This is a genomic window from Pseudomonas sp. Irchel 3H3, from assembly GCF_900187635.1.
Taxonomy (GTDB): domain Bacteria; phylum Pseudomonadota; class Gammaproteobacteria; order Pseudomonadales; family Pseudomonadaceae; genus Aquipseudomonas.
Window position 1 is genome coordinate 57169 of sequence record NZ_FYEC01000003.1, and the last position, 230686, is coordinate 287854.

A 230686-nucleotide genomic window follows, 5' to 3' on the forward strand; every position below is an offset into this window, starting at 1 on the left:
GGCCTAGGAGTTAGCTCGCGATCACTCACTCAGGTACAAATTTTGCGCTGGCGTTGAAATGCGCCACCTGCACCACTTCCCACTGGTCAAAGAAGACTTGTTTGGTGCAATCCACTCCTTCTCCACCAACGCTGGCGTGTCTCTTCCCCGACTTCTTGAGATGGTAAGCGCAGCCGACAATCTCAATGTAGGCATTTTGCGGATTTGGCCTGAAGTCACCAGCGACCCGCAACGTCTGCTCAGGCTTGGATTTGGGGAGGACAAACACGACCCGGAAAGTCGAACCATCCTTGTAGCCCTCAACACTACCAGCACTCCATTTGTACCCAGGCAAACGGAACGTTCCGGATATCTTACTGTTGGTTGCCTGTCGGATGTTCATCGTTCCTGATTGACCGCCAAAGTCAATGTTCCACTCACCGGACAAATCCACGCGGTTCGTGTCGCTTTTATTGAAGTGGGGATAATTCATCACCAGCGCTGGGATGATCATGATCTTCCGAATCGCCGAAGTCGCCTCGACATCTCCAGACCTATAGTAAGCAACGAGACTCACCGGCTCATCCGACACCTTGAGAGCCTTCACCTTGGTGGTCAAAGGCACCAGGGTCGAGCCGTCAATCGCAGGAACACCCAACGTCGGTGATGGGGTAAATTTGATGTGCTTCTGATCGGTACGAATTTCAACAGTGCCAGCAGGTATAGATTTTGCCGAACCTACAGAATCTACACGCACGTCGACGGGGAATTCGTCCCCCACATGTACGGACTCCGGAGCGATGATCTCTACTCGGGCCTCAGCCTTCTTCCATAGGCTCGACGTTTGTTCGATTACGGGCACAGCCGCCGTTATAGCTGCCGTAGCGGTTGAAACGCCCAACACAAGCCACTTCGCAGTCTTCGATAGGCCTGACCAAGCCTTTTTTATCCACTGCATGCTAGTTGATCCCACCCAGCTTCGAGTCAATCCTCATCGAGTTGGGGAAATATGAGCGTCCGGTATCGCCGAATCTGCGTTTGAGCGTTGGAAGAGTGATTTGAGCACCCGCCCCACCGTCCATAGCCAACGCTCGGTGAATATGCAGGCCACGATCCTCAGCGATCCTTTTGTAGACCTCTGCAAAATCGACCAACGTGGCAGCTTGCCCGAAGGTTTGAAATGTCCCCACGAGAAGGATATCTCCCTCGCGGGTGAAGCCAATCGCCACTCGATTGAATTCTGCGTCGCGCAGATTTTTGGCGACGTCGACTTTGCCGCTGTTGATGATGATGGGTTTGGACTGAAGGGCGTCTGACCAGGCACCAGCTTGGTTTCTGTTTGACGCTGGTATGACTTTCGCGTGTCCGTTCTGGTCAGAAACCAGCACACCGCCGTGATCCCACGGAATCAGGTTAACCAAGCGCTTACCATTGGAGCGAACCAGGCCCAGTGGCTGCTCTTTCCCGTTTAACTTGAAACCAAAGAAACCGCCACTTGCGATCACCAAGGTGTTCTTCTTCACCAACGGGGCGTAAAGGGATTCTGCGGTTCCCTTTTTCTCGATTTTATGAACGGAGAGAGTCGAGGTACCGTTTGGGATGTACACCGCCACAATCTGGTACTCACCTGATTGATGAAGGGTGACATCGCCCTCGTGAGGAAGTGGCCACTGGAAAACTTCATGCTCTTGGTCGAAAATTGAGACCAGATTCGCGCCGTTAGCAGAGGACAAACAAAAGGTCGACATGAAGCAAAGCAGTAACGCTGACATCCATTTCATTTACCAAATACACCCGTTCATTCGCACAAATCGTCGACAGAGGAACCGCAGACGTGAGCATCACCGCGCAAGCCATTCCACGTACGCCAGGCGTGCTCGTTTCGAACAGCCCACAGCCGGGAAAGCTATGCACTATGCGAACGTGGCTAATTAGTGGCCATTTTGCGTCATCTCAATCTGCAAAGCCAGCAGTGCGGCCATCCAGGACGACTGCCGCACTCATCGGTGAGATCAATTCCAGAATTGCGAATATGCCTACATGTTTACGGAGCAGAGAAAACTAGGGTGATGGCCTATGACAACGACGGCCCTCGTCCAATACGTTATGAAAGTCTCGTGCGTTGAAGCACGGGTACATAGACTGTCATGAGGAATTGTCTCTTCTCAGGCGGTACGGATACCCGAGCAACCCTCCAAGACACCTCCCGCGAAACCAACCTGGCGGTGCCCTTCCCGCAGGCTCTTGCGAAGCCGATTTGCCTGACCTATGATCAGGTTAGGCGGTGATGGTCGCCTGGCGCCTGTTTCGCGAAGCAATAGCCCATCGTAGATACACCCTTTCGTTTTACATCGGCATGTCCCTAACCAGGCGCTGCCCGGTGAACAGGCAATCGGTAACCAAAGCGTCGAATGGTTTTGGAGACTTTGCTATGTCCGATTTTTCCCCTATCAGCATCATCAAATCGCAAGCGAAGCAGCATGCTCGTGAACACGACATGAAGCTTTCTGCTGCCCAAGAAGCGCTTGCGCGTCAGGCAGGGTTCGAGAAGTACCACGAGCTCGTTGTCGTCGCCCAGCGGAACCCATCGGATCCTCGCTTGATGCTCGCCGCCTTTGGCGTGCGTGACTTCAAGGACGCGATCCACGAGGACGACGTGTTCTCCGAACTGGATCAGGAGCTTGAGCACATGCTGTCCGGCGCGATGGCCGAGACCAACGCCAGTGAGTTTGCTATCGGTGAATACGAGGTGGAGTCTGCCGCGTATGAAGTTGCTACTGGGGTGCTCAAGCTGGGTATGTCCATCACCTACGAAGGCCAGCAGGATCCTGACCGGGTGTACTACGGCAGGGCTTTCTTCCTCAAGGCGGATGTTGATCTGATTCGCCGCGACGGCAACTGGTCGCTCGGTGAGGACGGTGTTTCCATCACCAGTAGCGAAACGGACGCAGACCGTGATCGCAGGGATGAATGGGACTACATGGCACAGCAGCAGTCCGCTGAAGCCGAGGAAAACCGTCCCCGCAGTAGCATGGCGCAAGCGCTGGCGAGTGAGCTTCGGATATCCTTGGACGATGCCGAGCTTCTGGCAGACGCGGACGTAAACCCGAACACCTCGGATGACGGGATGATCTACAGCTATTGGGTAGACGTTGAGCCGTATGCCGAGGGAGCTCTGCGGGCTGACCTGCTGGCCCGGTTCGGCACCCTGGAGTTCGAGCTGGACGTCAATTTCTTCGACGACATCCATCCTGACATGTAACTGAACTGGGGGTGGCTGGCTGCGGATGCTGGCCACCTTCAACTCCGTCCATACGTTCTGCGATAGGGATGACTTCAGCATGCAGGTGATCAGTGCGACCCAGGCAATGCGGCGTTCCGTAGGCTTATGAAGCTCCTGCAGGAGCTGCCTGAAGCCCCAACTCAACTTCGCTCAGAGTAGTCCTCTTAACCGCCACCGCTTCCCGCCACGTCGACGTTGGACGAGACAAATCAAATCCGCAAAAAAATCCGAAAAATTCGAACCGATACCCCGCTGCAAGCCAAGCATGGCAGAAGTTTCAGGGCTTATTTGACTCTGAGAAACTGATGCTCAAGCTTGCATCATCGATCAGTGAAGCGGCTAATGGCTCGCCCCTACGGGGACAGCTGTCGTGAACCGCACCCCGGCTTCGCCAGGTTCCGGCCCTGCGGGCTTCCATCTGCTCGCCTCTGGCCCAGATTGGGCCGGCGCGCTCCGCTTGCAGTTTTGCCCACAAACGCTAATCACTGATCGCTCCGTTGAGTCACCACCTGCTGCTCATTAGTTACGTCCATTTCCTGCGCATCAGCCGCTGAGCTACCATCGAGATACACCTGATCAGCCAGGTTCCGGGGAGGACACACATGCCGAACGTTTGGTCAAAGCTGCCAGAGATCATTGGCGCCTGGGTTGGCCTGGCAATCGGACTGTTCCTGATGCCCCTCTTCTTCCTCCCCGCCTTCCTGTTCGGCTGGATTATGTGGGACTGGGCTTCGCCGGCAGCCATCTATTCGTTCCTCTACGACAAGACCTTCATGACCATCATCGGGGTAGCCTTGCTGCTGCTCCTGATTTGGACGGAGGGGTTTAAGGCATCGCTGGATGAGGCGCCCTTCCTGGCTAACCTTAAGGCAACCGGCACGGCTCCCGGCTGGTTCTGGAGGGTATTTCTCTACCGGAACAGCAAGCTCGCTAAGGCCTATAGGAACATCGACGACTTCGAGCAATACCTTTCGCAAGTTGACCCAGACCTCTACAGGCATCATACCCAGGCCCTGTCCTTCTTCCCCGCCTGGCTCGAGGAATATGTGAGTGGCCACACCCGGCGCAGACATATTCGCTACACACGAAATGGGCCAGTGAACGTCAGGTCGCACTATGTCAGTGGCCACACCAGGGCGAGACGTCGCTGACGTGGCGGGTGAATGGAAAAAAATTAGATGCAGGTGAGCAGCGCAACTCCGGCAATACGGATGGTGTTGCAGGATGGTCATCCATGATGATCACTGGGGAGGCCCCTACGAACTACACGCCAACTTCTTGGATGATATTGAGCGCGACTTCTAAGCTAATCAGATGATGGCCAGCTCCAACGCGCTGGCCATTCAGAACACCCTCTGACGTCTTCAGCCATTTCAAAACAGGCTGTGCACGTCGACCAGAACAATGATGCTGGTGGAAGAAAGTGGCGCATCGCCACTTTCCACCTACGCTGAGGGCCCATGCCCACCGTAGACAGGGAAATCCCGCCATGCATTCCTTGAGCAAGATACACATCAAAAACTTCCGCTCGTGCAAGCAAGTGTTTTTGCCTCTGGGGGATTTCACCCCACTGGTTGGTCAAAACAACGCGGGCAAATCCACCATCCTCGACGCGATCAGGTTGGTGCTAGCACCAAAGGCATTTGCGAAAACAGATGCTAATGACCCCAACGAACCAATTATTATCAGCGCCTGCGTGTCGGGGATTACAGAGGAGCTGATTGCGCAAATCCCTGAAGCCAAGCATCGAGCCGCGATTACCCCCTACTGCATCAACGGTGACCTTTGGATAAGGATTTCTGCGTCAGGCTCGACAAAACCGACCACGGAAGTTTGGGAAAATGCGGATCTAAATGATCAGGGACTACCTGCTTCCTGGCGCTCATACCCGACTGGCCTACCTCAAGCCATTTCTGCACTGTTGCCTGAAGCGTTGCATATCCATGCCATGGACGACGTCCAGGAAGATTTAGGTAAAGGGAAGGCTGGAAGCACAATCCGAGGACTACTGGATGAGATCATGGCTCCCATCCTCACGGCTCACCAGGAGGTTCAGGATGCCCTGACAGCGGTGAGGAATATTCTAGGCTCTGACGGAGAAAACCGATCTCCTCTACTGGCTGAGTTCGATACCAGTGCCACCAATGCCCTCTCAAGCTTCTTCCCCGGCCTACTGTTAAATCTCGACGTACCCTCAATCGATGTGAAGGAATTTTTCAAGAGCGGTGATTTGAATGTGACCGATGAGATATCTGGTCAAACTAGACGATTCGACACCTTAGGCAGCGGTGCACAGCGTGCAATACAAATGGCCTTGATCCGACTTTTGGCCGACATCCGCAAAACCCGCGATCAAGACCTCTCTCGCCGCCTCCTCCTGATCGACGAGCCCGAGATTTTTCTTCACCCACAAGGTGTCAGAGGCCTTAGGGAAGCACTCCATGTGCTTTCGAAATCTGGCTACCAAGTCGTATTCACTACCCATTCGCCATTGATGGTGAGCAGAGATAACGCGCCTGAAACGGTGATCGTGCGCCGATCAAGGGAGAATGGATCCGAGGTTCGGATTCCGATGGGTACGGCGGTTACTCAAGCTATAGCAGAGGCTCAAGCCCAATCTCGAACGCTTTTTGAGCTCGGAAATATTGCGGAGATCTATTTCGCTGAAAAGGTAATTTTGTGCGAAGGCAAAACCGATCAGAGACTGCTACCCCTCATATACGAAAAGCTCTATGGCGTCAGCCCAGAGCTCGAACGGATATGTTTCGTTGCCCTCGGGAGCTGCACCGCTATCCCTAAAGGCTTTTCTGTACTGACGGCAATGGGCATCAAATGTGGCGTGATCGCTGACTTAGATTTTGCATTCACCCACGCTAGGGGCCCCTGGCTCCCGAAGGAATGCGAAGAGATGGATAACGTCAAATCTGCACTTCAAGTAGTCAGCCGAACCGAAGGTTTCCAGCTTGGAGGGAATGGAATGCCTCAGAAATCCCAGAACGGAACCGCAGCGGACTGTTGGGCTGCCTTCGCAAGGCATACTGAAGGTCAACCGCTCGCAAACGCCGCTCATGAGGCTATGAAAGCAAGATTTTCAACTTGGGTCTGGCCAATGGGATGTATTGAGGATGCCTTGAATATTGTGGAAAAGGGGGAAGCCGCCATTATCGCCCAGGAAGATAATATTCGAAGCTGGCAGCCGGAGACGATAGATCAAGAATATCCCGTTTTCCGAAGCACCCTTGATTGGATGCGAGCTATCTGACCGCTTACCTCATCGTAATGCTTCCGCTCGGGAGCATTACTCCAGCTAGTGCGTCAAACCTGCTAGCTCGCTGCGACCGTCTGTAGCTGTCCTATCTCCGCAGTGAAGCTCTGGCTCATCAGGTATCGACGCTTCGACCAGACCAGCGCGGCAGGAACACTAGCTACCTTGAGAATTCCATTACGCGGACTTGATGCGCCAAATGAGCGAGAGGATGGGGCACCACTCAGCAAACATGTCGTTGGCATACGCAATCGGACTGCCGACAACCAGGATCCCTTAGCTTTTGACCAATGGATGAGAATCCAGCGACCATAACACCGGCACCCAAATGAGATCCTGCCCTAAGGAATGCTTATGATCACCAGTTCCCTCGCTGAGCGATTGCGTAAGATTCAGCATGTCGTTGTCTTCACTGGGGCGGGTGCTTCAGCAGAGAGCGGCATCCCGACGTTCAGAGATGCGCTGACGGGGCTCTGGGAGCGCTTTGATCCTGCACAACTTGCGACTCCTGAAGCCTTTCGTGCAGACCCGAGCCTGTGTTGGGGATGGTACGAGTGGCGTAGGAACAGGGTCATCCAGGCGCAGCCAAACGGGGCACATCGTGCCATCGCTGAGCTTTCCAAGCATGTGCCCAAGCTGACTGTGATCACCCAGAACGTTGATGATCTTCATGAGCGGGCCGGCAGTCAGGATGTGATTCATTTGCATGGCAGCCTGCACTCTCCTCGGTGCATCGATTGTGGGCTGGCGTTCACATTGCCTCTCACGTCTGACGTGCTGCCGGAGGATGGACGTCGGATTGAGCCGCCGCGATGCTGTGTCTGCAACGGGTATGTTCGACCTGGCGTTGTTTGGTTCGGGGAGATGCTGCCTGAGGACGCATGGAGCGTAGGTCTCGCAGCTGCAGAGGGTTGCGATGTTTTCCTTTCGATTGGTACGTCCGGGTTTGTTTACCCTGCAGCTGAGCTACCACTACGTGCTTTAGGCCACGGGGCGACTGTTGTTCACATCAACCCTGTGCGGTTCGATATCAGCAGTCAGGAGCATTTTCTTCAGGGCCCTGCTTCGGTGATGATGCAGAGCCTACTTCGCGAGGCATTCGGCTGATTTCCTACCTCGTAGTTTGATCGCGGTTCACATTGCTTCTGCATTGAACCTGGCCCTCCGGGCGTCCATCCTCAAGCTTCGGTTCGTCCTGAGTCGGCGCGCTCAGCTTGCGCTTCGGGCCCGGCTGTGGAACTCCGCTCAGCCCTTTAAGTCATGGTGGAGTTTTCGTCCACATCTATCTTATGAGAGCAGGGTCACAACCTAGTACGTGCGCCAGTAACTCATATGATATGGCTGAATTAGCCATCTCTAAATAGATTCAGTATAACTCACATTCCCAAGGGATATAAATAAAGCCTCCAACTTGACTGCTGCTATTGCCCTTTTTCTTGTTGCAGGACTCGCATAAGGTCTGGAGGTTCGTAGGATCGGTGGTTCCACCTTTACTGATAGGTACAATATGGTCGATTTGAGGCTTAAGGGAAGTATCAAAGACACCTGTAAGGCTATTTGAGCACTCCGCGCATCGGCCATTCTCTCTATAAAACAAGGCATCTCTAAGCCATGCTGGCCAAGAGCTGGAGCGCTTAAGCCTGCCCTGCGCATGCACATATAGGGGATATTGAGAAGGATTTATATCAGCAATAGCATCAGAAATCCGCTCCCCAAAACAACGCATCAATTTTTTGTCGTTAAATAGTATGCAAAATACTTCATGCGTAATTCTTTTCAAGGGTTCCTGCAATAACTCAAAGAGGTAGTCCTTTTGCTTTGAGATGTCGGAGTATTCCTCATCTGAGAAAGGGATTTTAAAGTGCTGTAGCAGTCTCGAGGACTCCAGCAGAAACTCTTCGTCAGCCTTCCTGCGAAGGTAATTCCACTCTTCCCATAAACAGTTCTGAGCGAATCGATGAAGCAAAGTCCATTTGTATGGCTTGAAAGCGATTCTAAAAAAATCCTCGTCAATCGCTAGTGCATCCTCGAATGAGAGAAGGTCATGTCCGTAGCGCTCTTCAAAGGTTCCTAGTATACGGTGCCGTATAGCGTCCGCTGAGTTCAATGCCTCTGCAGAGTGGGGTGGTGAATATGCCAATGTTCTTGCCTTATCAGAGGTCGCATTTGGTTTTTTTTACTATACGGATAGATCGCGATTTCAGGCTGATTCATCTTCGTGAGGTATCCACTTTGGCTTGGCTACTCGTGACCCGAAGACGAACCTACCTATTGAGACTGTCTGGGCGCCGAATTCCAGTGAGGAGTGGTCGAACACTGGCGACAGCGCACTATGCTCTTGAATCATTTCCTCCTGTCCTGGCTTTTGGGCAATGACAACTCCATAGCCGAAGCGACAGGTTTGGGTGTTTACAGAATGTACCCATTCAACGTCTGGTATTTCACCATGCATAAGCCCCTCCGCGCAGTAGCGCTCTCGGTATTCTTTAGCCCCAAACAACATCATGTGGGGACTGATGGGAAACTGGATCGCTATCGGCCCATCAGGGGAAATGGCATAGGGATTCTGGCTTTCGATTGGGATTGATGGGTCGTACCAAGCAACTGGATTGTCACTTGTGAGAAACGGCACGTCTGACGTGTTATGGATAATGGCCAGGCCAACCGTATCGAAAAGCTCCCCGATCTTCTTGATAAGGCCAGGCATCGCATGAATGCTTTGATGAGGGTCGATGGATACCTCGACCTTGTCGAGGATGTCTTCAAAACCTAGGGGTGGCGGTGAGAGCTTTCCATTCCTCACCAGCGCTTTCATCGTGTCCTTAACGGTTGCCGCAAATGCGGCCTCAAACGCATCTCGCGCCGCAGGCACACGAGCTCGCTGAAGCGCAACAAATTGGATGAAGGGCTCAATGTCATCATTTATGGACTCTTTCCGAGCCAGCCTTTCAACGAGAACTGGCCATGCGGACTCTACCTCACAGAAGATGTCCTCGAGGGCGTTATTGTCATGACCGCCTTCGGGTAGCGGTTGCGAATAGTAATAGCGCTCAAACTGCGTTGTATCTGGCCTGGCAGGGAGCGCCCGTCCAGGGTTGTCTTTACGGTAAACGAGAACTTGGCCACCCTGATTCGCGAACGCTTTGAGATACGCTTTGGGAACGAAGTGATGGCGTTTTTTTTGCTGAGTAGAGTTCACTGCTCACCTAGATATCAATAAAGAATACGACGCTGACTGAATGCTCCAACTGCTCCATAGCAAGGGATCAGGGTTCCTCATCTTCACCACGAATCCAATTGTGATCAGGAACGATCAGTGTGCCAATAAGGCCATCAGCTTGCTTTCTCAGGACTTCCTCATGCTGAGAAATTGCCAGTGCAAGCATCTGGATTGCAGACCTCGCGACTCGCAGGGCATCCAGAGCCTCGTCGACAAAATCTGAGTGGTTGAGATGCTCAATTTCCGGAGCCTGCCTCGCTAGTGCGGGATCACCAAGGTCATGGAGCACCAGGAATCGATGTGTACCCGAATTTCGCAGATTTTTCTGTGAGCGGAGAATTCCGTCTACGCCGTTATAGTCTTCTGCCAGCTCGGCCAATCCGTACATTGCGTATACGCCTGCCCGAATCAGCACCTCAACTTTCTCTACAAGCCGAGTACCTGTTTTCTTGTCTTCGGGATCCCGCCACAGCCTCCCGAAGCTCACTTTTTTTGGAGCTAACCCAAGCTCGAAATAGGAGTTCGCTGTTACGGCTACCTTGTCGAGCAGGTCAAGGGCTGTCCGGTGCGCCAGTATAAGTGCCGAGGTGTCAGGGCCGTATAGAGCATAGTCAATAGTGTCTGCAAACTGTCCTGTCTTAGGCCAAACGCTTTCGTCTCTTGCACGCCATGCTAATTCTCGGGCGAGCAAAAAATCGCTCTTCAACATATTGAACATAGCAAACAGTGGCGGTGGGCTAACTCCCTTTTCTGGCTCACGCTCGAGAATACCTGGGAGCGTGAGCCAATCGAGCTTACCCAAAGATGGATAGACGAGTTCGACAGCTGGAGCAAGGGTGAGACGCTCCTCCTCCACCCATCTGATGAATGGATCGGTGTGCTCAGACCGAGATGGCGGATCGCTTAGCTCACTGGCGAGCGCTTCAACCTTGGCCACTACGTTCGCCCCGGCGTATTGGAGGATTCGCTCCTTATTTCGAAGCGCCTGCCTGGCTAGCATCACGGCTTCCATGTGGGTTAGCTCTGAGCAGCCTCCACGTTTAAAAAGCCACATTAGATCCAATGCCGCGCAAAAGGCGGCGACGCCGTTCGTTGGATCAACCTTCAATGCGGAAAGGCGTGCGTCATGAGCCTCAGAAAGCCGGTAGGTTTTTGCGAACAGATTAGCGATGTTAGTCCAAGCCTGGGTGCGTAACTCCAAATCGGCATTTACATCCTGTACCACCCTCCTGTAGTGCCTTCGAGCTTCGGCTCTGTATGCGCGGGTCTGCTCCTGATGATCTACCCACTCCGAATCAGCGCTGCCACAATTTGCTGCTTCCACGAGCCCATTTGCCAAGTTGTAGGTGATATCTACTGTTGGATACAGGTCGTGAAGCTCGCGGTATAGCTCGACTCCTTCATCGATTGCATCCCGGCGCCCAAGCGAAGCGCCGGCATTAACCAGTGTGGCCGCACGCAAGGACATCCAATTAACGCGATCAGGCCTATCTAGATCAATTTCACGTGCGTGTTGCACTGCAAGTGCGGGATCAGCATCCACCAAGGAACAGAGGTTGGATGACAGCTTTGAGAGCTCGCTCAACATGTGGTGCCTCCTTTGAAGGTGAACAGATCAGCGATGGTGGCATGTCTTAATCATCCGCAAATGCTTCAAGGGCAGTGAGCAGCTTGGCCAGCTCAGTCAGGTTGCCTGCAGTGACGATGTCGTATTCCCCCCGACTACTCAGCCGATAAATCTCGCGTGCCTTCTTAACGCGCTCCAGTAGAGGGACGACGATGCCTGACGCTCGCTCAAGGAAGTCATTAATGTCCGCTCGTGTTTGGGGAATTTTGTAACCCTTGACCGCGCTAGAGATGATCACCCCTGCATCGCGAAGCTTGGCAACGCCACTTGAGCGAATTCTCTGGCCGCTGACCTCGCCGAGCCCGCTGTCTTTTAGGTGGGCCATGATTTCCGTAGTCAACACGTAGTCCTTGGTGACGAATTCGCTCTGAAATCTCAAGAAACGCAAGATGCTTAGCTGCAGGCGCTCATCTTCATCAGGGTGCTCACCAACCCGCTCGCTAAAACGGTCTGCTTGGCGGAGAGCTTCCTGGTGTACTTGGTAGTCTGCATATCCCGATTCATTCGTCGGCGGAGGCAGGAGAGACTGGTACTTGGATGGCCACTCGAGCATTCCGAGAGTCAGACTGCGCAGGATCTTCTTGTAGGCGAGAACTGCTTCTTCCGATGCTTTTTCTTCGTAGATCTGAGCCACTGAGCCGGCAAAAAAATCTGCAACCTGAACAAGGACATTGTCCTTACTGGACATCGTCAAGAAAGCATCCTCATCGCCAAACAGGTCGTCAACGAACCGTTCTACAACGTAGCTTCTGAGACTCTCCTGAAATTCCTGCCCACCATGCTCATCTACAACCATCCGGAGATCAGGGTAGGCGCTGAACAGGCGCTCATAAAGCAGTCCGTTCACGTACTTAATGAAGGAGGTTTTGATACGAAGGCCACCATCCTTGTGGATTCGTGACTTATCAACGACGGTGAAATAGAGCTTGAATGGAAGCTCGGCCAGCTCGTTCAAGATCCGGGCACGGCGATCTGAATCCTTGAGCTTCAGCTTGCTAGATTTGATCTCGCCGGTTTGAAAATGACGTTTCCGAACTGCTTCAGCTTGAGCATAGACAGCATCCAGGTCTTTCTCTGCTACAAGGATGGAGCACACGATGAAAAAGCCCGAGCTCCCGCCCTTAGACGTATCAAGGTCGGAATTCCCGGACTCATCCACGAAGGCATAGGTTCTGTCCATGAGCTTGCTCCATCAACAACGTGCTGAGCGCAGTGGGTCGCCCAATGGCAAGGTGGCGAACTTAGTTCGTCGCAGTGGTAGTGCCTGGAGCGGGGCCTTCGCTGAACGTGTAGTTGATGACCACGTCATTTCGGATCAAAACGTCGAGCGTTTTCTGAGTGCCCGTAGTCGTCACCTTCATGGTGACCACGTAGCTCTGGGCATGGGCTGAGCCATTGGTGTAGGTGTAGATCCACTTCTCGTCGGTCTCGCTGACTGCGCTCTTAGCGTAGGGCTCACCAAATAGCGACTTCAACTCAGCAGTCGTGGTTTTGCCTTTGGTGATGCTCGCTACACTAGCCGACGGAAAGTCTCGGCCTGCGGTGTAGTGCGAGGTAGCGCAACCGCCAAGTGCGACACACACACCCATGACTGCGATGAGCTTTTTCATATCCATCCTTGATCGTTTAAAACTCCAAATTTAGCTGGCATCGAGGCCAAAAGCCATCAGCATCTCGAAGCACCTGGGAGCTTTGGATTTTATACCCGCAACGGCGCTGTGACCGTTCCCAGTTGGGCTGCCTTCGTCCACCACGTTCGCTTCAGTTGAGTGTCCTAAGAGTTTCAACAATTAGCGAACGCACCCAGCGATGACCTGGGTCACGCTGAGTTCGCTCATGCCAAGCCAGGATTTTTGTGAAGCCTGGGATTTCCATTGGCGGCTTTAATGAGCTGAGCCCTATGTTGTGTTCCACCAATCGACGCGGGACGACGGCGATCATGTCGCTGTACATGAGAATCTCAGGAAGTACCAGAAAGCTGGTCACCGACACTGTCACTCGACGTGATCTTCCAAGTTTTTCCAGAGCATCATCCGTCACTCCGTGAAAACCGCCCCCTGCCGGGGAAACCAAGGCATGATCCAATGCGCAGAATCGATCCAGTGAAAGCCTGCCATTCAGCGCATCTGGGTGATCAGCGCGCAGCACGCATACATAGCTTTCATCAAAGAGTGCCATCACATGCAATCCTGGTGTTACCGCTTCGGGGGTAACCAATGCGAGATCGATCTCACCTCGATCCAGCTGATTTTGAAGTTCTTGATGGTCAACGGGCTGGACACTAACGCGGATGTTTGGCGCTTGTACCCTTAATGCACTGAGAAACGGAACAACCACTGCACGCAATGCATAGTCAGTCGAAGCAATCCGTATCGTCATGCTCGCCGTCAACGGCTCAAAGCTTTGTGGCTGAAGCATACCTTCGATATCTGCCAGCAATTTCTTAACTGGAGCTGCAAGCTGCTCTGCGCGCACTGTCGGGACAATGCCGCGCTGGGCCCGCACGAACAACGGATCATCGAAGCTTTCTCGGAGTCTGTTGAGCATGCCGCTCACAGCAGGCTGGGTGAGCGATAGTCGATTTGCAGCTCGCGTAACACTACGTTCGTCAAGCAACGCATCCAGTGCTTTGAGTAGGTTGAGATCGAGAGTTCTGATATCAGGATTCATGATGCGCAGAATAAAATATAGCGATTGGTCTTATTTTTAGCGTACACCCATCATGGCCTCAATTCATCCACTGAGCGCTGCATAACCATGAACGAGATCATTTGGCCCCAAGGCTACCTGCCAGGGTTTACCGAAAACTTTGTCTCTAACGAAGTCATCGTCGCGGGTTTGAGTGCCGCACAGGTCTGGCCGCTGCTCAGCCAGGCGCAGAGATGGCCCTCGTACTATACCAACTCGGCAAACGTCGAATTTCATGAGCACATCGGGCCGGATCTGGAAGACGGAGTATCTTTCTATTTCGAAACGTTCGGCTTTCCGGTCGAGGCTTTATGCAATGAGTACGTGCCGCCAACCCCAACCTCCCCAGGACGAATTGCGTGGCATGGATGGTCGGGTGAGGGTAATGCTCGGCTGGATGTTCACCATGCCTGGCTGATTGAAGACCTCTCTGGTGGACGAGTGCGCATCCTGACTCAGGAAACACAGAAGGGTAAACCAGCGGAGGATCTGGCCAAGGCCAAACCCAATCCCATGATCAACGGTCATCAGGACTGGATGGATGGCTTAGTGGGTGCGGCACGCCTGTCTTCCAGCATTTGACCTCTGACTTGAGTCTTTAGCCGTGGGCCAGATGCGTTCAGATCAGGCCTTCTAAGTGCGGGCCCAGAGCATCCGTATCTCAGCTTTGGGCGATTCGACAAAATCCTGACGGTTCCCTACGTCATCCGTAATGCTTGAACTTCATTCCAACGGCAACGGACGATCTGTGATGACATGCTTCATCACTAATGTCGATGTCAGACGCTGTACGTTCGGTAACCTCGACAGTTCCTCATCGTACAGTTTCTGAAATGCAGGAAGATCTGCTGTCACCACCATCAGCAGGTAATCAGGATCGCCAAACAGTCTTTGCGCTTGGACGATGTAGGGAACACGCGGTAAAGCATCTTCAAAATCCGCTACCGCCTTTTGGTGTCCCTCTCGAAGCGTCACGAATACCAGGGACGAGAAATTGAGCCCTATCTCAGTCGCAGATAGTTGAGCCCTATACCCTTTAATAACTCCTGCATCCTCCATCGCCCGAACACGTCGATGGCATGGAGACAAGCTGAGACCTACGCGGTCGGCCAATTCCGTCAGCGACTGGCGACCATCCTGCTGCAGCTCCGCAAGAATCTTCTTATCAACACGATCCATTCAAAAAAACCTTCTAATTCAGTCCGCCCTGGCGGGAATCTTCGAAAGATAATATCACTTGGCTTTCTTTATCCTTCTATCACAGTTTTTCAGGGCGTGAAGCAGCGCACTGGATTGATGAAAAAGGAAGGTGTTGATCGTGACCGTCTCTCTAATGATGGCTTTCTGGGCCGTATCATTTCTGTTTGTTATCACGCCTGGGGTTGACTGGGCCTACGCAATCTCGGCGGGTCTGCGAGGCCGCGTCCTACCCGCCGTAGTCGGCATGCTTTCCGGCCATCTTGTGGCCACGCTGGTCGTCGCCGCAGGTGTGGGCGGAGTGCTTGTCAAAATTCCCTATGCATTGCTGACGTTAACGCTGACGGGGGCAGCCTATCTCTTATGGCTCGGCCTCAACATGTTGCTCAAGCCTTCGCTGCCTGCTCAAGGGGCATCCAGCGATGAAGGTGCCTGGATGGCCTGGGCGATAAAAGGACTGTGCGTCAGCGGTCTCAACCCCAAAGTTCTGTTGTTGTTCCTGGCGCTGCTACCTCAGTTCACTGATGCTTCAGCCGCATGGCCAGTAGGGGCTCAGATTGTCGCGCTAGGTCTGATCCACGGTTTCAGTTGCGGCGTTGTCTATCTCGCGGTCGGCTACGGCGCTGGTGCGGTGCTTGCTTCACGACCAGCAGCGGCTATCAATGTGAGTCGGATATCGGGAGCCGCGATGATCGTAATCGCTGTGGTTCTAGCTGCCGAGCGGCTGGCCATTTGAATTGAGGAAGCGATATGTCTGATCAAATTAACGCCCCCTATAACAGCCCTCGTCGCGGCAGGGTACGAATTCCACATTTACGGGATATGAAGGTACGGGGTCAGAAATGGGCCATGTTAACTGCTTATGACATGTACGCCGCGTCGGTGTTTGAGGCGGCAGGGATTCCAGTGCTGCTCGTAGGCGACTCCGCAGCCAACAACGTGTTTGGACATAACTCGACGTTGGCAGTAACAGTTGACGAGATGCTTCCTCTTGTCAGGGCGGTTTCGAGTGCTACCGAACGGGCGTTGGTCATTGCCGATTTGCCTTTTGGCTCCTACCAGGGATCGCCTGAGCAATGCTTTCATACAGCCGTGCGCTTTATGAAAGAAGGTGGCGCGCACGCCGTTAAGCTCGAAGGTGGGATTGAGATGCTCCCCCAGGTCGAGAAGCTGGTGGCCGCAGGTATTCCAGTTATGGCTCATATCGGCTTTACACCGCAGGCAGAACACCAGCTTGGCGGATACCGTATCCAAGGCAAAGGCGAAGACGCGCAACGGTTAATTGACTTGGGCGTCGCCTTCGAGCGTGCAGGTGCGTTTGGTCTGCTGATTGAGATGGTGCCAGGCGACGTAGCAACGAAGATCACAGAGACAGTCACCATTCCTACGGTCGGAATTGGTGCTGGTAGCGGCTGCGATGCTCAGGTACTTGTCTGGCAGGACATGGTGGGGCTCCGCGATGGTCAGTTACCTCGATTCGTCAAGCAGTACGCGGATATGAGGAAGGTTATGAGTGACGCGGCTCAAGTCTTTGCTGAAGACGTCGAGTCGGGCTTATTCCCTGGGCCAAACCATACTTTTTAGATCATCGGAGATGCCAATGAACGCACTGCGCCAGAAGGCAATTGAAGGGCTCGAGGAAGGCGACACTTTTGAAATCAACCGCACTTTTTCGAAGGCGGACATCGTCCAGTTTGAAGCGCTATCGCGCGATCACAACCCAGTGCACTCCGATGCTGTGTACGCAGAAGCGAAAGGCTTTGATGGCATCGTCGCTCATGGCTTGCTGACTGCGACATTGATTACGGAGATCGGAGGGCAATTGGGGTGGTTGGCCTCCTCCATGAGTTTGCGTTTCAAGCGCCCGGTTTATATTGGGGATGAGTTGACCTGCGTGTGGAAAATTATAGGGATCGATGCCGGTAATCGAGCGCAAGCCGAGGTGATCGTGAACAACAGCAACGGCCAGGCTGTCTTGCTCGCGGAAACGACAGGGTTCATTCCAAATGACGCCGAGAGAAAATTACTCGCATCAATGACAATTGATGAGACCTAGTCCTATCAAGGCGATGCAACCACACCTTTTGTAGAGAAATTACAGATGCATGGCTTACTAAAATTTATTATTCGACCGGGAACGGAAATGGCAGACGCCGGTTTTTTCGTTCTAGCCGCTTTCGTTGGTGGCGCAGCCGGAGTATTGCTGGCCTACAAAGTGTCGCTGTGGGTGGGATTCCCCTTCGCGCTTTGTGCAACCTTAATGCTTCATCTCACCTGGCGGAAGCCAGGTTTCTCTCCCCGGACGCCACAAAAATCGGCCCGTGGCGACACCTAACATTACGGGATTAGTAGCCTTCTGGTGCAATCGCCGAAAAGCCTGCTAGTGATTCCCTCTTTAATGCCCACTTTCATGGATCGCGGATGAGCGCTTTGGCCGCTATCAGTCCGTCGAGATAACCTGACTTTGTAAAGTAGCGTCCGCTTATGCCGGTCAGCTACCTAGCCTTGACCGTCCACAACTGATCCCTCTTAGTAGTGTAGCTCTGGCTCATCAAGACTCGACGCATCGCCCAACCAGGCGCAGCAGGCACACTTGCTAGTCAGGAACATTTTCTCGAAGGCGCTGCTCGGTAAAGATGCAGAGCCTACTTCGCGAGAGCGATGGCGACCTACCTGCCTAGTAGTTCGAGGGTGATTCACATTGCTTCTGCTTTGGGCTTGCCCCCTTCGGGGTGCGGCTGGCGTGAACCAAACCCTGACTACGCCAGGTTTCGGCCCTCCGGGCGTTCATCCTCAAGCCTTTGGCCCGTCGTGGGCCGGCGCGCTCCGCTTGCGCTTTAGGGGCACCACCATAATTAGGCAATCCCTGTCCATGGCTCATTGTTTATAAACTAATGCGTCAACCACAACGCCAAATGCGGATGAATGCTCACGTCGATTCGGATAGTAAAGATGGTAGCCCGCGAACGGCTGGCACCAATCTTCCAGAACCCGCACGAGACTGCCCCCCGCTAGTTCGTTGGCTACCATGTCTTCTGGCAGAAACGCCAAACCACATCCCGCCACAGCAGCACGCAAAATTGGCACGCTGCTGTTGAATGTCCACTGCCCTTCTACGCGCGCCTTGAGTTCGTGCCCGTCCTTTTCGAAATCCCAGTGCATGAGACTCCCATGAGTCGGGAGACGCAGATTAATGCAGTTGTGCGCGGCCAGATCCGCTGGCTCCTTGGGGATTTGCCGCCCTTTAAAATATTCATGCGAGCCCACCACTGCGATTCGCAACGATGGCCCAATCGGTACGGCAATCATATCCTTGGCTACCTGTTCGCCCAGGCGCACACCCGCGTCATACCGCTGTGCGACGATGTCGGATAGCGCGTAATCGACGGTGATTTCGACCTTGATGTCCGGGTAGTCAGGCAACACTTTCAACAGCTTTGGCCAGAGAATATTGTTCGCTGCATGCTCGGACGCCTGGATGCGAACATTGCCGGCAGGAGTGACGCGAAACTCGCTGACGGCGGCCAGTTCCAATTCGATCTCGTCAAAGCGCGGCGCCATCGATTGATAAAGCCGCTGACCTGCCTCGGTTGTTGAAACGCTGCGGGTGGTGCGCGTCAAAAGGCGTACCCCGAGCCGGCTTTCCAGTGCACGCATGGTGTGACTTAACGCCGACTGCGAGACGCCCAACTGGGCAGCGGCACGGGTGAAACTGCCCTCGCGGGTGATGGCCACGAAGGCTTGCAGATCATTGAGATTAGCGCGGGACATTGATGAGAGCCTCTCATGAGGGACGCGTGATCATTCCATGAAAGCAGGTTGCGCACGGATGCGCGACCCTCAGAGAACTCATTACAGGGTGCGAGCGTAAAACGCCGTCAGTTTCCCAATTGCAGCGTCGACATAGCGTGGCACCCAATAGGTTTCAATATGCGTGGCGCCTTCTAGGATGAACATTTCCTTGTCCTTGGTGCCGGTGGCTTTGGGGAACGCATCCTGGGTCATGTACAGGCTGTCGGCCTTGCTGCCGGCAATCATCAGCAACGGTTGGTTGATAAGTTCGATGTGGTCGGTGGCATCGAAACGCATCAGATCCAGCAGGCTGCTGGTGGTGTATTTGAAGGTCGAGTTCGGGTGTGCGTGGGTCTTCCAGTAGTATCCGTAGCCTTGGCGATACAGCTCGAAGGGCAGCTTGGCAATCTGTTCATCAGTAAGGTTGGCATCACCGGAATACAGTACCGCACCACCGGCTGCTTCCTGCGCACGTGCCGACGACGCCTGCTGCAAACGTTGTTGAATACTGTCCTTTTGCGAGTCGTTATAGCCGTTGCGACGCACTAGGCCCGAGTTGAACATGCTCACTGTCGCCAGCGATTTGAAGCGTTTGTCGGTTTGCGCCGCAGCTAATGAGTAACCACCCCCACCACAAATACCGAGCAGACCCAGGCGGTTGTCATCAACGCCGGCAAACTGGCTGATGAAATCGGCCATGCCGTGGATGTCTTCAATGCGATACGAGGGTTTATCAATGCTACGCGGTTGACCACCGCTGGCGCCCTGGTACGCCGCGTCGGCGGTTATGGTGATGTAGCCCTGTTCGGCCAGACGCTGGGCGTACAGACCGGCGACTTGCTCTTTCACACCGCCATTGGGGTGCGCGACGACCACGGTCGGGTAGGTATTCTTCGCATCGTAATTGGCCGGGGTGTAAACGTTGGCAGCGATGTCCAGACCATTGAGCTTATAGCTGACTGGGTGGATATTGACCTTGCCCGGTTCGTTCTTGGTGATCGCGCCGTCATAGGCCAGCGTGAACGGGTTCTTTTTGTAGTCGGCGGCCAAGGCTTCACCGGCAGATAGACCGACCAATGCCGACATGAGCGTGGCTTTGAGAGTGTTTTTCACATGAAACTCCTTAGCAATCAAAAGGGAGGCAGTCGAAAGGAGCGGCGGATCAGTCCAGCTGTTTTTCTTTGAGGAATTGCGACACCAGATCAGCGATCTGCACGTTGTTCAGATCCGACATTGGGAAGTGGGTATTGCCTTTGATGCCTAACTCGGGCAAGTGGATCAGTCGTACATCGCCACCGTGCCGATTGACCGCGTCGCGCCATAGCCGGGCCATCTTCAGGCGAGCGCGCCAACTGTCCTGAGCAGGCAGATCAACGGCCTGCTCGGGGATGTTGTCGCCGTAAAGGATCAGAATCGGAATGCGCGTCAGTGCCATGAATTGTTCCACCGGCACAGCAGCGCCTTGCACCGTGTCAAATGCGCTGGGAATCGGCTCCGGTACTTCACCTTCAGCAAACACGAAGCTGCTTCCAGGCTCGAACGCCACAATGGCTTTGACCTTGTCGTTCTTGATCGCCGTCAACCAGCCCGGCCCGCCACCTTGCGAATGGGTGAACAAAATCCCCGGGCCGATTTTGTCGAACAGCGCCGAGACGCCATCAGAGACGACGCCCATGTCGAACGGCCCGGTGTTCGGCGTCATTGCCCGGAAAAACTGCTCGCGGGTCTGGGCATCCTGTGCCACTTGCACGCCGTTGAAGTAGTTGGGCCACAGGCCAATGCGGAACTGGTTGAACCACAGCTGTTCGTCCGGCGTCGGCTTGATTGTGGTCTCGACCATGCTGCGCCCGGCATCACCACGCCGTGGCTGATCGATCAGATAAACGCCGTAGTGGCGCCGCAGAAAAATGTTCTGAAAACCCTCGCGGCCATCGGCGGTGGTTTCCCAGGTTTTGGAGAACTGACCTGCGCCGTGCCACATGACGATGGGCAGTTTTCGCGCATCGACCGGGATTTGGTAGAAAGCGTAGGCGTGGTCACCGTGATAGGTCTGGCCGTCGGGCGTCATTGGTTTGCGCGGGTTGAACGTACCTGGTGCAGTCGTCATCGTTCCGCCAGCGGCGAAGCTGCCTTGTTTTTCAATTATCAGTGGGCCGGAACTATCGGGTTGGTTTGCGCAAGCTGCCAAAAGGCTAATGAGTGTGATACCCAACAATTTTTTAGCGGTCATTTCATTTCCTCAAAGCTGCGAGGGCTTGAGCCAGCGCTGTACCCGCACGCTCGGCGGTCTGGGCATCACCGTGCTTTTTCAATAAATCGGTCACTTGACGCAACTGCGCCTCGCTGAGTCCGACACGAAGGCTCGCCAGCATGTGCGAGCGGAGTTGCGATTCCACTCCCGGTGTTGCCGCCAGCGCTCCTACAGTCGCCAGTTCGCGGCTTTGCCAGTCGAGGTTGTCGCGCTCGAAGATGTCGCCGAACAGGTGGGTTTGCAGGAACTGGTTGATCACTGGCGCGAATTCGAACACCGGGCCTTTGACCGGGGCGCCGGAGATCTTGGTTTGATTCGCCGTACCCGCCGCCAACAACTCAGCCCCGACCGGAATCGCCCGGCTTGGTTCGCGTCCCGGCGCATCTGCAATGCCGCGTTGTTTGCGTGCCTGCACCACCGTCATCAATTCGTTCAAGGCATTAAGGCTGCGTGGGAAACCGACGTAGGCGTAGAGCTGTACGAGAATTTCCCGAGCTTCGCTGACGCTCAGGCCCGCATCGAGTCCTTGGTTGAGGGCTGCGTTGAGGCTAGGCATGTCGCTAGTCGCCATAAACGCGGCAATCAGGGGAATCGCTTGCTGTCGGGTCGACAGTGATTCTGAGCTGGCGGGTGAGATCGTCACGGTTTGCGATGCCTCGGCGGCTTGAGTGGTCACGCTGAACATCGCACCAGCGCTCAAACAGAGCATCAACAGTGCGGAGAGGGCAGAGGTCTTGCTTGCGTCACTGGTCATCATGAGGCTCTATCCATTGCGAGTCGTTGCGGTGTTGCTGGATCGTACGGAGGAAGGTTGGGACGATTAACCCCGATATTGCGCAAGGACTCCTGAGCAGAACTCATGAGTCCTCGTTGTGATAATCGCCGAAATCCCGGCGCGACCCCGCTGGTGCGGGGCCTAGAGGACGAATGACTGTTTGCGTCATAGATGCCGTGCGAGCAGTTTCGACACATTCCGTAACTTCATTTACCAGCGTATTGCGCCTCAGAGACCTGCTCCGCCCAGGTGACGGTCTTGCCGTCCTCGGCTTCAGCGATGGCGATGTGGGTCATGCCGTTGCTGGCCGTGGCGCCATGCCAGTGGCGGGCATTTGGCGGAATCCAGACAATGTCCCCCGGACGGATTTCTTGACGCGGGCCACCCTCTTGCTGCACGTAGCCGACACCCGCTGTGACGATCAGCGTTTGCCCGAGTGGATGGGTGTGCCACGCAGTTCGTGCGCCGGGTTCGAAGGTTACCGTGCCGCCGCCGATGCGTGCTGGCAGTTCTCCCTTGAACAGGCCATCCACGCGCACCGTGCCGGTAAAGTTTTGCGCCGCACCCTGGATCGAGGGCTGTGAGCCATTCGGTGTTACGCGGATTTCGCTGGCGGCTTGGGCTTCTACGGTCATGAGTGATAAAGCGACAAGTGGTGCGATCAATCGGTTCATTGGATCAACTCCGGTCAGGCAATGAAGCGGCTCGAAACACGGAGCCGCGTTGGGCAGACTCAGAGTCCGGTCATCTTCAGCGCCGACTCCGGCAAGCGTTCACCGTGCACTTGAATCTGGGCCATCTGCTCGTTGATCACGCGCAGATCGTCATCCGTCAGTTGCAGTTCAACCGCGCCAAGATTCTCTTCCAGCCGATGTTGTTTGGTCGTGCCTGGGATCGGCACAATCCACGGTTTTTGCGCCAACAACCATGCGAGTGCCACTTGCGCCGGCGTGGCGCTTTTGCGTTGCGCGACGGCTTTCACCACATCGACCAACGCCAGGTTGGCCTTACGCGCCTCAGGAGAAAAACGGGGGACAAAATTGCGGAAGTCGCTCGCGTCAAATTGGGTGTTCTGATCGATCTGCCCCGTGAGGAAGCCTGCGCCAAGTGGACTGAACGGAACGAAGCCAATACCCAGTTCCTCCAGTGTGCCAAGGAGCTCCTGTTCCGGGCCACGCCAGAACAGCGAATACTCGCTTTGCACCGCCGTCACTGGCTGCACCGCATGTGCCCGGCGAATAGTTTGCACGCCCGCCTCGGATAGACCGAAATGCTTGACCTTTCCCTCGGCTATCAAATCCTTAACGGCGCCGGCCACGTCTTCAATCGGCACCTGCGGATCAACGCGGTGCTGATAAAACAGGTCGATGCAGTCAGTACGTAAACGCTTCAACGATGCCTCTGCCACAGCGCGTATGTGTTCCGGGCGGCTGTTGGTGCCGCCGCCACGTGCGCCAGTGATCAAGTCAATATCGAAGCCGAACTTTGTGGCGATCACCACTTTCTCGCGGATCGGCTGTAAGGCTTCACCCAGCAGCTCTTCATTGGCGAAAGGGCCATACGCCTCAGCGGTGTCGAATAGCGTGACGCCTTGCTCGTGCGCCGAACGAATCAGCTTGATCATGGTGGCTTTGTCGGCTGGTGGCCCGTAGGCCGAGGTCATGCTCATGCAGCCTAGGCCGAGTGCGGAAACTTCAAGGCCGTTGCCCAGCGTGCGGATTTTCATGATGTCACTCCGTACAGAATTCGATTAGCGCGTGAGGGGATGATTGCTCAGCCAGCCGTTCACGCGTTCCATGGTCTTGCGCTCCTGCTCACCCTCCATCACAAAGCCCTCCAGCACTTTCGCCTTGGGCGCGTGTGTTACGAGAACATGGTGGCTGTTGCCCAGGCCGTAACCACCGTGCGTATTCAAGGGGATGAGGGTCTTGCCGGTTAGGTCGTGAGCACTCAAAAAAGCACGGATGATTGGCGGCGCAGTTTCACCCCAGATCGGAAAGCCGAGATAAATCGTGTCGTACTCGTTGAGGGCGTGAACCTTGCTTTGCATCTCGGGTTCGAAGCCGTTGTCACGCTCCTGACGCGCCTGTTCCACGGTTTGCAGATAATCCTCGGGGTAGGCGTGGACCGGGCGAATCTCGAAGAGGTCGGCACCAAGGCCGCGTTGAATCAGCCCGGCGACCACGCGTGTATTGCCAGAGCGAGAAAAGTACGCCACCAGAATTCGAGAGCCTGAACGCGGTGCTTCACTGGTGGTTTGCGTGTCAGCAAGCGACAGTAGCGGCGCGCTCGCAAGTGCGGCGATGACCTTACGCCGCAGCGGGTCGTGATCGTTGCTCATCGCCCGACGCGTTCCTTGAGTGCTTCGGGATAACGCTCGCCTTCGATGCGGATCTGCGCCAATGCAACATCAATCGCTTTGAGGTCGCCCGCATCGAGCGTGATGTCCGCGCCGCCGAGATTTTCTTCCAGGCGATGCAGTTTGGTCGTTCCCGGAATCGGCACAATCCATGGCGCCTGCGCCAGTAGCCAAGACAGCGCGATCTGCGCAGGGGTGGCTTGTTTCTGCGCAGCGATCTGCCGGATCAAAACCACCAGACCTTGATTGGCTTGCAGCGCCGAATGGCTGAAACGCGGGACAATGCTGCGGAAATCGTCACTGCCGTAAGTGGCCTCTGCCGATAAGGTGCCGGTGAGAAAACCCTTACCTAGCGGGCTGAACGGCACGATGCCGATACCCAATTCCCAAAGCGTCGGCAAGATCTCCTTCTCAGGCTCGCGCCACCACAGCGAGTATTCGCTTTGCAGCGCTGTGACCTGTTGTACCGCATGGGCGCGGCGAATGGTTTGCGCACTAGCCTCCGACAGACCGAAGTGCTTGATCTTGCCTTCACCAATTAGATCTTTTACTACACCGGCTACATCCTCGATGGGCACGTTTGGGTCAACCCGATGCTGATACAGCAAATCGATATAATCGGTTTTCAATCGACGCAACGAACCCTCGACGGCGAGTCGAATACGTTCGGGCCGGCTGTCCAAAGTCTGCTTTGTATTGTCGGCGCCGACGGCGAAGCCGAATTTTGTGGCGATCACGATCTGATCGCGAACTGACGCCAGCGCTTCGCCGACAACTTGCTCATTGAGATAGGGGCCGTAGAACTCGGCGGTATCGAAGAACGTGACACCTAGATCAACTGCCGAGCGAATCAATGAGATAGCTTGCTGGGTGTCCGTAGCGGGGCCGTAGCCATGGCTCAAGCCCATGCAGCCTAAACCCAAGGCAGAGACTTCAAGTGAACTGGTTCCGAGCGTGCGCTTGTGCATTTCGATCTCCCGACATTTTGCGTTGAGAGAACAGTAAGCGAGCTTACGAATATGGACTAGACGGGGAAATCAGCAAGGGTTCATGAGGTTTGCTCATAAGTCCTAAAGAGACTGCCTTGACGGGAGAAAGCCTTGGCGCCTCTACATAGACTTGACCGAGACAACGTCCACATACTTGTACTTCTTCCTAGCGGCCTTCACGGCCTCTTGTTCAGCAAGCAACGAGCTCAACGTATCAGCCTCGTGAATCAACTCGGTCATTTTTCCCTCAAATTCGCTTCCAACCCTGAGAGTGACCTGCAGCCTAGGCGTAAAAGCTTTTGACGCTTTCTTCTTCATCTGGGGCGCTGCTGCGGGCTCTGTAGGCACTACTTCTGGCACATGCTCCTTTACTTGAGGAGCAGACACTTGCTCTTCGGGCTGAGGCGTACCAAATAGAGCACGGCGCATTTCTTCTTCAGTTAATTCAGAATTCATAGAACATCTCAAAGGGACGCATTTCGCTGGGCAAGTTCTAATAGGATTGTTGCTGACCGGTGTTCGGGGAGCCTGCGGGGACGTCAAATCCCCAATTCGATTTCAATACAAGAGCCTCGCAAGGCTCGCGAAAGCTGCGCCTTTGGCAGCAGTGTAATGAGCCCATCAATTAAGTTGCTAGCGTGACGAGCGTATAGCGTGACTGTGCCTGCATCAGGCGTTCGACCTGGCACGATGGCACCTACCCGCTGCTGGGCAATTTTCAGTATGCTCAAAACGTCCTGACTCACCTCATTGGTGGACAGGTGTTCAACCAATGGTCTGGGTGGAGGGGCGGCGCGGCCCCACATTTCTATGACCGCTTGGAGGAGTCCGTCTGAGCCAAGATGCTCGAGGGCCATTTTCCATAGCTGACTTTCCTGCGCCATATTCAGGCGAGCCCTAGCCATTGCGGAGTTCTAACATGAGGCTCTTTCTTGATTGCGAGTTTACCCGGCTATCAGCAGCAGCGAAGCTGATATCACTCGCATTGGTGGCTGAGGATGGGCGCGAATTCTACGTGGAATTGCTCGACACATGGCGAGAAGAAGACTGCAGTGATTTCGTAAAGGAAATCGTGCTTCCCCAGCTGTGGGGTGGGAGCTACGCATTGCCCATTGTTGAAGCCAGGATGTCGCTGCTCAGGTTTCTGACGTCGTTCAAAAAGGAGGTCGAGATCGTCACTGATGCCCCTCAGTACGATTGGGAGCTTTTTTGCGACCTGGTATATGAGGACGGACGATGGCCCAGAATCGTTCGTAATTTCCCTACTGACGCAACGACCCTTTCTCCGACTAGCGAGGGTGAAGAGCTGCCTCACCACGCCTTGCTCGACGCCAGGATTATTGCTGGCATGTTCAGTTAAAACATAAACGACTCGGAGCCATCACAGTGTTATACCGTTCTCTCCGGCCAAGCTCCCGTCAATCCCTTCTCCAAGACACTAGCGGCTCGTTAGACTCGCACTCGCCCCGTCAGTGCGCGGGCAAGTAGAAACCATATCTCGATCAAGGACGAAAGCACATGCCATCTATGCGCCCCTCACAGTACGCCATGCAACAGCGCGTGGATGGCGGCCCATTCCTTCGTTTCGACCATGGCGAAGCGAGAGGATTGAGCGAGGGAGAACTCGAAGAGCTGGAGTCGGGCGAATACAACGAAAATGACTTCTATGGCCCGACACTCGTTTTCTACAGCGATGTACCTCTGCTAGACAATGGGTCGGGCTGGCATCTTTTATTAATGGTCACCTCCGAGTATTTGACCATTTATCCTATCAACGCCCGCTCGGAGCACTCTGAGTACGGTAAACCCAAGTACGACACCATCCAGTCGATAGTGATCACTCGCCCCGTCTTCCAGGAATATCCACATCCTAACAATCAGGATGAGCTTGAGGATTTACTAGGACTTCTCCCTGTAGGGCTCACCAAAGACTGGCGCTACGGTCTCGGCTTCCACTACGAGTACCGATATATCGTCCAGGCTTTAAATGATCTGGAGGGGATCGACACACTGTTTCTGCATGGTGGGGCAGGGAATTTTGATGCGAAAATCGAGGGCAATCAATTCTGTTTAGGCGTTGCTCAACTTGAGAAAATGGAGCGAAGCCTTGATCGGCTAACTCAACGGCATCAGCGAGAAACCGCTGCCGACAAAAAACTTGTTTGCTACACGGGGCTCCTGCACAAAGCGGCCCCCGAGCTTTATCCTCCACGTGAACGCAAGCTCCCGCCAGATCTTCTTGCAAATCTTGTAGCGCTGGGGTCAGTGGCACCTCGTCTATCACCCAAAGATCAAAAGCAGGCAGTCATGCTTGCCCAGCAAAGCGTCTCCGCGCTGGCGAAATCTGCACCGAAAACCCTGTATCAGCTGAAGTCGGAGATCGAGCTAATAACGCTCGGCGAACTCATTGAGGTGTACCGGAAAATGCTGGAAAGCAACGCCGCCGAGAATAAGTGGCAACGCTTCTTGCGTGAGCACTCTTTCGTACTCGACATGGCGTTCGGTTATCCCGTCAAGATGATTGCAGAACAGCCCTATGTAGGCGGTAAGGACATCAGAGGTCAAGGGGGCCAGTATTCCGACTTCCTGATGGCTGCAAAGGCCACCGGAAACCTTGCTCTGATCGAGATCAAACACCCTCAGCACGACCTACTCGGAAAAGCCTACCGCAAGACCTACGTACCATCTTACGAGCTCGGTGGATCCGTGGCCCAGGTCATTAGCCAGCGAAGCGTTCTGCAGAAGAACATTCTCGGTCTGAGCGAGGATCTCGATGACCGTGTCCACGCACATGCCGTGGCGGCCATTGTCATCATTGGCCGTACCCCATCAAAGATTGGTGAGCAGCGAGCCTTCGAGCAGTATCGGAACAGCCTCAAGGATGTCCTGGTAATTACCTTCGACGAGATGTTAGGTCGGCTTGAGGGCATTCATAAAGCTTTGACGCCAAAACTGCCAGTAGCGCACTTGCCCCTCAGTGATGAAGACTTAACCTTTTAAAATGTCCGTCACTGGATATAGGGGCGGCTGAGGCTTTACAGCCGTTTTGGGTCGCCCAAAGAGGTCGGGCTGCTGATCCATAGTGTCCGGACTGATCAGGGGTTGAAAGCCACCCCGTGAATCTGACGATCAAGATAGCAAGCGGAGCGCGCAGGCGCTAAATGAGCCAGAGGCCTGAGGGTAGAAGCCCGCCAGGGCAGAAACCCGGCTTTTCCGGGGTTGGTTCACTACACCCGTCCCTGAAGAGGGGCAAGCCCAAAACAACGATCAACGACTATTGGAGGCGATCAGGCGTTGGGATGTACCTGTCTCCCGCAATACGCATGAACTCTCGCAAGCTATGGCGCCCGACGTCCCGCCTGAACGTCGCAACGACGTACTTCGAGTTGACCGTGTTGATCACCCAAAACCTACCTTGCTTCGTAACGGACTGAATGTCCGATGTCCGAATCAGCCTACCATCTGCAAATCGTTGGTACGGCCCAGGGCAAATGTGACTGAACACAACGCCAACGGCACTGCACGCATGAATATGGACATTCACCAGGTAGGCCGTAACCAGCCCGTCATAGTCTTGATTGACTGCTTCGGCGATACGAAGAAGGTCAAAGTCCGAGTAGCGCTTTTCGTGTAAATCGACTGCGACGGTATTGATGTAGTCCATAGCTACACGGCCTCCGACGCTGATGCTAAACCGGTGGTCTCAGAACGATGCCGATATAGCTCTCTGACCCCAACCAGGGCTGCAACATCTAGGTCGCGCTGATGCGTATTGACGTACAAATCACCACTCTCGACCTGCAGAACGCAGATCGGCACTTCCACCTGATTGAACCCCATGGACAAGGAGGTCAGCTTTTCCATTTTCCAGCTCGAACCTTTGTTCATCCAGGCTGGGGTGACGACCTGGACTTCCTGAATGACCATGCTTTCGTCTTGGGAGATCAGTAGCTCCACGAGGCGAGGCTCATCGCTGACCATCTCCTCATAAGCCATGAATCTTTCATCGTGCCGGCGCTTGAGACTGACGTGATACCAATGCGTTGCGAGAGATCGTGACACGGCGTGAAAGTGAGCGAGACCGTCCCCAAACATTCCCACCGGGCCAGCCTGGTCTTGCATGCTAATCCTGAACATCATGTATCTCGTTTGAAGCAGGCCCGCTCAGCGCACCTGCAATTAACATAAGCCGAATATTGTCTTCAGCGAGGCCTTCATCTCGCGTCCCTGACCCACCAGCACATAGATCGTGTTTCGCGTCTCGAACAGGCAAACGCCATCGAATGATTTGCATAGGGTCGAGCGTACCCAGCCCCCTGGAGGGAACCGGCCCTGGCTGTCGTAGGTGACGCAATGGGAATAAAGGAACATTGTCTGCAGGCCTATGGTGCGCACCCTGGCGAGCGATTCAGGAGGCTCGTCCACATGAAAGATCAGCCAATCCTCGACCAAACAATAGGGTTTCCGACCGAAACGATCCGCCACCAATGCCTCTATTTCGGCTTGAGGCAGCTCTGTTCCAAAGGACGATATCTCTCCCTCGCGGAGCAACTCATGCTCCGAAGAATTACCCATAAATTGATGATCCTCATGGTGCGAACCCAAAAACCAGGCTCTGCGAACACGCAAAATACCGGGCAATAAGCCAGAAATCCCATCGATATGATTATATGCATTTGTGTGGGATCTATCAAACGGGTCATACCGTCTCTTTTTGGAGAGGTAGGTTGGATGTCCCTGCGGAAGGCTTATGCGGCGACGCTACAGTGGCTGAGGATTCGAAATGGCTTATCGCAAGTAGACCTCCAGCATCAAGCTGACCAAGCTCACATAAGCCGCTTGGAGGCTGCGACGACGACACCGACTATTGATCTGAGTGCGGATCTGGCTCATGCGTTGGGCCTAACGCCTCTGTCGCTGCTCACACTGGTGGCCGCAGCCGACGAGGGCAAGACAGCACGCTCTGTCTTGAATGAATCGATGATAGAACTCATGCGGCTAGGAGTTCTTGATGAAGCGCTGCCTGCCGAGCCGCAGAAGATCATCACGCCTCAGAGAATCGCAGCCGCAGAAAGGCTCGAGGCAGTACGCAAACTCAAGGCAGAAGGTCTTTCTCAGGCAGAGGTCTGCCGGCACCTGGAATTACCCAGAAGCACTGTTGGGCGCCTGTGGCACGTTGACGATTAAAAGCCCCCATCGGCTCAAAGCGACAGAGGCACGGGTGTCACTGATCAATAAGCCAAACTTCTGGCCATTCTTACGATGCTTTCCTGTATCCATTGCTCCACGATGGGCCGTGTGGCAGGGATGAAAAGTCGTGACTCACTAACGAGCTTTTCACGGCGCATAGGCATCGAATAGCTGCTGGGGGCAGTCGCTGGCGGCTCTTCTATCTTCGCCATGTCTAAATTCTTCAAGGTAATGCGATACCAACCGCTGTTGAATCCGGCCACCTCGAAGCAGGACATAATTAACTTTGATAGGTTGGTCGGAGACACGAAATAGAGACCAGCCGTACGCCCCTCGACTGGCACACTTGCGTCAGTTTCCAAAAGGACGAGCCCGTCGTCAAAAACGCGCCAAGACGTGTCTCCGGACTTCAGTCCTGTGAACAACTTGTCATCCCAGTCTTCGTAACCTTGCTTGAACTTCGCCAAGCCGAGGTTATGGAAGCTATGGAAAATCTCATCACGGCGTTGGGCCGCTCCGTGCACAGCGTGCTGCTCAACGGGCTGTGGCAGAAACGCGAACTCAAGCTGTGGCGCATAGGAGTGACCGCCGTAGGAGCGAGCGCTTGATGCATCTGTAATGCGCTCGTGAAAGGCTTTCTCAGAAATTGCGCTTTTGGATTTCTCCATTCTACTCAGGCCCTGGACAATGGCTTTCAACAGCTCTTGGGGGTCTGAGAATGAGGCTCTGAAAAAACCTTGTTTGTAGTCAGACACCTCGTTGACGAACACGGCCTGCTTCGCGTCAAAGTCAGTCTGCTGGATGAAGACCAAAATCGGTTTACGCTTGCTCACTGCCTGGTGGAATTCTTGCTGCGTAACCGAGAGACCTGGCTGAGGTTCATAGCCGAAGTTAGCGCCAAGAATCAGGATATAAACGTCGCACTGGTCGACCTCTGTCAGGCAGGCGTGCTCCGAGGAATAGGTTCGCGCTCCGAAGTGCTCGCTCATGACCGGCTTCATGTCCAGTGTCTCCACCGCGTCTTTGGCGGCGGCTCTGAACTGCTCGAATCCTCTTACTACTGAGCTTATGAACACCTTCATCAGTGCATCCTCTGAACGCTGGCATATGTGACCTTTTGGACTGTAACTAGGTGTGATCTTTGCAGATTGTCTCAATGGTGAACAGCAGATCAGACACCGTATCGTTTGTTACCGCCAGAGGTAATGCAATATCGACCACCGCGAGGCCCGATACACACGTTCCCAGAGGAACAAGGGCAGGATGAACCGTAAGCTGGGGTCTGTTGGCGAGCAGGCTGTTTCGGCTGAATCGCTGTTCTTGGCTTCAAAACGACGTAGCAGTCTGAGCCGCTACACAGGCTTTTGGACGAAAGCCACTTTGAAGGTTGACCATCAATGCTGATGCGCGCCCAATCCTTTCGGGTCTCAAAAACTTGAACCTTCTCCCCGCGCTTCAGTTTTGAGATGACCTTTCCGCCTGGTTGATCGCGGACATTGAGGTTGTCAGCGCTCACGAACTGCTCAGTTGTGGAGGTCGGCGTGGGTGGGGATGGAGACGTTGGCGTGGTTGATACAAGCGTGCTCAGAGTGCTCGGCTCTACCGGGGTTTGAGGCGTGTCTTTTTTTCCCATTGCCCATAGGACGGCAAAAAGAATCAGGAGCGGGATAAACCACGACTGGGAGTTTTTGCGCATATCCATTGCTCCCGCTTAAGACGCAATACGCCGGCTGCCATGCAGACCTTTCCTTCGGACTACTGCGAGCTTAGCCAAGCTTCCAATTTTTTCAGCCTATCAGAATCTAAAAGTTTGAGCCTTCCCGAATTCAGGATTTCAAAAAGCCGCTGCTTCGTTTCGGAAGAGGGAAACCAATCAGCGACCTCGATGTTGCAGTGCTTAGAATCACTTAGCACCCATTTCATCACCATGTCAGCTGCAGCTAGCCTTTTGCCGTCTTCTGACCAGCCTCGCATCGCAAGCTTGTCGGTTACGTCGATGACTCCAGCGTCTCCAAAGAAATCGGTCGTATCTGGATAATGAATACCTGCCAAGGACACTTTCGCTACGCCGCGAATCGCGGTTGAAGTAGGACAGGAAATGCCACCCACCTGTAATGCTTCCAGCGTGCGGAAAGTTGATTGCAGCCTTGCCAGTGATGTAGTGCGTGCGGGATACGCGTTTGAGATCGAAATCAAAAAGCGGCTGGATCATGGGAGCTTACTGAGACGCGCCAAGCCCTGTTTTATGTGGCCTGCGTTCTCGCCGATTATCTCCAGGGCACCACGTACGTTATTTCCTACATCCGAATGTCCGTGGGCTTCTACGTGGAGGGTCAGCTCCATCAGGGCAGCCTCCAGGGCGAGCTGGTTTGATACATCCTATCCAGCACGTCTGACAACGAGTATTCGTTAGGCATAGATCGACCTCTCTCTTCGGATAAAGCCAGCGTAGCCGCTTAGCAGCACCCAGTGTCTAGATGATCTCGATCTCGTCAGCTTTCAACCATCCAGCGTCAATCACGCGTTGCTTTGCCACTTCAGGCTGAGGCGTATACACCACGATTGCGAGACTCTGCTCGGCACGACTGCATGTTACGTACAGCAATCGGCGGGTGCGTGCCAGTGAGTCGTCATTACCCTCGCGCTGATTTTTTAGGTCGTTCGCTGAGGGCGGTTGTACCCCGAGAAGCTTTTCGTAGCTGAATAGAAAACCCCCAGCCTCCTCGTCATTCAATATCACCATGACCCTTGGAAACTCCAAGCCCTTGACGCCTTGGTGGGTGTCAAAGGGTGACAGGCCCTGGGTGTAACCGGCGAAGGCAGCCATCTCAGAGAAACGGCGTCCCAGCACCACCTGATACGCGTGGATTTCGAGCGTTTCTCGGTCGATTGATTCGGGCGGTTCTTCATCTGTGACTCCGAGCAGTTGCGCGGCCAGCAGGCGGTCGGGAACGTTCAAAAGGCCGGTGCTCAAGATCACGTGAACCACATCAGCGATGAGGGGATCATTCTCCTCGAATAGAGCGAGGAGCTCCTGGGTGGCATTACTGACTTGTTCCATCAAAGCAAGCTGGTCGGGAGCTTCCTTCATGTGACGCGGCTCAAGGAGAGGCGAGCGCATCCGGACGGCCTCCATTAGGCTGAAGCTATCCTGCTGCGCCGACGCCAAAATGGGCATCACGTCGTCCATGAAGAGTTTCAAGATAGGAAGGCTGCCGTCTAACAATCCGGTTCGGAGGTGCTCAGCGGCGTGGAGGGGGGTAAATACTCCCTCGAATCCCATACGGCGTCCGGCCATCTTGTGCTCAAGAATGAGTGTCTTTCTCCCTGACTGACCCACTGCCCACTGCACGTCTTGAGTAAATGCGGCCATGCGGTGAGCGATTTCCTCCTCCAGCTCAAAGCCTCGGCCAGCCACTTGGCGGGTGCAGAACATGCGTACTGCGCCTTCAACGGCTCCCTCTTTAGGGATCTGCCAATGATCGTCAGCGCTGGCTCGGATAGTGTTGATCAAATCGATCACCCTCGTCGGGCATCGCCGATTGATCTTTTTCTCCGGTTTCGCCCAGTGTTCTGGAATAGCCCGTTCCAGATTTGCTTTGCCGTCGGAGTAGATCCGCTGCATGGTGTCGCCTAGTAGTCCTAGGCAGAACCTATCGGGGATCTGTTGTTGAACGATCAAGAACGCTTCCATCAGCGGGCCATAAGTGTCTTGGCTTTCGTCGATTAGGAGTACCGGGTGTAGGTCGGTCATGACATCTCGCAGCGGCTGCTGCTGTATGAACGCTGCGGCCATCTGAATGACTTCGCTGTGGTTCAGCGCTTGGCGTCCCCTGTTTTCGCCTGTAGGGCTGTACGTAAATGTAGTTACCTGTTCGAGTTCCTCGAGCCGGCGGATTTTTCTGGCTCGGCTGGCTCTGTTGGTTTGGGTTGTCTTGTTTTCGCCTTTGGAACGATCCAGCTGTCTCTGCAGTGCAGCTATATCCTCGCCCAGCTTGACGCTTAGCCACTCGCGGATGTCATCGTTGAAGCCTTGGATCATCCGCCAAGCAAAAGCATGGATGGTCGAAACGATAACTAGAGGGTCATGCTCCAGGCGACGTAAGATCTCGTCACACGCCGCATTGGTGTAAGTGATGATCGCAATCTGCCGGCCTTCAAAAATGAGTCTCTCGCGTTCTCGTTCCTTGAAGCTGCGTACTGCTTCTACGAGTGAATACGTCTTACCTGAGCCTGCGCCGGCATACAGGAAAAAACTGGTCGGTCGATCAAGGTTCAGGCAGGCCTGGATGATTTGATCGGCATCGAGGGCCGCATCAGGCTCTGCTCTTTGAACTATTTCGGATAGGCCGTCGTTCGTCGTGCTCACGCCGTCACCTCCGTGATGGCTGTAGGAACGACTAACAGTTCGCGCTGCTTGCGCTCCAGCTTGGACTGAAGCCAAGTCAGTCCCTCCCGGATGTATTCAGGGATAGTGAGTTCGGCAAAGCCTGGATCGCCTAGAACCTGTAGAGCGAACTCGGCTTTGTCACCGTCTCGAAGAGACTCAAATAAAAGACTGGCAAGGTTGTTCGAACTCTCTGCTCCGTTCAGGGCCCGAGCAAACGCACGCATCAAACCTCGCCTTACCTGCTTGGCTGAAAAGTGCGAGGCATTGCTAAGTACCAAGCTGTCTTCGAAGGTGTTTGGCAGCATCTCGACCTGTTCACCGGTCAGTGGCAGGTGGATATTGATCGGCGTTTGGTAAGCAATTCTGATCGCGAAAAGCTGGTCGATCTGCTGGGTTTTCAGGTCATCCGCCAAAGCGAGCAATGCGTCCACGCTGTGGGGCAGGCCACCTACTTTTGTCCAATGACGTAGCGTCGGGTTGTTCGTCTGTTGACCCGCATCTCGCTGGACTGGTTGAGCAGATCTCAGGCTGCCAGCGTCCAGGTCGGTGATGACCAACGTTACGATCCCTAATGCGTCGATCAGGGGGAGCAGCCGATGTGCATGGCTGCCACCGATGTCTAAAATGGTGATGTAGCACTGGTCAAGGAAAGGAAAATGCTTTCGAAGAAAGTGCGGAAGCATCATGCGCTCGGCGGCGCCTTCAACAAGGATTACGGCATCGGCAAAAAACAAATCGGCGTGCTGTGCCCGAAGATACCGTGTGACGAAATCTTTGGTTTGGGGCTTTTTACCGAATACGGTGGAGAGGTTTGATACCGTTGAAACCGGCACCTGTACGCCGTCCATGCCAGCAGGTAGACGCCGGAAGTACCGCAGGTTCTGATACTCAACTTCATGAGCGACATGGCTGGAGTGCGTGCTCACCATCAGTTGGCTTTTCAAGTTTGGGAAACGCTCAAGCAAAGGGTCTCTGCAGAGCACATGGTAGGCATGCTTTACGAACACTTGTTGAACTTGTACATGAAGGTGAGCTTCCGGCTCCTCAATTAGCACCAGATGAATGGGCTCAACTCCAGCGGCGCTCTGCTCGTCAGCAGTTCTGAATTTTTTCAGCCACTCATCTCGAAACGCCATGAGCCGGAAAATCATCGAAATGAGATTTTGATATCCCAGACCGTTGGACGTCTCCGGCAGCCGAAGGGGAGGAGCGCCAGGTGCGCCACCTATGGAGTCGAGCTCAAACAGGACGGCTGCTTCGTGATTCATCCCGTCGGTGGGCGCGAGTCTGGTCGCGACCCGAATACTCGGATCGCTGTTGTTGGGATATCCCAACCCAGCGACTTCCTTCAGCGCCGGTTCGAAGCTGGTGCTTAATCGGGTATCGAAAGCCACTTGTGCTGCTTCGATAGCTCTGAGCGCACCTAAATCCGAAATATCTGGGCTATCTCCTGGATCAAGGTGACGGTTGTAGTAGGCACGAAGCTGTTCAGAAAGCTTTCTACCACCAGATTGCTTGCCATCGTCATGCCCCTCGTCAGCACTGTCACCGAACCCCCGCTGAGCATTGATCTCATGTACACGGATGAGATTGATTAGTGGATTGCGCTCCAATGCCACTGAAGTTGCCGAGAGTGATTGCCGATTGGCAGAGCGAGTTCTCGGATCTGGGTCTTGAAGCTGGGCGGGATCCAGGCGATACCAGCGCACCTTGAACATCTTGCCCAGACGTCGATTGAGGTAGTCGTGCAGGCTTTGAGGCCAAAGAGGTAAATGTGGTGGATCCTCGCCTTCGGCAGCCAGTCTCTGAATCTCGGTCTTCAGTATCTCTACCCGTTCTCTCTGCTTGCGGTAGTCCACATAGAGGTCTTCCATGTCCTCCGGCTCGAGCCGAAACCGCATCCCGACCAAACCACCGCGCCAAGCAAAGTTAGGTATTAGATCTCGGATGTGATGCAGCTCGCCTTGCTCCGCCGATATCCAGATATCCAGCGTCGGCAACCACTCTGCCCAGTCATTGGCCGATGGGATGGCGCCTGCAGCCTCCCAGGCCTGCCCAATCGCCTCTATGGTTACCAAATGAGAAAGTGTCAGATCCTGAAGGCGAAACGCGGAGGCTTTGGATACCAGAAATTTTCGCAGAGCCAGCATGGCAGAAGATTTGCCGCTGTTATTAGCTCCGACTAATAGGGTTGTCTCGGCTGCTAAGTCGATTCGAACAGACAGGAGCTTGCGGAAGTTCGCAATCTCCAGATGCTGGATGTGCATAAGCTCTTCCATGAAAGCTGCTCAGCGGCTGAGTGCCGGGCTGACGCGTGCTGAGACTCTAGCTGAGCGCGGTCAAGTCGCAAACATCAGTGATTGAGTTTAGCCACCATTGCGGTTAGCTGATTCGCCTCTCAAGGTGATGTATCGACACATCGACAGTTCTCACCCTCCTGATAACATCCCATGCATGGCGGTAAGCTATGACTTGCCGACGTGCCGGCAGCAGCCAAACGCATGAGCTTCATGAAGAAGGATATTGAGACCTCATTTTTTGAAGCGCTTGGCCTATTTTGGCCTGCGTTTGAGGGCTTTCTGCGAGCCACGAGGGACGGTGCGTTACGATCTATATTTCACAGAGGCGCAAACATCAAGCAAGCGGAGCGCGCAGGCGTGAGGATGAAAGCCCGTAGGGCCGAGACGTGGCTTGTCACGGCTTGGTTCACGTCAGCCCTCCGCCAACGGTGGCACGCCACTACCGCAGCCCAGCTTCAACCGACCTGAAAGAGACTGAAATGACCCACGATGAACTCCGAAAGCTTGAGCGCACTAGGCGGGAAGCGCTATGGGAGATTGCCAGATTCCTTCCAGGTGACCCCGAGGCAGCCGATGCCTTGGCGATCCTCAATGATCTCGACGACCAGGAACGAAGCAGCACGCCATCAACCAGTGAGCCACTCGAGCTCAATGAAGTTCGTGACTCTGTGCCGGTGCAGCATCACCAGTGCGGCATCGACATAGTGTTGGAACTAACCATTCCGCAGCCATGGAGGGAGCGTTTCAAGCAGGCGAGCATCGGTTCGACACGGGTGGTCGAAGGGCCTTACGCCACGGACTGGGATAAATTCCTGGCTAGGTGGAAAGCAGAGATGCGACACCTGGAGCAGCATAGAGCCGCGAGACACAAACCTAGAACAGATTGAGGGGGCGATGGGCATGGCAGAAGACGACGATGACACTGTGTATTGCGACATTCAGATGCCATTGGCCCAAGGAAGAGAGCTGCTGGAGTTAGTGAACGCGTTGCGAGAATCGAAAGCACATCCTCGTCTCGATAAAGTCTTCGAGCACATGCAATACGAACTCAGTACCTCAATCGATATCATTGAGAACCCGCCAACTTGGGGGCCTTGGTGCCAGTGAGCCGAACTACGCAGCTTACAACCCCAGATCAGCCTCAACCTTCATACCGCGAAGCTTTCTATGAAGGGCATTCGGCGGGCACCACTCAAGTGCTTTGGAGATGCACAGATGCCAGATCTCAACCTGGACATAAAGGACATCATCAGACGTGTCCAGAGGCATCAACCCACGCGGCTTCAGCACCTGCTTAAGAACGTTGATGACGCCCCGAGGGTAACGACCGCGCCCTTGAGCATCTGAAACTGCCGCGTACCGGAAGCGACCGGCATCGCGATAGCCGTCAGCGACGATTTTCAGCCGTTTTCGTAGTTCCTTTTTGCTCATCCTAGGCGCGACTGTCCACCAGATGAGTTCCACCTCTTCTAGATCCATTCCCTCTGGCGGGATGTCACCGTAATCTTCGTACTGCTCAAGCGGAACCGGACGAGACTTTCTGTTTTGTAGGGATATCAAAGCGCTGCGTCCCAGGCATCCATCGCCTCACCCACAGTCGCGTACCAGTGGAACTCTCTGTTCTGGAAGGCGCTAGCGACTTGCCTGTTTATATTGCCGTCAACCCAGGGCGGAAGACTTTCAGTACCCCCTGAGAACAGGCTAGCTGCCGCGACAACGAATCGACCTGTACTCACGCGCTGGAGGCAGGTGTAGCGCACAGCAGCGCCACTGGTAAGCCGACGCCAAGCCACAACCTCGATGCAGTCCAAGGCACCGTCTGGAGACTCTACGCTGGAACTCGCTTCCTGGTGTGCCACGGGACTGAATGGCCCGCTAGGTATTCTTGGTTTGTGGACAAGATGCTTCAACTGCTCACGTGACGTGACGATCTGTTCGCGAAGCTCTTCTGGATCGATGGACATCCCGCCCTCCGGGGTGACCCTGAGGGTTTTGAGGCTGTTCGCTGCCTTAATGAACTCGCGCTCACGCTTCTGCTCCCAATCCGGACGGCGGTCGGGATGGAGGACGTTAAAGACGCGTTTCAAAACCTTCAGCATCATTCCAAGCCTGATTTGAGTGAGGCAAGCGCCGACGATCATACCTCACAGCTTTGGAGGTGTTTGAAGAGCTCCAGGTCATGATCGAACGCCTGAACGAACGAGGCGTTACCCTGCGCTATGCAATCTGCCCTGGGTCAATTTTCAATCGGCAGGGTGGGTCAGTTATCAATCAGCGCCGGCACACTGATCCACCATTGGTACAAGTGGCTGCCCGTACGGCCCGAAAGTCCGTAGCAAATTATGCTCACCCAGCCTCTGACAACTCCTGCAGCCAGCGGGAGATTTAGCAGGGACGTATGATGCAGAAGGACACCGGTTATCTACTATCACTGGTTCGAGATTTTTCGTTAAGGATTGGTTCGGAGATGATCCTGCACCAATAGATCCGCCACTGTCTAACCACGAAGCGTCCGGTCAATATACCTTCTGCTCATTCGGTGGAGCACAGATACTAGGGATGCGTACTGCCAGAAGGTTACCTAAAATCGTTAGATTGAGTAAGTGATTGATTTATGGACCATAATTCTCTACTAACAGTTAGTAAGGCTCCGGAACAGATGAGTGAAGCCTTCGAACCGCCTAGCCAACCCCGCGCAGCGCAACAACGGCAACGCGCCAGCCAACTGGCGCAAGCCCTGCGTGTCGAATTGAGAAAGGCCGTGATTGGCCAGGAAAGCGTGATCGACGATGTGTTGAGCGCCTTGATTGCCGGGGGCCATGTGCTGCTCGAGGGTGTGCCTGGCCTGGGCAAGACCTTGCTGGTGCGCGCCCTGGCCCGCTGCTTTGGCGGCGACTTCGCGCGGATTCAATTCACCCCCGACCTGATGCCCAGCGACGTCACCGGGCATGCCGTCTACGACCTGCAGACCGAGCAGTTCAAGTTGCGCAAGGGCCCACTGTTCACCAACCTGTTGCTGGCCGACGAGATCAACCGCGCCCCGGCCAAGACCCAGGCCGCCTTGCTCGAAGCCATGCAGGAACGCCAGGTGACACTGGAAGGTCGCGCCTTGCCGATCGCCCAGCCGTTCATGGTCCTGGCCACGCAAAACCCCATCGAACAGGAAGGCACCTACCCGCTACCGGAAGCCGAGCTCGATCGGTTCATGCTCAAGGTGCGCATGGACTACCCCGATGCCGAGCAGGAGTTGGACATGGTACGCCAGGTCAGTCGCTCGACCCGCGCCGACATGCTCGACGTGCAACCGCTGCGCACTTTGCTGCAAGCCAAGGACATCCTCGCCCTGCAACGGATTGCCAGCGACCTGCCGCTGGACGAGCAGGTACTGGACTATGCCGTACGCCTGGCCCGCACCACCCGCAGTTGGCCGGGGCTGATTCTGGGCGCCGGTCCGCGGGCCTCCATCGCGCTGGTGCGGGTGGCCCGGGCGCGGGCACTGCTGCGCGGCGGTGAGTTCGTCATCCCGGATGACATCAAGGGCTGCGCGCTGGCGGTGCTGCGCCACCGCGTGCGGATTGCACCGGAACTGGACATCGAAGGGCTGGACGTCGACCAGGTGCTCAAGCTAATGCTTGACCAGGTACCGGCGCCCAGATTGTGAATAGCACCATGACAATGATCGTCCCTGGGAAGCCCTGAGCATGAAGCCGACCCGTCTGCTGCTGGCCTGGCTCGCCACCCTGTTGGGGCTGAGCATCGTGCTGGGCGCCTGCCGGGCCCTGGGCGTCGACGTGGCACCTAGCTTGCTGGCGATTAACTGGGGATTGTTGCTGGCTTTGTTGCTGCTGGCCCTGCTCGACGCTGCGCGCCTGATTCGCCGACCCTCCCCCAGGGCACAACGGCAACTGCCCGGCAGCCTGGCACTGGGGCGCTGGAGCGAAGTGCAGATCAGCCTGCAACATGATTACGTACAGCCCCTGAGCGTGCAGCTGTTCGATCATGTCCCCGATGGGCTGGACTTCGAGGGATTGCCCCAGACGGTCGAACTGCATCCCGGCCAGACTCACCTACTCAGCTACCGGCTGCGCCCCTTGCGCCGTGGGCACTTCAGTTTCGAGCGCTGCGAAATCAACCTGCCGGGGCCCTTGGGGCTTTGGTCGGCCCGCAGGTACCTGACGTTGCAGGACAGCACCCGGGTCTATCCGGATTTCGCCCACCTGTATGGCGCACAACTGCTGGCGGTCGACAACTGGCTCAGCCAGCTGGGCGTACGCCAGCGCCAGCGGCGCGGGCTGGGACTGGAGTTTCATCAACTGCGCGAGTTTCGCGAAGGCGATAGCCTGCGCCAGATCGACTGGAAAGCCACGGCCCGACAACGCACACCGATTGCCCGGGAGTACCAGGACGAACGGGACCAGCAGATCATCTTCATGCTCGACTGCGGTCGCTCGATGCGCAGTCAGGACGGCGAGTTGTCGCACTTCGATCACGCGCTCAATGCATGCCTGCTGCTCAGCTACGTCGCCCTGCGCCAGGGCGACGCGGTCGGCCTGATGACGTTCGCCACCGAGCAGGCGCGCTACCTGCCCCCGAGTAAGGGCAACGGTCAATTGAACGTGCTGCTCAATAACCTCTATGACCTGGACAGCAGCCAGCGCCCTGCTGACTACCAGGCCGCCGCCAGCCAACTGCTCGCCCGCCAGCAGCGCCGGGCACTGGTGGTGCTGGTCACTAACCTGCGCGATGAAGCTGACGAAACCCTGCTCGGCGCGGTCCAGCGCCTGGGCCGACAGCACCGGGTGCTGGTGGCGAGCCTGCGCGAGGAAGTCCTCGACCGGCTACGCCAGGTCCCGGTGCAAACCCTGCCCGAAGCCCTGGCCTACTGCGGCACGGTGGACTACCTGAACGCCCGGGCCGATCAGCATGAACGCTTGAGCGCCCATGGCGTGCCGGTGCTGGACACCCGCCCCGGTGAGCTGGGCACCGAACTGGTCACCCGTTACCTGAGTTGGAAGAAAGCTGGCGTGCTTTAGCGCTGCCCCTGCCTGGGGCCGGGGCTAGGCCGATGCCGAGACCGGATAAAAACTGAAATAGCGCTGCAACGCACTGACCATCTGGCCGTATTCAGGCGGGGGATTCTGCAGGGCGAACCCGGCGTCGTAATGATGGGGCGTGGCGTCCTCATGGCACCACAGGCAACAGGCCCGCAGGTCGATGACCTGACAGGCTCCATCGCCGTCGGGGATCTTCAGGCGCAAGTCAAAGACCGCCCCCAACATCAGCGGCAACTGACTGATCAGCATCAGCCCGTCTTCCGAGACATTACCGATGTAGCCAATGGGTTTGTCGGTGATACGGTTGAAGACTTTGAGAAAATACGGCAACTGGTGCCGCTCGATCCGGCGTTCTGTGAACATACTGAGTATCGCTTTGCCAAGGCCCTTGAGCAGGGTCGCACTACTGCTTCGCAACGAGCCGGCAGAGCGAGCTCGCTGTCCCCGATTACGGTGCGAACGCCCCCGCGTTGCGCTCGCGCTATTTCTGCCGTTCTCAGGTATCAACGACGTCCAGGGTCGACCCGCTGAAACGTCTCACTAGAGACTAGCTCAAGGCTGAAACACGGCCAGTGGTTAAATGAGACCCGACATTACAATGCCGCGGGAATGCTTCTGGCGCTGCGCGGCGGGTACCAGCCCAGCGACTGCAAGGTTTCCAGGCGCGCGCGGGCACGGTAGGCGTACTCATTGTTCGGGTACTGCGCCATGATGAACTGGTAGGTCTGGGCGGCATCGACATAGAGCTTCTGCCGCTCCAGGCACTGGCCACGCAACATCGACACTTCAGGCTGGATGTAGCGCCGCGCCCGGCTCTTGCGATCGACCTGGGACAGTTCGAGCATCACCCGCTCGCAGTTGCCGGCGTCGTAGGCACGGTAGGCGGTGTTCAGGTGATGGTCCATCGACCAACGGGTACAGCCCACGACACTCAGGGCCAGGGCAGCTAAAAGCACGAATCGCATGAGAGTTCTCCTGTCTTGGGCTTTGTATCGACCCGGCGGCAAAAATCTTCAGTGCGGCGTGTTCAATAAAGAATCCAATAAGTAGTGCAAACGAACAATGACTACAACTTCCCAGCATAGTAGCCTCACTCAGCGCTTGAACTCAGGAGTCTTTGCATGTCCGTCCGTCGTACCAAAATCGTCGCTACCCTTGGCCCGGCCAGTAACTCGCCGGAAGTTCTCGAACAGCTGATTCTCGCTGGCCTGGACGTTGCCCGCCTGAACTTCTCCCACGGCACGCCCGACGAGCACAAGGCTCGCGCCAAGCTGGTCCGTGACCTCGCGGCCAAGCACGGGCGCTTCGTCGCCCTGCTGGGCGACCTGCAAGGCCCGAAAATCCGTATCGCCAAATTCGCCAACAAGAAGATCGAGCTGAAGATCGGTGATCAATTCACCTTCTCCACCAGCCATCCTCTGACCGAAGGCAACCAGCAAGTGGTCGGCATCGACTACCCGGACCTGGTCAAGGACTGCGGCGTCGGCGACGAGTTGCTGCTCGACGACGGCCGCGTGGTCATGCGTGTTGATACCGCCAGCGCCACCGAACTGCATTGCACCGTGACCATCGGCGGCCCGCTGTCGGACCACAAGGGCATCAACCGTCGTGGTGGCGGCCTGACCGCTCCGGCCCTGACTGAAAAAGACAAGGCCGACATCAAGCTCGCCGCCGAAATGCAGGTCGACTACCTCGCCGTGTCCTTCCCGCGTGACGCCGCCGACATGGAATACGCCCGTCAATTGCGCGACGAAGCCGGCGGCACCGCCTGGCTGGTGGCCAAGATCGAACGTGCCGAAGCCGTGGCCGACGACGAAACCCTCGATGGCCTGATCAAGGCTTCCGACGCAGTGATGGTTGCCCGTGGCGACCTCGGCGTGGAAATCGGCGACGCCGAGCTGGTGGGTATCCAGAAGAAGATCATCCTGCACGCACGCCGCCACAACAAAGCGGTGATCGTTGCGACCCAGATGATGGAGTCGATGATCCAGAACCCGATGCCGACCCGCGCCGAAGTGTCCGACGTGGCCAACGCCGTGCTCGACTACACCGACGCCGTGATGCTCTCGGCGGAAAGTGCTGCCGGCCTGTACCCACTGGAAGCTGTGCAGGCGATGGCGCGTATCTGCGTCGGCGCGGAAAAGCACCCGACCAGCAAGACCTCCAGCCACCGCATCGGCAAGGTCTTCGAAAGCTGCGACCAGAGCATCGCCCTGGCCGCCATGTACACCGCCAACCACTTCCCAGGCGTCAAGGCGATCATCGCCCTCACCGAAAGTGGCTACACGCCGTTGATCATGTCGCGCATTCGTTCCTCGGTGCCGATCTACGCGTTCTCCCCGCATCGTGAAACCCAGGCCCGCGCGGCGATGTTCCGTGGCGTCTACACCGTCCCGTTCGACCCGGCATCCCTGCCACCTGAGCAAGTCAGCCAGGCGGCCATCGACGAGCTGCTGGCTCGCGGCGTGGTCGAGAAAGGCGACTGGGTCATCCTGACCAAGGGCGACAGCTACCACACCATCGGCGGCACCAACGGCATGAAAATCCTGCACGTTGGCGACAAGATGGTCTGATTGACCAGGCGCTGAAAAACCAAAGCCCCGCCATGTGAATGGCGGGGCTTTTTGCTTTGCGATCCAGTGATTCCAGGTCAACACAGAACCCGGTGGGAGTGGGCTTGCCCACGATGGGGCCCGCGCGACCACCCAACATTCACGACCGCTTGAGAAACCCCGACAACGCCGCCAACGCTTCCGGCGAGCGCAGTCGTTGGACGAACAGCTTGCCCTCCTCCTCGACCACCCTGCGCAGCAGTTCGCGGTCCGGGGCCGTCATCAGTTGCTTGCTGATGCGCACAGCTTGCGGCGGTAGTTGATCGAAGCGCAGCGCCATCTCCCGCGCCTTGGCGAAGGTCGCTTCCGCGCTCGGCAATGCCTGGCTGGCAATGCCCCAGGCGGCGGCCTGCTCGCCGGTAAACGCTTCGCCCAGCAGCAACAATTCGGCCGCTTTGGCCTGGCCGAGCAGTCGCGGCAGGATCAGGCTGGAGCCGAACTCCGGACACAGACCCAGGTTGACGAATGGCATGCGCAACTTGGCATCGGCGCTGACATAAACCAGGTCGCAATGCAGCAGCAGCGTGGTGCCGATGCCTACCGCGGCTCCGGCAACGGCGGCAACCACCGGCTTGCGGCACTCCAGCAGGCTGCGCATGAACTGGAACACCGGGCTGTCGAGATCACTCGGCGGCTCCTGGAGAAAGTCGGCGATATCATTGCCGGCGGTAAAGCACTGCAGGCTGCCAGTGATCAGCACCGCATTGATCTCAGGGTCGGTATCCGCCTGTTGCAGGGCTGCGCCCAATTGGCTGTACATGGCGCGGGTCAGGGCGTTTTTCTTGTCCGGGCGATTCAGGCGCAACGTCAGCAGCCCGCCTTCGCGTTCCAGCAAAATGGCATCGGTCATGGTCAATCTCATGCAAAGAAAGTCAGCTCAACCACGCGGCAGGAACACATCGGCCAGCAGTTGATTACGCGGCAGCCCTGCCAGGTACAAGCGCCGGGCAAAGGCGTCTACACTCTCAGGGCTCCCGCAGAGTAAGGCCAGGGTTTGCCGGGAAACAAGGCGCAATTGCGCCAAAGCCGCTGACAGCTCGGCCGCTGTCCACAGCTCGACACTCAGGTTGGCGCGGTTGGCTGCCAGTGCCGCCAGGGGTTTGGCCAGGTAATGCTCTGCCCCATCATGGGCCAGGTGAATCACCCGGATAGGCCCTTGATGATCCTGGCGCAGCGCTTCACGCAACACCCCGAACAGCGGCGCCAGCCCCGTGCCTGCGGCCAGCAGCCACAGCGGACGGGTTTGCCAGTCTGGGTCGTAGTGCAAGGCCCCGCCGCGCAGCTCACCGAGGCGGATCGAATCTCCGATCTTCAGCGCCCGGGCGGCATCGCTGAAGGCACCGGGCAGTCGGCAGTCGAGGTGAAACTCGAGGAATCGGTCTTCCTGCGGCAGGCTGGCCAGGGAGTACGGACGCGCCACGTGGCCGGCCCACAGCACCAAGTGTTGACCGGCCTGATAACGCAGCGGGCGCTCGGCCAACAAACGCAGGCGCAACACACAGGGACTCAACCAGTCCAGCGCCTCGACCACGGCGGGGGCGCCGTCACGCAGCGGATCGAACACCGCCACCTGCAGGTCATCCAGCACCTCGCACTGACAGGCCAGGCGCCAGCCCTGCTGGCGCTGCCCGGCACTCAGAGCGTCCGGGCGACGGTCGCCGACCTCACCGCGCAGGCACTGCACCAGGCACGCGTGGCAACTGCCCGCCCGGCAACTGTAAGGCACCTGCAAACCCTGCTGATTCAAGGCATCAAGCAGGTTGCTGCCCGCCGCTACCGTCCATTGACGCTCACCGACAGTCACTTCAGGCATCGATGTTTTCCCAGGCCGCCGCACAGCGATTACGGCCATCGCGCTTGGCCCGGTAAAGCGCCTGGTCGGCACGTTGCAAGGCGTCGTCGAGGTCATCGCCGACGGCCAGCAGGGTCATCCCCGCAGACAGGCTAAGATCCGGCACAGACAGGCCGATCAACTGCACTTCGGTGAACGCCAGGCGCAACCGCTCACAACAGGAGGTCAAGCGCTCGGGATTGCAATCAGGTAACAACAACACAAACTCCTCACCGCCATACCGGGCCAGTACATCGCCCTCGCGCAAACAGGCCGTGGCGACGCCGGCAAATGCCTGCAGGACCTGGTCGCCGGCGGCATGGCCATGCAGGTCGTTGATACGTTTGAAGTGGTCCAGGTCGATCAGCGCCAGGCCATGCTCCACCGAGGCTTCCATGTTTTGCAACTCACGGGTGGCCAAGCGCAGGAAATGCCGACGATTGAACAAACCGGTCAACTCATCGGTGGCCACCAGATCCTCGAGCTGACGCATCATCCCGCGCAGCGTGTCCTGATGCGCCTGCAGGGCAAACCGGCGCTGGCGCATACGCAGGCGCGAAGCTTGCACATAGCTGGCATACAACGCCAGCCAGACCAACACAATAAACAGCACACAGACCTGCAAGGCCGCCAGAGTCGGGTCGGCCAGTTCGAAATGGTAGCCTTCCCACAGGTTGAGGCAGGCAAAGCTGAAGAACACCAGGGCCGCACAGCGCACAAACGCCCGGCGCGGCAGGTGAAACAGGCCGAACATCAGAATCAGTACGTAAAAGATCAGGAAGGCGCCACGAGCAGCGTCCAGATGGGCGATCAGCCAGGTTTGCCAACCAATGCCCAGCAGCACCTGGACTTCGGTCAGGCTGGGATCGGGGAACCGCAGGTTGCGCCCGCTGAAGAAGATCGCGAACAGCAACGACTGACTGAGCATCACCAACGCGGTGGCTACCAGCGCACTGCGCACCGAGCCCTGGAAGTGCCCACTGAGGATTGCCAGCCATAGCAGCAATAACGCCAGCACATAGGTGCCCGTCGCCAGAATAAAGCGCTTGAGCAATAGATTCTGGATCGCGTTATGGGTCAATCGTTGACTCACCGTGCAAAGGGGGGCTGATAAGAGTGTCCTACCCTAAAGGCCTTGGATCACTTTAGTGTTGCTGCTCGAAAATGACCATCCAATTTTTGTCGGGTTGCCTCGGGTCGCGTCATCATTGTTATGCGACCTTGGTTTGACTGCCGGCGGGTGTGCCCGGCGGCGAGGCGCGCTATACTGCCGCGCCTTTTTAGCGTCGCGCCAGCAACCCCGGCGTGCCCTGAAAGGTGTTTGCAGCCGACCGATGCACCCCACTGCAAGCACCTTTATTAAATGTTCCCGTCCTTTAGAGGAGCGCGACTCATGACCGTGATCAAGCAAGACGACCTGATTCAGAGCGTTGCTGACGCCCTGCAGTTCATTTCTTATTACCACCCCGTGGACTTCATCCAGGCGATGCACGAGGCCTACCTGCGCGAAGAATCGCCAGCGGCCCGCGATTCGATCGCACAGATCCTGATCAACTCGCGGATGTGCGCCACCGGCCACCGCCCGATCTGCCAGGACACCGGTATCGTCACCGTGTTTGTCCGCGTGGGCATGGACGTGCGCTGGGATGGCGCGACCATGGGCCTGGACGACATGATCAACGAGGGCGTGCGTCGCGCCTACAACCTGCCGGAAAACGTCCTGCGTGCATCCATCCTCGCCGACCCGGCAGGTGCTCGCAAAAACACCAAGGACAACACCCCGGCCGTGATCCACTACTCGATCGTCCCGGGTAACACCGTGGAAGTCGACGTGGCAGCCAAGGGCGGCGGTTCCGAGAACAAGTCGAAAATGGCCATGCTCAACCCGTCCGACTCGATCGTCGACTGGGTGCTCAAGACCGTTCCAACCATGGGCGCCGGCTGGTGCCCACCGGGCATGCTCGGCATCGGCATCGGCGGCACCGCTGAGAAAGCCGCGGTAATGGCCAAGGAAGTGTTGATGGAATCCATCGACATCCACGAGCTCAAGGCTCGCGGCCCGCAGAACCGTATCGAAGAAATGCGCCTGGAGCTGTTCGAGAAGGTCAACCAACTGGGCATCGGCGCCCAGGGCCTTGGTGGCCTGACCACCGTGCTCGACGTGAAGATCATGGATTACCCGACCCACGCCGCGTCCCTGCCGGTGTGCATGATCCCGAACTGCGCCGCCACCCGTCACGCGCACTTCGTGCTCGACGGTTCCGGTCCGGCTTCGCTGGAGGCGCCACCGCTGGACGCCTACCCGGAAATCGTCTGGGAAGCCGGTCCGTCGGCCCGTCGCGTCGACCTCGACACCTTGACCCCGGAAGACGTGCAAAGCTGGAAGCCGGGCGAAACCGTGCTGCTCAACGGCAAGATGCTCACCGGTCGCGACGCCGCGCACAAGCGCATGGTCGAGATGCTGAACAAGGGCGAAACCCTGCCGGTGGACCTCAAGGGTCGCTTCATCTACTACGTCGGCCCGGTTGATCCGGTGCGCGAAGAAGTGGTTGGCCCGGCAGGCCCGACCACTGCGACGCGGATGGACAAGTTCACCCGCCAGATCCTCGAGCAGACCGGCCTGTTGGGCATGATCGGTAAATCCGAGCGCGGTCCGACCGCCATCGAAGCGATCAAGGACCACAAGGCCGTCTACCTGATGGCAGTCGGCGGTGCGGCTTACCTGGTGGCGCAAGCCATCAAGAAATCCCGCGTAGTCGCTTTCGCCGAACTGGGCATGGAAGCGATCTACGAGTTCGACGTCAAGGACATGCCAGTGACTGTTGCTGTCGACAGCAACGGCGAGTCGGTACACATCACCGGTCCTGCCATCTGGCAGAAGAAGATCAGTGACAGCCTGGCGGTAGAAGTGCAGTAAGCACCCACACCCCAGTCAGGAAAAGCCGCGCTGTTTGTCAGAACAGCGCGGCTTTTTTATGGTCCCTGCGCACTGCGCGGACTCTGCGCCGTCGCCGCGCTGCATGCTATCGTGCGCCCCCCGACCCCGTAGTCTGTGCCCATCGCATGCCACCTATTTATCGTTCCCTGCGCCTGATGCTCTATGTACTGCTGATCGTGGCCGGCACAGTCCTGGTCAGCGCCGCCGCCGTGCGCCACGCCGAGCGCCAGGCCCTGGAGGACGACGCTCAACGCGCCAACCAGCAATTAGCCTTGTACGCCACGTCCCTGCATACGCTGATTGAACGTTACCGCGCCCTGCCCGCCGTGCTGGCGCTGGACCCGCAATTGCGCTCGGCGCTGGCAGGCCCGGTAAGCCCGCAACAGCAGGACTCGCTGAACCACAAGCTGGAGAAAATCAACGGCGCGGCCCAGTCGTCCACCCTCGAACTGCTGGACCGCAACGGACTGGCCGTCGCGGCCAGCAACTGGCGCCTGCCCAGCAGTTATGTCGGCCACAACTACGGCTTCCGCCCCTACTTCAGCCAGACCCGCAGCCAGGGCACCGGACGCTTTTATGCGGTAGGCGTGACCAGCGGCATTCCCGGCTACTTCCTGTCCAGTGCCGTGTTGGGCGACAATCAAGAGTTTCTTGGCGCCATGGTGGTCAAGCTGGAGTTTCCGGAACTGGAGCGCGAATGGCGCCAGGGCACTGACACCCTGCTGGTCAGCGACGCCCGCGGCATTGTGTTCATCGCCAACCAGCCGGGCTGGCGTTATCGCCTCCTTGAAACCCTGTCGCCGACCGACCTCGCCGAGCTCGAAGCTACTCGTCAGTACGACAAGCAAACGCTGGTGCCCCTGCCCCACGAACAGCTTCGACGCTTCGACGACAACAGTTACCTGGCGCGGGTCGAGGGTCCCGACGGATCGGCCGAGTACCTCTGGGAGTCACTGCCCCTGAGTGCCGAAGGCTGGACGCTGCACCTGTTGCGGCGCCCGCAGGTGGCCTTCGAGGATTTGCGCAACGCCGCACTGGCCGCAGCCGGCGTGTGGCTGACGCTGGTGTTTGTGCTGCTGTTCCTCAGCCAGCGCTGGCGTATCGCCAAGCTGCGCCAGCGCAGCCGCGAGGAACTGGAACGCCTGGTGGAGGAACGCACCCGAGAGTTGCGCACGGCTCAGGACGGCCTGGTGCAGTCAGCCAAACTCGCCGCCCTGGGGCAGATGTCGGCGGCCCTGGCCCACGAGATCAACCAGCCGCTCACCACCCAGCGCATGCAGCTTGCCACGCTGAGACTGCTGCTGGACCACGGCCGCGTCGATGATGCCTACAAAGCACTCAAACCGCTGGATGACATGCTCACCCGAATGGCGGCCCTCACTGGCCACCTGAAGACCTTCGCCCGCAAGAGCCCCAGCGGCTTGCGCGAGCCACTGGACCTGGCGGCGGTGGTCGACCAGGCCCTGCACCTGCTGGAAGTCCGCCTGCGCGATGAACAGATCAACTTCACTGTGGACCTGGTCCGCCCGGCGCGGGTTCGTGGGGACGCCATTCGCCTGGAACAGGTACTGATCAACCTGCTGCGCAATGCCCTGGATGCCATGCGCGACAAGTCACTCAAGCGGCTGCGCATCAGTCTTGAAGCCGACCAACAGCTGTGGCGCCTGAGCGTCACCGACAGCGGTGGCGGGATTCTTGCGCAGGACCTGCCCAATGTCTTCGACCCGTTTTTCACCACCAAGCCTGTGGGCGATGGCCTGGGGCTCGGGCTGGCCGTATCCTTTGCGATCATTCATGAGCTCGGCGGTCGCCTGACGGCCGAGAACCACGGCGACGGTGCGCGCTTCACCGTGACCCTGCCCGTCGACCTGGAGGCACAGATCTGATGTTGAACTCGGTAATAGTGGTCGATGACGAACGCAGCATTCGCGACGCCGTCGAGCAATGGCTGAGTCTCTCGGGATTCCAGGTCCAGCTGTTCAGCCGTGCCGAGGACTGCCTGGCGCAGTTGCCGGTGAATTTCCCCGGGGTGATTCTCAGCGATGTGCGCATGCTGGGGATCAGCGGCCTGGAACTGCTGGCCTCCCTGCAACAACGGGATGCCGAACTGCCGGTGATCCTGTTGACCGGCCACGGCGATGTACCGATGGCGGTCGATGCCATGCGCGATGGCGCCTACGACTTCCTGGAAAAACCCTTCAGCCCCGAGACCTTGCTCAACAGCCTGCGTCGGGCACTCGACAAGCGCCGGCTGGTCCTGGAAAACCGTGCCCTGCACGAACAGGCCGACCACCGCAGCAAACTGGAGGCCAGCCTGCTGGGCGTGTCCCCGGGCCTGCAGACCCTGCGCCGGCAAGTCCTGGACCTCGCGGGCCTGCCGGTCAACGTAGTGATTCGCGGCGAAACCGGCAGCGGCAAGGAGCTGGTTGCTCGCTGCCTGCATGATTTCGGCCCGCGCGCCGCCAAGCCCTTCGTCGCCCTGAACTGCGCGGCGATCCCCGAGCAACTGTTCGAGGCCGAACTGTTCGGGCACGAACACGGCGCTTTCACCGGCGCCCAGGGCAAGCGTATCGGCAAGCTGGAATATGCCGACGGCGGCACCCTGTTTCTCGATGAAATCGAAAGCATGCCGCTGGCCCAGCAGGTCAAGTTATTGCGCGTGCTGCAGGAACAGAAGCTCGAGCGCCTGGGGGCCAACCAGAGCATCGATGTCGACTTGCGGATCATCGCCGCGACCAAACCCGACCTGCTGGATGAAGCCCGGGCCGGGCGTTTTCGCGAAGACCTGGCCTATCGGCTCAACGTGGCCCAGTTGCGTTTGCCGGCGCTGCGTGAGCGGCGCGAAGACATTCCCTTGCTCTACGCCCACTTCAGCCGTGCGGCGGCGCAACGCCTGGGCCGCAGCGTCGCGCCCCTGAGCGGTCCGCAGTTGAGTCGCCTGCTCAGCCATGACTGGCCGGGTAACGTGCGCGAACTGGCCAACGTTGCCGAGCGCCAGGTGCTGGGCCTCGATGATCCCGAACCGGACGCCATCGAACCCGGCCAGTCGCTGGCAGCCCAACAGGAAGCGTTTGAAGCGCAGTGCCTGCGCGCCGCCCTGACTCGGCACAAGGGCGATATCAAGGCAGTGCTCGAAGAGTTGCAACTGCCACGCCGCACCTTCAATGAAAAACTCCAGCGCCACGGCCTGACCCGCGAAATGTTCCTGGGCTGAATCCTCGGCGGATTTCCGCTCAGCGAATCTGGCGCATGAGCGGATTTCCGCTCACTTACCCGGCAAAACCCCTCTAGAACGGCCCTGCACAACCTGGCACGGCTCCTGCTATAGCCCCTGCAGGCTGCGTTTTTGCGCGCTCCACAAAAACAATTAATTGAAGGATCCGTCATGGATAACTCACAACCCCTGCCTCTCGGGTCGGCGGCTTCGCCTGCCAAAGAAAGAACCTCGGCCAGTCGCATCAAATCAATTTTCAGCGGTTCTGTCGGCAACATGGTCGAGTGGTATGACTGGTACGTCTACGCCGCATTCTCGCTGTACTTCGCCAAAACCTTCTTCCCCCATGGCGACACCACCGCCCAACTGCTCAATACCGCCGCAATCTTCGCCGTAGGCTTCCTGATGCGTCCGATCGGTGGCTGGCTGATGGGGCTGTATGCCGACAAAGTTGGACGCAAAAAAGCCCTGATGGCTTCGGTATACCTGATGTGCTTCGGCTCACTGCTGATCGCCCTGAGTCCAAGTTACGAAGTCATCGGCATCGGTGCGCCGATCCTGCTGGTGTTCGCGCGCTTGCTGCAAGGCCTGTCGGTGGGTGGCGAATACGGCACTTCCGCCACCTACCTTAGCGAGATGGCCACCAAGGAACGTCGCGGCTTCTACTCCAGCTTCCAGTATGTGACGCTGATTTCCGGCCAGCTCATCGCCCTGGCGGTGTTGATCGTGCTGCAACAAGTGCTGACCACCGAAGAGCTGTACGCCTGGGGCTGGCGTATCCCGTTCGCCATCGGTGCGCTGTGTGCCGTGGTCGCGCTGTACCTGCGTCGTGGCATGGAAGAAACCGAGTCGTTCACCAAGAAAAAGAAGTCCAAGGAAAGCGCGATGCGCACCTTGATGCGCCACCCCAAGGAACTGCTGACTGTAGTCGGCCTGACCATGGGCGGCACCCTGGCGTTCTACACCTACACCACCTACATGCAGAAGTACCTGGTGAACACGGTTGGCATGAGCATCAGCGACTCCACCACCATTTCGGCGGCGACCCTGTTCCTGTTCATGTGCTTGCAACCGCTCGTCGGCGGCCTGTCGGATAAAATCGGCCGGCGCCCGATCCTGATCGCCTTCGGCGTATTGGGCACCCTGTTCACCGTGCCGATCCTGACGACCCTGCACACCATCCAGACCTGGTGGGGCGCGTTCTTCCTGATCATGGCGGCGCTGATCATCGTCAGCGGCTACACCTCCATCAACGCGGTGGTCAAGGCTGAACTATTCCCGACCGAAATCCGTGCCCTGGGCGTGGGCCTGCCGTATGCCCTGACCGTCTCGATCTTCGGCGGCACCGCTGAATACATCGCCCTGTGGTTCAAGAGCATCGGCATGGAAACCGGTTACTACTGGTACGTCACCGCGTGTATTGCTGTGTCCCTGTTGGTATACGTGACCATGAAAGACACCCGCAAACACTCGCGGATCGAAACTGACTGACACCCCCCGTGGGAAATGCCGCAGGCCGCGGCATTTCCTACAGATATATCCTCCTCCCCCCTCCTCCCGATTAATGATCCGTTAATTCCCCTACGACACTCTGTTGTCATCTGAATCCTGAACGACGTCTAGTCCGTCCATGGCATTCGGCCCCCCCTGGGGGAAGCCGCACTGCAATCTATCAGTGACGGCACACATATCGAATTAATCGATTATTAAAGGCTATTTTTTGAGCTTTTACATCATTTTTGTACGCGTAGTATGAACTCCATACCGCACGCCCAAAACGTCAACGAACCTGGAGCACAGACCATGAAAATCCAACTGATCCTCGCCTTGACCCTCTCCGTACTGGCTGCCAACACCTTCGCCGCCGATGGCTTTGACCGTACCGGCTCGGCAGTCGCCGCCGATGGATACGACCGCACCGGCGCTGCTACCCTGGCTGCAGATGGCTACGAGCGCACCCCCCAAGGCCAGAGCGTTGCCGAAGGTGGCCGCGAACGTCTGGAAGAAAAAGGCCTGGTTGAAGATGGCTACGATCGTACCGGTTCTGCCTCCATCAGCTAAGCCGTGAATGCCCCCCCACAACGCCCGGCTCACGTCGGGCTTTGTGCTTTTTGCTCGCCCCGGCACACTGGCAATACCGGCAATCGCCCTGCACTATTGCGCCTCACCTTGACGGAATCCCCCCATGCCCGACGATATCCACTTCTACGAACCTGCCCAGGGCCACGGCCTGCCCCACGACCCGTTCAATGCCATCGTCGGCCCACGGCCTATTGGCTGGATTTCCTCGCAGGACGGCCAAGGCCGCTTGAATCTGGCGCCCTACAGTTTTTTTAATGCGTTCAACTACATCCCGCCGATCATCGGGTTCGCCAGCGTCGGACGCAAAGACAGCCTGAACAATATCGAACAGACCGGCGAGTTCGCCTGGAACCTGGCCACCCGCCCGCTGGCCGAGCAGATGAACCAGAGCTGCGCAATGGTCCCCGCCGACGTCAACGAATTTGAACTGGCGGGGCTCACCCCCGTCGCCTCAAAAATCATCCAGGTGCCGCGCGTCGCGCAAAGCCCGGTGTCCTTCGAGTGCAAGGTGACCCAGATCATTCAGTTGCAGCGTGCAGACCAGCAATTGGTGCCGAGCTGGCTGATCCTCGGCGAAGTGGTCGCCGTGCATATCGCCAAGTGGCTGCTCAAGGATGGGGTGTACGACACCGCCGCGGCAGAACCGATTCTGCGCGGCGGCGGTCCGGCGGATTACTTCCAGCTAGGGCCTGAGGCCCTGTTCAAGATGCACCGCCCGGGGGCGACCAAGGCTTGAGGTATTGACTTACCAGATGAGTTCACCGTCCTCACCGACGTCGGCCAATCGAGCCAGTTGCTGCTCGGCAGCCAGGTCGGCCTCCAGGGCGGTGTTGAACGTCTGGTCGATCAGCACCTTGTTGAAACGCGGGGCGCCCGCCCCACCGAGGGCTTTGACGGCGATGGCGGCGGTGTAACCTTCGTCACCGCGCACGGCGGCAGAAACGGCTTCGAACTGTGCAAACTCTTTACGTGCCATGTTGCGGATCCTGGCCAATGGAAAGTCGGCCATTCTAAACCTTCAGCCGGCCAACTGCTGCATGGCCAGCGCATCGCAGGACGGATGCCCGGCGCGAGCCTGGTCGGCGCCGACATCGCTGAAGGTGTGGAAGTCCAGGCTATGAACTACTAACTCCTGGACCAACTCGCCGAAAACGGCCATGGCCGGGCTGCTGAAATAGGCGGTCATGGCCGGCTGGTCAACCCAGGAGCCGGACACCAGCCACAGCTGGGGGTCGCACAACGAGTGCTGCAGGGCAAAATGCAGGTTGCCACTGGCCTGGCGCGTAGGCTCGATCAGGCAACTCAAACGCGCGCCCAACTCCATCGAGCGGCCTGCCTGGGCCCGGACCAACGCCATATGGCTGACGGGGGTTTGCATGGACATGTTCATCGCTCCCTGGATGTAGACAATCGGCAGCCTGAGAGAAGCTGCGACAGGACCAGAGAATAAGCGCCAGGCTCAAGACTGGTTAGTCGATTCCTGCCGGCTTGTTGCACAATCCTGCGCCGACCGCCGGCGCACCGCTGTGTCCAGCGCATCTACCCGATGAAGATGACAAGAGTGTTTCAAGCAACGATCGCAGCCCTTTGCTGCGGTTCTGCAGGCGGTATCTACCACCACCGCAGGATCAGGCAAGTTTTGCGCAGGATCGGCCTAGCCCCAAGACTTGCACAAACTTAAGCTATGCCCATCCCATCAGCCTTACCGAGGATGTTCGCCATGTCACCTGTGGATTCCAACCACACGCCACTTGACGCCAGCCTGGAGCACCAGCGCGCGGAACTGGCGGCCATCATCCGGCGTAACACCCAGGAGGACGGCAGCTACACCACTGCCATCAACGCGCTGGTGTTGTCACGCCACAGCCAGTCCCACGACTTTGCCCCGGTGCTCGCGCAGCCAGCGCTGTGCATCATGGCCCAAGGGCGCAAAGAGGTCAGGCTGGCCGACGAACTGTTCAACTACGACCCGCTCAACTACCTGGTGGTCTCGGTCTCGATGCCCCTCAGCGGACGGGTGGTGGATGTCTCGCCCCAAGTGCCGATCCTGGCCTTGCGCCTGGACATCGACCCGACGGAAATCACCGCGTTGATTGCCGATGCCGGCCCCCTTGGCGTACCTGCCCGCCCTACCGGGCGTGGCCTGTATGTCGAACAGCTGGATCAACCGATGCTCGACGCGGTGCTGCGCCTGGCGCGTTTGCTGGACACCCCCAAAGACATCGCCATGCTCGCGCCACTGATCCGCCGGGAGATTCTCTACCGTCTGCTGCGCAGCCCCCAAGGCCACCGGCTGTACGAAATCGCCATCGCCAACAGCCAGAGCCATCGCATCAGCCAGGCGATCAAATGGCTCAACGGCAACTTCGAGCAACCATTGCGCATCGATGACCTGGCCCGCGAGGTGAACCTGAGCGTCTCGACCCTGCACCACCGGTTCAAGGCAATGACCGCCATGAGTCCGTTGCAGTACCAGAAGCAACTGCGCCTGCAGGAGGCGCGGCGCCTGATGTTGGCCGAAGGCCTCGACGCCTCGGCGGCGGGATATCGCGTGGGCTATGAAAGCCCCTCGCAGTTCAGCCGCGAATACAGCCGGCTGTTTGGCGCACCGCCGCTGCGGGACCTGGCGCGGTTGCGATTGTCTGTCTGATCAGACCTGATGGCCCCATCGCGAGCAGGCTCGCTCCCACATTAGAGGAGCGAGCGGCCAGTCAGGCACCCAATACGCGGCAAGCCTCGGATGGAATGGTCACCGACACCGGGTTGCCAATGCTCAACCCAATGCCCTGACACGGCGTACTCAAGGCGGTCAGCGAGACCCCGGAGCACTCCACCGTGGTTTCGATGGTCGCGCCGATATCTCGCACGAACGTCACCTTGCCCAACAGGCGATTGCCCGCAGTTGCCTGGGGATGGGACAGTTGCAGGTCTTCGGGGCGCACCAGCATCTTGAGCTTCTCGCCGACCACGATACTGCTGCAGATCGGCACCGCCAGCGCGTCGCCGCCCGGCAAGCTGACCCTGCCGTTGCCCAGCGCGGTTGCCGGGAAGATGTTGCCGGAGCCGATGAAGTCCGCCACGAACGCGTTGGCCGGGTGCCGGTAGATCTCGATCGGCGTGCCGACCTGCTGGATCCGGTGCTCGCCCAGCACTACCACGATGTCAGCCATGGTCATGGCTTCACGCTGGTCATGGGTGACCATGATGGTGGTGATGTTCAGGCGCTGTTGCAGTTGGCGGATTTCCACCTGCATCGACTCCCGCAGCTTGGCGTCCAGGGCGGACAGCGGCTCATCGAGCAGGAGGATTTTCGGGTGCGCGGCAATTGCCCGGGCAATCGCCACCCGTTGGCGCTGGCCCCCAGAGAGCTTGGCGACCGGGCGATCGATCATCGCTTGCAGCTGGATCAGTTCCAGCAACTCCACCACCCGCGCCTGTTGTTCAGCCTTGCTCACGCCGCGCAGCTTCAGGGGGTAGGCGATGTTCTCGCCCACGGTCATGTGCGGGAACAGCGCCAGCGACTGGAACACCATGCCGAAGTTGCGCAGGTGCGCCGGGGTGTGGCCGATGTCCTCGCCGTCCAGGCGAATTTCGCCGCCACTGAGGGTTTCCAGGCCGGCGATCATCCGCAGCAAGGTAGTTTTGCCACAGCCCGAGGGGCCGAGAAAACACACCAGCTTGCCCTCGGGCAAATGCAGGTTGACGTCCCTTACCGCGCAGGCCGAGCCGTAGTGTTTCTCGACGTTTTCCAGAATCAGACCAGTCATGTGAATCACCTCAAGCAATCAGAAGGAAACGCCGCCTTCGCCCACCAGCTTCTCCAACGCCCAGATCAGGACGAAGTCGATCAGCACGATCAGCACGGCAAACGAAAAAACGGTGGGGTCCAGCGATGACACCGTGCGGCTGTACATCCAGATCGGCACGGTCATGACATCGATGGTGTAGAGGAAGTAGGTCACCGTGAACTCGTTGAACGAGACGATGAACGCCAGCAGCATCCCGGCCAGGATCCCCGACTTCATCATGGGCACCACCACATCGACAATCGCCCGGGTCGGCGAGGCGCCGAGCATCTGCGCCGCCTCTTCGACTTCACTGCCGATCGACAGCATTGCCGCCGTGCAGTTCTTCACCACGAAGGGCAAGGCCAGGATCACGTGGGCAATCACCAACCGCGAGGTGGTCATCTGGAACGGCAGGCTGTCGAATACCAGCAGCAAGGCCAAGCCCAGCACCACCATCGGGAACACCAGCGGCAACGACATCAGTTGCAGGGCCACCGCCTTGCCGCGGAACTCGCAACGGGTCAGGGCATAGGCCGCGGGCACTGCGATCAAGGTAGCGAACACCATGGTCAGGCTCGCCACCATCAAGCTGGTGGTCATGGCCTTGCCCAGGCTCAGCACATCGCTGGCATCCGGCGAGACAAAGGTGTGCCAGGCGGCCTTGTACCATTGCAGGCTGTAGCTGCTGGGCGGGAAGTCGAGGTTCGACGCGCCACTGAACGACATGACGATCATGGTCAGGATTGGCAACACCGCCAGCAGCAGGATGCAACCGGACAACACTCCCGCCAGCTTGCCGGTGTCGCCCGGCAACAGCGCCTGGCGTGGCTTGAACAAACGACTCATAACGAAGCCTCCAGCATGCGCCGGCGACGGCCGGTGATGTATTCAGAAAGAGTCATGATCGCCAGCGTGGTGACAATCAACACCACGCCGGCGGCAGACGCTGCGGGCCAGTTCATCAGCGGGGCGATCTGGTCGTGCACCATCACCGCCAGCATCGGTACGCGGCGGCCACCGAGCAGCAAGGGCACCACGAAGCTGCTGGCGTTGTAGGCAAACACCAGGGTCGCACCTGTAATGATGCCGGGCAGGCTCATGGGCAGCACCACCTGGCGAAACACCTGCAAGCGGCTGGCACCGAGGGTCGCGGCGGCTTCTTCATAGGTCCGGGCAACCCCACGCATGGCGCTGGCGATCGGCAGCACAGCCAGCGGAAACGCGGTTTGCACCAGGCCCATCAACACGCCGTTCTGGTTGTACAGCAGCATGATCGGCCGCTTGATCAGGCCCAGGCCCATCAAGGCCTGGTTGAGCATCCCGCCTGGGCCGAGAATCACCAGCCAGCCATAGCTTTGCAGCAGCAGGTTGACCAGCAACGGCAACAGCACCGCCGCCAGGAACACCCGCCGTAGCAAAGGCGAAGTCAGGCGCGACATGGTGTAGGCCACCGGGATCGCCAGCAACACGGCGATCACCGCGCTGATCAGCGCCAGGCGCAGGGTCAGCAGCAAGGACTTGAGGTAATAGGGTTCCAGCAACTGGGCGTAACTGGCCAGGCTGAAACCGCTCCACTCCGCACCTTTGGTGCCCACGCTCATGCGCAGCACCAGCAGGCTGGCGATGATCAGCACACCGAGGAACAGCATCGAGGGCGAGAGAAAAAACCAGGCACGCGCCGTCGGCGATACACCCCGGTTCGGGCGCACGACTGCTGCGCCGACCGGGTGGGTCAGGGGTTGGTGTTCCATAGCAATGATCTCGTCAATGGAAGATCGGGGCATGGCGAGTACTGCGCACTCGATCGCTGGCAAGCCCGCTCCCACAGGTCGTGCATGATTCTTGTAGGAGCTGGCTTGCCAGCGATGAGGTTCGAAGAACCTCCCCGCGATTCAGATCAGGAAGAAAAGATTTCCGTGTAACGACGAATCCATTGGTCATGCACGCTCGCCAGGAAGGCGTTGTCGTGCATGATCGCCTTCTCGGCAATCTGCTCCGGCGTCAGGATGAATGGGCTCTTGCGGGCCTCGGCAGAGATGATGGCCTTGGCGTTGACCGGGCCGTTGAAGATGTCTTCGGCCATCTTGCCCTGGACCAGCGGGTCCAAAGAGTGGTCGATGAAGGCGTAGGCCAGGTCGGTGTCGCCGGGACGGTTCTTCGGCATCACCGACAGCATCAGGTCGGTATAGAAACCTTCCTTCATGCCAAAAGTGGCGCCCAGGCCGTAGGCCGGATCGCGGATCTGCTTGGGGAAAAACGCCGGGGCGTACAGCCCACCCATGTCCAGGGAACCGGTGCGGAACAGCTCGGCGATCTGGTTGGGGTTCTCCCCCAGGGTCACTACCCGGTCCTTGAGCTCGGCGAGCTTCTTGAAGCCCGGCTCGATGTTGTGCTCGTCACCGCCGGCCAGTTTCGCGGCGATGATGATCAGGTCCATGGCCTCGGTCCAGTTCGGCGGCGGCAGGAAGATATTCGGCGCCAGCTCCGCATCCCACAACGCGGCGTAGCTGGTTGGCGCTTCGCTCAGGGTGCGGGTGCTGTAGACCAGGCTGTTGCACCACAACAGGTAACCAATGCCGTGGCCGTTGGCGCCAGTACGGTATTTCTCCGGCACGTCGAGCAGGTTGGGAATCCGGTTGAGGTCGGGCTTTTCCAGCAGGCCGGCGGCGGCCAGGCCTTCGGCACCGACTCCGGCCAGGGTGATGATGTCGTACTGCGGGCGATCACCACCGGCCTTGAGCTTGGCGACCATTTCCGAAGTGCTGCCGGTGCGGTCGGCGATGACCTTGGCGCCGGTCTTGGCCTCGAACGTCGCGGCGATGTTGCGCAGTGCCGCAAGGCCGGTGTCATCGGACCAGGTCAATAGACGCAAGGTCTTGCCTTGAAAGCGCGTGTCACTGGCGTTGGCGCGGATGAACGGCATGCTCATGGCGGCGGCCGCCACCGAGGCGACCCCAACGGTCTTGATGAATTGTCTTCTGTTCAGATCATGCTCGCCCATGAAGGACTCCCTCTATTGTTGTTGATTTGAGGTGGCTGCATCCCTTGCGACCGCGCTGTTCGATCGCTGCAAACCCCTGTGCTACAAGGGCTTTGGCGATGTCGGCGGGTTCATCCTGAGGTCACGCCCTGAGCGCAACAATCGAAAAAAAATCATTGGTGCCATGTCCCGCACGCATGCCTCGTGACGAGGCATGCAGGGCCCGTTTTCGGGCAGTCAGACGGCGCGAATCACGTGTTTTATTTCCTGGAATGCCTGCAAACCCCACGGCCCCAACTCGCGACCGAGACTGCTCTGCTTGTAGCCACCCCAGGCGGCCTGCGGGAAGATCACTTGCGGCGCGTTGATCCACACCAGCCCCGCCTGCAGCGCGTCGGCGACCCGCTGCGCAGCGCTCGCATCGCCGCTGACGACACTGGCCACCAGGCCGAACTGACTGTCGTTGGCCAGCGCGATGGCTTCCTGCTCACTGGCAAAACGGCGCACGCAAAGCACCGGCCCAAAGATCTCCTCGCACCACAGCGCACTGTCCAGGGGCACGTCGGTGAACACCGTCGGCTGCAAAAAATACCCGCGCGGCAGGTCCGCCGGACGCCCGCCACCACACACCAGCCGCGCACCGGCGCTCAGGCCGCGATCGATATGGCCCAGCACTCGCTGGTATTGCGCCTGGTTGACCAGCGCGCCCATCTCCACCTCGGGGTCGAACGGCTCAGCCACGCGGATCGACTCGGCACGACTCTTCAGGCGTTGCAGGAACTCATCCGCCAGTGCATCGGCCACCAGCACCCGGCTGGTGGCGGAGCACATCTGCCCGGCGTTGAAGAATCCACCGCCACTGGCCAGCTCCACCGCCAGGTCGAGGTCGGCGTCGGCCATCACCAGCAACGACGATTTACCGCCCAGTTCCAGGCTCACCCCCTTGATGGTTTCAGCCGCCCGTTGCATGACCTGGACGCCCACCGCGTTGCTGCCCGTGAAGGAAATCTTCGCCACCCGCGGATCGCCCGACAGCGGTGCCCCCACCGCCAGGCCTGTGCCGCAGACCAGGTTGAACACGCCGTTGGGCAAGCCGCTCTGGGCGATGATCGCCGCCAGTTCCAGCTCCGGCAGCGGAGTGACCTCGGAGGGCTTGAGCACCACGCAGCAACCGGCGGCCAGGGCTGGTGCGAGTTTCCAGGCGGTGGTGACCATGGGGAAATTCCACGGCACGATCAGCCCGACCACACCGCAGGGTTCCCGGCGCACGCGGGCGGCAAACGCCTCGCTCGGCAGCTCCAGCGGGCGGTCCTGACTGGCGTCCAGCGCCTCTGCCAGGCCGGCGTAGTACTCGAAGGTGGCGATCACGTCATCGACGTCGATCCCGGCTTCAAACAGCGGTTTGCCGTTGTTGCTCGACTGCAGGTACATCAGCCGTTCACGGCCTGCCTGCACGCCCGAGGCAATGCGGCGCAGGATCGCTCCGCGCTCGGCGCCCGAGGTGTTCGACCATTGGGCAAAGGCCGCGGTGGCGGCACTCAGTGCGCGATCCACCGCCGTTTCGTCGCCGCCGTTGACCGTGGTCAACAGGGCTTCGGTCGCCGGGTTGATGACCCGCAGGTGTTCGCTGCCCGCCGACCATTGGCCATCGATGTACAAACCGTCCTGGGTAATCGGCAAGCTCATGCCAACACCGCCTTCTGCCACTGGTCCTGGTCGATTTCAATCAGGCTCGGGCCCTGGCGATCCACCGCGGCCCGCAGCGCCGCTCGTAGTTCATCCAGCCCATTGATGGTCTGGGCCGCACAGCCCAGGCCCTTGGCCACGGTGATGAAATCCGGGGTATAGATGTCGACGCCCACCGGTTCGATGGCGCGGTTGACCATGTATTTCTTGATCTCTTCGTAGCCCTGGTTATTCCACAGCAGGACAATCACCGGCGTGCGCGCTTCCACGGCACTGGCCAGTTCCGGCAAGGTGAACTGCAGGCCGCCGTCACCGATCAGGCACACCACCGGGGGCCGGGTGTCGCGCGCCTGGCCACCGCCGAGCCAGGCGCCGATGGCCGCCGGCAAAGCGTAACCGAGGGTGCCGTAACCGGTGGAGGAGTTGAACCAGCGACGCGGGCGCTGCGGATTGAATGTCAGGTTGCCGCTGTACACCGGTTGGGTTGAATCGCCGACGAACACCGCCTCTGGCAAGACCTCCTGCACGGTTTCCAGGAACAGCGTCTGGGCCAGGGTCGGTGCGTCCCAGGTACTTGCCAGCTCAGCCCGCAGGCTGGCCGCGCGGGCCTGGCCCCAATCGCTACGGCGCTCGGCCAGGACATGTTTGGCCACGCCATCGAGCAGGGCTTGGGCGGCATATTGCGCATCCGCCACCAGCGCGACTTTCGGCGGGTAGTTACGCACGGTCTGGTCCGGGTCGATGTCGACCCGCAGCAGCGTCCCGGGAATTTCGAAGCCGCCGGCAAAGGTCACGTCGTAATCGGTTTCCGCCAGTTCGGTGCCGATCGCCAGCACCACATCGGCGTCCGCTACCAGGGCGCGGGTCGCCACCAGGGATTGGGTCGAGCCGATCAGCAAGGGGTGCTCTGCGGGCAACATGCCTTTGGCGTTGATGGTCAGGGCCACCGGCGCGTCCAGCAGCTCGGCCAGGCGGGTCACTTCGACGGCGGCATCGATCGAACCGCCACCGGCGAGAATCAGCGGACGCTGGGCGTTTGCCAGCAGTTCACTCATCTGTGCCACGGCCGACGGCGCGGCGCCAGCGCGGGTAATGTTTACCGGCTGGCTGCCTTGCAGGGCGTCGGCGTCTTCCACCAGCACATCGAGGGGAATCTCGATGTGCACCGGACGCGGACGCCCGGCCTGGAACAGGGCGAAGGCCCGGGCCAGCACGCCCGGCAGCTCGGCGGCCGACATCAGCGTATGGGAAAACGCCGCCACCCCTGCCACCAGGGCACCCTGGTTCGGCAGTTCGTGCAGCTTGCCGCGACCGCCGCCCAACTGGCTGCGCGACTGCACGCTGGAGATCACCAGCATCGGGATCGAGTCAGCATAGGCCTGGCCCATGGCGGTGGTGATATTGGTCATGCCGGGACCGGTGATGATGAAGCACACCCCGGGTTTGCCGCTGGTGCGGGCATAGCCGTCGGCCATGAACCCGGCGCCCTGTTCGTGGCGCGGCGTGACGTGGTTGATGCTCGAACGGGCCAGCCCGCGATACAGCTCAACGGTGTGGACCCCGGGAATGCCGAATACCTGCTCGACCCCGTAGCCTTCGAGTAACTTGACCAATACTTCACCGCACGTCGCCATGTCTTTGCCCTTCTTGTTCGTTGAGACGCTGACCCCCGCGCGACATTGGTTGCTGCACGACGGGGCTCAGTCATGGCGTTATTGGAACGGTCTGCGGGTAGCCGCAACAATCGATAAAAAGTCATACTCGCCATGTCCTCACCTCATGCCTTGGCGTCCCATGAAACGACTTCCTCCCCTCCCCGCCCTGCACACGTTTCTGATCACGGCCCAGTGCTGCAACTTCACCCGGGCGGCCGAGCAGTTGCACATCACCCAGGGCGCGGTGAGCCGGCAGATTGCCGGGCTGGAGGAACACCTGGGGTACGCGCTGTTCCACCGCCAGGCACGCGGCTTGAGCCTGACGGCCGAAGGCCAGGAATGGTTGCCGCGTATCCAGCAGGTGTTCGGTTTGATCGACGAGGCGGTGGAACAGGTCGGCGCGCACCGCGAAACCCTGCAGCTCAAGGCCCCGACCTGCGTGATGCGCTGGCTACTGCCACGTTTGCTGCAATGGCAGAAGGAGCGTCCGGACGTGCCGGTGGAGCTGACCACCACGGTGCATCACGGGGTGGATTTTCACCGCGAACAGTTCGACGCCGCCGTGATGTACGGCGCACAACCGGACAGCGCGCTGGCGTCGCTGCGCCTGTTCGATGAACAACTGACGCCCGTCTGCTCCCAGCCGCTGCTCGATGGCCCGGTGCCGCTGCACAGCCCGGCAGACCTCGACCGGCACTTGCTGTTGCACCCCACGCGGGATCAACGGGACTGGAAAGCCTGGCTGAAAGCGGCGGACGTCAACCTCAGCACCGTGGGCAAGGGCCAGCACTTCGAGACCCTCGACCTGGCGATGTCGGTGGCCTCTCAAGGCACCGGGGTGGCGATTGGTGACTGGTCGTTGATTGGCGATGACCTGAGTGCCGGACGGCTGGTCATGCCCTTCGCGCTGAAGGTGCGTACGGGGCTGGCGTACTATCTGGTGTTCCCGCAAAAGCCGGGACCGTCGCCGCAGCTGCGCGAGTTGATGGCGTGGCTGATACTGCAGGCACAACAACGTGATGAGCGCTCGACGGTGTAGCTCCACTGCCTGCAAAACAAAGAAGGTCATGCACTTGGCATGACCTTCGGTTCATTTGATGAATCAGCTTTTCTTGATGGCATTCAAATAGCGCTGAAATGCCTCATAACGTTCGGCAGTCGCCTCCAATGCCGCCACATCCGTTATCGACTCAGGCATGTTGTCCTGGAGAAAATGTGTGTAGGCCAAAGCGACCTTGGCGACTTCTTCCCGCCAACTACGAATCACTGCCCCCAGTGCGTCCAGCTCATCCAATGCTTGGAGCTTGCGTCGCAACTCACGGACTTGCAACTCGTCAGACTTGAGGCTGGCACCCAGCATCGTCGTGCGCTCGCGCACGGCATCCCTGGCTTGCGCCAAATTGGTGAACTGACGCCCCTGGTCGACACCCTCAAGGTTTCCCTGGAGCTTGTTGAGCAGCATTTGCAGGAAGTCCTTATCCGGCTTTTTTGTCGCGACCAGCTTCATCGCACCCTGAATTTCCTCTACGCTCGGCAGCAGGCTTTTGACGATAGCCCGCCAGCCCGGCGTCTTGAACCGCTGAATGGCATCATCGATAAATTGCTTCTCCGCAGCGAGCTTCTCAAGGTCCCCCTTGTCGGTCTCAATGCGCCGTTCAATAGTCGCCACCTCAGAACTGAAGGTACTAGGCAAATTACCGACCGACTCAGCGAAACTGACCGAGTCAAGCTCCCGGACCACCCTCGCCAGATTGCAATTGGCAGAAGCCACCATCACCTGCGAAGCGCTGACCCGCTCAACCCCTTGATTGAGGAGCTTGCCTGCTTGTTGATCTTTCACTACGGAAGACAAATCAGTGAGGCTTCGAACCTCCTTGATACAGGTCAACGTTGCGACGAACCCAGTGTTGGCCAATGACGCGTGAACCATCTTGATATCGTCGAACAGTTGTTGATGTGCGTCATTCAGCTCGCCCCCGACAAACGTGAGTTTTTCTTTCAATGAGGGTAGAAAATCAAAATCCTGACCTGCCACACTCATATTCAGCCGGTCCTTGGCGACCCTCATCTCAGCAGTATCGGGCACCACATAATGACCAGCTGCCAACAATCCATAGTTATTCATAGTTATATTCATCCCTGAATAAAAAAACTTAATTATTCTTTAATAATCTGATTAAAAACAGCTGACAGCGCGTGAGCATGCCCCTTAATGGTTTTCCACGGTTCGAAAATAGCCTGAAGATTAAGCACCAGCAAAAGCAGATCCAACTCAGTCGCATTGCCTTTAAATGCGTCCAGAGACACACGCAGGCTACTCCAGACAATACCCAATACATCCTCGATACACTTGATGCCTTGCTCGGCGTCCTTCATCAATGAACGCATATCGGTAAAACGGGTCGCCAGGGTAATCAGGCTTTGCGACAACCGAGCCTTCGACAACTTACCAACCAAGTCCTCCTTACGTTTTAACAACTGATTTTTTTGCGCTCTTGTTTCTTCCGCCTGAGCACCAAATATACCACCGGTCACTAGCAGTCCAATCGGACCAAACACCAGCCCGGTAAAAGCATATCCCACTTGGCTGTCATACTCCGACTGCTTTTCGGCAATCTGCTCATCAAGCGACTTTATTTGTTCACGAAGCGCATCGACCTCTTCGTCCCTGCCAATATGCGCCTCATCGACAATTTTTTGCTTGAGCGCCAGCTGAATCAATAACTCATCCGATATCTTGCGTGAAAAATCTATTGCCAACCGATTGACGTCGGCAACCTCCAGATAGAACACCTCGATATCCTTTCTCGCCCACTTCAATGCCTTGCCGAGGTTTTCAACACGCTTTGAATCGGTACTGCCAAGCGGAATGGCAGCCAAACTTTCTTTCTCATCCTCGCTCAATGAATCAACATTGCCCTCAAAATTTTTATAAGCTTCGCTGCCCTTCAAAACCTCGACAATTGTTTCACCCGACTTGATAAACGTGCTGGCAAACAAATCCAAGTGATTGCCAACATCCTTTGTCCTACGCTCCAGCGTTGCCCATGACATTGCATGCTGATGAATCTGCTGATGAAGCCGTTGCATGCTCGCAGGGTCAAGCGCTTCGTAACCCGACTCACGATAGCCCAGGAAAGCTTCAACCTCACTGATATTTACCGGCAAGGCAAGCCCCGCACGAACATAGCGCTTAATTGACACCACATGACTCTTCTTTACGATAAACGTCTCATCATCAATATTTTCCATCCGCTTCCCAAAATACTGAACCGGCACTAATTTTGAGGCCTCCATCACATCAGTAATGCCCTCCAACTTTGGAACAACTTTCTCCGCTATGATTTGCAACTGATAAGCTGCCAACTCTAACTCCCGCTCCATACATCCTCCGGCGCGCTACTAAAAATACGACTACGATTTAAATGCTTATTCATGCATTGCCTGAAGCAACGAATAACACATTGACTGTCAAGTCACCGTATCGCGCCAACACCCTTACCCACAATTCCCCAGCAGAAGCAGATAACGTAAGACGTTGAACCTGAATACTGTAAGACCTCTAAAAACGCCCCCCTAAAAACAACTTATACATAGACCAAACACTCTATTGCTACTCAACGCTGCGCCCAACCTGTACTAAAGCACTCGACGCGATAACAGCACACACCGGCTCCGATAAGCGCGCAAAAAAAAGGCCACTCAGTGGCTAATGCCGATCAGTTAAGCCCTTTTGTAGGAGCGAGCTTGCTCGCGAAGAACTCAACGGCGCCGCGTTTATACTGAATACACGCGTTATCGTTGACGTTTTTCGCGAGCAAGCTCGCTCCTACAATTGACAGCGTCGCTTAACTGATCAGCATTACACTCAGTGGCCTTTTTTAATATTCAATCAGTAACCTACCGTAAATCTCTGCCGGGAATAAGCGTGTTTCTCTACTTCATCGAGCATTGCAATCGCATAGTCGGCGAAAGTAATCCAGCTCTTGCCTTCAGCACTCACCAGCAAGTCATCCTGGCCGATACGAAAAGTCCCGGTGCGCTGACCTTCAACGAACAGCGCGGACGGTGAGAGGAAGGTCCAGTCGAGCTCTTGCTCCTGGCGCAAGGTGTCGAGGAACATCGCGCCGGCGCTGGCCTCGGCCTTGTACTCGGCCGGGAAGTCCGGGGCGTCGATGACCCGGCTGCCATCTGGCAACAACAACGAACCGGCACCGCCCACCACCAGCAGGCGCTTGACCCCGGCCGCCTGCACCGGGCCGATCACGGCGCTGGCCGGGATGGTCGCAAAATGTGCGGCACTGATCACCAGGTCGTGGCCGGCCACTGCCGCTTGTAAGGCGGCTGCATCGAGAACGTCCACGTTCTTGCTCACCACACCCGGACGCAGGCTGAGTTTCGAGGTGTCGCGGGCGATGGCGGTGACGCTGTGGCCACGACGCAGGGCTTCTTCCAGCAGTTGGCTACCGGCACGGCCGGTGGCGCCAATGAGTGCGATCTTGCTCATGAACAGTGCTCCAGTGATTGCGGTTGGCTAATGACAGGGTGACGAGTTACCACTGCATCTCGCCCTTGGCGACTTTGGCGCTCAGCTCCAGGGAGCTTTCCTCGCCCAGGTTCGGGTAGCGCTTGAGCATCGCAGCGATCAGCGCGGTGGAGTCCTTGGCCTTGGCGGTTTCTTGATCAAAGGCCTTGATGTACTCGGCGGTGAAATGCACGGCGGCCAGCGAGCGGCTGCTGTCACCCAGGTAGTGACCGGGAACCAGCGTCTGCGGCTGCAGTTTGACGATGCGGTCCAGGGTGCTCAACCAGTCGGCATGGGACTGCGCGGTCTGGGTGTCCGCCATCCAGACGTGGATGTTTTCCGCGACCACCACTCCGCCGACCACCGCCTTGATCGACGGGATCCACACGAAGCTGCGATCCGGCTGCTTGCCGTCCAGGCCCACGATGTCCAGGGTCTGGCCTTCCAGGCTCAGGCTATGGCCCTTGAGCACGCCGGGGATGATGGTTTTAGCCGGCACGTCAGCGCCCATCTGGGGGCCCCAGAACTTCAGTTTGCCTTCAACCGTGGCCTTGATGTGATCAACCGTCGGTTGCGAGGCCAGCACTTTGGCGTTGGGGAATGCCGTCGTCAGGGTGTCCAGGCCGAAGTAGTAATCCGGGTCGCCGTGGCTGATGTAGATGGTAGTCAGCTGTTTGCCGCTGGCGCGAATCTTCTCCACCACCTGCTGGGCCTGGGACTTGCCGAACTGGGCATCCACCAGAATCGCCTGTTTTTCGCCGCTGACCAGCACCGAGCTCACCGGGAAGGTGGCAGCAGTGCCCGGGTTATACACATCCAGGGTCAATGCCGGGCTGGCGGCCGCCGCATGCGCCGCAAAACCGAGGGTGGCGGTGGCCAGTAAAAGGCGTTTGAAGGTGCTGAAACCGATCATGGTGCTGCTCCGTGTTCCGTGGGCCGGGTTTGGCGATGGGACAGAGCTTAGTTGCCTTACTCGCTACAAAAAATGCGATGCTTGAACATAGTTTGTTTCTGAAAGCGGGCAAATCATGGATCGTCTTCAAGCAATGCGCGTGTTCGTCAGCGTGGTCGACCTCGGCAGCCAGTCGGCCGCCGCCGATCATCTGGACCTCTCCCGCCCGGTGGTGTCGCGTTACCTGGCGGAACTGGAAGACTGGGTCGGCGCCCGGCTGATGCACCGCACCACTCGCAAGCTGAGCCTGACCGCCGCCGGCAACGAGATCCTGCCCCGCTGCCGGCAGATGCTCGACCTGTCGAGCGACATGCAAGCCGCCGTCAGCGAGCCGGATGACGCCCCACGCGGCCTGCTGCGCATCAGCGTCAGTACTTCGTTCGGCCAGGCGCAACTGGCCGATGCCATGGCCGTCTACGTCAAGCGCTTCCCCGGGGTCAGCATCGACCTGCAAATGCTCGACCGCACGGTGAACCTGGTGGATGAACGCATCGACCTGGCGATTCGCACCAGCAACGACCTGGACCCGAACCTGATCGCCCGGCGCCTGACTGTCTGCCGCTCGCTGATCTGCGCCTCCCCGGCGTACCTGCTCGAACACCCGGCGCCGCAGCGGGTCGAAGACCTGAGCCTGCACAATTGCCTGACTCACTCCTACTTCGGCAAGAGCCTGTGGCACTTCGAGCAGGCGGGTGAACAAGTCTCGGTGCCGGTGCAGGGCAACATCAGCGCCAACGAGGCCAGCACCCTGCTGCGCGCCGCCATGGCCGGCGCCGGGATAGCCATGCTGCCCAGCTACCAGGCCCATGTGCACATTCACCGCGGCGAACTGGTGCGCCTGCTGCCTCACGCCGAGCCACGGCAGCTGAACATGTACGCGGTGTACGCCTCACGCAAGCACATGCCGGCGGCATTGCGCAGCATGCTGGATTTCCTGGTGGTGAGGTTTGCGCAAGAGCCGGAATGGGATAAGGGGCTTTAAGCGCTATGGCGCCATCAACCGCCTGAATGTCCGCCTACAAACGCAGGCAGCATTCATGGCGTCCAGGCACAACTGACCTATGCTGATAGTAGTACCCCCGGGTATTCGTTCAGAGGTCGATGCCATGAACATTAAAACCAGACGGTATTTCGCGATCTTCATTACCTGCACCGCCACATTGGCGCTATATGGCACCGCCGCCTACCGTGTCGAACAGGCCAGGCAGCAACCCAGGGTCGCGGCCAGTTGTGGCGTTGACCAGTGCATTCCACACAGCGCGACCTTGAACGCACTCAGGTAGACCGCGCTCCCTCTTGATCGCTCTTCAAGCGATCACGAAAGGCCTTGGGCGAGATTCCGACACGGCGGCGGAACAGCCGGGTGAAATTGGTCGGGTCGGAAAAGCCCAGCAGATCGGACATCTCGTAAATCGTCATGCTGGTGTAGGTCAGCATGCGCTTGGCCTCGAGCAACTGGCGTTCGTGCATGATCTGCAATGCCGGCTGCCCCGCCAGCTCACGGCACGTGCCGTTGAGGTGGGACACGGAAATTCCCAGGCGGTGGGCCAAATCCTCGACCTTGACGTGCTGGCGATAATTCTCTTCCACCAGTTGAATGAAGCCGTTGAGGTATTCCCGGGCGCGCTGCGGGCGCTGGTGAGTGCTATGGCGCTGGATCACCTGGCGACTGACCCAGACCAGAATCACGCTGACCAAAGCATGCATGAGCATCTCGCGCGCCGGTTGATGGCCGTTGTACTCCGCCTGCAAGGCGCCGAACAGGCTATTGAGGTACTCGGCCTGAGCGCCCGCCAGGTAACTTTCAGCTTGGGCCAGGGCGTTGACCGAATGACCCAGTTGAGCTTGCAGATGAACCACCAACGGGGCCGCCAGGGTCAGGATGAAACCCTCGACATCCTCACTGAAGCGAAAACCGTGGATCGACAGCGCCGGCAGGATCTGGATGCCAGGCTCGTCAAGCCGGGTCAGTTGGCCTTCGATTTCGAGTTCTGCCTGGCCTTTGAATACAAACAGCAACTGACATAAATCGGCATGGCGGTGGGGTTTGATTTTCCATTGGTGTTCGCGGCTGCGCTGGGAGATCGTTTCGCAATGCAGCAAGTCCGGTGTCGGCCAGTCCAGACTTTCACCATAGAGTTTGAATACCGGAATCGCAGGAAGGGCAGGCTTGTTCATAACGTCAGTCCAGGCCTCAGCGTAACGGGCGAAAATCGCCCCGATTGGCGAAATGTACAGGTTTTGGCTCAGCGTTCTTCCTTAATTGACCGACTCACCAAGGAAAAATGCAAGCGCTGGATCGATAAAAACCACCCGCCGGCCGGTCCGAGTGACGCTTTTGAGCCATAACGACCCGCAAACCACGCACAACGGCGTCGTGGAGAACGTCCAGCAGCTTTCTTACGAGGCTATCGAATAGCCTGCTACCGACTTACACTGGCGACATCCCCCGCAGGGTTTGCCCGTGACCACCATGAATCAGCCTGAATCCCCCAAGCCGGCCATTCGCAGCGTACTGATCGCCCTGATGCTGGCGATCTTCCTCGGCGCGCTGGACCAGACCATCGTTGCCGTGTCGATGCCGGCCATTTCCGCCCAGTTCAAGGACGTCAGCCTGCTGGCCTGGGTGATTTCCGGCTACATGGTGGCGATGACGGTGGCGGTGCCGATCTACGGCAAGCTCGGCGACCTCTACGGTCGGCGCAAGTTGATGCTGTTCGGCATGGGCCTGTTCACCCTGGCCTCGTTGCTGTGCGGCCTGGCACAGAGCATGGAGCAACTGGTCCTGGCGCGGATCATCCAGGGCATCGGTGCCGGCGGGATGATTTCGGTCAGCCAGGCGATCATCGGCGACATCGTGCCACCGCGCGAACGCGGCCGGTACCAGGGCTACTTCAGCAGCATGTACGCGGTGGCCAGCGTCGCCGGGCCGGTGCTCGGCGGCTACATGACCGAGTACCTGTCATGGCGCTGGGTATTCCTGATCAACCTGCCCCTGGGCCTGGGCGCCTGGCTGGTGGCCAACCGCACGCTGGTAGGCTTGCCGGTGCCGCAACGCAAACCGCTGATCGACTACCTCGGCACGCTACTGATGATCATCGGCCTGACCGCCCTGCTGCTCGGCATCACCCAGGTTGGCCAGGGCCACGCCTGGCGCAGTGCCGAGGTGCTGGGGCTGCTGGCTGGCGCGGTACTGACCCTGGCGCTGTTCGTCTGGCACGAGCGCCGCGCCCGCGAACCGCTGCTGCCGATGCACCTGTTTGCTAACCGCAATGCACTGCTGTGCTGGTGCACGATTTTCTTCACCAGTTTCCAGGCGATCTCCCTGATCGTGCTGATGCCCCTGCGCTTTCAGAGCGTCACCGGTGCCGGTGCCGACAGCGCCGCGCTGCACCTGTTGCCGCTGGCCATGGGCTTGCCGATGGGGGCCTACTACGCCGGGCGCCGAACCTCGGTGACCGGACGCTACAAACCGATGATCCTCACGGGCGCGCTGCTGACCCCGATCGCGATCCTCGGCATGGCCTACAGCCCGCCGCAAGCGATGCTCCTCAGCAGCCTGTTCATGATGCTCAGCGGGATCGCTGCCGGCATGCAGTTTCCGACCTCGCTGGTGGGCACGCAAAATTCGGTGGAGCAACGGGACATCGGCGTCGCCACCAGCACCACCAACCTGTTCCGCTCGCTCGGCGGCGCGGTGGGGGTGGCATTGATGTCGGCCCTGTTGCTGGCGCTATTGCAGGATTCCAGCTTCGCCCACCTGGCAGGCACATCGCTGGTGAGCGAAGGCAGTTCCGGCAACGTCCTGCTCGACGGCTTGAATGCCGCCCCGGGCGACGCGCAGCACGCCCTGCGCGCCGAACTGCTGCTGACCTTCCGGCATTTGCTGATGGTCAGTGCGGCGGTGTCGCTGCTAGGACTGGCGGCCGCCATCGCGATGCCCAACCAACTGCTGCGCGGCCGCGAACACAACGCCAAGTAGGGTCAAGGACTGTAATACCCCACCGCCACCAGCCGGTTGCCGACTTTTTTCAAGTAGGCGTGCTTGTTCTCCACCTTGCCGGTAACCGGGTTTTTCCAGCGGTATTGGTACTCGCCCTGATCCTGCGTAGCCATCAGCGCCAGGATCGGCTCGCCCACCGGTTTGCCTTCCGGGTCCTTGATCTTGCCGAAGTCGGTATTGATCAAGCGCAGGTTGGTGCCGTGGGCCAGGTAACGTTGATTGTCGAGATTGACCACGAACACATACAGGTCGTCCTGCAGAAAACCGCCCTGTAGGGAATTGATCGATTTGAGCGTGGCCTGTTCATCCTTGGCCAGGTCGGCCGCCGCTTTGTCGAGCAGGGCCTTGGCCTGTTCTGCCGAAGCCCGAGGCAGGTAGTAACCGACTGCAAGAATCCGCTGGCCGATGCGCTGGTAGTACACACGCTTGCGCTCGACCTTGCCGTCAGCCCAGTTCTGCCAACGATACTCGGCGGTCTGGATGCCGTTGCCCTCAGGCACCAGCAAGGCGTTCTTGAAGGCTTTCTGCAGATCAGGGCCGAGCACTTCGGACACATCGCGCCCGATCAATGCCGAGGACGGCCCGCCACTGGCGAGCATCGTGCCCTTGGTGTCGAGCACAAAGACGTATTTGTCCTTGTCGACAAACTCACCCTGGCGACTGAAGGCGGCAAACGCCTTGTCCCCGTGGTCGTGGTAATAGGCCAGGGCCTTTTCCAGCAAGGCCAGCGCGGCCTTGTCCTCATCGGCGACCTTGGCCGCCGCCTGCACCTGCCCCAGGCACAACAGCAGTAACCCGCCGAGCAGCACGGCTTTTTGCAGAAACCTCATTGCGCGTCCCTCGTTCTTGTTGATGTTTCAAGAGCGTAGACGGCTTGAGGCTATGTACGAATATTCAGCAAAACCCAGCCGACCCGATCAAGGGCGAGTGCTGATCTGCTGCTGCAAATTGCGGATCTGGGTCTGCAAGGTGGTGATGTTGCGTGTGACCTGGCCACGGAAAGCATCGAACTCGGCCACTGTAGCGCCGCCTTGCGGGGCCGCCGGGCGATTGTCCTGCTCGCTCTTGATCACCAGCAACTCCTGCTCCAGACGGTCGATGGCCGCGCTCGGATTACCCTGTTTCTTCAACGCGGCGATCTCGGCACTGAGGCTTTTAAGCTCAGCCTCGACCTTGCTGGTATCGGCCGGCGTGCTCTTGAGGGTGGTCACCTCGGTACCCAGGGTCTTGAGTTCGCTTTGCAACTGGCTATTGAGGGTACGCTGCTCGGCGCTTTGCGCCGCGATCTGTGCCAGGCGTTTGTCCAGGTCAGTCGCCTGCCCCACCACGCCCTGCTGTTGCTGGCCCTGCTCCAGCAACTGGCTCTCCAGCTGTTTGATTTGCAACTTGAGCGCTTCACTGTCGCTGCTGACGTTGGTCTGGCTGGCGACGACCTTGCCGGAAATGTCCTGCAAGCGCCCGGCCGCTTCCTCACTGATGCGCGCGAAGCTTTCCTGGGTGGCCACCAACTGCTGCTCCATCAGGGAGATCTGCTGGAAGCTCCACCAGGCCAGGCCAATGAACGCAAAGAACAGCGCGCCCACCAACGCCCACAACGGGCCGGTGCTGGGCCCCTTGACCTGGACCGCAGGGACGCTGCGCGCCTGCACGCTGCTGCGCTCGCGGGTGGGGCCGGCGGTGTGGAAGTCATCGTGATCGAAGCTGTCGGCACGCAGGCTCGGCACATTATCGAAGTCGTCGTTGGCATCGTTACGCATGGACATGAGTCAACCTTTTGGAACCACAGAAATGGCTAAATGCGCCGAGTATAAACCTTGAACTCGGCGCATTGATCGACCCCGAACCCGTCACTCGGTTCAGTGCCGGGGGTGTCCGCCGATGTCCTGGGCCTTCCACCAGCCACAGAATTCATCCAGCGCCGCCCACAGGCTGACTTTCGGGTCGTAGTCCAGATAATGCCGGGCGCGGCTGATGTCCAGGGTGAAATTTTTGTTCATCACCTGCATTCCCAGGCGCGACAGGGTCGGCTCGGGGCGCCCCGGCCAGAGTTTGCAAAAGCCCTCGTTCAGCGCCGCAACGCTGTAGGCCAGGCCGTAGGAACGGTACCGCGTGACCTGCGGGACTTCCATCTGGCGCATCACATAGTTGACCACGTCCCACACCGGCACGGGGGCACCATTGCTGATGTTATACACCTTGCCCAGCGCCGAACCGCTGGCCAGCAGACAGCTGAGCATGGCCTCATTGAGGTTCTGCACGCTGGTGAAGTCGACCTTGTTCAGGCCATTGCCGACAATCGCCAAGCGCCCCTTGCGCTGCATTTTCAGCAGTCGCGGGAAGATGCTCATGTCACCGGCGCCGGTGACAAAGCGCGGGCGCAGGGCCAGCACTTCGAGCCCGAACTCCTGGGCGCCGAAGACCTTCTGCTCGGCCAGGTACTTGGTCGCCGCGTAGGGATGCTTGAACCGCTTGGGCACTTGCTCTTCGGTCAGGCCCAGGTGGTCGCGGCCATCGAAGTAGACCGACGGCGAGGACAGGTGCACCAGGCGGCGGACGTTTTGCTTGAGGCAGGCCTCGACCACGTTTTCGGTGACCAGCACGTTGCCCTGATGGAAATCCTGATAGCGCCCCCACACCCCTACCGCACCGGCGCAATGCACCACGGCATCGACGTCCACGCACAGGTCGCGCACCAGCTGCCCATCGGTCAGGTCGCCCTGGACGAACTGGGCACCGCGGCGCACCAGATGCTCGACGCTCTCGGCCCGGCGACCGTTGACCCGCACGTCCAGGCCCTGCTCCAGGGCGAACCGCGCAAAGCGCCCGCCAATGAAGCCGCTTGCGCCGGTGACCAGAATTTTCATGTATTGCTCCTACAGATGCAGTTCCAAGCTTCAAGCCACAAGCTGCAAGTTAAAAACGGTACGCAAGCTCTTCACTTATCGCTTGCTGCTTGACGCTTACCGCTGCTCCAACGGCACCAACCATTGGCTGGATAAGCGCACCAGATGCTCGGTGAGTAAGCCGAGCAGTTGGCCACCATTGCGCCAATGATGCCAGTACAGCGGCACATCGATCGGTTTATCTGCCAACAACTCCACCAGCACACCGCGCTCAAGTTGCTCGCGCACCTGCAATTCCGGCACCAGGCCCCACCCCAGGCCCGCTTCGGTCAGGCGAATGAAACCTTCGGAAGACGGGCACAAATGATGCTCAAAACCGCCCTCGACGCCCAGGGACGCCAGGTAGCGATGCTGCAGGAAATCGTCAGGACCAAACACCAGTGCCGGGGTGCGAGCCAGTTGTTCGGCCTGCACCCCATGCGGGAAATGCCGGCTTATAAAGGCCGGACTGGCCAGAGCCCGATAACGCATGGCGCCCAGCAAGACACTACGCGCACCGGCCACCGGGCGCTCACTGGCACACAGGCAGGCCGCCACTTCTCCGGCACGCATGCGCTTGAGGCCGACGGTCTGGTCCTCCACTACCAGATCCAGCAACAAATGCTGTTCTGCGCAAAAATCCCCCACCGCCCCCGCCCACCAAGTCGCCAGGCTGTCGGCATTGAGGGCGATGCGCAGGCGCTCGGGCAGGCCAGCTTCATCCAGCGCCGGCACCAGGCTTTGCAGGTCGCGCTCAAGCAGGCGCACCTGCTGGACATGGTTGAGCAGACGCCGGCCGATCTCGGTCGGTGCCGGTGGCGTGGCCCGCACCAACACTGGCTGGCCGACCCGCGCTTCGAGCAGCTTGATCCGCTGGGAAATCGCCGACTGCGAGAGTCCCAGCACCTGCGCCGCGCGCTCGAAGCCGGCTTGCTCGACCACGGCAGCCAGAGCGGATAACAATTTATAGTCGAACATCAGTTTTCCTAATGAGCGATCAGCAATATTGGTTTTTCTTATACAGCTTGGAACAGGAGAATAGCCAGCATCCACTCTTGCCCAAGGATCAGCGACATGGCTGGCGAAACCTCACTCAACACCTTGCTGCGCAGCATGAGCCCGCACCTGAACGACGGCGAATACGTGTTCTGCACGATTGCCGACGGGCAACTGCCAGTTGGCTGCGAAATCATCGGCAGCTTTCGTGAACAGGAAGGCCTGACGGTGATCCTCGAACGCTCCAGCGCCCTGCAATGTGGGCTGGCCTTCGACTACGTGGCGGCCTGGATCACCCTCAACGTGCACTCGGCCCTGGAAGCTGTCGGCCTCACCGCCGCCTTCGCCACAGCCCTGGGCCAGGCCGGTATCAGTTGCAACGTGATTGCCGGCTACTACCACGACCATCTGTTTGTCGGCCAGGGCGATGCAGAACGCGCCATGACCGTACTGACGCAACTGGCGGCGAACGCGGAGTAAGGCTCATGTGGCAAAGCTATGTAAACGGCCTGTTGGTGGCGTTCGGCCTGATCATGGCGATCGGCACGCAAAACGCCTTTGTCCTGGCGCAAAGCCTGCGCCGTGAACATCATCTGCCGGTGGCCGCACTGTGTGTGGTCTGCGACGCGCTGCTGGTGGCGGCCGGGGTGTTTGGCCTGGCCACCGTGCTCGCGCAGAACCCGACCCTGCTGGCCATCGCGCGCTGGGGCGGCGCGGCGTTCCTGCTCTGGTACGGCAGCCTGGCGTTGCGCCGGGCCTGTTCGAAACAGAGCCTGCAACAAGGTGAGGACCAGACTGTGCGCTCGTTGCGCGCAGTGCTGCTCAGCGCACTGGCGGTGACCCTGCTCAACCCCCACGTCTACCTCGATACGGTGTTGCTGATCGGCTCGCTCGGCGCCCAACAGACCGAGCCCGGGGCCTATGTGGTCGGCGCGGCCAGTGCTTCTTTGCTGTGGTTCTTCACCCTGGCCCTCGGCGCGGCCTGGCTCGCTCCCTGGCTGGCTCGCCCCAGCACCTGGCGGATTCTCGACTTGCTGGTGGCGGTGATGATGTTCGCGGTGGCCTTTCAATTAATTGTCGCCAGTTGAATATCGCAAAAGGCTCTGGAACCTCTATCCCACACAGTTGTTGCGTGGTTATGCCGCACCCCCGGTGCTATGATCCGACACCTGCGCCGCAAAGAGTACAAACTCCCCGGCGCTAGTCTGGCCGCCCGTGATCGGCCTTGCGCTCACCGCAACTGACCTGATTAGGAGAATCACCATGGCTTTCGAATTGCCGCCACTGCCTTACGCACACGATGCACTGCAGCCGCACATTTCCAAGGAAACGCTGGAGTTTCACCACGACAAGCACCACAACACCTACGTCGTGAACCTGAACAACCTGGTGCCAGGCACCGAGTTCGAAGGCAAGACTCTGGAAGAAATCGTCAAGTCTTCTTCGGGTGGCATCTTCAACAACGCCGCTCAAGTGTGGAACCACACTTTCTACTGGAACTGCCTGGCGCCAAACGCCGGCGGTCAACCAACCGGCGCGCTGGCTGAAGCCATCAACGCTGCTTTCGGTTCGTTCGACAAGTTCAAGGAAGAGTTCAGCAAAACCTCCATCGGTACCTTCGGTTCCGGCTGGGGCTGGCTGGTGAAAAAGGCTGACGGTTCCCTGGCCCTGGCCAGCACCATCGGCGCCGGCAACCCGCTGACTAACGGCGACACCCCGCTGTTGACCTGCGACGTCTGGGAACACGCCTACTACATCGACTACCGCAACGTGCGTCCAAAGTATGTGGAAGCGTTCTGGAACCTGGTCAACTGGAAGTTCGTGGCTGAGCAGTTCGAAGGCAAAACCTTCACCGCTTGAGTCCGCTTGCTGTGAAAAAACCCGGCATTGCCGGGTTTTTTTATGCCTGTGGCTGGCACCTGTCCCCACGCAAAACACTCCTGCCCTTGCTCCAGCGCCGCAGGCGGCTACCATCTAGCAAATACAAATATTCTCCCCTGCCCCTCAAGTTGCAGGAGGTGCGTACCGACACAATACAAATGGGCTTCAATAACCGCTTACCCAAGGTTATGCGGCCAGGCCGGCGGACAACATCCACCTGGCTCGATTGTCCCTTTGACTGCCATCACGGGATTGCCAATACTCATGGCATCTTGACGTTACCCGCACGGAACAAGGAATTACCCTTTGAAGCTGGAACTCAAAAACAGCTTGTCGGTGAAGTTGCTCCGGGTTGTGCTGTTGTCGGCATTGATCGTGGGTGTGGTCTTGAGCTGCGCACAGATCGTCTTTGATGCCTACAAGACGCGCCAGGCAGTGGCCAACGACGCCGAACGCATCCTCGACATGTTTCGCGACCCATCGACCCAGGCCGTCTACAGCCTGGATCGGGAAATGGGCATGCAGGTGATCGAAGGGCTGTTCCAGGATGACGCCGTGCGCATGGCCTCCATCGGCCATCCCAATGAAACCATGCTGGCGGAAAAAAGCCGTGAACTGCAGCATTCCGATAGTCGCTGGCTGACCGACCTGATCCTGGGCAAGGAGCGCACCTTCACCACCCAGTTGGTGGGTCGCGGTCCCTACAGTGAGTACTACGGCGACCTGAGCATTACCCTCGACACCGCCACCTATGGCCAGGGATTTATTGTCAGCTCGGTGATCATCTTCATTTCCGGCGTATTGCGGGCATTGGCCATGGGGCTGGTGCTGTACCTGGTCTATCACTGGCTGCTGACCAAGCCGCTGTCGCGGATCATCGAGCACCTGACCACCATCAACCCCGACCGCCCCAGCGAACACAAGATCCCCCAGCTCAAAGGCCACGAGAAAAACGAACTGGGGCTGTGGATCAATACCGCCAACCAGTTGCTCGAATCCATCGAGCGCAATACCCATCTGCGCCATGAAGCGGAGAACAGCCTGCTGCGCATGGCCCAGTACGACTTTCTCACCGGCCTGCCCAACCGCCAGCAGCTGCAGCAGCAACTGGACAAGATCCTGGTGGATGCCGGGCGCTTGCAACGCCGGGTCGCGGTGATCTGCGTTGGCCTGGACGATTTCAAGGGGATCAACGAGCAATTCAGCTACCAGACCGGTGACCAACTGTTGCTGGCCCTGGCCGACCGCCTGCGCGCCCACAGCGGTCGCCTCGGCGCGCTGGCACGCCTGGGTGGCGACCAGTTCGCCCTGGTGCAGGCTGATATCGAGCAACCCTATGAAGCCGCCGAACTGGCGCAAAGCATTCTTGATGACCTGGAAGAGCCGTTTGCCCTTGATCATCAGGAGATCCGCCTGCGCGCCACCATCGGCATCACCCTGTTCCCGGAGGACGGCGACAGCACCGAAAAGCTGTTGCAGAAAGCCGAGCAGACCATGACCCTGGCCAAGACCCGCTCGCGCAACCGCTACCAGTTCTACATTGCCAGCGTCGACAGCGAAATGCGCCGGCGCCGCGAACTGGAAAAGGACCTGCGCGAGGCCCTGCGTCGCGAACAGCTGTTTCTGGTCTATCAACCGCAGATCAGCTATCGCGATCACCGGGTGGTAGGGGTCGAGGCGCTGATTCGCTGGCAGCATCCGGAGCACGGGCTGGTACCGCCAGACCTGTTCATCCCGCTGGCGGAACAGAACGGCAGCATCATCGCCATCGGCGAGTGGGTCCTGGACCAGGCCTGTCGCCAGTTGCGCGACTGGCACGACCAGGGCTTCAGCGACCTGCGCATGGCGGTCAACCTCTCCACCGTGCAACTGCACCACGCCGAGCTGCCACGGGTGGTCAACAACCTGCTGCAGATGTACCGCCTGCCGCCACGCAGCCTGGAGCTGGAAGTGACCGAGACCGGCCTGATGGAAGACATCAGCACCGCCGCCCAGCACCTGCTCAGCCTGCGCCGCTCCGGCGCCTTGATCGCCATCGACGACTTCGGCACCGGCTACTCCTCCCTCAGCTACCTGAAAAGCCTGCCGCTGGACAAGATCAAGATCGACAAGAGCTTCGTCCAGGACCTGCTGGACGACGATGACGATGCCACCATCGTGCGCGCGATCATCCAGTTGGGCAAAAGCCTGGGCATGCAGGTGATTGCCGAGGGAGTGGAGACCGCTGAGCAAGAGGCCTACATCATCTCTGAGGGCTGCCACGAAGGTCAGGGTTACTTCTACAGCAAGCCGCTGCCGGCCCGGGAATTGAGTGCGTACCTGAAACAGGCGCAACGCAGCAACGTCTTGAGCCCGCTGTAGCAGCGTGTAGCAGCGGTCGAGCCCGCGAGGCCGCTGCTACACAAGTGCGTGGCGCGCTTGATCCCGCGTCGATGAATAAGAAATATTTCCAGGTACAACCCTTTACACATAATGCGAAAGATTTGCATTATGTCGCAGTTTTGCGCGTCCACCGCGCTTGTCCCTCATCTACCGAAGCAGGATGTTCGCCATGATTCGTATGCCTCTGGCTACCGCCAGTTTGCTGGCCATCGCTATTTCCCTCGCCGGTTGCGGCGAAGGTAAAGACAAGGCTGCTGCTCCTCAAGCGCCTACTCCAGCCGCCAGCACCGCAGCACCTGCTGCTCCGGCTGCCACAGGCAAAGTCGACGAAGCCGCTGCCAAGGCCGTAGTCGCGCATTACGCCGATATCGTCTTCGCCGTCTACAGCGATGCCGAATCCACCGCGAAAACCCTGCAAACCGCGATCGACGCCTTCCTCGCCAAGCCGAACGACGAAACACTGAAAGCCGCCAAGGCTGCCTGGGTTGCCGCTCGTGTGCCTTACCTGCAGAGCGAAGTGTTCCGCTTCGGCAACACCATCATCGACGACTGGGAAGGTCAGGTTAACGCCTGGCCCCTGGACGAAGGCCTGATCGACTACGTCGACAAGAGCTACGAGCACGCCCTGGGCAACCCGGGTGCCAGCGCCAACATCATCGCCAACACCGAAGTCCAGGTGGGTGAAGACAAAGTTGACGTGAAAGACATCACCGCGGAAAAACTCGCCAGCCTGAACGAGCTCGGCGGTTCCGAGGCGAACGTCGCCACTGGCTACCACGCCATCGAATTCCTGCTCTGGGGCCAGGACCTGAACGGCACCGGCCCAGGCGCTGGCAACCGTCCAGCCTCGGACTACCTGGAAGGTACCGGCGCTACCGGCGGCCACAACGATCGCCGTCGCGCCTACCTCAAGGCCGTGACCCAACTGCTCGTCAGCGACCTGGAAGAAATGGTCGGTAACTGGAAGCCGAACGTGGCCGACAACTACCGCGCCACCCTGGAAGCCGAGCCAGGCGAGACCGGCCTGCGCAAAATGCTGTTCGGCATGGGCAGCCTCTCGCTGGGCGAACTGGCCGGCGAGCGGATGAAAGTGTCCCTGGAAGCCAACTCGCCTGAAGACGAGCAGGACTGCTTCAGCGACAACACCCACAACTCGCACTTCTACGACGCCAAGGGCGTGCGTAACGTGTACCTGGGCGAATACACCCGTACCGACGGCACCAAGATGACCGGCGCCAGCCTGTCGTCGCTGGTGGCCAAGGCCGACCCGGCTGCCGATACCGCCCTCAAGGCGGACCTGGCTGCGACCGAAGCCAAGCTGCAGGTCATGGTCGATCACGCCAACAAGGGTGAGCACTACGACCAGTTGATCGCCGCTGGCAACACCGCAGGCAACCAGATCGTGCGCGACGCCATCGCCGCCCTGGTCAAGCAGACCGGCTCGATCGAGCAGGCTGCTGGCAAACTGGGTATCAGCGACCTGAACCCGGATAACGCTGATCACGAGTTCTGATCAACCCAGGCCAAGTCCCGTCATGAAAATGCCCCGCCTCGCGCGGGGCCAATGAGCCGGTCAGCCTGATCAAGAAGCCCTGCAGGCTCACGCTTGCAGGGCTTTTCTCGTTTTAAGGTGCACGACCATGATCGACGTAGAGCCCGATCAGATCCGGAAAACAAAGATATTCGCCTGGGCACCCACCGCCGGCAGATGAATGCCGCCGATCAACTGTACCAAGTGCTTGCTGGCTTGCGCCTGGCTGACCAGGGTTCGAGTCGCTGGCTCCATCAGGTCAACTCTCAGTGTCACATCATGGGGGCCCTCAACCACCTCGCCCAACGCTCTACGCAACGTCATCCAAAACAACTGATCGCTACCCGCACGCCTGAACAGCAGTTCGGACGGCTGGTTGAACCCCGCGACCATTTCGTAACGGCTGCCCACCAGCCGCTCGACCATCAGCGTCTTCAGCGCTCTTTCGGTCCCCGAGACCACCGCCTCATGCATCAGCACTGGGACGCCATCCGTACTGAAATTCAGGCGATGGTACAAACCGGTAAAGTTTTGCAGGCGCCATGCTCCTGCGGTCTTGTGAGTGACCGGGAGCAAGGACAGCGGCGCGCCCAGCACGGGCAGCGCTTGGGCTGATAAAGAACGCCAGCCCTGCAGCGTGCGCTGGAGGGCGGCAACCCCCCAGACCGTCAGGCCTGTAGGATTGCCCAGGTTGAACAGCATGTTGGCAACCTGCGTCTGAGAGATTGACGTGAATGTCGGGAACGCGTCCGCCACATAAGCGACCAGTGATTTGATGAAAGGCAACTCAATTGAATGCATCCATCGAGACAGTGATTGCTCGAACGTCGCCAATCTTGGCTGCCTGTAGAGATCAGTACTGAGCATCCGCTCGAACGCCACAAAGCTGTTGGTGGGCATCTGTGGATCATGCATCAGCACGACACCGGTATTGATCGCGGCGCCTGAAGGTAGAACAGGGAAATAGCGCTCATCAATCTTGACGTAGTCACGCCCGATCCATTGCGGATCGCCACCGATACGCCGATAGATGCCCATCTGCGGGTCTTGTAACTGAACATGAGCCGGATCCAGGGTTTGCCCCCAATCGACAAACTGCTCGCTGGCAGGCCTGGCTGGGCGTGACGGCACGACCACCGGTTGGTTTGGCCCAGGAATCGGTTCTACCGGACGTGGACGACTTGGGCCTGGGACTGGCTCGACGGCGATGGGTCGAGCAGCCGGATCAACAATACCACCGCCACTCCATGCATTCGCCCAATCCAGACCTCTGAGGCGCATCTGGAATCGCGCGGGGCTCACGATCAGGTAGGTGTCGAAAATGCCTAATGCCCCCCCTGTGCGTAAGTAATGAACCAGGCTCAATCTGAACTCGATTTCGCGCCCTGGGGGAAACGCGAAGGACTCAAACACACGCCGGGCCTGGAACTCGTCAAGAAATGGATAAAGGTCCCTGAGTGCGCGCTCCGGTGAAAAACCTCCCAAGGCGGGCGCATCCGGGTGCGTGCCGATTTCCCACTGTCCAGCCCGATCCCGGCGGATCGGAGAATAGTGGTACTGAACCGGCTTGCGGGCATCCCTGACACGCCATGCTTGCTCAAATCCCTCATCCAGGATCGAGTACCAATGTTGGCCGTCATTGAGGAAGTACTGCTTGACTCCATCGACTGGCGAGAGCTTGTAATAAATGCCTTTTCCCTCCCATCCGGGGAGCGGGCTGAGGGCCTGCGGTTTTTTACCCAGGGCCATTTGCGGATTCAATCTTCGCGCCCCTGAAGCCAGCCTTGGGACCGCTTTGGGTGTGGCACCTGCAAGCCCCTTCCCGACTGCGCCATCCACCAGAGCGCCGGCGAACTCTCCCAATGCCCGGACAACGTGATGGGCGACACCTTCCCGATCTGCGATTTTCGCCGCATCAACGGCGTTAAAAAGCGAAAACAGACTCCTGGCCAGGCCGATAGGCAGTGTTACGCGGATCGGCAAAACCATGGTCACCACATCAAGCGCGATACCAGCAACCGTCAGACCGGTCTCGATATCAGTTTGCCCGGTGGTGGTCGTCTGGGCTGCCGCGTCATTGATCGCGAAACTGACTTCAATTTCATACCCCACCTCGAAGAAGTTATCCGCGATCCGCGCAAGGCTGACCGTGGAGACATCCCCCCGCCCTTGCACTGTAGCCCGGACCTGGGGCTGGAACGCCAACTCCACTCGCCCGACCAGGTATTCGCGCCACTGGCTGTTATGAATGAAGTCACTCATCAGGTGCTCCCGGGGGTACTCCCGAAACACCCGCCCGTCTGGTGCCTGGGGCGTATACACGACAATGGTGCCGCTGCCGGCGGTCGACGTGCAGAACAGCAACACGCCGCGAACCAACTGACCACGCAGCTTCAAGTGCTGCACGATAATCCGGTGGTCTTCGACCGGAGCACGCTGATCGTTGTCGACAGGGTGATCCAGCACCACGGTCACCCAATTGAATCCACGCGCCAGTCGATCTGGTAAAAAATCACCGTTGATCTTGGCTTCGATGGCATCCAGGCGCAGTTGCTGGGCCATGAGCTGGGCAAAAGTCTGTTTGTGCAGTGCAGCCTGCGTGGAAGTGATCAGGTTGGCTTGCAAAAAATCTTGATAGGATTGGCCGACATTCAGGTTGCGCACCAAGTCTTTGACTTGTTCGACCGTCAAACCGTCATAGGTGGGCAATCCCGCGGCGGGATTGATATTCGGTGACGGCGTAATGCGGCTGGGCGTCGCACCGCTCGAGGCTTTCACGTTCAGCGTAGAGTAATTGCTGAAATTGAAGTCCAGGCCCCCGACATTCTCCAGGGCCAGCTCTGTCAGGGTCCGCGAACGGTATCTGTGTTGCGCCCCCCCAGGCTCGCGGATGGTGGACGCAGGTGCACCCGGCGCATACGTCACTGGCGGCACATCGGGCTCCCGAGTGGTGACGAGGATGTCATCCGGGTTCACCGTCAATCCGTGTTCAGACTCAAGCGCCACGCGCAGTTGTCGATTGCTGTACGCCAACAGCGAGCGCCGGTCGCTGAACTGACTGAAGGAAGGCAGCCCTTCGCTGTCCGACAAATTGGCCAGCGTCTGGCCATAGAGGGTGAACGCCGATGCCCAGGCCTCTTTGTCGACGACCGAGGCTCCCGCGAGAAAAGCCCGCAGTCGTGCCTGCGTACGCTTTTTGTTCCTGGCCTGCAGTACCGCATCAATCGTGAACGCGCGCCGCAAATCGGTCACTCGGTCCAGCGCACGAGGCAAGTTGGCCATCTCGGCGTGGATACCCATCGCCTGGTAGCGGGCGATGGTCGAGGCAACATTTTGCTGGATCAACCGGCACTGCGACTCGATGCCGAATGTGAAAGGCGAGTCCAGTCGCTCCAGATAAAGCATCTGGTCGCCAACCGGCGCAACACGATGCAGGGCTAGTACGCGCTCGTGATCGTTGTCGGCAATCATCTCCAGCAAGCTGGCGAACTCGACGCCGTGCCCCAGGCGACGGTGCAACTCACGATCAAGGCTGGCCAGCGAGTCGAACTCTTCAAAGCCCTGCATTTGGGAGAACAACAGCACCCACCCGACATTTGCAGTCGGTTCGATGGGTCGAACCGCAGGCGCGCGGGCATCGATCTCCCAACCCGTCTGCGAGTCCTGCGGGTTACGCGAAGTGAGGATAAAGGCGCCCTGCATCTGGATCGCAGGTGCCTCGCCCTGTTTGAGTGCCAAACCATAGACACACGGACGATAGCCCGGCAGCGCCTGGCGGGCCGCGGCATCCGGATAACGCAGCAGTTTGTCGAACAGCGTTTGCGCGTTGGGGCTGAGGAGCTCATCGCACCTGAGCAGCTCAAACTCGGTTTTCAGATGCGTGAGCCTGACCTCCTCCAGCCACTGTTTGTGGGTTCGGTTGTCTGTGGGGCTCAAAGGCGTGTCCCAGTAGCGCTGCAGATACAAGGGGTATTGCACCAGCAACCCGTCGGCCAATCGATCGAGAAACCCATCGAATGCCTGGGCCTTGAGCGCCGAAAAGCGTTCAGTGGCGCGACCGGCCTTGGGCACATGGTAGAAGTCGGTCTGCCGACTGGCATAACTCGCCGCCTCACCACTGACGATGCGCTGCACGGCAGCATCCATCAGACTGGGCATCAGTGACAGCGGCTGCGCGTCATCAGTAGCCGAGGATGTCGTGGGCGTTTTTTCTCGGGACTGGACATAGCTGTGCCGAAGATCCAGAGGGGACGTCAGTTCGGCAAAGTCCTGATCGAAGTGGTGCTGCACGAACCCATGGAAAACCGGCTGTGTCTGAAAGCGCTCAGTGACCTGGACGTCCAGATCCGATAGTTGCTGGCGCAAACTGGACTGCCCAGCGCTGTCTCGGGAGTTCAACTGCTCGTTGAGGAGGGAAGGCGGTACGTATTCATTCAGCATGGGGAAACTCTACGGTGACGGAGTGTTCTGCATCCTGCCCCTTCGATAAATCCCTTGGGAGGTGCATATGTACGGCGTTGTCCGACGAGGTCGGGCACTCCCCCAAGCAACCAAACGATAATTCCTCTTATTCAAATTCCCCTGCCCTGTTAGACTTTGCGCCCTGTTTTGCTCGCCTTTCTGGATAACCGATGCCCTCGCTGCCTCTTCGCTTGTCTGCACTGCTACTGGCCCTGGGCCTGAGTGCCTGCGATGACGCCCCGCGGTTTACCGAGGCAGAACCCGGTGAAGCCCGCTCCGGGGGCGCGGCAACCGTGCGCAAGAGCGACCAGAACGCGTTTTCCCTGCCATCGGCCAATCTCTCGCCGACAAGGCGGCTGGATTTCAGTGTCGGCAACAGCTTTTTCCGCAGCCCGTGGGTCACCGCCCCCTCGACGACCACCGCCCGTGACGGCCTGGGCCCGCTGTTCAATACCAACGGCTGCCAGAATTGCCACATCAAGGACGGTCGTGGCCACCCTCCGGCGCCGGATGCCGAGAACTCGGTCTCGATGCTGGTGCGCCTGTCGATTCCCGATGCGCCGGCCTACACCAAGCTGATCGAGCAGGTCGGAGTAGTCCCCGAGCCGGTCTACGGTGGGCAGTTCCAGGACATGGCGGTCCCCGGTGTCACACCGGAAGGCAAGGTCCGGGTCGAATACACCCCAGTGGTTGTGCAATTCAAGGACGGCAGCACCGTCGAACTGCGCAAGCCCAGTCTGCAGATCAGCCAACTGGGCTATGGCCCGATGCATCCGGACACACGGTTTTCCGCGCGGGTGGCCCCGCCGATGATCGGCCTCGGCCTGCTGGAAGCCATCCCCGATGCGGCGATCCTGGCCAATGCCGATCCGCAGGACAACAACCGTGACGGCATCAAGGGCCGGCCGAACCTGGTCTGGGACGACGCGCAGCAAAAAACCGTGCTGGGGCGTTTTGGCTGGAAAGCCGGACAACCGAACCTCAATCAACAAAATGTTCACGCGTTTTCTGGTGATATGGGCCTGACCACCAGCCTCAGGCCTTTCGATGACTGCACCGCAACCCAGACCGACTGCTTGCAAGCGCCCAACGGCAATGGCCCCGATGGCGAGCCGGAAGTCAGCGACAACATCCTGCGCCTGGTGCTGTTCTACAGCCGCAACCTCGGCGTACCGGCCCGCCGCGACGTCAACGACGCCCAGGTGCTGGCCGGCAAGAACCTGTTTTTCCAGGCCGGCTGCCAGTCGTGCCACACACCCAAATTCACCACCGCCGCCACTGCCGCCGAACCCGAGTTGGCCAATCAAGTGATTCGCCCCTACAGCGATCTGCTGCTGCATGACATGGGTGAAGGCCTGGCGGATAACCGTACCGAGTTCCAGGCCTCCGGTCGCGACTGGCGCACCCCGCCACTGTGGGGCATTGGCCTGACGCAGACGGTCAGCGGCCACACCCAGTTCCTGCATGACGGCCGCGCCCGCAACCTGCTCGAAGCTGTGCTCTGGCACGGTGGGGAAGCTTCAGCGGCGCAGCAACAGGTTTTAGCTTTCAGTGCCGAGCAGCGCGCGTCGCTGCTGGCCTTTTTGAATTCGCTTTGAACGCCTATCCCATTTGCTTTGCCCCATACACATAGGGAGCCCGACATGTTTCGTCCCAAGTTGTTGTTCACCAGCCTTGCCGCCCTCGCCCTCGGCGCCTGCGCGCCCCAGGACCCACAAGCGGTTACCTCGGCGGCCATCGCCAAGCAAGTGATCCTGCCGACCTACAGCCGTTGGGTCGACGCCGATCGCCAACTGGCGGTCAGCGCCCTGTCCTACTGCGAAGGCAAGTCAGACCTGGCCACCGCCCGCGCCGACTTCCTCCACGCACAAAAAGCCTGGGCCGAACTGCAGCCGTTGCTGGTCGGTCCGCTGGCCGAGGGCAACCGCTCCTGGCAGATCCAGTTCTGGCCGGACAAGAAGAACCTGGTCGGACGCCAGGTCGAGCAATTGCTTAGCGCCCAGCCGCAGATCGATGCCGCGGCACTGGCTAAATCCAGCGTGGTGGTCCAGGGCTTGTCGGCCTATGAGTACATTCTGTTCGACGCCAAGAGCAACGTTGCCGACGCCGCGCAGAAAGCCCGCTACTGCCCGCTGCTGACCGCCATTGGCGAACGGCAGAAACTGCTGGCCGAAGAAATCCTCGCCAGCTGGAACAGCACCGACGGCATGCTGGCGCAGATGACCAAGTTCCCCAACCAGCGGTACGCGGACTCCCACGAAGCCATCGCCGACCTGCTGCGCGCCCAAGTGACTGCGCTGGATACCCTGAAGAAAAAACTCGGCACGCCAATGGGCCGCCAGACCAAGGGCATTCCCCAACCGTTCCAGGCTGATGCCTGGCGTAGCCAGTCGTCGCTGCCTAGCCTGCGAGCCAGCCTCAGCGCCGCACAAACCGTCTGGGTTGGTGTCGACAACAAAGGCCTGCGTGGCCTGCTGCCCGCCGAGCAAAAGCCGTTGGCAGACAAGATCGACGCCGCCTATGCCGCGTCGCTGAAGCTGTTCGACAGCAACCAGAGCTCGCTGACCGAAATGCTCGGTGACGATGCCGGCCGCCAGCAACTCAACGATCTCTACGACAGCCTCAACGTCGTCCATCGCCTGCACGAAGGCGAACTGGCCAAGGCGCTGGGCATCCAACTGGGCTTCAACGCCAACGACGGTGACTGATGAGGGTTAGCTCCATGCTGCGACGCCAGGCTCTGACTTTCGGCAGTTTGTTGCTGGGCGCGGTGACGCTGGGCGGCTGGAAGCTGTTCAAGCAAAAGGACCACGGCCCTTTGCTGCTTTCAGCCCGCGATGACAGTGACGGCAAGCACTACGCCGTCGGCTATCGGCTGGACGGCACCCGGGTGTTCGCCACCGAAGTCGGCCAGCGCTGCCACGACATCATCAATCACCCCGAGTTGCCGATCGCCCTGTTCGTCGCCCGGCGACCAGGGACCGAAAGCTACCTGGTGGACCTGCGCGACGGCAGGTTGCTGCAAACCGTGGTTTCGCAAGCGAACCGGCACTTCTACGGCCACGCGGTAATCCACAAGGATGGCGAATGGCTGTACGCCACCGAAAACGACACCACCGACCCGGGCCGCGGCCTGCTCGGGGTGTACCGTTTCGAGGGCGAGCGCCTGGTGCACAGCGGCGAGATTTCCACCCACGGCATCGGCCCGCACCAGGTCTCCTGGATGCCCGACGGTGAAACGCTGGTGGTGGCCAACGGCGGGATTCGCACCGAGGCCGAAAGCCGGGTCGAAATGAACCTCGACGCCATGGCACCCAGCCTGGTGCTGATGCAGCGCGACGGCACCCTGCTGAGCAAGGAAACCCTGGCCCAGCAGATGAACAGCGTGCGGCATATGGGCATCGCCAGCGATGGCACCATCGTCACTGGCCAGCAATTCATGGGCGCCGCCCACGAGTCGTCCGAACTGCTGGCCATCAAGCGTCCCGGCCAGCCCTTCGTCGCCTTCCCGGTCGATGAGCACCAGTTGCAAGCCATGGGGCACTACACCGCCAGTGTCGCGGTCCACAGTGAACTGCGCCTGGTGGCGTTGACCGCGCCACGGGGCAACCGCTTTTTCATCTGGGACCTGGACAGCGGCGAAGTGCAGCTTGATGCCCCGCTGCCCGATTGCGCCGGGGTCGGCGCGGTAGCCGATGGTTTTGTCGTGACCTCGGGCCAGGGTCGTTGCCGTTTTTATGATTGCCGCAAGGCACCGCTGATGGCCCAGCCCCTGGAATTGCCGGCAGGGCTCTGGGACAACCATTTGCATTTGGTCTGATGCCTACAGCGGTCAGGGCTGACCCGACACATATGGAATCACAGGCACACAGGGAGTAATGTGCCGCCTGTCTCGCCTGATTTTTTTCCAAGGAAGTGGAATATGCTGCGTCGCCGCATGCTGATCATGTTGGGGGTTGTGCTGTTGATCGTGCTGATGCTGGGGGGCTACAAGGCCTTCTCCATCTATCAGATGATCCAGACCTTCGCTGCGCCAAAGCCGCCGGAGAGCGTCGCCGTGGCCAGCGCCAGCGAACGTCCGTGGCAGGTTCGCCTGCCCACCGTGGGCACCCTCAAGGCGCTGCAGGGGGTCGACCTGAGCCTGGAGGTCGCCGGTACCGTTACCGACGTGCAGTTCCAGTCCGGGCAACAGGTCAAGGTCGGGCAGCCGCTCATCCAGCTCGACAGCGCCGTCGAAAGCGCCCTGCTGGAGACCGCCAAGGCCGACCTCGGCCTGGCGCAACTGGACTACGGCCGCGGCAGCCAACTGGTGGGCAGCAGCGCTATTTCCAAGGGTGAGTTCGACCGCCTCAGCGCGCAACTGGCCAAGAACAAGGCCACGGTCAATCAACTCAAGGCCTCGCTGGCGAAAAAGCACATTGTCGCGCCGTTCAGCGGCACCATCGGCATTCGCCAGGTCGACGTCGGCGACTATCTCGCCAGCGGCACGGTGATCGCCACCCTGCAAGACCTCAGCAGCCTGTATGTGGACTTCTACGTACCGGAACAGGTGCTGCCGAAGATCGCCAAGGGCCAGCCGGTCAACGTTGGCGTCTCCGCCTACACCGGACAGACCTTCCCCGGCACCATCAGCGCCATCAACCCCAAGGTCGAGAACAGCACCCGTAACGTGTTGGTGCGCGCCACCCTGGCCAACCCCGACGGCAAATTGCTGCCGGGCATGTTCGCCAGCCTGCAGGTGCTGATGCCGGACCCGGAGGCAAAAATCGTGGTCCCGGAAAGTGCAGTGACCTACACCCTGTATGGCAACTCGCTGTACGTCGTCGCGCAGAAAAAAGACGCCGAGGGCAATCTCGAAAAAGACGACAAGGACCAGCCAGTGCTGGTCGCCGAACGACGGTTCATCGAAACCGGCGAACGCCGGGATGGCCTGGTTCTGATCAACAAAGGCGTGAAGGACGGCGAGCAGGTCATCAGCGCCGGGCAGATCAAACTCGAAAACGGCATGCACATCGTCATCAGCCCGGACAAAAACCTGCCGGCCGAACAGAACAGCCAGCCACGCGCTGACTGATCAAGGAATCCCCATGGCTTTTACCGACCCGTTCATCCGTCGCCCGGTGCTCGCTACCGTGGTCAGCCTGTTGATCGTGCTGCTGGGCTTCCAGGCCTGGAGCAAGCTGCCGCTGCGCCAGTATCCCCAGATGGAGAACGCGCTGATCACGGTCACCACCGCGTACCCCGGGGCCAACGCCGAGACCATCCAGGGCTACATCACCCAGCCCCTGCAACAGAGCCTGGCCAGTGCCGAAGGCATCGACTACATGACCTCGGTCAGCCGCCAGAACTTCTCGGTGATCTCGATCTACGCGCGCATCGGCTCCAACAGCGACCGGTTGTTCACCGAGTTGCTGGCCAAGGCCAACGAGGTCAAGAACAAGCTGCCGCAAGACGCCGAAGACCCGGTGCTGAGCAAGGAGGCGGCGGACGCCTCGGTGCTGATGTACATCAGCTTCTTCAGCAAGGAGTTGAATAACCCGCAGATCACCGACTACCTATCGCGTGTGATCCAGCCCAAGCTCGCGACCCTGCCCGGCATGGCTGAAGCCGAGATCCTCGGCAACCAGGTCTTTGCCATGCGCCTGTGGCTGGACCCGGTCAAGCTTGCCGGTTTTGGCCTGAGCGCCAGCGACGTGACCAGCGCGGTGCGCCAGTACAACTTTCTGTCGGCCGCCGGTGAGGTCAAGGGCGAGTACGTGGTCACCAGCGTCAACGCCAACACCGAACTGAAAACCGCCGAAGCCTTCGGCCAGATCCCGCTGAAAGTCGATGGCGACAGCCGGGTGCTGCTCAGCGACGTGGCCCGCGTGGAAATGGGCGCGGAAAACTACGACACCATCAGTTCGTTCGGCGGTACGCCCTCGGTGTACATCGGAATCAAGCCAACACCCGGGGCCAACCCGCTGGACGTGATCAAGGAAGTGCGCAAGCTGATGCCGGAGCTGGAGTCCCAGCTACCGCCCAACCTCAAGGCGGAAATCGCCTACGACGCCACGCTGTTTATCCAGGCTTCGATCGACGAGGTGGTGAAAACCCTGTTCGAAGCCGTGCTGATCGTGATTGTCGTGGTGTTCCTGTTCCTCGGTGCCTTGCGTTCGGTGGTGATCCCGGTGGTGACCATTCCGCTGTCGATGATCGGCGTGATGTTCTTCATGCAACTGATGGGCTACTCGATCAACCTGCTGACCCTGCTGGCCATGGTGCTGGCCATCGGCCTGGTGGTGGATGACGCCATCGTCGTGGTGGAGAACATCCATCGCCATATCGAGGAAGGCAAGACCCCGCTGGACGCTGCGCTCGAAGGCGCGCGGGAAATCGCCATGCCGGTGGTCTCGATGACCATCACCCTGGCCGCCGTGTATGCGCCGATCGGTTTCCTGACGGGGCTGACCGGGGCGCTGTTCAAGGAGTTCGCCCTGACCCTGGCGGGCGCCGTGGTGATCTCCGGCATCGTCGCCCTGACCCTGTCGCCCATGATGTGCGCCCTGCTCCTGCGCCACGACCCGAACCCGTCCGGCCTGGCCCACCGCCTCGACCAGTTGTTCGACAGGCTCAAGCGGCGTTACCAGAGCATGTTGCACGGCACCCTCAACACCCGGCCGGTGGTGCTGGTGTTCGCGGTGATCGTGCTGTGCCTGATTCCGGTGTTGCTCAAGTTCAGCAAGTCGGAACTGGCGCCGGACGAAGACCAGGGCATCATTTTCATGATGGCCAATGCCCCGCAGCCGACCAACCTCGAGTACCTGAATTCCTATACCGACGAATTCATCACCATTTTCAAAGAGTTCCCCGAGTACTACTCCTCCTTCCAGATCAACGGCTTCAACGGCGTGCAATCGGGGATCGGCGGCTTCCTGCTCAAGCCATGGAACGAACGCAGCCGGACCCAGATGGAGATCCTGCCGGAGGTCCAGAGCAAGCTGTCACGCATCCCCGGGCTGCAGATCTTCGGTTTTAACCTGCCCTCGCTGCCCGGCACCGGGGAAGGCTTGCCCTTCCAGTTCGTGATCAACACCGCCAATGACTACGAGTCGCTGCTGGCGGTGGTCGACCGGGTGAAAAAACGCGCGCTGGAGTCCGGCAAGTTCGCCTTCGTCGATATCGACCTGGCCTTCGACAAGCCAGAAGTGGTGGTCGACATCGACCGCGCCAAGGCCGCACAGATGGGCGTGTCCATGCTCGACCTGGGCACGACCTTGGCGACCTTGCTGGCCGAGGCTGAAATCAACCGGTTCACCATCGAAGGTCGCAGCTACAAGGTGATCGCCCAAGTGGAGCGGGCCTATCGCGACAACCCGGACTGGCTGAACAACTATTACGTGAAGAATGCCCAGGGCGAACTGCTTGCCCTGTCGACCCTGATCACGGTCAAGGACCGGGCCCGTCCGCGGCAACTGAACCAGTTCCAGCAACTGAACTCGGCGATCCTCTCGGGCTTCCCGGTGGTCAGCATGGGCGAGGCGATTGAAACCGTGCACCAGATCGCCCTGGAAGAAGCGCCGCCGGGCTATGCGTTCGATTACGCCGGCGCCTCCCGCCAGTTCGTGCAGGAAGGCAGTGCGTTGTGGGTGACCTTTGCCCTGGCGCTGGCGATCATTTTCCTGGTGCTGGCTGCGCAGTTCGAGAGCTTCCGCGATCCGCTGGTGATCCTGGTGACCGTGCCGCTGTCGATTTGCGGCGCGTTGATCCCGCTGTTCCTGGGCTGGTCGAGCATGAACATCTATACCCAGGTGGGGCTGGTGACCCTGATCGGGCTGATCAGCAAGCACGGGATCCTGATCGTCGAATTTGCCAACCAGTTGCGCAAGGACAAGGGCCTGTCACCACGCGAGGCGGTCGAGGAAGCCGCCGCTATCCGCCTGCGTCCGGTACTGATGACCACCGCGGCCATGGTGTTCGGCATGCTGCCGTTGATCATTGCCACAGGTGCCGGGGCCGTCAGCCGGTTTGATATCGGTATGGTGATTGCCACCGGGATGTCCATCGGCACCCTGTTCACCCTGTTCGTGCTGCCCTGCGTCTACACCCTGCTGGCCAAACCGGACAAGGCCCCCGAACCCACGTGAGCGGGAATCAGACACGCATAAAAAAGGCCTCGCAATTGCGAGGCCTTTTATTTGGGCTTCATCGTTTTCAACTTTGCGGTCTCATTCCCTGGGCCATGCCGAACATGAACAACAGCAGATCATTATCGGGATGGACTGCCGCGGTGGCTTTCGCCACCCGTGGCAATGGGCAATGCGCGTCACCATGCGCAGCACTGAGGACCTGCGTGCGGGGTTGCTCCCAAGCCGCCACCGCCAATGAAGCAACTGCCAAGGCTCCTATTAGAAACAAACCTCGAGCAATTTCTAGTTTCATCGCTATAAACCTTTGATAGCGCTGCCAAACGCCGTCTTATAAAAATAGACGAGTTTGTCCCAATCTGCCGCGTTCCACGACGAGTGGCGACGCAATTGCTTCATGTCGTGAGCCGCCGCCTGGGTGCTCAACAGACGCTGTCGGCACTTCTCCAGATCCAGCAGGGCGATCTCGGCCTTGGCCGTTGCCCCCTCACCGGTCACCCGGACAAAAATGTGCTTGATGTACAAGCAACTGTGCTGCCAACGCCCCTTGTGCATGCGCGCCAGGTTCTGCGCAAGGTCCTGCAGGACCTGCTCATGGAAAGCCTCGCCGTGACGCTCGCGACCGCCGCTGGCGTACCAGTCTTCGATCTCGACAAAGCCGTCCAGTGACTGAGTCACCAGCAGCGCTCGCCACTGATGCACCGGATCGCGCTGCGCACCACAGAAGACGATCTGCGGTACCCGCACGTTGAGTTTGTGCAGCCCCGTCAGCGCATCCAACTCGCGCAGCACAGTTGGGCGCCCGAAAGGGTGCAACCAGCTACGGTAGATATGCCCGGTCTGGCGCTTGGCATACAGCAGTTGGCCATTAGGTGCATGGATACGTTGGACGCCACTTTCCCCGCCACGCCGGACGTTGGGTTCTTCTACCCATTCGCCACGCTGGCTCCAGAAGTAATCAAAGCGATCTTCAGGCGCGTCCTGCGCATCCGAAACCTGTTGAACTGCCATGCTGTTACCTCTTTCGCAAAATATAAACGCGCCACATGGCGTAGAGCGGAATGAAGTCCAAATGTTCCTGAACACGGAAACCGGCTTGCTCAAATTCGGCTTCTACCGTAGCGGCCGGTAACACAAAGCGGTTCTGGTAACCCTCCTGCGCACGTTCTTTTTCAGCACGCTTACGTTTCCAGGCCTTGAAATTGCCGTCGACCCACAACGACAGGATGACGCTGTCACGGGTGACCCGCTGGAATTCGCGCAAGATAGCCAGGCGATGCTCGGCCTCGCCGATATGGTGAAGCAAACGCATGCAGAAAATGCTGTCTACGGAGTTGTCGGGCAGTGCGATGTCGAATGCAGAAGTCTGCAAAGGTCGTACCCGTTCCACCACATTGGCCGGTTGGGCTTGGGTGGCGATCTTGACCATCGAGGCAGAGTTGTCGGCACCAATGATCACCCGGTTGGATTTTTCCGCCAGCATCGGCCAGAAACGACCGGCACCGCAGGGCAGGTCAAGGACCAGGCCCGGCTCACCGACACGCTTGAGTGCGGTGCGCGCCAGTTGCAAATCACGCTTGTGCGACAGTTGACGGCCGAGACCGTCCTTGTGCTTGCGCAGATAACGCTGGGCGTGTTCGTCGTCGTACTTCTCGGAAAATTCGAGTTTGATCGGGTCGTCCATCATCATGTCTCCAGAACTGATGACAGCCACCTTAGGGATCAGGGTGTGAGTTTCAGGTCATCCAGTTGTGAAAATTTCGTTAGGAAAAGCCCTTAAGTATTACAGAATTTTACACCTTCAATTTCAGTATGCACCCACGCCAACGTAAGAAAAAGCCTACAGACCCCGCCGCCGCAGGGCCTCAGTCGCTCATCCGGCACAGTTCGACCTGAAACCGGCAACCGCTAGGCTCCCGGGTAGTGAGGCTGACGCTCCAGCCCTGGTTTTCACAAATTCGCTGTACCAGCGACAGGCCCAGCCCCAGGCCTTCGCCACGATTTTCCGTGCCACGGACAAAGGGCTCGAACATCGCCTCGCGCTTTTCCTCGGGAATGCCCACCCCGCTGTCCTCCACCAGGAACCCGTTGGGCAGCAGGGTCAGGCGGATGAACCCGCTGTCGGTGTAGTGCACGGCGTTGCGTAACAGGTTGCCCATGACCGCATGCAACAAGGTCGCGTTGTAGCGCATCGGCAGCGGCTGACCGGGCTCATGGATCAATTGCAGGCCCTTGGCCTCAATCGGCTCGCGCCACAGGCCGAGCAGATCCTCGGCCACTTGCTGCAAGGTCATCTGCGGCGACATGCCAGCCGCTTCATGCTGGGCGCGGGCGAGCATCAGGAAGGTCTGGACCAGCTCGCGCATCTCCTCGCAGGCGCGTGCAATGCGCTCGACCTGGGCGCGACCGCGCTGGTCGATACCGGGGTTTTCCAGCAGCAGTTCGCAGGAACTGGCGAGGACCATCAACGGTGTGCGCAACTCATGACTGACGTCGCTGGTAAACAGCCGTTCGCGGTTCAGTGCCTGGCGCAGCCGGCCCAGGGTCGCATCGAAGGCCACTGCCAACTCGCCGACTTCGTCGGCGGCATAGTCCGGGGCCAGGGGTGGGGCCAGGCCAAGCAGTTGATCGCGGTGCCGGACCTGACGGGCCAGGCGCACCACCGGCGCCATCACCTTGCGCGCCAGGACCCAGCCGAGGAACACCGCCAACGCCAGGCTCAACACGAAGCCGACCAGCACCACGGCAAACAGTACGCGCTCGCGTTCCTCGAAATCGCTCTGGTCCTGCAGCAGCACGTAATGCCGGCCGTCGACGATTTCCACCATCGCGTGGTACGACAGCTGCTCGCGAAACACTTCGTGGAAACCCGCATCCAAGTGCCGCAAGTCCTTGGGTAATTCGAAGTCACCCGGGCCGCCACTGAAATAGAACAACTGGTCGGGCTCCGGCCGGTGGCTCCACTCGGACATGTTGTCCATCAACAGCAAACGCTGCAGATCGCCTCCGAGGCCGGCGGAAATCAGTTTTTCTTCGACCAGGTGCACGGTGGCCACGATGCCCATGGCAAATGCCCCCGCCACCAGCGCACTCATCAGCGCAAAGGCGATGATGATCCGCTGGGCAAGGCTCTGTCTAAACTCCATCACGTCCCTCGGCCAAGCGATAACCGACACCATGCACGGTCTGCAGCAACGGCTTGGCAAAGGGTTTGTCGATCACCTGGCGCAACTGGTGGACATGACTGCGCAGGCTGTCGCTGTCCGGGCAATCATCGCCCCACAAGGCTTCTTCGAGAATTTCGCGGCGCAGCACATGGGGGCTCTTCTGCATCAGCACCGCCAGCAGCTTGAGGCCGACCGGGTTGAGTTTCAGCAGGCGCCCTTCGCGGGTAACTTCGAGCGTGTCCAGGTCATAACTGAGGTCGCCGACCTGCAAGGCACGCCGCCCCCCGCCCTGGGTGCGGCGCATCACCGCTTCGATGCGTGCGGCCAGTTCAGACAGGGCAAAGGGTTTGATCAGGTAGTCGTCGGCGCCGGACTTGAAGCCCTGCAGCCGGTCATCCAATTGGTCACGGGCGGTGAGCATGATCACCGGAGTATCACGTCGGGCATCTTCGCGCAGGCGCTTGCACAGGGTGTAGCCGTCGATGCCGGGCAGCATGATGTCGAGCACGATCAGGTCGTAATGCTCGGTGGCCGCCAGGTGCAGACCCGACAAGCCGTCCTGCGCACAATCCACGGTATAGCCTTTGAGCCCCAGGTAATCCGCCAGGTTGGCAAGGATATCGCGGTTGTCTTCAACCAATAGAATTCGCATGGGCATTTGCTCCGTACACAGTAACGGCCGTCTTGGCTCGCGCAGCTTAAGGCCAAGCGGGGTTCAGGGCCAGAGTTGTCTGCCGGGGCAAACTCGGGCAAAAACCACTCACGAATTTTTCACCCGCTATTCACACCAGGCCTACGCGAGCGGGCCCAGACTGCTGCGCTGCTTGCCGCTGGACCAATCCACACCCTCAGGATCGCCCGATGTCACTGACCCTTTCGCGCCCCGCCTCCCGCCCCTTGAATGCCTGGCTCTGCCTGGGGATCCCCGCCGTCGTGGCGACCGCTCTGCTGCTGCTTGAGCTGACGTCCCTGGACATGAGCCTGGCCCAGTTGTTCTACGACCCCGATGGCGGAGGGTTTATCGGTCGCCACAGCTACTTCCTGGAAAACATCCTGCATGACCGGGCCAAGCAAGTGGTCATCGCTTTCTCGGTGCTGGCGGTGATCGGGTTTGCCGGTTCGTTCTTCGTCGCCCGGCTCAAGCCGTTCAAGCGCGAACTGGGCTGCCTGGTGCTGTCGCTGGGCCTGGCCACGGCGTTTGTCACGCCGGTCAAGGCCGTGACCGCCGTACAGTGCCCGTGGAGCCTGAAGGAGTTCGGTGGCAAGGAAACCTACAGCGAACTGCTCAGCCCACGCCCAGCCACTGACAAACCGGGACGTTGCTGGCCCGGCGGTCATGCAGCCACCGGGTTTGCCTTGTTTGCGCTGTTTTTCGTGTTGCGCGACCGGCGCCCGAAACTGGCCCGCGCGGCCTTTCTCTTTGCGTTTGGCCTGGGCACGGTATTTTCCGTCAGCCGCATGATGCAGGGCGCACACTTTTTCTCGCACAACGTGTGGACGGCGGTGTTCTGCTGGCTGATTTGCCTGGGCGCGTATTACTACGTGCTGTATCGACCGGCGAGCAAGGTCGAGCCGGCCGGCAAGGCCCAGGCCGTCAACGCCTGATAAGAGGGGCAATAAAAAACCCCGCCGGCTTGCGCAGGCGGGGTTTTTTACAGGTGTAGCTCGTACGGGGTAAGGCTGGCTTACATCATGCCGCCCATGCCGCCCATACCGCCCATGTCTGGCATGCCGCCGCCAGCTGGTGCGTCTTCCTTGATCTCAGCGATCATGGCTTCGGTGGTGATCATCAGGCTGGCAATCGACGAAGCCGCTTGCAGAGCCGAACGAGTCACTTTGGCCGGGTCCAGGATACCCATTTCGATCATGTCGCCGTATTCGCCGGTCGCTGCGTTGTAACCGAAGTTACCCGAGCCTTGCTTGACCTTGTCGACTACTACGCTTGGCTCGTCGCCGGAGTTGGCAACGATCTGGCGCAGTGGTGCTTCAACGGCGCGACGCAGCAGAGCGATACCGACGTCCTGATCGGCGTTGTCGCCTTTCAGTTCGCTGATGGCTTGCAGGGCGCGAACCAGTGCCACGCCACCGCCAGGTACCACGCCTTCTTCAACGGCTGCACGGGTAGCGTGCAGGGCGTCTTCAACGCGGGCTTTCTTCTCTTTCATTTCAACTTCGGAGCCAGCGCCAACCTTGATCACTGCAACGCCGCCGGACAGCTTGGCCAGGCGCTCTTGCAGTTTTTCACGGTCGTAGTCGGACGAAGTGTCAGCCACTTGCTGGCGGATCTGCAGAACGCGAGCCTGGATGTCAGCCTCAACGCCAGCGCCGTCGATCACGGTGGTGTTTTCTTTGGACAGGATCACGCGCTTGGCATTACCCAGGTGTTCCAGGGTAGTGCTTTCCAGGCTCAGACCGATCTCTTCGGAGATAACGGTACCGCCGGTCAGGACGGCGATGTCCTGCAGCATGGCCTTGCGACGGTCGCCGAAGCCTGGAGCCTTGACGGCTGCGACTTTAACGATGCCACGCATGTTGTTCACAACCAGAGTCGCCAGGGCTTCGCCTTCAACGTCTTCGGCCACGATCAGCAGTGGACGGCCGGCTTTGGCAACGGCTTCCAGGACTGGCAGCATTTCGCGGATGTTCGAGATCTTTTTGTCGACCAGCAGGATCAGCGGACCGTCCAGCTCGGCAGTCATGGTCTCTGGCTTGTTGACGAAGTACGGGGACAGGTAGCCACGGTCGAACTGCATGCCTTCAACAACCGACAGTTCGTTTTCCAGGCCCGAGCCTTCTTCAACGGTGATCACGCCTTCTTTACCGACTTTTTCCATGGCTTCGGCAATGATGTCGCCGATGGAGCTGTCGGAGTTGGCCGAGATGGTGCCGACCTGAGCGATGGCCTTGGTGTCAGCGCAAGGCTTGGACAGGGACTTCAGCTCTTTGACGATCGCGATGGTCGCTTTGTCGATACCGCGCTTGAGGTCCATCGGGTTCATGCCGGCAGCGACGGCTTTCAGGCCTTCGTTGACGATCGATTGAGCCAGAACGGTAGCGGTAGTGGTGCCGTCGCCTGCGTCATCGTTGGCACGGGAGGCAACGTCTTTGACCAGCTGCGCGCCCATGTTTTCGAAGCGATCTTTCAGCTCGATTTCTTTGGCAACGGAAACGCCGTCCTTGGTGATGGTCGGAGCGCCGAAGCTCTTCTCGATGATCACGTTACGGCCTTTAGGGCCCAGGGTCGCTTTTACTGCGTCAGCCAGGACGTTAACACCGGCGAGCATTTTCTTACGGGCGGAATCGCCGAATTTAACTTCTTTAGCAGCCATGATCGATATTCCTTAAATACTTGAGTAGTCGCGGGAAAATGAACGAGGGGTCTTAGCCTTCGATAACAGCGAGAATCTCGTTCTCAGCCATTACCAACAGGTCTTCGCCGTCGACTTTCACGGTGTTGCTGCCCGAGTACGGGCCGAACACAACCTTGTCACCCACTTTCACGGCCAGCGCACGCACTTCACCGTTGTCCAGCACGCGGCCGGTACCCACAGCGAGGATCTCGCCGCTGTTGGCTTTTTCAGCAGCCGAACCTGGCAGAACGATACCGCCGGCGGTTTTCTTTTCTTCTTCGCTGCGACGGATGACGACGCGGTCATGCAGAGGACGAAGCTTCATTGTCGATCTCTCCTAATTGTAGTTTCAGCGGCCGGTGTAGTCCCGGCGGGGTTAATTTCCGGCGGTGCCGGTTGCGACTCGTCGAGCGAGTCGCGGAAGTCTGTCTGGTGAGCATCACCAGAAACCTTGCGGTGACCGTTACATAAGGGCGCGCAAGCTTATTACAAGGGCAGCACAGCGAAATTTTTTACTTCAGTGGCCGCCGAAACGCACACGGCACCCGCAGGTGCCGTGTCGATGTTGCAGTTACTTGGAGTCGCGGTGTTCGAACTCGCCTTCGATCACGTTCGGCTCGCGGCCCAAAGGCTCACGCGGAACCGGGCCGCCACGCGGTTGCAGGTCGTCGGCGAAGGCACGCTGGCGAATCGCCTGCTCTTCGGCGCGCTGGCGCATTTTATTGGCCAGCAGGCGACGGGTCAGCGGCAGCATCATGATCAGGCCCAGCACGCTGCTGACAAAACCCGGCACGATCAACAGACCGCCACCCAGGGCCAGCATCAGGCCTTCGATCATGGTCTGCGCGGGCAACTCGCCCCGGTTCAGGCTTTCACGGGCCCGCAATGCGGTCGCCAGGCCGGCGATACGCAGCACGAACACGCCGAGCATCGAGCCGAGAATAATCAACAGCAGTGCCGGGAAAAACCCGATAGCAGCGCTGACCTTGACGAATACGAACAGCTCCAGCACCGGAAACAGCAGAAAGAGCAATAAGAAAGGGCGCATCAAATGGTTCCTCAACGCAAGAATGCCTTGCAAGTAAGCCTTAGATGACGTCGCCGTTTCGTGATTTCAAGCCTCGCTGACTGCATTTGTTGGCCAATGCTCGGCGTGAGCCAGTAAAACCAAGGCTTCGCGTACTTGTGTCGGCGTATTGCAGACCTGCGGGAACGGCAGCCAGTACAGCGCCTGGCCAATGCGCAGGTGCATGCCTTCGGTATCGATGCCCGCCAGTTCTGCCGGCGCGGTCTTCGGCAAGCCGGCCAGTTCCACGTAATGGGCGATGGCCTTGGCGTGATCGGCGTTCATGTGCTCGACCATGCTCACTTCAGCCTTGCCGGCGAAGGGGTTGGCCAGGGTCAACTGGTCGACCCAGTGAATCGCGCCAAAACCGCCGATGTAGCGATGACGCACCGGGTTGAGCACCCAGAAGTCGAAGTCATGGGCCTGGTGGTAATTAGCCGAGTCCGGAAAATAACGATAATAGCGTCCCGCCGCTGCTTCGATCGCTGCCGGGTCTTCGAGCTTTTGCGCCTCGGCGAGGTAGGTCAGGCGACCAACGGCCTGGACGTCCTCGGCCTCACGCTCCCCCACCAGCAGCGAGCATTTCGGGTCTTTTTGCAGGTTGTGGGTGTGCTGGGCGATCCGGCTGATCAGGATCAGCGGCCGGCCCTGCTCGTCCAGGCAGTAAGGAACCACTGAGCCGAACGGGAAACCGGGCATCGCCTTGGAGAGGGTCGAGAGCACTCCACGGTATTCCTTGAGCAGCAATTCTCGGGCATGCTTGGCAGCTTCAACGCTCAATTTATGACTCCTTATATAGAATCCGTCGAAAAAACGGACAGGCTCCTGGAGAAAGTTCCAGCGATGCCATCGGGGGCAATTCTCATGTGCAGCCTAGCCACGTCAGGCGCAGATCGGGAGGCCCTCGACGAGGAAACCACTTCGACCTGCAACTGGGGCATGCGAATGCAACTCACTGACAAAGTAATCATTATCACTGGCGGTTGCCAGGGTTTAGGCCGCTCCATGGCCGAGTATTTCGCCGCCAAGGGCGCGAAACTGGCCCTGGTCGACCTCAACCAGGACAAGCTCGACCAGGCAGTCGCCGCGTGCCAGGCGGCCGGTGTCCAAGCCCGCGCCTACCTGTGCAACGTCGCCAATGAAGAGCAGGTGTGCCACATGGTGAGCCAGGTGGCCGAAGACTTCGGCGCGATCCATGGCTTGATCAACAATGCCGGGATCCTGCGTGACGGCCTGCTGGTCAAGGTCAAGGACGGCGAGATGAGCAAAATGAGCCTGGCCCAGTGGCAGGCAGTGATCGACGTCAACCTGACGGGCGTGTTCCTGTGCACCCGCGAGGTGGCAGCGAAGATGATCGAGCTCAAATCATCCGGCGCGATCATCAACATTTCGTCGATTTCCCGCGCCGGCAACGTTGGCCAGACCAACTACTCCGCCGCCAAGGCCGGTGTCGCCGCGGCCACCGTGACCTGGGCGCGGGAGTTGGCGCGCTACGGCATCCGTGTCGCGGGCATCGCCCCGGGGTTCATCGAAACCGAAATGACCCTGGGCATGAAGCCCGAAGCCCTGGAAAAAATGACCGCAGGGATTCCACTCAAGCGCATGGGCAAGCCCGAAGAGATCGCCCATTCGGCGGCCTATATCTTCGAAAATGACTACTACACCGGGCGGATTCTGGAAATGGATGGCGGGTTGCGGATCTAAGACGCGACAAAGAACAACTGTAGGAGCGAGCCTGCTCGCGAAGGTGTGTCAGGCACCGCGGTGTCGACTGATACACCATCGCGAGCAGGCTCGCTCCTACAGGGATTCGTATTTCAGCTTATTAGTCGTCGCTGACGCTGATATTCGGCATCGCCGGCGTCAAAGCTTCCTGCAATACAATCCGTGCGCCAACATGACGCGCCAGCTCCTGGTAGACCATGGCGATCTGGCTGTCCGGCTCGGCGATCACGGTTGGTTTGCCACCGTCAGCCTGCTCGCGAATCACCATCGACAATGGCAACGACGCCAACAGTTCGACGCCGTACTGGCTGGCGAGCTTCTCGCCACCGCCCTCACCGAACAGATGCTCGGCATGACCGCAGTTGGAGCAGATGTGCACGGCCATGTTTTCCACCACGCCCAGCACCGGGATGTTGACCTTGCGGAACATCTCGACACCTTTGCGCGCATCCAGCAGGGCCAGGTCCTGGGGGGTGGTGACAATCACCGCGCCCGCCACCGGGACTTTCTGCGCCAGGGTCAGTTGAATGTCACCGGTGCCTGGCGGCATGTCGATCACCAGGTAGTCCAGGTCACCCCAGGCGGTCTGGGTGACCAATTGCAACAGGGCACCGGAGACCATCGGTCCGCGCCAGACCATCGGCGTGTTGTCATCGGTGAGGAACGCCATGGACATCACCTCGACCCCATGGGACTCGATCGGCACGAACCATTTCTGGTCCTTGACCTTGGGCCGGGTGCCCTCGGCGATACCGAACATGATGCCTTGGCTCGGGCCGTAGATATCGGCATCGAGAATGCCCACCCGGGCACCTTCACGGGCCAGGGCCAGGGCCAGGTTCGCGGCCGTGGTGGACTTGCCCACCCCGCCCTTGCCGGACGCCACCGCCACCACGTTCTTGACGTTGGCCAGGCCCGGAATCTGTGCCTGGGCCTTGTGCGCGGCAATCCGCGTGGTGATCTCGACCTTGGCCGACGTCACGCCGTCCAGGCCTTCGATCGCCATCTGCAGCATCTGTGCCCAGCCGTTCTTGAACAGGCCGGCGGCGTAACCCAGTTCCAGCTGGACGCTAACGCGATCACCCTGGATATCGATGCCGCGCAGGCAACCGGCGCTGATCGGATCCTGGTTCAGGTAAGGGTCGGTGTACTGGCGAAGGACGGCTTCCACCGCTGCGCGATTGACGGCGCTCATGGGCAACTCCGATAACAAGTCTGGAAAAACAGGCGACTATCCTACCTGTTCTGATCTTTTCGCGGCCCCCCTTATTCAATCATCGGAGGAAACAACCACACGGGGTGAAAATTCTGCGCCAGCGCTTTATAGTGGCCGACCTCCGTTTCATCAAGTAGCCGAGCCCCATGTCCGAGCCACGCAAGATCCTCGTCACCAGCGCCCTGCCCTATGCCAATGGTTCAATCCACCTTGGCCATATGCTTGAGTACATCCAGACCGATATGTGGGTGCGCTTCCAGAAGCATCGCGGCAATCAATGCACTTACGTCTGCGCGGACGACGCCCACGGTTCGGCCATCATGCTGCGGGCAGAAAAAGAGGGGATCACCCCGGAACAACTGATCGCCAACGTCCAGGCCGAACACAGCGCCGACTTTGCCGAGTTCCTGGTGGACTTCGACAATTTCCACTCCACTCACGCCGAAGAAAACCGTGAGCTGTCGAGCCAGATCTACCTCAAGCTGCGTGACGCCGGGCACATTGCCACGCGTTCGATCACCCAGTATTTCGACCCGCAAAAGCAAATGTTCCTGGCCGACCGCTTCATCAAGGGCACCTGCCCGAAATGCGGCACCGAAGACCAGTACGGCGACAACTGCGAAAAATGCGGCGCCACCTATGCGCCCACCGACCTGAAGGATCCGAAGTCGGCGATCTCTGGCGCCACCCCGGTGCTCAAGGATTCCCAGCACTTCTTCTTCAAGCTGCCGGACTTCCAGCAGATGCTCCAGACCTGGACCCGCAGCGGCACCCTGCAGGACGCTGTAGCGAACAAGATCGCCGAATGGCTGGATGTCGGCCTGCAACAGTGGGACATCTCCCGCGATGCGCCGTACTTCGGCTTCGAGATCCCAGACGAGCCAGGCAAGTACTTCTACGTCTGGCTGGATGCCCCCATCGGCTACATGGCGAGCTTCAAGAACCTGTGTGCCCGTCGTCCCGAGCTGGACTTCGACGCGTACTGGGCCAAGGACTCCACCGCCGAGCTGTACCATTTCATCGGCAAGGACATTGTCAATTTCCACGCCCTGTTCTGGCCAGCCATGCTCGAGGGCGCGGGCTACCGCAAGCCGACCGGGATCAACGTGCACGGCTACCTGACCGTCAACGGCCAGAAAATGTCGAAATCGCGCGGCACCTTCATCAAGGCCCGTACCTACCTGGACCACCTGTCGCCGGAATACCTGCGTTACTACTACGCCTCCAAGCTGGGCCGTGGTGTCGACGACCTGGACCTGAACCTGGAAGACTTCGTGCAGAAGGTCAATTCGGACCTGGTGGGCAAGGTCGTCAACATTGCCAGTCGCTGCGCCGGTTTCATCCACAAAGGCAATGCCGGCGTGCTGGTCGACACCAACGCCGCGCCGGAGCTGACCGAGGCCTTCCTGGCCGCTGCACCGAGCATCGCCGACGCCTATGAAGCCCGCGACTTCGCCCGCGCCATGCGCGAAATCATGGGCTTGGCCGACCGCGCCAACGCCTGGATCGCCGACAAGGCGCCGTGGTCGCTGAACAAACAGGAAGGCAAGCAGGAAGAAGTCCAGGCGATCTGCGCCACTGGCGTCAACCTGTTCCGCCAACTGGTGATCTTCCTCAAGCCGGTGCTGCCGTTGCTGGCCGCCGACGCCGAGGCGTTCCTCAACGTCGCGCCGCTGACCTGGAACGACCACGCGACCTTGCTCGCCAACCATCAGTTGAACGAGTTCAAGCCGCTGATGACCCGGATCGACCCGGTCAAGGTCCAGGCCATGACCGACGCTTCGAAAGAAGACCTCGCGGCCAGCCAGACCGACACCGGCACCGCGGCCCCACAAGGCAACGGTGAGCTGGCCAAGGACCCACTGTCGGCCGAGATCGAGTTCGACGCCTTTGCCGCCGTCGACCTGCGCGTCGCCCTGATCCTCAAGGCCGAAGCTGTGGAGGGTGCGGACAAATTGTTGCGCCTGACCCTGGACATCGGTGATGAGCAACGCAACGTGTTCTCGGGCATCAAGAGTGCCTACCCGGACCCGGCCAAGCTCGAAGGTCGCCTGACCATGATGATCGCCAACCTCAAGCCACGTAAAATGCGCTTCGGTATCTCCGAAGGCATGGTCATGGCAGCCGGTCCTGGCGGCGCAGAGATCTACCTGTTGAGCCCGGACAGCGGCGCCAAGCCGGGGCAGCGCATCAAGTAATCCGCCTGGCTGGACCGATCCCACCGTCACGCAACGCCGCGACGGTGGGATTTTCATATCTGCCCCGCCGGATACTGCCTAATCTTCATGTACAGGCCTTTCCCTCGACCCGGCACGCCATGACCGACCTTCTGCTTACACTCATCAGCACTGCCCTGATCAACAACTTTCTGTTGCAGTGGCCGCTGGGCGTCGATCCTTTGCTGCAAGCCGCTCGCGCCCCCCAGGCAGAACGGCGCCAGGTCCACGCCCTGGGCATCAGCACCACCTGCCTGATGCTGCTCAACGGCATCCTGGGTTATGCCGCTTATCATTGGCTGCTGGTGCCGCTGGGCCTGACGGCCCTGTACCTGTTGCTGTTGTTGCCCTTGAGTGTGCTGCCCATTTCACTGCTGCTGCGGGGGCTGACGCGGGCCTTGCCGCAATTGCCATTTGCCGGACTCTGGCCGTTGCTGCTCGGCAACGCCGGCGTGCTGGGCTTGAGCCTGATGAGCATGCATAGCGACCAGGGCCTGACCTGGCACCTGGCCCTGAGCCTGGGCGCCGGATTGGGCTTCTGGCTGGTCTTGGGCCTGTTCAGCGACTTGCGCCAGCGCACCCTCAATAACGATGTGCCGATGGCCTTTCGTGGCTTGCCGATCGACCTGATCAGCGCCGGATTGATCGCCGTGGCATTTCTCGGATTCAGTGGACTGATCAAAACATGAGTCTGATTCAACGCATCGACGCCCTCCTGCCCCAGACCCAATGCGGCAAGTGTGGTCACCCCGGGTGCAAGCCCTATGCCCAAGGCATTGCCAGCGGCGAGGCGATCAACAAGTGCCCGCCAGGCGGTGACGAGACCATCGCCGCACTCGCCGAACTGCTGAAGCTGCCGGTCATGCAACTGGACCACAGCCGGGGCTCGGCGCCGCCACAGGTTGCCTATATCCGGGAAGCCGAATGCATCGGCTGCACCAAGTGCATCCAGGCCTGCCCGATCGACGCGATTGTCGGCGCAGCCAAGCTGATGCACACCGTGATCATCGACGAATGCACCGGCTGTGACTTGTGTGTAGCCCCCTGTCCGGTGGACTGCATCGAAATGCACCCCCTGCCCTCGGCCCAGGTACTGCCGATCGTTGGCGGCCTGGCGTTCACTCCCGAGCAATTTCAAGCGCGTAGCGTCAAACGCGAGCATGCCCGCCGGCGCTTCGAACAACGCAACGCCCGGCTGGAGCGCGAAGAACAGCAGAGGCTGGCCGAGCGCGCGGCACGCGCAGCCAAAGCCGCACAGCCGGCAGCCACTGGTGCCAATCCGGTGCAGGACGCCATCGCCCGCGTACAAGCGCAAAAAGCCGCAGCGGCCGATGCTGCCCTGAAAAAAGCCAAGATCGATGTGGCGATGAGCCGCGCGCAACTGCACAAATCCCTGAAAGCCTTCGGCCATCCGCCGACCAGCGAGCAACAAGCTCAACTGGTGGTGCTGCAACAGCAGTTCGAAGCCGCCGAACACGCCTTGGCGCAGCTCGAAAGCAGCGCCCCGGCCAATCCTCCGCAACCGCCCGCACCAGCCAATGACGCTGAACTCAAGCGGGCGAAAATCCACTTGGCGATGCGCCGCGCCGAACTGAGGAAAGCCCAGGACAACGCTGCGCCTGCCGAGCAACTGGCGGCCCTGAGGGCCGCGCTGGAACAGGCCGAACACGCCTTGCACGCCGCCGAGGACGCCAGCGACAAACCGCCACCGCAATTACTGCGCCGGGAAAAACGCCCGATCGACAGTCAGCTGCGACAACTCAAGACTGAACTGGCCTATGCCCGCGCCGAGGTGAGCAAACTGCAGCGACAGGCCCAGACACCGGCAGAGCTCTTGAGCCAGGCACGCGCCAGGCTCGAGGAGGCCGAGCGCCAGGTGAACGACTATGTCGCCCCTTGAACCCGTCGACGATCGCCTGCAACAGGCGATGCAGCGTGTGCTGCTGGCCACCGTGCCGGGCATCCTGCTGTTGCTGTGGTTTAGCGGCTGGGGCGTGCTGTTCAATCTGCTGCTGGCGTGTACCAGTGCACTGGCAGTGGAAGCCGCGGTGCTGCGCCTGCGCGGTTACCCGCTCAAGCCGGCCCTGAGTGACGGCAGCGCCCTGGTCAGCGCCACCTTGCTGGCCCTGGCACTGCCCGCCTACTGCCCCTGGTGGTTGACGGTGAGCGCGGCGGCCGGGGCGATGCTGTTCGGCAAACACCTGTATGGCGGCGTGGGTAGAAACCCGTTCAACCCGGCCATGCTCGGCTTTGCCCTGGTGCTGGTGTGTTTCCCGCAACAGATGACCCACTGGCCCAGCCACGGACTGAGCCTGCAGGGTGGCCTGCAGCAGATTTTCGGCTTCAGCGCAGCCGCCCAACCGGACGCCTGGGCCCAGGCCACCGCGCTGGACAGCCTGCGAATCAATAAAAGCCTGACCATCGACGAACTGTTCGCCGCCAACCCGGCATTTGGGCAGTTGGGTGGCAAGGGAATTGAATGGGTGAGCCTGGCATTTCTCGCCGGCGGCGCCTTTCTCTTGCAGCAACGGGTGTTCAGTTGGCACGCCCCGGTGGGGATGCTCGGCAGCCTGTTCGTCATCAGCCTGTTGTGCTGGAACGGCTCGGGGTCCGACTCCCACGGTTCGCCACTGTTTCACCTGTTGAGCGGTGCCACCATGCTCGGCGCGTTTTTTATCGTCACCGAACCGGTGTCCGGGGCCAAGAGTCCCAAGGCACGCCTGCTGTTCGGTGTCGGCGTGGGCCTGTTGACCTACCTTATCCGAACCTGGGGCGGATACCCCGACGGAGTGGCGTTTGCAGTGCTGCTGATGAACCTCTGCGTGCCAGCCCTAGAGCGCCTCTGTGCAGCGCAACCGGAGCCGGCATCATGAAACGCAGCCTCAGCGTCCTGAGCCTGGTGATCATCGCCGTCCTGTGTGCTGGCGCCACTTACCTGGTGCAACAGCTCTTGGCGCCGCGGATTGGCGCGCAACAGCGGTTGATCGAGAGCCGCAACCTGCTGGACATGCTGCCGGCGGGTAGCTACGACAATCAGCCGCTGGACCAGCCACTGGCGATCAAGGGCGTGGTCCTGGCCAACAGCACACTGTTGGGTGGCTACCGGGCGAACCTCAATGGCAAGCCTGCGGCGATCATTTTGCTGAGTCGGGTCACCGGCTATGAAGGCCCCATCGACCTGCTGCTGGTGATCGATAGCCAGGGCAGGCTGCTGGGCGTCAAAACCCTCAAGCAAGGGGAAACCCCGGGGCTTGGAGCCATGATCGCCACACACCCCAACCCTTGGCTGGCGGGTTTTATCGGCAAGTCGCGGAGTGAGCCGGGCGACAGCGGCTGGGCGTTGAAAAAGGACCAGGGCCAGTTCGATCAACTGGCCGGTGCGACCATCACCTCCCGTGCGGTGATCAGTGCGACCCACGATGCCTTGCGCTATTTCGATGAACACCAACCACAACTGCTCGGCAGCGCGCCATGAACAAGACCTCGACCCTCCAGAACTCCTTGATGCTGGCGCCACTGATCGGCGCCAGTGACACGTTGCTGACGGCCTTGAGCCTGGCGCTGCTGTGCGTGCTGGTGATCGCTGTCTATGGGCTGAAAATGCGTCTGTTGCGAGCCTGGCTCAGCGAGTCCTTGCATCTGCCTGCCGGGGTGCTGCTAGCCGCCACTTTGACCAGCCTGGCTGCGCTGGCGACTCAGGCCTGGGCGCTTGAGCTGCATCAGCACCTGGGCTTCTACATCGGCTTGATCGCCCTGCAATGCGTGGTGCTGGAGCGCAACGGCTTTTTCACCGAGACCCGCCTGCTTGACCGATTGCGTTTGTGTGCCCTGTTCGTCAGCCTGATGATTGGCCTGGGCTTGCTGCGCGAAGTGCTGGGGCACGGCTCGATCAGTTGGCATTTGCCATGGCTGGCTGCCGACGGCAGCGTACGACTGGCCATCCTCGCCCCCGGTGGGTTTATCCTGTTGGGATTGCTGCTGGCAGCCAGGCAAGCCTGGCTCGGCCGCTCTCCGACACCCTGAACGCCTGCAAGGAATTGCTCTGCCCATGAATGCCGCAAAACGCCTGGAAATTTTCCGCAGGTTCCACGAAGACAATCCAGAACCGAAAACCGAGCTGGCCTATTCATCGCCCTTCGAACTGTTGATCGCAGTGATCCTCTCTGCGCAATCTACCGATGTCGGCGTCAATAAAGCCACGGCCAAGCTGTTCCCGGTAGCCAACACCCCGGCGGCGATTCATGCGCTCGGCGTCGAGGGCTTGTCCGAGTACATCAAGACTATCGGGCTGTACAACAGCAAGGCGAAGAATGTCATCGAGACCTGCCGCATGCTGGTGGAGCTGCATGGCGGTGAGGTGCCGCAAACCCGGGAAGAGCTTGAGGCACTGCCAGGAGTAGGCAGAAAGACTGCAAATGTGGTGCTGAACACGGCGTTCCGACAGTTGACCATGGCCGTCGACACCCATATTTTCCGGGTCAGTAACCGAACCGGTATTGCCCCTGGGAAGAATGTCGTCGAAGTCGAACACAAGCTGATGAAGTTTGTGCCCAAGCAATTTCTCCTCGACTCCCACCACTGGCTGATCTTGCATGGCCGTTATGTGTGCCTGGCGCGTAAGCCCCGGTGTGGCAGTTGCAGGATCGAAGACCTGTGCGAATTCAAGCAAAAAACCTCCGACGATTGAGGCGCTATTGGTTTTATTGATTTATCGATTGAAAAAATCTTTTTTACCCGCCAGGAGATTGTCGATATAAGGGGCGCCAATGGCTCTCTTAGCCTGGAGTTGACCTGATGAGTACTGGCAAAGAACAACTGGACGTAGAAGACGACTTCGCCCCTGTTGAGAGCGATGATGCAGAACCTATGGTGGAGGTCGCCAAGACCAACCTGAACAAGCGCCGCACCATCGATAATCTCCTGGAGGAGCGACGTCTGCAAAAGCAGTTGGCCGATTACGACTTTGACCTCTGACCGCTGAAAGCCTCCCTCCGTGGAGGCTTTTGTCATTTAGCGATCCGTGCCCCAAAAAGTACTTCGGTGGCGAAGTGTCGGGCTAGCCGTCTTGTACCCTCGCACCTCAGACCAGCCCATTTCGCTGGGCCAGTTCAATCAGATCGACAAGCGAGCGAGCGTTCAGCTTGAGCAGAAGCCGAGTCTTGTAAGTACTGACGGTTTTATTACTGAGAAACATGCCATCGGCTATTTCCTTGTTGGTCTTGCCCCGGGCCAATTGTTGCAACACCATCATCTCTCTTCCGGACAAGCGCTCTACCATATCCGACTCACTGGTATTACCCAGCGACGAGCGGACCGAGTGCAATGCCTGGTTCGGAAAATAGCTGTACCCAGACAATACCGCCTTGATAGCGCTGAGTAGCTCGGTGAGCTCCTGCTGTTTGCAGACATATCCAATTGCCCCCGCCTGCATGCAGCGCATCGAAAAATGCCCGGGCGTCTGTGAAGTCAGGACTAACACTTTCACGGAAAAGCTCATCGAATTCAAACGCGCAATGACTTCCAGACCATCCAGCTTGGGAATGCCTATATCCAGTATGACGATATCCGGCATGTGTTCACGGGCAAGTTGCAATGCATCCACGCCATTGTCCGTTTCAGCAATAACTTCGTAGCCATGACGCTCCATTAGCATGCGTACAGCAAGTCGAATGACGGGGTGATCATCCACGATCAGCACTTTATTCATGGGCAAGTCCAATTTTCGCTGTTCGAATTTTTAGAGTCAGCACAATAGCCTAGTCGTTTCGACCTGGGGATCCCGCCCAAGGCAAGCACCCCCTGCGAGAGACAATCCCTACAAACATCAAGGATTATTCCCACAGGAAATCACAAAAAACAATGTCGCTTAAAGTTTAAGCCCCGCATCCCCCCTGCACCAATAACGAATTTTCGCCCATGACAAGGAGTGAAGATCAAACTAACATTTAGGATGCAACTGCGTCTCCCTTCGCTAAACTTCACTCCAACAACAATGAGTCGAGCCTAGCGAACAGAACTTGGAGAACCTTTAATCTCGAACGGAACTCCGCCACCCCACATAAAAGCCAGGTAACACTCAAACTAACCAACACCCAAAAAAATATCTAGAAACAACCCTGACAACCGAGAAACCAATTAAGTTTTATCGTAACAAGTGCCCCCTCAAAGAGATTATGGCACCACGCAGGCTGGTTGCCCCTTAACATTACCATCAAAGGTCATTCAAACATCAAGCGAGTAGCCAAAATGAACGTACTTCAGAAAAAAATCGCCAACCCCATGACAATCATTGCGATCTTCGCGGCACTGTCCGAAACTTCCGCCGCGGTGTCATTGCCCTTCCTCGATGATGAGAACCGGGAAGTATATATATGGTTTTTAATCAGTTTCCCCTTCTACCTGCTATTCCTATTTTTTATCACCCTCAACTTCAACTACAAATCCCTGTATGCACCTTCGGACTTCCAGAAGAGCAAGCAGTTTTTGAAGGTGATCGATGACGCCACCCGAGGCGAGAAAAAATCCGCTTCTGCCACGGCCCAAGCAAGCAAGGTCAACCCCGCACGCCCAGACCCGCGCAAGAGCCCTGGGGCGGTCAAAACCAAGCCCGACTACTTGCTTCCCAGCACGCAGGACCCGCCCCCTGGCATCACCTTCTACACCCACCTGCGCCCTCAACAGCAGTTGCCCATGCCCGCTTCGGTGCAATACATACGTATCGTCGATGCCCGGTGGATCCGCAAGAAAAAGGACACCTGTCAGTTGATGGAGAAACTCGACCAACCCCGGCCAAGCCAACCGAGACTGACAATGCTGCTGACTTGTCAGGAGTCGGAGCCAGTGATCAATGAAAAGTTGAAGAAGTCTGATGTAAAAGCACTCAATGCTCAGGATTCCGTGTGCCTGTTCTATAACGTGAGCACGCAGGCAATGACTGTCGTTCGCAAGACTGATTCCCGTCTTGATGCAGTGACAGACCGGCAAGATGGTTTTTCATCGAGGCAGGAACAAAGGGAGGGGAAAGCTGGCGGTATTGCGGATAACGGCGCTACTGCCCGGATGACAGATTAACGCTTGGCCATCGAGGCCCACAGAACAGGTCGCGCCCGTTGTGCCCCCGCCTCAAGCAGGCGCACAACGGTTGATCAGCGCAACAGCATCAGAACAACTTGCGGCCCTTGTTGGCTGCAATGCGCATACGCAGGGCGTTGAGCTTGATGAAGCCAGCAGCATCCGCCTGGTTGTAAGCGCCGCCATCTTCTTCGAAGGTGGCGATGTTGGCGTCGAACAACGACTCGTCGGACTTGCGACCGGTAACGATCACGTTGCCCTTGTACAGCTTCAGGCGAACCACGCCGTTCACGTGCACCTGGGAAGCGTCGATCATCTGTTGCAGCATCAGACGCTCTGGGCTCCACCAGTAGCCGGTGTAGATCAGGCTGGCATACTTGGGCATCAGCTCGTCTTTGAGGTGAGCCACTTCACGGTCCAGGGTGATCGATTCGATCGCCCGGTGGGCGCGCAGCATGATGGTGCCGCCTGGGGTTTCGTAGCAGCCACGGGACTTCATGCCCACGTAACGGTTCTCGACGATGTCGAGACGACCGATACCGTGTTCGCCACCAATACGGTTGAGGGTCGCCAGCACGGTGGCCGGGGTCATTTCGACGCCGTCCAATGCAACGATGTCGCCGTTACGGTAGGTCAGTTCCAGGTACTGCGGTTTATCTGGAGCGTTCTCCGGGGAGACGGTCCATTTCCACATGTCTTCTTCGTGCTCGGTCCAGGTATCTTCCAGCACGCCGCCTTCATAGGAGATGTGCAGCAGGTTGGCATCCATCGAGTACGGGGATTTCTTCTTGCCATGGCGCTCGATCGGGATCGCGTGCTTCTCGGCGTAGTCCATCAGCTTCTCGCGGGACAGCAGGTCCCACTCACGCCATGGAGCAATGACTTTTACCCCTGGCTTGAGGGCATAGGCACCCAGTTCAAAACGAACCTGGTCGTTGCCTTTGCCGGTGGCACCGTGGGAAATGGCGTCAGCACCGGTTTCATTGGCGATTTCGATGAGGCGTTTGGCGATCAACGGACGTGCGATGGAAGTACCCAGCAGGTACTCGCCTTCGTATACGGTGTTGGCACGGAACATCGGGAACACGAAATCACGCACGAATTCTTCGCGCAGATCGTCGATGTAGATTTCTTTGACGCCCATGGCTTGTGCCTTGGCGCGAGCCGGTTCGACCTCTTCGCCTTGACCCAGGTCAGCGGTGAATGTCACCACTTCACAGTTATAAGTATCCTGCAGCCACTTGAGGATCACCGAAGTGTCCAGGCCGCCGGAATACGCCAGAACGACCTTGTTTACGTCCGCCATGCCATCACTCCACGGGGTTCTACGGAAAGCCGATAAGTCTAACGCTGCGAGCGGATAAATTACAGAGGCGCGACAGCTTATGACGACGAAGCGACAGATTATGTCGAGCGGGCGACGATTTCGACGGGTTCAGGAGGTCGCTGCCGCGCCACCCGCAGAGCTGACTTGAGGGGCAGGATCGGCCGCAGGTTCGAGTCGTTCGAGCTGCACGCTGACCCGACGGTTTTTCGCCCGGTTGGCGGCACTGCTGTTGGGTGCCACTGGATAACGCTCGCCGTGAAAGCGCAGGGTCACCTGTGATTCCTGGATGCCGTTGGCCTTGAGGTAATCCATCACGGCCAGCGCCCTGCGTCGCGACAGGTCACGGTTGGTCAGGCGATTGCCGCTGTTATCGGAATGGCCGTCAATTTGAATATGATTGACCGTCGGATCGGCCCTCATGAAGCTCAGCATGGCCTGCAAGCGACTTTTCGCCTGTGCATCCAGTTCGATTCCGCCCCCTGGAAAACCTACCGCCGCCTGCTTCACCTGCTCGTAGTTCATCGGTAGCAATTTGGCTACGCAGCCCTGGTAATCGGCATAGGCCTTGCTGAAACTGACCGGCAGCAGGCGCACTTCCGACACTCGACCGTCAGGCGCCGAATGCCGGATCAACGGACTCCGGCCCTCCATCAAACCACCGATCAGGCGACCGGCCTGCGCCTGCGAACTGTTGAACAGCACCTCGCCACTGCCCAGCCTGACCGAACCCAGGTTGATGTCCGCACGCCCTGGCTGCCAGGGTGCCGCCGCCGCCAGCAAGGTCGCCGAGCCACCACTGAGCATCGGGTTATAGGCTTTCAATCGAAAGGTGGCCTGCTCGCCCGCCCGCCGCACGAACTCGCCCGCACCAAAATCGGTGATCGGTTGGCTCAGGCGGCATTCGAACTTGTCGCCCTCGACCTTCCACTCAGTGCTCTCCAGGCGCGTCTGGAAAGTGAGTGCCATGGCAGGAAGGCTGGCGAACACACTGAGCAAGGCTAGATAACGCTGGCGCACGGGAGGCTCCACTGACTTCTGCAACAAAAAGACCGACACACATGTTTACGGCATACCTTGGTGATATCGGTTACGTCCGACAAAACTTGATAGCGAGTGCCTGCAAGAGTCTTTTCCGGTAGCATTCCCATGAGTTTGACCCGCCTGGAATCCCCAATGTCCGACCGCCTGACCCTGCTGCGTCCCGACGACTGGCATATTCATCTTCGCGATGGTGCTGCGTTGCCCAATACTGTCGCGGATGTCGCGCGCACCTTTGGTCGCGCCATCATCATGCCCAACCTGGTACCACCGGTGCGCAATGCCGCTGAAGCCGACGCCTACCGCCAGCGCATTCTCGCTGCGCGCCCGGCCGGCAGCCGCTTTGAGCCACTGATGGTGCTCTACCTGACCGACCGCACCACCGCGGACGAAATCCGCACCGCCAAGGCCAGCGGTTTCGTGCACGCCGCCAAGCTGTATCCGGCCGGTGCAACGACCAACTCGGACTCCGGTGTCACCAGTATCGACAAGATCTTCCCTGCGATCGAGGCCATGGCCGAAGTCGGGATGCCCTTGCTGATCCACGGTGAAATCACCCGCGGCGACGTCGACGTCTTCGATCGCGAGAAAATCTTCATCGACGAGCACATGCGTCGGCTCGTCGAGCGTTTTCCAACGCTCAAGGTGGTGTTCGAACACATCACCACCGGCGATGCCGTGCAGTTCGTCAACGAGGCCTCGGCCAACGTCGGCGCCACCATCACCGCGCACCACTTGCTGTACAACCGCAATCACATGCTGGTTGGCGGGATTCGCCCGCACTTCTACTGCCTGCCGATCCTCAAGCGCAACACCCACCAGGTCGCCCTGCTGGATGCCGCTACCAGTGGCAGTGAAAAGTTCTTCCTCGGTACCGACTCGGCTCCCCATGCCCAGCACGCCAAGGAAGCCGCCTGTGGCTGTGCCGGCTGCTACACCGCCTATGCCGCGATCGAGCTGTACGCCGAGGCGTTTGAACAGCGTAACGCGCTGGACAAGCTCGAAGCCTTCGCCAGCCTCAACGGCCCGCGTTTCTACGGCCTGCCAGCGAACACCGATCGCATTACCCTGGTCCGCGAAGAATGGACCGCCCCAACCAGCCTGCCCTTCGGCGAGCTGACTGTCATCCCGCTGCGCGCCGGTGAAAAACTGCGCTGGCGCCTGCTGGAGGAACACGCGTGAGTGAAGACCATTACGACGACGAACAGGAAGGTCAAGGTGGTGGCGGCTCGCGTCACCCGATGGCAGCCAGGTTTCGGGGATATCTGCCAGTCGTCGTTGACGTTGAAACCGGTGGTTTCAACTGTGCCACTGACGCCCTGCTGGAAATCGCCGCGACGACCATCGCCATGGACGAAAAGGGTTTTGTGTTCCCGGACCACACCTACTTCTTCCGTGTAGAGCCGTTCGAAGGCGCCAACATCGAAGCTGCGGCGCTGGAGTTCACCGGCATCAAGCTCGATCATCCGCTGCGCATGGCCGTGAGTGAAGAGACGGCCCTGACCGATATCTTCCGCGGCGTGCGCAAGGCGTTGAAAGCCAATGGCTGCAAACGGGCAATCCTGGTCGGCCACAACAGCAGTTTCGACCTGGGCTTCCTCAATGCCGCCGTGGCGCGCCTGGACATGAAGCGCAACCCGTTCCACCCGTTCTCCAGCTTCGACACCGCGACACTGGCGGGCCTGGCCTACGGCCAAACCGTGCTGGCCAAGGCCTGCCAGGCAGCAGACATCGACTTCGACGGTCGCGAGGCCCACTCGGCTCGCTACGACACCGAGAAGACCGCTGATCTGTTCTGCGGCATCGTCAACCGCTGGAAACAAATGGGCGGCTGGGAAGACTTCAACGACTGATCGGTCGCAGGTTTTTCTCAACCCACAAAAAACCGGCCACTTGGGCCGGTTTTTTGTGCCTGAGGCGCGTGGCTTACAGCTTGCCAGCGTTCTCGGACAGGTAAGCAGCAACGCCTTCTGGCGAAGCAGTCATACCTTTGTCGCCTTTTTTCCAGTTAGCCGGGCAAACTTCGCCGTGCTCTTCGTGGAATTGCAGCGCGTCGACCAGACGGATCAGCTCTTCCATGTTACGGCCCAGTGGCAGGTCGTTGACGATCTGCGAGCGGACAACACCTTTGTCGTCGATCAGGAACGCGCCACGGAAAGCTACGCCGCCTTCGGATTCAACGTCGTACGCCTTGGCGATGTCGTGCTTCATGTCAGCAGCCATGATGTACTGGACCTGACCGATGCCGCCGGCATTGATCGGGGTGTTGCGCCAGGCGTTGTGGGTGAAGTGCGAGTCGATCGACACCGCGATCACTTCCACGTTACGCGCCTTGAAGTCAGCCATGCGGTGGTCCAGAGCGATCAGCTCGGACGGGCAAACGAAGGTGAAGTCCAACGGGTAGAAGAACACCAGGCCGTATTTGCCTTTGATGGCCGAGGACAGGGTGAAGCTGTCGACGATTTCGCCATTGCCGAGTACGGCCGGTACGGTGAAGTCAGGGGCTTGTTTGCCTACGAGTACGCTCATTGGATATCTCCTGGTGTAGTGCGTGAAGAAAGGTAGCGATCCAGTCTGCCGCCGGTAAACGACAGCTTCGTGAAACGGCTACCGTTCGCAAAGACCGACCATCATACACTGCGTTTTTGACCTGTCGCCATGTAGCCGTTCGTCAGGCAAGTGACGAACGATCACAACAGGCACGGAAACCACTTTGACAATCATTCTCGTTAACATTAAGATCCATCGCAATTGAGCCATAACCAGCGATGGGTTCTCACTCTATGTATGTCTGCCTCTGCACTGGCGTCACCGACGGCAAGATCCGCGATGCAATCTACGAAGGTTGCTGTAGCTACCGTGAGGTGCGTGAAGCCACCGGCGTTGCCAGCCAATGCGGCAAATGCGCCTGCCTTGCCAAGCAGGTGGTTCGCGAAACCCTTGCCGACCTGCAGATGAGCCAGGCGGCGATTCCCTTTCCCGTAGAATTTTCCGCCGCATAAGTAACCCATTTCAGAGAACCGGACTTAGTGTCCGGTTTTTTTATGTCTGTAATTCAATCGCTTAGCGTCAGGATGCGGAACACAAACATTCTTATTCCGATTAATTTTCATATATTATTCAATAACTTAGGTTTGACACTAAGAAGTTGCAGGCTCAAACTCGGCCTTATATACCGCACTTAAGGACAGGACCCCCATCATGAAAGGCGACGTAACAGTCATCCAGCATCTCAACAAGATCCTTGCCAATGAGCTGGTCGCAATCAATCAGTACTTCCTGCATGCCCGCATGTATGAAGATTGGGGCCTGAACAAGCTGGGCAAGCACGAGTACAAAGAATCCATCGACGAGATGAAACACGCGGACAAGCTGATCAAGCGCATCCTGTTTCTCGAAGGCCTGCCGAACGTCCAGGACCTGGGCAAGCTGCACATCGGCGAGCACACCAAGGAAATGCTCGAGTGCGACCTGCGCATCGAGCGTACCGGTCACGCCGACCTGAAAACCGCCATCGCCCACTGCGAGACCGTTGGCGACTTCGGCAGCCGTGAACTGCTCGAAGACATTCTCGAGTCCGAGGAAGAACATATCGACTGGCTGGAAACCCAACTGGGCCTGATCGATAAAGTTGGAATCGAGAACTATCTGCAATCGCAGATGGGTGAATAACGCAAAGTTACCACCCATTAAAAAGCCCCGCCCTCTTATAGAGAGGCGGGGCTTTTTTTGATCTGCTGCGAGGGTTCGCTGGCAAACCAGCGCCTACACCACTTAGGCTTCGGTCTTGCCAGCAGCAGCCTTTTCCACAGCAGCCTTGATGGTCGACTGCAGCGAACCGTCAGCGGCCATTTCGGTCATGATGTCGCTACCGCCAACCAATTCACCACCGACCCACAGCTGTGGGAAGGTTGGCCAGTTGGCGTACTTTGGCAGGTTGGCGCGGATTTCCGGGTTCTGCAGGATGTCCACGTAAGCGAACTTCTCACCACAGCCCATGACGGCCTGCGCGGCTTTCGCGGAGAAGCCACATTGTGGGGCATTCGGCGAGCCTTTCATGTAAAGCAGAATGGTGTTGTTGGCAATCTGCTCTTTAATAGTTTCGATGATATCCATGGAGCACCTCGGCTGAACTTTTCCGACTCAGTTGTCGGCACGGTGGCGCATTGTAACGGAAAGACCGACGCGATGCTCGGTCTCCCCGACAGACATACCTAGGCCGCTGCCACCGTCACCGGCACACCATTGAGCGCTGCGTTTCCCGACAACTCATCAAGCTGACGCTCATCCGTCAGGTCGTTGGCGCTTGACCCCGGTTGCGCCGTGGCGATGCCCATCTGCACTCCAGGCCGGGCATGGCCCCAGCCGTGGGGCAGGCTGACCACGCCCCGCATCATCTCGGGACTGCCGAGCACCTCGACTTCGATCTCGCCGACCCGTGAACTGACCCGCACCCGCTGGCCGTCGCTGAGCCCGCGCTGAGCGAGGTCGTCCGGGTGCATCAACAACTGATGACGCGGCTTGCCTTTCACCAGGCGGTAGTAGTTGTGCATCCACGAATTGTTGCTGCGCACATGGCGTCGGCCAATCATCAACAACTCATCCGCCGCCGGCGCTTGCAGGGCGGCAAAGCGCTGCAGGTCCGCGAGTATCGCCGCGGGCGCCGCTTGCACGTGCTGGTTGGGCGTTTTCAGGCGCGGCCCCAGGTTGGCCTTCAGCGCCCCCAGGTCGACGCCATGGGGATGATCGAACAGGCTGGCCACCGACAGCTTGTGCTCGGAGGCGTCACCGTAGCGACCGGCACGCAAGGCAAAGTCGATCATCTGTGCCGGTGGCAGCGTAGGCTTGAGCTCCTTGCCGGTCCTGGCCGCAAAGGCCTTGGCCAGGCCGACGAAGATCTCCCAATCATGCAGCGCGCCCTCGGGCTTGGGCAGGATCGCCCGGTTGAAGCGGCTGACATTGCGCACCGCGAACATATTGAACGTGGTGTCGTAGTGATCGTTTTCCAACGCCGAGGTCGAAGGCAGGATCAGGTCGGCGTAACGCGTGGTTTCGTTGATGTACAGGTCGACGCTGACCATGAACTCCAGGCCGTCCAGCGCCTGCTCCAGTTGCCGGCCATTGGGCGTCGACAACACCGGATTGCCAGCTACCGTGATCAGGGCGCGAATCTGCCCCTCGCCGCCCGTGAGCATTTCTTCGGCCAGGGCCGATACCGGCAACTCACCCGCGTATTCCGGCCGCCCGGAGACCCGGCTTTGCCACAGATTGAAATGCCCGCCCGAGGTCGACGCCACCAGATCAACCGCAGGTTCAGTGCACAGCGCCCCGCCAACCCGGTCCAGGTTGCCGGTGACCAGGTTGATCAACTGCACCAGCCAATGACACAAGGTGCCAAAGGCCTGGGTCGAAACCCCCATGCGTCCATAACAGACCGCCGTCGGCGCGGCGGCAAAATCGCGCGCCAGTTGGCGGATCTGCTCGGCCGGCACGGCACACAACGGGCTCATGGCCTCGGCATCGAATGGCGCAATCGCCTGGCGCACCTGATCCAGCCCATCCACCGGCAAATGACTGTCGCGACCCAGGCCTTCGCTGAACAAGGTATTGAGCACGCCAAACAGCAACGCCGCATCGCCCCCAGGCCGAACAAACACATGCTGGTCGGCCATCGCTGCGGTCTCGCTGCGCCGCGGGTCGACCACCACCACTTTGCCGCCACGCGCCTGGATCGCCTTCAAGCGTTTCTCCACATCCGGCACGGTCATGATGCTGCCGTTGGACGCCAGTGGATTAGCGCCCAGGATCAGCATGAAATCGGTGTGATCGATGTCTGGAATCGGCAGCAGCAACCCATGGCCATACATCAAGTGGCTGGTCAGGTGATGGGGCAACTGATCGACGGACGTCGCGGAGAAGCGATTGCGGCTCTTCAGTAACCCAAGAAAATAATTGCTGTGGGTCATCAGCCCGTAGTTATGCACGCTGGGGTTGCCCTGATACACCGCCACCGCGTTCTGCCCATGACGCTCCTGGATCGTCGCCAGGCGCTCGGCGACCAGCACAAAGGCCTCGTCCCAACCAATCGCCTGCCACTCGTTGCCGACGCGCTGCATGGGCTGGCGCAGGCGATCGGGATCGTTCTGGATATCTTGCAGCGCCACCGCCTTGGGGCAGATATGACCGCGACTGAAGCTATCCAGCGGGTCCCCCTTGATCGAAGTGATCTGCAGGCCCGCGTTGTCGCTGACGGTAGTTTCGATGGTCAAGCCGCAGATGGCTTCACACAGGTGGCACGCACGGTGGTTAAGAGTCTTGGTCATGGCCAGTCTCTGTTTTATTCGGGGCAACCAGGGCGCGGTTGCGGGAGTAAAACTATGGGCCGAGTCCGACCACTGCACCAGCGACGTTCGTCTTGTGAATCGGCGGCCATCAGGCCTGCCGATAGCACCCCGCCAGTTGGCGACCGGCAGGGCAAAAACCGACTGGTACGCCCGCCTGTGCGCTGCGCTCGATTGCCAAGGCGCGCGGGGGCAGTGTACAAAGGGCTTGCTGCTGTCAGGAAACAGGCTTCAAAAGCGCTACTGCGGTCACCCCGTAGCCCCTCTGAAATCCCCTAAACACCGTAGCCTATTGGTAAGGCGCGACATTTAATGTCAATATTGCGCCTTCCCCTATTTCGTCGCCCCGTGCGGCTTACGCCGCAGGTCTCGCCCGTTTTTTTAATTAAACAAGGCTTTGAGTATCTGCGGTCCGTTGCAAAAGGTAGTCAATGATGAGCGCAAGGCACTTTCTCTCCCTGATGGATTGCACGCCCGAAGAGCTGGTCAGCGTGATCCGTCGAGGCATTGAGCTCAAAGACCTGCGTAACCGCGGCGTACTGTTTGAGCCGTTGAAAAACCGCGTCCTGGGGATGATCTTCGAGAAGTCCTCGACCCGCACTCGCCTGTCGTTCGAAGCCGGCATGATCCAGCTCGGCGGCCAGGCCATCTTCCTCTCGCCGCGCGACACCCAACTGGGCCGTGGCGAACCGATTGGCGACTGCGCCATCGTCATGTCGCGCATGCTCGACGCCGTGATGATCCGCACCTTTGCCCACAGCACCCTGACCGAATTCGCCGCCAACTCCCGCGTGCCAGTGATCAACGGCCTGTCCGATGACCTGCACCCGTGCCAGTTGCTGGCCGACATGCAAACCTTCCTTGAGCATCGCGGTTCGATCCAGGGCAAGACCGTGGCCTGGATCGGCGACGGCAACAACATGTGCAACAGCTATATAGAAGCGGCCATCCAGTTCGACTTCCAGTTGCGCATCGCCTGCCCCGAGGGCTACGAGCCCAACCCGCAATTCGTGGCGGCAGCCGGCGATCGCGTGACCATCGTCCGCGACCCCAAGGATGCCGTGCGTGGCGCACACCTGGTGAGCACCGATGTCTGGACCTCCATGGGCCAGGAAGAAGAAACCGCCAAGCGCCTCAAACTGTTTGCGCCCTACCAGGTCAACCGCGCCCTGCTCGACCTGGCGGCCGAGGATGTCCTGTTCATGCACTGCCTGCCTGCCCACCGCGGCGAAGAAATCAGCCTCGACCTGCTCGACGACGGCCGCTCGGTGGCCTGGGACCAGGCAGAAAACCGCCTGCACGCGCAAAAGGCCTTGCTCGAATTCCTCGTTCCCCCGGCGTACCACCACGCATGAGTCATACATTACTGCTGAACCTGCGCAACCTGGCCTGCGGCTACCAGGACCAGCGCGTTGTCCAGAACCTCAACCTGCACCTCAATGCTGGCGACATCGGCTGCCTGCTTGGCTCCTCCGGTTGTGGCAAGACCACCACCCTGCGGGCCATCGCCGGTTTTGAACCGGTCCACGAAGGGGAAATCCAACTGGCGGGAGAAACCATCTCCAGTGCCGGTTTCACCCTCGCCCCGGAGAAACGCCGGATCGGCATGGTGTTCCAGGACTACGCACTGTTCCCGCACCTGAGCGTGGCTGACAACATCGCCTTCGGCATTCGCAAGCACCCGCACAAAGACCGGGTCACCGCCGAGATGCTCGAACTGGTGAACCTGAAGAACCTCGGCAAGCGCTTCCCCCACGAGCTTTCCGGCGGCCAGCAACAACGGGTGGCCCTGGCTCGCGCACTGGCCCCGGAGCCGCAACTGCTGCTGCTCGATGAACCCTTCTCCAACCTCGATGGCGAATTGCGCCGCAAGCTCAGCCACGAAGTCCGCGACATCCTCAAGAGCCGTGGCACCAGTGCGATTCTGGTGACCCACGACCAGGAAGAAGCCTTCGCGGTCAGCGATCAGGTCGGGGTGTTCAAGGAAGGTCGGCTGGAGCAGTGGGACACGCCCTACAACCTGTACCACGAGCCGCTGACACCTTTCGTCGCGAGCTTCATCGGCCAGGGTTACTTCATTCGTGGCCAGTTGCAGACCCCCGAGTCGGTGCAGACCGAACTTGGCGAGCTGCGTGGCAACCGCGCCTATACCTGGCCGACCGGCGGCGCCGTGGACGTGCTGCTGCGTCCCGACGATATCGTCTACGCCCCGGATAGCCCGCTGAAAGCGCGGATCATCGGCAAAACCTTCCTTGGCGCCTCGACGTTGTACCGCCTGCAACTGCCCACCGGCAGCCAGCTGGAATCGATCTTCCCGAGCCACGCCGACCACCTGGTGGGTGCCGATGTCGGCATTCGCGTGGCCGCCGAACACCTGGTGCTGTTCCAGGCATCCGGCAGCACCGCGGCACAGATACCGGCCGTCGAATCCGGAGTCCGCCGGTACAGCACCGCCAGTTGATCCACGCTCCTACACATCCAGTCAGGCAGCGACGTCAGTGTCAGCCCAGCAGCAACGTCCCGCTGGCCACCAACGTCGCAGTCCCGCCAATCTTCACTCGATCGCCTTCCAGGCGACAGAACAACTCCCCGCCCCGCGCCGAACACTGATAGGCCGTCAGACTGGTTTTATCCAGTTGCTGCGCCCAGTAAGGAATCAGCAGGCAATGGGTCGAACCGGTGACCGGGTCTTCGTTGATGCCGATGGCAGGGGCAAAATAGCGCGAGACAAAGTCATGCTGCGTGCCGCGCGCGGTGACGATTGCCCCCAGCCAGGGCAACTTCGCCAGGGCCGCCATGTCGGGCTGACAATCGCGCACGGCCTGCTCCGATTCGAGCACCACAAACAACTCATTGGAACCCAGCACCTCGATGGGCTGCACCCCCAGCGCTGCGGCTATCAGCGGATTGGCCGCCACCGCACGCGGTGCGATCCTCGGGAAATCCAGCCATAGCTGCCCGCCTTCGCGGGTCACGCGCAACGGCCCGGATTTACTGATGAAGTCCAGACTTTGCGACGGTTCCTCATACTGGTCGAACAACACATGGGCGCTGGCCAGGGTCGCGTGGCCGCACAACGGCACTTCCGTGGTCGGGGTGAACCAACGGATATGCCAACCCTGGGCCTCACGCACCACAAACGCGGTCTCGGCGAGGTTGTGCTCGGCGGCGATGTTTTGCATCAGTTCATCACTGAGCCAAGCCTCGAGCCGGTAGACCATCGCCGGGTTGCCACTGAACGGACGGTCGCTGAAGGCATCGACCTGATGAAACGCTAACTCCATGAGTGCTCTCCTTTTGTGTAGGCGAGCGCGAGCATGCAGCAGCGGTGGCTGGCTCACCAGTGACAGAGCCAGTGGATTTTCACCATACAGCGAACGGGTCAAGCCCGGCCGATGTCAGCGAACCTGGCCTGGGTATGTTCGGCCAGCACTGCAGCGGCCAATTCGACTTCCAGGCCGCGTCGACCGGCACTGACATAAATAGTCGCAAAAGCTTGGGCACTGCTATCGATAAAGGTGCGCAGCCGCTTCTTCTGCCCCAACGGGCTAATTCCCCCCAATAAGTACCCGGTTGCACGCTGTGCGGCAGCGGGGTCGGCCATCTCGACCTTCTTGACCCCTGCCGCATGGGCCAGCGCCTTCAAGTCCAGACTTCCGACGACCGGCACCACAGCGACCAGCAACTCGGCTTTCTCACTGGCCGCAAGCAAGGTCTTGAACACCTGGGCCGGCTGCAACCCAAGCTTTTCCGCCGCCTCCAACCCGTATGAAGCGGCCTTGGGATCATGTTCATAACTGTGTACACGATGTTCGGCACGAACTTTTTTCAGCAGATCCAATGCGGGGGTCATGGCAGCTCCAAGCCAACGAAAGAACAACAAATGCTGCGCCGGATTCTAGGTCATCACGCAGCAAAAGGCTCCAAGACCGCCCCGCTATCCAGTCGTCGGCGCTGCCGGCCAGGTAAATCTGCAACGTTGCCACCCCCCTCAAGACGCGATCATTCAGCCGAACAATAGTTGATTTGTGACTGACGGTTCACTTTCGACCTTTGACATCAGCGTTTCTTGTCTATATTTTTTCGTTTCCGAATACCATGCGAATAATCCTACGCAGCACCCAGCAGTAAGCCGAGACCAGGATGGGGATCCTGCCTTGGTGAAAATCGCGCCCGATCTCCTGTGGGACGAGCGCCCGACAACAACAAAAAACGAGGTTTTCATGACCACTGCTTTACAACAACCACCGCTCTCGAGCCAATGCATGGCCGAGTTCCTGGGGACTGCACTGCTGATCTTTTTTGGCACTGGCTGCGTCGCCGCCCTCAAAGTCGCGGGCGCCAGCTTTGGCCTGTGGGAAATCAGCATCATCTGGGGCGTCGGCGTCAGTATGGCGATCTACCTGACTGCGGGCGTTTCCGGTGCCCACCTGAACCCGGCCGTCAGTATCGCCCTGAGCATTTTCACCGATTTTGAAAAGCGCAAACTGCCCTTCTACATCTTGTCCCAGGTGGCGGGCGCCTTCTGTGGCGCGTTGTTGGTTTACACGCTTTACAGCAATCTGTTCTTCGATTTCGAACAAACCCAGCAGATGGTTCGCGGCAGCCAGGCCAGCCTGGAGTTGGCGTCGGTATTCTCCACCTTCCCCAACCCGGCCCTGTCTACCGGCCAGGCGTTCCTGGTCGAGATGATCATCACCGCGATCCTGATGGGCGTGATCATGTCCCTGACCGACGATAACAACGGCCTGCCCAAGGGCCCGCTGGCACCGCTGCTGATTGGCCTGCTGATCGCCGTGATCGGCAGCTCGATGGGGCCGCTGACCGGCTTCGCGATGAACCCGGCACGGGATTTCGGTCCTAAACTGATGACTTTCTTCGCTGGCTGGGGTGAAATTTCCTTCACTGGCGGCCGGGATATTCCCTATTTCCTGATTCCGATTTTTGCTCCGATTGTCGGTGCCTGCCTCGGTGCTGCAGCCTATCGCGGGCTGATTGCCCGTCACCTGCCCGGCGCCGTACCTGCTACAACAAAGGCAGAACCGGCGATGGATGGCAAAACCCGAATTTCCTGATAGCGGCGGCGCGTGATCCTGCCCACCATTGATCACGCGCCCCGATCCACTCCCTTATTTCGTCCAAGGCAATCGACATGACCGACACACAGAATAAGAACTACATCATTGCCCTTGATCAGGGTACGACCAGCTCGCGCGCGATCATTTTCGACCGCGACGCCAACGTGGTCTGCACCGCTCAACGCGAATTCGCCCAGCATTACCCACAAGCCGGTTGGGTCGAACATGACCCGATGGAGATCTTCGCCACCCAGAGCGCGGTGATGGTCGAGGCCCTGGCACAAGCAGGCCTGCATCACGACCAGGTGGCCGCCATCGGCATCACCAACCAGCGCGAAACCACCGTGGTCTGGGACAAGACCAGCGGCCGGCCGATCTACAACGCCATTGTCTGGCAGTGCCGCCGCAGCACCGAGATCTGCCAGCAGCTCAAGCGCGACGGCCACGAGCAATACATCAGCGACACCACCGGCCTGGTCACCGACCCGTACTTTTCCGGCACCAAGCTGAAGTGGATCCTCGACAACGTCGAAGGCAGCCGGGAGCGTGCACGCAACGGCGAATTGCTGTTCGGCACAGTCGACAGCTGGTTGATCTGGAAATTTACCGGCGGCAAGACCCACGTCACCGACTACACCAACGCCTCGCGCACCATGCTCTTCAACATCCACACCCTGGAGTGGGACGCGAAGATGCTCGAGCTGCTGGACATCCCACGCGAGATGCTGCCGCAGGTGAAGTCCTCGTCGGAAATTTATGGCCACACCAAGAGCGGCATTGCCATCGGCGGCATCGCCGGCGACCAGCAAGCGGCCCTGTTCGGCCAGATGTGCGTGGAGCCCGGCCAAGCGAAAAACACCTACGGCACCGGCTGCTTCCTACTGATGAATACCGGCAGCAAGGCAGTCAAATCCAGCCACGGCATGCTCACCACCATCGCCTGCGGTCCGCGCGGTGAGGTGGCCTATGCCCTCGAGGGCGCAGTGTTCAACGGCGGCTCCACCGTGCAGTGGCTGCGCGACGAACTGAAGATCATCAACGACGCCCACGACACTGAGTACTTCGCCAACAAGGTCAAGGACAGCAACGGTGTGTACCTGGTGCCCGCCTTCACCGGCCTCGGCGCGCCGTACTGGGACCCCTATGCCCGCGGTGCCCTGTTCGGCCTGACTCGCGGCGTACGGGTCGACCACATCATTCGCGCAGCCCTGGAGTCGATTGCCTACCAGACCCGCGACGTGCTCGACGCCATGCAACAGGACTCCGGCGAACGCCTCAAGGCCTTGCGCGTGGACGGCGGTGCGGTGGCGAACAACTTCCTCATGCAGTTCCAGGCCGACATCCTCGGCACCCAGGTCGAGCGCCCGCAAATGCGCGAGACCACGGCACTCGGCGCTGCCTATCTGGCAGGCCTGGCCTGCGGCTTCTGGGCCAGTCTGGACGAACTGCGCGGCAAGGCAGTGATCGAGCGCGAATTCGACCCGCAACTGGAAGAAAGCGCCAAGGAAAAACTCTACGCTGGCTGGAAAAAAGCCGTCAGCCGTACCCGTGACTGGGAGCCGCACGAAGGCGAGGAGTAAGCCAAGGGCCGAACAGTGTTCGGCATCTAACTGGTCGGGAGGGGATTGATGCGGCATCATGGGCAAATTTTGCACGGCAGCCCAAAGGACGCCCCATGAATCTGCCTCCCCGTCAGCAGCAAATCCTCGAACTGGTCCGCGAACGCGGCTACGTCAGCATCGAGGAAATGGCCCAGTTGTTCGTTGTTACTCCGCAGACCATTCGCCGCGATATCAATCAGCTGGCCGAAGACAACCTGTTGCGCCGCTACCATGGCGGCGCAGCCTATGATTCCAGCGTGGAAAACACTGCGTACGCCATGCGTGCCGACCAGATGCGCGACGAAAAGCAGCGCATCGGTGAAGCCATCGCCCGGCAAATTCCCGACCACGCCTCGTTGTTCATCAATATCGGTACCACCACCGAGTCCATCGCCCGGGCGCTGCTCAACCACAACCACCTGAAAATCATCACCAACAACCTGCACGTGGCCTCGATGCTCAGTGCCAAGGATGATTTCGACGTGCTGCTCACCGGTGGCACCGTGCGCCGCGACGGCGGGGTTGTCGGCCAGGCCAGTGTCGATTTCATCAACCAGTTCAAGGTCGACTATGCCCTCGTGGGCATCAGTGGCATCGACGAAGATGGCAGCCTGCTGGACTTTGATTACCAGGAAGTGCGGGTATCCCAGGCGATCATCGCCAATGCCCGGCAAGTGATCCTGGCGGCCGACTCCAGCAAGTTCGGACGCAACGCCATGATTCGCCTGGGACCGATCACCCTGATCGATTGCCTGGTGACTGATCAGGAGCCCGTACCTGCCCTCGCCCAACTGTTGAGCCAGAACAAGATTCGCCTGGAAGTCGTTTAACCGCCTCACCTCTTCAGCGTCCGTCCAGACGCCATCGCGAGCAGCGCAACCCTTGTGGGAGCGAGCTTGCTCGCGATAGCGCCTGCTCATGCCCCACCCGCATAAATGTTCGAAATTTTTCCTTTTCTGCCCCTTCGATGAGTTTTTTCAATCGAAGCGGACTGGCTGTGGGCGACTTTATGGGCTACCATTTTCGCAAATGAACATTAATGTTCGTATTCCAATACATAAAGCCAAAAATGCCCGAGGCCTGCCGATGCCCACTTCCACCTTGCCGACACCCCCACTTGCCGAGATCTATGACGTCGCCGTGATTGGTGGCGGGATCAATGGCGTCGGGATTGCGGCGGATGCTGCCGGCCGTGGGCTTTCGGTGTTCCTTTGCGAAAAGGACGACCTGGCCAGCCACACCTCGTCCGCCAGCAGCAAGCTGATCCACGGCGGCCTGCGCTACCTGGAACACTATGAGTTCCGCCTGGTGCGCGAAGCCCTGGCCGAACGTGAAGTGCTGCTGGCCAAGGCCCCGCATATCGTCAAGCAGATGCGCTTTGTCCTGCCGCACCGCCCGCACCTGCGCCCGGCCTGGATGATTCGCGCCGGCCTGTTCCTCTACGACAACCTGGGCAAGCGGGAAAAGCTCGCCGGTTCCAGAAGCCTGAAATTCGGTGCCGACAGCGCCTTGAAAAGCGAAATCAGCAAGGGCTTCGAGTACTCCGACTGCTGGGTCGACGACGCCCGCCTGGTGGTACTCAATGCCATGGCCGCCCGTGAGAAAGGCGCCCACGTGCATACGCAGACCCGCTGTGTCAGCGCCCGACGCAGCAAGGGCCTGTGGCACCTGCACCTGGAGCGTGCCGATGGTAGCCTGTTCTCGATCCGCGCCAAGGCGCTGGTAAACGCGGCCGGCCCCTGGGTTGCCAAGTTCATTCGCGATGACCTGAAGATGGAATCGCCCTACGGTATTCGCCTGATCCAGGGCAGCCACCTGATCGTGCCCAAGCTGTACGAAGGCGAGCACGCGCACATCCTGCAAAACGAAGATCAGCGCATCGTGTTCACCATTCCGTACCTCAATCACTTCACCCTGATTGGCACCACGGACCGCGAGTACACCGGTGACCCGGCCAAAGTGGCGATCACCGAGGGCGAAACCGATTACCTGATCCAGGTAGTCAATGCGCACTTCAAGCAACAGGTCAGCCGTGACGACATCCTGCACACCTATTCCGGCGTGCGCCCGTTGTGCAACGACGAATCCGACAATCCATCGGCCGTGACCCGCGACTACACCCTGGCCCTGTCCGGCAGCGGTGAAGAGGCGCCCCTGCTGTCGGTGTTCGGCGGCAAGCTGACCACCTACCGCAAGTTGGCCGAGTCGGCCATGGCCCAGTTGGCGCCCTACTTCAAGCAGATGAAACCGAGCTGGACCGCCCAGGCAACCCTGCCTGGCGGCGAAGACATGAGCACCCCGCAGGCCCTGAGCGCCTTGATTCGCGACAAGTTCGACTGGGTCCCCACGGAAATCGCCCGCCGCTGGGCCACCACCTACGGCAGCCGCACCTGGCGCATGCTCGAAGGCGTACAGGGCTTGAACGACATGGGCGAGCACCTGGGTGGCGGGCTCTACAGCCGTGAAGTCGATTACCTGTGCCAGCAGGAATGGGCCACCACTGCCCACGATATTCTCTGGCGGCGCACCAAGCTGGGCCTGTTCACCACGGCCGACGAACAGGCAAACGTGCAGCACTATCTGCACAAGCTCGAAATCAACCGCAGCAAGATCGAAGCGGCCTGATCGACAGCCAATACATAAAAAGCCCCTGGATTCCGCGATCCAGGGGCTTTTTATTTTCTACATTGCGTTGAAGCCGCGAAAAATTCATTCGGTTTTCCGAACGCGACCCGGCAGTCAATTCGGTTAACCGGATCAGGCGTAGGGACAAGCTCCGCCACAAATATTTAATATCCTTATAAATCAACAAGTTAGGCATTTAATCCTGGCCTGGCACGACTCATGCTCTACACTCTTGGACGAACGCCTGAGGTGCCAACACTTCAGGAGCCCTCCAGGCGTTCAGCAGTACTAGAGAGCCGAAGAACTGGCTCCATAAAAAAAACAATGTCGAGGAAAATTTGATGCGTATCGTTCCCCATATCCTGGGCGCAGCCATCGCTGCCGCTCTGATCAGCACGCCAGTTTTCGCCGCCGAGCTCACCGGCACCCTGAAGAAGATCAAAGAGTCCGGCACCATCACCCTGGGCCATCGCGACGCTTCCATTCCGTTTTCCTACATTGCAGACGCTTCTGGCAAACCAGTCGGCTACTCCCACGACATCCAGATGCAAGTCGTCGAAGCCCTGAAAAAAGACCTGGACCTGCCGAACCTGCAAGTCAAATACAACCTGGTCACCTCGCAAACCCGTATTCCGCTGGTGCAGAACGGCACCGTTGACCTCGAGTGTGGTTCCACCACCAACAACGTCGAGCGTCAGCAACAAGTTGACTTCTCGGTCGGCATCTTCGAAATCGGTACTCGCCTGCTGTCCAAGAAGGACTCCAAGTACAAGGATTTCGACGATCTTAAAGGCAAGAACGTCGTGACCACCGCTGGCACCACGTCCGAGCGCATCCTCAAGTCGATGAACGCCGACAAGCAGATGGGCATGAACGTGATCTCCGCCAAGGACCACGGCGAATCCTTCCAGATGCTGGAATCGGGCCGCGCCGTTGCCTTCATGATGGACGACGCCCTGCTGGCCGGTGAAGCGGCCAAGGCCAAGAAAGCTTCCGACTGGGAAGTGACTGGCACGCCACAGTCCTATGAAATCTATGGCTGCATGGTGCGCAAAGGCGACGAGCCGTTCAAGAAAGCGGTCGATGATGCCATCAAGGCCACCTACGCTTCGGGCAAGATCAACAAGATCTACGACACCTGGTTCCAGGCGCCAATCCCGCCTAAAGGCCTGAACCTGAACTTCCCGATGAGCGACGAGCTCAAGGCGCTGATCGCCAATCCGACCGACAAAGCGGCTGACGACAAGAAATCCTGATTTCTGACTAGTCTTACCTCCTGAGAGGGCCAATGCCCTTTCGGGAGGTTGTCACTACCTGCTGGCATTTTTGGAAACACTCGAACCGGTGGTTGTCGAGCCGACCGCGTGTGCCCGACCGTCAACGTCGGGTGGGAACGGAGTTCCCCCAGGCAGGTGCTTGAACATCGATTGAATCCGAGGGGAGACCCTAATGAATTACAACTGGGATTGGGGCGTGTTCTTCAAGTCCACCGGCGTGGGCAGCGAGACCTATCTCGACTGGTTCATTTCCGGGCTGGGCTGGACCATCGCTATCGCCATCGTGGCCTGGATCATTGCATTGCTGCTGGGCTCGGTACTGGGCGTAATGCGCACCGTACCGAACCGCATCGTGTCAGGCATCGCGACCTGCTACGTAGAACTGTTCCGTAACGTGCCGCTGCTGGTTCAGCTGTTCATCTGGTACTTCCTGGTGCCCGACCTGCTGCCACAAGACCTGCAGGACTGGTACAAACAGGACCTCAACCCGACCACCTCGGCCTACCTGAGCGTTGTCGTGTGCCTGGGCCTGTTCACCGCCGCCCGGGTCTGCGAACAAGTGCGCACCGGTATCCAGGCGCTGCCCCGCGGCCAGGAATCGGCTGCTCGCGCCATGGGCTTCAAGCTGCCGCAGATCTACTGGAACGTGCTGCTGCCCCAGGCCTATCGCATCATCATTCCACCGCTCACCTCGGAATTCCTCAACGTCTTCAAGAACTCGTCCGTGGCCTCGCTGATCGGCCTGATGGAGCTGCTCGCGCAGACCAAGCAGACCGCCGAGTTCTCCGCCAACCTGTTCGAAGCCTTCACCCTGGCGACCCTGATCTACTTCACCCTGAACATGAGCCTGATGTTGCTGATGCGCGTGGTCGAGAAGAAAGTCGCAGTGCCCGGCCTGATCTCCGTGGGGGGTAAATAATGGAATTCGATTTCAGTGGCATCATCCCGGCCATTCCCGGCTTGTGGAACGGCATGGTGATGACCCTCAAGCTGATGGCGCTGGGCGTCGTCGGTGGCCTCGTCCTCGGCACCATCCTGGCCTTGATGCGGTTGTCCCACAACAAACTGCTGTCGAACTTCGCCGGCGCCTACGTCAACTACTTCCGCTCGATCCCGCTGCTGCTGGTGATCACCTGGTTCTACCTGGCGGTGCCGTTCGTGCTGCGCTGGATCACCGGCGAAGACACCCCGATCGGCGCGTTTGCCTCCTGCATCGTGGCCTTCATGATGTTCGAAGCGGCGTACTTCTGCGAAATCGTCCGTGCCGGTGTGCAATCGATTCCCAAGGGCCAGATGGGCGCCGCCCAGGCCCTGGGCATGTCCTATGGCCAGATGATGCGCTTGATCATCCTGCCCCAGGCATTCCGCAAGATGACCCCACTGCTGCTGCAACAGAGCATCATCCTGTTCCAGGACACCTCACTGGTCTACACCGTCGGCCTGGTGGACTTCCTCAACGCTTCGCGGGCCAGTGGCGACATCATTGGCCGTTCCAATGAGTTCCTGGTATTCGCCGGTCTCGTGTACTTCATCATCAGCTTTGCCGCCTCGCAGCTGGTCAAGCGTCTGCAAAAAAGGTTCGCCGTATGATCTCTATCAAGAATATCAACAAGTGGTATGGGGACTTCCAGGTGCTGACTGATTGCAGCACCGACGTCAAGAAAGGTGAGGTGATCGTGGTGTGCGGGCCGTCCGGCTCCGGCAAGTCGACCCTGATCAAGTGCGTCAATGCCCTGGAACCGTTCCAGAAAGGCGACATCGTGGTCGACGGCACTTCGATTGCCGACCCCAAGACCAACCTTCCGAAACTGCGCTCGCGCGTTGGCATGGTGTTCCAGCACTTCGAACTGTTCCCGCACCTGACCATCACCGAAAACCTGACCATCGCGCAGATCAAGGTGTTGGGCCGCAGCAAGGAAGAAGCCACCAAGAAAGGCCTGCAACTGCTCGAGCGCGTCGGCCTCTCGGCCCACGCCCACAAGCACCCGGGCCAGCTCTCCGGTGGTCAGCAGCAGCGTGTGGCGATCGCCCGCGCACTGGCCATGGACCCGATCGTCATGCTGTTCGACGAACCGACCTCGGCGCTGGACCCGGAAATGGTTAACGAAGTGCTGGACGTCATGGTGCAACTGGCCCACGAAGGCATGACCATGATGTGCGTGACCCACGAAATGGGCTTCGCCCGCAAAGTGGCGGACCGGGTGATCTTCATGGACGCCGGCAAGATCATCGAAGACTGCCCTAAGGAAGAGTTCTTCGGCGACATCAACGCTCGCGCCGAACGTACACAGCACTTCCTGAACAAGATCCTGCAGCACTAAGCAGCACACCGCTCCTCGCCCCCGTGTAGGAGCGAGCTTGCTCGCGATGGTGGGTCAGCTACATCACTGTTGACTGACACTCCATCGCGAGCAAGCTCGCTCCTACACAGGGACTGCGCGGATTTGTAGATTTGTGTTGTGGTTGACCCAAGGCATCTGTGATGAAATGCGACCCCACTCTTTATCGCGCCGCACCGCCATCACTCGCCGTGAAACCTCGTCTGATCCGCCACCTGTTCCTGCCGCCGCTGATCATCCTGCTGATGCTCGCATTGGGCCTGCTCGGCTTCTGGATCAGTGAGCACTACGGCATTCGCAGCCTCGGCGAAAACGGTCAACGCCAGCTGGAACTGCACGCCCGTGCGGTGGAAAGCGAGATCAGCAAATACACCTACCTGCCTAGCCTGCTGGAACTCGAATCGAGTGTTTCGCAGTTGCTGGCCGAGCCGTCGCCGGAACACCGGCAAGCGGTCAATAATTACCTTGAAGGCCTGAACCGGCGCAGCCGCAGTCGGGCCATCTACGTGATGGACACCACCGGCCGAGTCCTGGCCACCAGCAACTGGCGCGACGTCGACAGCTACCTGGGCGAAGACCTGTCCTTCCGTGCCTATTTCCAGAACGCAGTACGCGGCCAGCCCGGGCGCTTCTACGGGATCGGCAGCACCAACGGCGAACCCGGCTACTACCTGGCCCACGGCCTCGAGGAGCAAGGCAAGATCATCGGCGTCGCGGTGGTCAAGGTGCGCCTGGAAGCCCTGGAAGAACGCTGGCAGCGCGCCCGCCTGGAAGCCTTCGTCAGCGATGAGAACGGCATCATCATTCTCTCCAGCGACCCGGCGCGACGGCTCAAGGCCGTGCGTCCACTGAGCGACGACACCAAGGAGCGCCTGGCCCGCAGCCTGCAATACTACTGGTTCCCGCTCAATGAGCTGGAGCCGCTGGCCCGCGAACGCCTGGCCGAAGGCGTGGAGAAACTGACCTTCCCGGCCAACGCCGAAGTGGTCTCCGACGACGAGGCCATCAGCTACCTGTCGCAGACCCGCCCCCTGAGCGACACACCGTGGAATTTCACCCTGCTGACACCGCTCCAGGACCTGCGGCGCGAGGCGATCAACCAGGGCATCCTGGTGGCAGTGGCCTTCGCCCTGGTGGCGTTCCTGCTGATCGCCTGGAACGAGCGCCGCAAGGTCATCGCCACCCGCCTCGCGGCCCGCGAAGCCCTGCAGGAAGCCAACAATCAACTGGAGCGACGGATTACCGAACGCACCACTGACCTGCGAGCCAGCAACGAACGCCTCAAGGGCCAGATTCGCGAACGGCGCCTGGCCGAGGAAACCCTGCGCCATGCCCAGGATGAATTGGTACAGGCCGGTAAACTGGCGGCCATCGGCCAAATGTCCACCAGCATTGCCCACGAACTGAACCAGCCCCTGGCGGCGTTGCGCACCCTGTCCGGCAACACCGTACGGTTTCTCGAACGTGGCCAACTGGACACCGCCAGTGCCAACCTGAAAACCATCAATGAACTGATCGATCGCATGGGCCGCATCACGGCCAGCCTGCGCTCCTTTGCCCGGCGCGGCGACGACAAGGGCCAGGCCAGCCTGGGCAAAGCGGTCGATGCGGCCCTGCAACTGCTGGGCGCGCGCCTGGAACACAGCGGCCTGCAGTTGCACCGCGCGTTCACTGACGAACAAGTGTCGATCGACCAGACCCGCCTGGAGCAGATCCTGGTCAACCTGATCGGCAATGCCCTGGATGCCATGCAGGCGCAAGCTGCGCCCCAATTGTGGCTCGAGGGTGAGGCAGTGGACGGCAAGTACCGGCTGCACGTACGCGACAACGGCCACGGCATTGACCCCGAGGCGCGCAAGCATCTGTTCGAACCCTTCTTTACCACCAAGCCTGGCGAACAGGGCCTGGGCCTCGGCCTGACCCTGTCGGCAAGCCTGGCCGCCGCGACCGGCGGCAGCCTGGGTGTCGAACACCCGGCCAGCGGTGGTACCGCATTTGTCCTCAGCTTACCCTTGGTAAGCACCCTGCCCGTCGAGCCGATATGAACAACGATCTTAGTGTGCTGATCGTCGAAGACGATCCCCATGTCCTGCTCGGTTGCCAGCAGGCCTTGGCCCTGGAAGACATCCCCTGCACTGGCGTTGGCAGCGCTGAAGAAGCCCTGGCGCAGGTGGGCGACAACTTTGCCGGGATCGTCATCAGCGACATCCGCCTGCCGGGCATCGATGGCATGGAGCTGCTGGGTCGGCTCAAGGCTCGCGATCGCAGCTTGCCGGTGGTGCTGATCACCGGGCACGGCGACATTTCGATGGCTGTCGACGCCATGCAAAAAGGCGCCTACGACTTCATGGAGAAACCCTTCTCCCCCGAGCGCCTGGTGGACGTTGCCCGACGTGCCCTGGAGCAACGCAGCCTGGCCCGCGAAGTCAGTTCCTTGCGCCGGCAACTGGCTGAACGCGACTCACTGGAAGGCCGGATCATTGGGCGCTCGCCCGCCATGCAGCACCTGCGCGAACTGATCGCCAACGTCGCCGACACGTCGGCCAACGTGCTGATCGAAGGCGAGACCGGCACCGGCAAGGAGTTGGTTGCCCGTTGCCTGCACGACTTCAGTCGCCGCCAGGCCCAGCCTTTTGTCGCACTGAACTGCGGTGGCCTGCCGGAAAACCTGTTTGAAAGCGAAATCTTCGGGCATGAGGCGAACGCCTTTACCGGCGCCGGCAAACGGCGGATCGGCAAGATCGAACATGCCAACGGCGGCACCTTGTTCCTCGACGAAGTGGAAAGCATGCCGTTGCCCCTGCAGATCAAACTGCTGCGGGTATTGCAGGAGCGCACCCTGGAGCGCCTGGGTTCGAACCAGAGCGTGGCGGTCGATTGCCGGGTGATTGCCGCCACCAAGTCCGACCTCGACGAACTGGGCCGCGCCGGCCAGTTCCGCAGCGACCTGTATTACCGCCTCAACGTGGTGACCCTGGAACTGCCGCCGCTGCGCGAACGCCGCGAGGACATCCTGCAACTGTTCGAGCACTTCCTGCAGCAATCATCGCTGCGCTTCGACCGCGCTGTCCCAGACCTGGACAACCAGACCCTGTCGCACCTGATGAGCCACGACTGGCCGGGCAACGTGCGCGAACTGCGCAACGTCGCCGAACGCTTTGCCCTCGGCCTGCCGGCGTTCAAGAAGTCCGGCGCCAATGACGCAGCCCAGGGCCTGGGGTTTTCCGAGGCGGTGGAAGCCTTCGAGCGCAACCTGCTGAGCGATGCCTTGCAACGCAGCGGCGGCAACCTGACCCAGGCCAGCCTGGAATTGGGCATGGCCAAGACCACGCTGTTCGACAAGGTCAAGAAGTACGGCCTCAGCCACTAACCCAGCGAGAACAGTCGTGGATCTATTGTTGAAAGCGGTCCTTGGCGCGGCGGTGGTGGTGATAATCGCCGCCCTGGCCAAGACCAAAAACTACTACATCGCCGGCCTGGTGCCGCTGTTTCCGACCTTCGCCCTGATTGCCCACTACATCGTCGGCAAGGGCCGCTCGCTGGACGACCTGAAGACCACCATCGTGTTTGGCATGTGGTCGATCATTCCGTACTTCGTGTACCTGGCGACCCTGTATGTGATGGTCGATCGCATGCGCCTCGAGGCATCGCTGGCCGTGGCGGCCGTGGCTTGGTTGATGGCGGCGACGGCGCTGGTCAGCGTCTGGGTTCGCCTGCACAGCTGATCGCAATCCCCTGTCACAGCCGTGCAGGAGCGCCCGCGATTGCTGGCCCATCCCTTGCATTTATCCCCCGAAGCCCATCGGCCGGCCTTCATAATCGATGAAGTCGGTGTCCGGGAGGGGTGCAAGGATGAACACTGACCTTGAACATTTTAGATCTCGACCACAGCCTGACTGCCCAGGCACCGATCGCAAAATTGCTCGACAGCGGTCGCGCCAAACGCCTGGACCTGCTCGACCTCGGCCCGAAACTGCGGCTCTGGTCCAGTGAACGCACCTGGCTGCGCTTTTGCGAACGTCTGCGACAACGCCCCCGGCACAGCGGCCCGCAGCCGGAAATCTTCTTCGTCGGCTCCGGCGACTACCACCATTTGACCCCGGCCTTTCTGACCGACTTGCCGGAACCAACCAGCCTGATCCACTTCGACAACCACCCTGACTGGGTCCGGTTCGCGCCGCGTCGGCATTGCGGCTCATGGGTCAACCAGGCACTGAAACTGCCGAACATCCAGCGCATCGTCACCCTAGGCCCGTGTAGCGAGGACCTGCAAAACCCCCAGCTCAAGGGCGGCAACCTGAGTGCGCTGAGCCGCGGCGTATTGCAACTGTTCCCCTGGCAGCACGCGCCGTCGAGGATTTGGGGGCGGGTCGGCGATGGGGCCGGGCATCGACAGCAGGAAAACCTGCTGCACTGGCACAACCTGGCGGATCTGGACTGGCCAGCATTTCTCCAGCAACTGATCGCCAGCCTGCCTACGCAAGCAGTGTGGATCACTATCGACAAGGATGTGCTGGCCAGTGCGGACGCCGCGACCAACTGGGATCAAGGCGCCATGCGGTTGAGCCATCTGGTGCAGGCGATACGCATGCTGGCAGCCGACAAACGCATCCTCGGCATCGACATCTGTGGCGACTACGCCAGCCCGGGCTTCAGTAATGTCCTGAAACGCTGGGAAGCCAGGTCCGACCAGCCCCCAGCCGAGCGCTGGAGCGAAGCCGACCTGCTGCACAATGCCGCGACCAACCAAACCCTGATCGAGTTATTCGAGGAGCTGTTCCCATGACCTTCACGGTGATCGTACTGGTAGCGATTTCCATTGTGCTGGACGTCATCGGCCAGCTCTGTTTCAAGCTCGGCCTGGACCGTTTGCCGGAGCTCGAAGGCGGGTTTCGCCTGAATGCGTTCTGGGGCCAGGTGTTCAACACACCGCTGCTGTGGTGCGGGGTCGTCACCTACGTGATCGAGTTCTTCATCTGGCTCGAAGCCCTGTCCAGGGCGCCGCTGAGCCTGTTGTTTCCGGCGGCGGCGCTGGCCTATTGCGGCGTGGTATTGGCGGGCAAGGTGATCCTTGGCGAACACGTCAGCCGCCGGCGCTGGCTCGGCACTCTGGTGATTACGGCGGGCGTCATGCTCGTGTGTGCCGTCAATGCATAAGAATCGAGCGATGATCAGCCGCAAAGCCGACTGGCTACACGAACGCCTCGGCACCGTTGTCCTATGGGTACTCTTGATCGTATTGGAAAGCGCGGGCCAGATCGCGACCAAGGTCGGTGGCGATCAACTGGGGCAAATGGACTTCAACCTGCAATGGCTGCTGGCAGTGGCGGGAAACGTCGGAGTCTGGCTGGCAATTGCCTGCTACTTCGGTGCGTTCTTCGTGTGGATGCTGATTCTGCGGCGCAGTCATTTATCCCTGGCCTTTCCCCTGAGTTCACTGGTGTTCGTTGGCGTATTGTTGGGGTCCTGGCTTTGGTTGGGAGAACACATCAGCCTGCTGCATTGGGTGGGGGTGGCGGTGATCATGGGAGGAATTGTGTTGTTGGCTGGAGGTGAAGAACCCTGAAGGTTGGGCTCCTCCCTCTTTCGTTCGGCGCCTCCAGGGGGCAATAAGATCAAGCACCAAAGCAAGGCGGATACGCATCCCCCTATGGGGCTGGTTTTCCAGCGATCCAGAGTCAGTCGAATGTATAGGCAAGCGCCACCTGCACTTCGCCCTGGCTCCTATCGCCAACGGCTTTGACGATGCTGCTGTCTGCCGCGTGACCCATCAGGCGAATCCAGCTAGCGCTGCTCAACAGCGACCAGTTCAGCGCCAGGGGAAACTCGAAGCTCTGGGTCAACGTGACGTTCTGCAAACCGCCACTGGCGTTGTACGGGGCGATCCCCGAAGATCGGGCCTCATCACCATCCACGCCAAAAAACGTCTGGTTCTGCCGGGCATCGGCGAAATGCGCAGTCAGGTTATTGCTGCCGATCACCCCGCCGCCCAGTGGATAACCCGCCTCGCCACCCACTCTTGCCAACACACCCCCGCCGCGCCCGCCCACCGCCTGACCGACGAACGCGAATACCCGCCAGAAATCAGCTGGGGCGTACTGTACAAACCCGCCCAACACTCCCCTGCCAGGCACATCACGCAAGCCCTGCAATTCACCGTTGGAGGTGCGACCTGGCAGGTAGTTGACGAACGGACCGGCGCTGAAACCGCTGACGCTAAGCGCGTCCCAGGTCATCCCGTCATCGGTGCCCAGGCTGACATCGCCCCAACCCAAATCAAGGTACGGCACCGGCCGGGTTTCATAACCAGTGCCGCTCGGGTCGCGAGGCTGGTAGCTGAGGCCGGAACCAACTTCGCCGGTGATGCCATCGGCCATGACGCGGGCCGAAAGGCAGGTCAGCGCAGCGATCAATGCAACAGTAATCCTCGACATGAGGTGATTCCTGAAACGGGATTGGCGCGCATCAATCCCCGGATTGCCTCGACCACGCAAGCACTCATGTTGATTGTAGGAGCCTACAAAAATTGTAGCTGCGCCTACACCAAAACTCGCCAACCCCCCGGCCCCACGAGACCAGGCACGACTGGCACAGTCCCTGCTCTACCCCTTGGCAAGCGCACAACGCGCACCCAGCCCAATAGGTACAACAGATGATTGACTGGCATATCGTGTGTGATTTCGACGGGACCATCACCCGCACCGACGTGATCGACAGCATCCTCCAGCGTTTCGCCGACCCGGGCTGGAAGGCGATCGAAAACGCATGGGTGGCGGGCGACATCGGCTCTCGTGAGTGCCTCAGCCGCCAGCTTTCGCTGGTAAAGGCCACACCAACCGAACTGCTCGACCTCTTCGACACTATCGAAATCGATCCGGATTTCCCCGACTTTGTCGACCACGTCATCGGCCTCGGCGCGTCCTTCGAAGTGGTCAGCGACGGCATCGAACAAGCCATTGCAAGGATCCTGGCACGCCACTACGCGAGTCTCTTGCCGATTCTCGCCAACCGCTTGCGCCAGATCGACTGCAGCCAATGGCGCATCGACTTCCCGCATGCCAGCGATGCCTGTCGCGCCGCTGCTGGCAACTGCAAGTGCAGGTCTACAGCCACTGCCCGTCGGGTGCTGGTGATCGGTGACGGCCAGTCCGACATGTGCGTAGCCGCCACCGCGGATTTCGTGTTCGCCAAGGATCGCCTGGCCGAGCACTGCAAACGTAACAGCATTGCTTACGCCCGCTTCGACAGCTTCGCCGAACTTCCAGCCCTGCTGGCCCTGCTGCCAAGCGTCAGCACCACCAACGCCAGGTATTTCAATCTCGACACCCAGGAGCCCTTCCACCATGCCTGATATTCGAATCGCCACCACCGAAGACCAGATACTTCTGGAAAAAGAAGCTCGGTACTGCTCCTACGGCGACACCGTTCACTACATCGAGCCCCCCCGAATTTTCAGCCGCTGTAAAGGTTCCTATGTCTGGGACACTAGCGACCAAGCCTACCTCGACCTGCAGATGTGGTACTCGGCGGTCAACTTCGGCTACGCCAACCCGCGCCTGAACAATGCGCTGAAACAGCAGATCGATGCCTTGCCACAAATTGCCAGCCAGTATCTGCACAAGGGCAAGATTGAGCTCTCGGAGATGATCGCGGTCGACGCAAAGAACAAGTTCGGACTCGACGGGCGCGTGCACTTCAACGTAGGTGGCTCACAGTCCATCGAGGACTCGTTGAAAATCGTACGCAACGCCTCTCAGGGCAAAAGCCTGATGTTCGCCTTCGAGGGTGGTTATCACGGGCGCACACTCGGTGCTTCGTCGATCACCTCCAGTTATCGCTATCGACGCCGCTATGGCCATTTCGGCGAACGCGCCAACTTCGTCCCGTTTCCGTACCACTTTCGCGGTCCGAAAGGCATGACCAAGGAAGAGTACGGCAGTCACTGCGTGAAGCAATTCGCCAGGTTGTTCGAGACTGAATACAACGGCGTCTGGGACCCGAAAGTCAGCCAGTGCGAATACGCTGCGTTCTATGTCGAACCGATCCAGGGTACCGGCGGCTATGTCATCCCGCCGATGAACTTCTATAGCGAACTTAAGCATGTACTGGACCAACACGGCATTTTGCTAGTGGTCGACGAAATCCAGATGGGCTTCTACCGCACCGGCAAGCTGTGGTCGATCGAGCACTTCGACGTCAAACCAGATGTGATCGTCTTCGGCAAAGCCTTGACCAACGGCCTCAATCCCCTCGGCGGGCTCTGGGCCAGGGAAGAGCTGATCAACCCGAAGATTTTCCCGCCTGGGTCGACCCACTCGACGTTTGCTTCCAACCCACTGGGCACGGCAGTCGGCCTGGAAATGTTCAAGATGACCCACGAGTTCGATTACGGCGCGATGGTCTTGGACAAGGGCAAGTATTTCCTCGAAGGATTGAAAGACTTGCAGAAACGCTACCCGATCATCGGTGATGTCGACGGTCTGGGGTTGGCCCTGCGTTGCGAAATCTGCGGGCCGGACGGTTTCACTCCAGACAGAGAAACCCTCGACTTCATGGTCGAAGAGGGCATGAAGGGCGACATCGAAATCGACGGCACACGGCTGGGCCTGATCCTTGATGTGGGGGGGTACTACAAAAACGTGATAACCCTGGCGCCGTCGCTGGAGATCAGCTACTCGGAAATCGACCTTGCCATCGCCCTGCTCGATCGTCTGCTGCATCGGGCGATGCAGCGATGAACGCCCTGCTTTCACCCGAAGCGGTCGACATCGGCGAAGGCAACAGCGGGTTCATTCTCGGCAGCGGGACTGTGGCGGTGTTGCTGATTCACGGCCTGACCGGCACCCCGACGGAACTGCGTCGCGTGGCCATGGGCCTGGCCGCGGCGGGGTATACGGTCTACGTGCCAACCCTGGCCGGGCACTGTGGCAATAACGCAGACCTGCGAGCCACGGGATGGCACGACTGGTACCAGAGCGCACGCAATACCTACCTCGGTGTGCGGCGTAAACACGAACGCGTTTTCGTTGGCGGATTGTCCATGGGCGCAGTGCTGTCGATGTACCTGGCAGCCGAACATCCGGGACAGATCGAGGGCTTGCTGCTGTATTCGACGACCCTGCGTTACGACGGCTGGAACATGCCAAAAGCGGCTGTACTCATACCGTTGCTGATGGCGATTCCATTCGGTGTACACCTTTGCCGCTTCACCGAAAAATCACCCTTCGGAATCAAGGACGAACGCTTGCGGGCAATCGTCGAGCGGCAGATGAAGGCAGGTGAAAGCGCTAATGCCGGGCTGTTGACCCTGTCCGGGGTCAGTGTTCGTGAATTGCACCGGTTAGTCGCTGTTGTGAAAAAACGCATGCCGCAAATCACCACCCAGGCACTGGTGGTGCATTCGCGCGAAGACGATATCACCAGCCGCTGGAATGCCGACTATGTGGAACGCAAACTCGGCGGCCCGGTCGTGAAAATCCTGCTCGACGACTGCTACCACATGATTACTGTCGACCTGCAATACCGGCTGGTGGTGGAGTTGAGCGTGGATTTTATCCAACAACGTTTCAAGCAGCAGTCCAACACCCCGCCTGCCATGCGCCAAGCGTCCCGGCAATTGGCTTAAAACAAGGAAACCCCGTGATCACTGCCCTTGCCTTTTCGACCATCGAGGCCATCGATCGCGATGCCTGGAACGATTGTTTCCCTGCCGAGCTGGAAGATTGGGATTACTACCGGGCTGTTGAACGGGCAGGTATTGCCGACTTTCAATGGCGCTATCTGGCGCTGTACGAGCAACAGGTTTTGATCGCGGCAGCCGTGGCATTCACCACGGATTATTCACTGGACACCACGGTTCAAGGCCTAGGCAAGCGCATCAGCGAGCGGGTGCGCCGCTGGTGTCCGGGACTGCTCGACATCCCGCTCTACGCCCTGGGCTCACCGGTGACCGAGCGCTGCCATGCCGGCACGGCTGGGCATATCGCCGCCTCCCGGCGCCCCGCCTTGCTTGGACAGTTGTTGATCCTGGCCCGTAACGATGCGGACAAGGCAGGCATTGGTCTATTGGCAGTGAAGGACGCGTCTCACCGTGACCCGCAGTGGTTGCAGGCCTGCCACGACGCTGGCCTGCAAAGCATGCCCGGCTTGCCCGGCGCCGAACTGCCCATCACTTTCGCCAGCCTCGACGCTTACCTGGGCACCCTCGGCAAATCCACCCGTAAGGACCTGCGCCGCACCTTGCGCGCCCAGGGGCCAAGTATCGAGTGGCGAAGGGAAGTGGAGGATTTTCTGCCCGTCATGATGCAGCTCTACGAAGCCACACTGAACCGCAGTGACCTGACGTTCGAACGCTTGCCACCGACCTACTTCCGCCAGGTGCTGAAACAACTCGATGAACGAGCCGCCTGCGTACTCTATTGGCTCAACGAAGAACTGGTCGCGTTCAACCTGGTATTGCTGGACGACCAGCGACTGGTGGACAAGTTTTTCGCCCACGACCTTAGCCGCACCCGAGAACACAATCTGTACATGCGTAGTTGGCTGGCCAACGTCGACTACTGCATTGAACATGGTCTTACGATCTATGCATGCGGCCAGGCCGGATATGCCGGTAAGCTGCGCCTGGGTTGCTCGTTTACCGGTAACACGGTGTTTTTCCGCCACCGCAACCGCTGGCTCAACGGCTTGTTGCGCGGAGTGAAAATGTTCATCCGTCCAGACCGATCCGACCCTGCCATGGCTGCTGCGATAAGCGAAACCCGATGACCAAAGTCCCACGCCCCAACGCCCGAGCTTTCGCCCTTTCCAGCTGGAGCCTACAACGCAAACTGGTGCTGGCTTTCTGGCTGGTCAGCGTGATTTCGACGATGGTCGCCGCCAAACTCGCGGCCATCACCCTGTCGCAGATTTTCGACAGCAACGTGCGGATCTGGCTGCAGGAATCGACCGCGATCGTCGAGGACGAAATCAGCGCAATTCTGCGGAACAACGCCAGGGCTGCACAGTTGTTCCTGCGCTATACGCGCCCCCCCACGGACCGGTTGTCGAGCCAACACGACAACCTGACCACTGACATCGCCGACTCAATGGGCATCGACGTAGTGGCAGTGGTACGCGATAGCGATCACAAAGTGGTGTTCAGCACCGTCGCCAACGACATCGTCCGCCAGATCAGCACCGCCCCCAAAGCGATACTGCAAACCCTGCAAGTTGCTGGCGTAACAACCGGTGCCGTAGTTTCGACCTTCGAGACCGAACAGGACGGCGTCGAGTACACACTGGTGACCGCCACTTACCTGGACAAGAGCTTTCTCACCAGCGTGGCCGACGTGCATTCCCTGGATCTGCGGCTGTACCTGGCCAAGGCAGATGACTTCTCGGAAATCTTCTCGACGCAGCACTTCGAGAATCACCCCATGAAGATGCCGGCAAAAATCGAACAGTCCATGCGCCTGAGCAAACAGCCCATCGAGCAATTTACCAGCCACTACAGCGGTATCTACCAGCCAATTCTCAACGAAAACGGCGAGCTGCAAGGCGTGGTCTTCAGCGGGTTGCTGCGCCGTAGCAGCCTAGTCGGACAGGTGAGCCAAAGTAACCTTTTTATCCTGATTTTCCTGCTCAGCTCGGCGGCCTCATTGGCGGTCGGCTGGTTGGTTTCGCAACGACTGACCACCCCACTGCGATGGTTGTCCAAGGGCGTACAAGCCGTGAGTACCGGGGATTATCGTCAGCGCTTGCCAGTCACCGGCGGTGACGAACTGGCGGAATTGAGCAGCACCTTCAACCACATGAGCGAGCGCCTCGGCCAGTTGCAGCATCTGGAAGCGCAACTGCGCCGCCGCGACCGTTTACATGCGTTGGGCGAGGTTGCGATGGGCCTGGCCCATGAAATCCGCAATCCGCTGGGTATCATCAAGACCGCGACGCAACTGCTGCATCGGCGCGCCAATCTCCCGGAGTCCGACAAGCGCCACCTGAAATACGTCATCACCGAAGTCAGTCGGATCAACGACCTGATCAGCGACTTTCTCGAATTCGCCAAGCCCAGCGCGCCAATGCGTTCGACACAAGCAGCGCGGTCGCTGGTAGATGAGTTGCTGGGCTTTTGCGCGCCGGAGTTGGCCAGTCACCACATCGACGTGCACATTGACGATCAAGCCCCCGGGGCCACCGTTCACGCCGACCCGCGGCAATTCAAGCAGGCCGGACTAAACCTGATCGTCAACGCCATCGATGCCATGCCCAATGGTGGACACCTGACCCTTGCGATCAGCAGCGATTCGCCCTACACGGTGATCAGCATCAGCGACACCGGCGCGGGCATCGAACCGGACATGCTCGAACGCATTTTCACACCGTTCGTCACCACCAAGGCCTCGGGCACTGGCCTGGGCCTGGCGAAGGTGTACTCGATCATGGAAAGTCATGAAGGACGTATCGAGTGCACCAGTGGAAAAAATGCCGGCGCGACATTCAGCCTCTACATTCCGGTCAAAGGTGAAAAGCTCGACGAGCGTTGCGATGACACATAACGTGCTGGTGGTCGACGACGAGCCCAAGCTCTGCGACCTGCTGGCGTCGGCGTTGAGTCAAAACGCGATCACGGTGTTCACTGCAGGCAATGGCTTGCATGCCCTGAAAGTCCTGGGGGAAGAAGACATTGACCTGGTTATCAGCGACTGGCGCATGCCCGGCATGGACGGTGCGCAGTTACTGGCGACAATAAAAAGCCGTTTCCCGCACTTGCCAGTGATCGTCATGACGGCCTACAGCACTGTGAAAAACGCCGTGCAGTCGATGCGCAACGGAGCGTTCGACTATATCGCCAAGCCGTTCGACATTGATGAACTGGACATCACCATCAGCAAGGCCCTGCAATTTCGCGACATCCTCAAAGACAACCAGCGCATGCGCGCCGAACTGGATGAACACCGGCAAATCGGCAGCCTGATCGGCGACAGCCCGAATTTCCGGCGGGTGTTGCAGGCGATCGATTCGGTGCGTGAAAGCAATGCGACAATTCTGCTGACCGGCGAAAGCGGCACCGGCAAGGAAATGGTCGCCCGGGCTATCCACAAACATGGCAATCGAGCCGACAAGCCCTTCGTCACGGTGAACTGTGCAGCCATCCCCGAAGGATTGCTGGAAAGTGAAATGTTCGGCCATCGCAAAGGCGCCTTTACCGGAGCCGTAGCTGATCGCGTCGGGCGCTTCATGCAAGCGGACAAGGGCACGCTGTTCCTCGATGAAATTGGCGACATGCCGTTGACCTTGCAAGCGAAGATCCTGCGGGCGCTGCAGGAGCGTGTGTTTGAGCCGGTGGGCGATACCCGCGAGCGCAAGACAGATGTGCGCGTGATTGCGGCAACCAACAAAAACCTGTTGGAGGCGGTGGCCAAAAAAGAGTTTCGCGAAGACCTCTACTACCGTCTCAACGTGTTCCCGATTCCCCTCCCGGCCCTGCGCGAACGGGTAGAAGATATCGCTCCACTGGCCCGGCACTTCGCCCATGTCCTGGGCGCTACAGCCGGCAAACGCATCAGCGGTTTCAGTCCGGTGGCATTGCAGGCCATGGCCAATTACGCGTGGCCTGGCAACATTCGCGAACTGCAGAACTGCGTGGAACGCGCGACCATCGTCGCGTCAGGAGCAGTCATTGACGACAATGATCTGCCGGCGTACCTGTTTGCTTCTTCAGCGGCCCCCTGCAGTGCCATTCCCAGTGATGCAATGGGTGTACCGTCGGACCTGGAAGCCACACTGGCGGAAGTCGAAAAAACCTGCATTCTCGCAGCCCTTGCTCAGAGCAACGGTGTCCAGGCCGCAGCGGCGCAGTTGATCGGAATCTCCGAGCGCAGCTTTTGGTACCGACTGAAGAAACTGGGGATTCATGTGCACAAGATCGTGCGTTGAAGCGTGCCCCGCCTCGCGGGGAGAACGGTATTAAAGAAGGTTGTGTTCTGCCACAGGCTCAATCTGCGCCCAGTGCGAGATGTCTTCCCGGTGTTGCTGCAGATAAGGCAACACTGCAGCGAGCAACGGCGCCTTGAAAGCCTCCTGGAAACGATGTGCCAACCCCGGGATAAGCTTCAGTCGGCTGCCCTGGATATGGGCCGCCAGGTGAATGCCATGCATGACCGGCAGCAACGGGTCGGCCGTGCCATGCACTACCAGGGTGGGAACCCGCAACTTATTGAGCAGCGCGACCCGGCTCTGCTCGGCGAGGATGGCCATAATCTGGCGCTTCACGCCTTCGGGGTTGAATGCCCGGTCATAGGATTGCGCCGCCTGTTGCAACAACGCTTGGCGATCATCGGTGATGTTCGGACTGCCGAGCGCGGCCAGCAGATCAGCCTGCTGCTCCAGGGCGACTTCACGGTTCGGTGCACTGCGCCGCGAGAGCAATTGCACCAGCGCCGCGTTCGGTGCCGGCAACCCTTCGGCCCCGGAACTGCTCATGATCAGCGTCAGGCTTTCCACCCGCTGCGGCGCCATCGCCGCCATATGCTGGGCAATCATCCCGCCCATGCTCGCGCCCAGGACATGGAATTGCTCCACCTGCAGGGCATCCATCAGGCCAAGGCCGTCCTGCGCCATGTCGGTGAGGGTGTACGGTGCCGATACCGGCAAGCCCAGCTTGTAGCGCAACGCTTCGAAAGCCAGGTTGGCGTCGGCGGGTGGCTGGCGCCAGGTCGACAGGCCGACATCCCGATTGTCGTAGCGAATCACCCGGAAACCCTGCTCACAGAGCGCCTGCACCACCTCGTCCGGCCAGTGGATCAGTTGCCCGCCCAGGCCCATCACCAGCAGCAACGCTGGGTCGGACGCGCGACCGATGCTCTGGTACGCCAGGCTCACCTGGGCCAGATCGACCCGTTCGGTCGGCACATTGACGTCACAGCGAGACACCGCAAAAGACGCAAGGCTAAACAGCAACGTGGCCAGAAAGGCCGCCGTCGATAAAAATCTTGTACTCATGAAAAATACCGAAACGCAGAACCCCAGTAGAGCGCGAGTCTGATGAAGTTTGTTCAAGCGCGCTGCCACAGTTGCGTGACAGTTTGATGAAGGGCGCCGGACGGTCATTTCGACGCGAAGACTATGTACCGTCTACCCCTGACCTCTAATGGCCTGACCTCTCACCCATTGGAGTCCTCCACTTCATGCTCGAAGTGTCTCGAATTAAGGGCGCAGAGCCCATCGTCGCCACTGCATGGCGAACCTGCGAACGACACGCCACCCAGTTGAGCGCCGACATGTGCTCTGCTATCCGGTGTCAGGCCAGTTGACTGCGCAGCTGCCGCGCCGCCGCCACCATGTTGACCAACGCGGCTTCAGTCTCCGGCCAGGCCCGGGTCTTGAGGCCGCAGTCCGGGTTGACCCACAGGCGCTCGGCCGGGATGCGCTGCACCGCCTTGCTCAGCAACTTGACCATCTCCTGGGTGTCAGGCACTCGCGGCGAGTGGATGTCGTACACGCCCGGGCCGATATCGTTCGGATAGTCGAAGGCCTTGAAGGCTTCCAGCAACTGCATGTCCGAGCGCGAGGTTTCGATGGTGATCACGTCGGCGTCCATCGCCGCAATCGACTTGATCACATCATTGAACTCGCTGTAGCACATGTGGGTGTGGATCTGGGTTTCATCGCGCACTCCAGACGCACTCAAGCGAAACGCCTGCACTGCCCAATCCAGGTACTCCTGCCACTGCGCCTGGCGCAAGGGCAGGCCTTCGCGGAACGCCGCTTCATCGATCTGGATAATCTTGATCCCGGCCCGTTCGAGGTCCAGCACTTCATCGCGCAGGGCCAGCGCCAACTGCTGTGCCTGGACTTTGCGTGACACATCTTCCCGGGGGAAGGACCACATCAGCATGGTCACGGGACCGGTGAGCATGCCTTTCATGACCTTGTCGGTCAGGCTCTGGGCGTAGGTGATCCAGTCCACGGTCATGGCTTTCGGACGACTGAGGTCGCCGTAGATGATCGCCGGTTTCACACAGCGCGAACCGTAGCTCTGCACCCAGCCAAAACGGCTGAACAGATAGCCGTCCAACTGCTCGGCGAAATACTCGACCATGTCGTTGCGCTCAGCCTCACCGTGCACCAGCACATCCAGCCCCAGGCGTTCCTGGATCTGCACGGCATGGCGAATTTCACTGTGCATGGCATCGGTGTAGTCGTTGGCCGACAACTTGCCCTGCTTGAACGCCTGACGGGCCAGGCGGATCGCCCCGGTCTGGGGGAACGAGCCGATGGTGGTGGTCGGGAAGACCGGCAACTGCAAGCGTGCGCGTTGCTGCTCGATGCGCTGGGCAAACCCCGACTGGCGCTGGCTGTCACTGTCGCGGATGGCGTCGACACGCGCCTGCACCTGGGCCTTGTGAATCCGTGGCGACTGGACGCGACTGGCCTGGATGGCGCGACTTTGCGCCAGTGCGGCTTGCACCTTGGGCGACTGCGGATCGTTCAGGGCGTCACGCAGCACGGCAATCTCGCCACACTTCTGCACGGCAAAAGCCAGCCAGCTTTTCAGTTCAGGATCGAGCTGGTCCTCGCGTTCCAGGTCCACCGGGCTGTGCAGCAACGAACATGAACTGCTGACCCACAGGTTGTCGCCAAAGCGCTCCTGGGCTACTTGCAGTTGCGCCAGGACCGGCTCCAGTTCACAACGCCAGACGTTGCGACCGTTGACCAGGCCCACCGAGAGAACCTTGTAGGTCGGCAGCCGATCGAGCACGTGCAGCAGTTGGTCGGGCGCACGTACCGCATCGATGTGCAGGCCCTGGACCGGCAGGCCGACCGCCAGCCCGAGGTTATCTTGCAGGCCGCTGAAGTAGGTCGCCACCAGCTTTTTCAGCGGCGAGTACTGGAGGATGTGATAGGCGCGTTCGAAAGCGCTTTTCCATGCCTGTGGCAGGTCGAGGGTCAGGATCGGCTCATCGATCTGCACCCACTCCACGCCCTGGGCAGCCAGGCGGCCGAGGATTTCGTTGTACACCGGCAGCAGGCGTTCCAGCAGGTCGAGCTTGTCGAAGTCGTTGCCTTTGGCCTTGCCCAGCCACAGGTAGGTCAGCGGGCCGATGATCACCGGCTTGACGTTGTGACCGAGGGCGCGAGCTTCGTCGACTTCATCGAACAGTTGTTCCCAGCTCAGCTTGAACTGCTGGTCGACGCTGAACTCCGGGACCAGATAGTGGTAGTTGGTGTCGAACCACTTGGTCAATTCCTGGGCATATTGCGCCTGGGCATGCTCACCACCGCAGCAGGTCGCGGTGGCACCACGGGCCATGGCGAACAGGCTGTCGAGGGTCGGTTGGCCCCGGTCATCACGGGTGCTGTCGAAGCGTTGGGGGATCACCCCGAAGGTCAGCGAATGGCTCAGGACCTGGTCGTACCAGGCAAAGTCGCCCACCGGCAGCAGGTCGATCCCGGCCTCTTTCTGCAATTGCCAGTGCCTGGCGCGCAGATCGCGGCCGACCGTTTGCAGGGCCGCTTGATCAAGGTCGCCCTTCCAATAGGCTTCGAGGGCTTTTTTCAGTTCGCGATCAGCGCCGATGCGGGGAAAACCGAGGGTGTGGGCCAAGGCCATGGCGTTTAACTCCTGAATAAATGATGGGCCTATTGTCGACAGCCAGGCCATCATGAGACAAACTCAACCTTTTCGTGTTCATCACAAAGTTTATTCATGGAGGCCACGGTGCTCGAAATCCGTCACCTGAAGACCCTGCACGCCCTGCGTGAAGCCGACAGCCTGGTCGACGCCGCCGAACGCCTGCACCTGACCCAGTCGGCCCTGTCCCACCAGTTCAAGGAACTGGAAGAGCGCATGGGCATGCCGTTGTTCGTGCGCAAGACCAAGCCGGTGCGTTTCACCAGTGCCGGCCTGCGCCTGCTGCAACTGGCCGACGCCACCCTGCCGCTGTTGCGCGGAGCCGAGCGCGACATCGCCCGGCTGGCCGGCGGCACGGCCGGACGCCTGCACATGGCGATCGAATGCCACAGCTGCTTTCAATGGTTGATGCCGACCATCGACCAGTTCCGCGATGCCTGGCCGGAAGTCGAACTGGACCTGGCCTCGGGTTTTTCCTTCGCCCCGCTGCCGGCCCTGGCCCGTGGCGACCTCGACCTGGTGGTGACCTCCGACCCGTTGGAGCTGGCCGGGATCACCTACGTGCCGCTGTTTACCTATGAAGCGATGCTTGCTGTAGCCAATCAGCATCGCCTGGCCAGCAAGCCCTACATCGTGCCCGAGGACCTGCTCAGCGAAACCCTGATCACCTACCCGGTGGAACGGGATCGGCTGGACATCTTCACCCGCTTCCTGGAGCCGGCCGACATCGAGCCAGCCCAGGTGCGGACCTCGGAGCTGACGGTGATGATGATGCAATTGGTCGCCAGCGGTCGCGGCGTCTGCGGCATGCCCCACTGGGCCCTGCATGAGTACAGCTCACGGGGTTATGTGAAGGCCAAGCGGCTGGGGGAGAAAGGCCTGTTCGCCACGCTGTACGCCGGCATCCGCGCCGACATGCTGGATGCGCCGTACATGCGTGACTTCCTGCTGACCGCCAAGGACACCTCGTTCTCCACCCTGGACGGGGTCAGCGTGGTTCGGTGAGAGGCCGCTGCCCCTATACCATCCTTTTCGGTTCAGACAGCAGGCGTACGGCCAGGGCCGCCAGGACGAAGCCCATGAAATAGCGCTGCACCGCCAGCCAACTCGGGTTGTTGACGAACCAGCTGGCGATGCCTGCGGCGAACAGGGCGATCAGCAGATTGACGGTAAAGCTGACGGTGATCTGGGTCAGGCCCAGGGCGATACTCTGGAAGAAGATCGAGCCGTGCTCAGGGTTGATGAACTGCGGAAACACCGACAGATAGAACACCGCGATCTTCGGGTTCAGCGCGCTGGTGAGAAAGCCCATCATCATCAGTTTGCGCGAAGAGTCCGGCGCCAGTTGCTGCGCCTCGAACGGCGAGCGAGCGCCGGGCTTGACCGCCTGCCAGGCCATCCACAACAAGTACAAGGCCCCTGCCCACTTCAGCGCCTCATAGGCCATCGGCACCGCCAGGAACACCGCCGTCAAGCCTGCCGCCGCCGCGAACAGGTGCACAAAAAAACCCGCCACCACGCCCACCAGCGAGATCACCCCGGCCTTACGCCCCTGGCAGATCGAGCGAGAGATCAGGTAGATCATGTTCGGCCCCGGGGTCAGTACCAGGAGCAGGGACGCCGCGGCAAAAATCAGCAGGTCGTGGGCAGTAATCATCAGGCAGTCCTTGTCAGTGATCGGTCAGGCCGGAGCCTTCAGTGAACGACGATAAAACGGCAGGATCAGGTCCCGTGTCAATGGCGCCAGCAGCACATCCGGTTCAACCAGCGGATCGACCCACACCACCTCCTCGATCTCGGCGGCCGGGCACACGGTTTGGTAGATCTGCAGCAGGAAGATTTCGGCCTCGACCACAAACCCTGGCTCATTCGCCGCCGGTGCGCAGAACGGGCCCAGGTAACGGGCCTGGGCAGTATCGATGCGCAACCCCAACTCTTCTTCCAGCTCGCGGGCCAGGGCCTGCACCGGTTGTTCGTGGGCTTCGATCTTGCCGCCCGGCTGCATGAACGCAGTGGTGCCACGCTTGCGGACCAGCAGGGTGCGGCCGTCGGGACCGATCAACAGCGCGGCAGCAATGCGGATAATACGGGGCTCAACACAAACGGAATCGGACATGGACAATCAGCGGCCTTGGTTCAAAGAAACCAAGGATCCCACGGCCGCCGGGGCTGCGTCACCCTCCATGGATTGCCCCTGCCGCCTGTCTGGGCCAGTATGTTCGGCAACTTCAGGCCGTGAGCCGACCGGGAACGCTGAATGAATCACTCGCTGCAGGATATCGCCTGGCACCGCTCCATCGGGCAGTTGATCGATGCCCTCGACAAACCCAACTTCTGGACCCAACTGGTGCGCCTGCTGGACCAGTACCTGAGCTTCGACAGTTGGGTGGTGGTGCTCTTCGACGGGGACCAGCGGCCCCTGGTGTTCGGCGAATGCCCGAGTGCAGACGGTAGCCCCGACCCATTGTTCCAGGATTACCTGATGGGTCTGTTCCTGCTGGACCCGTTCTACATCGCCAGCCGCGAGCAGGCGCGCACTGGGCTCTATCGCCTGTCCGAGGTAGCGCCCGAGCACTTCGAGCTGACCGAGTACTACCAGCGCTACTTTCGCCTGAACGTGGTGGCCGATGAAATCCAGTTCAATTGCCAGCTCGAGGGCGAGCGCACCCTGTGCCTGTCGCTGGGCAGCCAGCAACGGTTCAGCAGCGAACAGATCGCCCTACTGTCGCTGATCCAGCCGTGGGTCCTGAGCCTGCTGCGCCAACGCCTGCCCTATGAAAACGAGGTACCAGCCGCACCTGAGCCGCCGGCCCAGCACACTGACTGGCGCAGCCGCCTGGAAGCTTCATTGCAACAGATCAAGGGCGCGCAACTGACTGCCCGCGAACTGGATGTCGGGCGCTGGATGCTCAGCGGTTGCTCCAGCAAGGAAATCGCCCGTAAGCTGGAAATCTCTGCCGAAACCGTGAAAGTCCATAAGAAACACATCTACAGCAAGCTGGGGATCAAATCCCAGTCCGAGCTGTTTTCGATATTTTTGCAGGCACAAGGAAATCCCGACCTGTAGAAAATCGTGCCGAATTTGATGAGTCCGAACCCAAGGAACCCGTATGAGCCTGTCACTCCTGAGCCGCTACGCCTTCTTTGCCGCCTGTGTGATCTTTACCCTCGCCAGCCTGCCGTTTCTGCACCATGAGTGGGTCTGGCCGCTGACCATCGTCACCGGTCTGCTGAGCCTGCTGGGCATCTTCGACCTGCTGCAAAGCCCCCATGCGGTGCGCCGCAACTACCCGATCCTGGGCAATATCCGCTACCTGGTGGAAGGCATCCGCCCGGAAATCCGCCAGTACCTGCTGGAATCCGACAGCGACGCCCTGCCCTTTTCCCGGGCCCAACGCTCACTGGTCTATTCGCGCGCCAAGAATGAAAGTGCCGACAAACCCTTCGGCACCCTGATCGATGTCTATCAGTCAGGGTTCGAATTCATCGGCCACTCGATGCGCCCGGCCCCGGTGACCGATCCCAGCAGCTTCCGGGTGATCGTCGGCGGCCCGCAGTGCAGCCAGCCGTACTCGGCCTCGGTGTTCAACATCTCGGCCATGAGCTTTGGCTCCCTCAGCGCCAACGCCATCCGGGCGTTGAACCAGGGCGCGAAACTCGGCAACTTCGCCCACGACACCGGCGAGGGCAGCATCAGCCCCTATCACCGTGAACACGGCGGCGACCTGACCTGGGAACTGGGCAGCGGTTACTTCGGCTGCCGCACGACCGATGGCCGCTTCGACCCGGAACGCTTCGCCACCCAGGCCCAGAACCCGCAAGTGCGGATGATCGAAATCAAGATGAGCCAGGGCGCCAAGCCGGGCCACGGCGGGATCCTGCCCAAGCACAAGGTGACCCGGGAAATCGCCGACACCCGCGGCGTACCCATGGGCGAAGACTGCGTCTCGCCGTCGCGCCACAGTGCGTTTTCCACGCCGATTGAAATGATGCACTTCATCCAGCAATTGCGTGAGTTGTCCGGCGGCAAACCGGTGGGCTTCAAGTTCTGCCTGGGTCACCCCTGGGAATTCATGGGCATCGCCAAGGCCATGCTGGAAACCGGAATCCTCCCGGACTTCATCGTGGTCGATGGCAAGGAAGGCGGCACCGGTGCCGCGCCCGTGGAGTTCACCGACCACATTGGCGTGCCGATGCGCGAGGGTCTGTTGTTCGTACACAACACCCTGGTGGGCCTGAACCTGCGGGACAAGATCAAGCTGGGCGCCAGCGGCAAGATCGTCAGCGCGTTCGATATCGCCAGCGTACTGGCCATCGGTGCCGACTGGGCCAACTCGGCCCGCGGCTTCATGTTCGCCATCGGCTGTATCCAGTCGCAGTCGTGCCACACCAACAAATGCCCGACCGGCGTCGCCACCCAGGACACCTTGCGTCAACGCGCCCTGGTGGTACCGGACAAGGCCCAGCGGGTGTTCAACTTCCACCGCAGCACCCTCAAGGCCCTGGCGGAAATGCTCGCCGCCGCCGGACTCGAACACCCCTCGCAGTTGTCAGCCAAACACCTGGTGCGGCGCATGTCAGCCACCGAGATCAAACTGTTCTCCCAACTGCACGTGTTCCTCAAGCCCGGTGAACTGCTGACCGGTGAAGTCAGCGGCGAGTTCTATTCGCGGATGTGGCAAATGGCTCGGGCCGACAGCTTCGAAGCCAATGACGTGGCGGCCTGATACCGCGCACCCCAAGGAAGAACCCATGCTCAAAGTGATTGCCCAGGACTTCATCAAGCCCGAACACATCGACACCGTGCGCCCGTGGTACGCCGAACTGGTGGAGAAAACCCGCCTGGAACCCGACTGCATCGCCTACGACCTGTTCGTCGACCAGCACGATCCGGGGCATTTTGTCTTCGTCGAACAATGGCCGAACCAGGCCGCATTGGATGCCCATTGCCAAACCGAACACTTCCGCCGGTTGGTGCCGCAGATCAACCAGTACCAGGCCCGGGAGTGCGAGGTGTTGCTGATGGACGCGTTCTTGCCGAAGTCGGGATAAACAAACAGCGCACAAATAAAAAGCCCCGGTCAATCAACCGGGGCTTTTTGGTACAGCGCATCAGGCCATCAAGACGCCCGGCTGACCGCACCTTGTGTGGCATTGGTCGGTTGCAGCTTGAACGCATAGAACAGCACGGTCAGCAGCACCAGGAACGCCGGGCCGACATACAGGGCGATGCGGGTTTCCGGGAAGTAGGCCATCAGGCCGACCACCAGCACCAGGAACGCCAGCGCCAGGTAGGAGCTGATCGGGTACAGCCACATGCGGTACTTCAGGGCCGCACGCTCGGAAACGCTCAGGCCGCGGCGGAACTTGAGTTGCGCCAGCAGGATCATCACCCAGGTCCAGATGGCGCCGAAGGTGGCGATCGCGGTCACCCAGACGAAGACTTTTTCCGGAACCATGTAGTTCAGCAACACGCCCAGCAACAGCACGAAGATCGACAGCAGCAAGGCCCGACGCGGTACGCCGTTGCTCGAGGTGGTGGCGAAACCGGCAGGTGCCTGGCCGTTCTGCGCCAGGCTGTAGAGCATGCGCCCAGTGCTGAAGATGCCGCCGTTGCAGGACGACAGCGCTGCGGTGATCACCACGAAGTTGATGATGCCGGCGGCGGTCTTGATGCCCAGACGCTCGAAGGTCATCACGAACGGGCTACCCTGGGTACCGATTTCGTTCCATGGGTAGATCGACAGGATCACGAACAAGGCACCCACGTAGAACAGCAGAATGCGCCAGAACACCGAGCCGATGGCATTGGGGATGGTCTTCTGCGGGTTCTTCGCTTCACCGGCGGTCAGGCCGATCATCTCTACGCCCAGGTAGGCGAACATCACCATCTGCAGGGACATCAGCACGCCCTGCACGCCGTTGGGCATGAAGCCGCCATGGGTCCACAGGTTGGAAATACCCAGGGCCACGCCATCGTTGCCGAAGCCGAAGGCAATCACACCGATGCCGCCGACTACCATCGCGATGATGGTGACGATCTTGATCAGGGCGAACCAGAACTCGAACTCACCGAATGCCTTGACCGCGATCAGGTTGATCGAGCCCATGCTGATCAGTGCGGCCAGCGCCCAGATCCAGCGTGGCACATCCGGGAACCAGACGCCCATGTACACCGCCACCGCGGTAATTTCCGCAACACAGGTCACCAGCCACAGGAACCAGTAGTTCCAGCCGGTGAGAAAACCTGCCAACGGGCCCAGGTAGTCTTGCGCGTAGCGGCTGAACGAGCCCGCCACCGGGTTGTGCACGGCCATCTCACCGAGGGCGCGCATGATCACCAGGATCGCCAGACCGCCGATGATGTAGGACAGCATGATTGCCGGGCCGGCCATTTCGATGGCCTTGGCTGAACCCAGGAACAGACCGACACCGATACAGGCGCCGAGCGCCATCAAGCGAATATGCCGTTCGCCGAGTTCGCGTTTGAGCGGGCCGCCTTGAGCGGTCTCGCCGTGGTGCTGGTGATTGCCGACTGGCATAGGGGTACAACCTCGTCTTGTTATTGGATATGACCACCGAGTGTCGAAGCACCGACCGATAGGCCGACACTTCCTGAAACCGGATCCACTTCGTGGGTGAATCCGTCCTGTAGGACAAAACCTGCAGGATCAGCGGGACGCGCAGTATAAAAAGCTTATCGCAGTTACTTTCACTCTATAAACGACAAAATTCAGAAGGAACTCTCGACAAAAGCCCCATCTGCAGAGGTGTATCACCTGCATTTCGCACATTTACTGAGCTGCGAAGCGGCGCGGAGTATTGCACAGCAATGGTGCAACGTCATGCCCCTACCTAGGCCGTATTTACCGGTTTGAAGGCTCTAGAGTGCCTCCTCCAGAGGTTTACCGACGACTGGTAGGCGCAACGCACCACGCGCTGCGATTGTGCTCATACAAATTTTTCACCCCGCGCCACCAGCGTCTAAGCTTCAGACAAGTCCGATCAATCTGCGTGAATGGATCAGTCGACTATGGGCGCTTTATGGCAAACCGATTCGAGTAAACCTGTGGTGCCAACTGACAGCGTGGAAGAAGCGCCTTTACCGAAAAAAAGCCGTCGCCGCTATGCTTGGCGCTCGTTCTGGCTATTGCTGGTGATCATCCTGATCGTGCTTGGCTTTGCCATTGAAAAAGAGGTGCGGACCTCGCGCTTCCAGGCACGGGAGTTCAGCCGGTTCGCGGCGTCCTTGAGCTACTCGATGCACCCAGGGCCCAGCGATTCGATTTTCTACCCGGGCGCCGGGCCTTTCGATAAACGCCTGGGCTACAGCGCGCTGGGGGACTTTCTGCCACGCCTGCTCAAGCGCGATTATGTGATCGCCGCGCAAACCCGCTTTTCACCCAAGCTGCTCGAGTACAGCAAGAACGGCTTTTTTGTGCCCTACGCCGAGAAAATCCAGGCCGGCCTGTCGATCACCGATTGCACCACCGCCGCGCTCTATCAATTCAAATACCCACAGCAGCTGTATTCGAGCTTCGCCTCGATTCCGCCACTGGTCACCCATAGCCTGCTGTTCATCGAAAACCGTGACTTGCTGGACCCCAAGGAGCCCAAGGCCAACCCCGCCGTCGATTGGCCGCGTTTCGCCAAGGCCGCCTGGTCACAAGTGGCCAAGATGCTCCACCTGCCCGGCCAGACTGCCGGCGGCAGCACCCTCGCCACCCAACTGGAGAAGTACCGCCACTCGCCGGACGGCCTGACCGTTTCAGGTGGCGAGAAGATTCGCCAGATGATTTCCGCCAGCGTGCGTGCCTATCAGGACGGCCCGCAGACCCTCGAGGCCCGGCAGAATATCGTGCGTGACTACCTCAACAGCGTGCCGCTGTCGGCAGTCCCCGGCCATGGCGAAGTGCATGGCATGGCCGAGGGGTTGCGCGTGTGGTACGGCGCCGACTTCAACCAGGTCAACCAGGCCCTGGCCAGCGAGGCCAGCGATCCGCAAAGCCTGGCGCAACGCGGCCTGGCCTTGCGCCAGGTGCTCTCGTTGATGATTGCCCAGCGCCGGCCCTCGTATTACCTGACCAAGGGCCAGGCAGACCTGGCGAACCTCACCGACAGCCATATCCGTTTGCTGGCGCAGAACGCCGTGCTCGACCCGGCATTGACCAGCGCGGCACTCGCCAGCAAGGTCACCTACCGTGACTGGGTGCAACAACCGACCATCCAGCCGATTGAAACCAACAAAGGCATCAGTGTCGCGCGCAGTCGCCTGGCCTCCATGCTCAACCGCCCGCTGTATGACCTGGACCGTCTCGACCTGTCCGCCACCAGCACCTTGCAGGGCGACCTGCAGACCCAAGCCAGCGACTACCTCAAGCGCCTCGCCGACCCGGTGTTTGCCGCCGAAATCGGCCTGCTTGGCGAGCGCCTGCTGACAGCCACCAGCACCGCGCAAGTGCGCTACAGCTTCACCTTGCTCGAGCTGACCCCCGACGGCTCGCGCGTGCGGGTGCAAACCGACAGCACCGACCAACCGTTCGACATCAACGAAGGCAGCAAACTGGAGCTGGGCTCCACCGCCAAGTTGCGGGTGCTGACCACCTACCTGCAAATCATCGCGCAGCTGCACGACCGTTACGTCGCCCAGACCCCGGCCGAACTGAAAAAAGTCGAAGTCGCCGACCAGGACCGACTGACCCGCTGGGCTGTCGACTACCTGATCCAGAACAGCGACCGCAGCCTGGCGAAAATGCTCGGCGCCGCCCTGGACCGCAAATACTCGGCGAGCCCCGGCGAAGCCTTTTTCACCGGCGGCGGCCTGCACACCTTCCACAACTTTCGCAAAGAGGACAACGGCCGCCTGCCGACCTTGCGCGATTCCCTGCGCGAGTCGATCAACCTGCCGTTCATTCGCCTGATGCGCGACCTGGTGCGCTACACCACCTATTCCGGGCCGGACAACAGTGGCCAGTTGCTCAAGGATGACGTCAACCCGCGACGCCAGGAATACCTAGCCCAGTTCGCCGACCGCGAAGGCACTTCGTTCCTGCTGAAGTTCTGGAAGAAGTACCAGAAAAAAGACACCCAGGCGCGTCTCGACACCTTCCTCGACAGCATGCACCCCACGGCGATTCGCCTGGCCGCGGTGCACCGCTATCTGCTGCCAGAAGCCTCCCAGGAGAGCTTCAACAGCTTCGTGCGCTCGCACCTGAAAACCCTCAAGACCAAGGAAAAGCTCACCGATGAGCGCCTGGAGCGCCTCTACGCCAGCTACGGCCCCGGTGCCTATGACCTTCCCGACCAGGGTTTCATTGCCAAGGTCCACCCGCTGGACCTGTGGCTGATCGGCTACCTGCTCAATAACCCGGACGCCAAGTTCAGCCAGATCGTCAAGGCCAGCCAGTTCGAGCGTCAGGAGGTCTACAGCTGGCTGTTCAAGAGCAAGCACAAGAGCGCCCGCGACAGCCGCATCCGCACCATGCTGGAGATCGAAGCCTTCCTCGACATTCACCAGCGCTGGCAAAAAGTCGGTTACCCCTTCGACCACCTGGTGCCGTCGCTGGCCACCGCCATCGGCAGTTCCGGCGACCGCCCTGCCGCCCTGGCGGAGCTGGTCGGCACCATCCTCAACGACGGTGTGCGCATGCCGACCCTGCGCATCGACAGCCTGCATTTCGCCGCCGACACTCCCTACGAGACTCGCCTGACCAACGACCCCGACGCCGGCAAGCGGGTCATGCCCGTGGAAGTGGCCACGGCCCTGCGTGAAGCACTGTCACAGGTGGTCGACGCCGGTACCGCAAAACGTGTGGCTGGCAGCTTCAAACTGGCCGATGGCACGCCACTGGCGATGGGCGGCAAGACCGGCACCGGCGACAACCGCATCGAAGCCGTCGGTTCGGGCGGGCGCATTCTCAGCTCCAAGGCGATCAACCGCACCGCGACCTTCGTGTTCTACATTGGCGATCATCACTTCGGCACCCTGACCGCCTTCGTCCCGGGAGCCTCCGCCCAAGGCTTCAAGTTCACCTCGGCCTTGCCGGTGCAAGTGCTCAAGGGCATGGCGCCGATCCTCACGCCTTACCTGCAACCGGGCACCCATACGATGTGCCAGCCAACCGTGGCAACCGAGGCAACCGTCCGCCGCTAGACAAGGATCGACAGACGCGCCCGCGTGGCGGCAACCCTATACTTTTCACTCCTGTTTTTTTTCCGGGTTCGGGACGAAATCGACGTCATTGAGAACCTGGTTTGGCGCTTTTTTTATGTAAGGTCGGATTCCTGCTGTCGGACTACCGGACATCAAGGCGCAGCGGCGATGAATATCACTCGTACATTGCCGTAATAAACACCCGGTTTGTATCCGCCGGCGGGCACTTTCGGCTGGATCTCCAGCGGGAAGCGTCCACCGGCCATGGCCTGGGCTGCCGATACCACTTCGCGCGGTTGCGGATCATGGCTCAACTCCTGGCCATTGAAGCTGACGCGCAAATAGATGTTCTGCTCGTCGCGCCCGTTGGACAAATAGGGCTCGGCTTCCAGCCGTGCTTCGATCGCGCTGGTGTCGTGCTTGACGTCGAAGTTCTTGCGCAACCCCACCAGCGTTTTGCTGTGAATGTTCCATGGCAATATCTGTTCACGATGTATCCAGTCCGTTTCGGCCGGGATCACGTAAAACCCCAGCGTCGGTATGTCCACCGACACCTCGAACCTGTGTTCTTCCCGCGCCGCGAACGCGAGGGAGCTCACCAGCGCCATCACGCCAGCCCACACGGCGATGGCCGATTGCTTGATCATGTCAGGTACCTGTTGCGTCAATTAATACCGCGAGCCCGTCAAGGCGACCCGCCCCTGGGGAATTACTGGCCGGCAACCTGCAGCACTTTTTTCGATGCGCCCTCGACCAGGTTGAAGCGGTACTCACGTCCCGGCTTCTTGTCGAACACGAAATCCTTGCCTGCACGGATGTGGTGCTTGGTGATGGGTTCGCACTCGTTTTCCTGTTTGATCGAGCAGTTGCGAAATTCGTCGACCACCACTGAAGCGTTGCCGTTGTTACGAATACGGTAGGTGCTTGCACCGTTCTCGATCACGCTGTCGTAACGGCTGTTGTTCGGCCGGACGAAGAACACCGTGCCGAACCCGGTCATGACGTTGACCCCGGCCGAAAGATTCTTTTTGTAATCCTCGCGCTCGTCACTGGACACCGCGAACTCGTCTTCCTTTTCCGGGACGACCGGGACAAAACGCACCCGAAAATAGCGTTCGTTGTCACGCTCTCCCATGAACAACAACCGCGTGCCCTGCATCCCGTTCGCCGGGATGATCAAGCGCGCCGGACTGGCCATCAATCCGTCACGGGACGTCGCATCCGGGTCACTCTTGACCGGCACTTCATTGGGGACGCCGTTGGCGTCGTAGACGATTTCCAGAATATTGACCTTGACGAAAGCCGTGCTGTCACCGCTGTTGAATACGCGTTTGAGGTAGGTACTTTTGTCGCCTTCCAGATAGTCGTAGACCGTCCCGACGTTAATCTGCGGCCCCGCCGAAACAGCCAGGGAAAAACCGCTCAAACCCATCACTAGCAACAAACGCTTCATACCCATGAACCTCTTCACATTGAACACAACACACACTCCACGCTTCGATGCGCGGCTCATCAGACTTCCGAGTCCCAGATCACCGCGATGTCGCCGACATAGCGGGCTGCCCTCCCGGCCTGTACGATCTGATTCACGTAATAGGGCGACATTTCGAAGTGCAGGATGCCGGGGTCCCGGTGAACGAAGAACCCGGGTTTGAACACCTGTCGCTCCTGCCCCAACCCTATGCGCAAGGGTTGGCGATTGACCGGCTGGCCGGCCAGGTCGGTCAACCCGTTGGGCAGACTGACGCTCACCTGCACCACGGCTTCATGACCCGAGACCGGGTCAACAATCAGGCAATTGAAAAGCAGCGCCTTGCCACACTCCAATTGCATCTTGAAGCGCGATGACGCCGAAATATTGAAGGTCTGGTCGCGAAACAGCCGCACCGGCTTGCGCCCCGCTTGCAGCCAGCTCTGCCAGCCTCCCGCCGGGACCAATTGGACCTTGTCGCCACCGGGAGGAATCTCTACCTGGAGAGTGTGCTGAACATCGAGGTTGAAGTTGATGGTCAGGCTGTCAGCGCTGGGCAACATAATGTCGCCCATGTCGAAATCGCGTCCGGGACCAACCCCGTAGGTGTGGCTGCCGACATACCGTCCCGGAGACATCTCCAGCGGATTGGGGGTGCGCAGCTCGTAGCCGATCTGAAACATGTCATAACGCAGGCTTTCAATCCGGTAAGCGGCCGTTGGTACACAGCTACTCCCCGGTGGCGTCAACCAAAAAAAAGAACGCCACGTCGACTCGACAAACATGCCGCCGGTATAGCCACAGGAATCAGGAGGAAACGTCCAGTTGTACCCGCCCCACAACATCTCGTGCGCGCCCGAATTGTTGTCGGGCGCGCCTTCCCCGATGATGTTTTGAACCCGGTCCGGCAAGTAGTACCGGCCCCCAACCGATGCGATGCGCACCTGCAATGACGCCTGTTTCCCAGTCTCTTGATCAACAACCTGCAGAGCTTTCCACTCGGTCGGGGGTTTGAACATCGCACCCTTGCGCATATCGCTGTGCCGGGCTTCGATCGGGCCGCTGGAATTGAATTCGATCGGCACCAAAATACTAAAGATCGATAGCCCTTCACAGAAAGTCGGGTAACTGGCGCAGTGCCCGGTAAACGGCGTCGTATTGATAAAATCGTCACGCCCCGGGTTACCCGGATCAGGCTTGAACGATGCTGTGACATCAATGGAGGCGGCCTGTGCCGACAGCGAAACCATCAAAATGAATAGCGCCACGAAAGAACTCCAACGGTGAATCCCATTGCAAGTCTTCACACTAAATCTCCCTGTAAAATTTGCTCGTATGGCGAACATCGGCCGAGGATGGGGTGGTGCTCGCTCGCAGCGCAGACCATCAGATATCCGAATCCCAGATCACAATGACAACGCCGGAATACCTGCCGCCTCTACCAGGCCGCAGCATGTTTTCCATCGAATGGGGCGGGACTTCGAAATGCAGGGTTCCCGGTGCCCGATCCACATAAAAACCGGGTTTGAAATACTGCTCATTCCCCATACCGGGCTTCAGTCGCAAACGCCTCACAGGTTGGCCGGAAAGGTCGGTTATGCCATTGGGCAGGCTGACACTGATGAACAGCGCGACTCGTCGGTTCACCTCAGAATCCTCCAGTGCGCATTCGCCTCCTTCAACTCCAGGCCCGCATCTTATTTGCATCTTGAAACGCGACGACGCCGATATGTTGAAGGTCTGATCGCGGAACAGGCTCACCGGCCTCCGCCCGGCCTGCAGCCAGCTCTGCCAGCCACCGGCGGGCACCAGTTGGATCTTTTCACCACCGGGAGGAATCTCGACTTTCAGGGTGTGCTGAACATCCAGCACGAAATCCAGGGTCAGGTCCGAATCGTTTGGAATCATGACATCGCCGAAGTCGAAGTCACCGTTAGGGCCCAGGCTATAACTCAAGCTTCCGGTATAGAGCCCCGACGACATGCCTAGCGGGTTGGGCGTACGCAGTTCGTAGGCAAAATCCAGATAGCCATAGGTCATGGCAGGGATTGCAAAGTTGGCCACCTTGACGCAAGGGCGCTCATCGGGAGTTTTCCAGAAAAAAGCGTACGTTCTCGACCCGAAAAAACCCATTCCAGTGGTTGAGCAGGGAGGTGCTGGATACACCCAGCCTGCACCTTTCCATAACCGATCGTGCCCTTCCCCTGGACTCGAGGCTCCGGTCAGATTGGCGGCCGTATCACTCAAGACATAATTGGAACCAACACCGGAAATACGTACCTCGACTGTTTCGACTTCCCCCGTATCGGCATTGGTAACCGTCAATGAACGCCATCCTCCGGGCACTTTGAACATTGCACTGTCACGCGGTCCGGCATCGGCTTGAATTGCCTTGTTCGACTCGAGTTGTGTCATCAGACGGATACTGAATGTATCGCTATTGCTGCAGATAACCGGGTAGTACTCGCAGTACCCGGTGGACGGTGTCTTGTTGAGGAACGCGTTGCGCTGCGGATTCGCAGGGTCGGGGCGGAACAACGCCCTGATTTCCTGATTCACCGCCTCGGCCGGTGTCGCCACAAACAGCGCCAGCACGCACAGCAATTGCGGTATGCAAGTCTTGAGATTCACCATTCAACTGGCCTCCTGTCGAGTGAATGAAGCATCCGCCAACGTATCTGGCGAGCAGCGCAAATCGCCGATCATCAACACGTTGTTTTCACTACGATGCTTGTCGACATCAAGCCGGAACTGGCACAGCAACTGGTCGGCATAACGCACTTCCAGCGTCGGCGAGCCGGCATGCATTTCCATCGAGAAAAAGCCGTCGACTTCGCTGACCCCACGACTGGCGTGGTTGATCACGTGATGCCCCTTGAGCGGCCGTCCTTGTGGGTCGACGAGGCGACCAAGTACGGTCAGGGTTTTCATCACGCGCACCTTGCGGTACTCCACGCCGCCCTTGTTCAGGTGATAGCGGGTGCGCGCCGGTTCGATGCTCGCCGCCGGAACGTGGTTGCCGTCGAAGTCGAAGCTCACCGAGCTATTGCGGTAAGCCGTGAGCGGTATGAAGTTGCGCCCTGGCCGCAACGCCGCGCTGCCACCGCTGAGGTCGTCGGCGCGCAAGGCAATGCCGTCGATATCGGACTCGACGTCGACGATCATCCCCGCACCGCGCCCCTGATGCTGGCTGGTCAGCGCCATGCGTTGCGCACCGACCACCAGGGTGCTGTCGAGGTTCACGCCGCCAGTGAACTTGTCGTTGAACGATGAGCGCTGGATGAATCCATCGCCGTTGATGACATCGGTACGAAAGTTCGCCAGGCTCGACAAGCCGACGCCATAGGTATCGGTGAGCGCGGTCACCGAGACGCTCTGCAGCACGTGGTCTTGCAAGTCTTTGCGGTAACCGAACGAGGCGTTGTTGTCGCGACCGCCATCACGGGCGGTGCGGCTGCCGATGCTGCCGGAAATCTGCTGGCCCGGACCGCCGAGCGCCAGGTTGATACTGAGGTCGACGCCGCGATTGCGCGCATCACCGCTGCTATAGCTGCCGGGGCGATCGAACAGCGACAGTCGCCAGTTGGCATCGCTGCCAAACAACTCGGTGCGTTGCGTCCAGCCCAGATCGACACCCATACCTTCGACGTTGCCCTCACTGTGGGACACCCGCGTGTTGAGCGAACTCTTGCGGCTGATCCGGTGGTTCAGCGCCAGCGATGAATTGCTGGTCTCGCCGGTGAACACATTGCGTTGGCGCACACGGGTGCCGTCGGGCAGGGTTTCGTAAGTGTTGGTGGTGTCGAGCCAACTACGGTTGTGGCTGATCACCAGGCTGCCGGAGCCGTAGTTGTACAGCCCTTGCAGGTCTGTACCGGTGCCATGATCTTCGGTCTGGTACAGGTTGGCGTAGAGACTGACGCGATCGCCCAAGGTCCAGTCGATGGAGCTGCCGTACTGCAGCTTTTCCCGCACCTGGCGAGCCGACAGCCCGAGAATCACCCGTGGGTGCAGCAGGTAGTTGATCGAGGCCCCGGCCGTGGCATCGCCGCTGTCCTGTTCATCCCAATTGCTCAGCAGCTTGCTTTCCTGCCCGGCAAACAGGTTGTAGCGCCAGCGCTCCTCGTGGTTGCGCCAGTTGTTGGGTTTGTAGATCAGCTCCTGGGTGGTCGAGGTGATTTGCCCGTCCTCGATCAAGCGTACCTCTACCTCGTAGATCCCTCCCGGCAGCGGGCGCGTGTCGAGGGTCTGCAAGCCGGCCGGCACCGACTGCGTGTTGATCAGCAGGCCCTCGCGATAGATCTCCACGGACGCCTGGCGGTTGGCCGTGACATACACCGGATACACGCTGGGCTTGGGGCTGTCGATCGCCAGGCTGTCGGAGCTGCCGTACATCACGCCCACAGCGGTGTCCGGGCTGGTGCCGAACGAGCGTGGCTGGCGTGTCAGACCTTCGGAGTTGGGAGTGAAGTAGCCCAGGCGCAAAAAACTGCCCTGCAGTTCGCGCTGGGTATAGAGCTCATGCACCGCGTGATAGGTCTGCTCATCCGGCCCGCCCAGGCGCGCCAGTTGCATATTGAACACCTGGCTCCAATTGCCCAGGCTGGCGCTGGCCTCAAGGCCAAAACGTCCACCCAGGTCTTGCTCCTGGCCGCCATTGAGATTGAGCTGGTTACGCACCATCAACCCGCTGCTGCCGCCTTCGGGCTGATCGTAGAAGTGTTTGGCTTCGCTATCGCGTTCGGCATTCTCGGTGACGATCGACAGCAAAGAGTTTTCCAGGTTGTAGTGCACCGCCAGCATCTGCTCCGGACATTGCCCCGTGCAGGTGCCCAGCGCCACGCCGGACTTCAGGGTATCGGCCCAGGTCTCACGTTCGCCGGCACCGAAGCGACTCTCGCTGGTGTCGGTGAAATCGAGCAAGGTCACCCGGTCATCGCGGGACAGCACAATCATCGCCTCGCCCAGCGGTTGTTGATCAAGCTCGACCCGAACCGCCAGCGGCACATCGAAAAAATGTTCTTCGAACTCGGCCGGCAGGCCCTTGGCCTGTGCCAGCAAACTTCGCGGCGTGTAATCAATCGAAGTGGGCGCCGCAAATGCACTGCTACATAACAGCAGCGCGAGCGCCGCCGCGATGGGCGTCATCGGGAACATGAACGAATACTCTGATTGCAAAGAAGTCGATGTCCGACCGACAAACACGGATGTTTGCCGATCGGTTCGCTACTACGGGTAGTAGGCGATCAAGGTGCTGAGTGCTGTTTACACAGAAGGCTCGATCACCATGGTCACGATGCCGGTGTAGTCGCCCGCCGCAGGCTTGGCACCCACTGCAGATACCTTGAACGGCGCGCGGTAGCGGACGTTCGACTCTTCTTCGCCAACCACTTCCTCGGAAGTGGTGGTGAGGGTTCTGCCATTGAGCTCGACTTTCAGGGCAATGGTCTTGCTGCCGCCGATCAGCATCGGCGTACCTTCCAGCCGGGCGTTGACCTTGCCAGCGGTGTGCAGCACGTCAAAGTGCCCGTCCACAGTGCGCATGGCACCAGTGCTCGGGTTGTAGCTCATGTCCTGGTCCTTGTTGACCAGGTCATCATTGACCGGGACAGCATAAAAATCATCGGCCGGGACATGGGCAATCAGACTGATGGTGTGACGGGCTTCGGTGGCGGCAAATGCCAGGGAGGAACTGAAGGCCAGAACAGCCAGGGGAGCAGCGATCGCGAGTTTCTTCAACATCATTCAATACCTGTCTTTTTAAAAGGGGTCGATGCATTAAAAGCGACAACTGACTGGTGACCAGTCAAACGCCGAGATGGCGTTTTGTCTCAACTTTCAAAGCCAGCAAATCATCGAACATTTATTTTTAAAAGTAAGCAGGCAAGTTCCGTCCTTTGCGTAGCTGGAGTGCTATTCAAGCGGAAAGAAAAAACAATAAAAATCAAACACTCAGCTCAACAGCCGTCAGACTGAAACCACATACAGATTCTCTGGAAATCCCATACAGAGAGAACCAGCAGTGCAACTTCCGTAAGACTAATAGCACTGCCTTAATAAATAAAGGGGCAAACAAGTTAATTAGAGAGTTAGCACTAAAAACACCCGCTAGTGCAATAAGGAAATTGCCGCCTGCGCAGGATCGAGTCGTCACCAGGCGAGCACACGGCGAGCCTGGCAGATTCACAGGGGTGTCGATCAGAGGGGTTGCAGGCAGCCTGCGCCGTTGGTCCGGGGTGCTTGCTTTTTCTCAAAGATATATCTTAAGTTATGTCTAAACACGACGAGAGAAAGCAAAAATGAGAGACCATCATTCCCACCGCGAACACTCCGACGGCCGCGACGGCTTCGAAAAACGCCCGGGCCCCGGCCGCGAACGCGGTGGCCGCGGGCCCCGGGTATTTGCCCCTGGCGACCTGAAACTGCTGTTGCTGGCGTTGATCGCCGAACAGCCCTGCCACGGCTATGACCTGATCCGCCAGATCGAAAGCATGTTCGATGGCGCCTATAGCCCCAGCCCCGGGGTGATCTACCCGACCCTGACCTTCCTGGAAGAAAGCGAACTGATCCTGGGCGACGCCGACGGCGGCAAAAAACGCTACGCCATCACCGACGCCGGCCGCCAGTCACTGGGCGAACAGGCGATTGCCCTGGACGGCGTGCGGATGCGCATTGAAGTCAGCAAGCGCTCGCTGCGCGGCCACGACCGCCCCGCCGAGATCCACGAGGCAGTGCACAACCTGCGCCATGCCCTGCAGATGCACCACGGTCGCTGGAGCCCGGAAGAAATCCTGCGGGTCCGCGACCTGCTCAACAATACCGCCAAGGCCATAGTCGATGGCCCGCAAGCACAATCGGTTCAGGAGAACGCGTAATGACTGAAGTGATCACCCAGACCATCCACCGCGTCATGCACCAAATCAAACGCCGCCGCCTGCAGGTACTGCGGGTAATCGACCTGACGCCGCGCATGCGCCGGATCACTGTTGGCGGGCCGGAACTGGCCGGGTTCATCAGCCTGGGCACGGATGACCACGTGAAACTGCTGTTCCCGCAAAATGCCGAGGAACAGGCGGCCCTGGAAACGCTCGAACTGGGGGCCAATAACGATCAGGGGCCAAAGCCGGCGATGCGCGACTACACCCCGCGCCGCTATGACCTGGACACCCTGGAGCTGGACATTGATTTTGCCCTGCACGGCGACGGCCCTGCATCGACCTGGGCGGCACAGGCGCAACCCGGCCAATTCCTGCACATTGCCGGGCCGCGCGGCTCGATGGTGGTGCCGGATATCTTCGACAGTTACCTGCTGATCGGCGACGAAACCGCCCTGCCCGCCATTGCTCGCCGCCTGGAAGGATTGGCCGCCAATCGCCGGGCACTGGTGGTGGTGGAAATCGAGAATGGCGCCGAGCAGCAAGAGCTCGACAGCCCGGCCGAGGTCGAGGTGATCTGGGTCTTGCGTGAAGGTGGCAAGGATCACCTGCTGGCCACCGTGCAGCAGCTGTCCCTGCCCGAGGGCCAGCTCTACGCCTGGATCGCCACCGAAGCCAAGGCGTCACGCCAGATCCGCCGGGTGCTGCTGGAAGAAAAGGGCCTGGATCAGCAATTCGTCAAAGCCGTAGGCTACTGGCAACTCGACGACAACGAACAGTAACGTCGCGAGCAAGCCCGCATCACACTGTGGGAGCGAGCTTGCTCGCGATGGGCGTCAACGATAACGCGCGCTCCCTGATTCCCCACGGCGGGCTCAGTTTTTTCGCGAGCAGGCTCGCGCCTACACACGTGATCCCCGTCGTGCGCGCCACCGATCCAACCCCAGCACCACCAACGCCACCACGACAAACCCCAGCAGGATCCCCGAGGCGTTGAGAAACACCTGGGGATAACCGAGCTTTTCCACATCCACAAAGGGATAAGGGTAAATCCCCAGCGAGCGCCCCCGCAGCAGGACATAGGCAAAGTACAGCAGCGGATAGATCGCCCACAGGCCGATATGCCCCAGGCGCAAGTGGCCCTTGGGCACGCAACGCCACCAATAGAGCACAAACAGCAGCGGCATCACGTCGTGCAGCAACTCATCAGCGATCAATTGCCAACCCTGCGGGTGCCACAGGTGGCGCAGCAACAGGCTGTAGGCCAGGCCGACCACGCTGATGCTGACCGCGATGCCGCTGCTGACCCACGGCTGCAACAGAAACGTCCGTCCGCGAGACTGCTGGCTCGTGGCCGCACTGGTCAGCACTGCGGCCACCAGGGTATTGGTCAGTACCGTGAAATAACTGAAGTAGCTCACCAGGCCGCCGAGCAAACTGGCCTCGACACTCCAGCGTCCATAAAACACCAGGTACAGCTGGATGCTCAGGCCCAGCCAACCGAGTACGGCAGCCAGGCGAATGCACCGGCGTTCGACGGGCGAACCTCGCGTCAGCTCGACAGCCATGGACATTCCTTAGAGCGGGCGTTTGGTGCGCATCAGCTTCACATAGAGCTTTTCGACTTTCTCGCGGGCCCAGGGGGTCTTGCGCAGGAAAGTCAGGCTCGACTTGATGCTCGGGTCGCTCTTGAAGCAGCGAATGTCGATACGCTCGGCCAGCCCCGACCATTCGTAGTGTTGAACCAGCGCATTGAGGATCTGTTCAAGCGTCACGCCATGCAGCGGGTCAGTGGTGTGTTCGGTCATGCCGGGCCTTTGAACCTAATCAGGATGGGAAGGCGCGCACCTTAGCCGAGGGGGACAGCGGGTGGAAGGATTCTGTGCGCTCTGGGGTAAATGTAGGTCACCTGACCGGCCGCGTACGACTGTTACCGAATCCGAAAGGAAGCATGTCGAGAAAAGCCCTTTCTCTATTTGTAACAGATCATTATCCTTACGCCCTTAAGCTGAAACGCTTCCGCTGCCGGCATCCGCTCCTGCCCGTGCAGCTCACTCCCTTAGAAAAAGACCCAGAATTTCTTCTTTATGCCTTACTTGCAGATCTCCCGAGACAGCGCTGTCTCAACACCGGCTGCGCGCCGTAAAACCCTGAACCTGATCGGCGGCTTCACCGCCCTGGGTCTTGCCAACTGCGTTCAGGCCGCCCCGGCGTTCGATAGCCAATCGCCGTGGATGCTCGGCGACTGGAACGGCACCCGCACTGAACTCGCGCAACAAGGCTACGACTTCAAGCTCGACTACACCGGAGAAATGGGCAGCAACCTGCACGGCGGCTACGACCACGATCGCACTGCGCGCTACAGTGACCAGTTTGGCCTGGGCACCCACCTGGACCTGCAAAAGATCCTCGGCTGGGACGACGCCGAGTTTCAACTGACCATCACCAAGCGCAGCGGCAACAATATCAGCAACGACCGGATCAACGATCCACGGGTCGGCGGCTTCACCTCGGCCCAGGAAGTCTGGGGCCGGGGCCAGACCACACGCCTGACGCAGATGTGGTACCAGCAGAAATTCCTCGACCAGAAACTCGATATCAAGGCCGGCCGGTTCGGCGAAGGCGAGGACTTCAACAGCTTCCCCTGCGACTTCCAGAACCTGGCGTTCTGCGGCTCCCAGGTCGGCAACTGGGCCGGCGGCATCTGGTACAACTGGCCGGTCAGCCAGTGGGCACTGCGGGTCAAGTACCACCTGAGCCCGGAGGTCTACGCGCAGATCGGCGCCTATGAGCAGAACCCGTCCAACCTGGACAAGGACAATGGCTTCAAGCTCAGCGGCAGTGGCACCCAGGGCACGGTGGTCCCGGTGGAACTGGTGTGGACCCCGAAATTCAATGGCCTGCCGGGTGAATACCGCGCCGGTTACTACTACAGCAGCGCCAAGGCCAGCGATGTCTACAAGGACAGCAATGGCCAGCCCGCCGCCCTCAGCGGCGAGGCTTATCGCAGCTCGTCGAGCAAACATGGGGTGTGGCTGGGTATCCAGCAGCAAGTGAGCAGCGTGGCCAGCGACAACTCGCGCGGCCTGAGCCTGTTCGCCAACGGCACGATGCACGACAAGAAGACCAACGCGATCGACAACTACGTGCAGGCCGGCCTGGTCTACAAAGGCCTGTTCGATGCCCGCGCCAAGGATGACATCGGCTTTGCCATGGCCCGCGTCCACGTCAACCCGGCCTATCGCAAGAATGCCGAGGCCAGCAACCAGGCCCGCGCGGTGTTCGATTACGACAACCCGGCCTACCTGCCGCCGCAAGACACCGAATACAGCGCCGAACTCTATTACGGCGTGCACCTGACCAACTGGCTGACGGTACGTCCGAACCTGCAGTACATCCGCCATCCCGGTGGCGTGAACGATGTGGATGACGCGCTGATTGGCGGCATCAAGGTGCAGTCGTCGTTCTGACCCGAGCTACAAACCCTGTAGGAGCGAGTACCCGCTTGCGGCCCGCTCGCGATGGATCCGAAAGCTACGCGGGGTGTCAGGCACCCACCGTCATCGTTCACGCCCATCGCGAGCAGGCTCGCTCCTACAGGGATCACCGTTTTTATCTGAACCACGCCCGCGCACGATCGTCATCTACAGTGAACTTGCGCAAGGCTACTTAAAACGTCACGGAGAATCGCACTATGAGCACTGAAGGTGCTTCAAGTCCAAGCCGCCTGATGCCGAGCCTGCTCGGTATCCTGCTGCTGCTAATGGGCCTGGCCTTGTTGGCCGGGGGGATCAAGCTGAGCATGCTTGGCGGCTCGTTGTACTACCTGCTGGCCGGTATCGGCCTGGTGCTGACCGGCATTCTGCTGCTGGCCGGCCGTCGTGCAGCCTTGGGCCTGTATGCACTGGTGCTGCTGGCCAGTACTGCGTGGTCGTTGTGGGAAGTTGGCCTGGATTGGTGGCAACTGGTGCCGCGGCTGTCGCTGTGGTTCGCCCTCGGCATCGTCCTGCTGCTGCCGTGGTTCCGCCGTCCGCTGCTGCGCCAGGGCCCTGCGCCGCTGGGCACCGCCGCCTTGAGCGTGGCCGTGGTCCTGGCCGGCGCCGCTGCTGTGGGCAGCCAGTTCACCAACCCGGGCGAAGTGCTCGGTGAGCTAGGGCGCGACAGTGCCGACACCACCAACACCGCACCGACCATGCCTGACGGCGACTGGCAGGCCTATGGCCGCACCGAGTTCGGTGACCGCTACTCGCCGCTCAAGCAGATCACCCCGGACAACGTCGGCCAGTTGCAGGAAGCCTGGCGCATCCGCACCGGCGACCTGCCAACCGCCGGCGACCCGGTGGAGCTGACCAACGAAAACACCCCGCTCAAGGTCAACGGCATGCTCTATGCCTGCACCGCCCACAGCAAGGTGTTGGCGCTGGACCCGGACACCGGCAAGGAAATCTGGCGCTTCGACCCGCAGATCAAGAGCCCGGTAGGCTTCAAGGGCTTCGCCCACATGACCTGCCGTGGCGTTTCCTACTATGACGAGAACGCCTACGCAGCCGCTGGCGCTTCTGCGACCGTGATCTCCGACGCCGGCAAGGCCGTGGCCCAGGCTTGCCCGCGCCGCCTGTACCTGCCGACCGCCGACGCCCGCCTGATTGCCCTGAACGCCGACACCGGCAAAGTCTGCGAAGGCTTCGGCAACCAGGGCGTGGTCGACCTGACCACCGGTATCGGCCCGTTCACCCCGGGTGGCTACTACGCCACCTCGCCAGCAGCCATCACCCGTGACCTGGTGATCATGGGCGGCCACGTTACCGACAACGAGTCGACCAACGAGCCGTCCGGCGTGATCCGCGCCTTCGACGTCCACGACGGTCACCTGGTGTGGAACTGGGACAGCAACAACCCGGACGCCACCGAGCCTTTGCCGGCAGGCGAACACTACAGCCGCAACTCGGCGAACATGTGGTCGCTGGCCAGCGTCGATGAAAAACTCGGCATGGTCTACCTGCCACTGGGCAACCAGACTCCAGACCAATGGGGCGCCGACCGCACTCCGGGCGCCGAGAAATACAGCGCCGGCCTGGTGGCCCTGGACCTGGCCACCGGCAAGGTGCGCTGGAACTACCAGTTCACCCACCACGACCTGTGGGACATGGACGTTGGCAGCCAGCCAACCCTGCTGGACATGAAAACCGCCGACGGTATCAAGCCGGCACTGATCGCGCCAACGAAGCAGGGCAGCCTGTACGTGCTGGACCGTCGCGACGGTACGCCGATCGTGCCGATTCGTGAGATCCCTGTGCCGCAAGGCGCGGTCCCGGGCGATCGCACCGCACCGACCCAGGCCCGTTCGGACCTCAACCTGCTGGCCCCGGAACTGACCGAAAAAGCCATGTGGGGCGCCAGTCCGTTCGACCAGATGCTGTGCCGCATCCAGTTCAAGGAACTGCGCTACGAAGGCCAATACACCCCGCCGTCGGAACAGGGCAGCCTGATCTACCCGGGTAACGTTGGTGTGTTCAACTGGGGCGGCGTGTCGGTCGACCCAGTGCGCCAGATGCTGTTCACCAGCCCGAACTACATGGCCTTCGTCTCGAAAATGGTGCCCCGCGCCCAAGTGGCGGCCGGCAGCAAGCGCGAGAGCGAAACCGCCGGCGTGCAACCGAACACCGGCGCACCTTACGCGGTGATCATGCACCCGTTCATGTCGCCGTTCGGCGTACCCTGCCAGGCTCCGGCCTGGGGCTACGTGGCTGGCATCGACCTGACCACCAGCAAAGTGGTGTGGAAACGCAAGAACGGCACCAGCCGCGACAGCTCGCCACTGCCTATCGGCCTGCCGATCGGCGTACCGAGCATGGGCGGCTCGATCGTCACTGCCGGCGGCGTCGGCTTCCTCAGCGGCACCCTGGACCAGTACCTGCGCGCCTATGACGTCAACACTGGCAAGGAACTGTGGAAATCCCGCCTGCCAGCCGGCGGCCAGGCCACGCCAATGACCTACACCGGCAAGGACGGCCAGCAATACGTCCTGCTGGTAGTGGGCGGCCATGGCTCCCTGGGCACCAAAATGGGCGATTACGTCATCGCCTACAAACTGCCGAAATAAGCTGCATCGGCCGTAACCAGAAGGCGACTACCGCAGGGTAGTCGCCTTTTTTGTGCCTACCCACATCACAACCCGTGTAGCCGCTGCCGAGCCCGCGAGGCTGCGTTCGGCTGCGCAGCAGTCGTCTGTATCGCCATCAAGACCTGGCGAGGACTGCGTCCTCGAACGCAGCCTCGCGGGCTCGGCAGCTGCTACGGGGGATTGGGGTACATCCGAGATCTAGGGTTTGGCAGAGGCCGCCATCGCGAGCAAGCTCGCTCCTACATAGGTGGTCGTTTCTCCGTAACTGATCGGCATTAGGCCGGTAGGCCGCCTCGGCTGCCAGGTTCTCAGGTACGTTCACGGTTGTGCAGCAGTGACCTCAAGCTGCTCCTGTTGCTCCAGTAGCAAGGCCTGCGTGACTTCTTCTATATAATCAAATACCGCTTCGGGAACCGTGTACCTGTATTGCTTGCGACGGTTAATCGAGACTGTCCCCCCTTGCGTCAGGCACATCATCACGAGGTTAGCCAGGTCACTACCCCGCACGTCGTAGCGTTCATCGACCCGCTTTACGATCCGGTCATAGTTTTCGAGAAACGTAGTCTCTTCGCGAAGCTCGACTTCAAGGGCGCGCTTTGCCATTTCCAGCGTGAATGTGACGCCCGGGGTGGCATCCCAGTACCGATAGATGGCCGGGCTCCCGGTGAAGTTAAATGACAAGTTACCCTGATCGATCCACCTGACGTCCCAGAACTCCCGAGCCGGCCTGGAGAACTCTTGCAGGGTTTCAAGGTAGAGCCGCTCCTCCCGCTTCATCGCCACGGAGACGGGCAGAAGAAGACCGTTTTCCAGTACCCCGGCACGGCACAACGTGTGATGGATCAGAAAACGGGAAAGTCTCCCATTTCCATCCATAAAGGGATGATTCAGGACAAAGCCGAAGGAGATAATGCCGGCAGCGACCAACGGGTCGATATGGGTGGGTGCTTCGTTGGCGAACGCGGCCAGTTGATCCATCAGTTCGCGGCACAGCTCTGGCTCTGGAGGTACGTAGGTGACACCGGCCGCACCGTGAAAAGAGTTGGCCAGGTGGTTCTGCTCGTGACGGTATCCTGCCGCCATGTCGAGCGGATTCGATACCGTCGCGTTCTGCAGGCTTACCAGATAGTCCTCGGTGAGTGGAGCGCGCTCATGAGCTTGCTTCAAAAGCTGGATGAAGCGGCGCGATTTGTCTTCGCTGGGCTCCTCGCGTTCAATGGCGAACGAGTCCTTGGTTTCAGAGAGGTAGGCCCAGTTTATCGCCCGGTCCATCATTCCCGATGGCAAGTTCGCAATAAATTCGCGGGTGCGACCGAGAATGTCATGTTCGAGCAGAGCAACAATCTGGGGGGTCCGCTCGACCGTGGCGCAGTAGGAAAGTGTGCCCAGGCCATTAAATTCGATACGCCACCGAGAGTTCCGGGCCCCGGCCATGGTCAGGTACTGCTCTGGATCGAACAGGGGCATGAAACGCCCCTTTACCGGAGAGTGCTGCGCAATTTGTTCACCCGTGAAAGCTTCCCGCAGATAGCAAGCCTTGCGAATGTAGACTCCATTAGGTGACTGCCGCAGCTCGGCTTCAAGCGCTTCAACGAACTGAGTTCATCGGCGCAAAATCCTCAAATCCGTATTCGCAGCACAGATTTTCTTCACTACGCAAAGAAAATCTTAATTCCGAGTAATTATCCATATTTTTTTTTAACTCACCACACAATCCTCTGACCGTCCACCCTATACAGAACTGAAATGACCTGCATTCCCAGAGCATGGGAACGATCAACCACGACGCTCGGTTCGCAGCCTTCAGGTAACAACCCGCTTACCAAACAAATCCCCCGCAAAGCGCTCCCACCATTGAAACCACCCGCCACCTGCCCCATCTAACTCCCATACCCCATTGCGCAGGTGCCCCATGAGCGACCAGCAAGCATTCCCCGAAGACCCCAGCGAATACGCCGACCCGGAACACGCCGAACACCCCGAACACCACGCCTCCTCCGGCACTGGCCTGGCCCTGCCCGGGCAGAACCTGCCGGACAAGGTCTACATCATCCCGATCCACAACCGGCCATTCTTCCCGGCCCAAGTCCTGCCGGTGATCGTCAACGAAGAACCCTGGGCTGAGACCCTGGACCTGGTCGCCAAGTCCGAGCACCACTCGCTGGCGCTGTTCTACATGGACACCCCCCAGGAAGACCCACGGCATTTCGACACCAGCGCCCTGCCGCTATACGGCACCCTGGTCAAGGTCCACCACGCCAGCCGCGAAAACGGCAAGCTGCAGTTCGTCGCCCAGGGCCTGACCCGTGTGCGCATCCGCACCTGGCTCAAGCACCATCGCCCACCGTACCTGGTGGAAGTCGAATACCCGCACCAGCCAAGCGAGCCGACCGACGAGGTCAAGGCCTATGGCATGGCGCTGATCAACGCAATCAAGGAACTGCTACCGCTCAATCCGCTGTACAGCGAAGAGCTGAAGAACTACCTCAACCGCTTCAGCCCCAACGACCCGTCGCCGCTGACCGACTTCGCCGCCGCCCTGACCTCGGCCACCGGTAACGAATTGCAGGAAGTGCTCGACTGCGTGCCCATGCTCAAGCGCATGGAAAAAGTCCTGCCGATGCTGCGCAAGGAAGTCGAAGTCGCGCGCCTGCAGAAAGAAATCTCCGCGGAAGTGAACCGCAAGATCGGCGAACACCAACGCGAGTTTTTCCTCAAGGAACAACTCAAGGTGATCCAGCAGGAGCTGGGCCTGACCAAGGATGATCGCAGCGCCGACGTCGAGCAGTTCGAGCAACGCCTGACGGGCAAGGTCCTGCCGCCCCAGGCGCAAAAACGCATCGAAGAGGAAATGAACAAGCTGTCGATCCTCGAGACCGGCTCCCCCGAATACGCCGTGACCCGCAACTACCTGGAGTGGGCGACGGCCGTGCCCTGGGGCGTGTACGGGGAAGACAAGCTCGACCTCAAGCACGCACGCAAGGTGCTCGACAAACACCATGCCGGCCTCGATGACATCAAGGACCGGATCCTCGAATTCCTCGCGGTGGGCGCCTACAAGGGCGAGATCGCCGGCTCCATCGTGTTGCTGGTAGGCCCGCCGGGCGTGGGCAAGACCAGTGTCGGCAAGTCCATCGCCGAATCCCTGGGGCGGCCGTTCTATCGTTTCAGCGTCGGCGGCATGCGTGATGAAGCCGAGATCAAGGGCCACCGTCGCACCTACATCGGCGCCCTGCCGGGCAAGTTGGTGCAGGCGTTGAAAGATGTCGAAGTGATGAACCCGGTGATCATGCTCGACGAGATCGACAAGATGGGCCAGAGCTTCCAGGGCGACCCAGCCTCGGCGCTGTTGGAAACCCTCGATCCGGAACAGAACGTGGAATTCCTCGACCACTACCTGGACCTGCGCCTGGACCTGTCGAAAGTGTTGTTCGTGTGCACCGCCAACACCCTGGACTCAATCCCCGGGCCGCTGCTCGATCGCATGGAAGTGATTCGCCTGTCCGGCTACATTACTGAAGAAAAAGTCGCCATTGCCAAGCGCCACCTGTGGCCCAAGCAACTGGACAAGGCCGGCGTGGCGAAAACCAGCCTGTCCATCAGCGACAGTGCGCTCAAGGCCCTGATCGATGGCTATGCCCGCGAAGCCGGGGTGCGCCAGTTGGAGAAACAACTGGGCAAGCTAGTGCGCAAGGCGGTGGTCAAGCTGATGGACGATCCGCAGCAAGTGATCAAGATCGGCCCCAAGGACCTCGAGGCCTCCCTGGGCATGCCGGTGTTCCGCAACGAGCAAGTGCTGTCGGGCACCGGGGTGATCACTGGCCTGGCCTGGACCAGCATGGGCGGCGCCACCCTGCCGATCGAAGCCACCCGCATCCATACCCTCAACCGGGGCTTCAAGCTCACCGGGCAACTGGGTGACGTGATGAAGGAATCGGCCGAGATCGCCTACAGCTACGTCAGCTCCAACCTGAAGTCGTTTGGCGGTGACCCGAAGTTCTTCGACGAAGCTTTCGTGCACTTGCACGTACCGGAAGGTGCGACTCCAAAAGACGGCCCTAGCGCCGGAGTGACCATGGCCAGCGCCCTGCTGTCCCTGGCACGCAACCAGCCGCCGAAAAAAGGCGTGGCGATGACCGGTGAACTGACGCTGACCGGGCACGTGCTGCCGATTGGCGGGGTGCGCGAAAAAGTGATTGCCGCACGCCGACAGAAGATCCACGAACTGATCCTGCCGGAACCCAACCGTGGCAGTTTCGAAGAATTGCCCGATTACCTGAAAGAGGGCATTACCGTGCACTTTGCCAAGCGTTTTGCCGACGTGGCCAAGGTGTTGTTCTGAGGTCTGTGTAACGCCTGGACTGACCGCATCGCGGGCAAGCCCGCTCCCACAGGGTTACTGCAATCCTTGTGGGAGCGGGCCGGGCGGCGGCACTGACAACCCTATCTAGGCCTAACGGTCACATTTTGTCTCATCTTCGGTTATGCTCGCCGTTCGTCGCGAATTCCGGAGTGCCTGACTTGATGTCCCCCACCCGCCTGCTATTGCCCTTGAGCCTTGCCTTGCTGACGGCCTGCGCCTCGCAGCCGAAACAGAACCTGACCGTGGAGCAGCAGAGCCAATGCCCGGTGCAACTGCACAACGGGCAAAACCTGATCCTGACCTTGCCGAGCAACCCGACCACGGGTTATCGCTGGGCGATCCAGGATTCGGCCGGCGGTGTGTTGCGGGCCATCAGCCCCGAGGTCTACACCAACCCGGAAAACAGCGGCCTGGTGGGCAGCGCGGGGCAATCGACCTGGCGCTTCCAAGCCTTCACCAGCGGTAACGGGCGCTTGCGCCTGACTTCACAGCAGCCGTGGGCACCGGAAGTCGAACCGGTAGAGATTTTCGACTGCGCAATCGTGGTGAACTGAGCATGGGCTGGCTGATTCTGGCGTTGATGGGAGCCGTCACGTTCCTCTACGGCTTAAGTGTGCATGCCGAGCTACTGTGCCTGCTGGTCAAGCCGCTGCCGGTGCTGGCCCTGCTCGGCTGGTTGCACGATGCACCGCCCAGCGACTACCGGCGCTGGGTCAGCCTGGGCCTGATCTTTTCCCTGCTGGGCGATGTGCTGCTGGCCTGGCCCGGCGACTTGTTCGTGTTCGGCCTCGGCGCATTCCTGGTGGCCCACCTGGCCTACCTCAAAGCCTATCTGAGCGATTGCCGGCGCCTGGCCCCTGGGCCCTTGCTCCTGGCGCTGCTGGTCGGCGCACTGCTGCTGGGGATCCTGATCGCCCATGGCCTGGGGCCGTTGCTGATTCCGGTGATCGTCTATGGCACGGCCATCAGCGCCATGCTCTGGCGCGCCCTGGCCCGCCTGGGCACCGACGTGCCGAAACGCTCGGCACTGTTGGCCGCTGGCGGCGCCCTGGCCTTTGTGTTCTCCGACAGCGTGATCGGCATCGACCGTTTTGCCATGCCCTTCGCGGCCGCGCCGTATGTGATCATCCTCAGTTACTGGCTGGGGCAATGGGGCATCGCCGCGTCGGCGTTCCACACACGAACGCGCTGAATTCATCGCGAGCAGGCTCGCTCCCACACGTACGGTGTTTAGCCTGTGGGAGCGAGCCTGCTCGCGATACGCCAATGCCTGCCAGGGCGCTTTATCAGACAAGCCGCGCATCTGCGCGCCAACTTGGCTAAAATGCCGGCCTTTTCCAATTCCGCCGCTGGAACCGCCGTGAGCAAAGAACCCGATCGCCTTTTCGCCCAGCCTTTGGCCCAGGTACCCGACTTCGCCTTTAACGAGGATGTGGTGCGAGTGTTCCCGGACATGATCAAGCGCTCGGTGCCGGGTTACCCGACCATTGTCGAAAACCTCGGCGTGCTGGCGGCGCAGTTTGCCCAGCCGGACAGCGTGCTGTACGACCTGGGTTCATCCCTCGGCGCGGTGACCCAGGCCCTGCGCCGGCACGTGCGTACGGACGGTTGCCGGGTGATCGCGGTGGATAACTCCGCCGCCATGGTCGAACGCTGCCGTGAATACCTCAACGGCCAGGACTCGATGTTCCAGGAACTGCTGCCGGTGGAGGTGATCGAGGGTGACATCCTGGCCCTCGAATTCAAGCCGGCCTCGGTGGTGGCGCTGAACTTCACCCTGCAGTTCATCGCCCCTGAACAACGCCTGGCCCTGCTCGGGCGTATCCGTCAGTCGTTGTTGCCCGGCGGCGCGCTGATCCTCTCGGAAAAACTGCGCTTTGCCGATGCCCAGGAGCACCAGCTGCTCGGCGACCTGCACATCGCGTTCAAGCGCGCCAACGGCTACAGCGAACTGGAAATTGCCCAGAAGCGCAGCGCCATCGAAAACGTCATGAAGCCCGACAGCCTCGAAGAACACACCGAACGCCTGCTGGCCGCCGGGTTCTCGAAAGTCGTGCCGTGGTTCCAGTGTCTTAACTTTGCCTCGTTGATTGCCTTGCCATGATTGATCTGTCTCCCCTCGCCCGCCGCCTGGCCGGCACGCCGCTGGCCGACTGGGCCAACACCCTGCAAGCGCAACTCGACGTGAAAATGGAGAAGGGCCACGGTGACCTGGAGCGCTGGCAAAGCGCGCTGGACGCCTTGCCGAAGATCCAGCCAAGCGAAGTCGATTTGCTCAACGGCCTGAAGCTGGACACCGATTGCGACGATGCAACTCGCGCGCAAATGCGCACGGCCCTGATGGGCCTTTCACCATGGCGCAAAGGGCCGTTCGACCTGTTCGGCGTGCACGTCGACACCGAATGGCGTTCGGACTGGAAATGGTCGCGGGTCGCCCCGCACCTGGACCTTGTGGGCAAACGCATCCTCGATGTCGGCTGCGGCAATGGCTACTACATGTGGCGCATGCTCGGCGCCGGGGCCGACAGTGTCATCGGCGTCGACCCCAACTGGCTGTTCTTCTGCCAGTTCCAGGCCGTGCAGCGCTACCTGTCCGAGCCCAATGCCTGGCACCTGCCGTTCCCGTTCGAAGACTTGCCAGCGAACCTGGAAGGCTTCGACACGGTGTTCTCCATGGGCGTGTTCTACCATCGCCGCTCGCCGATCGAGCATTTGCTGGCGCTCAAGGATTGCCTGGTCAAGGGCGGGGAACTGGTGCTCGAAACCCTGGTGATCGAGGGCAACGAGCAGCAGGTACTGGTGCCGGAAGACCGTTACGCGCAGATGCGCAACGTCTGGTTCCTGCCTTCGGTTCCAGCATTGATGCTGTGGCTGCGCCGCGCCGGGTTCAGCGACGTGCGCTGCGTGGATGTCAGCGTGACCAGCATCGAGGAACAACGCGCCACCGAGTGGATGAAGTATCAGTCGCTGAGCGACTTCCTCGACCCGGATGACCACGGCAAGACCATCGAAGGCCTGCCAGCGCCGATGCGCGCGGTGATTGTGGCCAGGAAGTAACCCGATCTTCCTGACACAAAAAAACCTGTGGGAGCGGGCTTGCCCGCGATAGCGGACTAACATTCAACATCTTCGTTGACTGAAAGGGCCTCATCGCGGGCAAGCCCGCTCCCACAGGGTTAGTAGTTATTCTGAAGATTTAGCTCTGCGGGCCTTGAAGAACTCGCTCAACACCGTCCCGCACTCCTCGGCCAGGACTCCGCCTTCGTACAGCACCCGGTGATTCAAAAAGCCCTGGGTGAAAAACTGCCCCTGGCTCTGCACGATCCCGGCCTTGGGCTCCAATGCGCCGTATACCACCCGAGCGATGCGCGAGTGGACGATCAGCCCGGCGCACATGCTGCACGGCTCCAGCGTCACATAGAGCGTGCTGCCGGGCAGGCGGTAGTTGTTCAGGGCCTGGGCGGCGGCGCGGATCGCGACCATTTCGGCGTGGGCGCTGGGATCGCTGCCACTGATCGGGCAGTTGAAGCCGCGCCCGATGATCTCCCCGTCCTGCACCAGCACCGCACCCACCGGCACCTCGCCGAGGGCCGCACCCTGGGCCGCCAGCAGCAGGGCTTCACGCATGAAGTGCTGGTCACGGCTGCGGTCGATAATTGCGCTCGGGCGAATCTGGCGCATCACTTCACCTCGATCGCGGCCATCAGGCCGGTTTCCATGTGGTCGATCACATGGCAATGGAACATCCACACCCCAGGGTTATCCGCCACCAGCGCCACTTGCGCGCGCTCGTTCTTGCCCAACAGGTAAGTGTCGGTGAAGTACGGGATCACCTTGTGCCGGTTCGAGGCAATGACCTTGAAGCTCATGCCGTGCAGGTGGATCGGGTGCTGGTACTGGGTCATGTTCTTCAATTCGAATATGTAGCTTTGGCCTAGCTTGAGCGTAGCAATCGGTCGGTCGGCGCAGGTCTTGTCGGTGATGTCCCAGGCCTGGCCGTTGATCTGCCACAGGCTGGGGGGCTTGCCGTTTTCGACATTGACCGAGACCGAACCGACCCACTCGAAGTTAAAGTTGAGCTTCTGCGCAGTGGCCATGTCCGGCTCGGCAACCGGGTTGGCGGGCAGCGCCGGTGGCCACTCACCCGGTGCATCCGTGTTGGCCACCGAACGCAGGGTGCCCAGGCGCACCGGGCCGTTACGCAGGGACAACTCAGTGCCCGCTGGCGGCGCCTTGATCGCCAGGCAGATGCGCATGCCCGGACCGAGCCAGTACTCCTTGCCCAGCGGCCGCGGCTGTACCGGGTTGCCATCCAGCGCGTAGATCTGCGCCTCGACCCCGGGAATGTTGATGCGATAGGTCAGGGTGTTATCGAGGTTGAGCAGGCGCACGCGAGTGATCTGCCCGGCAGGCAAGTCGATGACGGGCAACGGCACGCCGTTGATGGTCGACAGGCGCCCCGCTGTACCGCCACGGGCCGCTTCCCGGGGGATGCTGAACTCGACAAAGTTGCCTTGTTCATCGATGTGCCAGTTTTTCAGGCTCAGGGTTTGTTCGTACTTGAAGCCGGTGGGCTCGCGCTCCTCGACAATCAACGGCCCGACCAGGCCGCGACCCAGCTCCTCGCTGCTGCTGACGTGCGGGTGGTACCAGTAGCTGCCGGCATCCGGCACGCGGAACTTGTAGTCGAAATACTCGCCCGGCAGCACCGGAAGTTGCGAGACGTAGGGCACGCCATCCATCTCCAGAGGCAGGCGGATGCCGTGCCAGTGAATGGTGGTCGCCACCGGCAGGTGGTTGATGAAACGCACCCGCAGCCACTCGCCCTGGCGCACCCGCAACTCGGTCCCTGGCGCCGAAGGGCCAAAGGCCCAGGCCTGGGTCTTGTGCCCGGGTACCAGCTCCACGTCCAGCGGCGCGGCAATCAGCTCGTAGTCATGCCCGGCATTGGCATCCGCCACTTTCCCCAGCCAGTAACGCGATGCACCACCGGCCCCGACGCCAACCACTGCCAGACCGGCCAGACCACCGAGTATTTGTCGACGGGTAAAGGACATGGACTCAACTACCTCACGTATCTGCCGCAGGCCCAGGGCCCGCAAAAGGCGAATACGATACACCCGCAATTGTGAAAGAAACAGCAAAGCGGACGTGACCACGGGACGCAGGCAAATCAGACGAGCGCCCCCCACAACGCAAAAAGGCCGCATGAACACCAGGTTCACACGGCCTTTTTCGATACCGGCGATCAAGCCATCAAGGCTTGCGCGGGATCATTCCCACTCAATGGTCGCTGGCGGCTTGCTCGACACGTCGTAGGTGACGCGGGAGATGCCTTCGATTTCATTGATGATGCGGCCGCTGACGGTTTCCAGCAGTTCGTAAGGCAGGTGTGCCCAACGCGCGGTCATGAAGTCGATGGTTTCCACGGCACGCAGGGCCACGACCCAGGCGTAACGACGGCCATCGCCAACCACGCCAACCGATTTCACCGGCTGGAACACTACGAACGCCTGGCTGACCTTGTGGTACCAGTCGGCCTTGCGCAGTTCTTCGATGAAGATGTGGTCGGCACGACGCAGCAGGTCAGCGTATTCCTTCTTCACTTCGCCGAGGATCCGCACGCCCAGGCCCGGGCCCGGGAACGGGTGGCGATAGACCATGTCGTACGGCAGGCCCAGTTCCAGACCCAGACGACGGACTTCGTCCTTGAACAGCTCGCGCAGGGGTTCCACCAGCTTGAGGTTCATTTCTTCCGGCAGGCCACCCACGTTGTGGTGCGACTTGATCACGTGGGCCTTGCCGCTCTTGGCGCCAGCCGACTCGATCACGTCCGGGTAGATGGTGCCCTGGGCCAGGTACTTGATGTTGTCCAGATTGTTGGACTGGGCATCAAACACGTCGATGAAGGTACGGCCGATGATCTTGCGCTTCTTCTCTGGGTCGCTTTCGCCAGCCAGGTTGTTGAGGAACTGCTCTTCGGCGTTGGCACGGATCACCTTGACGCCCATGTTCTCGGCGAACATGGCCATCACTTGCTCGCCTTCGTGCAGGCGCAGCAGGCCGTTGTCGACGAAGACGCAGGTCAACTGGTCGCCGATGGCCTTGTGCAACAGCGCGGCAACGACCGAGGAATCGACACCGCCAGACAGGCCCAGCAGCACGTTGTCGGTACCCACTTGGGCACGGATGTTGGCGATGGCGTCTTCGGCGATCTTCGACGGCGTCCACAGGGCTTCGCAACCGCAGATGTCGAGGATGAAGCGCGACAGGATGCGCCCGCCCTGCTTGGTGTGGGTCACTTCCGGGTGGAACTGCACGCCGTAGTAGCCGCGTTCGTCGTTGAACATGCCGGCGATCGGGCAGCTCGGGGTGCTGGCCAGGATGTGGAAGTCTTCCGGCATCTTGGTGACCTTGTCACCGTGGCTCATCCACACGTCGAGGCCGAACAGGCCGTCGGCGTCGATGTGGTCTTCGATGCCGTCGAGCAGGCGGCTCTTGCCGACCACGTCAACGCGGGCATAACCGAACTCACGCAGCTCGGAACCTTCGACCTTGCCACCCAGCTGTTCAGCCATGGTCTGCATGCCGTAGCAGATACCGAAGACCGGCACGCCCAGGTCAAACACCGCTTGCGGGCAGCGCGGGCTGTCGGCGACGTGCACGGACTCGGGGCCGCCGGCGAGGATGACGCCTTTGGGAGCGAACTCGCGAATCGCTTCATCGTCCATGTCGAACGGGTGCAGTTCGCAGTACACGCCGATCTCACGCACGCGGCGGGCGATCAGTTGGGTGTACTGGGAACCGAAGTCGAGGATCAGGATGCGGTGAGCGTGAATGTCGAGGGCCATGATTCAGTCTCGTCTTAGTAATTCAGAAACAGTCTTGATTCAGAAACAACTCGGGGCTGAATAAAACAGCCCCGGTTGCTTGATGATTTGCCTGAAGCCTCAACCTACGCGGTAGTTTGGCGCTTCTTTGGTGATCTGCACGTCATGAACGTGGGATTCGGCCATGCCGGCACCGGTGATCCGCACGAACTCAGGCTTGGTGCGCATTTCTTCGATGTCGGCGCTGCCGGTGTAGCCCATCGAGGAACGCAGACCGCCCATCAGTTGGTGAATGATCGCGCTCAGGGTGCCCTTGTAAGGAACACGGCCCTCGATCCCTTCCGGAACCAGTTTCTCGGCGCCTGCCGAGGAGTCCTGGAAGTAACGGTCGGAGGAGCCTTGCGCCTGGGACATGGCGCCCAGCGAACCCATGCCGCGATAAGCCTTGTACGAACGGCCCTGGTACAGTTCGATCTCGCCTGGCGCTTCTTCAGTACCGGCGAACATCGAGCCCATCATCACGCAGGACGCACCGGCCACGATGGCCTTGGACAGGTCACCGGAGAAACGGATGCCGCCATCGGCGATCAACGGCACGCCAGTGCCTTCAAGGGCAGCGGCAACGTTGGCGATGGCGCTGATTTGCGGCACGCCGACACCCGCGACGATACGGGTGGTGCAGATCGAGCCAGGGCCGATACCGACCTTGACCGCATCCGCGCCCGCTTCGGCCAGGGCCTTGGCAGCAGCGCCGGTGGCGATGTTGCCGCCGATCACCTGGACTTGCGGGAAGTTCTGCTTGACCCAACGCACGCGGTCGATCACGCCTTTGGAGTGACCGTGGGCAGTGTCGACCACCACCACGTCAACGCCGGCGTTGACCAGGGCCGCGACGCGATCACCGGTGTCTTTGCCGGTACCGACGGCAGCGCCCACACGCAGACGACCTTGATCGTCCTTGCTGGCCAGCGGGTAAGCCTTGGCTTTTTCGATGTCGTTGACGGTCATCATGCCTTTGAGGGCAAACTTGTCGTCGACGATCAACACGCGCTCGATGCGGTGCTTGTGCAGCAGTTCGCGCACGTCGTTCTTGTCGGCGCCTTCCTTGACCGTGACCAGGCGCTCTTTAGGCGTCATCACTTCACGGACAGTGGCTTCCATACGGTTTTCGAAACGGACGTCGCGGGAGGTGACGATGCCGACCAGGTCGCCATCGTGCAGCACAGGAACACCGGAGATGTTATGCAGGCCGGTCAGTTCGAGCAGTTCGCGAACGGTGGCGTCAGCCTCGATGGTGATCGGGTCCTTGACCACACCGGCTTCGTAACGCTTGACCTTGCGCACTTCGGCAGCTTGCTGCTCGATGGTCATGTTCTTGTGGATAATGCCGATGCCACCTTCCTGAGCCATGGCGATTGCCAGACGGGCTTCAGTGACGGTGTCCATGGCGGCGGAAACCAGTGGGATATTCAGCTCGATGCCACGGGTAAGGCGGGTCTTCAAACTGACTTCATTAGGCAGTACTTCGGAATAACCGGGCACTAAAAGAATGTCGTCGAAGGTCAGAGCTTCTTGGCTGATACGCAGCATCGCGGGGGCTCCCGAGCGGGAAATTGGAAGCGCGACATTATAGTCAGACACCCCCTCAGGTTCAATGTAAAACTCTGTCTATTATCGACGCGGTGATCGACGGGGGTTGTTGTCGCCTACAACTCGACCTTGACCCAACTGACCGGCAAGTCCAGCCACTCGGCAAATTCGTCGATAAAGCTCTGCTTGAACCCGGCCTCGGCCCAGTTGTTGAAGATAAAGCCCAGGTTGGAAAACCCGCACTCCTGCAAGAACAGAAAACCATTGATGTCGTCTTCATGCCCGCACTCGGGGCAGATGAAGTTGTCGGTGCGCCCGGGCATCCAGTCTTCCAGGCTGTCGAACAGCGCCTCGCCGACTTCCTTGCGGCACTCGGCGCAGCCGGCCTCCTCGAGAAACCCTTTGGCGGGGGTATAGATGCAACGCTTGGTGACGATCTCCAGGCCGTTGATCGGCTCACCGAACGGCAGCGCCTGCGGGTGCAGCACCACGTCGCGCGCGCCGGGGGCAATGGCGTGGGCCATGCGATTGCCAGTGCGCCCGCAGGTTGTGAGTTGTTCTTCGATGATGTTCTTGCGCACCAGCCACCGCACAATCGCCCGCGCCCGGGGTTCGTGCACCGGCAGGGTGGAGATTTTCGGGACGAGGATGCTTTGCGAGTTCATGACGAGTCCTGCTGTATGGCTACTGCCGCCATCGCGGGCGAGCCCGCTCCCACAGGTGATCGAGTCTGATGTGGGAGCGGGCTTGCCCGCGATGGCGCCTTAAAGGCCGGCAGCTTAATCCCTGACAGACTCAGGTCAAGTGCTGAAGTAGCGGGTCAGCAAGGCAATCCCGCTGGCCAGCACCAGCCAGGTGACCAACCGCACGAAGGCCTCGCGAGACAACTTCAGGGCCAGGCGCCGGCCGATCCACAATCCCAGCGCCATGGCCGGCAACAGACACAGGGCCAACAGTAACAAGGGTAGCTCGGCGTAGACCCCGGCGATCAGGAACAGGCTCAAGCGCACTAGGGTGCTGCAACTGATCAAGGCACTTTGCGTGGCGCGGGCGGCGTCCTTGGACAGGCGGCTGTTGAGATAAATCGCATACAAAAAGCCGCCACTGCCGAACAACGCGCCAAACAAGCCACCGACCGTGCCCATGGGAATCGCCCAACCGACGGCCAACTGCGCCGGGCGTACCTTCACCCATAGGCTGTACATGGCGTAGGCCGTGATGAACAGGCCCATCAATAGCAACAACAGGTCAGACTTGAGGTTCAGCAGGAAGATCACCCCCAGAGTGCAGCCCAGCGCCATGCACGGCAGCAGGCGCAACAACTCCGGCCTGGCCACATCACGGCGCGAGGGCAGCAGGTTGCCGAACGCGGCGACAAAATCCAGCAGGACCAGCAAGGGCACGATTTTCGACAGCGGCAGGAACAGGATCAGGATCGGCCCCGCCACCAGGGCCGTGCCAAAACCGGCAATGCCAAACACGATATAGGCCAGGCTGATTGCCAGGGCGATGATCAGCCAGTCCGTGGCGCCGAATGGCCATTGCTGCAATAACTCGATCAGGTTCATCAGGGCTTTCCTTAATTTGGCGCTGATCACTTTAGCCAGCGTGGAGCATTGCGACTAATATCTTCCTGACCCTCAACCAATCTCAAAAAGGCATAGCTTGTGCTTTCGACCCGTCAACTGCGTTACTTCGTGGAAATCGCCGAGTGCGGCAGTTTCAGTGCCGCCGCCGAACGCCTGTTCATCGCCCAATCAGCCCTGAGCCGGCAGATCAAGGACATGGAGAGCCGCCTGCAGACCCCGCTATTCGAGCGCACGGCGCGTCAGCCACGGCTCACCGCCGCCGGCCAGGCTTTCCTGCCTCGGGCCGCAAGCCTGCTGAGTGAACTGCTCAAGGCCAGTGAGATGGCGACGCAAGTCGGCAATGGCCAACTCGGCACCTTGCGCCTGAGTCACTCCAGCACCGTCCCCATGAGTGGCCGGGTGCTGCGCGGCATCAGCGCTTACCTGGAGCAGCAGGTGGACGTGTCGATGGACATCGTCAAGCTGTCCTCCGAGGCCCAGTTGCAGGAACTCGCCGAGGGCCGCCTGGACGTTGGCCTGCTGCGCCTGCCCGTGCTGCGCCAGCGCGAAGGGGTGCAGATCATCGAGCTGTACCGCGAACGCTTGCTGCTGGCGGTGCCGCCTGGGCATGCACTGGCGCGCAATACACCCGAACAAGGCATCGAGCTGGGGCAACTGAGGGAGTTGCCGTTCATCTCCATTCCGCACCCGCAACGCGGCGGCTTGAGTTACCTGTCCGCCGAGCTGTGCATGCGCCAGGGTTTCTTTCCCAAGGCCGCGCGGGTGGTGTCGCGCAAAACCACCCAGTTGCAACTGATCCAGGCCGGGTTCGGCATTGCCCTGCTCCCCGAATCGATGCAGGACATCGCGCCGCCGGACATTCACTTCCTGCCCTTGGCCGACCCGGATTGCTATAGCAGCGTCGCCCTCGCCTGCCGGCAAGATCCCAGCGCGCTGGTCGAGCAATTCGTTGAACACATCAGCCGGCCGACGTAGGGGGATCGTGCATTGCGCGGGAGATTGGCTTTATCATGCGCCCCATGATTAAAGATCCCTTTGCAAGACTCGGCCTGGACCGCGAAGTCCTCACCGTCAGCCAACTCAACGGCCGCGCGCGGGTGCTGCTCGAAGACGTGTTCAGCAACATCTGGGTCGAAGGCGAAATCTCCAACCTCGCCCGCCCGGCGTCCGGTCATGTGTATTTCACCCTCAAGGACAGCGGCGCCCAGGTGCGTTGCGCGCTGTTCCGGCAGAACGCCGCACGGGTGCGCCAGGCTCTCAAGGATGGCCTCGCCGTCAAGGTGCGGGGCAAGGTCTCGCTGTTTGAAGGACGCGGCGACTACCAGCTGATTCTCGATACTGTCGAGCCCGCTGGCGAAGGTGCACTGCGCCTGGCATTCGATGCACTGAAGGAAAAGCTCAGCGCCGAAGGCCTGTTCAGCGCCGAGCGCAAAGTGCCGCTGCCGGCCCATCCGCAGCGCATTGGTATTATCAGTTCGCCCACCGGCGCGGTGATCCGCGACATCATCAGCGTGTTTCGCCGCCGTGCGCCTCAGGTGTCGCTGACCTTGATCCCTACCGCCGTGCAAGGCCGCGAGGCCACTGCGCAGATTGTCCGCGCCCTGCAACTGGCCGACGCCAGGGGTTTTGACGCCTTGATCCTGGCCCGGGGCGGCGGCTCGCTGGAAGACCTCTGGTGCTTCAACGAAGAAGCCGTGGCCCGTGCCGTGGATGCCTGCGTCACGCCAATCGTCAGCGCCGTCGGGCATGAGACCGATGTGTCGATCAGCGACTTTGTGGCGGACGTCCGCGCGCCCACGCCGTCGGCCGCCGCCGAACTGCTGGCACCGGACTCCAGCGACCTGCTGCACCGGGTCGAAAGCCTGCATCGGCGCCTGGTGATGCGCATACGCGACCGCCTGATGCGCGATCGCTTGCGCCTGGAAGGCATGTCCCGCCGCCTGCGCCATCCGGGTGAACGCCTGCGCCAACAAGCACAACGCCTCGATGATCTGGACATGCGCCTGCGTCGAGCCTTCGAGCGCAGCCTCAACACCCGCCGCGAACGCTTGATCCGCCTGGAAACCCGCCTCGCCGGGCAACATCCGGGGCGGCAACTGGCGTTGCTGCGCCAGCGCCTGGATAGTTTTGCCGAACGTTTGCCCCGGGCCATGCGTGAAGGGCTCAAATCCCGGCGCCTGCAGTTGCAAAGTCAAGTCCAGACCCTGCAGGTGGTCAGCCCGCTCGCGACACTGGCCCGTGGCTACAGCATTTTGCTCGATGAACGTGGCAATGCGATCCGCAGCGCCGGACAAACCCATACCGGCCAGCGCCTGACAGCCAAGCTGGGCGAAGGCCAATTGCAGGTCCGGGTCGAAGACAATCACCTGACACCCGTCACCCTTTCTCTACTGGATTGATCGATGCCGCGTTTTTTTGCTCCGCTGCTGCTGTTATGCCTGACCTTCAACGCCCACGCCGACAGTTACATCACCCGCCTGCTGAACAAGCCGGTGCCGGGTGGTGTGGCAGTGGTCGACCTCGGTTCTGCGGCGCAGGCGCCCAAAGCCAGCTACCAGGGCAAGCCGGTGCTGGTGGTCAAGGAACAGAACAACTGGCTGGCGATTGTCGGCGTGCCCCTGACCGTCAAGCCGGGCACCCAGCAAATCAGCAGCGCGGGACGCAACTTGAGCTTCGCGGTGGGTAACAAGAAATACCCGGAACAACGCATCACCCTGAAAAACACCCAACAGGTCAACCCCAACCCGGCCAACCTCAAGCGCATCGAGAGCGAGCTGGCCGTGCAGATCCAGGCTTACCGCACTTTCAGCCCCAATACCCCGAGCAACCTGCTGCTGGACAAACCGGTCAACGGGCCACTGTCGAGCAAGTTCGGCGTGCGCCGTTTCTTCAACGGTGAAGAGCGCAATCCCCACTCGGGCCTGGACTTCGCCGTACCCGCCGGGACCCCGATCAAGACCCCGGCCAATGGCAAGGTGATCCTGGTCGGTAACTACTTCTTCAACGGCAATACCGTGTTCGTCGACCACGGCCAGGGCTTCATCAGCATGTTCTGCCACATGTCGAAGATCGACGTGAAGCTCGGCCAGACGCTGGCACGTGGTGCCGTGGTCGGCAAGGTCGGCGCCACCGGCCGCGCGACCGGTCCGCACATGCACTGGAATATCAGCCTGAACGATGCGCGGGTTGACCCGGCGATTTTCATTGGGGCATTCCAGCCCTGATGGATTGGCGAGGCTGGCGGCCTCATCGCCAGCCTTCAATTGCGCATTGCTCCACCCCTACGCAAACATCCAGATAATTATCAAAGCAGCCCGCAATAAAATCTCGATAAAAGTAACTTTTCGAGTATTCCTATCAAAGTTTTTCGACTGCTTGCCATCTTTTCCCGGCGCGGTTAGGGTTGAAAGCATGAAAACCTCTCACACCCTCATTCAGCTTCGCCAGCACCGCAGCCTGTGCCTCGTCAGCGCACGACTGCCAGGCTGAATCGCAGCGCCTCGCCCCTAGATTTATCCAACGCAACAGTGATCCACCGGCAGGCCGCCTCTTTTCGGCCAACAACAGAATAAGGACTCCCAGATGAGCATGCTCAAAGACCCGTCTTCGAAATACCGCGCGTTCCCGACCATCGACATTCCAGATCGCACCTGGCCGTCGAAGACCATCACGTCCGCGCCGATCTGGTGCAGCTCCGACTTGCGCGATGGCAACCAGTCGCTGATCGAGCCGATGGATGCGGTGAAAAAGCTGCGCTTCTGGAAAACCCTGGTTCAGGTGGGCGTGAAGGAAATCGAAGCGTCCTTCCCGGCCGCTTCGCAAACCGATTTCGACTTCGTGCGGACCTTGATCGAAGACGGCCACATCCCTGACGACACCACCATCCAGGTGTTGACCCAGGGTCGTGAAGACCTGATCGCCCGCACCTTCGAATCCCTGCGCGGAGCGAAAAAGGCCATCGTTCACCTCTACAACGCCACCTCCCCGTCCTTCCGCCGGATCGTCTTCAACCAGGACAAGGACGGCATCAAGGAAATCGCGGTCAGCGCCGCCAAGCTGTTCGTCAAGTACGCCGCGCAGCAGCCGGAGACCGAGTGGACGTTCGAATACTCGCCAGAGACCTTCAGCGCCACTGAGCTGGAGTTCGCCAAGGAAGTCTGTGACGCGGTGATCGAGGTCTGGAACCCGACGCCGGAACACAAGATGATCCTCAACCTGCCTGCGACCGTCGAGTGTGCCACGCCGAACATCTATGCCGACCAGATCGAGTGGTTCGGCCGCCACATCAACCGTCGTGACAGCGTGCTCATCAGCCTGCACACCCACAACGACCGTGGCACTGGTGTTGCTGCCACCGAGCTGGGCCTGATGGCTGGCGCCGACCGTGTCGAAGGCTGCCTGTTCGGCAACGGCGAGCGCACCGGCAACGTCGACCTGGTCACCGTGGCCTTGAACCTCTACACCCAGGGCGTGAACCCTGAGCTGGACTTCTCCGACATCGACGGCGTGCGTAAAGTCGTCGAAGAGTGCAACCAGATTGCCGTGCACCCACGTCACCCTTATGTCGGCGACCTGGTGCACACCGCGTTCTCCGGCTCCCACCAGGACGCCATCCGCAAGGGCTTCGCCCAGCAGCAGGCGGACGCCCTGTGGGAAGTGCCGTACTTGCCGATCGACCCGGCCGACATCGGGCGCAGCTACGAGGCGGTGATCCGCGTCAACAGCCAGTCCGGCAAAGGCGGGATTGCCTACCTGCTGGAACAGGAATACGGCATCAACTTGCCGCGCCGCATGCAGATCGAGTTCAGCCAGGTGGTGCAACGCGAGACCGATCGCCTGGGCCTCGAGATGAGCGCACAACAGATCCACGCCTTGCTGCACAGCGAGTACTTGCAGGCCAACACCCCGTACGCGCTGGTCAGCCATCGCCTGCAGGAAGAAAACGGCCACAGCGCCGTGGAAGTGGAAGTATCGAGCAAGGGCCAGGGCGAAACCAACCTGCACTGGCGCGGCAAGGGCAATGGCGCCCTGGAAGCCCTGGTGGCCGGTTTGCCGATCCCGGTGGAGATCATGGACTACAACGAACACGCCATCGGCGCGGGGACCAATGCCAAGGCCGCGGCCTACATTGAACTGCGAGTCAACGGCGAACGCGCAGTGCATGGCGTGGGCATCGATGAAAACATCACCACCGCCAGCTTCAAGGCCCTGTTCAGCGCGCTGAACCGCTCCCTGAGCCAGCCACAGGCCAAAGCGGCTTAAGCCTACGCTGCAATGCAAAAGGCCCCGAATTTCGGGGCCTTTTTGTTTGTCCTTGAGGGCCTCATCGCGGGCAAGCCCGCTCCCACAGAGGGTGTGCAATCCATTGTGGGAGCGGGCTTGCCCGCGATGAGGCCAGATCAGACGATGCGAAATTCAGGTGAACTCGAAGGTATCGGCATCCAGGTTCGCCGGGAACCGCGTGCGGTAGGCGGCCAGTTCGGCCGCGTCGAGCACCACCTGGAACACCCCGTCCGCCTCGCCAGCGCTGAGCAGGGTCTCGCCCTGGAAGTCCAGCACCTGGCTGTCGCCGGTATAGGCAAAGCCCTTGCCATCGGTACCCACCCGGTTCACCGCGGCGACGTAACACAGGTTCTCGATGGCCCGGGCCGGCAGCAGGCGATTCCAGTGCTGGCGGCGCGCGCCCGGCCAGTTGGCGGTGTACAGCAGCAGGTCAGTGTCCTGGGGATCGCGGCTCCACACCGGGAAGCGCAGGTCGTAGCAAATCAGCGGGCGTATGCGCCACCCCTTGAGTTCGAACTGCACTTGGCGCTCGCCAGGCGTGAAGTGATTGTGTTCGCCCGCCATGCGGAACAGGTGACGCTTGTCGTAATGCCAGACTTCGCCATCGGGTCGCGCCCACAGCAGGCGGTTGCGGTGGCTGCCATCGGCGGCCTGGACGATGATGCTGCCGGTGATCACCGCATCCAGCTTCGCCGCCTGGGTCCGCAGCCATTTGCTGGTCGGGCCGTTTTCCGCTTCGGCGAGGGTGGCCGACTCCATGGAGAAACCCGTGGTGAACATCTCCGGCAGGATGATCAGGTCCGCGCCGCGCGCCTGCTCCAGCAACAGTTCGAAGTGCTCGAGATTGGCCTGGCGGTCGTGCCAGGCCAGGGTGGTCTGGATCAGCGCCAGGTTGAGGTTGGGCAGGTTGCTCAGATCACGCATAATTTTTCCGCCGCCTCACGCAGCGTCTCCTCTCGCTTGGCAAAACACAGGCGCACCAGGCGCTGTTCCTGCGGTGGGTTCTGGTAGAACACTGACACCGGAATCGCCGCCACGCCGTGCTCACGGGTCATCCAGACAGCCATGTCGACATCGTTCAGGTCCGGACGGATCTGCGAGTAATCGACCAGTTGGAAATACGTCCCGGTGACCCGGGTAAAGCTGAATCGCGATGGCTGCAACAGATCGCAGAACAGGTCACGCTTGGCCTGATAGAACGCCGGCAGTTGTTCGACGTGCTCCGGATGGGCCGCCATATAGTCGGCCAGCGCGTACTGCAACGGGGTCACGCCGCAAAAGCTGACGTACTGGTGCACCTTGCGCAGCTCTGCCGTGAGGGCCGGTGGCGCCACTACGTAGCCGGTCTTCCAGCCGGTGACGTGGTAGGTCTTGCCGAACGAACTGACCACAAAGGCGCGTTGATACAGCTCTTCATGGGCCAGCACGCTGACATGGGGTACGCCGTCATAAACGAGGTGCTCATAGACCTCGTCGCTGACCAGGTAGATGTCGCGGTCACGGATCAACTCGGCCAGTTGCTCCAGCTCGGCACGGGAAATCAGCGCGCCACTGGGGTTGTGCGGCGAGTTGAGGATGATCATCCGCGTGCGCGGGCTGAGCGCATCCTTAAGAGCCTGGAAGTCGATCGAGAAATCCTTCGCTGCCAGCTGCACATGCACGCAGCGCCCGCCTGCCAGGGCCACCGAGGGCTCGTAGCTGTCATAGGCGGGGTCAAAGACGATGACCTCGTCACCGCTGTGGATCACCGCCTGGATCGCGCAGAAGATCGCCTGGGTGGCACCCGGGGTGATCGTCACCTCATCCTCGGCATCGACGCTGACCCCATAGCTGCGGGCGATCTTGGCCGCCACCTGTTGGCGCAATGCCGGCAGGCCGGTCATGGGGCAATACTGGTTGTGCCCATTGGCAACATGCCACCCCAGCGCATCGCGCAGGGCTTGCGGGCCATCGAAATCGGGGAAACCCTGGGACAGGTTGAGCGCGCCGCTCGAAGCCGCGAGCTGGGACATTTGGGTGAAGATAGTGATGCCGACATTCGGCAGCTTGCTGGTGATCATCAGTGGGCCCCTGCTGGTGAGCCATGAGTTTCAAGCGACAAGCGGCAAGTGGTCAAGCCTCAACCCAGCAGATGCAAAAAAGGGTCCTGAAGAGGACCCTTTTTCTGGTTTGAGCTACAAGCTACAAGCTCATCACTCGAAGCGGCTCACTTTTTATCGCGGCGCTTCTTGTCGGCTTTCTTGTGGTGCGACATCAAACGACGCTTCTTGTTGACCTGGCGGTCGGTGAGCGTGTTCTTCTTCGCCTCATACGGGTTCTCGCCACCCTTGAACTCGATGCGGATCGGCGTACCGACCAGCTTCAGTACACGGCGGTAAGTGTTTTCCAGGTAACGCACGTAGGAGTTCGGAACCTTCTCGACCTGGTTACCGTGGATCACGATCAGCGGCGGGTTGGCACCACCCAAGTGGGCATAGCGCAGCTTGATCCGGCGGTTGTTGACCATCGGCGGCGCATGCTCGCCCACGGCGTCTTCGAGGATCTGGGTCAGGCGGTTGGTCGGCCAGCGAGTGATCGCCGACTTGAACGAGTTCTGTACCGACTGGTACAGGTTGCCCACGCCAGTGCCGTGCAAGGCCGAGATGAAGTGGATGTCGGCGAAGTCGACGAAGAACAACCGACGCTCCAGCTCGATCTTCACGAAGTCGCGTTCCGACGACGTCATGCCGTCCCACTTGTTCAGTGCGATAACGATGGCGCGACCGGCTTCCAGGGCAAAGCCCAGCAGGTTCAGGTCGTGGTCGACCACGCCTTCACGGGCGTCCATCACAAAGATCACCACGTTGGCGTCTTTGATTGCTTGCAGGGTCTTGACCACCGAGAACTTTTCGACTTCCTCGTTGATCTTGCCGCGCTTGCGCACACCCGCGGTGTCGATCAGCGTGTACTTCTCGTCGTTACGCTCGAACGGGATGTAGATGCTGTCGCGAGTGGTGCCGGGTTCGTCATAGACGATCACCCGGTCTTCACCGAGCATGCGGTTGACCAGGGTCGACTTGCCGACGTTCGGCCGGCCGATGATAGCGATCTTGATGCCGTCTTTTTCGCTTGGACCAGGAATCCGTACCGCTTCTTCGCCTTCGGCGACGTTGGCGTTCAGATCCTCTTCTTCGGTGTCACGCGGGAAATCGGCGAGGGCGGCTTCCAGCAGGGTGTTGACACCGCGACCTTGTGCACCGGCAACGCCAATGGCGTGGCCCATGCCCAGGGGGGCAAATTCAGCGCGGGCCATTTCCGGATCGATGTTGTCGATCTTGTTGGCAACCAGCAGGGAGCGTTTGTTGCGCTTGCGCAAGTGCTCGGCAATCATCTGGTCAGCGGCGGTGAAGCCCGCCTTGGCGTCTACCAGGAACAGAACGACATCGGCTTCTTCGATGGCCAGCAGCGACTGCTCGGCCATCTTTTCGTCCATGCCGTGTTCGTCACCGGAAATACCACCGGTGTCGACCAGGATATAGGAGCGCCCTTGCCACTTTGCCTCACCGTATTGGCGATCACGGGTCAGACCGGAAAGGTCGCCGACAATAGCGTCGCGGCTTTTGGTCAGGCGGTTGAACATGGTGGATTTGCCGACGTTCGGTCGGCCCACCAGGGCGATTACGGGAACCATGCGGCTCTCCACTTCGTTATTTCAGAAAATACAAAAGCCGCTGCGAGGCAGCGGCTGGTGCTCGTGTAGGAGCGAGCTTGCTCGCGAAGAACGTCACCACACCGCGTTTATCCAGACTGCACGCGTTATCGTTGACGTCCATCGCGAGCAAGCTCGCTCCTACCTATAGGTCCAGCATAGTTCTTACTTGATGGTCAGCGCTTCCAGTTTGCCGCTGTTGCCATACACATAAATCGTGTCACCCACCACCAGCGGACGGGCACGAAGGCCGTCGCTGTCGATGCGTTCACGGCCGACGAAACGGCCATCCACCTGACTCAACAGGTGCAGGTAACCTTCCAGGTCACCGACTGCAACGTAGCTGGAGAACACTTCCGGGGCCGACAGTTGACGACGGGCCAGCGAATCGTTGCTCCACAAGGCTGTGGTGGAACGTTCGTCGACGCCTTCAACGGTACCCGAAGACAGACTCACATAAACGTTGCCGAAACCTTGAGCGACACCGGCGTAGCTGGAAGCATCACGCTGCCACAATTGACGACCGCTCTCCAGGTCCAGTGCCGCAACGCGACCCTGGTAGCTGGCGACATACAGGGTACCGCCGGACAACAGCAGGCCACCGTCGATGTCGACTACACGATCCAACTCGGAACGGCCCTGCGGGATCGCTACACGCGTTTCCCACATCGGCACGCCGTTGTTGATGTTCAGCGCCACCACTTTACCGGTCGACAGACCGGCCAGCGCCAGGCGGTTGGTCACGATCGGCGCACTGGTGCCGCGCAGGGTCAAGACCGCCGGGGTGCTGTCGTACAACCAACGCTGGTTGCCAGTGGCGGCGTCCAGACCGATCAGCCGATCGTCCTGGGTTTGCACCACGACCACATCACCGTTGTTGGCAGGCGGGGCCAGCACTTCGCTGGTGACCCGGGCACGCCACTTCTCTTCACCGTTGATGGCATCCAGGGCAATGACTTCACCCTTGAGGGTACCGACCATGACCAGCCCGTAACCCACGCCGACGGCGCCGGAAACCGGCAGCTCGAGGTCTTTCTCCCACTTGACGTCACCGTTACCGCGATCCATCGCCATGACCGTGCCATTCACGTCACCGGCATAGATGGTGTCGCCGTCGATGGCCGGCACCAGCATGTTGTAGGTTTCGCCCTGACCGTCACCGATCGAACGACTCCACTGCTTTTGCAGGACCACTTCTTCCTTGAAGTCGACCAGTTCGGCCGGTGGCAGTTCTTTTTTGCTGTTGCTGCTGCAACCCGCGGCCAGGACGGCCAGAGCCAGCAATGCTGCATGTTTCCAACGAATCACGTCACGCATCCCCTTTGGCCAGGTCGTCCAGCTTGATTTGTAGGCCACCGACCGCTGCTTCATCCGACAGCGCCGCCTTGGCTTTCTGGTATGCCGCATGGGCTTCGTCGGTACGACCCAACTGGACCAGCAGGTCACCCTTGAGTTCCTCGCGAGTAGCCAGGAATGCCTTGTCCGCGTCGCCTTCGAGCAGCTTCAGGGCTTCGTCGGTCTTGTTCTGCGCCGCCAGCACCTGGGCCAGACGCTGACGCGCCACTTCGCCCAGGGTCGGGTTGACCGGTTTGTCAGCCACGGCCTTGAGTTCGTTGGCAGCGTCGTCGAGCTTGCCGCTGTCGACCGCGACCTTGGCCACGAACAGGCGACCGTACTGCGCGTAGGCAGTACCACCGAACTCGCTGTTGAGCTTGTTGGCGAGGTCCGCGACACGGGCCGCGTCAGGCTTGCCGTCCGGGGTCAGCGTGGTTTCCAGCAATTCCTGGTAGAGCATCGAGGCGCCTTGCGACTGGTTGCTCTGATACTTCTGGAACGCCTGCCAGCCGAACACGATGACCAGCGCCAACAGGCCGCCAGTGACCAGGGGTTTACCGTTGCGCGTCCACCAGTCCTTCAAATCCGCCAGCTGTTCATCTTCGGTACTCGACACCCCAATACTCCTTATTCGCTAAATCGGCTGTTTGACAGCTTCAACCCTGCACGACGCAGGTGGCCAGGTGAGCGGCGAGCGCGTCCCAGGCAATGCTTTGTTGTTCGCCCTGGCCACGCAGGGGTTTGAAACCTACCACTTGCTGGGCCATCTCGTCGTCACCAAGGATCAGTGCGTACAGCGCACCGCTCTTGTCGGCTTTCTTGAACTGGCTTTTGAAGCTGCCAGCGCCGGCGTTCACTTGCAGGCGCAGGTTGGGCAACTGGTCACGCACCCGCTCGCTCAGGGTCAGGGCGGCCAGTTCGGCAGCCTCGCCAAAGGCGCACAGGTAGACGTCGACCTGCCGGGAAATCTCTTGCGGGATCTGCTCCAGGGTTTCCAGCAGCAACACCAGGCGCTCGATGCCCATGGCGAAACCCACGCCGGTGGTTGGCTTGCCGCCCATCTGCTCGACCAGGCCATCGTACCGGCCGCCCGCGCACACGGTGCCCTGGGCGCCGAGCTTGTCGGTGACCCATTCGAATACGGTCTTGCTGTAGTAATCCAACCCGCGCACCAGCTTGGGGTTGATCACATAAGGAATGCCGGCGGCGTCCAGACGGGCCTTGAGGCCTTCGAAGTGCGCGCGCGACTCGTCATCCAGGTAGTCGGCCATCTTCGGTGCATCGACCAGTACCGCCTGGGTATCGGCGTTCTTGGTGTCGAGCACGCGCAGCGGGTTGGTCTTCAGCCGACGCTGGCTGTCTTCGTCCAGTTGGTCCAGGCGTGCCGAGAGGTACTCGACCAGCGCCTCGCGGTAACGCCCACGGGACTCGCTGGTGCCCAGGCTGTTGAGCTCGAGCTTGACCGCATCGCGGATCCCCAACTCGCCCCACAGGCGCCAGGTCAGCACGATCAGCTCGGCATCGATGTCCGGACCGTCGAGGTTGAACACTTCGACACCGATCTGGTGGAACTGGCGATAGCGGCCTTTCTGTGGACGCTCGTGGCGGAACATCGGGCCGATGTACCAGAGTTTCTGCACCTGGCCACCGCCGGTGATGCCGTGCTCCAGCACGGCCCGGACGCAGGCTGCGGTGCCCTCGGGACGCAGGGTCAGCGAATCGCCGTTGCGGTCCTCGAAGGTGTACATCTCTTTTTCGACGATATCGGTCACTTCACCGATGGAGCGCTTGAACAGCTCGGTGAACTCGACGATCGGCATGCGGATCTGCTTGTAACCGTAGTTATCCAGCAGACGCGAAACAGTGCCTTCGAAATGACGCCACAGCGGGGTCTGTTCGGGCAGGATGTCGTTCATGCCACGGATGGCTTGCAGAGACTTGCTCACAAAAATTCCTTAATTCGTTTGATCAGCCGCGAGCGATCAGCGCTGCGTCGGCTTCGACCTTTTCGGCCGCTTTCTGGCGGATCAGCCGTTCCAGCTCATCCACCAGATTGTCATTCGTCAGTTTCTGCGCCGGCTTGCCGTCGATGTAGATCAGGTTCGGCGTGCCGCCAGTAAGGCCGATATGGGCCTCCTTGGCTTCGCCAGGACCGTTGACCACACAGCCGATGACCGCGACATCCAGCGGCACCAGCAGATCTTCGAGGCGCCCTTCCAGCTCGTTCATGGTCTTGACCACATCGAAGTTCTGCCGCGAGCAGCTCGGGCAGGCGATGAAGTTGATGCCACGGGAACGCAGGTGCAGGGACTTGAGGATGTCGTAGCCGACTTTCACTTCCTCGACCGGATCAGCCGCCAGCGAGATGCGGATAGTATCGCCAATCCCTTCGGCGAGCAGCATACCGAGGCCCACCGCGGATTTCACTGTGCCTGAACGCAATCCACCGGCCTCGGTGATGCCCAGGTGCAACGGCTGGACGATTTCCTTGGCCAGCAGGCGGTAGGCTTCGACGGCCATGAACACGTCGGAGGCCTTCACGCTGACCTTGAAGTCCTGGAAATTCAGGCGTTCAAGGTGCTCGACGTGGCGCAAGGCCGACTCCACCAGCGCCGCCGGCGTTGGCTCGCCGTATTTCTTTTGCAGGTCTTTTTCCAGGGAACCGGCGTTGACCCCGATGCGGATCGGGATCCCACGGTCGCGGGCGGCATCGACCACCGCACGCACGCGATCTTCACGACCGATGTTGCCCGGGTTGATCCGCAGGCAATCGACACCCAGTTCAGCGACCCGCAAGGCGATCTTGTAGTCGAAGTGAATGTCGGCCACCAGCGGCACCTTCACCAACTGCTTGATCCGACCGAAGGCTTCCGCAGCGTCCATGTCCGGGACGGAAACCCGCACGATGTCGACGCCAGCGGCTTCCAGACGGTTGATCTGGGCCACGGTCGCGGCAACATCGTTGGTGTCGCTGTTGGTCATGCTCTGCACAGCGATAGGCGCATCACCGCCCACCGGTACCGAACCGACCCAGATCTTGCGGGATTCGCGACGTTTGATTGGAGATTCGCCGTGCATGACTTATTGACCCAACTTCAGGCGAGCAGTCTCGCCACTGGTGAACGGAGCTACATCGACTGCTTGCCCGTTGTAGCTGACTTGCGCGCCGCGGGCAAAGCCCAGGCGGACAGCAAAGGGTGGCTTGCCGCTGACATCGACGGTCTCGCCCTTGCGTTTCAGACCGCTGAACAGCACTTTGCCGTTGCCGTCGGAGACTTGCGTCCAGCAGTCGGACACGTACTGGATACGGACCTGGCCAGAGCCGGCCACCGGCGCGGTTGCCACCGGGGCAGGCGCAGCAGGCGCTACCGGCGCACTGACCACGGGTGCCGGGGCCACGGGAGCAACCGGGGCGACAGGTGCCGCCGGGGTGACTGGCGTCGCAACCACAGGCGCAGCAGGCGTCGCCGCCGGGACCTGGGTAGTTTGCGCGGCAGGGGCCTCGGAGGCACCTTCAGGCAAGGCCAGTGGAGTGGTGCTTTCGGTCTGGGCTTGGACGACGGCCTGGTCTTCCGGCTCGTCCAGCGGATGGATCTGGGTAGTGCCGTCGGCGCCTTCGACTTCGACGTGCTCGGGGTTCAGGCCGATCAGGTCCTTGGTGCGCAGCGAGGTTTGATCCTGCCACCAGACAAAACCGCCGCCCACGACCGCAATCAGCAACAGCAGGCTGACAATGCGCAGGATGGTATGGGAAATACGGCTGGGCTCCTCGATACGTCCCAGGCTATGGACGTTGCTGCCCTGGGCGTCGGTGCCGGTGTGCTGGTCGAATTGCTGAACCAGGACGGCCTGATCCATGCCGAGCAATTTGGCATAGGTACGGATATAGCCGCGGGCAAAGGTATGCCCTGGCAACTTGTCGAACGCGCCAGCTTCCAGGTTACCCAGGGAAATCACGGTGAGATTGAGCTTTACCGCTACTTCAGCCAACGACCAACCATTGCTTTCGCGGCCCTGACGCAAGGTCTCTCCGGGGTTTACGCGAGTCGCTGCTACAACTTCGGGATGCGCCGCTTTCATCATTGCTCCGACAGGTATTGCTGATATTCCGGCGTACCGGGATAGAGTCGTTTTAATTGCAGGCCCAGACTGGCAGCCTTGTCGCGATCTTCGAACACACTGGCCAGCCGAACGCCGAGCCATAGACTACGTGCATTTTGCTCGGCGAGCAGGCTAAAACGGTCGTAATAGTCACGCGAGGGCACATAATGCCTGTCTTCGAAGGACAACTCAGCCATTTCCAGCAAAGCCCGCGGTTGCTGGCGGTTCAGGCGCAGGGCTTTTTCCAGCTGTTGCCGGGCCAGATCACGCTGACCGAGCATCGCAGCCGTCATGCCGAGGTTCTCGAAGACCCGCGAACGTTCAGGATAAAGGCTATCGGCAGCGGCCTGTTGAAAGCGCTCGTAGGCTTCTTTGTAGCGTTTCTCTTCATAGAGAAAACTGCCGTAGTTATTGAGGATACGCGCATCGCCCGGGCGGGCCGCGAGGGCCTTGCGAAAGTGCTGCTCGGCCAGTTCCGGTTCCATTTCTGCCTGGAACACCAGGCCCAGGGCGGCGTTGGCATCGGCGTCACTGCTGTCGAGCTCGAGGGCTTTGCGCAGCGGGACTTTCGCCTGCTCGGTCATGCCCTGGCGCAGGTAGCCCATGCCCAGTTGCACATAGGCACCTCGCGCCTCGTCACGGCCCTTGCTGGTCTTCATTGGATCGAAATCACCCGATGAGACGCAGCCAGCCGAGAGGCTGGCCAACAGCAGGAGCAGCGCAACGCGCAGGGACATAGAGATCCTCTCTTAGGTACGATTCGCAGCGTCTTGCGCCAGATCGCTGTCGGCGTTCAATTCCCGCACAGCGATGTAACGTTCGCTACGGCGGGTGCGATCCAGCACCTGCCCGACCAATTGACCACAGGCGGCATCGATGTCTTCGCCGCGGGTGGTGCGCACCGTGACGTTGAAGCCAGCGTGGTGCAGTTGGTCCTGGAAACGCCGGATAGCGTTGTTGCTCGGCCGCTCGTAACCGGAGTGCGGGAACGGGTTGAATGGGATCAGGTTGATCTTGCACGGGATGTTCTTGAGCAACTCGATCATTTCCACCGCGTGCTCGACCTTGTCATTGATGTCTTTGAGCAAGGTGTACTCGATGGTCAGCACACGTTTTTCGCCCAGGGACGACATGTAGCGCTGGCACGACTCGAGGAGCATCTTAAGTGGATACTTCTTGTTGATCGGCACCAATTGGTTACGCAATGCGTCATTGGGTGCGTGCAGCGACAACGCCAGGGATACGTCGATGTGCTTGGACAGCTCGTCGATCATCGGCACCACACCGGAGGTCGACAGGGTCACGCGGCGCTTGGAAATGCCGTAGCCCAGGTCGTCCATCATCAGGTGCATGGCGGCGATGACGTTGTCGAAGTTCAGCAGCGGCTCACCCATGCCCATCATCACCACGTTGGTGATGGCACGGTCGGCGGTCGCCGGGATGCTGCCAAACGATTTATTGGCAATCCACACCTGGCCGATGACTTCGGCGGCGGTGAGGTTGCTATTGAAGCCTTGCTTGCCGGTGGAGCAGAAACTGCAATCCAGGGCACAGCCTGCCTGGGACGAAACGCACAAGGTGCCACGTTTGCCCTGGGGAATGTACACGGTCTCGACACAGCTGCCGGACGCCACGCGCACCACCCACTTACGGGTGCCATCGCTGGAAATGTCCTCGCTGACCACTTCGGGACCACGGACTTCAGCAATGACCTTGAGCTTGTCGCGCAGGGCCTTGCTGACGTTCGTCATGGCGTCGAAATCGTCGACGCCAAAGTGGTGAATCCATTTCATTACCTGACCGGCACGGAAACGCTTCTCCCCGATTGAGTCGAAGAATTTTTCCATTTCCAGCTGAGTCAGACCCAGCAGGTTAGTTTTAACAGTCGATGTAGTCATGGATTCACCTTCACTCTTAAGCCAATGCTTAGCGAGTGGTTACTTCAGTAGCTGCGAAGAAGTACGAGATTTCGCGAGCAGCAGCGGCTTCGGAGTCCGAACCGTGTACAGCGTTGGCGTCGATGGAGTCAGCGAAGTCAGCGCGGATGGTGCCGGCAGCAGCTTCTTTAGGGTTGGTAGCGCCCATCAGCTCACGGTTCAGAGCGATAGCGTTTTCACCTTCCAGAACCTGTACAACAACCGGGCCGGAGATCATGAAAGCAACCAGGTCGCCGAAGAAACCACGAGCGCTGTGCTCAGCGTAGAAGCCTTCGGCTTCAGCTTTGGACAGTTGCTTGAGTTTCGAAGCTACAACGCGCAGGCCAGCTTTTTCGAAACGAGTGGTGATCTCGCCGATAACGTTTTTTGCAACAGCGTCAGGCTTGATGATGGAGAAAGTACGTTGAACAGCCATGGTGTAACTCCAGAAACGGTAATTTGCGAAAAATTAAACCCGCGAATTATACGCGGGTTCTTGGGTATTGCCTAACCTGCGGGGACGATCAGTCCAATTCTTCAGCCCAGAGCGTCTGAACCGCTTCCAACACCTTCTCGCCAACACGACCAGAGGTATTGTCAAAATCCGGCAGCTCTTTGATCCATTGCTGCAGATCGACGAAATTGACAGAAAACGGGTCTACGCCCGGCTTGGCCTCGGCCAACTCTTCTGCAATGCGTTGAACATCATTCCAACCGTAGCTCATGACAGTCTTACCAGTCAGTGCGGCGCTTCAGCCGCATGGTTAAGCGAATATTTCGGGATTTCGACGGTGATGTCTTCTTCACCCACTATAGCCTGACAGGCCAGGCGGGACACAGGCTCCAGACCCCAGGCCCGATCAAGATAGTCCTCTTCCAGCTCGTCGGCCTCTTCCAGCGAGTCAAAACCCTCACGAATCAGGCAGTGACAAGTAGTGCAAGCACAGACGCCGCCGCAGGCGCTTTCCATCTCGATGTGGTGTTCGTGGGCCAGCTCGAGAATAGAGGTGCCGGGCTCAGCCTCGACAACCATGCCGTCCGGGCAGAACTTCTCGTGTGGCAGAAAAATGACCTGCGGCATCAGATATCCTCGATTTCATTCAGATTGCGCCCCGACAGAGCGGCTTTCACCGTCTGATCCATGCGACGGGCTGCAAAAGCATCGGTCACTTGCGACAGACGCTTGGTCTGCTGCTCGATGGCGTAACCATCAGTACCTTTCATCAGTTCAATCAGTTCCTGCACCTGCAGGTCGATAACCATGCGCTCTTCGGCGTCGAGCAAGCGCTCACCATCAGCCTCCAGGGCACCCTGCACCGCCTCGACCAGGCGCTGGGCATCAACTTGCTGCTCGCGCAGGACGCGGGCGACCTTGTCGTCATTGGCGTGTTGGAACGAATCCTTGAGCATGCGGGCAATTTCGCCGTCGGTCAGGCCGTAGGACGGCTTGACCTGGATGCTCGCCTCGACGCCCGAACCCAGCTCGCGCGCCGAAACGCTGAGCAGGCCGTCGGCGTCGACCTGGAAGGTCACACGAATCTTCGCTGCACCGGCAACCATGGCCGGAATCCCGCGCAATTCAAAACGCGCCAGGGAGCGGCAATCGCTGATCAGCTCACGCTCGCCCTGCAGCACGTGAATCATCATGGCCGACTGGCCGTCTTTGTAAGTGGTGAAGTCCTGGGCGCGCGCCACCGGGATCGTGGTGTTGCGTGGAATCACCTTCTCCATCAGGCCGCCCATGGTTTCCAGCCCCAGGGACAACGGAATCACGTCGAGCAGGAGCAGTTCGCCACCGTCACGCTTGTTGCCCGCCAGGGTATCGGCCTGGATCGCAGCACCAATGGCCACCACTTGATCCGGATCGATTTCCGTCAGCGGCTGGCGACCAAACGCTTCAGCGACAGCCTCACGCACCCGCGGCACACGGGTGGAACCACCGACCATGACCACTGCGTGCACGTCGTCCAGCTCGATGCCGGAGTCACGCACGGCACGACGGCAGGCCTTGAGGCTGCGCGCGACCATTGGCTCGATCAGCGCATCAAAGGCTTCACGGGTCAGCTCGGCTTTCCAGGCACCATGGACCACTTCGACCGACGAGGCATTGGTCAACGCTTCCTTGGCCGCGCAGGCGGTTTGCAACAGTTGACGCTGCGCGCCCGGATCGAGGTCGGCGGACAAGCCGGCGCTCTCGATGATCCAACCCGCAATCGCGTGGTCAAAATCGTCGCCACCCAGGGCGCTGTCGCCGCCGGTAGCCAGGACCTCAAACACACCGCCGGTCAGGCGCAGAATCGAAATATCGAAGGTGCCGCCGCCCAGGTCATAGATAGCGACCAGGCCTTCGGCGTGCTGGTCCAGCCCATAGGCGACCGCCGCAGCCGTTGGCTCATTGAGCAAGCGCAGCACGTTCAGGCCGGCCAGCTTGGCCGCATCCTTGGTGGCTTGACGCTGGGCATCGTCGAAGTAGGCCGGAACCGTGATCACGGCGCCCACCAGCTCACCACCCAACGCCGCTTCGGCGCGCTGACGCAGGACCTTGAGGATGTCGGCGGAGACTTCGACCGGGCTTTTCGGCCCTTGAACAGTGTCGATGAACGGCATGTGCGACTCGCCACCGACAAAGCGGTACGGCAGTTGCTCGCCCAGCTGCTTGACGTCGGACAGACCACGACCCATCAAGCGCTTGACCGACAACACCGTATTCAACGGGTCGGTAGCAGCAGCCAGCCTGGCGGACTCGCCCACTTCGACGCGATCTGCGTGATAGCGCACGGCAGACGGCAGGATGACCTGCCCGTCAGCGTCGGCCAGCGGCTCGGAAAGACCACTGCGCAACGCAGCGACCAGCGAATTGGTAGTGCCCAAGTCGATCCCCACAGCCAGACGACGCTGGTGCGGTTGAGGACTTTGGCCGGGTTCGGCGATCTGCAGTAGGGCCATCGTTATCAGGACTTATCTGTATATCAGGCGTGCGACCGAGGCGGCACTGGGTTAATCGTCGAGGCGCTCTTCTAACTGGCGCACTTCGTAGGTGAGCTTGTCGAGGAACTGCATGCGCCGCATCAGGCGTTCGGCCTGTTCGCGTTGCGCGGCATCGTTCCAGCAAGCTGCGAAGCTTTGGTTCAGTTCTTCCTGGGCGACCTTCAGGCGGCGCTTGAATACCGCAACCCCGGCCAGGTCGGCACTGTCTTGCAGGTCTTCGAGCTCTTCGCGCCATTGCATCTGCTGCAGAAGAAATTCCGGATCATGCACCGTGACCTCCAGCGGCAACTCACCACCACCCATGGCGAGCAGGTAACGCGCGCGCTTGGGGGGATTCTTGAGCGTCTGGTAGGCCTCGTTGAGGCTCGCGGATTGCTCTAGCGCCAGCCGTTGCTCACGCTCGGAAGCATCAGCAAAACGGTCCGGATGAACGCCGCGCGCCAACTCACGGTAGCGCGTAGCCAGCTGGTCGAGGTCCAGGTTGAAGCTCGGTTGCAGCTCAAATAAAGCGAAATGACAAGGAGTACCCACGACAAGCCTCAGATGTTGAAGCTTTCGCCGCAGCCACATTCACCGCGTACGTTGGGATTGTTGAACTTGAAACCTTCGTTCAACCCTTCCTTGACGAAATCGAGTTCGGTGCCGTCCAGGTAGGCCAGGCTTTTCGGGTCGATGATCACTTTCTCGCCGTGACTTTCGAACACCTGATCCTCTGCCACCACTTCGTCGACAAACTCCAGCACGTAGGCAAGGCCGGAACAGCCCGTGGTGCGAACACCCAGGCGAATCCCCTCACCTTTGCCGCGCCCGTCGAGGGAGCGTCGCACGTGTCGAGCAGCCGCTTCTGTCATGCTGATAGCCATCGTTGACTCCTTACTCGTCGCCAAAACCTGAAAGTCAGATCAAGCCTTTTTTCTGCTTGTAGTCGCGAACAGCAGCCTTGATGGCGTCTTCAGCGAGTACCGAGCAGTGGATTTTCACTGGCGGCAGGGCCAGTTCTTCAGCCAGCTGAGTGTTCTTGATGGTCTCGGCTTCATCCAGGGTCTTGCCCTTCATCCACTCGGTGGCCAGGGAGCTGGAAGCAATGGCGGAACCGCAGCCGTAGGTCTTGAACTTGGCGTCTTCGATGATGCCTTGCTCGTTGACCTTGATCTGCAGGCGCATCACGTCGCCGCACGCCGGAGCGCCGACCATGCCGGTGCCGACATCAGGATCTTCCGCGTCCATCTTGCCGACGTTGCGCGGGTTCTCGTAGTGGTCGATGACCTTTTCGCTGTAAGCCATGATTCTTAATCCTCACTCATCAGAGAGTCGCTCTTTGGGCCCTGCAAACCGAAATTTCAAGACAGGACCCGTGTGCGGCGACTTATATATCAGTGTGCCGCCCACTCGATCTTCGAAATGTCGACGCCGTCTTTGTACATGTCCCACAGCGGCGACAGAGCGCGCAGCTTGGTAACCGCCTCGCAGACTTTCTGCGCGGCGTAATCGATTTCTTCTTCGGTGGTGAAGCGGCCGAAGGTGAAGCGGATCGAGCTGTGTGCCAGTTCGTCGTTGCGGCCCAGGGCGCGCAGTACGTACGAAGGCTCAAGCGAAGCCGAGGTGCAGGCCGAACCGGAGGAAACCGCCAGGTCCTTGAGCGCCATGATCAGCGATTCGCCTTCAACGTAGTTGAAGCTCAGGTTCAGGTTGTGCGGAACGCGGGCGGTCAGGCTGCCGTTGACGTACAGCTCTTCCAGATGCTCGACCTGCTTGTAGAAGCGGTCGCTCAGGGCCTTGATGCGCACGTTCTCGGCAACCATGTCTTCCTTGGCTACGCGGAAGGCTTCGCCCATGCCGACGATCTGGTGAGTGGCCAGGGTGCCGGAGCGCATGCCACGCTCATGACCGCCACCGTGCATGGTCGCTTCGATGCGCACACGCGGCTTGCGGCTCACGTACAGTGCGCCGATGCCTTTAGGGCCGTAGGTCTTGTGGGCGGAGAACGACATCATGTCGACTTTCAGCTTCTGCAGGTCGATTTCGACCTTGCCAGTGGACTGTGCGGCGTCGACGTGGAACAGGATGCCCTTGGAACGGAGCAACTCACCGATGGCGGCGATGTCGTTGATGGTGCCGATCTCGTTGTTCACATGCATGACCGAAACCAGGATGGTGTCGTCACGCAGTGCAGCTTCGATCATTTCCGGAGTCACCAGGCCATCAGTGCGCGGCTCGAGGTAGGTCACTTCGAAACCTTCACGCTCCAGTTGGCGCATGGTGTCAAGGACAGCCTTGTGCTCAATCTTGGTGGTGATCAGGTGCTTGCCTTTGGTGGCATAGAAATGTGCCGCACCCTTGATTGCCAGGTTGTCGGACTCGGTGGCACCGGAGGTCCAGACGATTTCACGCGGGTCGGCGTTGACCAGGTCGGCGACCTGGCGACGAGCGTTCTCGACCGATTCTTCGGCTTTCCAGCCGAACACGTGGGAGCGGGACGCCGGGTTACCGAAGTTTCCGTCGACCAGCAGGCATTCACTCATCTTTTGCGCGACACGCGGATCAACCGGGGTGGTCGCAGAGTAATCAAGGTAAATCGGCAATTTCATGGACTATCTCCTAAATCAGGCTGGCTGGCGTGCCGCTAGCTCTTTGGCTGTCATTCGACGGCGGACGCTTCAATCTTGTCCAGGCGCGGCGACTTGCTGTTGCAACGACGCTGGTCCTGACGCTGGGCTACTTCTTGTACCTCACGGCGAGTGACAAGATCAGCCAAGCTGATACCGCTGAGAAATTCGTGGATTTGCAGGCTCAGATCACACCACAAGTGGTGGGTCAGACAGGTATCGCCGCCGTGGCAATCACCCAGACCCTGGCACTTGGTAGCGTCAACCGATTCATTTACCGCGTCGATCACCTGAGCAACCTGGATCCCCTGCATGTCACGCGACAGCTGGTAGCCGCCGCCAGGACCACGAACGCTGGAAACCAGGTTGCTGCGGCGCAACTTGGCGAAAAGCTGTTCGAGGTAGGACAGGGAAATGCCTTGGCGCTCGGAAATGTCAGCCAGGGACACAGGCCCATGCTGCGCGTGCAACGCCAGGTCAAGCATGGCGGTGACAGCGTATCGGCCTTTTGTAGTCAGTCGCATGGACAATTACCGCGGAGTTTCGGGATGGGAGGAGTATGCAATTCCCGAGTATTTAAGTCAACTATAAGACCTAGTACTTTAGTCAGGTTTACCTGCAAAAGAGCGCGCGTATCATAGCAAAGGCTGGCCGCTAACAGCCAGTAGTACCGCGTGATCGTTCATCGCGGGCAAGCCCGCTCCCACAGGGATTTTCGGTGCTAACACAGGCTGTGCATCACCGAAGACCTTGTGGGAGCGGGCTCGCCCGCGATGGGGGCGACTCGGTCTAGCTGGCCTGGGTCTGATCCTTGTCTTTCACACAGGCGAAATCTTCTTCGCGCAACTCAGGCAGGTCCTTGGCACAGTACGGGCTGCCGAGGTCTTTCAGCGCGCCGCACATCCCTTCCAGACGACCATCCACCGCCTGCAGGTGGTCGAGCAACTGACCAATGGCCCGTGCCACCGGGTCAGGCATGTCTTCGCCGACACCGTAGGCATCAAATCCGATCTTCTCGGCCATGGCCTTGCGCTTGGCCTCCTGCTCGTCGTCGGACTTGACGATGATCCGCCCTGGAATCCCGACCACAGTCGCACCGGCCGGCACCGCCTTGGTCACCACCGCATTGGAGCCGACCTTGGCGCCCGCCCCTACGGTGAACGGCCCCAGCACCTTGGCGCCGGCACCCACCACCACACCATCTTCCAGCGTCGGGTGGCGCTTGCCTTTATTCCAGCTGGTACCGCCCAGGGTCACGCCCTGATACAGCGTCACGTCATCACCGATCTCGGCGGTTTCACCAATGACGATGCCCATACCGTGATCAATAAAGAAGCGTCGGCCGACCTTGGCACCCGGGTGAATCTCGATCCCGGTCAACCAGCGACCGAAGTTCGAGACCAACCGCGCCAGCCATTTCCAGCCCCAACCCCACAGCGCCGCCGACAGGCGATGAATCCAGATCGCGTGCATGCCCGGGTAGCAGGTCAGCACTTCGAATGCATTACGTGCCGCCGGGTCTCGGTGGAAAACGCTCTGGATATCTTCACGCAAACGCTCGAACATCATTAATCCTTCCGCTTAAGGAGCTCACCACGGGCCGCTTTCTGGGTTTCCGTGAGGATGCCACGCAAAATATTCATCTCCGCCCGGCTGACCGAGCTTCGTCCGTACAGCCGGCGCAGGCGCGCCATCAAGTGCCGCGGTTTTTCCGGATCGAGAAACTCGATGGCCACCAGGGTCTGCTCCAGGTGCTCATAGAATCGCTCCAGCTCATCCATGGTCGCCAGCTCACCGCTCTTGGTGGACGCCACTTCTTCCTTCTCGACCTTGCTTGGCTGGCCTTGCGCGGCCAACCAGGACATGCGCACCTCATAGCTCAACACCTGCACCGCGGCCCCCAGGTTCAGCGAGCTGAACTCAGGGTCCGAAGGAATGTGCACGTGATAATGACATCGCTGCAGCTCTTCATTGGTCAGGCCGGAATCTTCACGACCAAACACCAGGGCAATCTCGGCGCCGGACCCCGCTTCCTCGACCACCTTGGTCCCGCACTCGCGCGGATCGAGCAGCGGCCAGGGAATGCGACGATCGCGCGCGCTGGTGCCAAGCACCAGGTTACAGCCCACCAGCGCATCTTCCAGGGTGGCGACCACTTGTGCGTTTTCCAGGATATCGCCGGCACCCGAGGCCCGTGCATCGGCCTCGTGATGGGGAAACAGCCGCGGCTCCACCAGCACCAGGCGCGACAGCCCCATGTTCTTCATGGCACGCGCAGCCCCACCGATGTTTCCCGGATGACTGGTATTGACCAGGACGACACGAATGTTCTGCAGCAAGGGAGGCGCTCTCTGACAGGGAATTTGGTCGCAAATCTTACAGTTCATCCTAAAGTTAAGCTACGAAAGCAAACGTCGTCGTTCACCTGTAGAAACTTTCTGCTAGAATGCTCGGCTTTCTTTAACAACCTTAGGTGACACATCCATGCAGCCCATGCTGAATATCGCGCTGCGCGCCGCCCGCAGCGCCAGTGAATTGATTTTCCGCTCCATCGAGCGCCTGGATACCATCAAGGTCGATGAAAAAGACGCCAAGGACTACGTGTCCGAAGTGGATCGCGCGGCCGAACAGAAAATCGTCGACGCCCTGCGCAAAGCCTACCCGAACCACTCGATCCTCGGCGAAGAGACCGGCATGCACGCCGGCACCGGTATCGAAGGCGAAGAGTACCTGTGGATCATCGACCCACTGGACGGCACCACCAACTTCCTGCGTGGCATCCCCCACTTCGCCGTCAGCATCGCCTGCAAATACCGTGGTCGCCTGGAACACGCCGTGGTCCTGGACCCGGTTCGCCAGGAAGAATTCACCGCCAGCCGTGGCCGTGGCGCCCAACTGAACGGTCGTCGCCTGCGCGTCAGCGGTCGTACCAGCCTGGACGGCGCCCTGCTGGGTACTGGCTTCCCGTTCCGTGACGACCAGATGGACAACCTCGACAACTACCTGGGCATGTTCCGCGCCCTGGTTGGCCAGACTGCCGGCATCCGCCGCGCTGGCGCCGCAAGCCTGGACCTGGCGTACGTCGCCGCCGGCCGTTTCGACGCATTCTGGGAGTCGGGCCTGTCCGAGTGGGACATGGCTGCAGGCGCCCTGCTGATCCAGGAAGCAGGCGGCCTGGTGAGCGACTTCACCGGCGGTCACGACTTCCTCGAAAAAGGCCACATCGTTGCCGGCAACACCAAATGCTTCAAGGCAGTCCTGACGGCCATCCAGCCGCACCTGCCAGCCTCGCTGAAACGCTAAGCTTCCAGCGACAGAGAAAGCACCCTGCGGGGTGCTTTTTTTATGCCTGCCATTTGCCCTCCTACAGGGGATTGCGGCGGTGCATGGATCGCGGGCACAAAAAAGCACCCCGCAGGGTGCTTCTTTTTTAATCCGAACCCTTTATTGAGCCGGTTCGTTCTGGCCCAGGACCAACTGACCTTCCTTGTTGACCGGAATCTGGTTGCCTGGATCGCGATCCATGCGCACCTTGCCTTCCTTGCCATCAAGCGAATAACGCACGTCGTAGCCTACGACCTTGTCGCTGATGTCATTGACCGTGTTGCAACGGGTCTGCGTGGTGGTGTAGGTGTCACGCTCCTGCATGCCTTCCTGCACCTTGTTACCGGCATAACCGCCACCTACCGCACCAGCGACCGTGGCGATCTTCTTGCCGGTGCCGCCACCGATCTGGTTACCCAACAGGCCACCGGCCAGCGCACCGACCACGGTACCTGCGATCTGGTGTTGATCCTTGACCGGCGCCTGACGGGTCACGGTCACGTCCTTGCACACTTCACGTGGAGTCTTGATCTGTTTCTTGACCGGTTCAACGGCCAGTACTTGCGCATACTCAGGGCCGCTTTTTACCAGGCTGTAGGTGGCAACAGCACCCCCGGCAGTCACACCGACAGCACCCAATACCGCACCAACCAGCAACGACTTGTTCACATGAACCTCCTGACCATCACATGCGGGACATGCCCGCGCTTCTCCCAGCCTTGGAGCACAAAAAAAGGCGCGAGTTCAATACTCGCGCCTTTTTGGGTACTACCAAGTGGGAAAACGTCTCAAGGACGGTCGTCCACTTCCTTATCGGTGTTGACCGTAGGGATCAGGTCTTCACTGCTCAGGTTCAGCCAGATCAGCACCACGTTGGCGATGTAGATCGACGAGTAAGTACCCGCCAATACACCCACCAGCAGGGCCAGGGAGAAGCCGTACAGGTTGTCGCCACCGAAGAACAGCAGCGCGGCGATCGCCAACAGGGTCGAAACCGAGGTGGCAATGGTGCGCAGCAGGGTCTGGGTGGTCGAGATGTTGATGTTCTCGATCAGCGTCGCCTTGCGCAGTACACGGAAGTTCTCACGCACCCGGTCGAACACCACGATGGTGTCGTTGAGCGAGTAACCGATGATCGCCAGTACCGCCGCCAGCACCGTCAGGTCGAAGGTGATCTGGAAGAACGACAGGATACCGATGGTCACGATCACGTCGTGGATCAGCGACACGATGGCCCCGACCGCAAATTTCCACTGAAAGCGGAACGCCAGGTAGATCAAGATGCCGCCCAGCGCCATGAGCATGCCGAGGCCGCCCTGGTCGCGCAGTTCTTCACCTACCTGCGGGCCGACGAACTCGACGCGCTTGACCACGGCCGGGTTGTCGCCGCCGACCTTCTGCAAGGCCTCGGCTACCTGGTGACCCAGTTGCGGGTCTTCGCCTGGCATGCGCACCAGCAAGTCGGTGGTCGCACCAAAGCTCTGCACCACCGCCTCGTGATAACCCGAGGTAACCAGTTGCTCACGCACCTTGGTCACATCGGCCGGACGCTCATAGGTCAGCTCGATCAGCGTACCGCCGGTGAAGTCCAGGCCATAGTTCATGCCCTTGGTGGCAACACTGAACAACGCCAGCACCGTGAGGAACAATGTGACGCCGAACGCTACGTTGCGAACGCCCATGAAGTTGATTGTACGTAACATGGCAGCCCCTTAAATCCACAACTTCTTGAAGTCACGACCGCCGAAGATCAGGTTGACCATCGCACGAGTAACCATGATGGCCGTGAACATCGAGGTCAGAACCCCGAGGGACATGGTCACGGCGAAGCCCTTGACCGGACCTGTGCCCATGGCAAACAGAATCCCGCCCACCAGCAAGGTGGTCAGGTTGGCGTCGAGAATCGCGGTGAATGCGCGCCCGAAACCTTCGTTGATCGCCCGCTGCACCGTCATGCCCGCCGCGATCTCTTCACGAATCCGCGAGAAGATCAGTACGTTGGCGTCGACCGCCATACCCATGGTCAAGACGATACCGGCGATGCCTGGCAGGGTCAGGGTTGCACCCAGCAGCGACATCAGGGCCAGCAGCAACACCATGTTCACGCCCAGCGCCACGGTGGCGATCAAGCCGAAGAAGCGGTAGATGGCCATGATGAACAGCGACACGAACAGCATGCCCCACAGCGACGCATCGATACCCTTGGTGATGTTGTCAGCACCCAGGCTTGGACCGATGGTACGTTCTTCAGCGAAGTACATCGGGGCCGCCAGACCACCGGCGCGCAGCAGCAACGCCAGCTCCGAGGATTCGCCCTGGCCGTTCAGGCCAGTGATGCGGAACTGCGCGCCCAGCGGCGACTGGATAGTCGCCAGGCTGATGATCTTCTTCTCTTCCTTGAAGGTTTGCACCGCCACGTCTTTCTCGACGCCGTCGACGACCTGCTTGACGTAGGTGGTCACAGGACGTTGCTCGATGAAGATCACCGCCATGCTGCGACCGACGTTGGAGCGGGTCGCACGGTTCATCAGCTCGCCGCCATGACCGTCCAGGCGAATGTTCACCTCTGGGGTGCCGTGCTCGCCGAAACCGGCCTTGGCGTCAGTTACCTGGTCGCCAGTGATGATCAGGCCACGCTCGATCTGCGCAGGAGGACGCTTGCCCTCGCGGAATTCGAACATCTCGGAAGTGGCTTTGGACGCGCCCGGCTCTGCTGCCAGACGGAACTCAAGGTTGGCCGTCTTGCCCAGGATTCGCTTGGCTTCGGCAGTGTCCTGCACGCCTGGTAGTTCAACCACGATGCGGTTGGCACCCTGACGCTGAACGATAGGCTCGGCAACACCCAGCTCGTTGACGCGGTTACGTACCGTGGTCAAGTTCTGCTTGATGGAGTACTCACGGATTTCCGCCAGCTTGGCCGGGGTCATCGCCAGACGCAGTACCGGCTGACCATTGAGGTCGGCGGGAACAATGTCGAAATCGCTGAAGCTCTTGCGGATCAGTGCACGGGCCTGTTCGCGGGCTGCTTCATCAGTGAAGCCCAGCTGGATGGCACCGTTGAGTTGCGGCAGGCTGCGATAGCGCAGGCGCTCTTTGCGCAACAGGCTCTTGACGTCGCCTTCGTAGACTTTCATGCGGGCGTCGATGGCTTTGTCCATGTCCACTTCCAGGAGGAAGTGCACACCACCGGACAAGTCCAGACCCAGCTTCATCGGGTGCGCGCCGAGGCTGCGCAGCCATTGCGGGGTGGTTTGTGCCAGGTTCAGTGCAACGACATAGTCATCACCCAAGGCCTTGCGCACGACATCCTTGGCCGGAAGCTGGTCTTCCTGCTTGGTCAGGCGAATCAGGCCGCCCTTGCCGTTGGCTGCCAGCGTGGCCGCCTTGACGGTGATCCCGGACTCGTTGAGCGCTTTGCTCACACGATCCAGATCCGCCTGATTGACCTGCAGCGCAGTGCTCGCACCGCTGACCTGAATAGCCGGGTCATCAGGGTAAAGATTGGGAGCGGAATAAACCAGACCGATCGCCAGCACCGCCAGGATCAGTACGTATTTCCACAGAGGGTATTTGTTCAGCATCACGCCGCCCGCTTATGACGCGGGGCGCCTTGCGCGCCCCGTCGATTGGTAGAAGATGAAACTCAGATCGCTTTCAGCGTGCCTTTTGGCAGCGTGGCAGCGATGGCGCCTTTCTGGAACTTCAGCTCTACCGAGTCAGAAACTTCGAGAACCACGAAATCATCCGCTACTTTGGTGATCTTGCCGGCGATGCCGCCGGAGGTCACAACTTCATCACCTTTTTGCAAGTTGCTCAGCAGGTTCTTCTGCTCTTTGGCGCGTTTGGCCTGTGGACGCCAGATCATCAGGTAGAAGATGACCAGGAAACCGACCAGGAAAATCCACTCAAAGCCAGTGCCAGCAGGGCCGGCAGCAGGTGCAGCGGCGTCTGCCATCGCATTCGAGATAAAAAAGCTCATTTAGCACTCCAGTTGCAGAATTAGTGTCTTAAACGTTTTAAAACTCAGTCCAAAGGCGGAACAGGCAACCCGCGCTTGGCATAGAAGGCATCGACAAAGGCGGCCAATGTACCCTGTTGAATAGCCTCGCGCAAACCAGCCATAAGCACTTGGTAATGGCGCAAATTGTGGATGGTATTGAGCATGCTTCCCAGCATTTCGCCGCACTTGTCCAGATGATGCAGATAAGCGCGGGAGAAGTTCTGGCAGGTATAGCAATCGCAGGTCGGATCGAGCGGCGAATCATCATGGCGATGAAACGCGTTACGGATCTTCAGCACACCAGTATCAATGAACAGATGCCCATTGCGGGCATTACGGGTTGGCATCACGCAATCGAACATGTCCACCCCGCGGCGCACACCCTCAACCAAGTCTTCCGGCTTGCCAACACCCATAAGGTAACGAGGTTTGTCAGCCGGCATCTGGCCCGGAAGGTAGTCCAGCACCTTGATCATCTCGTGCTTGGGCTCGCCCACCGACAGGCCGCCAATGGCCAGGCCGTCAAAACCGATCTTGTCGAGGCCTTCCAGGGAGCGCATGCGCAGGTCCTGGTGCATGCCGCCCTGAACGATCCCGAACAGCGCCGCGGTGTTCTCGCCATGGGCGTTTTTCGAACGCTGGGCCCAGCGCAGCGACAGCTCCATGGAGATCCGCGCCACGTCTTCGTCGGCCGGGTACGGCGTGCATTCGTCAAAAATCATCACGATGTCGGAGCCCAGGTCACGCTGGACCTGCATCGACTCTTCCGGGCCCATGAACACCTTGGCGCCGTCCACAGGCGAGGCGAAGGTCACGCCCTCCTCCTTGATCTTGCGCATGGCGCCCAGGCTGAACACCTGGAAACCACCGGAGTCGGTCAGGATCGGGCCTTTCCACTGCATGAAATCATGCAGGTCGCCGTGCTTCTTGATCACTTCAGTGCCAGGACGCAGCCACAGGTGGAAGGTATTGCCCAGGATGATCTCGGCGCCCGTGGCCACGATATCCCGCGGCAACATGCCCTTGACCGTGCCGTAGGTACCCACCGGCATGAACGCCGGGGTCTCGACGGTGCCACGCGGGAACGTCAGGCGCCCGCGACGGGCTTTGCCGTCGGTGGCCAAAAGCTCGAAAGACATACGACAGGTGCGACTCATGCTGTTTCCTCTGGGCCGCGCGGTGCGGGATTGCGGGTGATGAACATCGCATCACCGTAGCTGAAAAAGCGGTACCCATGCTCGACGGCTGCCTGATAGGCGGCCATGGTCTCGGGGTACCCGGCGAACGCCGAAACCAGCATCAACAGCGTGGATTCGGGCAAATGGAAGTTGGTGACCAGGGCATCGACCACATGGAACGGCCGGCCCGGGAAAATAAAGATATCGGTGTCGCCGCTGAACGGCTTGAGCACGCCATCGCGCGCTGCACTTTCCAGCGAACGCACGCTGGTGGTCCCCACGGCCACCACCCGCCCACCGCGCGCCCGACAGGCCGCCACTGCGTCCACCACGTCCTGGCCAACTTCCAGCCACTCGCTGTGCATGTGGTGGTCTTCGAGCTTCTCGACACGCACCGGCTGAAAGGTGCCAGCCCCCACGTGCAGGGTCACGAACGCAGTCTCGATGCCCTTGGCGGCAATCGCCTCCAGCAGCGGCTGATCGAAATGCAGCCCCGCCGTCGGCGCCGCCACTGCGCCCAGGCGCTCGGAGTACACCGTCTGGTAGCGCTCGCGGTCGGCGTCTTCATCCGGACGGTCTATATAAGGAGGCAGCGGCATATGCCCGACGCGGTCGAGCAGCGGCAACACTTCCTCGGCAAACCCCAGCTCGAACAGCGCATCGTGGCGCGCCAGCATCTCGGCCTCGCCCCCACCGTCGATGAGGATCTTCGAGCCAGGCTTGGGCGACTTGCTGGAGCGCACATGGGCCAGCACGCGGTGACTGTCGAGCACCCGCTCCACCAGAATTTCCAGCTTGCCGCCGGAAGCCTTCTGGCCAAACAGCCGCGCCGGAATCACCCGGGTATTGTTGAACACCATCAAGTCGCCCGGGCGCAAATGCTCAAGCAAATCAGTGAATTGACGGTGCGCCAGGGCGCCGCTAGGCCCATCCAGGGTCAGCAGGCGACTGCCGCGCCGCTCAGCCAAAGGATGGCGAGCGATCAGCGAATCAGGGAGTTCGAAAGTAAAGTCAGCAACGCGCATGATGGGGTTCGTCTAGCAGGGCCGGGAAGTCTAGCGGAAATATCAAAAATTCTCCATGTACCTGATTGACCGACGGTTATCACCTCTCTATACTTCGCCGCCATTGAGCCCTGATGGCGGAATTGGTAGACGCGGCGGATTCAAAATCCGTTTTCGAAAGGAGTGGGAGTTCGAGTCTCCCTCGGGGCACCAAAATTAAGAAAGGTCTTGCTTAGCAAGGCCTTTTTTTTCGCCTACAGAAAAACCACCCCACCCCTGTGGGAGCTGGCTTGCCAGCGATGCTTTTGATCTGCCCTTCAATCCCACCCGCACCGCCGGAACCTTTCACAAGGATTCCCCCCATGGAATTGCGCCTGGAAACCGTCGCCCTCTTCACCCTCAAGCTGGCTTATGAGACGGAAGGTCAGAGTCCGATTTTGCGGGATGATTTGGTGATGGGGGATGTATGCGATCCATAAACCCCACATTCAAACTCACCACCTGATCCCCGATGCTGTGCTCCCGATTCCTTTCCGGCGCCAGCACCTCATGATGCGTCCCGACGCAAAAGTCGAAAAAGTCTATCTCTACCCCAAGCCCGTCGACTTCCGAAAATCCATCGACGGCCTTGCCGCTCTGGTCGAACTGGACATCAAGGTCGCGGTGTTTGACCCGGTGCTTTTCGTGTTCCTCAACAAGCCTCGCAACCGAGTGAAGATTTTGTATTGGGAGCGCAACGGCTTCTGCCTTTGGCTAAAGCGCCTGGAGTCCGAGCGCTTCAAAACATCGCCGGATTGTTCGGATGAAGCCATCGTACTGACGGTTCAAGAACTCAACTGGTTACTGGACGGTTTTGATTTGTGGCGCAACCGTCCGCATCAAGTTTTGACGCCTCGATTCGTCGCCTGATTCGGTATAATCCAGGGCATGATTTCCATGCCAAAAGACCTTCCTGACGACCCTGTTTTGCTCAAGCAGCTGCTTGAGCAAATGCTGAGTGAGCGCGAGTCGGATAAGGGCAAAATCGTTCATCTCGAAGAAGAAAACGCGCTGTTGCGTCAGCGCCTTTTCGGGCGCAAATCAGAGCAAACAGCCGATCCCGCGACTCCGCAAATGGCCTTGTTCAACGAAGCTGAAAGCGTGGCCGAGTCTGTCGACGAAACGGTGGAAGAAGAGGTCGTAGCTCCGACCAAACATCGCGGTAAACGCCAGCCTCTGCCCGCCGATCTTCCGCGCATTGAAGTCATCCACGAACTGCCCGAGCACGAACTGATCTGCGCCTGCGGTTGCCGTAAACACACCATTGGCGAGGAAATCAGCGAGCAGCTTGAGATCGTGCCGATGCAAATCCGCGTGATCAAACATGTGCGCAAGATCTACGGTTGCCGCGATTGCGAAACCGCACCGGTTACAGCGGACAAGCCCGCTCAACTGATTGAAAAAAGCATGGCCAGCCCGAGTGTCCTGGCGATGCTGCTGACGACCAAATACGTCGACGGCTTACCGCTTCACCGCTTCGAAAAAGTGCTGGGCCGCCACGGTATCGATATCCCACGCCAGACCTTGGCTCGATGGGTTATCCAGTGCGGTGAACACTTGCAGCCGTTGCTGAATTTGATGCGCGACCGGCTACTGGAAAGCCGCGTCATCCACTGCGACGAAACGCGTGTACAGGTGCTGAAAGAGCCAGATCGAGAGCCCACCAGCCAATCCAGGATGTGGGTGCAAACCGGCGGGCCGCCGGATCAACCCGTTATCTTATTTGACTACTCGACCAGCCGGGCGCAGGAGGTTCCGTCGCGCCTGCTCGAAGGTTATCGCGGTTACCTGATGACCGATGATTACGCTGGTTATAACGCCTTGGGGGCGCAATCCGGTGTCGACCGTTTAGGCTGTTGGGCACATGCGCGGCGCAAGTTTGTCGAGGCGCAAAAAGTGCAGCCTAAAGGCAAAACCGGGCGTGCCGATATCGCCCTGAATCTGATCAACAAGCTGTACGGTATCGAGCGAGATTTGAAAGAAGTCGGCGATGAATATCGCCACGAGAGCCGACAGCAAAACAGCCTGCCGGTGTTGGCGCAGTTGCACACATGGCTGGAGAAAACCCAGCCACAAGTGACGGCGCAAAATGCACTGGGCAAAGCCATCAGCTACCTGGCCAGCAACTGGATCAAGTTGGTGCGCTACACCGAAGCCGGTTACTTGCCGATCGACAACAATGCGGCCGAGCGTGCAATCCGGCCCTTCGTTATCGGGCGCAAGAATTGGCTGTTCAGCGACACGCCCAAAGGCGCGATGGCCAGCGCTCAACTTTACAGCCTGGTCGAGACGGCTAAAGCCAACGGCCAAGAGCCCTATGCGTGGTTGCGCCACGCACTTGAACGCCTGCCACAGGCAACCTCGGTTGAAGATTACGAAGCCTTACTGCCTTGGAACTGCTCGTTCGCATCGCACCGCTAAGCGCGCCGCCTATTTTTGAATAGGTGGGGTTCATGGAGCGCTTACATTGAATTGCCATCCGCAGTAAAGGCCCGTTGACACTCACCCGCCAAATCCGCGATAAGGGAGAAATCCTAAAAGGAAAGTTACGATCGCCATTCAGAAAAAAGCTATAAGACCACGAGTTTAACTTACAAAAACCAAGAGTTCTGAGCATGGCCAAAAACGACACAATACTTGTAGATTCGTTGCTACAGCAAATGCAAGAAAAAACACCTGGCGATATAGGCGATATTTTCGAGAGATTTGCGCTGGATCAGATATTAAAAAGTTTCGATCTTTCTTCAGAAGAGATGGATTTCGGATGGACGGATGGCTCGCTAGATGGTGGAGTCGACGGACTTTATATATTGATCAACGGCCGACTACTAACGGATGCAACAGATTTTTCATGGCCTAGATCCGGGGCGGAAATTAAGGTTTTCATCATAACATGCAAACATCACGAGACATTCCAACAAGCCCCTCTCGACTCCCTCCTTGCAACAGCCCAAGACATTTTTGATCTCGCCCTTACAAACTCAGAATTATCTGGTAAGTATTCAGCAAAAATAAAGCAGTGTCGGGACTTATTCATAACAGCCTTCAAACATTTATCTCTTTATAGACCTACGATTTCATTCGATATCGTTTACGCCTCCAGAGGAAATACTGAACTACTCGGCAAGAGCATTGAAGCAAGAGCGAATCAGCTTACAGCTTTATTAAATTCCTACTTTAGTGCTTCAACCGCAAAATTCACGGCTCTTGGAGCAGCAGAATTGGTTGAGCGCTACCGTCAGGTACGCAGCTTCGCACTTGATTTGCCAGTGCAGGAATGTCTAACTGCCGGACAGGAAGGGTATGTAGTTCTGGCCAAGCTGAGAGATTATAGTTCTTTTGTTCAAGATGAAGAGAAGAACTTACGACGATACCTTTTTGACTCCAATGTACGCGCCTATCTCGGAGCCAATCTTGTCAACGCTGATATCCGCAATACACTTAGTGATAGCTCAGCGCCCAACTTTTGGTGGTTGAACAACGGAGTAACAATATTAGCCACTAGCGCATCACTTGTTGGCAAAATGCTCAAACTGCGCGACATTCAAATTGTTAACGGCCTTCAAACGACAGAATCAATATACAAGCACTTCACCTCAGCAGTGAGATATCAAAATGATGAAAGAACACTACTAGTTAAAGTAATTGTATCCCAAGACGAAAACATCCGAGACCAAGTAATTCGAGCCACGAACAATCAAAGCTCCGTCGAACCGGCTGCGCTACACGCAACAGAAAGTATTCAGCGCAGCATCGAAGACATCTTGCTTCGCCACGATTGGTTTTACGAGCGCCGAACAAATTTTTATAAAAATGAAGGAAAACCTGAGGCTAGAATATTGTCGCCTCTCGCTATTGCCGTTGGATCTGTCGCATTACTACTAAAAAATCCTGTTAGCTCATCAAAACTGAAACAAAAAAACATTCGAACTTCTGAAGCTTATCAATCAGTATACTCGGAATCATTTCCACTTAATGCATGGCCTGTGATTGCAACTCTAATTCGTAGTTCGGAACTAACAATAATGAGATCTCAACGGCACGTTCGCGGCAGTCACACAGGGATGCTATCAGCTTGGCGAGGGGCGCTAGCTTACATCGCGGTAGCTCGGATTTTGGGAACCTTTTCCTATCACCATAGAGATTTAATATCGATAGATTTGACGAAGCTAACGGACGCATTTATGGATGAATGCTGGAGTTGCATCACTCTAATCCCTGGGCGTCAAAAATCCTCTAAAATTAGCGACACCATAATGGTAAAACTGGCTGAAACGGTAAGTTCAACTTGGGG

The 230686-nt window shown here is 59.6% G+C and carries 210 protein-coding genes, 1 tRNA gene and 4 pseudogenes (1 of these 215 cut by a window edge); 96 read left to right on the top strand and 119 right to left on the bottom strand.

What is annotated here, in order from left to right:
* Positions 1-25 precede the first annotated feature (25 nt).
* Complete coding sequence (locus tag CKW24_RS04875) at positions 26-937, bottom strand: hypothetical protein (protein ID WP_095165732.1); 912 nt, start codon at positions 935-937, stop codon at positions 26-28.
* 1 nt (position 938) lies between these two features.
* A complete protein-coding gene (locus tag CKW24_RS04880; RefSeq protein ID WP_095165734.1) occupies positions 939-1760 on the bottom strand; it encodes a phosphodiester glycosidase family protein in 822 nt (273 codons plus the stop codon).
* Positions 1761-2410: 650 nt separating this feature from the next.
* On the opposite strand from CKW24_RS04880, the gene CKW24_RS04885 reads away from it, so the two are divergent.
* The 4 genes from CKW24_RS04885 (at position 2411) to CKW24_RS04900 (ending at position 7634) form a co-directional block, all read left to right on the top strand.
* Positions 2411-3241, top strand: a complete 831-nt coding sequence (locus CKW24_RS04885; RefSeq protein WP_095165736.1) for a hypothetical protein — start codon at positions 2411-2413, stop codon at positions 3239-3241.
* 623 nt (positions 3242-3864) lie between these two features.
* Positions 3865-4413 (top strand): hypothetical protein, encoded by a 549-nt coding sequence (locus CKW24_RS04890; RefSeq protein WP_095165738.1) that lies wholly within the window; start codon positions 3865-3867, stop codon positions 4411-4413.
* A 338-nt stretch (positions 4414-4751) separates the two neighbouring features.
* On the top strand, positions 4752-6524 hold the full coding sequence (locus CKW24_RS04895) for an AAA family ATPase (protein WP_095165739.1): 1773 nt from the start codon (positions 4752-4754) through the stop codon (positions 6522-6524).
* A gap of 357 nt (positions 6525-6881) precedes the next feature.
* Positions 6882-7634: an NAD-dependent deacylase gene (locus tag CKW24_RS04900; RefSeq protein WP_095165741.1), complete on the top strand. Its 753-nt coding sequence runs from the start codon at positions 6882-6884 to the stop codon at positions 7632-7634.
* A 259-nt stretch (positions 7635-7893) separates the two neighbouring features.
* On the opposite strand, the gene CKW24_RS04905 is transcribed toward CKW24_RS04900, so the two are convergent.
* The 6 genes from CKW24_RS04905 to CKW24_RS04930 form a co-directional block, all read right to left on the bottom strand.
* Entirely contained in the window at positions 7894-8667 is a 774-nt protein-coding gene (locus tag CKW24_RS04905) for an HNH endonuclease (protein ID WP_095165743.1), read from the bottom strand.
* A gap of 60 nt (positions 8668-8727) precedes the next feature.
* Positions 8728-9726, bottom strand: a complete 999-nt coding sequence (locus CKW24_RS04910) for a DUF4238 domain-containing protein (RefSeq protein ID WP_095165744.1) — start codon at positions 9724-9726, stop codon at positions 8728-8730.
* A gap of 67 nt (positions 9727-9793) precedes the next feature.
* Positions 9794-11335 carry an LA2681 family HEPN domain-containing protein gene (locus CKW24_RS04915; protein WP_095165746.1) on the bottom strand — a complete coding sequence of 514 codons (1542 nt, stop codon included), beginning with the start codon at positions 11333-11335 and terminating at the stop codon, positions 9794-9796.
* Positions 11336-11381: 46 nt separating this feature from the next.
* Positions 11382-12554 (bottom strand): DUF3800 domain-containing protein, encoded by a 1173-nt coding sequence (locus CKW24_RS04920; RefSeq protein WP_095165747.1) that lies wholly within the window; start codon positions 12552-12554, stop codon positions 11382-11384.
* Positions 12555-12615: 61 nt separating this feature from the next.
* The gene (locus CKW24_RS04925) at positions 12616-12984 is read right to left on the bottom strand and encodes a hypothetical protein (protein ID WP_095165748.1); all 369 of its coding nucleotides are present in this window, start codon (positions 12982-12984) and stop codon (positions 12616-12618) included.
* A 151-nt stretch (positions 12985-13135) separates the two neighbouring features.
* Entirely contained in the window at positions 13136-14044 is a 909-nt protein-coding gene (locus CKW24_RS04930; RefSeq protein WP_095165750.1) for a LysR family transcriptional regulator, read from the bottom strand.
* Positions 14045-14131: 87 nt separating this feature from the next.
* Between CKW24_RS04930 and CKW24_RS04935 the strand changes: the two genes are divergently transcribed.
* Complete coding sequence (locus tag CKW24_RS04935; RefSeq protein WP_095165752.1) at positions 14132-14644, top strand: polyketide cyclase; 513 nt, start codon at positions 14132-14134, stop codon at positions 14642-14644.
* Between the two features lie 141 nt (positions 14645-14785).
* Here CKW24_RS04935 and CKW24_RS04940 read toward each other — a convergent pair whose 3' ends face one another.
* Positions 14786-15241 carry an Lrp/AsnC family transcriptional regulator gene (locus CKW24_RS04940; protein WP_095165754.1) on the bottom strand — a complete coding sequence of 152 codons (456 nt, stop codon included), beginning with the start codon at positions 15239-15241 and terminating at the stop codon, positions 14786-14788.
* 133 nt (positions 15242-15374) lie between these two features.
* Between CKW24_RS04940 and CKW24_RS04945 the strand changes: the two genes are divergently transcribed.
* From CKW24_RS04945 to CKW24_RS04955, 3 genes are read left to right on the top strand one after another with little or no spacing between them, the layout of a single operon-like run.
* Complete coding sequence (locus tag CKW24_RS04945) at positions 15375-15995, top strand: LysE family transporter (RefSeq protein ID WP_095165756.1); 621 nt, start codon at positions 15375-15377, stop codon at positions 15993-15995.
* A gap of 14 nt (positions 15996-16009) precedes the next feature.
* Positions 16010-16843: a 3-methyl-2-oxobutanoate hydroxymethyltransferase gene (gene panB / locus CKW24_RS04950; protein ID WP_095165758.1), complete on the top strand. Its 834-nt coding sequence runs from the start codon at positions 16010-16012 to the stop codon at positions 16841-16843.
* Positions 16844-16859: 16 nt separating this feature from the next.
* A complete protein-coding gene (locus tag CKW24_RS04955; protein ID WP_095165760.1) occupies positions 16860-17315 on the top strand; it encodes a MaoC family dehydratase in 456 nt (151 codons plus the stop codon).
* 439 nt (positions 17316-17754) lie between these two features.
* Here CKW24_RS04955 and CKW24_RS04960 read toward each other — a convergent pair.
* The 10 genes and pseudogenes from CKW24_RS04960 to CKW24_RS05005 all read right to left on the bottom strand — a co-directional run.
* Positions 17755-17856, bottom strand: a pseudogene (locus CKW24_RS04960) (DUF4113 domain-containing protein); the annotation flags it as partial.
* Positions 17857-18136: 280 nt separating this feature from the next.
* A complete protein-coding gene (locus CKW24_RS04965) occupies positions 18137-19030 on the bottom strand; it encodes a LysR family transcriptional regulator (protein ID WP_095165762.1) in 894 nt (297 codons plus the stop codon).
* Between the two features lie 81 nt (positions 19031-19111).
* Positions 19112-20164 (bottom strand): alpha/beta hydrolase, encoded by a 1053-nt coding sequence (locus CKW24_RS04970; RefSeq protein ID WP_095165764.1) that lies wholly within the window; start codon positions 20162-20164, stop codon positions 19112-19114.
* Positions 20165-20213: 49 nt separating this feature from the next.
* On the bottom strand, positions 20214-21158 hold the full coding sequence (locus CKW24_RS04975) for an alpha/beta fold hydrolase (protein WP_095165766.1): 945 nt from the start codon (positions 21156-21158) through the stop codon (positions 20214-20216).
* A 124-nt stretch (positions 21159-21282) separates the two neighbouring features.
* Positions 21283-22059 (bottom strand): carboxymuconolactone decarboxylase family protein, encoded by a 777-nt coding sequence (locus CKW24_RS04980; RefSeq protein WP_095165768.1) that lies wholly within the window; start codon positions 22057-22059, stop codon positions 21283-21285.
* 224 nt (positions 22060-22283) lie between these two features.
* Complete coding sequence (locus CKW24_RS04985; protein WP_095165770.1) at positions 22284-22751, bottom strand: cupin domain-containing protein; 468 nt, start codon at positions 22749-22751, stop codon at positions 22284-22286.
* Between the two features lie 59 nt (positions 22752-22810).
* Positions 22811-23803 (bottom strand): aldo/keto reductase, encoded by a 993-nt coding sequence (locus tag CKW24_RS04990; RefSeq protein ID WP_095165772.1) that lies wholly within the window; start codon positions 23801-23803, stop codon positions 22811-22813.
* A gap of 24 nt (positions 23804-23827) precedes the next feature.
* Entirely contained in the window at positions 23828-24418 is a 591-nt protein-coding gene (locus CKW24_RS04995) for a flavodoxin (protein ID WP_095165774.1), read from the bottom strand.
* Positions 24415-25404: an aldo/keto reductase gene (locus CKW24_RS05000; RefSeq protein ID WP_095165775.1), complete on the bottom strand. Its 990-nt coding sequence runs from the start codon at positions 25402-25404 to the stop codon at positions 24415-24417. The genes CKW24_RS04995 and CKW24_RS05000 overlap by 4 nt, the downstream gene beginning before the upstream one ends.
* A gap of 141 nt (positions 25405-25545) precedes the next feature.
* The gene (locus tag CKW24_RS05005; protein ID WP_095165777.1) at positions 25546-25881 is read right to left on the bottom strand and encodes a hypothetical protein; all 336 of its coding nucleotides are present in this window, start codon (positions 25879-25881) and stop codon (positions 25546-25548) included.
* Between the two features lie 463 nt (positions 25882-26344).
* Here CKW24_RS05005 and CKW24_RS05015 point away from each other — a divergent pair, with 463 nt between their 5' ends.
* Both CKW24_RS05015 and CKW24_RS05020 read left to right on the top strand, forming a co-directional pair.
* A complete protein-coding gene (locus CKW24_RS05015; RefSeq protein WP_095165781.1) occupies positions 26345-26785 on the top strand; it encodes a 3'-5' exoribonuclease in 441 nt (146 codons plus the stop codon).
* A gap of 158 nt (positions 26786-26943) precedes the next feature.
* The gene (locus CKW24_RS05020; protein ID WP_095165783.1) at positions 26944-28425 is read left to right on the top strand and encodes a Shedu immune nuclease family protein; all 1482 of its coding nucleotides are present in this window, start codon (positions 26944-26946) and stop codon (positions 28423-28425) included.
* A 274-nt stretch (positions 28426-28699) separates the two neighbouring features.
* Here the strand turns inward: CKW24_RS05020 and CKW24_RS28345 are convergent, their stop codons facing one another.
* The 3 genes from CKW24_RS28345 to CKW24_RS05035 are packed head-to-tail and all read right to left on the bottom strand — an operon-like array spanning position 28700 to position 30000.
* Complete coding sequence (locus CKW24_RS28345; RefSeq protein ID WP_095165785.1) at positions 28700-29089, bottom strand: hypothetical protein; 390 nt, start codon at positions 29087-29089, stop codon at positions 28700-28702.
* A 2-nt stretch (positions 29090-29091) separates the two neighbouring features.
* Positions 29092-29562: a hypothetical protein gene (locus CKW24_RS05030; protein ID WP_095165787.1), complete on the bottom strand. Its 471-nt coding sequence runs from the start codon at positions 29560-29562 to the stop codon at positions 29092-29094.
* A gap of 42 nt (positions 29563-29604) precedes the next feature.
* Positions 29605-30000 (bottom strand): hypothetical protein, encoded by a 396-nt coding sequence (locus CKW24_RS05035; protein WP_095165789.1) that lies wholly within the window; start codon positions 29998-30000, stop codon positions 29605-29607.
* A gap of 156 nt (positions 30001-30156) precedes the next feature.
* On the opposite strand from CKW24_RS05035, the gene CKW24_RS05040 reads away from it, so the two are divergent.
* Positions 30157-30612, top strand: coding sequence for a helix-turn-helix domain-containing protein (locus CKW24_RS05040; RefSeq protein ID WP_032673167.1), 456 nt, complete (start codon positions 30157-30159; stop codon positions 30610-30612).
* 44 nt (positions 30613-30656) lie between these two features.
* Here the strand turns inward: CKW24_RS05040 and CKW24_RS05045 are convergent, their stop codons facing one another.
* The 6 genes and pseudogenes from CKW24_RS05045 to CKW24_RS05070 form a co-directional block, all read right to left on the bottom strand.
* Positions 30657-31697, bottom strand: coding sequence for a DUF4062 domain-containing protein (locus CKW24_RS05045; RefSeq protein WP_020308631.1), 1041 nt, complete (start codon positions 31695-31697; stop codon positions 30657-30659).
* Between the two features lie 89 nt (positions 31698-31786).
* Positions 31787-32317 carry an SH3 domain-containing protein gene (locus tag CKW24_RS05050; RefSeq protein ID WP_371917572.1) on the bottom strand — a complete coding sequence of 177 codons (531 nt, stop codon included), beginning with the start codon at positions 32315-32317 and terminating at the stop codon, positions 31787-31789.
* Positions 32318-32370: 53 nt separating this feature from the next.
* A pseudogene (locus CKW24_RS05055) lies at positions 32371-32827 on the bottom strand (hypothetical protein).
* Positions 32824-33032 (bottom strand): annotated as a pseudogene (locus CKW24_RS28350) (hypothetical protein). The pseudogenes CKW24_RS05055 and CKW24_RS28350 overlap by 4 nt, the downstream one beginning before the upstream one ends.
* Positions 33033-33088: 56 nt before the next feature.
* Complete coding sequence (locus tag CKW24_RS05065; protein ID WP_095165790.1) at positions 33089-34984, bottom strand: UvrD-helicase domain-containing protein; 1896 nt, start codon at positions 34982-34984, stop codon at positions 33089-33091.
* On the bottom strand, positions 34981-37272 hold the full coding sequence (locus CKW24_RS05070; protein WP_095165792.1) for an AAA family ATPase: 2292 nt from the start codon (positions 37270-37272) through the stop codon (positions 34981-34983). The genes CKW24_RS05065 and CKW24_RS05070 overlap by 4 nt, the downstream gene beginning before the upstream one ends.
* Positions 37273-37784: 512 nt before the next feature.
* Here CKW24_RS05070 and CKW24_RS05080 point away from each other — a divergent pair.
* The gene (locus CKW24_RS05080; protein ID WP_095165796.1) at positions 37785-38192 is read left to right on the top strand and encodes a hypothetical protein; all 408 of its coding nucleotides are present in this window, start codon (positions 37785-37787) and stop codon (positions 38190-38192) included.
* Positions 38193-38205: 13 nt separating this feature from the next.
* The gene (locus CKW24_RS05085; RefSeq protein WP_095166132.1) at positions 38206-38412 is read left to right on the top strand and encodes a hypothetical protein; all 207 of its coding nucleotides are present in this window, start codon (positions 38206-38208) and stop codon (positions 38410-38412) included.
* 15 nt (positions 38413-38427) lie between these two features.
* Here CKW24_RS05085 and CKW24_RS05090 read toward each other — a convergent pair whose 3' ends face one another.
* Complete coding sequence (locus CKW24_RS05090) at positions 38428-38769, bottom strand: hypothetical protein (RefSeq protein WP_143501138.1); 342 nt, start codon at positions 38767-38769, stop codon at positions 38428-38430.
* 92 nt (positions 38770-38861) lie between these two features.
* Positions 38862-39446, bottom strand: a complete 585-nt coding sequence (locus CKW24_RS05095; RefSeq protein ID WP_256585401.1) for a hypothetical protein — start codon at positions 39444-39446, stop codon at positions 38862-38864.
* 518 nt (positions 39447-39964) lie between these two features.
* Here CKW24_RS05095 and CKW24_RS05100 point away from each other — a divergent pair.
* Positions 39965-40966, top strand: a complete 1002-nt coding sequence (locus CKW24_RS05100; protein ID WP_095165800.1) for a MoxR family ATPase — start codon at positions 39965-39967, stop codon at positions 40964-40966.
* Positions 40967-41006: 40 nt separating this feature from the next.
* Entirely contained in the window at positions 41007-42338 is a 1332-nt protein-coding gene (locus CKW24_RS05105) for a DUF58 domain-containing protein (protein WP_095165801.1), read from the top strand.
* A gap of 24 nt (positions 42339-42362) precedes the next feature.
* Here CKW24_RS05105 and CKW24_RS05110 read toward each other — a convergent pair whose 3' ends face one another.
* Positions 42363-42722, bottom strand: coding sequence for a PilZ domain-containing protein (locus tag CKW24_RS05110; RefSeq protein ID WP_095165803.1), 360 nt, complete (start codon positions 42720-42722; stop codon positions 42363-42365).
* A 230-nt stretch (positions 42723-42952) separates the two neighbouring features.
* On the bottom strand, positions 42953-43324 hold the full coding sequence (locus CKW24_RS05115) for a hypothetical protein (protein ID WP_095165805.1): 372 nt from the start codon (positions 43322-43324) through the stop codon (positions 42953-42955).
* 156 nt (positions 43325-43480) lie between these two features.
* Here CKW24_RS05115 and pyk point away from each other — a divergent pair, with 156 nt between their 5' ends.
* The gene (gene pyk, locus CKW24_RS05120; RefSeq protein WP_095165807.1) at positions 43481-44932 is read left to right on the top strand and encodes a pyruvate kinase; all 1452 of its coding nucleotides are present in this window, start codon (positions 43481-43483) and stop codon (positions 44930-44932) included.
* Positions 44933-45071: 139 nt separating this feature from the next.
* On the opposite strand, the gene CKW24_RS05125 is transcribed toward pyk, so the two are convergent.
* From CKW24_RS05125 to CKW24_RS05135, 3 genes are read right to left on the bottom strand one after another with little or no spacing between them, the layout of a single operon-like run.
* On the bottom strand, positions 45072-45821 hold the full coding sequence (locus CKW24_RS05125; RefSeq protein WP_095165809.1) for an enoyl-CoA hydratase-related protein: 750 nt from the start codon (positions 45819-45821) through the stop codon (positions 45072-45074).
* A gap of 27 nt (positions 45822-45848) precedes the next feature.
* Entirely contained in the window at positions 45849-46784 is a 936-nt protein-coding gene (locus tag CKW24_RS05130; RefSeq protein WP_095165811.1) for an iron-sulfur-binding ferredoxin reductase, read from the bottom strand.
* Positions 46777-47883: a diguanylate cyclase gene (locus CKW24_RS05135; protein WP_095165812.1), complete on the bottom strand. Its 1107-nt coding sequence runs from the start codon at positions 47881-47883 to the stop codon at positions 46777-46779. Before CKW24_RS05135 ends, CKW24_RS05130 begins: the two co-directional genes overlap by 8 nt.
* Before the next feature lie 312 nt (positions 47884-48195).
* Here CKW24_RS05135 and CKW24_RS05140 point away from each other — a divergent pair, with 312 nt between their 5' ends.
* The 6 genes from CKW24_RS05140 (at position 48196) to CKW24_RS05165 (ending at position 55772) form a co-directional block, all read left to right on the top strand.
* Positions 48196-49719: a fumarate hydratase gene (locus CKW24_RS05140; RefSeq protein ID WP_095165814.1), complete on the top strand. Its 1524-nt coding sequence runs from the start codon at positions 48196-48198 to the stop codon at positions 49717-49719.
* Between the two features lie 146 nt (positions 49720-49865).
* Entirely contained in the window at positions 49866-51626 is a 1761-nt protein-coding gene (locus tag CKW24_RS05145; RefSeq protein ID WP_095165816.1) for an ATP-binding protein, read from the top strand.
* Entirely contained in the window at positions 51626-52954 is a 1329-nt protein-coding gene (locus CKW24_RS05150; RefSeq protein WP_095165817.1) for a sigma-54 dependent transcriptional regulator, read from the top strand. Before CKW24_RS05145 ends, CKW24_RS05150 begins: the two co-directional genes overlap by 1 nt.
* A gap of 171 nt (positions 52955-53125) precedes the next feature.
* Positions 53126-54445 (top strand): MFS transporter, encoded by a 1320-nt coding sequence (locus CKW24_RS05155; protein WP_095165819.1) that lies wholly within the window; start codon positions 53126-53128, stop codon positions 54443-54445.
* A gap of 312 nt (positions 54446-54757) precedes the next feature.
* Positions 54758-55015, top strand: coding sequence for a hypothetical protein (locus CKW24_RS05160; RefSeq protein WP_095165820.1), 258 nt, complete (start codon positions 54758-54760; stop codon positions 55013-55015).
* A 124-nt stretch (positions 55016-55139) separates the two neighbouring features.
* Positions 55140-55772: a flavin reductase family protein gene (locus CKW24_RS05165; protein WP_095165822.1), complete on the top strand. Its 633-nt coding sequence runs from the start codon at positions 55140-55142 to the stop codon at positions 55770-55772.
* A gap of 9 nt (positions 55773-55781) precedes the next feature.
* On the opposite strand, the gene CKW24_RS05170 is transcribed toward CKW24_RS05165, so the two are convergent.
* Positions 55782-56045, bottom strand: a complete 264-nt coding sequence (locus CKW24_RS05170) for a hypothetical protein (RefSeq protein ID WP_174244595.1) — start codon at positions 56043-56045, stop codon at positions 55782-55784.
* 9 nt (positions 56046-56054) lie between these two features.
* Complete coding sequence (locus CKW24_RS05175) at positions 56055-56420, bottom strand: putative quinol monooxygenase (RefSeq protein ID WP_095165826.1); 366 nt, start codon at positions 56418-56420, stop codon at positions 56055-56057.
* Between the two features lie 336 nt (positions 56421-56756).
* Here CKW24_RS05175 and CKW24_RS05180 point away from each other — a divergent pair, with 336 nt between their 5' ends.
* Positions 56757-57686 carry an AraC family transcriptional regulator gene (locus tag CKW24_RS05180; RefSeq protein ID WP_095165827.1) on the top strand — a complete coding sequence of 310 codons (930 nt, stop codon included), beginning with the start codon at positions 56757-56759 and terminating at the stop codon, positions 57684-57686.
* 61 nt (positions 57687-57747) lie between these two features.
* Here the strand turns inward: CKW24_RS05180 and CKW24_RS05185 are convergent, their stop codons facing one another.
* The 6 genes from CKW24_RS05185 to CKW24_RS05210 form a co-directional block, all read right to left on the bottom strand.
* Positions 57748-58803 carry an ABC transporter ATP-binding protein gene (locus tag CKW24_RS05185; protein ID WP_095165829.1) on the bottom strand — a complete coding sequence of 352 codons (1056 nt, stop codon included), beginning with the start codon at positions 58801-58803 and terminating at the stop codon, positions 57748-57750.
* A gap of 18 nt (positions 58804-58821) precedes the next feature.
* Positions 58822-59670, bottom strand: a complete 849-nt coding sequence (locus CKW24_RS05190; RefSeq protein WP_095165831.1) for an ABC transporter permease — start codon at positions 59668-59670, stop codon at positions 58822-58824.
* A complete protein-coding gene (locus CKW24_RS05195; protein WP_095165832.1) occupies positions 59667-60575 on the bottom strand; it encodes an ABC transporter permease in 909 nt (302 codons plus the stop codon). Before CKW24_RS05195 ends, CKW24_RS05190 begins: the two co-directional genes overlap by 4 nt.
* A gap of 146 nt (positions 60576-60721) precedes the next feature.
* Entirely contained in the window at positions 60722-61825 is a 1104-nt protein-coding gene (locus CKW24_RS05200) for an ABC transporter substrate-binding protein (RefSeq protein ID WP_095165834.1), read from the bottom strand.
* A gap of 216 nt (positions 61826-62041) precedes the next feature.
* Positions 62042-63490, bottom strand: a complete 1449-nt coding sequence (locus tag CKW24_RS05205; protein WP_095165836.1) for an aldehyde dehydrogenase family protein — start codon at positions 63488-63490, stop codon at positions 62042-62044.
* Positions 63487-65124, bottom strand: coding sequence for a 5-guanidino-2-oxopentanoate decarboxylase (locus CKW24_RS05210; protein WP_095165838.1), 1638 nt, complete (start codon positions 65122-65124; stop codon positions 63487-63489). The genes CKW24_RS05205 and CKW24_RS05210 overlap by 4 nt, the downstream gene beginning before the upstream one ends.
* A 160-nt stretch (positions 65125-65284) precedes the next feature.
* Here CKW24_RS05210 and CKW24_RS05215 point away from each other — a divergent pair, with 160 nt between their 5' ends.
* Entirely contained in the window at positions 65285-66184 is a 900-nt protein-coding gene (locus CKW24_RS05215; RefSeq protein WP_095165840.1) for a LysR substrate-binding domain-containing protein, read from the top strand.
* Positions 66185-66247: 63 nt separating this feature from the next.
* Here the strand turns inward: CKW24_RS05215 and CKW24_RS05220 are convergent, their stop codons facing one another.
* The 4 genes from CKW24_RS05220 to CKW24_RS05235 form a co-directional block, all read right to left on the bottom strand.
* A complete protein-coding gene (locus CKW24_RS05220) occupies positions 66248-67270 on the bottom strand; it encodes an alpha-xenorhabdolysin family binary toxin subunit B (protein ID WP_095165842.1) in 1023 nt (340 codons plus the stop codon).
* A 32-nt stretch (positions 67271-67302) separates the two neighbouring features.
* Positions 67303-68529, bottom strand: a complete 1227-nt coding sequence (locus CKW24_RS05225; RefSeq protein ID WP_095165844.1) for an alpha-xenorhabdolysin family binary toxin subunit A — start codon at positions 68527-68529, stop codon at positions 67303-67305.
* 508 nt (positions 68530-69037) lie between these two features.
* Positions 69038-69652, bottom strand: coding sequence for an NAD(P)-dependent oxidoreductase (locus CKW24_RS05230; RefSeq protein WP_095165846.1), 615 nt, complete (start codon positions 69650-69652; stop codon positions 69038-69040).
* A gap of 46 nt (positions 69653-69698) precedes the next feature.
* Positions 69699-70583: an MBL fold metallo-hydrolase gene (locus tag CKW24_RS05235; RefSeq protein ID WP_095165848.1), complete on the bottom strand. Its 885-nt coding sequence runs from the start codon at positions 70581-70583 to the stop codon at positions 69699-69701.
* A 115-nt stretch (positions 70584-70698) separates the two neighbouring features.
* Between CKW24_RS05235 and CKW24_RS05240 the strand changes: the two genes are divergently transcribed.
* Positions 70699-71604: a LysR family transcriptional regulator gene (locus CKW24_RS05240; RefSeq protein ID WP_095165850.1), complete on the top strand. Its 906-nt coding sequence runs from the start codon at positions 70699-70701 to the stop codon at positions 71602-71604.
* Between the two features lie 293 nt (positions 71605-71897).
* Here CKW24_RS05240 and CKW24_RS05250 read toward each other — a convergent pair whose 3' ends face one another.
* On the bottom strand, positions 71898-72800 hold the full coding sequence (locus CKW24_RS05250; protein WP_095165853.1) for a helix-turn-helix domain-containing protein: 903 nt from the start codon (positions 72798-72800) through the stop codon (positions 71898-71900).
* 286 nt (positions 72801-73086) lie between these two features.
* Here CKW24_RS05250 and CKW24_RS05255 point away from each other — a divergent pair, with 286 nt between their 5' ends.
* The gene (locus tag CKW24_RS05255) at positions 73087-74604 is read left to right on the top strand and encodes an MDR family MFS transporter (RefSeq protein ID WP_095165855.1); all 1518 of its coding nucleotides are present in this window, start codon (positions 73087-73089) and stop codon (positions 74602-74604) included.
* A gap of 2 nt (positions 74605-74606) precedes the next feature.
* On the opposite strand, the gene CKW24_RS05260 is transcribed toward CKW24_RS05255, so the two are convergent.
* The 4 genes from CKW24_RS05260 to CKW24_RS05275 form a co-directional block, all read right to left on the bottom strand.
* Positions 74607-75455 carry a cache domain-containing protein gene (locus CKW24_RS05260; RefSeq protein WP_095165857.1) on the bottom strand — a complete coding sequence of 283 codons (849 nt, stop codon included), beginning with the start codon at positions 75453-75455 and terminating at the stop codon, positions 74607-74609.
* Between the two features lie 87 nt (positions 75456-75542).
* A complete protein-coding gene (locus CKW24_RS05265; RefSeq protein ID WP_177440589.1) occupies positions 75543-76388 on the bottom strand; it encodes an ATPase in 846 nt (281 codons plus the stop codon).
* A gap of 93 nt (positions 76389-76481) precedes the next feature.
* Complete coding sequence (locus tag CKW24_RS05270; RefSeq protein ID WP_095165858.1) at positions 76482-77489, bottom strand: NAD(P)-dependent oxidoreductase; 1008 nt, start codon at positions 77487-77489, stop codon at positions 76482-76484.
* A gap of 96 nt (positions 77490-77585) precedes the next feature.
* Positions 77586-78485, bottom strand: a complete 900-nt coding sequence (locus tag CKW24_RS05275; RefSeq protein ID WP_095165860.1) for a LysR family transcriptional regulator ArgP — start codon at positions 78483-78485, stop codon at positions 77586-77588.
* Positions 78486-78581: 96 nt separating this feature from the next.
* On the opposite strand from CKW24_RS05275, the gene CKW24_RS05280 reads away from it, so the two are divergent.
* The 5 genes from CKW24_RS05280 to CKW24_RS05300 all read left to right on the top strand — a co-directional run bounded on the left by CKW24_RS05280 (position 78582) and on the right by CKW24_RS05300 (position 84279).
* Positions 78582-78983: an ACT domain-containing protein gene (locus tag CKW24_RS05280; protein WP_095165862.1), complete on the top strand. Its 402-nt coding sequence runs from the start codon at positions 78582-78584 to the stop codon at positions 78981-78983.
* Positions 78984-78988: 5 nt separating this feature from the next.
* Positions 78989-79591: a LysE/ArgO family amino acid transporter gene (locus CKW24_RS05285; protein ID WP_095165863.1), complete on the top strand. Its 603-nt coding sequence runs from the start codon at positions 78989-78991 to the stop codon at positions 79589-79591.
* A 175-nt stretch (positions 79592-79766) separates the two neighbouring features.
* A complete protein-coding gene (locus CKW24_RS05290; protein WP_095165865.1) occupies positions 79767-80363 on the top strand; it encodes a superoxide dismutase in 597 nt (198 codons plus the stop codon).
* 327 nt (positions 80364-80690) lie between these two features.
* The gene (locus CKW24_RS05295) at positions 80691-82745 is read left to right on the top strand and encodes a bifunctional diguanylate cyclase/phosphodiesterase (RefSeq protein WP_095165867.1); all 2055 of its coding nucleotides are present in this window, start codon (positions 80691-80693) and stop codon (positions 82743-82745) included.
* Between the two features lie 190 nt (positions 82746-82935).
* On the top strand, positions 82936-84279 hold the full coding sequence (locus CKW24_RS05300; RefSeq protein WP_095165869.1) for an imelysin family protein: 1344 nt from the start codon (positions 82936-82938) through the stop codon (positions 84277-84279).
* Between the two features lie 147 nt (positions 84280-84426).
* On the opposite strand, the gene CKW24_RS05305 is transcribed toward CKW24_RS05300, so the two are convergent.
* Complete coding sequence (locus tag CKW24_RS05305; protein ID WP_095165870.1) at positions 84427-88737, bottom strand: dermonecrotic toxin domain-containing protein; 4311 nt, start codon at positions 88735-88737, stop codon at positions 84427-84429.
* Between the two features lie 191 nt (positions 88738-88928).
* Here CKW24_RS05305 and CKW24_RS05310 point away from each other — a divergent pair, with 191 nt between their 5' ends.
* From CKW24_RS05310 to CKW24_RS05330, 5 genes are all read left to right on the top strand, one after another.
* On the top strand, positions 88929-90356 hold the full coding sequence (locus CKW24_RS05310) for a di-heme oxidoredictase family protein (protein WP_095165871.1): 1428 nt from the start codon (positions 88929-88931) through the stop codon (positions 90354-90356).
* 45 nt (positions 90357-90401) lie between these two features.
* Complete coding sequence (locus tag CKW24_RS05315; RefSeq protein WP_095165873.1) at positions 90402-91466, top strand: imelysin family protein; 1065 nt, start codon at positions 90402-90404, stop codon at positions 91464-91466.
* Between the two features lie 14 nt (positions 91467-91480).
* The gene (locus CKW24_RS05320) at positions 91481-92578 is read left to right on the top strand and encodes a DUF1513 domain-containing protein (protein ID WP_095165875.1); all 1098 of its coding nucleotides are present in this window, start codon (positions 91481-91483) and stop codon (positions 92576-92578) included.
* 102 nt (positions 92579-92680) lie between these two features.
* Complete coding sequence (locus CKW24_RS05325) at positions 92681-93832, top strand: efflux RND transporter periplasmic adaptor subunit (RefSeq protein WP_095165876.1); 1152 nt, start codon at positions 92681-92683, stop codon at positions 93830-93832.
* A gap of 13 nt (positions 93833-93845) precedes the next feature.
* Entirely contained in the window at positions 93846-96884 is a 3039-nt protein-coding gene (locus CKW24_RS05330; RefSeq protein WP_095165878.1) for a multidrug efflux RND transporter permease subunit, read from the top strand.
* A gap of 67 nt (positions 96885-96951) precedes the next feature.
* Here the strand turns inward: CKW24_RS05330 and CKW24_RS05335 are convergent, their stop codons facing one another.
* The 5 genes from CKW24_RS05335 to colR all read right to left on the bottom strand — a co-directional run bounded on the left by CKW24_RS05335 (position 96952) and on the right by colR (position 100703).
* Positions 96952-97179: a hypothetical protein gene (locus CKW24_RS05335; RefSeq protein WP_095165880.1), complete on the bottom strand. Its 228-nt coding sequence runs from the start codon at positions 97177-97179 to the stop codon at positions 96952-96954.
* Between the two features lie 2 nt (positions 97180-97181).
* The gene (locus CKW24_RS05340; RefSeq protein WP_095165881.1) at positions 97182-97895 is read right to left on the bottom strand and encodes a lipopolysaccharide kinase InaA family protein; all 714 of its coding nucleotides are present in this window, start codon (positions 97893-97895) and stop codon (positions 97182-97184) included.
* Between the two features lie 4 nt (positions 97896-97899).
* The gene (locus CKW24_RS05345) at positions 97900-98568 is read right to left on the bottom strand and encodes a class I SAM-dependent methyltransferase (protein WP_095166136.1); all 669 of its coding nucleotides are present in this window, start codon (positions 98566-98568) and stop codon (positions 97900-97902) included.
* 181 nt (positions 98569-98749) lie between these two features.
* Positions 98750-100030: a HAMP domain-containing sensor histidine kinase gene (locus tag CKW24_RS05350; protein ID WP_095165883.1), complete on the bottom strand. Its 1281-nt coding sequence runs from the start codon at positions 100028-100030 to the stop codon at positions 98750-98752.
* On the bottom strand, positions 100020-100703 hold the full coding sequence (gene colR / locus CKW24_RS05355) for a two-component system response regulator ColR (protein ID WP_027619748.1): 684 nt from the start codon (positions 100701-100703) through the stop codon (positions 100020-100022). The genes CKW24_RS05350 and colR overlap by 11 nt, the downstream gene beginning before the upstream one ends.
* A 209-nt stretch (positions 100704-100912) precedes the next feature.
* Between colR and CKW24_RS05360 the strand changes: the two genes are divergently transcribed.
* Positions 100913-101656, top strand: coding sequence for a phosphatase PAP2 family protein (locus tag CKW24_RS05360; protein WP_095165885.1), 744 nt, complete (start codon positions 100913-100915; stop codon positions 101654-101656).
* Between the two features lie 80 nt (positions 101657-101736).
* Here the strand turns inward: CKW24_RS05360 and groL are convergent, their stop codons facing one another.
* From groL to CKW24_RS05380, 4 genes are all read right to left on the bottom strand, one after another.
* A complete protein-coding gene (gene groL, locus CKW24_RS05365) occupies positions 101737-103380 on the bottom strand; it encodes a chaperonin GroEL (RefSeq protein WP_095165887.1) in 1644 nt (547 codons plus the stop codon).
* 52 nt (positions 103381-103432) lie between these two features.
* On the bottom strand, positions 103433-103726 hold the full coding sequence (locus CKW24_RS05370) for a co-chaperone GroES (protein WP_019827816.1): 294 nt from the start codon (positions 103724-103726) through the stop codon (positions 103433-103435).
* A 246-nt stretch (positions 103727-103972) separates the two neighbouring features.
* On the bottom strand, positions 103973-104449 hold the full coding sequence (locus tag CKW24_RS05375; RefSeq protein WP_095165889.1) for an FxsA family protein: 477 nt from the start codon (positions 104447-104449) through the stop codon (positions 103973-103975).
* Between the two features lie 66 nt (positions 104450-104515).
* A complete protein-coding gene (locus CKW24_RS05380; protein ID WP_095165891.1) occupies positions 104516-105247 on the bottom strand; it encodes a HugZ family protein in 732 nt (243 codons plus the stop codon).
* A 165-nt stretch (positions 105248-105412) separates the two neighbouring features.
* Between CKW24_RS05380 and CKW24_RS05385 the strand changes: the two genes are divergently transcribed.
* Complete coding sequence (locus CKW24_RS05385) at positions 105413-106171, top strand: SDR family oxidoreductase (protein WP_095165893.1); 759 nt, start codon at positions 105413-105415, stop codon at positions 106169-106171.
* A gap of 121 nt (positions 106172-106292) precedes the next feature.
* Here CKW24_RS05385 and apbC read toward each other — a convergent pair whose 3' ends face one another.
* The gene (apbC, locus tag CKW24_RS05390) at positions 106293-107387 is read right to left on the bottom strand and encodes an iron-sulfur cluster carrier protein ApbC (protein WP_095165895.1); all 1095 of its coding nucleotides are present in this window, start codon (positions 107385-107387) and stop codon (positions 106293-106295) included.
* 167 nt (positions 107388-107554) lie between these two features.
* Between apbC and metG the strand changes: the two genes are divergently transcribed.
* The 8 genes from metG to CKW24_RS05430 all read left to right on the top strand — a co-directional run bounded on the left by metG (position 107555) and on the right by CKW24_RS05430 (position 114598).
* Complete coding sequence (gene metG / locus CKW24_RS05395) at positions 107555-109606, top strand: methionine--tRNA ligase (protein WP_095165897.1); 2052 nt, start codon at positions 107555-107557, stop codon at positions 109604-109606.
* A 119-nt stretch (positions 109607-109725) separates the two neighbouring features.
* The gene (locus CKW24_RS05400; protein WP_095165898.1) at positions 109726-110313 is read left to right on the top strand and encodes an Rnf-Nqr domain containing protein; all 588 of its coding nucleotides are present in this window, start codon (positions 109726-109728) and stop codon (positions 110311-110313) included.
* Positions 110310-111524 (top strand): electron transport complex subunit RsxB, encoded by a 1215-nt coding sequence (rsxB, locus tag CKW24_RS05405; protein ID WP_095165900.1) that lies wholly within the window; start codon positions 110310-110312, stop codon positions 111522-111524. The genes CKW24_RS05400 and rsxB overlap by 4 nt, the downstream gene beginning before the upstream one ends.
* Positions 111511-112497 carry an RnfABCDGE type electron transport complex subunit D gene (locus CKW24_RS05410; RefSeq protein ID WP_095165902.1) on the top strand — a complete coding sequence of 329 codons (987 nt, stop codon included), beginning with the start codon at positions 111511-111513 and terminating at the stop codon, positions 112495-112497. The genes rsxB and CKW24_RS05410 overlap by 14 nt, the downstream gene beginning before the upstream one ends.
* Positions 112494-113099, top strand: coding sequence for an RnfABCDGE type electron transport complex subunit G (locus CKW24_RS05415; protein WP_095165904.1), 606 nt, complete (start codon positions 112494-112496; stop codon positions 113097-113099). The genes CKW24_RS05410 and CKW24_RS05415 overlap by 4 nt, the downstream gene beginning before the upstream one ends.
* Positions 113096-113647, top strand: coding sequence for an Rnf-Nqr domain containing protein (locus CKW24_RS05420; protein WP_095165906.1), 552 nt, complete (start codon positions 113096-113098; stop codon positions 113645-113647). The genes CKW24_RS05415 and CKW24_RS05420 overlap by 4 nt, the downstream gene beginning before the upstream one ends.
* Positions 113648-113672: 25 nt before the next feature.
* The gene (gene nth, locus CKW24_RS05425) at positions 113673-114311 is read left to right on the top strand and encodes an endonuclease III (RefSeq protein ID WP_095165908.1); all 639 of its coding nucleotides are present in this window, start codon (positions 113673-113675) and stop codon (positions 114309-114311) included.
* Positions 114312-114418: 107 nt separating this feature from the next.
* On the top strand, positions 114419-114598 hold the full coding sequence (locus tag CKW24_RS05430) for a PA3496 family putative envelope integrity protein (protein WP_095165910.1): 180 nt from the start codon (positions 114419-114421) through the stop codon (positions 114596-114598).
* Positions 114599-114704: 106 nt separating this feature from the next.
* On the opposite strand, the gene CKW24_RS05435 is transcribed toward CKW24_RS05430, so the two are convergent.
* Positions 114705-115331, bottom strand: a complete 627-nt coding sequence (locus tag CKW24_RS05435) for a response regulator transcription factor (protein WP_095165911.1) — start codon at positions 115329-115331, stop codon at positions 114705-114707.
* Between the two features lie 539 nt (positions 115332-115870).
* Between CKW24_RS05435 and CKW24_RS28355 the strand changes: the two genes are divergently transcribed.
* Entirely contained in the window at positions 115871-116695 is an 825-nt protein-coding gene (locus CKW24_RS28355) for a hypothetical protein (protein WP_256585403.1), read from the top strand.
* 88 nt (positions 116696-116783) lie between these two features.
* Here the strand turns inward: CKW24_RS28355 and CKW24_RS05445 are convergent, their stop codons facing one another.
* Both CKW24_RS05445 and CKW24_RS05450 read right to left on the bottom strand, forming a co-directional pair.
* A complete protein-coding gene (locus CKW24_RS05445) occupies positions 116784-118001 on the bottom strand; it encodes an argininosuccinate synthase (protein WP_029295244.1) in 1218 nt (405 codons plus the stop codon).
* Positions 118002-118130: 129 nt separating this feature from the next.
* Positions 118131-119039, bottom strand: a complete 909-nt coding sequence (locus tag CKW24_RS05450; protein ID WP_095165913.1) for an OmpA family protein — start codon at positions 119037-119039, stop codon at positions 118131-118133.
* A 156-nt stretch (positions 119040-119195) separates the two neighbouring features.
* Between CKW24_RS05450 and pyrC the strand changes: the two genes are divergently transcribed.
* Both pyrC and rnt read left to right on the top strand, forming a co-directional pair.
* Positions 119196-120242, top strand: coding sequence for a dihydroorotase (gene pyrC, locus CKW24_RS05455; RefSeq protein ID WP_095165915.1), 1047 nt, complete (start codon positions 119196-119198; stop codon positions 120240-120242).
* On the top strand, positions 120239-120913 hold the full coding sequence (gene rnt, locus CKW24_RS05460) for a ribonuclease T (protein WP_095165917.1): 675 nt from the start codon (positions 120239-120241) through the stop codon (positions 120911-120913). Before pyrC ends, rnt begins: the two co-directional genes overlap by 4 nt.
* 73 nt (positions 120914-120986) lie before the next feature.
* On the opposite strand, the gene CKW24_RS05465 is transcribed toward rnt, so the two are convergent.
* The gene (locus CKW24_RS05465; protein WP_007922432.1) at positions 120987-121589 is read right to left on the bottom strand and encodes a peroxiredoxin; all 603 of its coding nucleotides are present in this window, start codon (positions 121587-121589) and stop codon (positions 120987-120989) included.
* Between the two features lie 254 nt (positions 121590-121843).
* Between CKW24_RS05465 and CKW24_RS05470 the strand changes: the two genes are divergently transcribed.
* Positions 121844-122062, top strand: coding sequence for a bacterioferritin-associated ferredoxin (locus CKW24_RS05470; RefSeq protein ID WP_095165919.1), 219 nt, complete (start codon positions 121844-121846; stop codon positions 122060-122062).
* 199 nt (positions 122063-122261) lie between these two features.
* Positions 122262-122732, top strand: a complete 471-nt coding sequence (bfr, locus tag CKW24_RS05475; RefSeq protein WP_095165921.1) for a bacterioferritin — start codon at positions 122262-122264, stop codon at positions 122730-122732.
* A 102-nt stretch (positions 122733-122834) separates the two neighbouring features.
* Here the strand turns inward: bfr and grxD are convergent, their stop codons facing one another.
* Both grxD and CKW24_RS05485 read right to left on the bottom strand, forming a co-directional pair.
* Positions 122835-123176, bottom strand: a complete 342-nt coding sequence (gene grxD, locus CKW24_RS05480) for a Grx4 family monothiol glutaredoxin (RefSeq protein WP_095165923.1) — start codon at positions 123174-123176, stop codon at positions 122835-122837.
* 98 nt (positions 123177-123274) lie between these two features.
* Positions 123275-125383: a molybdopterin oxidoreductase family protein gene (locus CKW24_RS05485; protein ID WP_095165925.1), complete on the bottom strand. Its 2109-nt coding sequence runs from the start codon at positions 125381-125383 to the stop codon at positions 123275-123277.
* 452 nt (positions 125384-125835) lie between these two features.
* On the opposite strand from CKW24_RS05485, the gene argF reads away from it, so the two are divergent.
* Positions 125836-126756, top strand: coding sequence for an ornithine carbamoyltransferase (argF, locus tag CKW24_RS05490; protein ID WP_095165926.1), 921 nt, complete (start codon positions 125836-125838; stop codon positions 126754-126756).
* Positions 126753-127862, top strand: a complete 1110-nt coding sequence (locus CKW24_RS05495) for an ABC transporter ATP-binding protein (protein WP_095165928.1) — start codon at positions 126753-126755, stop codon at positions 127860-127862. Before argF ends, CKW24_RS05495 begins: the two co-directional genes overlap by 4 nt.
* Positions 127863-127902: 40 nt before the next feature.
* Here the strand turns inward: CKW24_RS05495 and CKW24_RS05500 are convergent, their stop codons facing one another.
* Complete coding sequence (locus CKW24_RS05500; protein WP_095165930.1) at positions 127903-128685, bottom strand: PhzF family phenazine biosynthesis protein; 783 nt, start codon at positions 128683-128685, stop codon at positions 127903-127905.
* Positions 128686-128783: 98 nt separating this feature from the next.
* A complete protein-coding gene (gene ybaK, locus CKW24_RS05505; protein WP_095165932.1) occupies positions 128784-129254 on the bottom strand; it encodes a Cys-tRNA(Pro) deacylase in 471 nt (156 codons plus the stop codon).
* Between the two features lie 370 nt (positions 129255-129624).
* On the opposite strand from ybaK, the gene CKW24_RS05510 reads away from it, so the two are divergent.
* The 14 genes from CKW24_RS05510 to CKW24_RS05575 all read left to right on the top strand — a co-directional run bounded on the left by CKW24_RS05510 (position 129625) and on the right by CKW24_RS05575 (position 143887).
* Positions 129625-130476: an MIP/aquaporin family protein gene (locus tag CKW24_RS05510; protein ID WP_095165933.1), complete on the top strand. Its 852-nt coding sequence runs from the start codon at positions 129625-129627 to the stop codon at positions 130474-130476.
* A gap of 77 nt (positions 130477-130553) precedes the next feature.
* A complete protein-coding gene (glpK, locus tag CKW24_RS05515; protein WP_095165935.1) occupies positions 130554-132059 on the top strand; it encodes a glycerol kinase GlpK in 1506 nt (501 codons plus the stop codon).
* Positions 132060-132154: 95 nt separating this feature from the next.
* Complete coding sequence (locus tag CKW24_RS05520) at positions 132155-132910, top strand: DeoR family transcriptional regulator (RefSeq protein WP_095165936.1); 756 nt, start codon at positions 132155-132157, stop codon at positions 132908-132910.
* Positions 132911-133166: 256 nt separating this feature from the next.
* Positions 133167-134705 (top strand): glycerol-3-phosphate dehydrogenase, encoded by a 1539-nt coding sequence (gene glpD / locus CKW24_RS05525; RefSeq protein ID WP_095165938.1) that lies wholly within the window; start codon positions 133167-133169, stop codon positions 134703-134705.
* A 341-nt stretch (positions 134706-135046) separates the two neighbouring features.
* Positions 135047-135961 carry a glutamate/aspartate ABC transporter substrate-binding protein gene (locus tag CKW24_RS05530; protein WP_095165940.1) on the top strand — a complete coding sequence of 305 codons (915 nt, stop codon included), beginning with the start codon at positions 135047-135049 and terminating at the stop codon, positions 135959-135961.
* Positions 135962-136154: 193 nt separating this feature from the next.
* Positions 136155-136901, top strand: a complete 747-nt coding sequence (locus tag CKW24_RS05535) for an amino acid ABC transporter permease (protein WP_095165942.1) — start codon at positions 136155-136157, stop codon at positions 136899-136901.
* Positions 136901-137572 carry an amino acid ABC transporter permease gene (locus CKW24_RS05540; protein ID WP_095165944.1) on the top strand — a complete coding sequence of 224 codons (672 nt, stop codon included), beginning with the start codon at positions 136901-136903 and terminating at the stop codon, positions 137570-137572. Before CKW24_RS05535 ends, CKW24_RS05540 begins: the two co-directional genes overlap by 1 nt.
* Positions 137569-138303, top strand: a complete 735-nt coding sequence (locus CKW24_RS05545) for an amino acid ABC transporter ATP-binding protein (RefSeq protein WP_095165946.1) — start codon at positions 137569-137571, stop codon at positions 138301-138303. The genes CKW24_RS05540 and CKW24_RS05545 overlap by 4 nt, the downstream gene beginning before the upstream one ends.
* Positions 138304-138464: 161 nt before the next feature.
* Positions 138465-140366: an ATP-binding protein gene (locus CKW24_RS05550; protein WP_095165948.1), complete on the top strand. Its 1902-nt coding sequence runs from the start codon at positions 138465-138467 to the stop codon at positions 140364-140366.
* Positions 140363-141691 (top strand): sigma-54 dependent transcriptional regulator, encoded by a 1329-nt coding sequence (locus CKW24_RS05555; RefSeq protein ID WP_095165949.1) that lies wholly within the window; start codon positions 140363-140365, stop codon positions 141689-141691. Before CKW24_RS05550 ends, CKW24_RS05555 begins: the two co-directional genes overlap by 4 nt.
* Before the next feature lie 25 nt (positions 141692-141716).
* A complete protein-coding gene (locus CKW24_RS05560; protein ID WP_177440599.1) occupies positions 141717-142046 on the top strand; it encodes a GlpM family protein in 330 nt (109 codons plus the stop codon).
* Between the two features lie 140 nt (positions 142047-142186).
* A complete protein-coding gene (locus tag CKW24_RS05565; RefSeq protein WP_095165952.1) occupies positions 142187-143107 on the top strand; it encodes an arginase in 921 nt (306 codons plus the stop codon).
* Positions 143104-143478, top strand: a complete 375-nt coding sequence (locus CKW24_RS05570; RefSeq protein WP_095165954.1) for an EamA family transporter — start codon at positions 143104-143106, stop codon at positions 143476-143478. Before CKW24_RS05565 ends, CKW24_RS05570 begins: the two co-directional genes overlap by 4 nt.
* Before the next feature lie 10 nt (positions 143479-143488).
* Positions 143489-143887, top strand: coding sequence for an EamA family transporter (locus tag CKW24_RS05575; RefSeq protein ID WP_095165956.1), 399 nt, complete (start codon positions 143489-143491; stop codon positions 143885-143887).
* Between the two features lie 112 nt (positions 143888-143999).
* Here the strand turns inward: CKW24_RS05575 and CKW24_RS05580 are convergent, their stop codons facing one another.
* The gene (locus CKW24_RS05580) at positions 144000-144755 is read right to left on the bottom strand and encodes a MipA/OmpV family protein (RefSeq protein WP_095165957.1); all 756 of its coding nucleotides are present in this window, start codon (positions 144753-144755) and stop codon (positions 144000-144002) included.
* A 218-nt stretch (positions 144756-144973) separates the two neighbouring features.
* Here CKW24_RS05580 and CKW24_RS05585 point away from each other — a divergent pair, with 218 nt between their 5' ends.
* From CKW24_RS05585 to CKW24_RS05610, 6 genes are read left to right on the top strand one after another with little or no spacing between them, the layout of a single operon-like run.
* Positions 144974-145672 (top strand): MtnX-like HAD-IB family phosphatase, encoded by a 699-nt coding sequence (locus CKW24_RS05585; RefSeq protein ID WP_095165959.1) that lies wholly within the window; start codon positions 144974-144976, stop codon positions 145670-145672.
* A complete protein-coding gene (locus tag CKW24_RS05590) occupies positions 145665-147059 on the top strand; it encodes an aspartate aminotransferase family protein (protein WP_095165960.1) in 1395 nt (464 codons plus the stop codon). The genes CKW24_RS05585 and CKW24_RS05590 overlap by 8 nt, the downstream gene beginning before the upstream one ends.
* Positions 147056-147946 (top strand): carboxylesterase, encoded by an 891-nt coding sequence (locus CKW24_RS05595; protein ID WP_095165962.1) that lies wholly within the window; start codon positions 147056-147058, stop codon positions 147944-147946. Before CKW24_RS05590 ends, CKW24_RS05595 begins: the two co-directional genes overlap by 4 nt.
* Positions 147947-147960: 14 nt before the next feature.
* The gene (locus CKW24_RS05600; protein WP_095165963.1) at positions 147961-149088 is read left to right on the top strand and encodes a GNAT family N-acetyltransferase; all 1128 of its coding nucleotides are present in this window, start codon (positions 147961-147963) and stop codon (positions 149086-149088) included.
* Complete coding sequence (locus tag CKW24_RS05605; RefSeq protein ID WP_095165965.1) at positions 149085-150857, top strand: HAMP domain-containing sensor histidine kinase; 1773 nt, start codon at positions 149085-149087, stop codon at positions 150855-150857. The genes CKW24_RS05600 and CKW24_RS05605 overlap by 4 nt, the downstream gene beginning before the upstream one ends.
* The gene (locus tag CKW24_RS05610) at positions 150847-152238 is read left to right on the top strand and encodes a sigma-54 dependent transcriptional regulator (protein ID WP_095165966.1); all 1392 of its coding nucleotides are present in this window, start codon (positions 150847-150849) and stop codon (positions 152236-152238) included. Before CKW24_RS05605 ends, CKW24_RS05610 begins: the two co-directional genes overlap by 11 nt.
* A gap of 30 nt (positions 152239-152268) precedes the next feature.
* Here the strand turns inward: CKW24_RS05610 and CKW24_RS05615 are convergent, their stop codons facing one another.
* Together CKW24_RS05615 and metE are read right to left on the bottom strand one after the other, a co-directional pair.
* Positions 152269-153303 carry an alpha/beta fold hydrolase gene (locus tag CKW24_RS05615; RefSeq protein WP_095165968.1) on the bottom strand — a complete coding sequence of 345 codons (1035 nt, stop codon included), beginning with the start codon at positions 153301-153303 and terminating at the stop codon, positions 152269-152271.
* Positions 153304-153601: 298 nt separating this feature from the next.
* Positions 153602-155914, bottom strand: a complete 2313-nt coding sequence (gene metE, locus CKW24_RS05620) for a 5-methyltetrahydropteroyltriglutamate--homocysteine S-methyltransferase (protein WP_095165970.1) — start codon at positions 155912-155914, stop codon at positions 153602-153604.
* Positions 155915-156022: 108 nt separating this feature from the next.
* Between metE and metR the strand changes: the two genes are divergently transcribed.
* On the top strand, positions 156023-156940 hold the full coding sequence (gene metR, locus CKW24_RS05625; RefSeq protein ID WP_095165972.1) for a transcriptional regulator MetR: 918 nt from the start codon (positions 156023-156025) through the stop codon (positions 156938-156940).
* 13 nt (positions 156941-156953) lie between these two features.
* Here the strand turns inward: metR and CKW24_RS05630 are convergent, their stop codons facing one another.
* Together CKW24_RS05630 and CKW24_RS05635 are read right to left on the bottom strand one after the other, a co-directional pair.
* On the bottom strand, positions 156954-157592 hold the full coding sequence (locus CKW24_RS05630; protein WP_095165974.1) for a LysE family translocator: 639 nt from the start codon (positions 157590-157592) through the stop codon (positions 156954-156956).
* Positions 157593-157616: 24 nt separating this feature from the next.
* Positions 157617-158051, bottom strand: coding sequence for an NUDIX domain-containing protein (locus CKW24_RS05635; RefSeq protein WP_095165976.1), 435 nt, complete (start codon positions 158049-158051; stop codon positions 157617-157619).
* Between the two features lie 141 nt (positions 158052-158192).
* On the opposite strand from CKW24_RS05635, the gene CKW24_RS05640 reads away from it, so the two are divergent.
* Genes CKW24_RS05640 through CKW24_RS05650 form a run of 3 tightly spaced genes read left to right on the top strand, consistent with a single transcriptional unit; the run spans position 158193 to position 160987 of the window.
* Entirely contained in the window at positions 158193-159002 is an 810-nt protein-coding gene (locus CKW24_RS05640; RefSeq protein WP_095165978.1) for a helix-turn-helix transcriptional regulator, read from the top strand.
* Positions 159003-159045: 43 nt separating this feature from the next.
* Positions 159046-160662, top strand: coding sequence for an FMN-binding glutamate synthase family protein (locus CKW24_RS05645; protein ID WP_095165979.1), 1617 nt, complete (start codon positions 159046-159048; stop codon positions 160660-160662).
* 25 nt (positions 160663-160687) lie between these two features.
* On the top strand, positions 160688-160987 hold the full coding sequence (locus CKW24_RS05650; protein ID WP_095165981.1) for a putative quinol monooxygenase: 300 nt from the start codon (positions 160688-160690) through the stop codon (positions 160985-160987).
* Positions 160988-161055: 68 nt separating this feature from the next.
* Here CKW24_RS05650 and CKW24_RS05655 read toward each other — a convergent pair whose 3' ends face one another.
* Positions 161056-162477 carry an amino acid permease gene (locus CKW24_RS05655; RefSeq protein WP_095165983.1) on the bottom strand — a complete coding sequence of 474 codons (1422 nt, stop codon included), beginning with the start codon at positions 162475-162477 and terminating at the stop codon, positions 161056-161058.
* 491 nt (positions 162478-162968) lie between these two features.
* On the opposite strand from CKW24_RS05655, the gene CKW24_RS05660 reads away from it, so the two are divergent.
* On the top strand, positions 162969-166088 hold the full coding sequence (locus tag CKW24_RS05660; RefSeq protein WP_095165984.1) for a transglycosylase domain-containing protein: 3120 nt from the start codon (positions 162969-162971) through the stop codon (positions 166086-166088).
* Between the two features lie 152 nt (positions 166089-166240).
* On the opposite strand, the gene CKW24_RS05665 is transcribed toward CKW24_RS05660, so the two are convergent.
* The 6 genes from CKW24_RS05665 to CKW24_RS05690 form a co-directional block, all read right to left on the bottom strand.
* The gene (locus tag CKW24_RS05665; protein ID WP_095165986.1) at positions 166241-166735 is read right to left on the bottom strand and encodes a CS1 type fimbrial major subunit; all 495 of its coding nucleotides are present in this window, start codon (positions 166733-166735) and stop codon (positions 166241-166243) included.
* A gap of 62 nt (positions 166736-166797) precedes the next feature.
* The gene (locus CKW24_RS05670) at positions 166798-167541 is read right to left on the bottom strand and encodes a pilus assembly protein (RefSeq protein WP_095165988.1); all 744 of its coding nucleotides are present in this window, start codon (positions 167539-167541) and stop codon (positions 166798-166800) included.
* Between the two features lie 59 nt (positions 167542-167600).
* Positions 167601-168827: a hypothetical protein gene (locus tag CKW24_RS05675; protein ID WP_256585404.1), complete on the bottom strand. Its 1227-nt coding sequence runs from the start codon at positions 168825-168827 to the stop codon at positions 167601-167603.
* Positions 168828-168945: 118 nt separating this feature from the next.
* Positions 168946-170193 carry a hypothetical protein gene (locus CKW24_RS05680; RefSeq protein WP_095165990.1) on the bottom strand — a complete coding sequence of 416 codons (1248 nt, stop codon included), beginning with the start codon at positions 170191-170193 and terminating at the stop codon, positions 168946-168948.
* Positions 170194-172716 (bottom strand): CS1-pili formation C-terminal domain-containing protein, encoded by a 2523-nt coding sequence (locus CKW24_RS05685; RefSeq protein ID WP_095165992.1) that lies wholly within the window; start codon positions 172714-172716, stop codon positions 170194-170196.
* Positions 172717-172824: 108 nt separating this feature from the next.
* Positions 172825-173301, bottom strand: coding sequence for a CS1 type fimbrial major subunit (locus tag CKW24_RS05690; RefSeq protein WP_177440591.1), 477 nt, complete (start codon positions 173299-173301; stop codon positions 172825-172827).
* Positions 173302-173858: 557 nt separating this feature from the next.
* Here CKW24_RS05690 and CKW24_RS05695 point away from each other — a divergent pair.
* Positions 173859-174434, top strand: a complete 576-nt coding sequence (locus CKW24_RS05695; RefSeq protein ID WP_095165995.1) for a PadR family transcriptional regulator — start codon at positions 173859-173861, stop codon at positions 174432-174434.
* Complete coding sequence (locus CKW24_RS05700; protein WP_095165997.1) at positions 174434-175216, top strand: siderophore-interacting protein; 783 nt, start codon at positions 174434-174436, stop codon at positions 175214-175216. The genes CKW24_RS05695 and CKW24_RS05700 overlap by 1 nt, the downstream gene beginning before the upstream one ends.
* A 120-nt stretch (positions 175217-175336) precedes the next feature.
* Here the strand turns inward: CKW24_RS05700 and CKW24_RS05705 are convergent, their stop codons facing one another.
* Positions 175337-176002, bottom strand: a complete 666-nt coding sequence (locus tag CKW24_RS05705; RefSeq protein ID WP_095165999.1) for a Pr6Pr family membrane protein — start codon at positions 176000-176002, stop codon at positions 175337-175339.
* A 9-nt stretch (positions 176003-176011) separates the two neighbouring features.
* Entirely contained in the window at positions 176012-176242 is a 231-nt protein-coding gene (locus tag CKW24_RS05710) for a VF530 family DNA-binding protein (protein WP_095166001.1), read from the bottom strand.
* A gap of 279 nt (positions 176243-176521) precedes the next feature.
* Here CKW24_RS05710 and CKW24_RS05715 point away from each other — a divergent pair, with 279 nt between their 5' ends.
* Complete coding sequence (locus tag CKW24_RS05715; protein WP_095166002.1) at positions 176522-177904, top strand: carbohydrate porin; 1383 nt, start codon at positions 176522-176524, stop codon at positions 177902-177904.
* A gap of 224 nt (positions 177905-178128) precedes the next feature.
* Positions 178129-180537 carry a glucose/quinate/shikimate family membrane-bound PQQ-dependent dehydrogenase gene (locus CKW24_RS05720; protein WP_095166004.1) on the top strand — a complete coding sequence of 803 codons (2409 nt, stop codon included), beginning with the start codon at positions 178129-178131 and terminating at the stop codon, positions 180535-180537.
* 339 nt (positions 180538-180876) lie between these two features.
* Here CKW24_RS05720 and CKW24_RS05725 read toward each other — a convergent pair.
* Positions 180877-182136, bottom strand: a pseudogene (locus CKW24_RS05725) (Fic family protein); the annotation flags it as partial.
* Positions 182137-182470: 334 nt separating this feature from the next.
* Here CKW24_RS05725 and lon point away from each other — a divergent pair.
* From lon to cmoB, 5 genes are all read left to right on the top strand, one after another.
* Positions 182471-184900, top strand: coding sequence for an endopeptidase La (gene lon / locus CKW24_RS05730; RefSeq protein ID WP_095166007.1), 2430 nt, complete (start codon positions 182471-182473; stop codon positions 184898-184900).
* Between the two features lie 182 nt (positions 184901-185082).
* Positions 185083-185475: a protease inhibitor I42 family protein gene (locus CKW24_RS05735; RefSeq protein WP_095166008.1), complete on the top strand. Its 393-nt coding sequence runs from the start codon at positions 185083-185085 to the stop codon at positions 185473-185475.
* A gap of 2 nt (positions 185476-185477) precedes the next feature.
* The gene (locus tag CKW24_RS05740) at positions 185478-186113 is read left to right on the top strand and encodes a lysoplasmalogenase (protein ID WP_095166010.1); all 636 of its coding nucleotides are present in this window, start codon (positions 185478-185480) and stop codon (positions 186111-186113) included.
* Between the two features lie 168 nt (positions 186114-186281).
* Positions 186282-187025 carry a carboxy-S-adenosyl-L-methionine synthase CmoA gene (cmoA, locus tag CKW24_RS05745; protein WP_095166012.1) on the top strand — a complete coding sequence of 248 codons (744 nt, stop codon included), beginning with the start codon at positions 186282-186284 and terminating at the stop codon, positions 187023-187025.
* The gene (gene cmoB / locus CKW24_RS05750) at positions 187022-187978 is read left to right on the top strand and encodes a tRNA 5-methoxyuridine(34)/uridine 5-oxyacetic acid(34) synthase CmoB (protein WP_095166014.1); all 957 of its coding nucleotides are present in this window, start codon (positions 187022-187024) and stop codon (positions 187976-187978) included. Before cmoA ends, cmoB begins: the two co-directional genes overlap by 4 nt.
* A gap of 126 nt (positions 187979-188104) precedes the next feature.
* Here the strand turns inward: cmoB and tadA are convergent, their stop codons facing one another.
* The 6 genes from tadA to CKW24_RS05780 form a co-directional block, all read right to left on the bottom strand.
* The gene (gene tadA / locus CKW24_RS05755) at positions 188105-188602 is read right to left on the bottom strand and encodes a tRNA adenosine(34) deaminase TadA (RefSeq protein WP_095166016.1); all 498 of its coding nucleotides are present in this window, start codon (positions 188600-188602) and stop codon (positions 188105-188107) included.
* A complete protein-coding gene (locus tag CKW24_RS05760; protein WP_095166140.1) occupies positions 188602-189978 on the bottom strand; it encodes a multicopper oxidase family protein in 1377 nt (458 codons plus the stop codon). Before CKW24_RS05760 ends, tadA begins: the two co-directional genes overlap by 1 nt.
* A gap of 216 nt (positions 189979-190194) precedes the next feature.
* Positions 190195-191772: a glutamine-hydrolyzing GMP synthase gene (guaA, locus tag CKW24_RS05765; protein ID WP_095166018.1), complete on the bottom strand. Its 1578-nt coding sequence runs from the start codon at positions 191770-191772 to the stop codon at positions 190195-190197.
* A gap of 99 nt (positions 191773-191871) precedes the next feature.
* Entirely contained in the window at positions 191872-193341 is a 1470-nt protein-coding gene (guaB, locus tag CKW24_RS05770) for an IMP dehydrogenase (RefSeq protein WP_095166020.1), read from the bottom strand.
* A 116-nt stretch (positions 193342-193457) separates the two neighbouring features.
* Positions 193458-194006, bottom strand: a complete 549-nt coding sequence (locus CKW24_RS05775) for a sugar ABC transporter ATPase (protein ID WP_095166022.1) — start codon at positions 194004-194006, stop codon at positions 193458-193460.
* 135 nt (positions 194007-194141) lie between these two features.
* Positions 194142-194909 (bottom strand): sulfite exporter TauE/SafE family protein, encoded by a 768-nt coding sequence (locus tag CKW24_RS05780; protein ID WP_095166023.1) that lies wholly within the window; start codon positions 194907-194909, stop codon positions 194142-194144.
* Positions 194910-195008: 99 nt separating this feature from the next.
* Here CKW24_RS05780 and CKW24_RS05785 point away from each other — a divergent pair, with 99 nt between their 5' ends.
* From CKW24_RS05785 to leuA, 4 genes are all read left to right on the top strand, one after another.
* On the top strand, positions 195009-195905 hold the full coding sequence (locus CKW24_RS05785; protein ID WP_095166026.1) for a LysR family transcriptional regulator: 897 nt from the start codon (positions 195009-195011) through the stop codon (positions 195903-195905).
* A gap of 44 nt (positions 195906-195949) precedes the next feature.
* Complete coding sequence (gene xseA, locus CKW24_RS05790) at positions 195950-197329, top strand: exodeoxyribonuclease VII large subunit (RefSeq protein ID WP_095166028.1); 1380 nt, start codon at positions 195950-195952, stop codon at positions 197327-197329.
* 3 nt (positions 197330-197332) lie between these two features.
* The gene (locus tag CKW24_RS05795) at positions 197333-198154 is read left to right on the top strand and encodes a peptidoglycan DD-metalloendopeptidase family protein (RefSeq protein WP_095166029.1); all 822 of its coding nucleotides are present in this window, start codon (positions 197333-197335) and stop codon (positions 198152-198154) included.
* 358 nt (positions 198155-198512) lie between these two features.
* A complete protein-coding gene (gene leuA / locus CKW24_RS05805) occupies positions 198513-200192 on the top strand; it encodes a 2-isopropylmalate synthase (protein ID WP_095166031.1) in 1680 nt (559 codons plus the stop codon).
* Positions 200193-200345: 153 nt separating this feature from the next.
* Here the strand turns inward: leuA and CKW24_RS05810 are convergent, their stop codons facing one another.
* The 21 genes from CKW24_RS05810 to trmJ form a co-directional block, all read right to left on the bottom strand.
* A complete protein-coding gene (locus CKW24_RS05810; protein ID WP_095166032.1) occupies positions 200346-201137 on the bottom strand; it encodes an amidohydrolase in 792 nt (263 codons plus the stop codon).
* On the bottom strand, positions 201125-202273 hold the full coding sequence (locus CKW24_RS05815) for a pyridoxal phosphate-dependent aminotransferase (protein WP_095166034.1): 1149 nt from the start codon (positions 202271-202273) through the stop codon (positions 201125-201127). The genes CKW24_RS05810 and CKW24_RS05815 overlap by 13 nt, the downstream gene beginning before the upstream one ends.
* Positions 202274-202419: 146 nt before the next feature.
* Positions 202420-203883: a ribosome biogenesis GTPase Der gene (der, locus tag CKW24_RS05820; RefSeq protein WP_095166035.1), complete on the bottom strand. Its 1464-nt coding sequence runs from the start codon at positions 203881-203883 to the stop codon at positions 202420-202422.
* A 183-nt stretch (positions 203884-204066) separates the two neighbouring features.
* Positions 204067-205218, bottom strand: coding sequence for an outer membrane protein assembly factor BamB (bamB, locus tag CKW24_RS05825; RefSeq protein WP_095166036.1), 1152 nt, complete (start codon positions 205216-205218; stop codon positions 204067-204069).
* Positions 205211-205852 carry a tetratricopeptide repeat protein gene (locus CKW24_RS05830; RefSeq protein ID WP_095166039.1) on the bottom strand — a complete coding sequence of 214 codons (642 nt, stop codon included), beginning with the start codon at positions 205850-205852 and terminating at the stop codon, positions 205211-205213. The genes bamB and CKW24_RS05830 overlap by 8 nt, the downstream gene beginning before the upstream one ends.
* A 40-nt stretch (positions 205853-205892) precedes the next feature.
* The gene (gene hisS, locus CKW24_RS05835) at positions 205893-207182 is read right to left on the bottom strand and encodes a histidine--tRNA ligase (protein WP_095166040.1); all 1290 of its coding nucleotides are present in this window, start codon (positions 207180-207182) and stop codon (positions 205893-205895) included.
* A gap of 22 nt (positions 207183-207204) precedes the next feature.
* A complete protein-coding gene (ispG, locus tag CKW24_RS05840; protein WP_095166042.1) occupies positions 207205-208314 on the bottom strand; it encodes a flavodoxin-dependent (E)-4-hydroxy-3-methylbut-2-enyl-diphosphate synthase in 1110 nt (369 codons plus the stop codon).
* 3 nt (positions 208315-208317) lie between these two features.
* Positions 208318-209316 (bottom strand): RodZ family helix-turn-helix domain-containing protein, encoded by a 999-nt coding sequence (locus CKW24_RS05845; RefSeq protein WP_095166043.1) that lies wholly within the window; start codon positions 209314-209316, stop codon positions 208318-208320.
* On the bottom strand, positions 209316-210074 hold the full coding sequence (gene pilW, locus CKW24_RS05850; RefSeq protein WP_095166045.1) for a type IV pilus biogenesis/stability protein PilW: 759 nt from the start codon (positions 210072-210074) through the stop codon (positions 209316-209318). The genes CKW24_RS05845 and pilW overlap by 1 nt, the downstream gene beginning before the upstream one ends.
* A gap of 12 nt (positions 210075-210086) precedes the next feature.
* A complete protein-coding gene (gene rlmN / locus CKW24_RS05855) occupies positions 210087-211235 on the bottom strand; it encodes a 23S rRNA (adenine(2503)-C(2))-methyltransferase RlmN (protein ID WP_095166047.1) in 1149 nt (382 codons plus the stop codon).
* A 28-nt stretch (positions 211236-211263) separates the two neighbouring features.
* The gene (gene ndk / locus CKW24_RS05860; RefSeq protein WP_007916882.1) at positions 211264-211689 is read right to left on the bottom strand and encodes a nucleoside-diphosphate kinase; all 426 of its coding nucleotides are present in this window, start codon (positions 211687-211689) and stop codon (positions 211264-211266) included.
* An 88-nt stretch (positions 211690-211777) separates the two neighbouring features.
* Positions 211778-211978, bottom strand: coding sequence for a Fe-S cluster assembly protein IscX (gene iscX, locus CKW24_RS05865; protein ID WP_008084655.1), 201 nt, complete (start codon positions 211976-211978; stop codon positions 211778-211780).
* Between the two features lie 14 nt (positions 211979-211992).
* Entirely contained in the window at positions 211993-212334 is a 342-nt protein-coding gene (gene fdx / locus CKW24_RS05870) for an ISC system 2Fe-2S type ferredoxin (RefSeq protein WP_095166049.1), read from the bottom strand.
* Positions 212334-214199 carry a Fe-S protein assembly chaperone HscA gene (hscA, locus tag CKW24_RS05875; protein ID WP_095166051.1) on the bottom strand — a complete coding sequence of 622 codons (1866 nt, stop codon included), beginning with the start codon at positions 214197-214199 and terminating at the stop codon, positions 212334-212336. The genes fdx and hscA overlap by 1 nt, the downstream gene beginning before the upstream one ends.
* Positions 214200-214250: 51 nt before the next feature.
* Positions 214251-214772 (bottom strand): co-chaperone HscB, encoded by a 522-nt coding sequence (gene hscB / locus CKW24_RS05880; protein WP_095166052.1) that lies wholly within the window; start codon positions 214770-214772, stop codon positions 214251-214253.
* Between the two features lie 8 nt (positions 214773-214780).
* On the bottom strand, positions 214781-215104 hold the full coding sequence (iscA, locus tag CKW24_RS05885; protein ID WP_003227904.1) for an iron-sulfur cluster assembly protein IscA: 324 nt from the start codon (positions 215102-215104) through the stop codon (positions 214781-214783).
* A 34-nt stretch (positions 215105-215138) separates the two neighbouring features.
* Complete coding sequence (iscU, locus tag CKW24_RS05890; protein WP_003443374.1) at positions 215139-215525, bottom strand: Fe-S cluster assembly scaffold IscU; 387 nt, start codon at positions 215523-215525, stop codon at positions 215139-215141.
* 89 nt (positions 215526-215614) lie between these two features.
* Positions 215615-216829: an IscS subfamily cysteine desulfurase gene (locus CKW24_RS05895; protein WP_095166053.1), complete on the bottom strand. Its 1215-nt coding sequence runs from the start codon at positions 216827-216829 to the stop codon at positions 215615-215617.
* A gap of 50 nt (positions 216830-216879) precedes the next feature.
* The gene (iscR, locus tag CKW24_RS05900; protein WP_095166055.1) at positions 216880-217371 is read right to left on the bottom strand and encodes a Fe-S cluster assembly transcriptional regulator IscR; all 492 of its coding nucleotides are present in this window, start codon (positions 217369-217371) and stop codon (positions 216880-216882) included.
* 265 nt (positions 217372-217636) lie between these two features.
* On the bottom strand, positions 217637-218413 hold the full coding sequence (cysE, locus tag CKW24_RS05905) for a serine O-acetyltransferase (RefSeq protein ID WP_095166057.1): 777 nt from the start codon (positions 218411-218413) through the stop codon (positions 217637-217639).
* Positions 218414-218415: 2 nt separating this feature from the next.
* Positions 218416-219186 (bottom strand): tRNA (cytosine(32)/uridine(32)-2'-O)-methyltransferase TrmJ, encoded by a 771-nt coding sequence (trmJ, locus tag CKW24_RS05910; RefSeq protein WP_095166058.1) that lies wholly within the window; start codon positions 219184-219186, stop codon positions 218416-218418.
* A 145-nt stretch (positions 219187-219331) separates the two neighbouring features.
* Here trmJ and suhB point away from each other — a divergent pair, with 145 nt between their 5' ends.
* Positions 219332-220150, top strand: coding sequence for an inositol-phosphate phosphatase (suhB, locus tag CKW24_RS05915; RefSeq protein WP_003185165.1), 819 nt, complete (start codon positions 219332-219334; stop codon positions 220148-220150).
* A gap of 141 nt (positions 220151-220291) precedes the next feature.
* Here the strand turns inward: suhB and CKW24_RS05920 are convergent, their stop codons facing one another.
* The 6 genes from CKW24_RS05920 to queA all read right to left on the bottom strand — a co-directional run bounded on the left by CKW24_RS05920 (position 220292) and on the right by queA (position 226374).
* Complete coding sequence (locus CKW24_RS05920; RefSeq protein WP_095166060.1) at positions 220292-220840, bottom strand: glycine zipper 2TM domain-containing protein; 549 nt, start codon at positions 220838-220840, stop codon at positions 220292-220294.
* A gap of 119 nt (positions 220841-220959) precedes the next feature.
* Positions 220960-221874 carry a protein translocase subunit SecF gene (gene secF, locus CKW24_RS05925; RefSeq protein WP_095166062.1) on the bottom strand — a complete coding sequence of 305 codons (915 nt, stop codon included), beginning with the start codon at positions 221872-221874 and terminating at the stop codon, positions 220960-220962.
* A 9-nt stretch (positions 221875-221883) separates the two neighbouring features.
* Positions 221884-223752 carry a protein translocase subunit SecD gene (gene secD, locus CKW24_RS05930; protein ID WP_095166064.1) on the bottom strand — a complete coding sequence of 623 codons (1869 nt, stop codon included), beginning with the start codon at positions 223750-223752 and terminating at the stop codon, positions 221884-221886.
* Between the two features lie 62 nt (positions 223753-223814).
* Positions 223815-224150, bottom strand: coding sequence for a preprotein translocase subunit YajC (yajC, locus tag CKW24_RS05935; RefSeq protein WP_095166066.1), 336 nt, complete (start codon positions 224148-224150; stop codon positions 223815-223817).
* 44 nt (positions 224151-224194) lie between these two features.
* Complete coding sequence (gene tgt, locus CKW24_RS05940) at positions 224195-225310, bottom strand: tRNA guanosine(34) transglycosylase Tgt (RefSeq protein WP_162530238.1); 1116 nt, start codon at positions 225308-225310, stop codon at positions 224195-224197.
* Positions 225311-225324: 14 nt separating this feature from the next.
* The gene (gene queA / locus CKW24_RS05945; RefSeq protein WP_095166070.1) at positions 225325-226374 is read right to left on the bottom strand and encodes a tRNA preQ1(34) S-adenosylmethionine ribosyltransferase-isomerase QueA; all 1050 of its coding nucleotides are present in this window, start codon (positions 226372-226374) and stop codon (positions 225325-225327) included.
* 107 nt (positions 226375-226481) lie between these two features.
* Between queA and CKW24_RS05950 the strand changes: the two genes are divergently transcribed.
* The 4 genes from CKW24_RS05950 to CKW24_RS05965 form a co-directional block, all read left to right on the top strand.
* A tRNA-Leu gene (locus tag CKW24_RS05950) sits at positions 226482-226566 on the top strand.
* Between the two features lie 249 nt (positions 226567-226815).
* Positions 226816-227262: an IS66 family insertion sequence element accessory protein TnpB gene (gene tnpB, locus CKW24_RS05955; protein ID WP_256585405.1), complete on the top strand. Its 447-nt coding sequence runs from the start codon at positions 226816-226818 to the stop codon at positions 227260-227262.
* 18 nt (positions 227263-227280) lie between these two features.
* Positions 227281-228813: an IS66 family transposase gene (locus CKW24_RS05960; protein ID WP_095166072.1), complete on the top strand. Its 1533-nt coding sequence runs from the start codon at positions 227281-227283 to the stop codon at positions 228811-228813.
* Positions 228814-229007: 194 nt separating this feature from the next.
* Positions 229008-230686, top strand: the 5' portion of a protein-coding gene (locus CKW24_RS05965) for an AIPR family protein (RefSeq protein ID WP_095166074.1). The gene runs 292 nt beyond the window's last position; 1679 of the gene's 1971 nt are visible here — the first part of the coding sequence; its start codon is at positions 229008-229010; its stop codon lies off the right edge, out of view.

Bases quoted from the DNA above. Each gene is read 5' to 3' on its own strand.
- iscX (WP_008084655.1), bottom strand. From the start codon at position 211,978: ATGAGCTACGGTTGGAATGATGTTCAACGCATTGCAGAAGAGTTGGCC.
- CKW24_RS05510 (WP_095165933.1), top strand. From the start codon at position 129,625: ATGACCACTGCTTTACAACAACCACCGCTCTCGAGCCAATGCATGGCC.
- cmoB (WP_095166014.1), top strand. From the start codon at position 187,022: ATGATTGATCTGTCTCCCCTCGCCCGCCGCCTGGCCGGCACGCCGCTG.
- CKW24_RS04920 (WP_095165747.1), bottom strand. From the start codon at position 12,554: ATGGACAGAACCTATGCCTTCGTGGATGAGTCCGGGAATTCCGACCTT.
- groL (WP_095165887.1), bottom strand. From the start codon at position 103,380: ATGGCTGCTAAAGAAGTTAAATTCGGCGATTCCGCCCGTAAGAAAATG.
- CKW24_RS05215 (WP_095165840.1), top strand. From the start codon at position 65,285: ATGAAACGACTTCCTCCCCTCCCCGCCCTGCACACGTTTCTGATCACG.
- bamB (WP_095166036.1), bottom strand. From the start codon at position 205,218: ATGCGTGACGTGATTCGTTGGAAACATGCAGCATTGCTGGCTCTGGCC.
- CKW24_RS05190 (WP_095165831.1), bottom strand. From the start codon at position 59,670: ATGAGTCGTTTGTTCAAGCCACGCCAGGCGCTGTTGCCGGGCGACACC.
- CKW24_RS05485 (WP_095165925.1), bottom strand. From the start codon at position 125,383: ATGACCAAGACTCTTAACCACCGTGCGTGCCACCTGTGTGAAGCCATC.
- CKW24_RS05385 (WP_095165893.1), top strand. From the start codon at position 105,413: ATGCAACTCACTGACAAAGTAATCATTATCACTGGCGGTTGCCAGGGT.
- guaA (WP_095166018.1), bottom strand. From the start codon at position 191,772: ATGGCCCTCGACATTCACGCTCACCGCATCCTGATCCTCGACTTCGGT.
- tnpB (WP_256585405.1), top strand. From the start codon at position 226,816: ATGTATGCGATCCATAAACCCCACATTCAAACTCACCACCTGATCCCC.
- CKW24_RS05315 (WP_095165873.1), top strand. From the start codon at position 90,402: ATGTTTCGTCCCAAGTTGTTGTTCACCAGCCTTGCCGCCCTCGCCCTC.
- CKW24_RS04885 (WP_095165736.1), top strand. From the start codon at position 2,411: ATGTCCGATTTTTCCCCTATCAGCATCATCAAATCGCAAGCGAAGCAG.
- CKW24_RS05050 (WP_371917572.1), bottom strand. From the start codon at position 32,317: ATGGATATGCGCAAAAACTCCCAGTCGTGGTTTATCCCGCTCCTGATT.
- CKW24_RS05180 (WP_095165827.1), top strand. From the start codon at position 56,757: ATGTCACCTGTGGATTCCAACCACACGCCACTTGACGCCAGCCTGGAG.
- CKW24_RS05735 (WP_095166008.1), top strand. From the start codon at position 185,083: ATGTCCCCCACCCGCCTGCTATTGCCCTTGAGCCTTGCCTTGCTGACG.
- CKW24_RS04940 (WP_095165754.1), bottom strand. From the start codon at position 15,241: ATGGATCGTGTTGATAAGAAGATTCTTGCGGAGCTGCAGCAGGATGGT.
- CKW24_RS05695 (WP_095165995.1), top strand. From the start codon at position 173,859: ATGAGAGACCATCATTCCCACCGCGAACACTCCGACGGCCGCGACGGC.
- CKW24_RS05250 (WP_095165853.1), bottom strand. From the start codon at position 72,800: ATGAACAAGCCTGCCCTTCCTGCGATTCCGGTATTCAAACTCTATGGT.
- xseA (WP_095166028.1), top strand. From the start codon at position 195,950: ATGATTAAAGATCCCTTTGCAAGACTCGGCCTGGACCGCGAAGTCCTC.
- hscA (WP_095166051.1), bottom strand. From the start codon at position 214,199: ATGGCCCTACTGCAGATCGCCGAACCCGGCCAAAGTCCTCAACCGCAC.
- CKW24_RS05165 (WP_095165822.1), top strand. From the start codon at position 55,140: ATGCCCGACGATATCCACTTCTACGAACCTGCCCAGGGCCACGGCCTG.
- CKW24_RS05320 (WP_095165875.1), top strand. From the start codon at position 91,481: ATGCTGCGACGCCAGGCTCTGACTTTCGGCAGTTTGTTGCTGGGCGCG.
- CKW24_RS05155 (WP_095165819.1), top strand. From the start codon at position 53,126: ATGGATAACTCACAACCCCTGCCTCTCGGGTCGGCGGCTTCGCCTGCC.
- CKW24_RS05160 (WP_095165820.1), top strand. From the start codon at position 54,758: ATGAAAATCCAACTGATCCTCGCCTTGACCCTCTCCGTACTGGCTGCC.
- CKW24_RS05375 (WP_095165889.1), bottom strand. From the start codon at position 104,449: ATGCGCCCTTTCTTATTGCTCTTTCTGCTGTTTCCGGTGCTGGAGCTG.
- ybaK (WP_095165932.1), bottom strand. From the start codon at position 129,254: ATGACCCCCGCATTGGATCTGCTGAAAAAAGTTCGTGCCGAACATCGT.
- CKW24_RS04930 (WP_095165750.1), bottom strand. From the start codon at position 14,044: ATGAATCCTGATATCAGAACTCTCGATCTCAACCTACTCAAAGCACTG.
- cysE (WP_095166057.1), bottom strand. From the start codon at position 218,413: ATGTTCGAGCGTTTGCGTGAAGATATCCAGAGCGTTTTCCACCGAGAC.
- CKW24_RS05895 (WP_095166053.1), bottom strand. From the start codon at position 216,829: ATGAAATTGCCGATTTACCTTGATTACTCTGCGACCACCCCGGTTGAT.
- CKW24_RS05150 (WP_095165817.1), top strand. From the start codon at position 51,626: ATGTTGAACTCGGTAATAGTGGTCGATGACGAACGCAGCATTCGCGAC.
- der (WP_095166035.1), bottom strand. From the start codon at position 203,883: ATGGTTCCCGTAATCGCCCTGGTGGGCCGACCGAACGTCGGCAAATCC.
- CKW24_RS05125 (WP_095165809.1), bottom strand. From the start codon at position 45,821: ATGACCGATGCCATTTTGCTGGAACGCGAAGGCGGGCTGCTGACGTTG.
- CKW24_RS05185 (WP_095165829.1), bottom strand. From the start codon at position 58,803: ATGACTGGTCTGATTCTGGAAAACGTCGAGAAACACTACGGCTCGGCC.
- CKW24_RS05020 (WP_095165783.1), top strand. From the start codon at position 26,944: ATGCCATCTATGCGCCCCTCACAGTACGCCATGCAACAGCGCGTGGAT.
- CKW24_RS05235 (WP_095165848.1), bottom strand. From the start codon at position 70,583: ATGATCGGTTTCAGCACCTTCAAACGCCTTTTACTGGCCACCGCCACC.
- tgt (WP_162530238.1), bottom strand. From the start codon at position 225,310: ATGTCTTTCGAGCTTTTGGCCACCGACGGCAAAGCCCGTCGCGGGCGC.
- CKW24_RS05195 (WP_095165832.1), bottom strand. From the start codon at position 60,575: ATGGAACACCAACCCCTGACCCACCCGGTCGGCGCAGCAGTCGTGCGC.
- panB (WP_095165758.1), top strand. From the start codon at position 16,010: ATGTCTGATCAAATTAACGCCCCCTATAACAGCCCTCGTCGCGGCAGG.
- CKW24_RS05435 (WP_095165911.1), bottom strand. From the start codon at position 115,331: ATGAATAAAGTGCTGATCGTGGATGATCACCCCGTCATTCGACTTGCT.
- CKW24_RS05330 (WP_095165878.1), top strand. From the start codon at position 93,846: ATGGCTTTTACCGACCCGTTCATCCGTCGCCCGGTGCTCGCTACCGTG.
- CKW24_RS05960 (WP_095166072.1), top strand. From the start codon at position 227,281: ATGATTTCCATGCCAAAAGACCTTCCTGACGACCCTGTTTTGCTCAAG.
- CKW24_RS05205 (WP_095165836.1), bottom strand. From the start codon at position 63,490: ATGAGCTTGCCGATTACCCAGGACGGTTTGTACATCGATGGCCAATGG.
- CKW24_RS05325 (WP_095165876.1), top strand. From the start codon at position 92,681: ATGCTGCGTCGCCGCATGCTGATCATGTTGGGGGTTGTGCTGTTGATC.
- CKW24_RS05635 (WP_095165976.1), bottom strand. From the start codon at position 158,051: ATGTCCGATTCCGTTTGTGTTGAGCCCCGTATTATCCGCATTGCTGCC.
- CKW24_RS05275 (WP_095165860.1), bottom strand. From the start codon at position 78,485: ATGTTCGACTATAAATTGTTATCCGCTCTGGCTGCCGTGGTCGAGCAA.
- lon (WP_095166007.1), top strand. From the start codon at position 182,471: ATGAGCGACCAGCAAGCATTCCCCGAAGACCCCAGCGAATACGCCGAC.
- CKW24_RS05740 (WP_095166010.1), top strand. From the start codon at position 185,478: ATGGGCTGGCTGATTCTGGCGTTGATGGGAGCCGTCACGTTCCTCTAC.
- CKW24_RS05685 (WP_095165992.1), bottom strand. From the start codon at position 172,716: ATGTTCCCGATGACGCCCATCGCGGCGGCGCTCGCGCTGCTGTTATGT.
- CKW24_RS04990 (WP_095165772.1), bottom strand. From the start codon at position 23,803: ATGAAAATCCGCACGCTGGGCAACGGCCTTGAAGTTTCCGCACTCGGC.
- CKW24_RS05630 (WP_095165974.1), bottom strand. From the start codon at position 157,592: ATGATTACTGCCCACGACCTGCTGATTTTTGCCGCGGCGTCCCTGCTC.
- CKW24_RS04985 (WP_095165770.1), bottom strand. From the start codon at position 22,751: ATGAACCGATTGATCGCACCACTTGTCGCTTTATCACTCATGACCGTA.
- CKW24_RS05410 (WP_095165902.1), top strand. From the start codon at position 111,511: ATGTCGCCCCTTGAACCCGTCGACGATCGCCTGCAACAGGCGATGCAG.
- CKW24_RS04875 (WP_095165732.1), bottom strand. From the start codon at position 937: ATGCAGTGGATAAAAAAGGCTTGGTCAGGCCTATCGAAGACTGCGAAG.
- CKW24_RS05270 (WP_095165858.1), bottom strand. From the start codon at position 77,489: ATGAAAATTCTGGTCACCGGCGCAAGCGGCTTCATTGGCGGGCGCTTT.
- CKW24_RS04935 (WP_095165752.1), top strand. From the start codon at position 14,132: ATGAACGAGATCATTTGGCCCCAAGGCTACCTGCCAGGGTTTACCGAA.
- CKW24_RS05780 (WP_095166023.1), bottom strand. From the start codon at position 194,909: ATGAACCTGATCGAGTTATTGCAGCAATGGCCATTCGGCGCCACGGAC.
- CKW24_RS05470 (WP_095165919.1), top strand. From the start codon at position 121,844: ATGTATGTCTGCCTCTGCACTGGCGTCACCGACGGCAAGATCCGCGAT.
- CKW24_RS05545 (WP_095165946.1), top strand. From the start codon at position 137,569: ATGATCTCTATCAAGAATATCAACAAGTGGTATGGGGACTTCCAGGTG.
- CKW24_RS05705 (WP_095165999.1), bottom strand. From the start codon at position 176,002: ATGGCTGTCGAGCTGACGCGAGGTTCGCCCGTCGAACGCCGGTGCATT.
- CKW24_RS05310 (WP_095165871.1), top strand. From the start codon at position 88,929: ATGCCCTCGCTGCCTCTTCGCTTGTCTGCACTGCTACTGGCCCTGGGC.
- CKW24_RS05335 (WP_095165880.1), bottom strand. From the start codon at position 97,179: ATGAAACTAGAAATTGCTCGAGGTTTGTTTCTAATAGGAGCCTTGGCA.
- CKW24_RS05540 (WP_095165944.1), top strand. From the start codon at position 136,901: ATGGAATTCGATTTCAGTGGCATCATCCCGGCCATTCCCGGCTTGTGG.
- CKW24_RS05370 (WP_019827816.1), bottom strand. From the start codon at position 103,726: ATGAAGCTTCGTCCTCTGCATGACCGCGTCGTCATCCGTCGCAGCGAA.
- ispG (WP_095166042.1), bottom strand. From the start codon at position 208,314: ATGCACGGCGAATCTCCAATCAAACGTCGCGAATCCCGCAAGATCTGG.
- colR (WP_027619748.1), bottom strand. From the start codon at position 100,703: ATGCGAATTCTATTGGTTGAAGACAACCGCGATATCCTTGCCAACCTG.
- CKW24_RS04980 (WP_095165768.1), bottom strand. From the start codon at position 22,059: ATGATGACCAGTGACGCAAGCAAGACCTCTGCCCTCTCCGCACTGTTG.
- CKW24_RS05400 (WP_095165898.1), top strand. From the start codon at position 109,726: ATGACCGACCTTCTGCTTACACTCATCAGCACTGCCCTGATCAACAAC.
- CKW24_RS05240 (WP_095165850.1), top strand. From the start codon at position 70,699: ATGGATCGTCTTCAAGCAATGCGCGTGTTCGTCAGCGTGGTCGACCTC.
- CKW24_RS05530 (WP_095165940.1), top strand. From the start codon at position 135,047: ATGCGTATCGTTCCCCATATCCTGGGCGCAGCCATCGCTGCCGCTCTG.
- CKW24_RS05775 (WP_095166022.1), bottom strand. From the start codon at position 194,006: ATGAACTCGCAAAGCATCCTCGTCCCGAAAATCTCCACCCTGCCGGTG.
- CKW24_RS05690 (WP_177440591.1), bottom strand. From the start codon at position 173,301: ATGTTGAAGAAACTCGCGATCGCTGCTCCCCTGGCTGTTCTGGCCTTC.
- grxD (WP_095165923.1), bottom strand. From the start codon at position 123,176: ATGGATATCATCGAAACTATTAAAGAGCAGATTGCCAACAACACCATT.
- CKW24_RS05260 (WP_095165857.1), bottom strand. From the start codon at position 75,455: ATGAGGTTTCTGCAAAAAGCCGTGCTGCTCGGCGGGTTACTGCTGTTG.
- CKW24_RS05045 (WP_020308631.1), bottom strand. From the start codon at position 31,697: ATGAAGGTGTTCATAAGCTCAGTAGTAAGAGGATTCGAGCAGTTCAGA.
- bfr (WP_095165921.1), top strand. From the start codon at position 122,262: ATGAAAGGCGACGTAACAGTCATCCAGCATCTCAACAAGATCCTTGCC.
- CKW24_RS05640 (WP_095165978.1), top strand. From the start codon at position 158,193: ATGAATCACTCGCTGCAGGATATCGCCTGGCACCGCTCCATCGGGCAG.
- CKW24_RS05520 (WP_095165936.1), top strand. From the start codon at position 132,155: ATGAATCTGCCTCCCCGTCAGCAGCAAATCCTCGAACTGGTCCGCGAA.
- CKW24_RS05465 (WP_007922432.1), bottom strand. From the start codon at position 121,589: ATGAGCGTACTCGTAGGCAAACAAGCCCCTGACTTCACCGTACCGGCC.
- CKW24_RS05170 (WP_174244595.1), bottom strand. From the start codon at position 56,045: ATGGCCGACTTTCCATTGGCCAGGATCCGCAACATGGCACGTAAAGAG.
- CKW24_RS05670 (WP_095165988.1), bottom strand. From the start codon at position 167,541: ATGAAGCGTTTGTTGCTAGTGATGGGTTTGAGCGGTTTTTCCCTGGCT.
- CKW24_RS05815 (WP_095166034.1), bottom strand. From the start codon at position 202,273: ATGATCACCAGCAAGCTGCCGAATGTCGGCATCACTATCTTCACCCAA.
- CKW24_RS05760 (WP_095166140.1), bottom strand. From the start codon at position 189,978: ATGTCCTTTACCCGTCGACAAATACTCGGTGGTCTGGCCGGTCTGGCA.
- iscU (WP_003443374.1), bottom strand. From the start codon at position 215,525: ATGGCTTACAGCGAAAAGGTCATCGACCACTACGAGAACCCGCGCAAC.
- CKW24_RS05615 (WP_095165968.1), bottom strand. From the start codon at position 153,303: ATGAGTACAAGATTTTTATCGACGGCGGCCTTTCTGGCCACGTTGCTG.
- CKW24_RS04895 (WP_095165739.1), top strand. From the start codon at position 4,752: ATGCATTCCTTGAGCAAGATACACATCAAAAACTTCCGCTCGTGCAAG.
- CKW24_RS05415 (WP_095165904.1), top strand. From the start codon at position 112,494: ATGAAACGCAGCCTCAGCGTCCTGAGCCTGGTGATCATCGCCGTCCTG.
- ndk (WP_007916882.1), bottom strand. From the start codon at position 211,689: ATGGCTGTTCAACGTACTTTCTCCATCATCAAGCCTGACGCTGTTGCA.
- CKW24_RS05175 (WP_095165826.1), bottom strand. From the start codon at position 56,420: ATGTCCATGCAAACCCCCGTCAGCCATATGGCGTTGGTCCGGGCCCAG.
- CKW24_RS04880 (WP_095165734.1), bottom strand. From the start codon at position 1,760: ATGAAATGGATGTCAGCGTTACTGCTTTGCTTCATGTCGACCTTTTGT.
- metE (WP_095165970.1), bottom strand. From the start codon at position 155,914: ATGGCCTTGGCCCACACCCTCGGTTTTCCCCGCATCGGCGCTGATCGC.
- CKW24_RS05105 (WP_095165801.1), top strand. From the start codon at position 41,007: ATGAAGCCGACCCGTCTGCTGCTGGCCTGGCTCGCCACCCTGTTGGGG.
- CKW24_RS05305 (WP_095165870.1), bottom strand. From the start codon at position 88,737: ATGCTGAATGAATACGTACCGCCTTCCCTCCTCAACGAGCAGTTGAAC.
- CKW24_RS05555 (WP_095165949.1), top strand. From the start codon at position 140,363: ATGAACAACGATCTTAGTGTGCTGATCGTCGAAGACGATCCCCATGTC.
- CKW24_RS04975 (WP_095165766.1), bottom strand. From the start codon at position 21,158: ATGACGACTGCACCAGGTACGTTCAACCCGCGCAAACCAATGACGCCC.
- tadA (WP_095166016.1), bottom strand. From the start codon at position 188,602: ATGCGCCAGATTCGCCCGAGCGCAATTATCGACCGCAGCCGTGACCAG.
- CKW24_RS05230 (WP_095165846.1), bottom strand. From the start codon at position 69,652: ATGAGCAAGATCGCACTCATTGGCGCCACCGGCCGTGCCGGTAGCCAA.
- CKW24_RS05035 (WP_095165789.1), bottom strand. From the start codon at position 30,000: ATGGGTAATTCTTCGGAGCATGAGTTGCTCCGCGAGGGAGAGATATCG.
- CKW24_RS05445 (WP_029295244.1), bottom strand. From the start codon at position 118,001: ATGGCGGACGTAAACAAGGTCGTTCTGGCGTATTCCGGCGGCCTGGAC.
- CKW24_RS05795 (WP_095166029.1), top strand. From the start codon at position 197,333: ATGCCGCGTTTTTTTGCTCCGCTGCTGCTGTTATGCCTGACCTTCAAC.
- CKW24_RS05130 (WP_095165811.1), bottom strand. From the start codon at position 46,784: ATGCCTGAAGTGACTGTCGGTGAGCGTCAATGGACGGTAGCGGCGGGC.
- CKW24_RS05070 (WP_095165792.1), bottom strand. From the start codon at position 37,272: ATGCACATCCAGCATCTGGAGATTGCGAACTTCCGCAAGCTCCTGTCT.
- CKW24_RS05145 (WP_095165816.1), top strand. From the start codon at position 49,866: ATGCCACCTATTTATCGTTCCCTGCGCCTGATGCTCTATGTACTGCTG.
- CKW24_RS05535 (WP_095165942.1), top strand. From the start codon at position 136,155: ATGAATTACAACTGGGATTGGGGCGTGTTCTTCAAGTCCACCGGCGTG.
- CKW24_RS05680 (WP_095165990.1), bottom strand. From the start codon at position 170,193: ATGGTGAATCTCAAGACTTGCATACCGCAATTGCTGTGCGTGCTGGCG.
- pyk (WP_095165807.1), top strand. From the start codon at position 43,481: ATGTCCGTCCGTCGTACCAAAATCGTCGCTACCCTTGGCCCGGCCAGT.
- CKW24_RS05085 (WP_095166132.1), top strand. From the start codon at position 38,206: ATGGCAGAAGACGACGATGACACTGTGTATTGCGACATTCAGATGCCA.
- rlmN (WP_095166047.1), bottom strand. From the start codon at position 211,235: ATGACTACATCGACTGTTAAAACTAACCTGCTGGGTCTGACTCAGCTG.
- CKW24_RS05345 (WP_095166136.1), bottom strand. From the start codon at position 98,568: ATGGACGACCCGATCAAACTCGAATTTTCCGAGAAGTACGACGACGAA.
- CKW24_RS05290 (WP_095165865.1), top strand. From the start codon at position 79,767: ATGGCTTTCGAATTGCCGCCACTGCCTTACGCACACGATGCACTGCAG.
- CKW24_RS04915 (WP_095165746.1), bottom strand. From the start codon at position 11,335: ATGTTGAGCGAGCTCTCAAAGCTGTCATCCAACCTCTGTTCCTTGGTG.
- glpD (WP_095165938.1), top strand. From the start codon at position 133,167: ATGCCCACTTCCACCTTGCCGACACCCCCACTTGCCGAGATCTATGAC.
- CKW24_RS05360 (WP_095165885.1), top strand. From the start codon at position 100,913: ATGTCACTGACCCTTTCGCGCCCCGCCTCCCGCCCCTTGAATGCCTGG.
- CKW24_RS05610 (WP_095165966.1), top strand. From the start codon at position 150,847: ATGACACATAACGTGCTGGTGGTCGACGACGAGCCCAAGCTCTGCGAC.
- CKW24_RS04925 (WP_095165748.1), bottom strand. From the start codon at position 12,984: ATGAAAAAGCTCATCGCAGTCATGGGTGTGTGTGTCGCACTTGGCGGT.
- CKW24_RS05710 (WP_095166001.1), bottom strand. From the start codon at position 176,242: ATGACCGAACACACCACTGACCCGCTGCATGGCGTGACGCTTGAACAG.
- CKW24_RS04955 (WP_095165760.1), top strand. From the start codon at position 16,860: ATGAACGCACTGCGCCAGAAGGCAATTGAAGGGCTCGAGGAAGGCGAC.
- CKW24_RS05570 (WP_095165954.1), top strand. From the start codon at position 143,104: ATGACCTTCACGGTGATCGTACTGGTAGCGATTTCCATTGTGCTGGAC.
- CKW24_RS05210 (WP_095165838.1), bottom strand. From the start codon at position 65,124: ATGGCGACGTGCGGTGAAGTATTGGTCAAGTTACTCGAAGGCTACGGG.
- CKW24_RS05220 (WP_095165842.1), bottom strand. From the start codon at position 67,270: ATGAATAACTATGGATTGTTGGCAGCTGGTCATTATGTGGTGCCCGAT.
- CKW24_RS05550 (WP_095165948.1), top strand. From the start codon at position 138,465: ATGAAATGCGACCCCACTCTTTATCGCGCCGCACCGCCATCACTCGCC.
- CKW24_RS05575 (WP_095165956.1), top strand. From the start codon at position 143,489: ATGATCAGCCGCAAAGCCGACTGGCTACACGAACGCCTCGGCACCGTT.
- CKW24_RS05100 (WP_095165800.1), top strand. From the start codon at position 39,965: ATGAGTGAAGCCTTCGAACCGCCTAGCCAACCCCGCGCAGCGCAACAA.
- CKW24_RS05280 (WP_095165862.1), top strand. From the start codon at position 78,582: ATGGCTGGCGAAACCTCACTCAACACCTTGCTGCGCAGCATGAGCCCG.
- CKW24_RS04995 (WP_095165774.1), bottom strand. From the start codon at position 24,418: ATGAGCAACGATCACGACCCGCTGCGGCGTAAGGTCATCGCCGCACTT.
- CKW24_RS05655 (WP_095165983.1), bottom strand. From the start codon at position 162,477: ATGCCAGTCGGCAATCACCAGCACCACGGCGAGACCGCTCAAGGCGGC.
- CKW24_RS05040 (WP_032673167.1), top strand. From the start codon at position 30,157: ATGTCCCTGCGGAAGGCTTATGCGGCGACGCTACAGTGGCTGAGGATT.
- CKW24_RS05665 (WP_095165986.1), bottom strand. From the start codon at position 166,735: ATGATCAAGCAATCGGCCATCGCCGTGTGGGCTGGCGTGATGGCGCTG.
- CKW24_RS05005 (WP_095165777.1), bottom strand. From the start codon at position 25,881: ATGAATTCTGAATTAACTGAAGAAGAAATGCGCCGTGCTCTATTTGGT.
- CKW24_RS05285 (WP_095165863.1), top strand. From the start codon at position 78,989: ATGTGGCAAAGCTATGTAAACGGCCTGTTGGTGGCGTTCGGCCTGATC.
- nth (WP_095165908.1), top strand. From the start codon at position 113,673: ATGAATGCCGCAAAACGCCTGGAAATTTTCCGCAGGTTCCACGAAGAC.
- CKW24_RS05225 (WP_095165844.1), bottom strand. From the start codon at position 68,529: ATGGAGCGGGAGTTAGAGTTGGCAGCTTATCAGTTGCAAATCATAGCG.
- argF (WP_095165926.1), top strand. From the start codon at position 125,836: ATGAGCGCAAGGCACTTTCTCTCCCTGATGGATTGCACGCCCGAAGAG.
- apbC (WP_095165895.1), bottom strand. From the start codon at position 107,387: ATGAGCGCCGTCAATCGCGCAGCGGTGGAAGCCGTCCTTCGCCAGTAC.
- secD (WP_095166064.1), bottom strand. From the start codon at position 223,752: ATGCTGAACAAATACCCTCTGTGGAAATACGTACTGATCCTGGCGGTG.
- CKW24_RS05030 (WP_095165787.1), bottom strand. From the start codon at position 29,562: ATGTTCAGGATTAGCATGCAAGACCAGGCTGGCCCGGTGGGAATGTTT.
- CKW24_RS05845 (WP_095166043.1), bottom strand. From the start codon at position 209,316: ATGAAAGCGGCGCATCCCGAAGTTGTAGCAGCGACTCGCGTAAACCCC.
- CKW24_RS05110 (WP_095165803.1), bottom strand. From the start codon at position 42,722: ATGTTCACAGAACGCCGGATCGAGCGGCACCAGTTGCCGTATTTTCTC.
- CKW24_RS05645 (WP_095165979.1), top strand. From the start codon at position 159,046: ATGAGCCTGTCACTCCTGAGCCGCTACGCCTTCTTTGCCGCCTGTGTG.
- CKW24_RS05200 (WP_095165834.1), bottom strand. From the start codon at position 61,825: ATGGGCGAGCATGATCTGAACAGAAGACAATTCATCAAGACCGTTGGG.
- CKW24_RS05265 (WP_177440589.1), bottom strand. From the start codon at position 76,388: ATGTCCATGCGTAACGATGCCAACGACGACTTCGATAATGTGCCGAGC.
- CKW24_RS05495 (WP_095165928.1), top strand. From the start codon at position 126,753: ATGAGTCATACATTACTGCTGAACCTGCGCAACCTGGCCTGCGGCTAC.
- glpK (WP_095165935.1), top strand. From the start codon at position 130,554: ATGACCGACACACAGAATAAGAACTACATCATTGCCCTTGATCAGGGT.
- CKW24_RS28345 (WP_095165785.1), bottom strand. From the start codon at position 29,089: ATGGACTACATCAATACCGTCGCAGTCGATTTACACGAAAAGCGCTAC.
- pilW (WP_095166045.1), bottom strand. From the start codon at position 210,074: ATGTCCCTGCGCGTTGCGCTGCTCCTGCTGTTGGCCAGCCTCTCGGCT.
- CKW24_RS05140 (WP_095165814.1), top strand. From the start codon at position 48,196: ATGACCGTGATCAAGCAAGACGACCTGATTCAGAGCGTTGCTGACGCC.
- CKW24_RS28355 (WP_256585403.1), top strand. From the start codon at position 115,871: ATGAACGTACTTCAGAAAAAAATCGCCAACCCCATGACAATCATTGCG.
- yajC (WP_095166066.1), bottom strand. From the start codon at position 224,150: ATGAGCTTTTTTATCTCGAATGCGATGGCAGACGCCGCTGCACCTGCT.
- CKW24_RS05300 (WP_095165869.1), top strand. From the start codon at position 82,936: ATGATTCGTATGCCTCTGGCTACCGCCAGTTTGCTGGCCATCGCTATT.
- CKW24_RS05720 (WP_095166004.1), top strand. From the start codon at position 178,129: ATGAGCACTGAAGGTGCTTCAAGTCCAAGCCGCCTGATGCCGAGCCTG.
- CKW24_RS04900 (WP_095165741.1), top strand. From the start codon at position 6,882: ATGATCACCAGTTCCCTCGCTGAGCGATTGCGTAAGATTCAGCATGTC.
- CKW24_RS04965 (WP_095165762.1), bottom strand. From the start codon at position 19,030: ATGTCCCGCGCTAATCTCAATGATCTGCAAGCCTTCGTGGCCATCACC.
- rsxB (WP_095165900.1), top strand. From the start codon at position 110,310: ATGAGTCTGATTCAACGCATCGACGCCCTCCTGCCCCAGACCCAATGC.
- CKW24_RS05595 (WP_095165962.1), top strand. From the start codon at position 147,056: ATGAACGCCCTGCTTTCACCCGAAGCGGTCGACATCGGCGAAGGCAAC.
- iscR (WP_095166055.1), bottom strand. From the start codon at position 217,371: ATGCGACTGACTACAAAAGGCCGATACGCTGTCACCGCCATGCTTGAC.
- CKW24_RS05430 (WP_095165910.1), top strand. From the start codon at position 114,419: ATGAGTACTGGCAAAGAACAACTGGACGTAGAAGACGACTTCGCCCCT.
- secF (WP_095166062.1), bottom strand. From the start codon at position 221,874: ATGTTACGTACAATCAACTTCATGGGCGTTCGCAACGTAGCGTTCGGC.
- guaB (WP_095166020.1), bottom strand. From the start codon at position 193,341: ATGCTGCGTATCAGCCAAGAAGCTCTGACCTTCGACGACATTCTTTTA.
- CKW24_RS05095 (WP_256585401.1), bottom strand. From the start codon at position 39,446: ATGATCGTCGGCGCTTGCCTCACTCAAATCAGGCTTGGAATGATGCTG.
- CKW24_RS05700 (WP_095165997.1), top strand. From the start codon at position 174,434: ATGACTGAAGTGATCACCCAGACCATCCACCGCGTCATGCACCAAATC.
- leuA (WP_095166031.1), top strand. From the start codon at position 198,513: ATGAGCATGCTCAAAGACCCGTCTTCGAAATACCGCGCGTTCCCGACC.
- suhB (WP_003185165.1), top strand. From the start codon at position 219,332: ATGCAGCCCATGCTGAATATCGCGCTGCGCGCCGCCCGCAGCGCCAGT.
- metG (WP_095165897.1), top strand. From the start codon at position 107,555: ATGTCCGAGCCACGCAAGATCCTCGTCACCAGCGCCCTGCCCTATGCC.
- CKW24_RS05810 (WP_095166032.1), bottom strand. From the start codon at position 201,137: ATGCGTGATCTGAGCAACCTGCCCAACCTCAACCTGGCGCTGATCCAG.
- CKW24_RS05500 (WP_095165930.1), bottom strand. From the start codon at position 128,685: ATGGAGTTAGCGTTTCATCAGGTCGATGCCTTCAGCGACCGTCCGTTC.
- CKW24_RS05660 (WP_095165984.1), top strand. From the start codon at position 162,969: ATGGGCGCTTTATGGCAAACCGATTCGAGTAAACCTGTGGTGCCAACT.
- iscA (WP_003227904.1), bottom strand. From the start codon at position 215,104: ATGGCTATCAGCATGACAGAAGCGGCTGCTCGACACGTGCGACGCTCC.
- CKW24_RS05350 (WP_095165883.1), bottom strand. From the start codon at position 100,030: ATGGAGTTTAGACAGAGCCTTGCCCAGCGGATCATCATCGCCTTTGCG.
- fdx (WP_095166049.1), bottom strand. From the start codon at position 212,334: ATGCCGCAGGTCATTTTTCTGCCACACGAGAAGTTCTGCCCGGACGGC.
- CKW24_RS05590 (WP_095165960.1), top strand. From the start codon at position 145,665: ATGCCTGATATTCGAATCGCCACCACCGAAGACCAGATACTTCTGGAA.
- CKW24_RS05115 (WP_095165805.1), bottom strand. From the start codon at position 43,324: ATGCGATTCGTGCTTTTAGCTGCCCTGGCCCTGAGTGTCGTGGGCTGT.
- pyrC (WP_095165915.1), top strand. From the start codon at position 119,196: ATGTCCGACCGCCTGACCCTGCTGCGTCCCGACGACTGGCATATTCAT.
- CKW24_RS05420 (WP_095165906.1), top strand. From the start codon at position 113,096: ATGAACAAGACCTCGACCCTCCAGAACTCCTTGATGCTGGCGCCACTG.
- CKW24_RS05000 (WP_095165775.1), bottom strand. From the start codon at position 25,404: ATGCACAAGCGCACGCTCGGAACCAGTTCACTTGAAGTCTCTGCCTTG.
- CKW24_RS05650 (WP_095165981.1), top strand. From the start codon at position 160,688: ATGCTCAAAGTGATTGCCCAGGACTTCATCAAGCCCGAACACATCGAC.
- CKW24_RS05580 (WP_095165957.1), bottom strand. From the start codon at position 144,755: ATGTCGAGGATTACTGTTGCATTGATCGCTGCGCTGACCTGCCTTTCG.
- CKW24_RS05340 (WP_095165881.1), bottom strand. From the start codon at position 97,895: ATGGCAGTTCAACAGGTTTCGGATGCGCAGGACGCGCCTGAAGATCGC.
- queA (WP_095166070.1), bottom strand. From the start codon at position 226,374: ATGCGCGTTGCTGACTTTACTTTCGAACTCCCTGATTCGCTGATCGCT.
- CKW24_RS05715 (WP_095166002.1), top strand. From the start codon at position 176,522: ATGCCTTACTTGCAGATCTCCCGAGACAGCGCTGTCTCAACACCGGCT.
- CKW24_RS05080 (WP_095165796.1), top strand. From the start codon at position 37,785: ATGACCCACGATGAACTCCGAAAGCTTGAGCGCACTAGGCGGGAAGCG.
- CKW24_RS05585 (WP_095165959.1), top strand. From the start codon at position 144,974: ATGATTGACTGGCATATCGTGTGTGATTTCGACGGGACCATCACCCGC.
- CKW24_RS05605 (WP_095165965.1), top strand. From the start codon at position 149,085: ATGACCAAAGTCCCACGCCCCAACGCCCGAGCTTTCGCCCTTTCCAGC.
- CKW24_RS04890 (WP_095165738.1), top strand. From the start codon at position 3,865: ATGCCGAACGTTTGGTCAAAGCTGCCAGAGATCATTGGCGCCTGGGTT.
- CKW24_RS05015 (WP_095165781.1), top strand. From the start codon at position 26,345: ATGAGGCTCTTTCTTGATTGCGAGTTTACCCGGCTATCAGCAGCAGCG.